General features: G+C 67.1%; 186 protein-coding genes, 3 tRNA genes, 1 other RNA gene and 1 pseudogene. 109 read left to right on the top strand and 82 right to left on the bottom strand.

Translation table 11 applies throughout. From position 1 onward, the window contains the following. Positions 1–34: 34 nt before the first annotated feature. Positions 35–2,602 (top strand): ribonuclease R, encoded by a 2,568-nt coding sequence (gene rnr, locus DTS01S_RS13445; RefSeq protein ID WP_061287854.1) that lies wholly within the window; start codon positions 35–37, stop codon positions 2,600–2,602. A 6-nt stretch (positions 2,603–2,608) separates the two neighbouring features. On the opposite strand, the gene DTS01S_RS13440 is transcribed toward rnr, so the two are convergent. Both DTS01S_RS13440 and DTS01S_RS13435 read right to left on the bottom strand, forming a co-directional pair. Beyond that, complete coding sequence (locus tag DTS01S_RS13440) at positions 2,609–4,189, bottom strand: NAD(P)H-hydrate dehydratase (protein ID WP_017404496.1); 1,581 nt, start codon at positions 4,187–4,189, stop codon at positions 2,609–2,611. Positions 4,190–4,234: 45 nt separating this feature from the next. Then, a complete protein-coding gene (locus DTS01S_RS13435) occupies positions 4,235–5,506 on the bottom strand; it encodes an FAD-dependent oxidoreductase (RefSeq protein WP_017404497.1) in 1,272 nt (423 codons plus the stop codon). A 366-nt stretch (positions 5,507–5,872) separates the two neighbouring features. Here DTS01S_RS13435 and rpsB point away from each other — a divergent pair, with 366 nt between their 5' ends. From rpsB to DTS01S_RS13335, 20 genes are all read left to right on the top strand, one after another. Beyond that, positions 5,873–6,625, top strand: coding sequence for a 30S ribosomal protein S2 (rpsB, locus tag DTS01S_RS13430; RefSeq protein ID WP_016447490.1), 753 nt, complete (start codon positions 5,873–5,875; stop codon positions 6,623–6,625). 114 nt (positions 6,626–6,739) lie between these two features. Beyond that, entirely contained in the window at positions 6,740–7,636 is an 897-nt protein-coding gene (gene tsf, locus DTS01S_RS13425; RefSeq protein ID WP_016447489.1) for a translation elongation factor Ts, read from the top strand. A gap of 65 nt (positions 7,637–7,701) precedes the next feature. Continuing rightward, entirely contained in the window at positions 7,702–8,424 is a 723-nt protein-coding gene (gene pyrH / locus DTS01S_RS13420; protein ID WP_016447488.1) for a UMP kinase, read from the top strand. A 43-nt stretch (positions 8,425–8,467) separates the two neighbouring features. Further along, positions 8,468–9,028, top strand: coding sequence for a ribosome recycling factor (frr, locus tag DTS01S_RS13415; RefSeq protein WP_016447487.1), 561 nt, complete (start codon positions 8,468–8,470; stop codon positions 9,026–9,028). Between the two features lie 35 nt (positions 9,029–9,063). Beyond that, the gene (uppS, locus tag DTS01S_RS13410) at positions 9,064–9,810 is read left to right on the top strand and encodes a polyprenyl diphosphate synthase (protein ID WP_016447486.1); all 747 of its coding nucleotides are present in this window, start codon (positions 9,064–9,066) and stop codon (positions 9,808–9,810) included. Between the two features lie 13 nt (positions 9,811–9,823). Next, positions 9,824–10,678: a phosphatidate cytidylyltransferase gene (locus tag DTS01S_RS13405; protein WP_016447485.1), complete on the top strand. Its 855-nt coding sequence runs from the start codon at positions 9,824–9,826 to the stop codon at positions 10,676–10,678. After that, entirely contained in the window at positions 10,675–11,853 is a 1,179-nt protein-coding gene (ispC, locus tag DTS01S_RS13400; protein ID WP_061287853.1) for a 1-deoxy-D-xylulose-5-phosphate reductoisomerase, read from the top strand. The genes DTS01S_RS13405 and ispC overlap by 4 nt, the downstream gene beginning before the upstream one ends. A gap of 82 nt (positions 11,854–11,935) precedes the next feature. Then, positions 11,936–13,306, top strand: a complete 1,371-nt coding sequence (gene rseP / locus DTS01S_RS13395) for an RIP metalloprotease RseP (protein ID WP_026062158.1) — start codon at positions 11,936–11,938, stop codon at positions 13,304–13,306. Between the two features lie 45 nt (positions 13,307–13,351). Continuing rightward, positions 13,352–15,649 carry an outer membrane protein assembly factor BamA gene (gene bamA / locus DTS01S_RS13390; RefSeq protein WP_016447482.1) on the top strand — a complete coding sequence of 766 codons (2,298 nt, stop codon included), beginning with the start codon at positions 13,352–13,354 and terminating at the stop codon, positions 15,647–15,649. Then, positions 15,649–16,158: an OmpH family outer membrane protein gene (locus DTS01S_RS13385; protein WP_016447481.1), complete on the top strand. Its 510-nt coding sequence runs from the start codon at positions 15,649–15,651 to the stop codon at positions 16,156–16,158. The genes bamA and DTS01S_RS13385 overlap by 1 nt, the downstream gene beginning before the upstream one ends. Positions 16,159–16,182: 24 nt before the next feature. Continuing rightward, the gene (lpxD, locus tag DTS01S_RS13380) at positions 16,183–17,190 is read left to right on the top strand and encodes a UDP-3-O-(3-hydroxymyristoyl)glucosamine N-acyltransferase (protein ID WP_016451336.1); all 1,008 of its coding nucleotides are present in this window, start codon (positions 16,183–16,185) and stop codon (positions 17,188–17,190) included. Next, entirely contained in the window at positions 17,187–17,627 is a 441-nt protein-coding gene (gene fabZ / locus DTS01S_RS13375) for a 3-hydroxyacyl-ACP dehydratase FabZ (RefSeq protein ID WP_012206736.1), read from the top strand. The genes lpxD and fabZ overlap by 4 nt, the downstream gene beginning before the upstream one ends. 7 nt (positions 17,628–17,634) lie before the next feature. Continuing rightward, positions 17,635–18,432, top strand: a complete 798-nt coding sequence (gene lpxA, locus DTS01S_RS13370; RefSeq protein ID WP_017404505.1) for an acyl-ACP--UDP-N-acetylglucosamine O-acyltransferase — start codon at positions 17,635–17,637, stop codon at positions 18,430–18,432. A gap of 21 nt (positions 18,433–18,453) precedes the next feature. Further along, positions 18,454–19,644: a lipid-A-disaccharide synthase gene (gene lpxB / locus DTS01S_RS13365; RefSeq protein ID WP_016447478.1), complete on the top strand. Its 1,191-nt coding sequence runs from the start codon at positions 18,454–18,456 to the stop codon at positions 19,642–19,644. Beyond that, positions 19,607–20,314 carry a ribonuclease HII gene (gene rnhB / locus DTS01S_RS13360; protein WP_016447477.1) on the top strand — a complete coding sequence of 236 codons (708 nt, stop codon included), beginning with the start codon at positions 19,607–19,609 and terminating at the stop codon, positions 20,312–20,314. The genes lpxB and rnhB overlap by 38 nt, the downstream gene beginning before the upstream one ends. 64 nt (positions 20,315–20,378) lie before the next feature. Further along, positions 20,379–21,170: a TrmH family RNA methyltransferase gene (locus tag DTS01S_RS13355; protein WP_026062159.1), complete on the top strand. Its 792-nt coding sequence runs from the start codon at positions 20,379–20,381 to the stop codon at positions 21,168–21,170. A 174-nt stretch (positions 21,171–21,344) separates the two neighbouring features. Then, on the top strand, positions 21,345–22,517 hold the full coding sequence (gene carA, locus DTS01S_RS13350; protein ID WP_016447475.1) for a glutamine-hydrolyzing carbamoyl-phosphate synthase small subunit: 1,173 nt from the start codon (positions 21,345–21,347) through the stop codon (positions 22,515–22,517). Continuing rightward, a complete protein-coding gene (gene carB, locus DTS01S_RS13345; protein WP_016447474.1) occupies positions 22,510–25,758 on the top strand; it encodes a carbamoyl-phosphate synthase large subunit in 3,249 nt (1,082 codons plus the stop codon). Before carA ends, carB begins: the two co-directional genes overlap by 8 nt. Before the next feature lie 251 nt (positions 25,759–26,009). Further along, a complete protein-coding gene (gene greA, locus DTS01S_RS13340) occupies positions 26,010–26,486 on the top strand; it encodes a transcription elongation factor GreA (RefSeq protein ID WP_016447473.1) in 477 nt (158 codons plus the stop codon). 44 nt (positions 26,487–26,530) lie between these two features. Beyond that, positions 26,531–26,974: a DUF4149 domain-containing protein gene (locus tag DTS01S_RS13335; protein WP_016447472.1), complete on the top strand. Its 444-nt coding sequence runs from the start codon at positions 26,531–26,533 to the stop codon at positions 26,972–26,974. A 76-nt stretch (positions 26,975–27,050) separates the two neighbouring features. Here the strand turns inward: DTS01S_RS13335 and DTS01S_RS13330 are convergent, their stop codons facing one another. Further along, on the bottom strand, positions 27,051–27,845 hold the full coding sequence (locus DTS01S_RS13330) for a hypothetical protein (RefSeq protein WP_016447471.1): 795 nt from the start codon (positions 27,843–27,845) through the stop codon (positions 27,051–27,053). A gap of 13 nt (positions 27,846–27,858) precedes the next feature. Beyond that, positions 27,859–28,332 carry a YhbY family RNA-binding protein gene (locus DTS01S_RS13325; protein WP_012206726.1) on the bottom strand — a complete coding sequence of 158 codons (474 nt, stop codon included), beginning with the start codon at positions 28,330–28,332 and terminating at the stop codon, positions 27,859–27,861. A 31-nt stretch (positions 28,333–28,363) separates the two neighbouring features. Between DTS01S_RS13325 and DTS01S_RS13320 the strand changes: the two genes are divergently transcribed. From DTS01S_RS13320 to glmM, 4 genes are all read left to right on the top strand, one after another. After that, complete coding sequence (locus tag DTS01S_RS13320; RefSeq protein WP_026062160.1) at positions 28,364–29,017, top strand: RlmE family RNA methyltransferase; 654 nt, start codon at positions 28,364–28,366, stop codon at positions 29,015–29,017. A gap of 171 nt (positions 29,018–29,188) precedes the next feature. Continuing rightward, on the top strand, positions 29,189–31,111 hold the full coding sequence (gene ftsH / locus DTS01S_RS13315; protein ID WP_016447469.1) for an ATP-dependent zinc metalloprotease FtsH: 1,923 nt from the start codon (positions 29,189–29,191) through the stop codon (positions 31,109–31,111). A gap of 138 nt (positions 31,112–31,249) precedes the next feature. After that, a complete protein-coding gene (gene folP, locus DTS01S_RS13310; protein WP_016447468.1) occupies positions 31,250–32,086 on the top strand; it encodes a dihydropteroate synthase in 837 nt (278 codons plus the stop codon). Between the two features lie 16 nt (positions 32,087–32,102). Then, positions 32,103–33,446 (top strand): phosphoglucosamine mutase, encoded by a 1,344-nt coding sequence (gene glmM, locus DTS01S_RS13305; protein ID WP_061287852.1) that lies wholly within the window; start codon positions 32,103–32,105, stop codon positions 33,444–33,446. A gap of 85 nt (positions 33,447–33,531) precedes the next feature. Here the strand turns inward: glmM and DTS01S_RS13300 are convergent, their stop codons facing one another. Both DTS01S_RS13300 and DTS01S_RS13295 read right to left on the bottom strand, forming a co-directional pair. After that, positions 33,532–35,385, bottom strand: a complete 1,854-nt coding sequence (locus DTS01S_RS13300; RefSeq protein ID WP_016447466.1) for an EAL domain-containing protein — start codon at positions 35,383–35,385, stop codon at positions 33,532–33,534. A 109-nt stretch (positions 35,386–35,494) separates the two neighbouring features. Beyond that, a complete protein-coding gene (locus DTS01S_RS13295) occupies positions 35,495–36,466 on the bottom strand; it encodes a Ppx/GppA family phosphatase (protein ID WP_016447465.1) in 972 nt (323 codons plus the stop codon). A gap of 209 nt (positions 36,467–36,675) precedes the next feature. On the opposite strand from DTS01S_RS13295, the gene ppk1 reads away from it, so the two are divergent. Then, the gene (ppk1, locus tag DTS01S_RS13290; RefSeq protein ID WP_016451339.1) at positions 36,676–39,120 is read left to right on the top strand and encodes a polyphosphate kinase 1; all 2,445 of its coding nucleotides are present in this window, start codon (positions 36,676–36,678) and stop codon (positions 39,118–39,120) included. Between the two features lie 118 nt (positions 39,121–39,238). On the opposite strand, the gene DTS01S_RS13285 is transcribed toward ppk1, so the two are convergent. Next, the gene (locus DTS01S_RS13285; RefSeq protein WP_046238476.1) at positions 39,239–40,723 is read right to left on the bottom strand and encodes a Ppx/GppA phosphatase family protein; all 1,485 of its coding nucleotides are present in this window, start codon (positions 40,721–40,723) and stop codon (positions 39,239–39,241) included. Between the two features lie 247 nt (positions 40,724–40,970). On the opposite strand from DTS01S_RS13285, the gene pstS reads away from it, so the two are divergent. From pstS to phoR, 7 genes are all read left to right on the top strand, one after another. Continuing rightward, positions 40,971–42,011, top strand: a complete 1,041-nt coding sequence (pstS, locus tag DTS01S_RS13280) for a phosphate ABC transporter substrate-binding protein PstS (RefSeq protein WP_016447462.1) — start codon at positions 40,971–40,973, stop codon at positions 42,009–42,011. A 172-nt stretch (positions 42,012–42,183) separates the two neighbouring features. Next, positions 42,184–43,122 (top strand): phosphate ABC transporter permease subunit PstC, encoded by a 939-nt coding sequence (pstC, locus tag DTS01S_RS13275; protein ID WP_016447461.1) that lies wholly within the window; start codon positions 42,184–42,186, stop codon positions 43,120–43,122. A 17-nt stretch (positions 43,123–43,139) separates the two neighbouring features. Next, positions 43,140–44,003: a phosphate ABC transporter permease PstA gene (gene pstA / locus DTS01S_RS13270; protein ID WP_046984528.1), complete on the top strand. Its 864-nt coding sequence runs from the start codon at positions 43,140–43,142 to the stop codon at positions 44,001–44,003. Positions 44,004–44,041: 38 nt separating this feature from the next. After that, positions 44,042–44,824 carry a phosphate ABC transporter ATP-binding protein PstB gene (pstB, locus tag DTS01S_RS13265; RefSeq protein ID WP_016447459.1) on the top strand — a complete coding sequence of 261 codons (783 nt, stop codon included), beginning with the start codon at positions 44,042–44,044 and terminating at the stop codon, positions 44,822–44,824. Positions 44,825–44,837: 13 nt separating this feature from the next. Next, positions 44,838–45,539 carry a phosphate signaling complex protein PhoU gene (gene phoU, locus DTS01S_RS13260; protein ID WP_016447458.1) on the top strand — a complete coding sequence of 234 codons (702 nt, stop codon included), beginning with the start codon at positions 44,838–44,840 and terminating at the stop codon, positions 45,537–45,539. Between the two features lie 20 nt (positions 45,540–45,559). Continuing rightward, a complete protein-coding gene (gene phoB / locus DTS01S_RS13255) occupies positions 45,560–46,255 on the top strand; it encodes a phosphate regulon transcriptional regulator PhoB (protein WP_016447457.1) in 696 nt (231 codons plus the stop codon). 120 nt (positions 46,256–46,375) lie between these two features. Next, positions 46,376–47,770: a phosphate regulon sensor histidine kinase PhoR gene (phoR, locus tag DTS01S_RS13250; RefSeq protein WP_016447456.1), complete on the top strand. Its 1,395-nt coding sequence runs from the start codon at positions 46,376–46,378 to the stop codon at positions 47,768–47,770. Positions 47,771–47,798: 28 nt separating this feature from the next. Here phoR and DTS01S_RS13245 read toward each other — a convergent pair whose 3' ends face one another. The 4 genes from DTS01S_RS13245 to DTS01S_RS13230 all read right to left on the bottom strand — a co-directional run bounded on the left by DTS01S_RS13245 (position 47,799) and on the right by DTS01S_RS13230 (position 52,611). Continuing rightward, positions 47,799–49,166 (bottom strand): MATE family efflux transporter, encoded by a 1,368-nt coding sequence (locus tag DTS01S_RS13245; RefSeq protein ID WP_017404526.1) that lies wholly within the window; start codon positions 49,164–49,166, stop codon positions 47,799–47,801. Next, positions 49,163–50,902, bottom strand: a complete 1,740-nt coding sequence (locus DTS01S_RS13240; protein WP_017404527.1) for a hypothetical protein — start codon at positions 50,900–50,902, stop codon at positions 49,163–49,165. Before DTS01S_RS13240 ends, DTS01S_RS13245 begins: the two co-directional genes overlap by 4 nt. Before the next feature lie 155 nt (positions 50,903–51,057). Continuing rightward, positions 51,058–51,303, bottom strand: a complete 246-nt coding sequence (locus tag DTS01S_RS13235) for a type B 50S ribosomal protein L31 (protein ID WP_012206708.1) — start codon at positions 51,301–51,303, stop codon at positions 51,058–51,060. Positions 51,304–51,417: 114 nt separating this feature from the next. After that, positions 51,418–52,611, bottom strand: coding sequence for a citrate synthase family protein (locus tag DTS01S_RS13230; RefSeq protein ID WP_017404528.1), 1,194 nt, complete (start codon positions 52,609–52,611; stop codon positions 51,418–51,420). 100 nt (positions 52,612–52,711) lie between these two features. Between DTS01S_RS13230 and DTS01S_RS13225 the strand changes: the two genes are divergently transcribed. Next, entirely contained in the window at positions 52,712–54,121 is a 1,410-nt protein-coding gene (locus DTS01S_RS13225; protein WP_026062161.1) for a CoA transferase, read from the top strand. A gap of 64 nt (positions 54,122–54,185) precedes the next feature. On the opposite strand, the gene rho is transcribed toward DTS01S_RS13225, so the two are convergent. Then, the gene (rho, locus tag DTS01S_RS13220) at positions 54,186–55,448 is read right to left on the bottom strand and encodes a transcription termination factor Rho (RefSeq protein ID WP_016447451.1); all 1,263 of its coding nucleotides are present in this window, start codon (positions 55,446–55,448) and stop codon (positions 54,186–54,188) included. A gap of 267 nt (positions 55,449–55,715) precedes the next feature. Next, positions 55,716–56,048 (bottom strand): thioredoxin TrxA, encoded by a 333-nt coding sequence (gene trxA, locus DTS01S_RS13215; RefSeq protein ID WP_016447450.1) that lies wholly within the window; start codon positions 56,046–56,048, stop codon positions 55,716–55,718. Between the two features lie 271 nt (positions 56,049–56,319). Here trxA and DTS01S_RS13210 point away from each other — a divergent pair, with 271 nt between their 5' ends. Continuing rightward, entirely contained in the window at positions 56,320–57,696 is a 1,377-nt protein-coding gene (locus tag DTS01S_RS13210; RefSeq protein ID WP_016451345.1) for a TIGR03862 family flavoprotein, read from the top strand. Positions 57,697–57,760: 64 nt separating this feature from the next. Here the strand turns inward: DTS01S_RS13210 and ffs are convergent. Continuing rightward, an RNA gene (gene ffs / locus DTS01S_RS13205) (signal recognition particle sRNA small type) lies at positions 57,761–57,857 on the bottom strand. 100 nt (positions 57,858–57,957) lie between these two features. Between ffs and dnaX the strand changes: the two genes are divergently transcribed. From dnaX to DTS01S_RS13180, 5 genes are all read left to right on the top strand, one after another. Then, entirely contained in the window at positions 57,958–60,144 is a 2,187-nt protein-coding gene (dnaX, locus tag DTS01S_RS13200; protein ID WP_026062162.1) for a DNA polymerase III subunit gamma/tau, read from the top strand. Positions 60,145–60,191: 47 nt separating this feature from the next. Then, positions 60,192–60,524: a YbaB/EbfC family nucleoid-associated protein gene (locus DTS01S_RS13195; RefSeq protein WP_012206701.1), complete on the top strand. Its 333-nt coding sequence runs from the start codon at positions 60,192–60,194 to the stop codon at positions 60,522–60,524. 146 nt (positions 60,525–60,670) lie between these two features. Then, positions 60,671–61,261, top strand: coding sequence for a recombination mediator RecR (gene recR, locus DTS01S_RS13190; RefSeq protein ID WP_017404532.1), 591 nt, complete (start codon positions 60,671–60,673; stop codon positions 61,259–61,261). Positions 61,262–61,306: 45 nt separating this feature from the next. Further along, the gene (locus DTS01S_RS13185) at positions 61,307–61,738 is read left to right on the top strand and encodes an MAPEG family protein (protein WP_017404533.1); all 432 of its coding nucleotides are present in this window, start codon (positions 61,307–61,309) and stop codon (positions 61,736–61,738) included. Positions 61,739–61,822: 84 nt separating this feature from the next. Further along, the gene (locus DTS01S_RS13180; protein ID WP_016447445.1) at positions 61,823–62,908 is read left to right on the top strand and encodes an ABC transporter substrate-binding protein; all 1,086 of its coding nucleotides are present in this window, start codon (positions 61,823–61,825) and stop codon (positions 62,906–62,908) included. Between the two features lie 67 nt (positions 62,909–62,975). Here the strand turns inward: DTS01S_RS13180 and DTS01S_RS13175 are convergent, their stop codons facing one another. Beyond that, on the bottom strand, positions 62,976–64,514 hold the full coding sequence (locus tag DTS01S_RS13175) for a transglycosylase SLT domain-containing protein (RefSeq protein ID WP_016451348.1): 1,539 nt from the start codon (positions 64,512–64,514) through the stop codon (positions 62,976–62,978). Further along, on the bottom strand, positions 64,514–65,287 hold the full coding sequence (gloB, locus tag DTS01S_RS13170; RefSeq protein ID WP_016447443.1) for a hydroxyacylglutathione hydrolase: 774 nt from the start codon (positions 65,285–65,287) through the stop codon (positions 64,514–64,516). The genes DTS01S_RS13175 and gloB overlap by 1 nt, the downstream gene beginning before the upstream one ends. Positions 65,288–65,306: 19 nt before the next feature. On the opposite strand from gloB, the gene DTS01S_RS13165 reads away from it, so the two are divergent. From DTS01S_RS13165 to DTS01S_RS13135, 7 genes are all read left to right on the top strand, one after another. After that, positions 65,307–66,116, top strand: a complete 810-nt coding sequence (locus DTS01S_RS13165; protein ID WP_017404536.1) for a class I SAM-dependent methyltransferase — start codon at positions 65,307–65,309, stop codon at positions 66,114–66,116. Further along, a complete protein-coding gene (rnhA, locus tag DTS01S_RS13160) occupies positions 66,113–66,559 on the top strand; it encodes a ribonuclease HI (RefSeq protein ID WP_016447441.1) in 447 nt (148 codons plus the stop codon). The genes DTS01S_RS13165 and rnhA overlap by 4 nt, the downstream gene beginning before the upstream one ends. A gap of 223 nt (positions 66,560–66,782) precedes the next feature. Then, a complete protein-coding gene (locus DTS01S_RS13155) occupies positions 66,783–67,868 on the top strand; it encodes a porin (protein ID WP_026062163.1) in 1,086 nt (361 codons plus the stop codon). A 51-nt stretch (positions 67,869–67,919) separates the two neighbouring features. Beyond that, positions 67,920–68,366, top strand: coding sequence for a (2Fe-2S)-binding protein (locus tag DTS01S_RS13150; RefSeq protein WP_017404538.1), 447 nt, complete (start codon positions 67,920–67,922; stop codon positions 68,364–68,366). Next, a complete protein-coding gene (locus DTS01S_RS13145) occupies positions 68,344–70,587 on the top strand; it encodes a xanthine dehydrogenase family protein molybdopterin-binding subunit (RefSeq protein ID WP_061287851.1) in 2,244 nt (747 codons plus the stop codon). Before DTS01S_RS13150 ends, DTS01S_RS13145 begins: the two co-directional genes overlap by 23 nt. A gap of 41 nt (positions 70,588–70,628) precedes the next feature. Next, the gene (locus DTS01S_RS13140) at positions 70,629–71,450 is read left to right on the top strand and encodes a TauD/TfdA dioxygenase family protein (RefSeq protein ID WP_016451352.1); all 822 of its coding nucleotides are present in this window, start codon (positions 70,629–70,631) and stop codon (positions 71,448–71,450) included. Between the two features lie 54 nt (positions 71,451–71,504). Continuing rightward, positions 71,505–72,482: a Bug family tripartite tricarboxylate transporter substrate binding protein gene (locus tag DTS01S_RS13135; RefSeq protein ID WP_026062757.1), complete on the top strand. Its 978-nt coding sequence runs from the start codon at positions 71,505–71,507 to the stop codon at positions 72,480–72,482. Positions 72,483–72,529: 47 nt separating this feature from the next. Here the strand turns inward: DTS01S_RS13135 and DTS01S_RS13130 are convergent, their stop codons facing one another. From DTS01S_RS13130 to DTS01S_RS13090, 9 genes are all read right to left on the bottom strand, one after another. Beyond that, positions 72,530–73,261, bottom strand: coding sequence for a TetR/AcrR family transcriptional regulator (locus DTS01S_RS13130; RefSeq protein ID WP_223275354.1), 732 nt, complete (start codon positions 73,259–73,261; stop codon positions 72,530–72,532). 46 nt (positions 73,262–73,307) lie between these two features. After that, positions 73,308–73,640 (bottom strand): thioredoxin family protein, encoded by a 333-nt coding sequence (locus DTS01S_RS13125; RefSeq protein WP_016451353.1) that lies wholly within the window; start codon positions 73,638–73,640, stop codon positions 73,308–73,310. A 14-nt stretch (positions 73,641–73,654) separates the two neighbouring features. Continuing rightward, a complete protein-coding gene (gene moeA / locus DTS01S_RS13120) occupies positions 73,655–74,992 on the bottom strand; it encodes a molybdopterin molybdotransferase MoeA (protein ID WP_017406840.1) in 1,338 nt (445 codons plus the stop codon). A gap of 29 nt (positions 74,993–75,021) precedes the next feature. Continuing rightward, positions 75,022–75,717 (bottom strand): molybdenum cofactor guanylyltransferase MobA, encoded by a 696-nt coding sequence (mobA, locus tag DTS01S_RS13115; RefSeq protein ID WP_017406839.1) that lies wholly within the window; start codon positions 75,715–75,717, stop codon positions 75,022–75,024. 62 nt (positions 75,718–75,779) lie between these two features. After that, positions 75,780–76,916: a GTP 3',8-cyclase MoaA gene (gene moaA, locus DTS01S_RS13110; protein ID WP_016447431.1), complete on the bottom strand. Its 1,137-nt coding sequence runs from the start codon at positions 76,914–76,916 to the stop codon at positions 75,780–75,782. A gap of 65 nt (positions 76,917–76,981) precedes the next feature. Beyond that, a complete protein-coding gene (locus tag DTS01S_RS13105; RefSeq protein WP_016447430.1) occupies positions 76,982–77,767 on the bottom strand; it encodes an SDR family oxidoreductase in 786 nt (261 codons plus the stop codon). Between the two features lie 24 nt (positions 77,768–77,791). Then, a complete protein-coding gene (locus tag DTS01S_RS13100; protein ID WP_017407387.1) occupies positions 77,792–78,391 on the bottom strand; it encodes a DUF2889 domain-containing protein in 600 nt (199 codons plus the stop codon). Positions 78,392–78,464: 73 nt separating this feature from the next. After that, the gene (locus tag DTS01S_RS13095; RefSeq protein ID WP_016447428.1) at positions 78,465–79,898 is read right to left on the bottom strand and encodes an aldehyde dehydrogenase family protein; all 1,434 of its coding nucleotides are present in this window, start codon (positions 79,896–79,898) and stop codon (positions 78,465–78,467) included. Between the two features lie 61 nt (positions 79,899–79,959). Then, complete coding sequence (locus DTS01S_RS13090) at positions 79,960–80,799, bottom strand: Crp/Fnr family transcriptional regulator (protein WP_026062890.1); 840 nt, start codon at positions 80,797–80,799, stop codon at positions 79,960–79,962. 62 nt (positions 80,800–80,861) lie between these two features. Here DTS01S_RS13090 and DTS01S_RS13085 point away from each other — a divergent pair, with 62 nt between their 5' ends. From DTS01S_RS13085 to DTS01S_RS13070, 4 genes are all read left to right on the top strand, one after another. After that, complete coding sequence (locus DTS01S_RS13085) at positions 80,862–81,404, top strand: Mpo1 family 2-hydroxy fatty acid dioxygenase (RefSeq protein ID WP_016451358.1); 543 nt, start codon at positions 80,862–80,864, stop codon at positions 81,402–81,404. Between the two features lie 147 nt (positions 81,405–81,551). Then, on the top strand, positions 81,552–82,079 hold the full coding sequence (gene ppa, locus DTS01S_RS13080) for an inorganic diphosphatase (RefSeq protein WP_013801496.1): 528 nt from the start codon (positions 81,552–81,554) through the stop codon (positions 82,077–82,079). Between the two features lie 180 nt (positions 82,080–82,259). Next, positions 82,260–84,029 (top strand): methyl-accepting chemotaxis protein, encoded by a 1,770-nt coding sequence (locus DTS01S_RS13075; protein ID WP_061287850.1) that lies wholly within the window; start codon positions 82,260–82,262, stop codon positions 84,027–84,029. A gap of 500 nt (positions 84,030–84,529) precedes the next feature. Further along, positions 84,530–86,356, top strand: coding sequence for a methyl-accepting chemotaxis protein (locus DTS01S_RS13070; RefSeq protein WP_026062767.1), 1,827 nt, complete (start codon positions 84,530–84,532; stop codon positions 86,354–86,356). A 3-nt stretch (positions 86,357–86,359) separates the two neighbouring features. Here DTS01S_RS13070 and DTS01S_RS13065 read toward each other — a convergent pair whose 3' ends face one another. Beyond that, positions 86,360–87,577 (bottom strand): GNAT family N-acetyltransferase, encoded by a 1,218-nt coding sequence (locus tag DTS01S_RS13065; protein ID WP_016447423.1) that lies wholly within the window; start codon positions 87,575–87,577, stop codon positions 86,360–86,362. Between the two features lie 86 nt (positions 87,578–87,663). On the opposite strand from DTS01S_RS13065, the gene DTS01S_RS13060 reads away from it, so the two are divergent. Next, entirely contained in the window at positions 87,664–89,313 is a 1,650-nt protein-coding gene (locus DTS01S_RS13060; protein WP_017406878.1) for an NAD+ synthase, read from the top strand. Between the two features lie 71 nt (positions 89,314–89,384). After that, positions 89,385–89,723 (top strand): P-II family nitrogen regulator, encoded by a 339-nt coding sequence (locus DTS01S_RS13055; RefSeq protein ID WP_012206673.1) that lies wholly within the window; start codon positions 89,385–89,387, stop codon positions 89,721–89,723. Between the two features lie 88 nt (positions 89,724–89,811). Here the strand turns inward: DTS01S_RS13055 and DTS01S_RS13050 are convergent, their stop codons facing one another. The 6 genes from DTS01S_RS13050 to DTS01S_RS13025 are packed head-to-tail and all read right to left on the bottom strand — an operon-like array spanning position 89,812 to position 93,318. After that, complete coding sequence (locus DTS01S_RS13050) at positions 89,812–90,405, bottom strand: LOG family protein (protein WP_016451364.1); 594 nt, start codon at positions 90,403–90,405, stop codon at positions 89,812–89,814. After that, the gene (locus tag DTS01S_RS13045) at positions 90,402–90,815 is read right to left on the bottom strand and encodes a diacylglycerol kinase (protein WP_017406875.1); all 414 of its coding nucleotides are present in this window, start codon (positions 90,813–90,815) and stop codon (positions 90,402–90,404) included. The genes DTS01S_RS13050 and DTS01S_RS13045 overlap by 4 nt, the downstream gene beginning before the upstream one ends. Before the next feature lie 38 nt (positions 90,816–90,853). Further along, positions 90,854–91,396 (bottom strand): RDD family protein, encoded by a 543-nt coding sequence (locus DTS01S_RS13040; RefSeq protein ID WP_017406874.1) that lies wholly within the window; start codon positions 91,394–91,396, stop codon positions 90,854–90,856. Positions 91,397–91,418: 22 nt separating this feature from the next. Further along, the gene (locus DTS01S_RS13035) at positions 91,419–92,270 is read right to left on the bottom strand and encodes a DUF3106 domain-containing protein (protein ID WP_016451365.1); all 852 of its coding nucleotides are present in this window, start codon (positions 92,268–92,270) and stop codon (positions 91,419–91,421) included. Positions 92,271–92,290: 20 nt separating this feature from the next. Further along, a complete protein-coding gene (locus tag DTS01S_RS13030) occupies positions 92,291–92,749 on the bottom strand; it encodes a DUF3619 family protein (RefSeq protein WP_026062765.1) in 459 nt (152 codons plus the stop codon). After that, positions 92,746–93,318 (bottom strand): RNA polymerase sigma factor, encoded by a 573-nt coding sequence (locus tag DTS01S_RS13025; RefSeq protein WP_017406871.1) that lies wholly within the window; start codon positions 93,316–93,318, stop codon positions 92,746–92,748. Before DTS01S_RS13025 ends, DTS01S_RS13030 begins: the two co-directional genes overlap by 4 nt. A gap of 276 nt (positions 93,319–93,594) precedes the next feature. On the opposite strand from DTS01S_RS13025, the gene DTS01S_RS13020 reads away from it, so the two are divergent. From DTS01S_RS13020 to DTS01S_RS12990, 7 genes are all read left to right on the top strand, one after another. Further along, complete coding sequence (locus tag DTS01S_RS13020) at positions 93,595–95,376, top strand: acetolactate synthase 3 catalytic subunit (protein WP_016447415.1); 1,782 nt, start codon at positions 93,595–93,597, stop codon at positions 95,374–95,376. Between the two features lie 154 nt (positions 95,377–95,530). After that, complete coding sequence (ilvN, locus tag DTS01S_RS13015; RefSeq protein ID WP_012206665.1) at positions 95,531–96,022, top strand: acetolactate synthase small subunit; 492 nt, start codon at positions 95,531–95,533, stop codon at positions 96,020–96,022. Between the two features lie 73 nt (positions 96,023–96,095). Further along, the gene (gene ilvC / locus DTS01S_RS13010; RefSeq protein WP_016447414.1) at positions 96,096–97,112 is read left to right on the top strand and encodes a ketol-acid reductoisomerase; all 1,017 of its coding nucleotides are present in this window, start codon (positions 96,096–96,098) and stop codon (positions 97,110–97,112) included. A 209-nt stretch (positions 97,113–97,321) separates the two neighbouring features. Beyond that, a complete protein-coding gene (gene pssA / locus DTS01S_RS13005; RefSeq protein ID WP_012206663.1) occupies positions 97,322–98,155 on the top strand; it encodes a CDP-diacylglycerol--serine O-phosphatidyltransferase in 834 nt (277 codons plus the stop codon). 226 nt (positions 98,156–98,381) lie between these two features. Further along, positions 98,382–100,067, top strand: a complete 1,686-nt coding sequence (gene leuA / locus DTS01S_RS13000; protein ID WP_016451367.1) for a 2-isopropylmalate synthase — start codon at positions 98,382–98,384, stop codon at positions 100,065–100,067. A gap of 98 nt (positions 100,068–100,165) precedes the next feature. Continuing rightward, positions 100,166–101,704 (top strand): 2-isopropylmalate synthase, encoded by a 1,539-nt coding sequence (locus DTS01S_RS12995; RefSeq protein WP_016447412.1) that lies wholly within the window; start codon positions 100,166–100,168, stop codon positions 101,702–101,704. Positions 101,705–101,823: 119 nt separating this feature from the next. Next, on the top strand, positions 101,824–102,921 hold the full coding sequence (locus DTS01S_RS12990; RefSeq protein ID WP_016447411.1) for a serine hydrolase: 1,098 nt from the start codon (positions 101,824–101,826) through the stop codon (positions 102,919–102,921). An 89-nt stretch (positions 102,922–103,010) separates the two neighbouring features. Here the strand turns inward: DTS01S_RS12990 and DTS01S_RS12985 are convergent, their stop codons facing one another. From DTS01S_RS12985 to aat, 3 genes are all read right to left on the bottom strand, one after another. Further along, on the bottom strand, positions 103,011–103,835 hold the full coding sequence (locus DTS01S_RS12985) for an IclR family transcriptional regulator (RefSeq protein WP_016447410.1): 825 nt from the start codon (positions 103,833–103,835) through the stop codon (positions 103,011–103,013). Positions 103,836–103,962: 127 nt separating this feature from the next. Next, entirely contained in the window at positions 103,963–104,712 is a 750-nt protein-coding gene (locus DTS01S_RS12980; protein WP_016451368.1) for an arginyltransferase, read from the bottom strand. Further along, on the bottom strand, positions 104,709–105,494 hold the full coding sequence (gene aat / locus DTS01S_RS12975; RefSeq protein WP_026062764.1) for a leucyl/phenylalanyl-tRNA--protein transferase: 786 nt from the start codon (positions 105,492–105,494) through the stop codon (positions 104,709–104,711). Before aat ends, DTS01S_RS12980 begins: the two co-directional genes overlap by 4 nt. Before the next feature lie 237 nt (positions 105,495–105,731). Here aat and DTS01S_RS12970 point away from each other — a divergent pair, with 237 nt between their 5' ends. Beyond that, a complete protein-coding gene (locus tag DTS01S_RS12970; RefSeq protein WP_017406867.1) occupies positions 105,732–106,058 on the top strand; it encodes a hypothetical protein in 327 nt (108 codons plus the stop codon). Positions 106,059–106,102: 44 nt separating this feature from the next. Here the strand turns inward: DTS01S_RS12970 and DTS01S_RS12965 are convergent. The 4 genes from DTS01S_RS12965 to DTS01S_RS12950 form a co-directional block, all read right to left on the bottom strand. Then, a tRNA-Asn gene (locus DTS01S_RS12965) sits at positions 106,103–106,178 on the bottom strand. 45 nt (positions 106,179–106,223) lie between these two features. Next, positions 106,224–106,299 (bottom strand) — tRNA-Asn (locus DTS01S_RS12960). Between the two features lie 52 nt (positions 106,300–106,351). Beyond that, positions 106,352–106,427 (bottom strand) — tRNA-Asn (locus DTS01S_RS12955). 86 nt (positions 106,428–106,513) lie between these two features. Further along, positions 106,514–106,927 carry a YbaN family protein gene (locus tag DTS01S_RS12950; RefSeq protein WP_026062075.1) on the bottom strand — a complete coding sequence of 138 codons (414 nt, stop codon included), beginning with the start codon at positions 106,925–106,927 and terminating at the stop codon, positions 106,514–106,516. A gap of 263 nt (positions 106,928–107,190) precedes the next feature. On the opposite strand from DTS01S_RS12950, the gene def reads away from it, so the two are divergent. Then, positions 107,191–107,730: a peptide deformylase gene (def, locus tag DTS01S_RS12945; RefSeq protein WP_016450766.1), complete on the top strand. Its 540-nt coding sequence runs from the start codon at positions 107,191–107,193 to the stop codon at positions 107,728–107,730. A 291-nt stretch (positions 107,731–108,021) separates the two neighbouring features. After that, positions 108,022–109,515: a nucleobase:cation symporter-2 family protein gene (locus tag DTS01S_RS12940; protein WP_016450767.1), complete on the top strand. Its 1,494-nt coding sequence runs from the start codon at positions 108,022–108,024 to the stop codon at positions 109,513–109,515. A gap of 81 nt (positions 109,516–109,596) precedes the next feature. On the opposite strand, the gene DTS01S_RS12935 is transcribed toward DTS01S_RS12940, so the two are convergent. Together DTS01S_RS12935 and map are read right to left on the bottom strand one after the other, a co-directional pair. Further along, entirely contained in the window at positions 109,597–112,230 is a 2,634-nt protein-coding gene (locus DTS01S_RS12935) for a [protein-PII] uridylyltransferase (protein ID WP_026062074.1), read from the bottom strand. A gap of 89 nt (positions 112,231–112,319) precedes the next feature. After that, a complete protein-coding gene (gene map / locus DTS01S_RS12930) occupies positions 112,320–113,135 on the bottom strand; it encodes a type I methionyl aminopeptidase (protein ID WP_016450769.1) in 816 nt (271 codons plus the stop codon). 178 nt (positions 113,136–113,313) lie between these two features. Here map and purL point away from each other — a divergent pair, with 178 nt between their 5' ends. After that, on the top strand, positions 113,314–117,345 hold the full coding sequence (gene purL / locus DTS01S_RS12925) for a phosphoribosylformylglycinamidine synthase (RefSeq protein ID WP_017404181.1): 4,032 nt from the start codon (positions 113,314–113,316) through the stop codon (positions 117,343–117,345). 78 nt (positions 117,346–117,423) lie between these two features. On the opposite strand, the gene DTS01S_RS12920 is transcribed toward purL, so the two are convergent. Further along, complete coding sequence (locus DTS01S_RS12920; RefSeq protein ID WP_061287849.1) at positions 117,424–118,263, bottom strand: TIGR03915 family putative DNA repair protein; 840 nt, start codon at positions 118,261–118,263, stop codon at positions 117,424–117,426. A 15-nt stretch (positions 118,264–118,278) separates the two neighbouring features. Then, entirely contained in the window at positions 118,279–119,598 is a 1,320-nt protein-coding gene (locus tag DTS01S_RS12915; protein ID WP_016450772.1) for a putative DNA modification/repair radical SAM protein, read from the bottom strand. A 481-nt stretch (positions 119,599–120,079) separates the two neighbouring features. Between DTS01S_RS12915 and DTS01S_RS12910 the strand changes: the two genes are divergently transcribed. The 8 genes from DTS01S_RS12910 (at position 120,080) to DTS01S_RS12875 (ending at position 131,222) form a co-directional block, all read left to right on the top strand. Beyond that, positions 120,080–121,540, top strand: coding sequence for an SWIM zinc finger family protein (locus DTS01S_RS12910; protein ID WP_061287848.1), 1,461 nt, complete (start codon positions 120,080–120,082; stop codon positions 121,538–121,540). Beyond that, positions 121,537–123,291, top strand: coding sequence for a DUF5691 domain-containing protein (locus DTS01S_RS12905; protein WP_047218383.1), 1,755 nt, complete (start codon positions 121,537–121,539; stop codon positions 123,289–123,291). The genes DTS01S_RS12910 and DTS01S_RS12905 overlap by 4 nt, the downstream gene beginning before the upstream one ends. Positions 123,292–123,357: 66 nt before the next feature. Next, a complete protein-coding gene (locus DTS01S_RS12900) occupies positions 123,358–124,440 on the top strand; it encodes an AAA family ATPase (protein ID WP_016449186.1) in 1,083 nt (360 codons plus the stop codon). A 62-nt stretch (positions 124,441–124,502) separates the two neighbouring features. After that, the gene (locus DTS01S_RS12895) at positions 124,503–127,088 is read left to right on the top strand and encodes a DUF5682 family protein (protein ID WP_061287847.1); all 2,586 of its coding nucleotides are present in this window, start codon (positions 124,503–124,505) and stop codon (positions 127,086–127,088) included. Beyond that, the gene (locus DTS01S_RS12890; protein WP_016449188.1) at positions 127,085–128,317 is read left to right on the top strand and encodes a VWA domain-containing protein; all 1,233 of its coding nucleotides are present in this window, start codon (positions 127,085–127,087) and stop codon (positions 128,315–128,317) included. The genes DTS01S_RS12895 and DTS01S_RS12890 overlap by 4 nt, the downstream gene beginning before the upstream one ends. Before the next feature lie 125 nt (positions 128,318–128,442). Next, complete coding sequence (locus DTS01S_RS12885) at positions 128,443–129,420, top strand: DUF808 domain-containing protein (RefSeq protein WP_016449189.1); 978 nt, start codon at positions 128,443–128,445, stop codon at positions 129,418–129,420. 318 nt (positions 129,421–129,738) lie between these two features. Beyond that, a complete protein-coding gene (locus DTS01S_RS12880; protein ID WP_016451378.1) occupies positions 129,739–130,383 on the top strand; it encodes a hypothetical protein in 645 nt (214 codons plus the stop codon). Positions 130,384–130,415: 32 nt separating this feature from the next. Continuing rightward, complete coding sequence (locus DTS01S_RS12875) at positions 130,416–131,222, top strand: tetratricopeptide repeat protein (protein WP_046986773.1); 807 nt, start codon at positions 130,416–130,418, stop codon at positions 131,220–131,222. Between the two features lie 34 nt (positions 131,223–131,256). On the opposite strand, the gene DTS01S_RS12870 is transcribed toward DTS01S_RS12875, so the two are convergent. Further along, complete coding sequence (locus tag DTS01S_RS12870) at positions 131,257–131,511, bottom strand: hypothetical protein (RefSeq protein WP_061287846.1); 255 nt, start codon at positions 131,509–131,511, stop codon at positions 131,257–131,259. A gap of 262 nt (positions 131,512–131,773) precedes the next feature. On the opposite strand from DTS01S_RS12870, the gene DTS01S_RS12865 reads away from it, so the two are divergent. Then, positions 131,774–132,070: a type II toxin-antitoxin system RelB/DinJ family antitoxin gene (locus tag DTS01S_RS12865; protein WP_061287845.1), complete on the top strand. Its 297-nt coding sequence runs from the start codon at positions 131,774–131,776 to the stop codon at positions 132,068–132,070. Further along, positions 132,070–132,342: pseudogene (locus DTS01S_RS31450) on the top strand (type II toxin-antitoxin system YafQ family toxin); the annotation flags it as partial. The gene DTS01S_RS12865 and the pseudogene DTS01S_RS31450, both read left to right, overlap by 1 nt. 99 nt (positions 132,343–132,441) lie before the next feature. Here DTS01S_RS31450 and DTS01S_RS12855 read toward each other — a convergent pair. From DTS01S_RS12855 to DTS01S_RS12835, 5 genes are all read right to left on the bottom strand, one after another. Beyond that, entirely contained in the window at positions 132,442–133,062 is a 621-nt protein-coding gene (locus DTS01S_RS12855; protein ID WP_061287843.1) for a glutathione S-transferase family protein, read from the bottom strand. Between the two features lie 117 nt (positions 133,063–133,179). Beyond that, positions 133,180–134,694, bottom strand: a complete 1,515-nt coding sequence (locus DTS01S_RS12850; protein ID WP_061287842.1) for a hypothetical protein — start codon at positions 134,692–134,694, stop codon at positions 133,180–133,182. A gap of 278 nt (positions 134,695–134,972) precedes the next feature. Further along, on the bottom strand, positions 134,973–137,444 hold the full coding sequence (locus tag DTS01S_RS12845) for a TonB-dependent siderophore receptor (RefSeq protein ID WP_061287841.1): 2,472 nt from the start codon (positions 137,442–137,444) through the stop codon (positions 134,973–134,975). A 103-nt stretch (positions 137,445–137,547) separates the two neighbouring features. After that, positions 137,548–138,585, bottom strand: a complete 1,038-nt coding sequence (locus DTS01S_RS12840) for a FecR family protein (protein ID WP_061287840.1) — start codon at positions 138,583–138,585, stop codon at positions 137,548–137,550. Next, positions 138,582–139,097, bottom strand: a complete 516-nt coding sequence (locus tag DTS01S_RS12835; RefSeq protein ID WP_016449199.1) for a sigma-70 family RNA polymerase sigma factor — start codon at positions 139,095–139,097, stop codon at positions 138,582–138,584. The genes DTS01S_RS12840 and DTS01S_RS12835 overlap by 4 nt, the downstream gene beginning before the upstream one ends. Positions 139,098–139,327: 230 nt before the next feature. On the opposite strand from DTS01S_RS12835, the gene DTS01S_RS12830 reads away from it, so the two are divergent. From DTS01S_RS12830 to DTS01S_RS12815, 4 genes are all read left to right on the top strand, one after another. Beyond that, the gene (locus DTS01S_RS12830) at positions 139,328–139,942 is read left to right on the top strand and encodes an OmpW/AlkL family protein (protein ID WP_016449200.1); all 615 of its coding nucleotides are present in this window, start codon (positions 139,328–139,330) and stop codon (positions 139,940–139,942) included. 362 nt (positions 139,943–140,304) lie between these two features. After that, positions 140,305–141,363, top strand: coding sequence for an L-histidine N(alpha)-methyltransferase (egtD, locus tag DTS01S_RS12825; RefSeq protein ID WP_046241879.1), 1,059 nt, complete (start codon positions 140,305–140,307; stop codon positions 141,361–141,363). Next, positions 141,350–142,660, top strand: coding sequence for an ergothioneine biosynthesis protein EgtB (egtB, locus tag DTS01S_RS12820; protein ID WP_061287839.1), 1,311 nt, complete (start codon positions 141,350–141,352; stop codon positions 142,658–142,660). Before egtD ends, egtB begins: the two co-directional genes overlap by 14 nt. Before the next feature lie 86 nt (positions 142,661–142,746). Next, complete coding sequence (locus DTS01S_RS12815; protein WP_016449203.1) at positions 142,747–143,811, top strand: hypothetical protein; 1,065 nt, start codon at positions 142,747–142,749, stop codon at positions 143,809–143,811. A 7-nt stretch (positions 143,812–143,818) separates the two neighbouring features. On the opposite strand, the gene DTS01S_RS12810 is transcribed toward DTS01S_RS12815, so the two are convergent. Continuing rightward, a complete protein-coding gene (locus tag DTS01S_RS12810; RefSeq protein ID WP_061287838.1) occupies positions 143,819–145,108 on the bottom strand; it encodes an O-acetylhomoserine aminocarboxypropyltransferase/cysteine synthase family protein in 1,290 nt (429 codons plus the stop codon). Positions 145,109–145,542: 434 nt separating this feature from the next. On the opposite strand from DTS01S_RS12810, the gene DTS01S_RS12805 reads away from it, so the two are divergent. After that, entirely contained in the window at positions 145,543–146,601 is a 1,059-nt protein-coding gene (locus tag DTS01S_RS12805) for a GGDEF domain-containing protein (RefSeq protein ID WP_227472559.1), read from the top strand. On the opposite strand, the gene DTS01S_RS12800 is transcribed toward DTS01S_RS12805, so the two are convergent. From DTS01S_RS12800 to DTS01S_RS12730, 15 genes are all read right to left on the bottom strand, one after another. Beyond that, a complete protein-coding gene (locus DTS01S_RS12800; RefSeq protein ID WP_061287857.1) occupies positions 146,598–147,344 on the bottom strand; it encodes a 3'-5' exonuclease in 747 nt (248 codons plus the stop codon). The two genes, DTS01S_RS12805 and DTS01S_RS12800, sit on opposite strands and share 4 nt — an antisense overlap. A gap of 259 nt (positions 147,345–147,603) precedes the next feature. Continuing rightward, positions 147,604–148,416 (bottom strand): crotonase/enoyl-CoA hydratase family protein, encoded by an 813-nt coding sequence (locus DTS01S_RS12795; RefSeq protein WP_046241661.1) that lies wholly within the window; start codon positions 148,414–148,416, stop codon positions 147,604–147,606. Positions 148,417–148,433: 17 nt separating this feature from the next. Beyond that, on the bottom strand, positions 148,434–149,324 hold the full coding sequence (locus tag DTS01S_RS12790; RefSeq protein WP_034363614.1) for an SDR family oxidoreductase: 891 nt from the start codon (positions 149,322–149,324) through the stop codon (positions 148,434–148,436). Positions 149,325–149,401: 77 nt separating this feature from the next. Further along, positions 149,402–150,550, bottom strand: coding sequence for an acyl-CoA dehydrogenase family protein (locus tag DTS01S_RS12785; protein WP_047218395.1), 1,149 nt, complete (start codon positions 150,548–150,550; stop codon positions 149,402–149,404). Between the two features lie 25 nt (positions 150,551–150,575). Next, complete coding sequence (locus tag DTS01S_RS12780) at positions 150,576–152,138, bottom strand: long-chain-fatty-acid--CoA ligase (protein ID WP_061287837.1); 1,563 nt, start codon at positions 152,136–152,138, stop codon at positions 150,576–150,578. Positions 152,139–152,147: 9 nt separating this feature from the next. Further along, positions 152,148–153,230, bottom strand: coding sequence for a CaiB/BaiF CoA transferase family protein (locus tag DTS01S_RS12775; protein ID WP_012206624.1), 1,083 nt, complete (start codon positions 153,228–153,230; stop codon positions 152,148–152,150). 134 nt (positions 153,231–153,364) lie between these two features. After that, positions 153,365–155,017, bottom strand: coding sequence for a long-chain-fatty-acid--CoA ligase (locus DTS01S_RS12770; protein WP_061287836.1), 1,653 nt, complete (start codon positions 155,015–155,017; stop codon positions 153,365–153,367). A 34-nt stretch (positions 155,018–155,051) separates the two neighbouring features. Further along, entirely contained in the window at positions 155,052–156,278 is a 1,227-nt protein-coding gene (locus DTS01S_RS12765) for an ABC transporter substrate-binding protein (protein WP_016451392.1), read from the bottom strand. 143 nt (positions 156,279–156,421) lie between these two features. After that, positions 156,422–157,300: an enoyl-CoA hydratase-related protein gene (locus DTS01S_RS12760; protein WP_061287835.1), complete on the bottom strand. Its 879-nt coding sequence runs from the start codon at positions 157,298–157,300 to the stop codon at positions 156,422–156,424. Positions 157,301–157,329: 29 nt separating this feature from the next. Then, positions 157,330–158,376: a branched-chain amino acid ABC transporter permease gene (locus DTS01S_RS12755; RefSeq protein WP_061287856.1), complete on the bottom strand. Its 1,047-nt coding sequence runs from the start codon at positions 158,374–158,376 to the stop codon at positions 157,330–157,332. A gap of 130 nt (positions 158,377–158,506) precedes the next feature. Continuing rightward, a complete protein-coding gene (locus DTS01S_RS12750; protein WP_012206619.1) occupies positions 158,507–159,379 on the bottom strand; it encodes a branched-chain amino acid ABC transporter permease in 873 nt (290 codons plus the stop codon). A gap of 5 nt (positions 159,380–159,384) precedes the next feature. Then, positions 159,385–160,110, bottom strand: coding sequence for an ABC transporter ATP-binding protein (locus tag DTS01S_RS12745; protein ID WP_016451396.1), 726 nt, complete (start codon positions 160,108–160,110; stop codon positions 159,385–159,387). Further along, a complete protein-coding gene (locus tag DTS01S_RS12740; protein ID WP_016449217.1) occupies positions 160,094–160,918 on the bottom strand; it encodes an ABC transporter ATP-binding protein in 825 nt (274 codons plus the stop codon). The genes DTS01S_RS12745 and DTS01S_RS12740 overlap by 17 nt, the downstream gene beginning before the upstream one ends. Positions 160,919–160,987: 69 nt before the next feature. Then, a complete protein-coding gene (locus tag DTS01S_RS12735) occupies positions 160,988–162,172 on the bottom strand; it encodes an acetyl-CoA C-acetyltransferase (protein ID WP_016451397.1) in 1,185 nt (394 codons plus the stop codon). A 134-nt stretch (positions 162,173–162,306) separates the two neighbouring features. After that, positions 162,307–163,089, bottom strand: coding sequence for an SDR family NAD(P)-dependent oxidoreductase (locus DTS01S_RS12730; protein WP_016451398.1), 783 nt, complete (start codon positions 163,087–163,089; stop codon positions 162,307–162,309). A 176-nt stretch (positions 163,090–163,265) separates the two neighbouring features. Here DTS01S_RS12730 and DTS01S_RS12725 point away from each other — a divergent pair, with 176 nt between their 5' ends. Beyond that, positions 163,266–166,028 carry a LuxR C-terminal-related transcriptional regulator gene (locus tag DTS01S_RS12725; RefSeq protein WP_061287834.1) on the top strand — a complete coding sequence of 921 codons (2,763 nt, stop codon included), beginning with the start codon at positions 163,266–163,268 and terminating at the stop codon, positions 166,026–166,028. Positions 166,029–166,040: 12 nt separating this feature from the next. Here the strand turns inward: DTS01S_RS12725 and DTS01S_RS12720 are convergent, their stop codons facing one another. Beyond that, positions 166,041–166,499, bottom strand: coding sequence for a GNAT family N-acetyltransferase (locus tag DTS01S_RS12720; protein WP_047218404.1), 459 nt, complete (start codon positions 166,497–166,499; stop codon positions 166,041–166,043). 128 nt (positions 166,500–166,627) lie between these two features. Between DTS01S_RS12720 and DTS01S_RS12715 the strand changes: the two genes are divergently transcribed. Beyond that, positions 166,628–168,970 carry an FdhF/YdeP family oxidoreductase gene (locus DTS01S_RS12715; protein WP_016451400.1) on the top strand — a complete coding sequence of 781 codons (2,343 nt, stop codon included), beginning with the start codon at positions 166,628–166,630 and terminating at the stop codon, positions 168,968–168,970. 10 nt (positions 168,971–168,980) lie between these two features. Beyond that, a complete protein-coding gene (locus tag DTS01S_RS12710; protein WP_016451401.1) occupies positions 168,981–169,262 on the top strand; it encodes a hypothetical protein in 282 nt (93 codons plus the stop codon). Here the strand turns inward: DTS01S_RS12710 and DTS01S_RS12705 are convergent. Next, positions 169,226–171,232, bottom strand: a complete 2,007-nt coding sequence (locus tag DTS01S_RS12705) for a peptidase U32 family protein (RefSeq protein ID WP_016451402.1) — start codon at positions 171,230–171,232, stop codon at positions 169,226–169,228. The two genes, DTS01S_RS12710 and DTS01S_RS12705, sit on opposite strands and share 37 nt — an antisense overlap. 467 nt (positions 171,233–171,699) lie before the next feature. On the opposite strand from DTS01S_RS12705, the gene DTS01S_RS12700 reads away from it, so the two are divergent. From DTS01S_RS12700 to DTS01S_RS12685, 4 genes are all read left to right on the top strand, one after another. After that, positions 171,700–172,959, top strand: a complete 1,260-nt coding sequence (locus DTS01S_RS12700) for a branched-chain amino acid ABC transporter substrate-binding protein (RefSeq protein ID WP_061287833.1) — start codon at positions 171,700–171,702, stop codon at positions 172,957–172,959. Between the two features lie 60 nt (positions 172,960–173,019). Beyond that, the gene (gene tadA, locus DTS01S_RS12695) at positions 173,020–174,339 is read left to right on the top strand and encodes a tRNA adenosine(34) deaminase TadA (protein ID WP_061287855.1); all 1,320 of its coding nucleotides are present in this window, start codon (positions 173,020–173,022) and stop codon (positions 174,337–174,339) included. 274 nt (positions 174,340–174,613) lie between these two features. After that, entirely contained in the window at positions 174,614–175,606 is a 993-nt protein-coding gene (locus DTS01S_RS12690) for an LD-carboxypeptidase (RefSeq protein ID WP_034363628.1), read from the top strand. 19 nt (positions 175,607–175,625) lie between these two features. Then, a complete protein-coding gene (locus DTS01S_RS12685; protein WP_016449226.1) occupies positions 175,626–176,375 on the top strand; it encodes a sterol desaturase family protein in 750 nt (249 codons plus the stop codon). A 148-nt stretch (positions 176,376–176,523) separates the two neighbouring features. On the opposite strand, the gene DTS01S_RS12680 is transcribed toward DTS01S_RS12685, so the two are convergent. Then, entirely contained in the window at positions 176,524–176,904 is a 381-nt protein-coding gene (locus tag DTS01S_RS12680) for a hypothetical protein (RefSeq protein WP_034363630.1), read from the bottom strand. Positions 176,905–177,089: 185 nt separating this feature from the next. Between DTS01S_RS12680 and DTS01S_RS12675 the strand changes: the two genes are divergently transcribed. Continuing rightward, the gene (locus tag DTS01S_RS12675; protein ID WP_061287832.1) at positions 177,090–179,624 is read left to right on the top strand and encodes a penicillin acylase family protein; all 2,535 of its coding nucleotides are present in this window, start codon (positions 177,090–177,092) and stop codon (positions 179,622–179,624) included. A 55-nt stretch (positions 179,625–179,679) separates the two neighbouring features. Here the strand turns inward: DTS01S_RS12675 and DTS01S_RS12670 are convergent, their stop codons facing one another. Then, on the bottom strand, positions 179,680–180,657 hold the full coding sequence (locus DTS01S_RS12670) for an alpha/beta fold hydrolase (protein WP_047326805.1): 978 nt from the start codon (positions 180,655–180,657) through the stop codon (positions 179,680–179,682). A 209-nt stretch (positions 180,658–180,866) separates the two neighbouring features. Here DTS01S_RS12670 and DTS01S_RS12665 point away from each other — a divergent pair, with 209 nt between their 5' ends. The 4 genes from DTS01S_RS12665 (at position 180,867) to DTS01S_RS12650 (ending at position 186,125) form a co-directional block, all read left to right on the top strand. Beyond that, positions 180,867–182,195 (top strand): ABC transporter substrate-binding protein, encoded by a 1,329-nt coding sequence (locus tag DTS01S_RS12665; protein WP_016451409.1) that lies wholly within the window; start codon positions 180,867–180,869, stop codon positions 182,193–182,195. 97 nt (positions 182,196–182,292) lie between these two features. After that, entirely contained in the window at positions 182,293–184,032 is a 1,740-nt protein-coding gene (locus DTS01S_RS12660; RefSeq protein ID WP_012206599.1) for an ABC transporter permease, read from the top strand. 6 nt (positions 184,033–184,038) lie between these two features. After that, on the top strand, positions 184,039–185,130 hold the full coding sequence (locus tag DTS01S_RS12655) for an ABC transporter ATP-binding protein (protein ID WP_012206598.1): 1,092 nt from the start codon (positions 184,039–184,041) through the stop codon (positions 185,128–185,130). A gap of 83 nt (positions 185,131–185,213) precedes the next feature. Continuing rightward, positions 185,214–186,125, top strand: coding sequence for a LysR family transcriptional regulator (locus DTS01S_RS12650; RefSeq protein WP_061287831.1), 912 nt, complete (start codon positions 185,214–185,216; stop codon positions 186,123–186,125). On the opposite strand, the gene DTS01S_RS12645 is transcribed toward DTS01S_RS12650, so the two are convergent. Beyond that, positions 186,098–186,745: a TetR/AcrR family transcriptional regulator gene (locus tag DTS01S_RS12645; protein WP_016449233.1), complete on the bottom strand. Its 648-nt coding sequence runs from the start codon at positions 186,743–186,745 to the stop codon at positions 186,098–186,100. The genes DTS01S_RS12650 and DTS01S_RS12645 overlap by 28 nt on opposite strands. 320 nt (positions 186,746–187,065) lie before the next feature. On the opposite strand from DTS01S_RS12645, the gene DTS01S_RS12640 reads away from it, so the two are divergent. From DTS01S_RS12640 to DTS01S_RS12630, 3 genes are all read left to right on the top strand, one after another. After that, positions 187,066–188,490, top strand: coding sequence for an amino acid permease (locus DTS01S_RS12640; protein WP_061287830.1), 1,425 nt, complete (start codon positions 187,066–187,068; stop codon positions 188,488–188,490). A 21-nt stretch (positions 188,491–188,511) separates the two neighbouring features. Further along, positions 188,512–189,606 (top strand): 4-hydroxyphenylpyruvate dioxygenase, encoded by a 1,095-nt coding sequence (gene hppD / locus DTS01S_RS12635; RefSeq protein ID WP_016449235.1) that lies wholly within the window; start codon positions 188,512–188,514, stop codon positions 189,604–189,606. A gap of 104 nt (positions 189,607–189,710) precedes the next feature. Then, positions 189,711–190,772 carry an aldo/keto reductase gene (locus tag DTS01S_RS12630; protein ID WP_043790114.1) on the top strand — a complete coding sequence of 354 codons (1,062 nt, stop codon included), beginning with the start codon at positions 189,711–189,713 and terminating at the stop codon, positions 190,770–190,772. Positions 190,773–190,809: 37 nt separating this feature from the next. Here DTS01S_RS12630 and DTS01S_RS12625 read toward each other — a convergent pair whose 3' ends face one another. The 3 genes from DTS01S_RS12625 to DTS01S_RS12615 are packed head-to-tail and all read right to left on the bottom strand — an operon-like array spanning position 190,810 to position 192,196. Beyond that, complete coding sequence (locus DTS01S_RS12625; RefSeq protein WP_061287829.1) at positions 190,810–191,433, bottom strand: hypothetical protein; 624 nt, start codon at positions 191,431–191,433, stop codon at positions 190,810–190,812. Further along, on the bottom strand, positions 191,430–191,645 hold the full coding sequence (locus DTS01S_RS12620; protein ID WP_013801570.1) for a helix-turn-helix domain-containing protein: 216 nt from the start codon (positions 191,643–191,645) through the stop codon (positions 191,430–191,432). Before DTS01S_RS12620 ends, DTS01S_RS12625 begins: the two co-directional genes overlap by 4 nt. Before the next feature lie 2 nt (positions 191,646–191,647). Beyond that, complete coding sequence (locus tag DTS01S_RS12615; RefSeq protein WP_016449239.1) at positions 191,648–192,196, bottom strand: DUF2975 domain-containing protein; 549 nt, start codon at positions 192,194–192,196, stop codon at positions 191,648–191,650. A gap of 57 nt (positions 192,197–192,253) precedes the next feature. Between DTS01S_RS12615 and ybaK the strand changes: the two genes are divergently transcribed. From ybaK to DTS01S_RS12580, 7 genes are all read left to right on the top strand, one after another. After that, positions 192,254–192,748 (top strand): Cys-tRNA(Pro) deacylase, encoded by a 495-nt coding sequence (gene ybaK / locus DTS01S_RS12610; RefSeq protein ID WP_017404114.1) that lies wholly within the window; start codon positions 192,254–192,256, stop codon positions 192,746–192,748. 168 nt (positions 192,749–192,916) lie between these two features. Continuing rightward, a complete protein-coding gene (gene plsY, locus DTS01S_RS12605; RefSeq protein WP_016451416.1) occupies positions 192,917–193,597 on the top strand; it encodes a glycerol-3-phosphate 1-O-acyltransferase PlsY in 681 nt (226 codons plus the stop codon). A 98-nt stretch (positions 193,598–193,695) separates the two neighbouring features. Then, a complete protein-coding gene (locus DTS01S_RS12600; protein WP_061287828.1) occupies positions 193,696–195,228 on the top strand; it encodes a DUF4178 domain-containing protein in 1,533 nt (510 codons plus the stop codon). A gap of 18 nt (positions 195,229–195,246) precedes the next feature. Beyond that, positions 195,247–195,465, top strand: coding sequence for a DUF350 domain-containing protein (locus DTS01S_RS12595; protein WP_016449242.1), 219 nt, complete (start codon positions 195,247–195,249; stop codon positions 195,463–195,465). A gap of 187 nt (positions 195,466–195,652) precedes the next feature. Then, positions 195,653–197,803, top strand: coding sequence for a TonB-dependent receptor (locus DTS01S_RS12590; RefSeq protein WP_061287827.1), 2,151 nt, complete (start codon positions 195,653–195,655; stop codon positions 197,801–197,803). A gap of 87 nt (positions 197,804–197,890) precedes the next feature. Then, on the top strand, positions 197,891–199,435 hold the full coding sequence (locus DTS01S_RS12585) for a polyamine aminopropyltransferase (protein WP_017404118.1): 1,545 nt from the start codon (positions 197,891–197,893) through the stop codon (positions 199,433–199,435). Then, complete coding sequence (locus DTS01S_RS12580; RefSeq protein WP_061287826.1) at positions 199,414–201,174, top strand: FAD-dependent oxidoreductase; 1,761 nt, start codon at positions 199,414–199,416, stop codon at positions 201,172–201,174. Before DTS01S_RS12585 ends, DTS01S_RS12580 begins: the two co-directional genes overlap by 22 nt. 45 nt (positions 201,175–201,219) lie before the next feature. Here DTS01S_RS12580 and DTS01S_RS12575 read toward each other — a convergent pair whose 3' ends face one another. From DTS01S_RS12575 to DTS01S_RS12565, 3 genes are read right to left on the bottom strand one after another with little or no spacing between them, the layout of a single operon-like run. After that, complete coding sequence (locus DTS01S_RS12575; RefSeq protein ID WP_016451420.1) at positions 201,220–202,209, bottom strand: HD-GYP domain-containing protein; 990 nt, start codon at positions 202,207–202,209, stop codon at positions 201,220–201,222. A 40-nt stretch (positions 202,210–202,249) separates the two neighbouring features. After that, complete coding sequence (locus DTS01S_RS12570; RefSeq protein ID WP_016451421.1) at positions 202,250–202,915, bottom strand: retropepsin-like aspartic protease family protein; 666 nt, start codon at positions 202,913–202,915, stop codon at positions 202,250–202,252. A gap of 36 nt (positions 202,916–202,951) precedes the next feature. Then, the gene (locus tag DTS01S_RS12565; RefSeq protein WP_012206580.1) at positions 202,952–203,437 is read right to left on the bottom strand and encodes a YajQ family cyclic di-GMP-binding protein; all 486 of its coding nucleotides are present in this window, start codon (positions 203,435–203,437) and stop codon (positions 202,952–202,954) included. Positions 203,438–203,541: 104 nt separating this feature from the next. Between DTS01S_RS12565 and murB the strand changes: the two genes are divergently transcribed. Further along, positions 203,542–204,642 carry a UDP-N-acetylmuramate dehydrogenase gene (gene murB / locus DTS01S_RS12560; protein WP_016449248.1) on the top strand — a complete coding sequence of 367 codons (1,101 nt, stop codon included), beginning with the start codon at positions 203,542–203,544 and terminating at the stop codon, positions 204,640–204,642. A gap of 101 nt (positions 204,643–204,743) precedes the next feature. Here the strand turns inward: murB and DTS01S_RS12555 are convergent, their stop codons facing one another. Next, positions 204,744–205,106: an SPW repeat protein gene (locus DTS01S_RS12555; protein WP_016451422.1), complete on the bottom strand. Its 363-nt coding sequence runs from the start codon at positions 205,104–205,106 to the stop codon at positions 204,744–204,746. A gap of 98 nt (positions 205,107–205,204) precedes the next feature. Then, on the bottom strand, positions 205,205–206,074 hold the full coding sequence (locus DTS01S_RS12550) for an MBL fold metallo-hydrolase (RefSeq protein WP_017407584.1): 870 nt from the start codon (positions 206,072–206,074) through the stop codon (positions 205,205–205,207). Between the two features lie 138 nt (positions 206,075–206,212). Between DTS01S_RS12550 and DTS01S_RS12545 the strand changes: the two genes are divergently transcribed. Beyond that, a complete protein-coding gene (locus DTS01S_RS12545; RefSeq protein ID WP_026062941.1) occupies positions 206,213–207,112 on the top strand; it encodes a LysR family transcriptional regulator in 900 nt (299 codons plus the stop codon). A gap of 214 nt (positions 207,113–207,326) precedes the next feature. Here the strand turns inward: DTS01S_RS12545 and argG are convergent, their stop codons facing one another. From argG to DTS01S_RS12525, 4 genes are all read right to left on the bottom strand, one after another. Then, positions 207,327–208,661, bottom strand: a complete 1,335-nt coding sequence (argG, locus tag DTS01S_RS12540; protein ID WP_016449252.1) for an argininosuccinate synthase — start codon at positions 208,659–208,661, stop codon at positions 207,327–207,329. Positions 208,662–208,781: 120 nt separating this feature from the next. Then, positions 208,782–209,099 carry a pyrimidine/purine nucleoside phosphorylase gene (gene ppnP, locus DTS01S_RS12535; protein ID WP_016449253.1) on the bottom strand — a complete coding sequence of 106 codons (318 nt, stop codon included), beginning with the start codon at positions 209,097–209,099 and terminating at the stop codon, positions 208,782–208,784. A gap of 123 nt (positions 209,100–209,222) precedes the next feature. Further along, the gene (locus DTS01S_RS12530; RefSeq protein ID WP_026062262.1) at positions 209,223–209,963 is read right to left on the bottom strand and encodes a glycine zipper 2TM domain-containing protein; all 741 of its coding nucleotides are present in this window, start codon (positions 209,961–209,963) and stop codon (positions 209,223–209,225) included. Positions 209,964–210,090: 127 nt separating this feature from the next. Next, positions 210,091–210,468 carry an ArsC family reductase gene (locus tag DTS01S_RS12525; protein WP_016449255.1) on the bottom strand — a complete coding sequence of 126 codons (378 nt, stop codon included), beginning with the start codon at positions 210,466–210,468 and terminating at the stop codon, positions 210,091–210,093. Between the two features lie 79 nt (positions 210,469–210,547). On the opposite strand from DTS01S_RS12525, the gene folC reads away from it, so the two are divergent. The 6 genes from folC to gltX all read left to right on the top strand — a co-directional run bounded on the left by folC (position 210,548) and on the right by gltX (position 217,870). After that, positions 210,548–211,870, top strand: a complete 1,323-nt coding sequence (gene folC / locus DTS01S_RS12520; RefSeq protein ID WP_016449256.1) for a bifunctional tetrahydrofolate synthase/dihydrofolate synthase — start codon at positions 210,548–210,550, stop codon at positions 211,868–211,870. A 71-nt stretch (positions 211,871–211,941) separates the two neighbouring features. Beyond that, positions 211,942–212,874, top strand: coding sequence for an SPOR domain-containing protein (locus DTS01S_RS12515; protein WP_061287825.1), 933 nt, complete (start codon positions 211,942–211,944; stop codon positions 212,872–212,874). Positions 212,875–212,923: 49 nt separating this feature from the next. Continuing rightward, complete coding sequence (locus DTS01S_RS12510) at positions 212,924–213,415, top strand: CvpA family protein (RefSeq protein ID WP_016451425.1); 492 nt, start codon at positions 212,924–212,926, stop codon at positions 213,413–213,415. Between the two features lie 133 nt (positions 213,416–213,548). Beyond that, positions 213,549–215,057 carry an amidophosphoribosyltransferase gene (gene purF, locus DTS01S_RS12505; protein WP_016449259.1) on the top strand — a complete coding sequence of 503 codons (1,509 nt, stop codon included), beginning with the start codon at positions 213,549–213,551 and terminating at the stop codon, positions 215,055–215,057. Positions 215,058–215,252: 195 nt separating this feature from the next. Continuing rightward, a complete protein-coding gene (locus tag DTS01S_RS12500; protein WP_017404950.1) occupies positions 215,253–216,467 on the top strand; it encodes an O-succinylhomoserine sulfhydrylase in 1,215 nt (404 codons plus the stop codon). Next, positions 216,464–217,870: a glutamate--tRNA ligase gene (gene gltX / locus DTS01S_RS12495; protein ID WP_017404949.1), complete on the top strand. Its 1,407-nt coding sequence runs from the start codon at positions 216,464–216,466 to the stop codon at positions 217,868–217,870. Before DTS01S_RS12500 ends, gltX begins: the two co-directional genes overlap by 4 nt. Positions 217,871–217,940: the final 70 nt, after the last annotated feature.

The following is a 217,940-nucleotide window of genomic DNA, read 5'->3' as shown; positions in this document are numbered from 1 at the left end:
ATCTCAGGAAAGATTTAGATTGTATACCAAGAAAATGAACCCTCACGCAAAAAGTGCCGACGCGAACGACGAAATCGGGGGCAGTGTGCAGGGGCACCGCGACGGACATGGCTTCGTCATCCGTGATGACGGCGAAGGCGACATCTTCCTTCCTCCCAATGAAATGCGTGCGGTGCTGCACAAGGACCGTGTCAAGGTTCGCATCGTGCGGCAGGACCGCCGCGGCAGGCCTGAAGGCCGCGTGGTCGAGATCATCGAGCGGCCTGCGCACAACATCATTGGCCGCTTCTTGCAGGAAAGCGGCGTGTATCTGGTCGCTCCCGAAGACAAGCGCTATGGCCAGGACATCCTGATCCCTGTCAACGCGACGGGTTCGGCCAAGATCGGGCAGGTGGTCGTGGTGGAGTTGACCGAGGCGCCTGCACTGTTCGGCCAGCCCGTGGGGCGCATCATTGAAGTGCTCGGTGAGGTCGACGATCCCGGCATGGAGATCGAGATTGCGGTGCGCAAGTACGGCGTGCCCCATGTGTTTTCCGATGCCTGCCTGGCACAGGCCAAGGCCCTGCCGGACAGGGTGCGGCCTGCCGATCGCAAGAATCGCATCGATCTGACCGATGTGCCCCTGGTCACCATCGATGGCGAGGATGCGCGCGACTTCGACGACGCCGTCTACTGCGAGCCTGCCAAGGTCGGGCGCGGCAAGGGCTGGCGCCTACTGGTGGCGATTGCCGATGTGAGTCACTACGTGACCACGGGCAGTGCCATCGATATCGATGCCTATGACCGTGCCACCAGCGTCTATTTCCCGCGCCGCGTGATCCCCATGCTGCCCGAGAAGCTCAGCAATGGCCTGTGCTCGCTCAATCCCGATGTGGATCGCCTGTGCATGGTCTGCGACATGCTGATCACTGCAAAGGGCGATATCCATGCCTATCAGTTCTACCCCGCGGTGATGCACAGCCATGCGCGCTTCACCTATAACGAGGTGGCTGCCATCCTGGCCAATACGCGTGGCCCGGAGGCTGCCAAGCGCTCCGATCGCGTGGGCGACTTGCTGAATCTGCATGGGGTGTACCAGGCGCTGCTCAAGTCGCGCGAAGCACGCGGCGCCGTGGACTTCGAGACCACGGAGACGCAGATCGTCTGTGACGAGAACGGCCGCATCGAGAAGATCGTGCCGCGCACGCGCAACGAGGCGCACAAGCTGATCGAGGAGGCCATGCTGGCCGCCAACGTCTGCAGCGCGGACTTCATCGAGCACAGCGGCCGCGTTGGCCTGTTCCGCGTGCACGACAAGCCCTCGCTGGAGAAGCAGGACATCCTGCGCAACTACCTCAAGGCCATGGGGGTGGGTATGGCGCTTGGCGAGAATCCGGCCACGTCCGAATTCCAGGCCATTGCCAATGCCACCAAGGACCGGCCTGATGCCCAGCAGATCCACACCATGCTGCTGCGCTCGATGATGCAGGCCTTCTACACGCCTGAAAATTCGGGCCACTTCGGGCTGGCCTTCGATGCCTATACGCACTTCACCAGTCCGATTCGCCGCTATCCCGACTTGCTCGTGCACCGCGTGATCAAGGCCGAGCTTGAAGGCACGCACTATCGCCTGCCCGAGCTGCCCACGCCTGGAGAGGCCGAAGCCAAGTTGGCCAAGCGTCTGGCCTCGCGTGTCAGTGCACCCGGCCAGAAGCCGCGCAAGCGCGCGCCCGCCGCCGAGGTCCAGGCCTGGGAGGCTGCAGGCCTGCACTGCAGCGCGAACGAGCGCCGCGCCGATGAGGCCAGCCGAGATGTCGAGGCCTGGCTCAAGTGCAAGTACATGCGTGAGCATCTGGGGGAGGAGTTCGCAGGCGTGGTCTCTGCGGTCACCACCTTCGGCATTTTCGTCACGCTCGATGCCATGTATGTGGAGGGTCTGGTCCACATCACCGAGCTGGGGGGGGACTACTTCCGCTTTGATGAGGCGCGCCAGGAACTGCGGGGCGAGCGCTCGGGCATCCGCTACGGCATAGGTACGCGGCTGCGCGTTCAGGTCAGCCGTGTGGACCTGGATGGCCGGCGCATCGATTTCCGCCTGGTGCGCGACGGCGAAGAGCAGCCGGCTTCGGGTCGTTCCGGCAGGGCGCCGGCGCGCACGGAAGCCCATCAGGGCGAAAAATGGGGGCGCCGCGACGCCAAGGAAAAGCGTGCGCAGCGTAACTCCGGCGGTGCCGGCGGAGCCCGGTCTGAATCCGATGGCGCGGTGTCTTCCGGCAAGCAGGGGCGCAAGGCGTCCAAGAAGGCCATGGTCAAGGGCGTGAACCTGGCCGCGCTGGAGGCTGAATATGCGAGTGCCCAGTCCCGCCCGGCCGCGCCAGTGCGTCAAAGCGACGTGAGTGAGCCGGCCGTGGTGCCGGGTTCGTCCGCACCTGCGGCACGCGCTTCCCGCAGGGGCAGGGCGGCTGAAGCGCGCAAGTCTGTCGCCGTCGATGCTGACCACGGTCTGCCGCAGTTGCCGCCGCCATCGCCGGTGCAGGCGCTGCGCGCCTTGGGTAAGAAGGCCTTGGGGGCCGTCAAGTCCAAGGTGGCAGGCAAGACATCCAAGCCCCGGCGCAAGCCCTGAGGGCGTCTATTGGCCCAGCCGCTGGGCCAGCGCGCTGGCGCTGAACGGCATTTGCGAAGGCCATTGGTCTGCCGCATGGCCGTGGCGCCAGGCCGCCAGTGTTGCGGCCTGCGCGGGGTCCAGCCCTTGCGCCCATAGCGCGGCAATCAGCCCGGCGAGAACATCTCCGGTTCCTCCGGTGGACAGCCGGGCGTTGCCTGTGGGGTTGATCCAGCAGGGCGGCGATGCATTGCCGTCGCCCTGCGGTCCGGCGATCACGGTGCCCGAGCCCTTCAGCAACGCAGTGCAGTTGAATTGGAGCGCCAGTTGCCTGGCTGCTGAAAGTCGCTGGGCCTGGACCTGGGCAGTGCTCATGTTCAGCAGGCGGGCGGCCTCCAGCGGGTGCGGTGTCAGCACCGTGTGCTGGCTGCGTCGGCTGCGTTCTTTCAGAAGCAGGGCCAGCGACTCATCTTCGGCAACCGCGTTCAGTGCGTCTGCGTCCAGTACCAGCCTGGGCGCCTGATCCAGAATTTGGGGCAGCCAGGCGCGCACCGCCATGCCGCCGCCACATCCGCACACGACGGTGGCGCCGCGCCAGTCTTGTGCTTTGGGGCTGCGCAACATGATTTCGGGCCAGGGGGAGATGGCCTGGCCTGACCCGTGCGAGGCATCGAGCAGTGCCAGCATCACGCGTCCCGCCCCGCCGTGCAAGGCTGCCAGTGCGGCCAGCCAGGCGGCGCCGGTCATGGACAGGCCGCGGTGTTCCAGCCCCTCTCCGCCCAGAATGGCCACGTCGCCAAAGCTCCCCTTATGGCTGGCATGCGGACGCGGGGCGCGGGCTTCCGGGGAGAAAAGTTGTGCGCACGGTGAGATGGCGAAGGGTGGCGCGCTGCTTGCCAGTCCTGTGTCCAGATCGTCCCACCATATCTGGCCGCAGGCGTCGCGGCCGCTTCCTGTGAACAGGCCGGGATGCAGTGTCAGCAGAGCCAGCGTATGCCGTGCGCTGACCGGGAGGTTCATGGGCTCGAATCCAGGCAGGTATTGCCCGGTGTCGGCATCCAGGCCGGATGCGATGTCCACGCAAAGGACGGGGCTGATGCCGGACTGCAGGCTGCGCAGCAGCGGCAGCAATCGGTCATCTTTTCGGGTGGGTGGGCTTGCCGTGTCGGGTCGGCGCAGGCCGATGCCGAGCAAGGCATCAATGCACAGATCCTGAGGCCCCATGTCAGGGGGCATGTGGGCGATCCATTGCACGCCGGCCTTGTGGGCCGCATCCCATGCGGCACGCGCGTCGGCGGGCATGCGGTCGCGTTCGCGCACGCAGCTGACCAGGATGCGGCAATTGCGGGATCGTGCCGGCATCGTGTTCAGGTGCTGTTGAAGCCAGGCGGCTGCCTGCAAGCCATCTCCGCCGTTGTTCCCAGGGCCGCAGGCGATCCAGATGCGGTTGGCGTGAGGGGCGATGGCGCGTGCCAGGCGTGCCAGCCCCATGCCTGCGCGCTGCATGAGGCAGTGTTCGGGCAGTCGGGCCGCGGCCTGCTGTTCCAGGGTGCGTGTGGCCACTGTATCGAACAGTGGCAATGCGGTGGATGTGGGAATGCGCAGCATGGCCTGAGCATAGCCGCCAGCCGCAGGGCGGGGTGTCGGCAGCGGTCAGCCGAAGCGGCGCGGATCCAGCAATGCGCTGTCCAGGAAACTGGTGCGGTTGTCCATCAGGTCGCTCAGCATGCTGGCGCAGCCTTGGGCAATGGCGGCACCACAGCTGCCATGGCCCAGGTTGAGCCAGATGCCGGGCAAACCGCTGGCGCCCAGCAACGGCAGTCCATCGGCTGTGCACATGCGTGTGCCATGCCAGATCTGAACGCCCGAGGTCAGCACGGCGCTGCCGGGAAAGACCATGTTGAGTCGGTGGTACATGCGCTGCAGCGTGGCCTCGTGCATGGGGCCGTGGCTGCCCAGTTCAGCGCCGGCCACGACCCGCATGCGCTGGCCAAGGCGCACCAGGGTCATCTGCTCGCTCCAGTCGACGATGGCGTGGCGGGGCGCGTAGCCTTGTTCGCGCAGCGGAGCACTGATGCCATAGCCGCGCAGGGCGATCATGGGCAGGCGCAGGCTCAGCGGCGCGAGCAGGTTTGCGGCCTCGGCGCCAGCGCAGACGACGATGGCATCGTGCGACCGGGGCGTGTCTTCGCCTTGCAGCTGCAGGCGAGCGGTGCGCCCGGCGCCGCCGGGCTGCAGTCGCTGCACAAGGCGTTGCGTCTCGAATCGTGCTCCTGCGGACTGTGCGGCCTGCCTTTGCATCAGCGTGGCCAGGCGGCCGTTGGCGGCGCCAGCCTGCGGGAAATACAAGGAGCCTGCGAGTGCGGTCTCCTCGCCCAGCGCGGGCTCACGCAGGCGGGTCTGGGCGGCATCCAGTGCCTCGCAGCGCGTGCCGGCCTCGGCCAGCGCTGCCAGTGCAGGTTTCAGTTGCTCATGGTCGGCCTCGCTGCCCAGCAGCACCAGGCTGCCGGAGACATATTCCGGGTCCAGCTCCCACTGCCGCCACAGCGATTGCTGGAACTGCTGGCTGCGCTGGGTGAGTGTCTCCAGTGCCGCCATCGTGGCTGTGGGTTCGCCGGCTTTGCGCAGGCGCCGCCCAGCCTGGCGCCATTGCCATAGCCAGCGCAGCTGGGCTGCGAGGTTTCCGGAGCCGGGGCGTGGCAAAGCCTGCCGGCCGGGAAGCGTGGGTGAGCGTTCTATGGTGGAGAGGCCGGGGACGCTCCACGGTTGGAGCAGGCTGGGGCCCAGCCAGCCGGCATGTCCGAAGCTGGCTTCCTCGGCCACCGTGCCATGGCGCTCGTAGACGGTGACCTCGTGCCCGACCTGGGCCAGTGCGTGGGCTGTCGCAACGCCAATGCTGCCGGCGCCCACAATCGCGATGTTCATTTTGGGGTGGAATCTGCTGAAGTGCCTGAATTATCAAGCGGATGTAGCTATCACTACAGGAGTGTGTGGCCGATGCGGCAGCCATGGCTATGCGGGGTGTGAGCGCGCGTTGGGTGCGAAGCCTCAGTCTTGGGATGGCGTATGCTAGAATCTTGCGGCTTTGCTAGGGGTTCACCCTGATTTTCTTCGGAATTGCCGGAGATCAGGTGATGGCTTTGGGGTGCGAGGTGTTCGTCATGAATGCCTGCCCATGCTTGCAACCCCCGTTGCAAAGTCAATCGCAAACCAGTCCCTTCAAGGTGTTGCTTCCTGTATCCAGGGGCAATTGTCGGGCTGGATTTTAGACCTAACCTTTGAGGTATTCATATGTCCGTCACTATGCGCGATATGCTGGAAGCAGGCGTCCACTTCGGTCACCAGACCCGTTTCTGGAACCCCAAGATGGCCCCCTTCATCTTCGGCCACCGCAACAAGATCCACATCATCAACCTGGAAAAGTCGCTGCCGATGTTCCAGGACGCCCAGAAGTTCGTGAAGCAGCTGGCTTCCAACGGCGGCACCATCCTGATGGTCGGCACCAAGCGCCAGGCCCGCGAGCTGGTGGCTGCCGAAGCCCAGCGCGCTGGCGTTCCTTTCGTTGACCAGCGCTGGCTGGGCGGCATGCTGACCAACTTCAAGACCGTCAAGACGTCCATCAAGCGTCTGAAGGAAATGAAGGCCCAGCAGGAAGCCGGTCTGGAAGCCATGAGCAAGAAGGAACAGCTGATGTTCGTTCGCGAACTGGAAAAGCTGGAAAAGGACATCGGCGGCATTCAGGACATGAACAGCCTGCCCGACGCCATCTTCGTGATCGACGTGGGCTTCCACAAGATTGCCGTGGCCGAAGCCAAGAAGCTGGGCATCCCCCTGGTCGGCGTGGTTGACTCCAACCACAATCCCGAAGGCATCGACTATGTCATCCCCGGTAACGACGACTCTGCCAAGGCCGTGCAACTGTACGCCCAAGGCATCGCCGACGCGATCCTGGAAGGCCGCGCTGCTGCACTGACCGACGTGGTCAAGGCCGCATCCGGCGAGAGCGGTGACGAGTTCGTGGAAGTGGAAGAATCCGCTGCCTGATTGAGCTTGTCCGGCTGAGCGACCTCGTCGCCGAATAAAAAGCGGGGCTCAGCGTAGCCCCGTTTTTTTAAGCCGAAATCCTGTAACGAATCGAACTGACATTGGAGAAATACGATGGCTGCAATTACCGCAAGCATGGTGGCTGAACTGCGCGCAAAGACTGACGCGCCCATGATGGAGTGCAAGAAGGCCCTGACCGAAGCCGAAGGCGATCTGGTCAAGGCGGAAGAGCTGCTGCGCGTCAAGCTCGGCACCAAGGCTGGCAAGGCTGCCTCGCGCGTGACCGCCGAAGGCGTGATCGCTGCCTTCATCAATGGCAACCAGGGTGCCATGATCGAAGTCAACAGCGAAACCGACTTCGTGTCCAAGAACGACAGCTTCATCGCGATGGCCAACGCCGCCGCCAAGCTGGTCGCCGAGCAAAACCCCGCCGACGTGGCCGCGCTGAGCGCACTGGCCTATGAGCAGGACGGCTTCGGTCCCACGCTGGAAGACGTGCGCAAGGGCCTGATCGGCAAGATCGGCGAAAACATGTCCTTCCGCCGCTTCAAGCGCTTCGAAGGCTCCAGCCTGGCTTCCTACCTGCACGGCTCGCGCATCGGCGTGGTCGTCGAGTTCGACGGCGATGCCACGGCTGCCAAGGATGTCGCCATGCACGTGGCCGCCATGAAGCCCGTGTCCGTGACCAGCGCCGACGTGCCCGCCGAGCTGATCGAGAAGGAGCGTACCGTTGCTGCCGCCAAGGCTGCCGAGTCCGGCAAGCCTGCCGACATCGTCGCCAAGATGGTCGAAGGCTCGGTGCAGAAGTACCTGAAGGAAGTCTCGCTGGCCGACCAGGTCTTCGTGAAGGCTGCCGACGGCAAGCAGACCGTGGCCCAGATGCTCAAGGCCGCCAACACCAACGTCAAGGGCTTCACCCTGTACGTGGTCGGCGAAGGCATTGAAAAGAAGGTCGACGACTTCGCTGCCGAAGTGGCTGCCCAGGTGGCTGCCGCCAAGGCCGGCGCCTGATCCTTCCGGGCGACCGAACCGTTTCCTTCACCATCCATCATCATCCACCACTTCGGAGAAACACCATGACCCACGCCACACCGGCCCACAAGCGCATCCTGCTCAAGCTGTCCGGTGAGGCACTCATGGGGGATGACTCGTTCGGCATCAACCGTGCGACCATCGAGCGCATGGTTTCCGAAATTGCCGAGGTCACCAAGGTTGGTGTCCAGGTGGCGGTGGTGATCGGTGGGGGGAACATCTTTCGCGGCGTGGCTGGCGGCTCGGTCGGCATGGACCGTGCCACCGCCGACTACATGGGCATGCTGGCCACGGTCATGAATGCCCTGGCCCTGGCCGATGCCATGGACAAGCAGGGGCTGACAGCCCGCGTGATGTCGGCCATTGCCATCGAGCAGGTCGTGGAGCCCTATGTGCGCCCCAAGGCCCTGCAGTACCTCGAGGAGGGCAAGGTGGTGGTGTTCGCTGCCGGCACCGGCAACCCGTTCTTCACGACCGACACGGCCGCCGCGCTGCGTGGCGCTGAAATCGGCGCCGAGGTGGTGCTCAAGGCCACCAAGGTCGACGGTGTCTACACCGACGACCCGATGAAGAACCCCGACGCGACCCGCTACCACAAGCTGGCTTTCGACGAGGCCATCTCGCGCAACCTGGGCATCATGGACGCCACCGCCTTTGCGCTGTGCCGCGATCAGAAGCTGCCGATCCGGGTGTTCTCCATCGTCAAGCCCGGCGCGCTCAAGCGCGTGGTCATGGGCGAGGACGAGGGCACGCTGGTGTACGCTTGAGCGTTTTGATACCGCGTTACACAGCTCTTCAAGGAACAAGAACATGACGATTGCAGACATCAAGAAGACCACCGAGTCCAAGATGGGCCAGTCCATCGAAGCGCTCAAGAACAATCTTGCGCGCGTGCGCACCGGTCGTGCCAATCCATCGCTGCTGGACTCCATCCATGTGGAGTACTACGGCTCCATGGTGCCGCTGTCCCAGGTGGCCAACGTCACCCTGCTTGACGCGCGCACCATCAGCGTCCAGCCCTGGGAAAAGAGCATGTCGGCCAAGGTGGAGAAGGCCATCCGCGAAAGCGATCTGGGCCTGAACCCCGCCTCGCTGGGCGACCTGATCCGCGTGCCCATGCCTCCCATGAGCGAGGAGCGCCGCAAGGAAATGACCAAGCTGGCGCGCAATGAAGGCGAAGCTTCCAAGGTCGCCGTGCGCAACCTGCGCCGCGATGCCAACGAAGCCGTCAAGAAGCTGGTCAAGGACAAGGAAGCCTCGGAAGACGATCAAAAGCGTTGCGAAGCCGATGTCCAGAAGATGACCGACAAGCACATCGCCGAGATCGATACGCTGGTGGCGGCCAAGGAACAAGACATCATGGCGGTCTGAGGCGTCCTGCCTCATTTGCCTCAGGGTCCGTACCTTTGACCAAACAAGACTCCGGCGCGGTGCCGCGCCATATTGCCGTCATCATGGATGGCAATGGACGCTGGGCCAATCGCCGCTTTCTGCCGCGACTGGCTGGCCACAAGCAGGGCGTGGAATCACTGCGCCGCTGCGCCCGCGCCTGCGTCCAGCGCGGCGTGCAGGTCCTGACCGTCTTCGCTTTCTCTTCCGAGAACTGGAACCGTCCCGAAGAGGAGGTCTCCGGTCTCATGGGCCTGCTGGCCAATGCGCTTGCCAAGGAAGTGCAGCAACTGAGCCGCGACGGCGTGCGCCTGCATTTCATCGGTGACCGCAGTGGCCTGGGCGATAAAGTGTGCGCGGGCCTTGCGCAGGCCGAGACCGTCACTGCGCACAACAATCGCCTGGTTCTCAACGTCTGCTTCAACTACGGCGGACGCTGGGACATTGCACAGGCAGCTGCCCGGCTGGCAGAGAAGGGCGAGCCCATCACCCCGCAGAGCCTGGACCGCGCGCTCGCGCTGGCCCATGTGCCCGACCCGGATCTGCTGATCCGTACCGGCGGGGAAATGCGCATCAGCAACTTCCTGCTGTGGCAGGCTGCGTATTCCGAGCTTTTCTTCAGTGACAGCTTGTGGCCTGATTTCGATGAGGCCTGCCTGGACGAGGCCATCGCGGCTTTCGCTTCACGCGAGCGGCGCTTCGGCCAGACTTCCGCGCAAGTACAACAATCACAACCGACGTCGTCCCATCCGCAGACGTCCTGAACAAGGGGGAGCCATGCTCAAGCAGCGAGTCATCACCGCCCTGATCCTGCTGGCCATCCTGTTGCCTGCGCTGTTCTATCCCACGGGTATTCCGTTCGCCGTGGTCGTGCTCGTGCTCATGGCGGCAGGTGCCTGGGAATGGGGGCGTCTCAACGGCTTTGGCACTGCGGGCGCCATCGGCATAGGCGCCATCTGCACGGCGATGTGCCTGGGCGCCTGGGCTGCCGGCTGGCTGGAGCGTCCGCTGTCAGCGCTCTGGATTGTTGCCGGTGCTGCCTGGGTGCTGGGTGGCGGGGCGCTGCTGCGTGCCGGCGTGGCTGGCTGGCCGCGCATTGCTGCGCCTGTGCGCCTGGTCGGCGGAGTGCTTGCCTTGTGGCTGGCCTGGGTCGCCGTGGTGCAGGCGCGCATGATGGGCATCAACTTCCTGCTGTCGGTGCTGGTGCTGGTCTGGGTGGCCGACGTGTTCGCGTATTTCGCAGGACGGACCCTGGGCCTGAAATTCACCAAATCCAAGCTGGCTCCCACGATCAGCCCCGGCAAGAGCTGGGAAGGCGTATGGGGCGGCATGGCAGGCGTTGTGGTGCTGGCCTTGGTCTGGGTCTGGGCTGACCGCCACTACGCGGTGGCCGTGCCCAGTTTCTATTCATTGCTGCTGGCGCGCGGGGCTTGGTTCCTGCTGCTGGCGGTTGTTTTCATGGCCGCGATGAGCGTGGTCGGCGACCTGGTCGAATCCCTGGTCAAGCGCAGCGTCGGCGTCAAGGACAGCAGTGGCCTGCTGCCCGGTCATGGCGGCGTCCTCGACCGCGTCGATGCCCTGCTGCCGACCCTGCCGCTGGCCCTGATGCTTTCCTCTTTCGCGCATTCATGAAGCAGAAAATCACCGTCCTGGGCTCCACAGGCTCCATCGGTACCAATACGCTGGATGTGGTGGCGCGCCACCGCGATCACTACGAAGTCTTTGCGCTCAGCGCGGCCACGCAGGTGGACCTGATGCTGCGCCAGTGTGCCGAATTCAAGCCCTGCTACGCCGTCATGGCCAGCGCGCCGCATGCAAGGCTGCTGGCTGAGCAGCTGCGCAGCAATGGATTGGCCACCGAAGTGCTGCAGTCGCCTGACGCGCTGGAGCAGATCGCCTCGCATCCTGAAGCCGATGCCGTCATGGCGGCCATCGTCGGTGCGGCGGGCCTGGCGCCTTGCCTGGCTGCCGCACGCGCCGGCAAGCGCCTGCTGCTGGCCAACAAGGAGGCGCTGGTGGTTGGCGGTGCACTGTTCATGGACACCGTCAAGCGCCACGGCGCAACGCTGCTGCCCATTGACAGTGAGCACTCGGCCATCTTCCAGTGCCTGCCCGAAGACCGCACCAGTTGGCCCGATCGCGTGGACAGTCTGCTGCTCACAGCCTCGGGCGGGCCTTTTCGCCTGCGCGATCCGTCCACCCTGTCCGGGATCACGCCGGAGCAGGCCTGCGCGCACCCGAATTTCTCCATGGGGCGCAAGATCTCCGTGGACTCGGCCACCATGATGAACAAGGCGCTGGAGGTGATCGAGGCCCGCTGGCTGTTCGACATGGCGCCTGACAAGATCAAGGTCGTCATCCATCCGCAGCAGATCGTGCACTCCATGGTGCAGTTCAAGGATGCTTCGGTGCTCGCGCAACTGGGTACGCCCGACATGCGCGTGCCCATCGCCTGCGGCCTGGCCTGGCCCCGCCGCATCGCCAGCGGTGCGGCGCCCCTGGATTTCGCCAAGCTGTCTGCCCTGACCTTCGAGGAGGCGGATGCCGTGCGCTTTCCGGGCCTGCACCTTTCCTGGCAGGCGCTGCACGCCAGCGAGGGAACCACGGCGGTTCTCAATGCTTCCAACGAAGTCGCCGTTGCCGCCTTCCTGGAGCGGCGCCTGGCATTTGACCGTATCCACGCTGTGAATTTGCGCACGCTCGAGACCTTGCTGCCGCCTACACTGGGCAGTCTGGAAGACCTGCTGGCCCTGGACGCGCAGGCGCGCGAAATCGCGCAGACCGTGGCGCGGCAGTGGCAGCTGTGATGCCGGCTTCGCAGGTCAGGAGGGTTTTCTTGATGGGCCTGCGGCGGAATCCAGAGGCGCATTGGATTCAAAGGAGTATCAATTGTTGCTGACCGTTGTCGCATTCGTGGTCGCACTGGGCTTGCTGATTGCCGTGCATGAGTGGGGCCACTACCGCGTCGCCGTGGCTTGCGGCGTGAAGGTGCTTCGCTTTTCCGTCGGATTCGGCCGCCCCATCCTGCGATGGAAGCGCAAGGGTTCGGACACGGAATTTGTCATCGGTGCACTGCCCCTTGGCGGCTATGTGCGCATGCTCGATGAGCGTGAGGGCGAGGTGCCTGCCGACCAACGCCATCTGGCATTCAACACCCAGCCGCTGCGTGCGCGTGCAGCCATCGTGGCCGCAGGCCCCGTGGCCAATCTCGTGCTGGCCATTGCGCTGCTGGCCATCGTCAATTGGGTCGGCATGCAGGAGCCCGTTGCACGGCTGGCAACACCGCCAGCAGGCACGGTGCTGCAAATGGCGGGTGTTCAAGGCGGCGATCGCGTTTTGCGCATGGCTTTGGGTGACCAGGAATGGGAAGAGGTCCGCTCCATCAATGATCTGCGCTGGACGCTGACCCGTGCAGCGCTCGATGACGAGTCCGTGCGCATGGAGGTGCTCCAGGCCCGCCGCACCGCCCCGTCCGAACTGCGGCTCGCGCTGGCTGGGCAGGTTCAGGGCGAGCCCGATGCCGCCTTCTTCGAGCGCCTGGGCTTGCTTGGTCCTTGGACGCAGCCTGTGCTGGACAAGGTGATTGCCGGTGGTGCCGCCGAGAAGGCGGGCCTGCGCCAGGGCGATCTGGTTTTGCGCGTGGGTGGCACCTCGGTGGACGATGGCACGCAGCTGCGCAATCTCATCCGCAAGATGGGCGCATCGGGCCAGGTCCAGCAGCAGATCTGGCTGGTGGAGCGCGAGGGGCGGCAGTTGCAGATCCCGGTGCTGCCCGACCTGGGCCGATCGGAAGACGGCAAGGAAAGCATCGCCCGCATCGGCGCCTACATCGGCAGCGCCCCGGAAATGGCGCTGGTGCAGCGCGGTCCGCTGGAGGGCCTGTGGGCCGGCGTGCAGCGCACCTGGGAGCTGTCGTCGCTGACACTGCGCATGATGGGCCGCATGGTGATCGGCGAGGCCTCGCTCAAGAACATCAGCGGGCCCCTGACCATTGCCGATTACGCGGGGCGTTCGGCCAGCATGGGCCTGGTCCAATATCTCTCGTTCCTGGCGCTGATCAGCATCAGCCTGGGGGTTCTCAACTTGCTCCCCCTGCCGGTGCTCGATGGTGGGCACCTGATGTATTATCTTTGGGAGGGCGTGACTGGCCGAAGCGTGTCGGAAGTCTGGGCCGGACGCTTGCAGCGTGCAGGCGTGGCGGTTTTGATGATGATGATGTCCGTCGCCTTTTTCAACGATATCAACCGGCTTTGGGGCTAACTTTTCAGCCGTTTTCGGCAAGCCGCAGCGGCGGCAAATCCATTCATGACTAAACGTATCAATCGCCTGGGCGTGCGCGCTGCATCGACCCTGGCTGCCATGGTTTTGGCTGCCAATGCAGCCTGGGCACTGGAGCCCTTCCGCGTACAGGACATCCGCATCGAAGGTCTTCAGCGCGTGGAGCCGGGCACGGTCTTCGCTTCCATCCCCCTGCGCGTGGGTGACCAGTATGACGACGACAAGGGTGCAGCCGCCATCCGCTCGCTGTTCGCACTGGGCCTGTTCAAGGACATCCGCCTGGAAGCCAACGGCAACGTGCTCGTCGTCGTCGTTGAAGAACGCCCGACCATCGCCGAAGTGAACTTCGCCGGCACCAAGGAATTCGACAAGGAAACCCTGCAAAAGGCCATGCGCGATGTGGGCCTGGCCGAGGGTCGTCCGTTCGACAAGGCACTTGCCGACCGCGCGGAGCAGGAGCTCAAGCGCCAGTACATCAACCGCAGCCTGTATGGCGCCGAAGTCGTCACGACGGTCACGCCCATCGAGCGCAACCGCGTCAACCTGACCTTCACGGTGACCGAAGGTGATCCCGCCCGTATCAACGAGATCCATATCGTCGGGAACAAGGCCTTCAGCGAATCCACGCTCAAGGACCTTTTTGACCAGGACACCGGCAACTGGATGAGCTGGTACACCAAGTCGGACCGCTATGCGCGCAACAAGCTCAACGCCGACCTGGAAACGCTGCGCTCCTACTACCTGCAGCGTGGCTACCTGGAATTCCGCGTGGACTCCACCCAGGTGGCGATCTCGCCCGACAAGCAGACCATCTCGCTGACCCTGAACATCCATGAAGGCGAGCGCTTCGTGGTCTCCGGCGTCAAGCTGGAAGGCAACTACCTGGACCGCGACGACGAATTCAAGTCCCTGGTCAAGATCAAGCCCGGCGAGCCCTACAACGCCGATCAGGTCACGGCAACGACCAAGGCCTTCACCGAGCACTTCGGCAACTTCGGCTTTGCCTTCGCGCGCGTCGAGGCCGTGCCGGACATCGACCGTGCGACCAACCGGGTGGCCCTGGTGCTGCACGCCGAGCCTTCTCGCCGCGCCTATGTGCGACGCATCAATCTCAGCGGCAACAACCGCACGCGCGACGAAGTGATCCGCCGCGAATTCCGCCAGTACGAGGCTTCCTGGTACGACGGCGACAAGATTCGCCTGTCGCGCGACCGGGTGGACCGTCTGGGCTTCTTCACCGAAGTCAACGTCGAAACCCAGGAAGTGCCGGGTTCGCCTGATCAGGTGGATCTGGTCATCTCGGTGGCTGAAAAGCCCACCGGCTCGCTGCAGCTGGGCGCTGGTTTTTCCAGCGCTGAAAAGGTTTCGCTGTCCTTCGGCATCAAGCAGGAAAACGTGTTCGGCTCGGGCAACTACCTGGGCGTGGACGTGAACACCAGCAAGTACCGCCGCACCATGGTGCTGTCGACCACGGACCCGTACTTCACGGACACCGGCATCTCGCGCACCTACGACCTGTACTACCGCACTGACCGTCCCTACTACGACGATGCGGCCTACAAGATCGTCACCTCGGGCGGCAGCGTCCGCTTTGGCGTTCCCTTCAGCGAGATCGACACCGTTTACTTCGGCGGCGGCGTTGAACGCTCCGAAATCAAGCCCGGCACCTACCTGCCCCAGGCGTACAAGGACTATGCCGACAAGTACGGCTACTCCAACACGGGCATACCGCTGACCCTGGGCTGGTCGCGCGACAGCCGCGACAGCGCGCTGGCGCCCAACTCCGGTCTCTACCAGCGCCTGAACACCGAATGGTCGGTGGGTGGCGAGGCCCGGTATGTGCGAGCCAACTACCAGATCCAGCAGTACATCCCGCTGAGCAAGAAGTACACGCTGGCACTGAACGGTGAACTGGGCTACGGCAAGGGCCTCAATGGCCGTCCGTTCCCGCTGTTCAAGAACTTCTTCTCGGGTGGCCTGGGCTCGGTGCGTGGCTTCGAGCAGGGCTCGCTGGGTCCGCGCGACACCAAGGAAAACCTGGCGCTTGGCGGCTCCAAGAAGGTGACATTGAACGCCGAGTTCATGGTTCCGTTCCCTGGTGCCGGCAATGACAGGACTTTGCGTCTTTTTACATTCCTCGATGTGGGCAATGTCTACGGAGCCAACGAGAACTTCGATCTCGGGGAGCTGCGGGCATCCACGGGCCTGGGCATCAGCTGGATTTCCCCGCTGGGTCCCCTGCGCCTGGCCTTTGCTCAACCCATCCGCAAGCAGACCGGGGATAAAATCCAGCGACTGCAATTCCAAATCGGAACCTCTTTCTAATGAAATCTCTATCTAGCCATTTTTCCCTGGCTGTGCTGCTTGGCGCCATGGCCGTTTCCGCGCACGCCCAGGAGTTCAAGGCCGGCTTTGTGAATACGGATCGCATCTTCCGTGAAGCATCGACTGCCAAGGCTGCGCAGTCCAAGCTGGAGCAGGAATTCTCCAAGCGTGAGAAGGAGCTGATTGACCAGGGCAACTCGCTCAAGAGCGCTTCGGAGAAGTTCGAGCGTGAAGCTCCCACCATGGCCGAAAGCCAGCGCGTCTCGCGCCAGCGCCAGCTGGTGGATCAGGACCGCGAGTTCCAGCGCAAGCGCCGTGAGTTCCAGGAAGACCTGAACTCCCGCAAGAACGAAGAACTGGCCCAGGTGCTGGAACGCGCCAACAAGGTGGTCAAGCAAGTGGCCGAATCCGAGAAGTACGACGTCATCCTTCAGGAAGCCGTCTACATCAACCCCAAGTACGACATCACTGACAAGGTGATCAAGGCGCTGAACGGCGGCGGCAAGTAAGCCAGCTGTCCAGGGCTGCATGCCGTGAGCGTATTGTTGGGCCAGATCCTCGATGCACTCGGTGGCGAGTTGGTCGGTGGCGAAAGGGAGATGTCCATCTCCCGCATCGCACCGCTGGACTCTGCCGGGGCCGGGGATCTCAGTTTTCTGAGCAACCCCCGCTACCGCCAGCAACTGGCCGCCTCCGAGGCGGCCTGCGTTATTGTGGCGCCCGCCATGCGTGAGCTGGCGCAGCAGCGGGGTGCCTGCATCGTGGTCCCTGATCCGTATGCGTATTTCGCCAGGGCCACGCAGTGGTGGAAGCGAAACTGCAGGCCCGTGGCGCCGGCCGGTATCCATCCGAGCGCCGTGGTGCACGAGAGCGCCATCGTTGATGCATCGGCCACCATTGGCCCGCTGTGCGTGGTCGAGGAGGGTGCCACCATCGGTGCCCACACCGTGCTCAAGTCGCGCGTCACCATTGGCGAGAACTGCCATGTGGGCGCGCGCTGTCTGCTGCATTCCGGCGTGGTGCTGGGGGCGGACGGCTTTGGGTTCGCGCCCGAGAACGGCGCATGGGTGAAGATCGAGCAGCTCGGCGGCGTGCGGATTGGCGACGATGTGGAAATCGGCGCCAATACCTGCATAGACCGGGGTGCGCTGGACGACACGGTGATCGAGGATGGGGTCAAGCTCGACAACCTGATCCAGATCGGTCACAACGTGCACGTCGGCAGGCATACGGCCATGGCCGGCTGCGTGGGGGTGGCCGGCAGCGCGCGCATTGGCGCGCATTGCACCGTGGGAGGCGGGGCCATCGTGCTGGGCCATCTGCAGCTGGCTGACCGGGTGCATATTTCGGCAGCGACGGTAGTGACCCGTTCGCTGACACAATCAGGTGTTTACACGGGCATGTTTCCCGTGGATGAAAACGCCAAATGGGAAAAAAATGCTGCGACGCTGAAGCAGCTGCACTCCATGCGCGATCGCATCAAGGCCCTGGAGCGGCAACTGCAGCAATCGGCGGATCAAGGCCATAACGGAACGCAATGATGGATATTCACGCAATTCTCAAGCAACTGCCCCACCGCTACCCCTTCCTGCTGGTGGACAAGGTCACGGAGCTTGAGCGCAATACACGCATCAAGGCGATCAAGAACGTCACGTTCAACGAGCCCTATTTCATGGGCCATTTCCCGGGCCGCCCTGTCATGCCTGGCGTGCTCATCCTGGAGGCGCTGGCGCAGGCGGCCGGCCTTCTGGCCTTCGATGCGATGGGCCAGGTTCCGGATGAGAACAACATCTACTACTTCGTGGGCATCGACGGAGCGCGCTTCAAGCGTCCCGTGGAGCCGGGCGACCAACTGGTGCTGGAGATCACCATCGACCGTGTGCGCGGCGGCATCTGGAAGTTCAAGGGCGTGGCTCGCGTCGAAGACGAAGTGGCCTGCGAAGCCGAGCTGATGTGCACCATGCGCAACGTGGGCTGACGGGCGCATGGCTGGCATTGAACGCATCCATCCCACGGCACTGATAGATTCCGCTGCGCAGCTGGATTCGTCGGTGTCGGTCGGCGCCTATGCCGTCATCGGACCGCATGTGGAAATCGGCGCCGGCACCACCATCGGCGCGCATTGCGTTGTCGAAGGCCATACCCGCATTGGCTGCGACAACCGGATTTTCCAGTTCGCGTCCCTGGGCGCGCAGCCCCAGGACAAGAAGTACGCAGGCGAGCCTACCCGGCTGGTTATCGGCGATCGCAATACGGTGCGGGAGTTTTGCACCTTCAACACCGGTACCGTGCAGGACCAGGGCGTCACGGCCATCGGCGACGACAACTGGATCATGGCCTATGTGCATGTGGCCCATGACTGCGTTGTCGGCAGCCACACCATCCTGGCCAACAACGCTACCCTGGCCGGCCACGTGCACGTGGGCGACCATGTCATCCTGGGCGGCCTGACGGGCGTGCACCAGTTCACCAAGGTGGGTGCCCATGCCATGGCCGGCTTTGCCAGTCATATCTCGCAGGATGTGCCGCCCTTCATGATGGTGGATGGCAATCCGCTGGCCGTGCGCGGCTTCAATATCGAAGGCTTGCGCCGTCGCGGCTTCGGGCCGCAGCGCATTCAGGCCGTCAAGCAGATGCACCGTCTGCTGTACCGCCAGGGACTGACCCTTGAAGCTGCGCGAGAAGCCATTGCTTCGCTGGAGGGTGAACTGCCCGAGGCCGCGGCCGATGTATCGCTGATGCTGGATTTCCTGGCGGCTTCGACCCGGGGCATTGCGCGCTGATCTGGCGCGCGAAAGGACGGCATGACAGAGAACGCGGCGCCATCGGCGCGCCTGAGTCCATCGATTGCCATGGTCGCCGGAGAAACCTCTGGCGACCTGCTGGCGTCCTTGCTCCTGGGGGGGCTGCAGTCCCGCTGGCCAGAGGCCTCGGCCTTTGGCATCGGCGGGCTGCAGATGCAGCAGCGCGGCTTTGAAGCCTGGTGGTCCAGCGAGCGCTTGGCCGTGCATGGATACAGCTGGGAAGTGTTTCGCCGGCTGGCCGAGATTCTGAATATCCGACGCCAGCTGCGTCAGCGACTGCTCCAGCAGCGGCCGGCCGTCTTTGTCGGCATCGACGCGCCGGACTTCAACCTGGGGCTGGAAACCGATCTGCGTGCTGCGGGCATCAAGACCGTGCATTTCGTCTGTCCTTCGATCTGGGCCTGGCGTGCCGATCGCGTCGACAAGATCCGCCGCGCGGCCGATCATGTCCTGTGCATCTTCCCCTTTGAGCCCGAGTTGCTGGCCCGCCATGGCATAGACGCGACCTACGTGGGCCATCCCCTGGCCAGCGTGATTCCGCTGCAGCCCGACCGCGCAGCTGCGCGCCGCCGGTTAGGGCTGCCCGAAGATGGTCTGGTGCTGGCCGTGCTGCCCGGCAGTCGGCGCTCTGAAATACGTTACCTGGCTGCCCGCTTCTTTCAGGCGGCAGCTTTGGTTCGGAAGGCGCTGCCAGCTATTAAAATAGTAGTGCCTGCTGTGCCTTCGCAATTCGACGAGCTGCAGCGCATTGCCGCGCAAGCCGGCATGGCTTCGTCGCTGCACATCGTGCGCGGCCAGTCCCATGACGCATTGGCAGCCTGTGACGTGACGCTGATAGCCAGCGGCACGGCCACGCTGGAAGCCGCCTTGTACAAGCGGCCCATGGTGATCGGCTACAACATGCACCCGTGGAGCTGGCGTCTGATGCGTGGCAAGCAACTGCAGCCCTGGGTGGGCCTGCCCAACATCCTGTGCGGCGATTTCGTCGTGCCCGAGCTGATCCAGGATGCGGCAACGCCCCAGGCGCTGAGCGCGGCCGTGCTGCAATGGCTGCAGGCCTGCGAGCATTCCCCTTCAACCGTCGAAGCGCTGGTACAGCGCTTCACAGCGCTGCACCATGAATTGCGGCGCGATACTGCCGAACTGGCCGCCCATGCGATCGAGAAAATCATTGCCCCCACTGCCGCCTGAACAGGCGTGCCTGCCCTGGCATCCGCCGGGGTTGGTTGCGGGCGTGGACGAAGCGGGCCGCGGCCCGTTGGCCGGCCCCGTGGTGGCCGCCGCTGTCATTCTTGACGATCTCCATCCCATCGAGGGCCTGAACGATTCCAAGAAGCTCACGGCTGCGCGCCGCGAGGCACTCTATGACGAGATCCGTGCCAAGGCGCTGTGCTGCAGCATTGCCGAGGCCTCGGTCGAAGAGATCGATCGCCTGAACATCCTGCAGGCCACGCTGCTGGCCATGCGCCGCGCGGTGCTGGGCCTGCGATTGAAGCCGGTACTGGTTCTGGTGGATGGCAACCAGTTGCCCGTGCTGGATGTGCAGGCCGAGGCCATCGTCAAGGGCGACGCCCTGGTGCAGTCCATCTCGGCGGCCTCCATTCTTGCCAAGGTCACGCGGGATCGGTGGTGCCAGCGCCTGCATGAGCAATACCCGGAATACGGCTTCGACGGCCACAAGGGCTATGGCACGGCGGCCCATCTTGCCGCGCTGCGCCTGCATGGCGCCTGCCAGGAGCACCGACGAACCTTCGCGCCCGTGGCCCATGTCGTGAGCATTGCCCGCAGGGCCGAGCCGCTGGCTGCCGCCCGCGTGGCCGCTGCGGCGCAGGGCGCGCAGGCCTTGCTGCTGTCGGCCTGAGCGCCTTCGCTTTCTGCGCCCGTGGCGCTGTTCTTCGCTGTTCTCTTTGCCCGGAAGCCTTGCCATGAGCCGACAACCTGCCGCTACATCGATCCAGTCCCGTGACAACGCCCTGGTCAAGGATTTGCGAAGGCTTGCCCAGGACAGCGGGGCCTATCGCAAACAAGGACGTGTCTGGCTGGAGGGGGACCATCTGTGCCGTGCTGCCCTGGCGCGCGGCATGCAGCCCGCCGTGGCCGTGGTGGCCGAGTCCTTCTGGCCTCAGGTGCCGCTGGAGTGGGTGCAGGGCGCAGGCAAGTGCGTGGTGCTGTCCGATGCCGTGTTTGCCGAGGTCAGCGGACTGGAGTCTCCGGCGCGCATCGGCTTTCTGATGGACTGGCAGGCGTCGGCGGCCGTGCGTGCCGGCGTGGCCACCGTGGTGCTCGACCGTGTGCAGGACGCAGGCAACGTGGGCTCCATTCTTCGCAGTGCGGCCGCTTTCGGCTTCGGCCAGATCGTGGCCTTGAAGGGCACGGCTGCGCTGTGGAGCCAGAAGGTGCTGCGCGCCGGAATGGGCGCGCATTTCGGGCTGCACCTGGTGGAGTCGGCATCACCCGAGGACCTGAATGCGCTTGGCTTGCCCCTGATCGTGACCAGCTCCCATCAAGGTGAACTGATCCAGAGCGCCGCTCTGCCCTGGCCGTGCGCCTGGGCCATGGGCCATGAAGGGCAGGGCGTTGGCGAGGCGCTGATGCAGCAGGCGGCGCAGCATGTGCGCATCGGCCAGCCGGGTGGTGAAGAGTCTCTGAACGTGGCTGCGGCAGCGGCGATATGCCTGCACGCAAGCAGCGTGAGTGCCGGCTCACGTCAAGGGTAATCCCGCCTCCTGTCAGGAGGCTGAAGCGCGACCAGCCTATAATGGGCGGCTTTCAAGCATTCCACAATACGCCTAGCGACGCTTCCTCGCCACCCCCTGCAGACAAGCTGTAAACCGCACGGACCCGTCCGTGCGGCACGCTGGGCGTAACCGTAATTAGAACCGGAGAACCCAGTGCTTTTGTCTCTCAAGGGAGCATTCCCATCCGCCATCCTGGCGCTCGCAGACGGCACGGTCTTTGTTGGCAACTCGATCGGTGCGCAAGGCACCACGGTTGGTGAAGTCGTTTTCAACACGGCAATCACCGGCTACCAGGAAATCCTCACCGACCCCAGCTACTGCCAGCAGATCGTGACGCTCACGTATCCGCACATCGGCAACTACGGCGTCAACGCAGAGGATGTCGAGGCTGGCAAGGTCCATGCGGCGGGCCTGATCATCAAGAACCTTCCGCTGCTGGCCAGCAACTTCCGCAAGTCCGAGACCCTGCCCGACTACCTCACGCGCAGCGGCACGGTGGCGATTGCCAACATCGACACGCGCAAGCTCACACGGCTGCTGCGCGACAAGGGCGCACAAAACGGCGCCATCGTCGGTTTGGCCGCTGGCGAAGAAGTGACCCAGGCGCGCATCGACGAGGCACTGGCTGCGGCCAAGGCGGCCCCCAGCATGAAGGGCCTGGATCTGGCCCAGGTGGTGAGCGCCGCCCAGCAGTACGAATGGACGGAAACCGAGTGGAAGCTGGGCGAAGGCTACGGCCAGCAGCAGGCCCCGCGTTTCCATGTGGTGGCCTATGACTTCGGCGTGAAGTTCAACATCCTGCGCATGCTGGCCGAGCGCGGCTGCAAGCTGACCGTGGTGCCGGCCAAGACGCCCGCCAAGGATGTGCTGGCACTCAACCCCGACGGCGTTTTCCTGTCCAACGGCCCTGGCGACCCGGAGCCCTGCGACTACGCCATTGCCGCGACCAAGGAACTGGTGGAGTCCGGCAAGCCCGTCTTCGGCATCTGCCTGGGTCATCAGATCATGGCCCTGGCCGCTGGCGCCAAGACCTTCAAGATGGCCAACAGCCACCACGGCGCCAACCACCCCGTCAAGGACCTGGACAACGGCCGCGTGAGCATCACCAGCCAGAACCACGGGTTTGCGGTGGAGATGGAATCGCTGCCCGACACGCTGCGCGCCACGCACATCAGCCTGTTCGACGGCACGCTGCAAGGCCTTGAGCACAAGGACAAGCCTGCGTTCTGCTTCCAGGGCCACCCCGAGGCTTCGCCCGGCCCGCACGATATCGCCTACCTGTTTGACCGCTTCACGGCGCTGATGGAGAAACACAAAAATGCCTAAGCGCACCGACCTCAAAAGCATTCTGATCATTGGCGCCGGTCCCATCGTCATCGGCCAGGCCTGCGAGTTTGACTACTCCGGCGTGCAGGCCTGCAAGGCGTTGCGCGAAGAGGGCTACAAGGTCATCCTGATCAACAGCAACCCTGCCACGATCATGACCGACCCGGCCACGGCTGACGTCACCTACATCGAGCCCATCACCTGGCAGACGGTCGAGAAGATCATCGCCAAGGAGCGTCCCGACGCCATCCTGCCGACCATGGGCGGCCAGACCGCGCTGAACTGCGCGCTGGACCTGTGGCGCAACGGCGTGCTGCACAAGTACAAGGTCGAGCTGATCGGCGCCACGCCCGAGGCCATCGACAAGGCCGAGGACCGCCTCAAGTTCAAGGATGCGATGACGCGCATCGGCCTGGGTTCGGCACGCTCGGGCATCGCCCATTCGATGGATGAAGCCTGGGCCGTGCAAAAGGAAATGGGCTTTCCCACCGTCATCCGCCCCAGCTTCACGCTGGGCGGCACGGGCGGCGGCATTGCCTACAACCCCGAAGAGTTCGAGACCATCTGCAAGCGCGGCCTGGAAGCGTCGCCGACCAATGAGCTACTGATCGAGGAATCGCTGCTCGGCTGGAAGGAGTACGAGATGGAAGTCGTCCGCGACAAGGCGGACAACTGCATCATCATCTGCTCCATCGAGAACCTGGACCCCATGGGCGTGCACACCGGCGACTCGATCACCGTGGCGCCCGCGCAGACGCTGACCGACAAGGAATACCAGATCATGCGCAACGCCTCGCTGGCGGTGCTGCGCGAGATCGGTGTGGACACGGGTGGCTCCAACGTGCAGTTCTCGGTGAATCCGAAGGACGGTCGCATGATCGTCATCGAGATGAACCCGCGCGTGTCGCGCTCCTCGGCGCTGGCCTCCAAGGCCACGGGCTTCCCCATCGCCAAGGTCGCTGCCAAGCTGGCCGTGGGCTACACGCTGGACGAACTCAAGAACGACATCACGGGCGGCAAGACGCCTGCGTCGTTCGAGCCCTCGATCGACTACGTGGTCACCAAGATCCCGCGTTTCGCGTTCGAGAAGTTCCCGGCTGCCGACAACCGCCTGACCACGCAGATGAAGTCCGTGGGCGAGGTCATGGCCATTGGCCGTACCTTCCAGGAGTCTTTCCAGAAGGCGCTGCGCGGCCTGGAAGTCGGCGTGGACGGCATGAACGAAAAGACCCAGGACCGCGAGATCCTCGAAAAGGAACTCGGCGAACCAGGTCCGGACCGCATCTGGTATGTGGGTGACGCCTTTGCTGCCGGCTGGACGCTGGATGAAGTGCACAACATCACCAAGATCGACAAGTGGTTCCTCGTGCAGATCGAAGAGATCGTCAAGATCGAACTCGAACTGGACAAGGTCTACGAGGAAAAGGGCGATGCCGCGCTGGCTGCACTGGACGCCACCACGCTGCGCACGCTCAAGCAAAAGGGCTTCTCCGACCGCCGCCTTGCCAAGCTGCTGCACAGCACCGACAAGGCCGTGCGCGAGGCGCGCAAGGCACTGGGCGTGCGCCCCGTGTTCAAGCGCGTGGACACCTGCGCTGCCGAGTTCGCCACCGACACCGCCTACATGTACTCCACCTATGACGAGGAGTGCGAAGCCGAGCCGACGGACAAGAAAAAGATCATGGTGCTGGGCGGTGGCCCGAACCGCATCGGCCAGGGCATCGAGTTCGACTACTGCTGCGTGCATGCCGCGCTCGCCATGCGCGAGGACGGCTATGAAACCATCATGGTCAACTGCAACCCCGAAACCGTGTCCACCGACTACGACACCTCGGACCGCCTGTACTTCGAGCCGCTGACGCTGGAAGACGTGCTCGAAGTCGTGGCTGTCGAGAAGCCGGTCGGCGTCATCGTGCAGTACGGTGGCCAGACGCCCTTGAAGCTCGCCCTGGGCCTGGAAAAGGAAGGCGTGCCCATCATCGGCACCACGCCCGACATGATCGACGCGGCCGAAGACCGCGAGCGCTTCCAGAAGCTGCTGCATGAACTGGGCCTGCGCCAGCCGCCCAATGCCACGGCCCGTACCGAGCCCGAAGCGCTGGAAAAGGCGGCCGGCCTGGGCTACCCCCTGGTCGTGCGTCCCAGCTATGTGCTGGGTGGCCGTGCCATGGAAATCGTGCATGAGCAGCGCGACCTGGAGCGCTACATGCGCGAAGCCGTCAAGGTCAGCAATGACTCGCCCGTGCTGCTGGATCACTTCCTGTCCAACGCCATCGAGTGCGATGTCGACTGCGTGCGTGACCGCGAAGGCGCCGTCTTCATCGGCGGCGTGATGGAGCACATCGAGCAGGCCGGCGTGCATTCGGGCGATTCCGCCTGCTCGCTGCCGCCTTACTACCTCAAGCCCGAGACCGTGGCCGAAATCAAGCGCCAGACGGCTGCCATGGCCAACGCGCTGAGCGTGGTCGGCCTGATGAACGTGCAGTTCGCCATCAAGGAAACGGCCGATGGCGACGTGATCTACGTGCTGGAAGTCAATCCGCGTGCCTCGCGCACCGTGCCCTTCGTCTCCAAGGCCACGGGCATCCAGCTGGCCAAGGTGGCTGCGCGCTGCATGGCCGGCGACACGCTGGCCCAGCAAGGCATCACCAAGGAAGTCACGCCGCCGTACTTCAGCGTCAAGGAAGCCGTCTTCCCGTTCGTGAAGTTCCCGGGCGTGGACACCATCCTCGGCCCCGAGATGAAGTCCACCGGCGAAGTCATGGGCGTGGGCAAGACCTTTGGCGAAGCCTTCGTCAAGAGCCAGCTGGGCGCCGGCGTGGCACTGCCCACCCAGGGCAAGGTCTTCCTGACCGTGAAGAACGCCGACAAGCCGCGCGCCGTGGCCGTGGCCAAGGAACTGGCTGCCATGGGCTTCGTGCTGTGCGCCACGCGCGGCACGGCAGCGGCCATCTCCGAGGCAGGTATCGAAGTGCAGCTCGTCAACAAGGTGACCGAGGGCCGCCCCCACATCGTGGACATGATCAAGAACGGCGAGATCGCCATGGTCATCAACACGGTGGAAGAGCGCCGCAACGCCATCGCCGACTCGCGCGCCATCCGCACCAGCGCCCTGCTGGCGCGCGTGACCACCTTCACCACCATCTTCGGTGCCGAAGCCGCCGTCGAAGGCATGAAGTCCATGGGCAACATGGATGTGCACTCCGTCCAGGAACTGCACGCCCAGCTGCAGACGGCCTGATCCTTCCGCACTGCCGCCCCTCGTTTCTGACGAGGTGCAGCCGGCGGCACTGTCCGACAGTGCCGCCGGGTTTTCCCACCGAAGCTGGTGGTCAAACGCGGCATAATGGACCACATGACTTGATGAAACCGCCGCGCGGCAACGTGCGGCGGTTTGCTTTTGGGGCGCAGGCCCTGCCGCCATACTGCCGGCCCGCCTGTGCCAAAGAAGCCGCGCAACGCGCGGCGTTTGCTGCACATGGAGACTTTTCAATGGCCACCATTCCCATCACCAAGCGCGGAGCCGAGAAACTCAAGGACGAGCTGCACCGTCTGAAGACCGTGGAGCGTCCTTCCATCATCCAGGCCATCGCCGAGGCCCGTGCCCAGGGCGATCTGAGCGAAAACGCCGAGTACGAGGCCGCCAAGGACCGCCAAGGCTTCATCGAGGGCCGCATTGCCGAGGTAGAGAGCAAGCTGTCCGCAGCCCAGATCATCGATCCTTCCGCCGTGGATGCCGGCGGCCGCGTGGTCTTCGGTGCAACGGTTGAACTCGAAGACGAGGACAGCGGCGACACGGTCAAGTACCAGATCGTCGGCGAGGACGAGGCCGATCTCAAGCTGGGCCTGATCAACGTCTCCAGCCCCATCGCACGCGCGCTGATCGGCAAGGAAGAAGGCGATACCGCTGTCGTGCAGGCACCGGGCGGCGAGCGCCGCTATGAAGTGGTGTCGGTGCGCTACCTCTGATGCGTCGGTGCCTGTGCCTCGATCGTTGAGGAAGGCTTAAGCCCATGAGCAACCTGTACGAGCGCGTCCCCCTGCTGGCCGCTGCCCTGTGGTGGGGCAGCCTGTCGGCCATCGGCTTCATGGCCGTACCCATGCTGTTCGCCCACTTGCCCACGCCGGCTGTCGCGGGCTTCATGGCTGCCAAGCTGTTTGCCGCGCAGACCTGGGTGTCCATCGCCTGCGCGGCCGTGCTGCTGGTCCTGTCCCGGCGCAGCAAGGAGTCGGTCCTGCAGCCCTGGGCCAAGGCCTGCCTGGGCTTTGTGATCGCAGGCATGCTGCTGGCATTTGTCGTCCAGTACGGCGTGTCGCCGCGCATCGTTGCACGCGACAACCTCAAGCTGTGGCACAGCGTGGGCACGGTGATGTATGCGCTGCAGTGGCTGTGTGCGCTCGTCGTGCTGTGGCGCATAGGCCGTTCGTCTCAAGCGAACACCCGGGCCACGGCCTGATCCCGGTCCTGCCGGTTCGGCACCATACCAAACAAAAACGCCCGCAAGCGCGGGCGTTTTTTGTGGGTCGAGCTGCTCACTCGTGCCAGTGCTCGGCCACCCAGGTGGCAGGCCGGATATAGCGAAAGCGCCGATTGCGCCGGCCGGCCAACGCGTCAGGCGGGTTGCATTCGCCGTGGAAGATCACCACGCGCGCACCATCCGGCACGAAGGGCGGCTTCCAGTAGTTCGTCGGCCATGCGGGAATGCAGTGGTACTTGAAGCTGGGGCACCAGGCCTGCGGCCAGTACTTGAGCTTGCCTTGCTTGTGCAGCATGTCGGACAGATAGGCCTGCTCATTGCGAAAGTTGCGGCGTATCTCTTCGAAATGCGTGCGGAAGTAGTCCAGCACCTCGGGGTGGGCACCCAGCTCGAAGCGGTACACCGAGGAATTGCCCGTGATGCGCCACGGACGCTTGTAGTCGTGGATGATCAGGAACTCGCCGGGCTCGGTGAAAAAATCGTCCAGCGGCCCGGTGATGACCACGTCCACGTCAAGAAACAGCGCCGTGCCGCGCAGGCCGTGCAGGTCGGCACTGAAGGTGGCGAGCTTGTTCCAGCCGCGTTCCGGAATGCCCGCGGGCAGGTTCAGCGGAGGAATCGGCAGGCATTCGACCTCGTCGCGAATCCCCACGCCGTCATCGGTCAGGCAGACAAGGCGAAAATCGCCCTTCAGATGCCGACGCACCATGGCGTAGAGCCTGTTGACATACTCCGGACCGTACTTCTTGCCCCACTTCATGCAGATCACGAAGCGCTGCTGCGCAGAGGGGGAGGCGGAGGGCGGTTGCGCGGCCTGGGCCACGCTGGCGGCATGGGATGCTACGGTCATGGATGCGGCGGACTCAGTCTGCCTGACGCTTCTTGACCGACTTCTGCTTGGGCTTGGCGCGCTTGACCTGGCCACCTGCCGTCAGGCGCTGGTTGCCCAGCACGCGGATCTGCTTGACCTCGGGCTTCTGGCCCGAGCGCTTGCTGAACTTGAGCAGCTTGACATCGCGAGGGCCGGGCATGCGGTTCTCGTCGATGGCTTTTTCCTTTTCCGGCATGGGGCGCCAGAGCACCAGCAGCTTGCCGATGTGCTGAATGGGTGCAGCGCCAAGCTCGTCGCACAGCTGCAGATACATCTGCTCGCGTGCGGCGCGGTCGTCGTTGAAGACACGGACCTTGATCAGGCCATGTGCGTTAAGGCCGGCGTTGACCTCCTTTTGCACGGCAGCCGTCAGGCCGTCACCCCCGATGAGGACCACGGGGTCCAGGTGGTGTGCGTTGGCGCGGTGTTCCCGGCGCTCGGCGGGAGTCAATTGAATTTGGGGCATGGCCGTATTATCGAGGCTGAAAGAATCCAGCATGAAAGTCCAAACAAAAAGCAAGAAGGTCAACAAGGCTTGGCTCAACAGCCACGTCAACGATCCTTACGTCAAGGCCGCCCAGAAGGACGGCTACCGCGCGCGCGCGGCCTACAAACTCAAGGAGATCGACGAGCAGCTCAAGCTCATCCGGCCGGGTGCCACGGTGGTGGACCTGGGCTGCGCACCCGGGGCTTGGAGCCAGTATGTGCGCCGTTGCCTGTCGCCCAACGGGGCGGCCGTCGGCGCTCTCAACGGCCGCATCATCTCGCTGGATCTGCTGCCCATGGAGCCCATTGAGGGCGTGCAGTACATCCAGGGCGATTTCCGCGAGGAGCCGGTTCTGGCCCAGCTCCAGGAGGCCCTGGGCGGGGGCAAGGCCGACGTGGTGGTCTCCGACATGGCTCCCAACCTGTCGGGCAACGGCACGACGGATGCGGCGCGCATTGCGCTGCTGGTCGAACTGGCGGTTGATTTTTCCATCCACCATATGAAACCTGAAGGCGCCTTGGTGGTGAAGCTCTTCCACGGCGGGGCCTACGATGACCTGGTTGCGCTGTTCCGGCAGACCTTCAAGGTGGTCAAGCCGATCAAGCCCAAGTCCTCGCGTGACAAGTCTTCGGAGACGTTTTTGGTGGGCATGGGGCTCAAGTAGCCCTGTGCAGCCGCCCGGCGCTGTCCTGACCCGGGTCAAGACCGTATTCAAGCTATGGCTGCTATAGAGGGATATAGGCGACCAGCCAGCTTGAAACACCTAAAATGGACCGCAAATACGCTTCGAGCACGCTGGAAGTCGTTTTATCTGTATCCCCCATTGGAGCCCCGCTTGAACAATCAGTGGTTTTCAAAAATTGCCGTCTGGCTGGTCATCGCCATGGTGCTGTTTACGGTGTTCAAGCAATTTGACACCCGTGGCGGCGCTGGCGCGTCCCATGTCGGTTACTCCGAGTTCCTGGAAGAGGTGCGAAGCAATCGCATCAAGAGCGCCACCATCCAGGAAAGCCCCGGCGGCACCGAGATCGTGGCCACGACCAACGATGACCGCAAGGTGCGCACCACCGCCACCTACCTGGATCGCGGGCTCGTGGGTGACCTGATCAACAACAACGTCAAGTTCGACGTCAAGCCCCGCGAAGAAGGCTCGGTCCTCATGACCCTGCTCGTGAGCTGGGGGCCCATGCTGCTGTTGATCGGCGTGTGGGTGTACTTCATGCGCCAGATGCAGGGCGGCGGCAAGGGCGGTGCCTTCAGCTTCGGCAAGAGCAAGGCCCGCATGCTGGACGAGAACAACAACACCGTGACCTTTGCCGACGTTGCAGGCTGCGACGAAGCCAAGGAAGAGGTCAAGGAAGTCGTGGACTTCCTCAAGGACCCCAACAAGTTCCAGAAGCTCGGCGGGCGCATTCCGCGCGGCCTGCTGCTGGTCGGTCCTCCGGGTACCGGCAAGACGCTGCTGGCCAAGTCCATCGCTGGTGAAGCCAAGGTTCCGTTCTTCAGCATCTCGGGCTCCGACTTCGTTGAAATGTTCGTCGGCGTGGGCGCGGCCCGCGTGCGCGACATGTTCGAGAACGCCAAGAAGAATGCACCCTGCATCATCTTCATCGATGAAATCGATGCCGTGGGCCGCCAGCGTGGCGCAGGCCTGGGCGGTGGTAACGATGAGCGTGAACAGACCCTGAACCAGATGCTGGTCGAGATGGACGGCTTCGAGACCAACCTCGGCGTGATCGTCGTGGCTGCAACCAACCGTCCCGACATCCTGGATGCGGCGCTGCTGCGCCCCGGCCGTTTCGACCGTCAGGTGTATGTGACGCTGCCCGACATCCGTGGCCGCGAGCAGATCCTCAATGTGCACATGCGCAAGATCCCTGTCGGCCAGGACGTGAATCCGGGCGTGATCGCGCGCGGCACGCCTGGCATGTCGGGTGCCGATCTGGCCAACCTCTGCAACGAAGCAGCCCTGATGGCCGCGCGCCGCAATGCGCGCACCGTCGAGATGCAGGACTTCGAGAAGGCCAAGGACAAGATCATCATGGGCCCCGAGCGCAAGAGCATGGTCATGCCCGAGGAAGAGCGCCGCAACACGGCCTACCACGAGGCAGGCCACGCACTGATCGGCAAGCTGCTGCCCAAGTGCGATCCCGTGCACAAGGTCACCATCATCCCGCGCGGCCGTGCGCTGGGCGTGACCATGAGCCTGCCCGAGAAGGACCGCTACTCCTACGACAAGGAGTTCATGCTCAACCAGATCGCCATGCTGTTCGGTGGACGCATTGCCGAAGAAGTGTTCATGAACCAGATGACCACGGGCGCGAGCAACGACTTCGAGCGGGCCACGCAGATCGCACGCGACATGGTCACCCGCTACGGCATGACCGACGCGCTGGGTCCCATGGTCTATGCGGAGCAGGAAGGCGAGCCTTTCCTGGGCCGCTCGATGAGCAAGACCAACAGCATGAGCGAGCAGACGATGCAGAAGGTGGACCAGGAGGTTCGCCGCATCATCGACGAGCAGTACGGACTGGCGCGCAAGCTGATCGAGGACAACTCCGACAAGATGCATGCCATGGCCAAGGCCATGCTCGACTGGGAAACCATCGACGCCGAGCAGCTCGATGACATCATGGCCGGCCGTGAGCCGCGTCCTCCCAAGGACTGGGTGCCGCGCAACCCTCCGTCGTCCGACGGTGGCAACTCGTCCGGCGGCACGCCGGCAGTGGATGCCGACCCTGCGCCCACCACGGCCTGAGCTGCTTGCCGCAGAATCGGTCAATCCCATGCAAAGGGCCCTGAGGGGCCCTTTTGCTTTGCTTGCAGGATGTGTTCAATTGCCCGCAACGGCCAGCGATGAACCCGGTCCGGCGGGCGCCTACCTTCAGGAAATCCCATGCCGCATCAATGGCAGACTTCGCGCTTTGTTCTAGACCTTCAGCGTCCACTGGTCATGGGCATCGTCAATGTGACGCCCGACTCGTTTTCCGACGGCGGGCGGCACAACACGGTGGAGCAGGCCTTGCGGCATGCAGAGCAACTGGTCAGTGAGGGCGCGCACATCCTCGATATTGGCGGCGAGTCCACCAGGCCCGGCTCACCGGCTGTTCCGCTGGATGAGGAGTTGCGGCGCGTGCTGCCTGTTGTGCAGGGCGCGGTGCAATTGGGCGTGCCTGTCTCCGTCGATACCTACAAGCCCGAGGTCATGCAGGCCGTGCTGGATCTGGGGGCCGACATCGTCAACGACATCTGGGCGCTGCGCCAGCCGGGCGCGCAGCAGGTGGTGGCCGCGCACCCGAGCTGCGGCATCTGTCTCATGCACATGCATGGCACGCCGCAGGACATGCAGACCACGCCCATGCAAGGCGATGCCGTGCCCGCCGTGCGCGATTTCCTGCAGTTGCACAGCGATGCCCTGCTGGCCCGGGGCGTGGCGCGGGAGCGCATCGTCTGGGACTATGGCATCGGCTTCGGCAAAAGCGTGGCACAGAATTTTTCCCTGCTTGCACGCCAGCATGAATTGCTGGGCCTAGACTTCCCGCTGCTGGCCGGCTGGTCGCGCAAGGGCTCGCTCGGGCAGGTCAGTGGCCGTCCACAGGGCCAGCGCATGGTGCCCAGCGTGGCGGCGGCACTGCTGGCGGTGGAGCGTGGCGCGCGCGTGGTGCGCGTGCACGACGTGGCCGATACGGTGGCGGCATTGACGGTCTGGCAGACCATGCACGACAACGACTGAACAACAAAGGAGCACTATGGCACGCACATATTTTGGTACCGATGGAATTCGCGGCCTGGTGGGCCGTTCGCCCATCACCCCCGACTTCGCGCTGCGTCTGGCGCATGCCGTGGGCCGTGTGCTGCGGCGCAAGGAAGTCCGTCCCATGGTGCTGATCGGCAAGGACACGCGGATCTCGGGCTACATGCTGGAGAGCGCGCTGGAGTCCGGGTTCAACTCTGCCGGCGTGGACGTGATGCTGCTGGGCCCCTTGCCCACGCCGGGCGTGGCCTATCTGACGCGCGCCCAGCGCGCCAGCCTGGGCGTGGTCATCAGCGCCAGCCACAACCCTTATTACGACAACGGCATCAAGTTCTTCAGCGCACAGGGCACCAAGCTGCCCGATGCCTGGGAGGAAGAGGTCGAGCAGGCCTTGACCGAAGATCCCGTATGGGTCGACTCTGCCGCTCTGGGAAAGGCCCGGCGCCTTGAAGACGCGGCAGGGCGCTACATCGAGTTCTGCAAGAGCACCTTCGACCATGCGCTCACGCTCAAGGGTGTGAAGATCGTGGTCGATGCAGCCCATGGCGCGGCCTACCAGATCGCCCCCAAGGTCTTCCATGAACTGGGGGCCGATGTGGTGGCCATTGGCTGTGCGCCCGATGGACTGAACATCAACGAAGGCGTGGGTGCCACCCATCCCGAGGCCCTGGTGCTGGCCGTGCGAGCGAACAAGGCCGACTTCGGTGTGGCGCTGGATGGTGATGCCGACCGGCTGCTGCTGGTCGATGCGGCTGGCCGGCTCTACAACGGCGACGAACTGCTGTACCTGATGGCGGCCGATCGGCTGGCGCGTGGCGAGGCCGTGCCGGGTGCCGTGGGCACACTGATGACCAATATGGCCGTGGAGGTGGCGCTGAAGTCCCAGGGGGTGGGCTTTGTGCGCGCCAAGGTCGGCGACCGCTATGTGCTGGAGGAGCTGCACCGCCAGGGCTGGACACTGGGGGGCGAGGGCTCGGGCCATCTGCTGGCGCTGGACAAGCACACCACGGGCGATGGCCTGGTCAGCGCGCTGCAGGTGCTGCAGGCCTGCGTGCGTTCGGGCAAGAGCCTGTCGCAGTGGCTGTCTTCAGTCCAGCTGTTTCCCCAGGTATTGCTCAACGTGCGGCTGCAGCCGGGCCAGGACTGGAAGCGCAACACCCAGCTGGAGGAAGCCACCGAGGCCGTCAAGGCCGAATTGGGCGATACGGGGCGCGTGCTTATCCGCGCCAGCGGCACCGAGCCTTTGCTGCGCGTGATGGTGGAGGCACGCGATGGCGACCAGGCCAGCCGCTGCGCCGAGCGCCTGGCCAGCGTGGCGAAGAATTCACCCATGCCCTGAGCGGCGGGGGCACTTTCTCTGCCATGGAAAGCCGAAGCTGCAGTCTTCGGCTTTTTCGTCTGCAGACCGTGGCGCGGTGAGCCGTTCAGCCCTGGCTGCGCAGAAAGGCCTCCAGCGCCTGGGGCGGCAGCGGGCGGCTGAAATGGTAGCCCTGGGCTTCATCGCAGCCTTGCTCGCGCAGGAACTCCAGCTGTGCCTCCGTTTCCACGCCTTCGGCCGTGGTCTGCATGCCCAGGGCCTGGGCCATGCGGATGATGGCGCTGACTATGGCGCGGTCATTGCTGTCGTGGTCCAGGTCCTGGATGAAGGACTGGTCGATCTTGAGTTTGTAGATCTGAAAGCGCTTGAGCTGGCTCAGGGATGAATAGCCGGTGCCGAAGTCATCCATGGCCAGGCGCACGCCATGCTCGCGCAGCCGGTCCATGGTGGCCGTGGCCTGGCGCGGATCATGGATGGCCACGCCCTCGGTCAGCTCCAGCTCCAGAGAATCGGCTGGCAGGTCGCTGTCGAGCAGGATGCGGTTGATGATTTCGGGCAGTTGCTGCTGGTGGAACTGGATGGCCGACAGGTTCACGGCCACCTTCAGGTCCCGCAGCCCCGCATTGCGCCAGGCCTGCAGTTGCTGCATGGCGCTGCGCAGCACCCATTCGCCGATCTGCAGGATCTGGCCGCTGTCCTCGGCGACGGGGATGAACTCCGCGGGCGAGACCGAGCCCAGCTCGGGGTGCTCCCATCGCAGCAGTGCCTCCACGCTGCGCACGCGCCCGGTGCTCAGGGTGATCTGCGGCTGGTAGTGCAGATACAGCTGATTGCGTTCCAGCGCCCGCCGCAAGGCGTTCTCCAGCTGCAGGGCGCGCAGGGACTGGGCCTGCATCTGCGGAGTGAAGAAGCGGTAGGTGTTGCGGCCGGCCTGCTTGGCGTGGTACATGGCCGCGTCGGCGGCCTGTGTCAGCGAGTCGATGTCGTGGCCGTCGCGCGGGTACAGCGCGATGCCCATGGACGGCGCAATGGTCAGTTCGTGGCGGTCGATCTGGTAGGCCTGGCGCGACGCCTCCTGCAGCTTGCCTGCCACGCGGGCCGCACCCTGGGCATTGGCGCCGGGCAGCAGCAGCACGAATTCGTCGCCGCCGATGCGGGCCACCGTATCGCGGTCACGCACCACGGCACGCAGGCGGCGGGCAATCTCCACCAGCAGGGCATCGCCCACGCGATGGCCCAGCGAATCATTGACATGCTTGAAATGGTCCAGGTCCAGGAACATCACGGCCAGTGGCGTGTCGTTGACCTTGGCCAGCTCGATGGCGCGGGCGCTGCGCTCGGCCAGCAGCGTGCGATTGGGCAGGCCGGTGAGCGCGTCGTAGTGCGCCATCCAGTAGATGCGTTCCTGGTCCAGCTTGCGGTCGGCGATCTCGCGGTGCAGGTTCTCCACCGTGGCGCTGAGTTCGCGTGTGCGGTCGCGCACCTGCTGCTCCAGCAGTTCGTGGGCCTGGCTCAGGGCCTGCTGGGCGCGCAGACGGTCGTCGATGTCGCTGACGATCCAGATGGAGCCTTCGCGTGCATCGCCCGGATTGATGAGCCGGCCCGTCAGTTCACCCCAGAACAGGCTGCCATCCTTGCGGCGCAGGCGGCGCTGCGTGCGAAAGGACAGGCCCGCGCTCAGCGTGCGATAGGCCTCGCGCCCCAGGCTGCGCAGCTCGTCGCGGCTGGGGTGCAGGTGCTCGCTGTTGATGCCGACCAGCGCATGTTCGCCCGCGTAGCCGAAGATGTCGGCATAGCACTGGTTGCATCGGACGATGACGCGCTGGCGGATGAAGACGATGCCCACGCCGGCATTGTCGAGCAGTGCCTGCTGCTCGCGCAGGCTGCGCTGCAGCGACGCCGCCATCATCGAAGACGGACGTTCGAGTACAGGGTCGTACGCAATCGTCGGCGCGGACATGGCGAAGCGTTAGGGCGGTGGTAAAGGGATGAGGGGGAACTTACAAAGTGTAGCACTTGCGCGCAAAACAGCATTTTGTCGTTCCCTGGCGAGGGCAGGGCCTTGGTTTTCAGGTGCCGGTGGACTGTCGTTGCCGGCCCTTGGCCTGCGCATCGAGCTTGTGGGCCAATTCATAGAGCACGCCATGGCGCAGGGCTCCGTGCGTGACGCGCATGCGCTCGATGCCCAGGCTGGAGAAGATGCCCCGCATCACGCTCATGCCGCCGCCGATCATGGGGCGCAGCTCTTCCTTGAGTCCGTCCATGTTCACACGGTCGACATGGCCTGCGCGCAGCAACTGCGCATGCAGCCAGTCCAGTCCCTGCCGCGTGATCCAGCCGGCCGTGCCCCCGGGCGCATGGGCCAGGACCTTGACAATGGCACCGGCCGTGCCCGAGGAGCCATAGGCATGGCTCCATTGCCCGGCAGCGAAAAGTCCTGCTTCGGGCGCAATGATGTCGGCCACGGCTGCTTCGGCCTGGGACAGGGCCTGGGCCGACAGCTCGCCATCGGGGAAGTGGCGCAAGGCCCAGGTCACGCTGCCGAAGGCGAAGGAGCGTGCCTGCAGTACTTGCCGCTGCTGACCCAGGCACAGCTCGGTCGAGCGGCCGCCGATGTCCACCACCAGCCTCCGCTGGGCGCCGGGCGGCAGCAACTGGGCGACGCCGCGATAGATCAGGCGTGCTTCCTCCTCGCCGTCAATGACCTCGATGGGGCAGCCCAGGATGCGCTGGCCTTCGTCCAGGAAGATCTGGCGATTCGATGCCTCTCTCAGCGTCTGCGTGGCCACTGCACGTACGCGGTGGCGGGGCAAATCACCCAGCACCTGCGCATAGCGCTCCAGGCAGGCCCAGCCGCGCTGCATGGCCTCCAGGCTCAAGGCGCCCTGGGCGTCGAGGGCGCTGCCCAGGCGTATGGCTTCCTTGCGATGGCTGAGCAGCTGTACCTTTGCGCCGTCGCTGCGGGCCATGGCCAGCAGGCAGCTGTTGGAGCCAATGTCGATGGCGGCCAGGCGGCTTTCGGGGGGATTGGAAGAGGACATGCGCGAAAGGCGGACGACGGCACGGCTGCGGCAGGTTTGCAGCAGCCAACGGCATCCAGGGGAAGGCAGCTAGCTTAGCACCCCGGCGATCTCGCGTCGCTCTCGTGCCGGTGTGACTGGGTCATGACCTTTGCGTGACGGTTTCTGCGCCGTTGCTTGCGCCTGGCTTGGCTTGTATGACAGATGTCATGAACAGAGGAATGCATGTCATGAACATGTCACAAATCCGGGGCAGACTGCCCGAATCCCCGGCTAGCGGGGTGACTACCGGGTCCTGCCCAGGCCGGGCCCCTGCATCCATGCCCCAGACATTCACGCCGATTCCCGGTGGCGCCTCTGCCGCACCTGCCGAACCAGAACATGAACAGGGAGCGCGTGCCGTGCCCGCAGGGCCGGCTTCGCTGGGCATGGCCCGCCAGACAGCTCCCATACCCGTCTCTGCACCCCTGAATGTCCCGATGATGCCTCTGGCGAAAAGCCTCTCCACCGCCTTGTCGGAGCTGCGGGGCCAGGCCATTGCGGCTTCTGCCTCTGCTTCTTCTGCAAGGCTTCCCGCCCCCGAATACACTGGACTGCACGCCACAGCCGAAAGCGGTGAAGTGCAAGAGCAGCAGCAACAGTTTCTTGACCGTGACCATTGCATCCTGGCCTTCAATGAGCGCGTGCTGGACTGGGCCGTGCGTGAAGATGTGCCGCTGCTGGAGCGTTTGCGCTATCTGTGCATCGTCTCCTCGAATCTCGACGAATGGTTCGAGGTGCGTTGCGCCCCGCATGTGACGGCCGCCAAGGCCGGCGACGCCAAGGGCCTGTACACCCTGCAGAGCTTCCGCTCGCTGATGGACAAGGCGCATGAGCTGGTATTGCGCCAATACACGCTGTACAACCAGTCACTGATTCCCGCCTTTGCGGGGCAGGGCATACGCGTGGTATCCCATGGCGAGCGCAGCAGCGCCCAGCGCAAATGGGTGCGCGAGTACTTCCTGCGCGAAGTCCAGCCGCTGCTCATGCCCGTGGGCCTGGACCCATCCCATCCATTCCCCCAGGTGGCCAACAAGGCGCTGAACTTCATCGTGCGCCTCAAAGGTGTCGATGCCTTTGGCCGTGCCAACGAGGTGGCCATCGTCAAGGTGCCGCGTGTCTTGCCGCGCCTGGTGCGCCTGCCCGAGAAGATCGCGGGCAAGCAGCGCCTGTTCGTGAGCATCTCCAGCATCGTGCGTGCTCATCTCGTCGAGTTGTTCCCGGGGCGTGAGGTGGCGGAGTTTGCGCAATTCCGTGTCACGCGCCATTCGGACCTGGCAGTGGATGAGGAAGACGTCAGCGACCTGCGCACGGCCCTGCGCCAGGGTCTGCACCATCGCCACTACGGCCAGGCGGTGAGGCTGGAGGTGTCCTTTGCCTGCTCGCCCATGCTGTCCGACCTGCTGCTGGGCCAGTTCGGCCTGCCGACCGAGGCACTGTTCCGCGTCAAGGGGCCCGTGAACCTGGTGCGCCAGTCGCAACTGGTGGATCTGGTCGATGACCCCGCGCTGCTGTTTCCGCCTTGGCGTCCGGCATGGCCGCGCCAGCTGCAGCCGGGCCGCTCGGTGATGGCCCAGATCCGCAAGCGTGATGTGCTGATCCACCAGCCCTTCGAGAGCTTCGACGGCGTGCTGGAGCTGCTGCGCGAAGCCGTCAATGACCCTGAGGTGCTGGCCATCAAGCAGACCATCTACCGCACGGGATCGGACTCCGAGATCATGCAGTTGCTGGCCGAGGCGGTTCGCCGTGGCAAGGAAGTGCTGGCCGTGCTGGAGCTCAAGGCCCGCTTTGACGAAGAGGCCAACATCAACTCCGCCGAAAAGCTGGAGGCCTTGGGCGCCCAGGTGGTCTACGGCGTGCTGGGCCTGAAGACGCACGCCAAGATGCTGCTGATTACCCGGCGCGAAAAGCGCAGCGGCCAGCTCAAGCGCTACGGCCACCTGTCCACCGGCAACTACAACGTGCGCACGGCGCGCCTGTACACGGACATCAGCCAGCTGACCTGCGATGCGCAGATCACGGCCGACATGGATGCCGTGTTCAGCCACCTGTCCAGCCACAACCGCTTGCCCAAGCTGCACCAGCTTGTGATTGCACCGTTCCAGCTGCACGATCGCATGCTGGCGCTGATTGCCCAGGTGGGCGAGGCCGCACAGCGCGGCGAAGAGGCGCGGATTGTGCTGAAGATGAATGCGCTGACTGACGAGTTGCTCATGCAGGCCCTGGTGCGTGCCGGTCAGCAGGGCGCACGCATCGATCTCATCGTGCGCAGCGCCTGCATGCTGCCGCCGCAGCGCAAGGGCTGGACGGACAACATCCGTGTGCGCTCCATCATCGGTCGCTTCCTGGAGCATTCGCGCGTCTTCTACTTCGCCTGGGGCAATCAGCAGGAGTTGCTGCTGTCCAGTGCGGACTGGATGAACCGCAACATGATGCGCCGGGTGGAGCTGGCCTGGCCTGTGCGCGATCCGGCGTTGCGCCAGCAGGTGATAGACGAATGTCTTGTCGCCAGCCTGCATGACAACCGCGACGCCTGGACGCTGGAAGCCAATGGCGCCTACCAGCGCGCACCCTATCCGACCACGGGCCTGGGGGCGCAGAACGCCTTGATGGAGCGTTACGGCCCTCGGGCCTGAGCCGCATATCCTGTCAGGGCGCCGCGCGCCTGCCCTGTGCAATCGAAAAAGCCCCGCCAACGCATTGCGCTGGCAGGGCTTTTTGCTTGTCGCTGCGGCAGCCGGAGACGTTCGGCATTCAGTGCAGATGCAACTGCAGCGTCCAAGGCGTCTTCTGCCAGGCCACGGCTTCGGTGCGCAGCAACTGGGCGGACTGGGGGTAGCTCCTGGTCCAGCCTTCCGGTACGGTCAGGTGAAAGACGCTGTCCGAGCGGTGCAGGCGCATGCCCTGCAGATCGGGATCGCGCCGGGCGTGGCACAGCTGCACGGCCAGGCGCAGCGCCAGCAATGGCCAGGCCACGGCCCGGTCCTCGATGGCAGCCTCGAGCTTGCGCAGCTTGCCCTGGTGGCCAAGCACCAGCTGGGTGATGCGTTCGCGCAGCTCCACGGGCCAGGTGGCGGCACTGCAGTGTTCGGTGATGTAGGCGCCGTGGCGGTGGTAGGCGCTCAGAGAGATGCGCATGCCGATCTCATGCAGGCTGGCAGCCGTGTCCAGTGCGTGCGTGGCCAGTGCATCGGGCGGCTGCTGCGCCTGCAGCGATTGCCAGGCCCAGCGTGCCACCTTGCGAACACGCAGTGCGTGGGATGCGTCAATGCCGAAGTCCTGTTGCAGCGCCGCGATCTCGGCGGCTTCGCGGTCGGCAGGCGGCTCGTGTTCCAGCAGATCGTGCAGCACGCCCTGGCGCAGCGCGCCCTGTGCAACCTCCAGTTCGTCGATGCCCAGCAGGCCCAGGGCGGCCATCAGAATGCTCAGGCCGCCGGCGATGACGGCTCGCCGGTCTTCCTTGAGTCCGGCCAGGCGGATGCGGTCCACGTGGCCGGCGTCCATCAACTGCTCATGCAGCCAGCGCAGGCTGTCGGGCGTGATCAGCCGCCCGGAGTAGCCGTTGGCCGCCAGGATGTCTCCCACGGCGTTGGCCGTGCCTGACGATGCATAGGCGCAGTCCCAGGCGGTGGCTGGATAGGCCGATACGGTCTGGGTGAGGGCTGCCTGCGCCGCCTTGATGGCGGCCGAGAAGTGCGCGCGCGACAGCGTGCCCTCGCCAAAGAACTGCGTGCTCCAGGCCACGCTGCCTATGGGGTAGGAGGCCACCTGGCGCGCTTCGCCATGCTGGCCGATGATGACTTCGGTGGAGCGCCCGCCAATGTCCACCACCAGACGCCGTTGAGACGATGGCGGCAGCAGGCTGGAGACGCCGCGATAGATCAGCCGGGCCTCTTCCTCGCCCGAGATGACTTCGATGGGAAAGCCCAGCAGGGTGCTGCCTCGCGCGATGAAGACATCGCGGTTGCGGGCCTCGCGCAGGGTCTGCGTGGCCACGGCGCGGACCTGGTCGGCCGCAAAGCCGGCCAGCCGTTCGCCAAAGCGTGCCAGGCAGTCCCAGCCGCGTTGCATGGCTTCGTCAGTCAGTTCATGGCGCTCGTTGAGTCCATTGCCCTGGCGCACGGTTTCCTTGAGGTATTCCACGCGCTCTATGCGCTGGTGGCTGCCGACGCGGCCTATTTCGAGGCGAAAGCTGTTGGACCCGAGGTCAACGGCAGCGAGCAGGGATTCTGGTGCCATGAAAGAAACGCCAATCAAGATTCGTCGAGCACGATTGCACAGCGATGTCCGAGGGGGCAGGGCTGCACCTGTCTGGTGCCTGCTCGTGCGACACACAAGACTAAGACGGAATTGTGACATCGCGATGACCGGGTTCTTACATGGGAAGGCCTGCTGTTTGTGACGCCTTTTTTCCATGTCACATCAATGTCACAAAGCCTTCTTACAGTCCAGCCATCGCATCTTTCAACCCCTAAGAGGTCTGTACATGAAGTTGTCTGTGATTCACATTCTGGTGGCTGGTGCTCTGTCTGCGGGCGGCGTGGGCCAGGCCCTGGCTCAGCAGGAAGCCACCGGCGCAGGCGCCAGCTTCCCGGCTCCGCTGTACTCCAAGTGGGCTGCGGACTACAACAAGGCCACCGGCGTGAAGATCAACTACCAGTCCGTGGGCTCCAGCGCCGGCATCAAGCAGATCGAAGCCAAGACCGTGGACTTCGGCGCCTCCGACGAGCCGCTCAAGGATGAAGAACTGGCCAAGAAGGGTCTGGTGCAATTTCCCACCGTGATCGGCGGCATCGTGCCCGTGGTCAACATCAAGGGCATCCAGCCCGGCCAGCTCAAGCTGACCGGCCAGGTGCTGGGCGACATCTACCTGGGCAAGATCAGCAAGTGGAATGACGAGGCCATCAAGGCCCTGAACCCGGGCGTGAACCTGCCTGACGCCACCATCGCTCCCGTGCGCCGCGCTGACGGCTCGGGCACCACCTTCGGCTTCACCAACTACCTGTCCAAGGTCAATGCCGAGTGGAAGGAAAAGGTTGGCGAAGGCAAGGCCGTGAACTGGCCCACGGGCGCAGGCGGCAAGGGCAACGAAGGCGTGGCCGCCTTCGTGGGTCGCCTGCCCAACTCCATCGGCTACGTCGAGTACGCCTACGTCAAGCAAAACAAGCTGACCTACACCCAGCTGCAGACCGCAGGCGGCACCTTCGTGTCCCCTGATGACGCCACCTTCAAGGCCGCTGCTGCCGGTGCCGACTGGGCCAAGAGCTTCTACCAGATCCTGACCAACCAGCCTGGCAAGGAGGCATGGCCCATCACCTCGGCCACCTTCATCATCATGCACAAGGCCCAGGACAAGCCTGCACAGGCCGCTGCCTCGCTGAAGTTCTTCGAGTGGGCCTACAAGTCCGGCGACAAGACCGCCACCGACCTGGACTACGTGCCCATGCCTGACGCCGTCAAGAACGTGATCTTCCAATCCTGGGGCCAGATCAAGGACACCTCCGGCACTGCCATTTCCCTGAAGTAAACCCTGAAAAGGGGGCCATGGCGCACCGCCGGCAGGTGCATCATGGCTCCCCTGATCCCTTCACAAACCGCGAATAAAGGCGCCTCACGTGTCCACAACGTCGCCCTCGAACTCGCTGGCCGCCTCTGCACAGGCTTCCCAGCGACGCACACCTTCTCCGCTACGCCCCCCGATGCTGTCGGGGCGCGTGGCGGATCGCTTGTTTGGCGCTCTCGCGCGTCTGGCCGCGCTGCTGACGCTGGGCCTGCTGCTGGCCATCCTGGCCTCGCTGCTGGTCGGTGCCTGGCCCGCCATCTATGAATACGGCCTGAGTTTCCTCGGCCGCAGTGTCTGGGACCCCGTTCGCAACGAATTCGGCGGCCTGGTCATGATCTACGGCACGCTGGCCACCTCGGCCATCGCATTGCTGATTGCGGTGCCCGTGAGCTTCGGCATCGCGCTGTTCCTCACCGAGCTGTCGCCGGCCTGGCTCAAGCGCCCGCTGGGCACGGCCGTGGAGCTGCTGGCCGCCGTGCCTTCCATCGTCTACGGCATGTGGGGCCTGATGGTGTTCGGCCCCGTGCTGTCCACCTATGTGCAGCAGCCCCTGCAAAAGCTGTTCCAGGGCGTTCCCTATCTGGAGGCCTTCGTGTCCGGCCCGCCGGTGGGCATCGGCATCCTGTCGGCCGGCATCATCCTGGCCATCATGATCATTCCCTTCATCGCCTCCGTGATGCGCGATGTGTTCGAGGTCACTCCGGCCCTGCTCAAGGAGTCCGCCTATGGCCTGGGTTCCACGACCTGGGAAGTGGTCTGGAAGGTGGTTCTGCCCTACACCAAGACCGGCGTGCTCGGCGGCGTGATGCTGGGCCTGGGCCGTGCATTGGGCGAGACCATGGCCGTGACCTTCGTGATCGGCAACATGAACCAGCTCAACTCGCTGTCGGTCTTCGAGGCTGCCAACAGCATCACCTCGGCCCTGGCCAACGAGTTCGCCGAAGCGGGCGAGGGCTTGCACCAGGCTTCGCTGATCTATCTGGGTCTGGTGCTGTTCTTCATCACCTTCGTGGTGCTGGCTTGCTCCAAGGTCCTGCTCAACCGCCTGCAAAAGAATGAAGGAGCACGCTCGTGAGCAGCACCTCCACCAAGATGATCAATGCCGCCGAGCTGTCGCGCGTGCGCCAGGCCAAGTATGCCCAGCGCAAGCGTGTGAACCAGGTGGCGCTGACCCTGTCCCTGGCTGCCATGACCTTCGGCGTGTTCTGGCTGATCTGGATTCTGTGGGAGACCATCACCCTGGGCATCGGCGGCCTGAGCCTGGCACTGTTCAGCGAGATGACGCCTCCGCCCAATGAGGCCGGCGGCATTGCCAACGCCATCTTCGGCTCGCTGATCATGGTGGCCCTGGCCACGTTCGTGGGCACGCCCATCGGCGTGATGGCCGGTGTCTACCTGGCTGAATACGATGCGCGTGGCTGGCTGGCCAATACCACACGCTTCGTCAACGACATCCTGCTGTCGGCGCCGTCCATCGTGATCGGCCTGTTCGTCTACACCGTGGTCGTGGCGCGCTTCAAGAGCTTTTCCGGCTATGCGGGCGTGGTGGCGCTGGCGCTGATCGTGATTCCCGTGGTCATCCGCACCACCGAGAACATGCTTGTGCTGGTGCCTGCCAGCCTGCGCGAAGCCGCCTACGCGCTGGGCACGCCCAAGTGGAAGGTCATCATCATGGTGACGCTGCGTGCAGCGCGCGCCGGCGTGATCACCGGCGTGCTGCTGGCCGTGGCCCGCATTGCCGGCGAGACCGCCCCGCTGCTGTTCACGGCGCTGAACAACCAGTTCTGGAATGCCGACCTGTCCAAGCCCATGGCCAGCCTGCCGGTGACCATCTTCAAGTTCGCGATGAGCCCTTACGAGAATTGGCAGCAACTGGCCTGGGCCGGTGTGTTCCTGATCACCGTGGCGGTGCTCGGTCTCAATATCCTGGCGCGTTTCCTGACACGCCAGAAGTAATGCAGCAACAAGCAATCAACCAGGACAAGGATTCCGCAATGACTGCGACCTCTTCCAGCGCGCTGACCTCTTCCAAGCTGACGGTGCGCGACCTGAACTTCTACTACGGCAAGTTCCACGCCTTGAAGGGCATCAACCTGGACATTCCCGAAAAGAAGGTCACGGCTTTCATCGGCCCGTCGGGCTGCGGCAAGTCCACGCTGCTGCGCACCTTCAACCGCATGTTCGAGCTGTATCCCGAGCAGCGCGCCGAAGGCCAGATTTTGCTGGACGGCGAGAACCTGCTGACCAGCAAGCAGGACGTGGCGCTGATCCGTGCCAAGGTCGGCATGGTGTTCCAGAAGCCCACGCCGTTTCCCATGTCCATCTACGACAACATCGCCTTCGGCGTGAAGCTGTTTGAAAACCTCAGCTCCTCCGACATGGACGACCGTGTGGAATGGGCACTGCGCAAGGCGGCCCTGTGGGGCGAGGTCAAGGACAAGCTGCAGCAAAGCGGCTCGGGCCTGTCCGGCGGCCAGCAGCAGCGCCTGTGCATTGCACGCGGCATTGCCATCAAGCCCGAAGTGCTGCTGCTCGACGAGCCCTGCTCGGCCCTGGACCCGATCTCCACGGCCAAGATCGAGGAGCTGATTGCCGAACTGAAGAACGACTACACCGTCGTCATCGTCACGCACAACATGCAGCAGGCGGCCCGCTGCAGCGACTACACGGCCTACATGTACCTGGGCGACCTGGTGGAATTCGGAGACACCGAGCAGATGTTCTTCAAGCCCCAGCGCAAGGAAACGGAAGACTACATCACCGGCCGCTTCGGCTGAGCAGGAGCCATCGATGACCGAAAAACACCTTTCCAGCCAGTTCGACAGCGAACTCAACCGCGTCTCGGCGCGCGTCATGGAACTCGGCGGTCTGGTCGAGTCCCAGATCCGCCAGGCCGTCTATGCGCTGTCGCGCTTCAGCATCGAGGCCGTGGAGCAGGTCGATGCCGCAGAAAAGCGCGTCAATGCCATGGAAGTGGAGATCGACCACGAACTGTCGTCCATCATTGCCCGGCGCCAGCCCACGGCGCGCGATCTGCGCCTGCTGATCGCCTTCTCCAAGGCCACGGCCAACCTGGAGCGCATGGGCGACGAAGCGCACAAGATGGCGCGCATGGTCAAGTCCATCATCGAAAGCGGCGCCGCACGCTCCCTGCCCACGGGCGACCTGCGCACTGCGGCCGAGATGGCCTCGGGCCTGCTGCGCAAGACGCTGGACGCCTTTGCGCGCCTGGACACCAAGGCGGCCGTGGCCATCCTCAAGGAAGATGACCTGATCGACCAGGAGTTCGACGGCTTCGTGCGCAAGCTCATCACCTACATGATGGAAGACCCGCGCACCATCTCGGCCAGCCTGGACCTGCTGTTCCTGGCCAAGGCCATTGAGCGCATCGGTGACCATTCCAAGAATGTGGCCGAGCTGATCATCTATCTGGTGGAGGGCAAGGATGTCCGCCACCAGACCATGGATGCCATCGAGTCGGCAGTGCTGTAAGTGCCGGAGGCGAACAACGGATGAAGAAGATGCCCATGGTCCTTATCGTCGAGGACGAGCCCGCCATCGCGGAGCTGATCGCTGTCAACCTGCGGCACAACGGCTTCCAGCCGGTCTGGGCCGAGGACGGCGTGACCGCGCAGCGCGAGCTCGATGCCGTGCTGCCCGACGTGATCCTGCTCGACTGGATGCTGCCCGGTGCCAGTGGTCTGGCCCTGGCGCGCAAGTGGCGCGCCGACAGCCGCACCAAGGCCGTGCCCATCCTGATGCTCACGGCGCGCGGCGATGAGCCGGACAAGGTGGCGGGGCTCGATGCGGGTGCCGATGACTACATCACCAAGCCCTTCTCGACCCAGGAGCTGCTGGCGCGCATCCGTGCCGTGCTGCGGCGCCGCGCGCCCGAGCAGATCCAGGACAAGGTCAGCATCGGCGAGCTGGTGCTCGACGCCGCCGCGCACCGCGTGAGCTGGCAGGGCGACATGATCAAGGTGGGCCCCACCGAGTTCAAGCTGCTGCACTATCTGATGAAGCACCCCGAGCGTGTGCACAGCCGTGCCCAGTTGCTGGACAAGGTCTGGGGCGATCACGTCTTCATCGAGGAGCGCACGGTGGACGTCCACGTCAAGCGGCTGCGCGAGGCGCTGGGCATGGCCGGTGCATTGATCGAAACGGTGCGGGGCGCCGGCTACCGGCTCAGCGCGCAGGCGCTGGCCTGAGGCGGTCCTGCGTTCCAATGAATCCACGCATGGCCCCCGCAGGCCATGCCCGGGCGCCGCTGCCCCAGGCAGCGAATACAACGCAAAGAAGGCGCAAGTATGGGTTGGCGAGGTTTTCGCTTGTTGGCGTCCCAGATCGCGGGCGCATTGCTGGGATGGTGGCTGTGGGGCGCCATGGCGGCCTCCAGCCCCGGCATGGCGTCACAGGCCGTGGCGGCCCTGGCGGGCGCGTTGTGCGCGGGCTGGATCTGGTGGCTGGTGGACAGCTGGAACGCCATGCGCCTGCTGTCCTGGCTGCGCCAGTCGGAGCTGCGGGAGGCGCCTGAACTCAGCGGCATCTGGGGAGAAGCCAGCGTGCGCATGCGCCGCTGGCTGCGCCAGAGCGTGCAGCAGGTGCAGCAGGGCGACCAGCGGCTCAATGACATTCTTTCTGCCCTGCAGGCCAGTCCCAACGGCGTGGTCCTGCTGGATGCCGACGGCCGCATCGAATGGTGCAACCAGATCGCGGCGCGCCAGTTCGGCTTCGATGCCGAACGCGACCTGCTGCAAAGCATTGGCAACCTGGTGCGCGACCCCGAGTTCAGCGCCTATTTCGCCACCCAGGATTTCTCGCGCGATCTGGTCATGCAGGGCCGCGAAAGCACGGCCTCGCGCCCCGTCAAGCTGTCGGTGCAACTGTACGGCTATGGCGAAGGGCGCAAGCTGCTGCTGGCGCGCGATGTGACCGCGGTGGAGCAGGCCGAGGCCATGCGCCGTGACTTCGTGGCCAACGTCTCGCATGAAATCCGCACGCCGCTGACCGTGCTCGTGGGCTTTGTCGAGACGCTGCAGAACCTGCCGCTGGAGCCCGAGGAACGCAACCGCTACCTGGGCCTGATGGCCCAGCAGGCCGAGCGCATGCAGCATCTGGTGGAAGACCTGCTGGCGCTGTCGCGCCTGGAGGGCAGTCCGCTGCCCAGCAGCAACGAATGGGTGCCCGTGGCCCAGCTCATGCAGCGCTGCGAAAACGAGGCGCGCGGCCTGTCGTCCATGCTGACGCGCAAGCAATCCCTGCCGCATGCGCTGAGCTTTCCGTCGGCCGAGATGCTGGCGCAGGCCGGCGAGGTGGCCGGCGCCAGCGCCGAGCTGCAAAGCGCCTTCTCCAACCTGCTGGCCAACGCCATGCGCTACACACCGGCAGGCGGGCGCATCGACGTCACCTGGGAGACCTTGCCCGATGGATCGGCACGCTTTGCCGTGCAGGACTCCGGGCCAGGGATCGAGCCCAAGCACCTGGCGCGCCTGACGGAACGCTTTTACCGCGTGGACCGCAGCCGTTCGCGCGATACCGGCGGCACGGGCCTGGGCCTGGCCATCGTCAAGCATGTGCTGCAGCGCCATGGTGCCAAGCTGGGCATCACCAGCGCGCCGGGCCAGGGATCGGAGTTTTCGGTGACCTTTCCGGCCAGCCGGGTGCGCATTCCTGCGCCCGAGGCCCGTGACAGCAGCGACAGCCGGGGCAGCCGCGCCGCATAGCGCGCTCTGACGGATGGCCGCTACCCGCTCAGCGGTTTGTGGCCTTGCGTACGACCGCGCTGAACACCACTGCGGTCACCAGCAGCGCACAGGCGCTGCCGGCCCAGAAGGGGGCGGGCGTGCCCGGGTGCAGCCAGGCGGGCAGGACGCTGTCCGTGCCATAGGCCAGCCAGTATCCGCCGGCCAGACCGCCACCCCATAGCAGCAGGCAATAGATGACCAGTGGCGCCACGGTGATGCGGTAGCAGCGCAGCACGAAGATGCAGAAAGTCTGGATGGCGTCCGCCACATGGTAGGCAGCCACCCAGGCCAGCAGGCTGGCGGTGATGGCCACCACCTCGGGGTTGCCGCTGTAGATGCGGGCCAGGCCCTCGCGGGAAAGCAACAGTGCACAGGCCAGCACCAACCCGCCCATTGCCGCCAGTCGCCAGCCCATGGCGACCAGGCGCCGCGCCGTGACCTCGTCGCCGGCGCCGCGCCAGTAGCTGACCCGTGCGCTGGTGGCAATGGCCAGTGACAGAGGCACCATGTAGCACAGCGCCGCAAGGTTGGCGGCGATCTGGTGGCTGGCCGAGGCCAGCGTGCCCTGGCGCGCCACGAACAAGGCCATCAGCGTGAACGATGTCACCTCCACCAGAATCGCCAGTCCCGCAGGAATGCCCAGGCGCGCGAACTGCGCCAGCTGGGGCCAGTCCGGCGGCTCCATGCGCTGCCACAGCGCCAGCGGTGCGTACAGGCGTTGGCTGCGCATCAAAGACAAGGCCAGCGCGACCATGGCGTAGTTCACGATCAGCGTGGCCCAGGCGCAGCCTTCGGCGCCCAAGGCCGGCAGGCCGGCTCCGCCAAAGGCCAGCCAGATGGACAAAGGGATCTTGATCAGCAGCGACACCAGCTGCAGCCAGGTCACCAGCAAGGGGTGGCCCAGCGCCTGGTTGAGCGTGCTGTAGATGCGAAACAGCAGGGCGGCCGGCAGGCTCCAGGCCAGCACCGAGAGATAGGCCCGCACCTGCACCTGCAGCGGCAGCGGAACATCGGCCCAGCGCAGCAGTGCATCGGGAAACAGCAGCACGCCCATGCCCACGGCGCAGGCCGCCAGCAGCATGTACATGGCCTGCCGCAGCGTGCGGCCTATGGCCTGGGGCTGTCCGGCGCCGCGGTGCTCGGCCCACAGCGGCAGCAGGGCCTGGAAAATGCCCATCAGCGAGACGTAGACGCTCACGAAGATGGCCGATCCCACGGACAGCGCCGCCAGCGCCTCTTCTGAATAGCGGCCCGCCACGATGGTGTCGGTCACGCCGAAGGCCATCACGGCCAGCTGCCCGGCCAGCACGGTCAGGGCATGCTGGGCAATGGTGCGTCGCTCAGCGCTCAGGGGGGCGTGCGCTGGCAGGTTCATGGCTTGACCTGGACGGGCCTCGCCTCAGGCCTGCGTTTCAAGACCAGAAGGAAGTCCTTGCGGTCGGTGGGCCGTACCACGCGGGCCACGGTCTCCCAGGTGGCCTGCAGACGTGCGCTGTGAGGATCCAGCCAGGTTTCTTCCTCGGCCACCATCCAGTCGCAGCGCGCGGCACCGGCCATGCTCAGTCGCTGGGTATCGATGTCACCGTAGTAGCGCAGCGCGGCAATGTGGGCGCGCGGCAGGCCATAGGTTTGAACGCAGCTGCCGTCCCTGGGCAGTTCGGCCAGTACCAGGCGCATCTGTGGCTCGAAGCTGCGCGCATGGTCCATCAGCGGCAGCCACAGCGTCATCAGCAGCAGCCAGGCCAGCGTGGCGCCACTGGCGGGCAGCACCAGGCTCTTCCAGATGGCCGCACGGTTGCGCGAGGTGCGCCAGGCCACGAGCACACACCAGGCCAGGGTGGCAGCCACCGCCACGGCGAAGGACAGCACCGAGAATTCCGGCGTGAACTGCGGGGCCAGCCTTGCCACATTGGCGGCGGGCTTGGCGGGAATGCCGGTCTGCAGCGAAAGCCAGATCACCCAGATGGCAATGGCCGCGGCGCTGAAGAACAGCAGGGTGAACCAGTCGATCAGGGCGCTGATGCTGCGGCGCAGCGTGGGCAGGGCAAAGGCCGCCAGCGTGGCGATGGCGGGCAGGCCCAGCAGCAGGGCGCGGTCTGCTGGCAGCGTGCTCAACGAAGCGATCACCGGAATGATGGCAAACCACAGCGGCAGCGCCAGATGGGGATAGCGCCGGGGCGTGGCGATCTGGCGACGCCAGACCCACAGCGTCCACAGTGCCAGCGGCCAGGCGGGCCAGCTGAACCACAGCAGCAGCCTGACCAGGCTTTGCCATTCCTTGGCAGTGCCGCTGTCCACCACGCGCCAGGCCCACTGGTCCAGCCACCAGGACAGTGCGGCCGCCAAGATCGTCACCGCCAGCCACAGCACGGTCCACAGGCGTGATGCGCGTGGGGCGGGCGTGGCTTCGTCGCCCCAGGTGCGCGAGAAGAAAGCCATGGCGGTACCGCCCAGGCCGAACAGCGTGGCCACGGTCGGCGCGCCGCTCAGTGCCAGGCCGGGCAGGCCCAGCAGCAATGCCAGCGTGGCCGTGCAGCCGTGGTAGGGCATGGCGGCGGCGGCAAAGAACAGCAGGGCCGCGCAGCCCAGCTGGGTCATGTAGCTGGTGGTTTCGTGGGAGAGCTGGGCCAGGCCCAGGCAGGCCACCAGGGCCAGCAACCCTCCGTCGGCCATGGCGCGCGCATAGTCGGTAGGCTGGGCCTCACCGCCAAAGGCAAAGGCCACGGGGCGTGCGCCCGGTGTGCGCGCCAGGTAGTACACGCCCCACCAGGTGGCCGCCAGCGTGATCACCAGCATGGCGATGAAGGGCAGGCGTGCCGCCATCTCCGGGTGCAGCCAGGAAGGTGCTCCCTGCATGGCCAGCGCACCGAGCCAGTACGAGAGCAGGCCTTCGGATTCGGGCAGCAGCCCCGCCATGCGCGGTGCCAGCCAGGAGGTATGGCCCAGGGCCAGCTCCCGCATGTAGCCGAAGGCCTCCATGTCGGCCATGCGCCAGGGGCTGCGCCCCACATATCCGGGCACGACATAGGCCAGGCACAGCAGCAGCAGCGACCAGCGCGGCAGGCGGCGCACGGCGCTTTGGGCAACGATGGCAGGGGTGGGCTGGTTCACTCACAGGACTTTCTGCAACGGAGGGCGCAAGAATACGCGAAGCAAGGGCCTCGAAAAGAATGGGGCATGCCTGGCCGGCATGGATTGGCCGGACTGCGAAAAACAAAAGGGCAGCGCGGTTGCCCGTGCTGCCCTTCTGGCCGGAGAAGCAGGATTTACTTCTTGCCGAAACGGTTGCGGAAGCGCTCCACACGGCCGCCCATGTTGTCCACCGACTTTTGCGTGCCGGTGTAGAAGGGGTGCGACTCGGACGAGGTGTCCAGCTTGAACAGGGGGTAGTCCTTGCCTTCGAAGGTTTCGGTTTCCTTCGTGTTCACGCAGGAGCGGGTCACGAACTTGAAGCCGTTGGACAGGTCCACGAACAGCACTTCGCGGTAGTTGGGGTGGATGCCTTCTTTCATGATCTTTCCTTCTGATGCAAGTGCGGTAGCCGTGCCTGACCCGCTGCAACCTTTGTAGCGGTTCAAATCAAGCGTACTTTCCGCAAGAAAAAGCCCTGCATTATCGCATAGTGCTCAGTTCCGTGCCAAACCGGCAGGCCTGGGGCCCGTGTACGCCGCGCGCGGACGGATGATTTGCCGGGTGGAGCGCTGCTCCAGCGCCTGCGCCAGCCAGCCGGCGCAGCGGCCCAGCGCGAACAGGCCGAAGGCGCTGCCCGGCGGCAGCTGCAGATGCCGTCGCAGGGCCACCAGCGCGAAATCGACCGAAGGCGCCTGCCCCGTCAGCGCCATCACCTCCTTGGCCAGCATCGTTGCCGGGCCATGCGCCGGCAGCATGTCAAGCAGCAGGGCGGCACGCACGTCGCCATCAGGGTAGAGGTGGTGGCCGAAGCCGGGCAGGGATTCGCCGCGCGCCAGACGCTGGCGCAGGCGGGTGGCGATCTGCTGCTCGCCCACCTCGTCCCACAGCGCTTCCACGCGCGCGGTCGTGCCGCCGTGGCGCCCGCCTGTCAAGGCGGCAAGGCCTCCCACCACGGCAGCGCGCAGGCTTGCGCCCGTGGAGGCCACGCAGCGCGCCGTGAAGCCTGATGCGTTGAGTTCATGGTCGGCGCACAGCACCAGGGCCACGCGCACGAGGTCCGCGCCTGGCGCATCCAGCTTCCAGGCCCGTGCGCACTGCAGATGGATGGCGGCCTTGTCCGGCACGGTGCCCAGCAGGCAGGCAGCCAGCAGGCGCAACAGCGCACCGCAGCCTGCCGCCAGCCGTTCGGGTGATTGCTGCCAGGCAGCGGTGGCCGTGTCATCGCTGGCGACGGTGAACAGGGGCAGCAATGTGTTTTCGCACGGTTGGCCTGCCATGCGCTGCTGCAGGTCGGACAGCAAAGGCGCGGCCTCCACGGCGTTTGCAGCGAAGGCTGCCTGGGTCGGGTATTGCCACAGGAGGGCGGCTGTCTCCTCCAGCGTGCGGGTTCGCGCCCAGTGAACGGCGTCCTCGCCCCGGTAGTACAGGCGGCCCTTTTCTATCAATGTGATCGTGGACTCCAGCACCGGCAGGCCCCAGCTGAGCGCGGCCTGCGCCACTTCGCGCGGCTTGCGGCCCAGGCCGCGCTGGCGTGCGAGCTGCTCGACCTCTTCGCGCAGGTAGCGGCTTTGGCGCGGCGTGTCTGCGGCGTGGGCCTGCAGCAGGCCTCGGCTGACATAGGCGTACAGCGTGGCACGGCTCACGCCCAGCAGCGCGGTGGCCTCGGTGGAGTTCAGGTAGTCGGGCATGGGTCGATCATATGTTGATTAATTGAATCAATATTGACAATATTTACCAGGAACCTATGGTGCGAGTTCCAAGCCTTGTTTCAGCTGCCAGGAGTGCTCCATGTCCCGTCTCCCTTTTCCCTGCGCTTTCGACCATTGCACCGGCCAGATCTGGGAGGCGCTGGATGGTGATCCGGTGGCGCTCCAACGTCTGGAGCAGCGAGGTCGTGGGTCCTTGGCCTCCGTGTTCCCGGTCTCCGATCTGGCGGCCGCCAGCCTGGGCGTGGCAGGCCTTTGCCTATCCGAGTTGATCGCGCAGCTCGACGCTGCAGCGCCGCGTGTGGTGGTGGATCGCAGGCTTGCCTCCTTGTGGTTTGGCCATAGCCTGCATCCGCAGGGCTGGGAGATGCCCGCGCTGTGGGATTCCGTGGCCGGCGACTACCGCTCGGCGGACGGCTGGATTCGCCTGCATACCAACGCGCCCCATCACCGTGCAGCGGCACTGGCCGTTCTGGATGCGCCCGCCGAACGCGAGGCCGTGGCTGCCGCGGTCGAGCGCTGGGCAGCACAAGAGCTGGAGTCGGCCGTTGTGGCGCAAGGCGGCTGTGCTGCAGCCATGCGCGGGCTGTCTGAATGGGCCGCGCACCCGCAGGGTCGCGCAGTGCAGCGGGAGCCCTTGCTGGCGTGGCAGATGCATCCACATCCGCATCCGCAATCGAGCCGGCATGCGGGTGCCTGGCAGCCATCGGCCAGGCGCCCGCTGCAGGGGCTGCGCGTGCTGGACCTGACGCGCATTCTGGCCGGCCCCGCTGCCACGCGATGGCTGGCGGGTCACGGCGCCGAGGTGTTGCGCATCGATCCGCCGGGCTGGGAGGAGCCCGGCACGGTGCCCGAGGTCACGCTGGGCAAGCGCTGTGCCCGGCTGGACCTGCGGGCGCCACAGCATCGTGCCGTGTTCGAGCAACTGCTGGCCGGGGCCGATGTGCTGGTCCATGGCTACCGGGACGGCGCGCTGGAAGGCCTGGGATTCGGTGCCGCGTGGCGTCGGCAGGTGAATCCTTCGCTCATCGACGTGTCGCTCAATGCCTATGGCTGGAGCGGGCCCTGGCAGCAGCGGCGCGGTTTCGACAGTCTGGTGCAGATGAGCGCCGGCATTGCCGATGCGGGCATGCACCGGCTGGGTCGCGACCGGCCCACGCCGTTGCCGCTGCAGGCGTTGGATCATGCAACGGGTTATCTGATGGCGGCCGCCGTGGTGATGGCGCTGGTGCGGCGCAGCCAGGGGCTGGGCGGCAGCACGGTGCGCGCCTCGCTGGCGCGCACGGCCCATCTCCTGGCGGGGCAGGGCGTCGGTGATCCGGACCCCTGCACGCTGGCGGCGGTGGACGGTTGGGCGGATTTCGGCGCGGCCGTCGAGGCCACTTCCTGGGGGCCCGCGCGGCGCCTGCGGGCGCCGGTGGAGGTGGCGGGCGCTCCCATGCACTGGGAGCGTGCGGCTTGCGCCCTGGGTACGGCTGCCGCTGCATGGTGAGCTGAATGCAAAACGCCCCGCGTGAGCGAGGCGTTCGCAGGTGCCGTGGGCTGGATCTCTGAGATCAGCCGCCGCGGCGCATCATGTCGAAGAAGTCCACGTTGGTCTTGGTGGCCCGCATGTTCTTGATCATCAGCTCCATGGCCTCGATCTCGTCCATGTTGTACATGAACTGGCGCAGGATGCGCGTCTTCTGCAGGATCTCGGGAGCCAGCAGCAGTTCTTCGCGGCGCGTGCCGCTCTTGTTGAGTTCGATGGCGGGGAACACGCGCTTTTCGTAGAGGCGGCGGTTCAGGGCCAGTTCGCTGTTGCCCGTGCCCTTGAACTCTTCGAAGATCACTTCGTCCATGCGGCTGCCGGTATCGACCAGGGCCGTGGCGATGATGGTCAGCGAGCCGCCTTCTTCCACATTGCGCGCCGCGCCGAAGAAGCGCTTGGGGCGCTGCAGCGCGTTGGAGTCCACGCCGCCCGACAGCACCTTGCCCGACGAGGGCACGACGTTGTTGTAGGCGCGGGCCAGGCGGGTGATGGAGTCCAGCAGGATGACCACGTCCTTCTTGAGTTCGACCAGGCGCTTGGCGCGCTCGATCACCATCTCGGCCACGTGCACGTGGCGCGTGGCGGGCTCGTCGAAGGTGGAGGCGATGATCTCGCCCTTGACCGAGCGCTGCATCTCGGTCACTTCCTCGGGGCGCTCATCGACCAGCAGCACCATCAGGTGAACGTCGGGATGGTTGGCCGTGATGGCGTGGGCGATGCTCTGCATCATCATGGTCTTGCCGCTCTTGGGCGGCGCGACGATCAGCGCGCGCTGGCCGCGGCCGATGGGGGCGATGATGTCGATGATGCGGCCGGTGATGTTCTCCTCGCCCTTGATCTCGCGCTCCAGGCGCAGCTGCTGGGTGGGGAACAGGGGGGTCAGATTCTCGAACAGCACTTTGTGCTTGTTCTGCTCGGGCGAGCCGCCATTGACGGAGTCGAGCTTGGTCAGGGCAAAGTAGCGCTCGCCATCCTTGGGTGTGCGCACTTCGCCTTCGATCATGTCGCCGGTGTGCAGGTTGAAGCGGCGGACCTGGCTGGGCGAGATGTAGATGTCGTCGGTGCTGGCCGTGTAGCTGGTGTCGGGGCTGCGCAGGAAGCCGAAACCATCCGGCAGGATTTCCAGCACGCCGTCGGCGAACACTTGTTCCCCGGCCTTGGCGCGCTTTTTGATGATGGCGAACATCAACTCTTGCTTGCGCATGCGACCGACGTTTTCGATCTCAAGCGCTTCGGCCTGCTTCAGGACTTCAGACACGTGCAGTGCCTTGAGTTCATTAAGGTGCATGGAGAGACTCCAGAACGGAGTGGAAAGAAACCAGGGGGAGGCGTTGAGCCAAGCGAAACACTGTGGAAGTGGGCTGGCTTGCCTGAGGGTCTCAGCGCGGCCTTCGATGCATAAGGCCGGTGATGAAGGGCATTATGACAGGAAAAAATCCGCAGGTCATAGGGAAATTTGCGCTGGCGCAGGGTTTGTGCGCCAGTGCGATGCGGTGCAGCGGTCAGCGCCGGGCCGCATGTTTGGCTGCCCCGGTGTAGGGGGCAGCCATGAGAATCAGGCCAGGTGCTGGTCCAGGAAAGCAGACAGCTGTGCCTTGTTGAGGGCGCCGACCTTGGTGGCGGCCAGCTGGCCGTCCTTGAACAGCATCAGCGTGGGGATGCCGCGGATGCCGAACTTGGCCGGGATCTCGCGGTTCTCGTCCACATTCATCTTGGCGATGGACAGCTTGTCCTTGTAGGTCTGGGCTGCTTCGTCGAGGATGGGGGCGATCATCTTGCAGGGACCGCACCATTCGGCCCAGTAATCGACCAGCACCGTGGAGCCGGGTTGCAAGACGTCAGCTTCAAAGCTTGCGTCGGAGATGTGTTTGATCAGTTCGCTGGCCATGGGTGATGTCCTTGATTTTTCGCAATGAGGAAGGCGCAGGAAAATCCGCACCGCGAAATGATTGTGACAGAAACCTATCACCTGCTGCACCGTATGGGCGGTAGCTGGATGCTATGACTGTCATAGCTGTTTACGGGGCGGCAGCAGGGTTGCGGGGTCATCGGGAATTAGTGGCGCCTGCGCGCAGGCCGGCCTGCGGCAGGGTATTCTGCGCGCCCGCGCTGCAGGCATATGAGTCTGCCGGCAGCGCAAAGTTGAATGCGAGCTTGGAATGGGAACTGATGTGATGGATGCTTTTGAACACAGCGCGGCGGCGCGCACGATGGACTGCGATGTGGCGGTGATCGGCGCCGGGCCTGCGGGCCTGATGGCGGCCGAAGGGCTGGCCGGCAAGGGGCTGACTGTCCATGTGTTCGAGGCCAAGTCCTCCGCAGGACGCAAGTTCCTCATGGCCGGCAAGGGCGGGCTCAACCTGACCCATTCCGAAAACCTGCCCGCCTTTGTCTCCCGCTATGGCGAGCGCAGTGCCGAGGTGTCGCGCTGGCTGGAGCTGCTGCCCCCGGATCAGCTGCGTGCCTGGGCCGGCGAGCTGGGCGTGGAAACCTTTGTGGGCAGTTCGGGCCGCGTATTCCCCAAGGACATGAAGGCTGCGCCCTTGCTGCGTGCCTGGCTGGTGCGTCTGCAGACCCAGGGCGTGGTCCTGCACACGCGCCACCGCTGGCTGGGTTGGCAGGATGGCGATGCGCTGGGCTTTGATACCCCCGAAGGGCGGCTGCAGGTGCACGCGAAGGCCGTGGTGCTGGCGCTGGGCGGCGGCAGCTGGGCGCGGCTGGGCTCGGATGGCGCCTGGATGCCCTGGCTGGAGCAGCGCGGCGTGGAAGTCGCTGCGTTGAAGCCCTCCAACTGCGGGTTCGATGTGGGCCTGGGCGGTGCGGCGCCGGGCGGGCAGATCGATCGCAGGGAATTCATGGCCGAGCTGCTGGGGGCCAGCCCCCAGCCTGCGCGCGGCTGGAGCCCCTATTTCACCGAGCGCTTTGCCGGCCAGCCTTTCAAGTCGGTGGCGCTGTCCTTTGATGATGGCCGGGGCAACGTTTTCTCGCGCAAGGGCGAATTCGTGGCCACGACCACGGGCGTGGAGGGCAGCCTGGTCTATGCCGTCTCTGCCGCGCTGCGCGAAGTCATTGCGCGCGACGGGCATGCCACCGTCCATCTCGACCTGCTGCCCCAGTTGACACCCGAGCGCGTGCTGGCGGAGGTGCGCCATCCGCGTGGCTCACGCAGCCTGGCCAGCCATCTGAAGGGGCGCCTGGGCCTGGACGGCATCAAGGCCGCCGTGCTGCATGAGGTGCTGGGCAAGGACGGCGTGGCCGATCCCGCGCGGCTGGCCCAGGCCATCAAGGCCCTGCCCATCACCTTGGTGGCGGCCCGGCCCATCGACGAGGCCATCAGCACCGCAGGTGGCGTGCGGCTGCAGGCGTTGGATGCCAATGGCATGTGCGTGGCTGCGCCCGGCGTTTTCTGTGCCGGCGAAATGCTGGACTGGGAGGCTCCCACGGGTGGCTACCTGCTGACGGCATGCATGGCCAGCGGCGTGCACGCGGCACAGGGCGTTGCCCGCTATCTGAAGGTGGATGGCGAGACGCGTTGAGGAGAGAAGGGCCGCTGCGGGCGTGGACGGGGCAGGCGCCCGCAGGGCCTGCTGTTCAATGGAAGGTGACGAGCCTTGCCCTCGGCACTGGTTTCACGGTTAGGGCTGCTTGGTTCCCCACCTGACCCGGTTGGCCGCTTCCCCATGCGAGGAGGCCCGTCACTCTCGATTATAGGGGCAAACACCGGGCTGCCCGGGCGACAAGGCTGGCCAAACCCGGGGCGCACCGGGCGAGGGTGCTCAGCCCCGTAGAATCGCGGGATGTCTTATCTTGTGCTGGCCCGCAAATACCGCCCCCGCAATTTCTCCGAAATGGTGGGGCAGGAGCATGTCGTTCAGGCGCTCACCAATGCCCTGACGCAGCAGCGCCTGCACCATGCCTATCTGTTCACCGGCACGCGCGGCGTGGGCAAGACCACGGTCTCGCGCATTCTGGCCAAGTCGCTCAACTGCCAGGGCGCCGATGGCCAGGGCGGCATCACGGCAACGCCCTGCGGCGTTTGCGCCGCCTGTACCGAAATCGACAGCGGCCGCTTTCCCGATTACACCGAGCTGGACGCCGCCTCCAACCGCGGGGTGGACGAGGTGCAAAGCCTGCTGGAGCAGGCCGTCTACAAGCCGGTGCAGGGACGCTTCAAGGTCTTCATGATCGACGAAGTGCACATGCTCACGAACACGGCCTTCAACGCCATGCTCAAGACGCTGGAGGAGCCGCCCGAGTACCTGAAGTTCGTGCTGGCCACCACCGATCCGCAGAAGGTGCCCGTGACCGTGCTCAGCCGCTGCCTGCAGTTCAACCTGCGGCCCATGGCGCCCGAGACCGTGCTGGAGCATCTGGGCCAGGTGCTCGGCCAGGAAGGCGTGGCTTCCGAACCCCAGGCCCTGCGCCTGCTGTCTCGCGCCGCGCGCGGCTCCATGCGCGATGCGCTGTCGCTGACCGACCAGGCCATTGCCTTTGGCAGCGGCCAGCTGCAGGAGTCCATGGTGCGCCAGATGCTGGGCAGCGTGGACCGCAGCCATGTGTTCCGCCTGATCGAGGCACTGGCCCAAGGCGATGGCCAGGTGGTGGTGGAGACTTCCGAGGCGCTGCGCCGCAACGGCCTGTCTGCAGCCTCCACGCTGGAGGAGATGTGCGCCGTGCTGCAACGCATGGCTGTGGCGCAGGCTGTGCCGCAGATGGCCGCCGACGCCAGCGATCCGGAGGCCGCTGAAATTGCCCGTCTTGCGCTGCTGATGCCGCGCGACGAAACCCAGCTGCTCTACAGCATCTGCCTGCATGGTCGGGCCGAACTGGGCCTGGCACCCGACGAGTACGCGGCGCTGACCATGGCGCTGCTGCGGCTGCTGGCGTTCAAGCCGCAATCTGCAGAGCCCGCCCCGGGCGCGGCTGAAAAAAAAACTCCAGCGCTGACCCCCTCCACGGCGAAGCCTGAATCTCCCGCGCCCGTTGCGCAGACGCGGCCCGCACAGCCCGCTGTGCCCGAGGCCCCCGTTGTCCCAGCCAAGGCGGCCATGCCCGTCCCGGTTGCGCCTCCTGCTCCCGTCGCGCCTGTCGCATCTCCCGTGACCGCTGCGCCCGCCGTGGTCGCTCCCGTGGTGCAAGCCGTTGCGGCTCCAGCGCCTGTTCAGGCGCCCGTGGCCGTGGCCGCAGTTGCCAGGTCGGAACCTGTGCTTGCGCCTGTCCAAGAGGCCAGGCCTTCCGCTGCTCCAGAGGTGAAGCCGGCCGCCGGTGTCGCCCAGGAGCCCCTGGACGAGCCTGTGGATGAGCCCGTGGACGATGTGCAGGAAGACGAAGACTCTTCTGCCGATGAGGCGCCGCAGGTGCAGGATGCCGATGCGCCGGACGAGGGTGCCTGGGCCGGGATGCCCGATGAAGGCTGGGCCGACGAAGGCCGCTGGAGCGATGACGGAGATCTGGCCCTGGAGCCGCCTGCCGCTGCCGTGGTACGGCAGTCCGAACCGCAGATCGACACTCAGATCGATGTGCAGGATTTCGCTCCCGAACGTGGCCGCCAGTCCCCGGATGCGCCACCCGCGCCGACCGTGGAGCGCACGGCCGAGGGCGATGTCTGGCACGCTGCCGTCCAGCAACTGGTGCAGGCCGAGGCCGTTACTGCGCTGGCGCGCCAGCTGGCGCTGCAGTCGCAGCTGGTGGCGCGCGAGGGCGATACTTGGACGCTGCGTGTGGAAAGCAGCTCGCTGGCCCAGCCCGCCACGCGCGAGCGCCTGCGTGCGGCGCTGGAGGCTGCCGGCCTGGCCCGGCAACTGCATGTCGAGCAGGGCGCCGTGGTGGACAGCCCCGCGCGGCGCAATGCGGTGGCCAACCATGAGCGCCAGCGCATTGCCGAAGACATCGTGATGAATCATTCTCTGGTGCAGACCCTGATCCGCAGCCATGGCGCGAAAATCGTGCCTGGCAGTATCAAGCCCGTATCCATTCAGCCCTGACACGCTCTAGAGCGTTTCGTTTTTACCCTACAGAAGAAGGAACTCACATGTTCAACAAAGGACAACTGGCCGGCCTGATGAAGCAAGCCCAGGCCATGCAGGACAACCTCAAGAAGGCCCAGGATGAACTGGGCAACATCGAGGTGGAAGGCGAGTCCGGCGCGGGCCTGGTGAAGGTGGTAATGACCTGCAAGCACGACGTCAAGCGCATCACCATCGACCCCAGCCTGCTGGCCGAAGACAAGGACATGCTGGAAGACCTGGTGGCTGCCGCCTTCAACGCTGCCGTGCGCAAGGCAGAAGAAACCTCCAACGAAAAGATGGGCAAGCTCACGGCCGGCATGCCCGGCCTGCCGGGCGGCATGAAGTTCCCCTTCTGAGGCTGGCCCCGAGAGGTTGTGCCGAACAGCCGGGAGAGGCCGTGACGGTTTCCCCTGCCACTCAATTGCGTTGAGAGGCCATCGAGCGATCTGCCCTTGCAGGTCGCTTTTTTTCTGAGAATCTTCTTCATTGAAAGGAAGCCGCCATGTCGGATGTGCAATCGCTCGATGGTCTGATCGAAGCCCTGCGCAGGCTCCCGGGCGTGGGCATCAAGTCTGCGCAGCGCATGGCCTTTCACCTGCTGCAGCGCGACCAGGACGGCGCGCGGCAGCTGGCCCGTGCCCTGACCACGGCCGTGGAGTCGGTAAGCCATTGCGAGCGCTGCCATACCTTCACCGAAGGCCGCATCTGCTCCATCTGCCAGGACGAAGGGCGCGACGCGGCCCGGCTGTGCGTGGTGGAGGCGCCTGCCGACATGGGGGCCATGGAACGCACGGGCGCCTACAACGGCTACTACTACGTGCTGATGGGGCGGCTGTCTCCGCTCGACGGCATAGGTCCGCGCGACCTGAATCTGTCATCCCTGCTGGAGCGCGCCGGCGACGGCAAGGTGCAGGAGGTGATCCTGGCCACCAGTTTCACGGCCGAGGGCGAGGCCACGGCCCATGCGATCAGCGAGGCGCTGAAAGCGCGCGGCATCCATGTGACGCGGCTGGCGCGCGGCGTGCCCATCGGCAGCGAACTCGAGTACGTGGACCTGGGTACGATCGCCCATGCGCTGGTGGATCGCCGGTAGTGGTGGAGGCGGCCAGCATTCCTTGTCTTTTCATCAGGAGCCCGTATGCCGACCTCTGTCGTCCTGCCGCCCGGCGGTTTTTCCCTTGCCCATTGGTGCCTGCTGGTGGCGGCCCTGCTGCCGCTGGTCTGCGCCTACATCGCCAAGGCGCCCGGAATGAAGCACCGGCCGGGGCAGCGCGGCTTCGACAACCACGCCCCCCGCGCCTGGCTCGCCCAGCAGACCGGCTACCAGGCGCGGGCGAATGCGGCGCAGGCCAACAGTTTCGAGTGCCTGCCGTTCTTCATTGGCGCCTTGCTGGTTGCCTGGCAACTGGGCGCGCCAGCGGCGCGGGTCGATGGCCTTGCCGTGGCCTTCGTGGTGTTGCGCATCGCCTACATAGCCTTCTATGTGATGGACCGCGCCACGCTGCGCAGTCTGGCCTGGGCCCTGGCCCTGGTGGTGAATCTGCTGCTGTTTTTCGCAGGCTACCGCTGAGGCCTGCGGCCGCATCCGGCGCCCTCGTCCCGCGCAGGGCCTGCACCACAGGCCCTGCGGTGTTTCACGTACGGGCAAGCACCGATGCTGCGTATGCGGGCTCTGGGCATGATCGTGTTGCACTGCAGCAAAATAACCATCATGTCTTCCCACGTGCTTGATCGCCGAACCTTGTTGAGCCTTCTGGGGCTGGCTCCTCTTTGGTCGCTCCCTGTGCTCGGCTCGGCCGAGCTGCTGACGATTGCCGTGGGCGGCCAGGGCCTGCTGTACTACCTGCCGCTGGTGATTGCGCAGCAGCTGGGTTATTTCGAGGCCGAAGGCCTGGCCGTGCGCATTGAGGACTATCCAGGCGGATCGCAGTCGCTGCAGGCCCTGGAGTCGGGCGCCGCCGATGTCTGCGCGGGCGCCTATGAACACACGCTTCTTGCCCAGCAGCGCGGCAGCCAGCTGCGGGCCTTCGTCGTGCAGGGGCGTGCACCCCAGATCGCGCTGGGCGTGGCTGCGCGCTGGATGCCGCGCTACCAGACGCTGGCCGATCTGCGCGGGCGGCGCGTGGGTGTTTCCTCGCTGGGCGCATCCACGGCCCGGGCCATGCAGCTGATGCTGCTGGGCGATGGCCTGGATCCCGCTGCGGTGCAACTGGTGGGCGTGGGCTCTGGGCCCGATGCCATGGAGGCGCTGCGCACCGGGCGTGTGCATGCGCTGTGCCATGCGGACCCGCTGATGAGCGTGCTGGAGGACAAGGGCGCCGTGCGCATCGTGCGGGACCTGCGTGATCTGCGCAGCAGCGCGCAGTTGTATGGCGGCTCCATGCCCTCGGGCACGCTGTATGCGACACAGGCCTTCTTGCGCAGGAACCCGGCCAAGGCCCAGGCGCTCAGCAACGCCATGGTGCGCTCGCTCAAGTGGCTGCAGACTGCCGCGCCCATGGATGTGCTGCGGGCCGTGCCTGCGCCCTATCTGCTGGGCTCCCGGCGCGCCTATCTGTCGGCCTTCGAGCACATGCGCACCACGATTTCGCCCGATGGGATGATGCCCGATGACGGGCCCGCCACGGCCCTGCGTGCGCTGGTCCGGCTCGACCCTGCGCTGGCGCGCGGCGGCATTGACCTGGAGCGCTCGTACACCAACGAATTCGTGCGCCAGTCCCGCCAGCGCTTTCACACCTGAGCCCGGCGGCCGCACGCAAAAAAGCCCGCGAAAGCGGGCTCCGTGACGCGGGTGCCAGAGGGATTCCTCAGCGCTTTTTCACCTTGGATGGCTTGCCTCCGCGCTGTGCCGTGGTGACGGCCGTCTTGGCGTTGCGGCTTTGCGGCTGAACGGCCACCTTGCGTGCGGTTCCCGTGGACTTGGCTGCGCGGGCGTTGCCGCCGCTGCTGGCGCGTACCGGCAGATAGGCCACCAGCGACTGGCCTGCATGCAGCGTGGCCGAGGACTTCAGGTCATTCCAGTCCGCCAGGTTGGACACGCTGACGCCGTAGCGGTTGGCCACGCTGATCAGCGTGTCGCGCTTGCGTGCCTTGATGGTGGTGCGGCGCGTGATGATCTCGGGGGCAAAGCTGATCTGGCCGTTGTCGGCCACGTGGCCGGCCACGTCGGCACGCACGTTGGCGCCGCGCGGCACCATGAGTGCGGAGCCGGCCTTGATCAGCATGCGCGGCGGAATGTTGTTGAGGGCGCGCAGGTCGGACTCGCCCAGGCCCACGCGCTGGGCCGCCTCGGCCACGCTGATGGTGGAGGGCACGGTCCAGACGGTCCAGCTCGCGTACTGGCCTTCGTCGAAGGCCTGCATGTTGCGGCGAAACACCTTGGCGTTGTCCCAGGGCAGCAGGATCTCCGGCGTGCCGGCCGCAAAGATCACCGGCTTGCGAAAGCTGGGATTCAGCGCCTTGAAGTCCTCGGTCGATACGTCGGCCAGCTTGGCCACCAGTTCCACGTCGATGTCGCGGGTGATGGTGACGGTCTGGAAGTAGGGGTGGTTTTCGATCACCGGCAGCTCGGTGTTGAACGCATCGGGGTTGGCCACGATGTTCTTGACGGCCTGCAGCTTGGGCACGTACATGCGGGTCTCGGCCGGCATCTGCAGGTCGGTGTAGCCCGTGGGCAGCCCCAGCTTCTCGTTGCGCTTGATGGCGCGGCCCACGCTGCCTTCGCCCCAGTTGTACGCGGCCAGGGCCAGGTGCCAGTCGCCGAACATGTCATAGAGCTTTTGCAGGTAGTCCAGCGCGGCGCGCGTGGAGGCCAGCACGTCGCGGCGGTCGTCGCGGAAGGCGTTCTGCTTGAGGTCGAAATAGGTGCCGGTGGCCGGCATGAACTGCCACATGCCGGCCGCCTTGGCGGTGGAGACGGCCTGCGGGTTGAAGGCACTCTCGATATAGGGCAGCAGCGCCAGCTCGGTGGGCATGTTGCGCCGCTCCAGTTCCTCGACGATGTGGAACAGGTATTTGCTGGAGCGCTCGGTCATGCGCTGTATGTAGTCGGGACGGCTGGCGTACCACTGCTCGCGGTCTTTGACCAGATCCTGGTCCAGGTCGGGCATGGCAAAGCCCTGGCGTATGCGTACCCACAGGTCGCCCGTGGTCTCCAGCGAGGCCACGTCGCCGTTGCTGGCACTGCCTGTGCCCAGCGGGCTCAGCGGCCCTTTGGGATACATGGGGGAGTGGGGTGCGGGGCTGGGGGAGGGATCCGTCGTGCCGGCCAAGTCCGGGCCGCTGGTGGTGGCGCAGCCGGCAAGAACCAGCAGGCTGCCCAGCAGCAGGGTGTGTAGCAGTTTCATCAGAAGACGTTTTTCCATTGGCGCAGGCCGGCCAGCACGCTGGCAGGGTCCTGCTGTCTCACCTGTGCGTCGAAGCCTGCGGCGGCCGCGGCCACCGCGGATTCGCGCGTTCTCAGAAAGGGATTGATGGAGCGCTCGGTCTCCATCAGGGATGGCAGCGTGGGCCGACCGGCCTCGCGCAACGCCTGACAATGCCGCTGGTAGTGAGCCAGGGTTTCGTTGTTTGGTTCCACGGCCTGGGCAAAGCGCAGGTTGGACATTGTGTACTCATGTGCGCAGCACACCAGTGTATTGCCCGGCAGCGAGGCCAGATCGTCCAGCGATTGCTGCATCTGCTGCGCAGTGCCCTCGAACAGGCGGCCGCACCCCCCGGAAAACAGCGTGTCGCCGCAAAACAGCACGGGCTGTGCCTGTGCCGCCGTGCTGTAGAAGGCAATGTGGCCGCTGGTATGGCCTGGTACATCGATGACCTGCCAGGGGCCGCCCAGTGCCTGCACGGCATCGCCTCCCTGCACGCGCTGAACGGGTTCGGGCAACTGCTCGTAGGCAGGACCCCAGACCTGGGCGCCCGTGGCCTGGTGCAGCTGGGCCACGCCACCGACATGATCGGCATGGTGGTGGGTGACTAAAATGCCCTGCAGCTGCAGGCCCAGCCGGTGCAACGTGGCGAGCACGGGCGCTGCATCGCCGGGATCGACGACCAGGGCCTGCCCGGCGTCATGCAGCAGCCAGATGTAGTTGTCGGAAAAAGCAGGAATGGGCAACAGGTTCATGAGCAGCAAAATTATAGGGATGCATCACTGGACGCAATCTGCCCTCGGCCACTACCTGCTGGAATGGGAGCAGCAGCGCTGCGACGAGGCGGTGGCCGATATTTTCGGCTATCACAGCCTGCAGCTGGGCATGCCCATGCTCCAGGGGCTGCGTGCCAACCGCATGCCGCACCGCTGGCTGGCGCTGGATTCCACGCAGGATGCAGCGCCAGCGGACGGCGCTGCCCCGCTGGAGGTTCCCGTGGCGCTGCTGGCCGATCCCGCCGCGCTGCCATTTCCCGAGGCCAGCCTCGACCTGGTCGTGATGCCCCATACGCTGGAGACCTCGCCGGACCCGCATGCCGTGCTGCGCGAGGCGGCCAGGGTGCTGATGCCTGAAGGCCGCATCGTGGTGTGCGGACTCAATCCTGCCAGTTTGCTGGGCGTGCAGCGGCGTGCCGAGCGTGGCGTGTACCTGCCCGATGTGGGCTGGGGCGTGGGTTACTGGCGGCTGCGCGACTGGCTGCGATTGCTGGCCTTCGAGATCGAGGCCGTGCAATTCGGCTGTTATCGTCCCGCCGTGCAGACGGATCGCTGGCTGCGCCGTTGGCAGTTCATGGACCGCGTGGGACGGCTGGGCTGGCCCATGCTGGGCGGTGTGTACTGCGTGGTGGCCGTCAAGCGTGTGCCGGGTGCGCGCATGCTGGAGCCTGCCTGGCGCGGCCGCGCGGTCGTGTCGGGCGCCACGGTGCCGGTCGCCCGTCGCATGCCGGCACAGGCCGCGCCCGACGGTGATCTGCATTCCAACCGGCCTGACGGCCGGGCCATTCATATCAAGGATTTTTTTTGAATCAAGTTGTTATCTATACGGACGGTGCCTGCAAGGGCAATCCGGGTCCTGGCGGCTGGGGCGTGGTGCTGGAGGCTGGCAGCGCCAGGAAGGAGCTGTTCGGCGGCGAGCTGAACACCACCAACAATCGCATGGAGATGATGGCCGTGATCGAGGCGCTGTCTGCGCTCAGACGGCCCTGCGACGTGGTGCTCTACATCGACAGCCAGTACGTGCTCAAGGGCATCACCGAGTGGATCCACGGCTGGAAGGCCAAGGGCTGGAAGACGGCCTCCAAGGAGCCCGTCAAGAACGTGGAGCTGTGGCAGCGGCTGGACGCCCTGGTGCAGGGTGGCGGGCACCGCATCGACTGGCGCTGGGTCAAGGGCCATGCGGGCGATCCCGGCAACGAGCGCGCCGACGCGCTGGCCAACATGGGCGTGGATCAGGCGCTGGGACGCTGAACGCCTTGTGCGGGACAGGTGCAATGCCTGTCCCTTGCTCCTCTTCCCGAGGACTACCTCAAACGTGGTAGATGAAAACCCCAGACACAGGACTCGATGGGTGCGGCTAATATTTCCATAAGTGGAAATTAATGTGCGCCCTGCCAGGCATCTTCCGTGGTGTGGTGTTTGAAATTGCCACTTGTGGAATTTTTAAACCATCTCACGATGAAAGAGCCTTGCGATGAAATACAAAGCAATTGCCGCATTGGCGATGCTGGGCGGCGCGGGAGCGGCGCTTGCCCAGAGTTCGGTGACGCTGTACGGCAGCATGGACCTGACCATGCCCTGGATCAGCGATGTGCGAGGGAGCCGGCTCACGCGCATGGATTCGGCCATCTCCCAGCCTGACCTCTGGGGCCTGCGCGGCTCCGAGGACCTGGGGGGCGGCCTGAAGGCCTCGTTCCAGCTGGAAAACGGATTCCTCACGGACATCGGCTCGCCGATCTCGCCCACCAGCTACTTCAACCGGGCTTCCTGGGTGGGCCTGGACAGTGCTTCGCTGGGCACGCTGCGGCTGGGGCGCCAGGTCGATTTCACGGCCGGCACGCTGAGCCAATGGGGCAATGGCTACCAGCTCTACAACTTCTATCTGTACCACCCGGGCAACCTGGACGGCCTGTCCAGCCAGTTCCCCGTGGACAACTCCGTGGTCTACCTGACGCCGCGCATGGGCGGGATGCAGTTCGGCGCGCAGTATGGATTTGGCGAGGTGCCGGGCCGCTCGCAGGCCAACCGCACCTACAGCGTCATGGGCAGCTATTCCAGTGCCAAGCTCAATCTGGCCGTGGCCTACACCGATGCGCGTGGCCGTGCCTTCGATATCGCCGGGCGCACGGGCCTGGCGAACGCGCTGGGCCAGGACCTGGTGGCGGGCCGGCCGCTGGTGCTCGATACCTTCCAGGTGCTGGGCATCGGCGGCGGCTACCAGCTCGATGCGCTTCCGGTCCGGCTCAACGCGCTGCTCACGCGCTCCACGCTCAAGTACGGCGCAGCCTCCAGCCACATGAGCGCGCTCGACCTGGGCCTGGCCTGGCAGACCAGCCAGGCGGTGACCATCAACACCGGCTACTCCTTCAGCCGTTTCGAGCAGACGAAGTGGAACCAGGTCCACTTGGGCGCGCGCTACGCCTTCTCCAAGCGCACGCAGTTGCATGCCTCGGTCACGCACCAGCGCACCTCCGATGGCGTGGCGGCGATGAATTCCGTGGGCGTTGCCAGCGGGCGCACGCAGACCGTGATTGCGGCAGGCATACACCACTCGTTCTGAGAGGCATGAGACATGCAGCCCGGTCGATGCGGGCGCATTGGAGACCCCACGATGAAATTCACCCTCAATTCCCGAAGCGTGGCCTTTGACGGCGACGGGCAGACCCCCTTGCTGTGGGTGCTGCGCGACCACTTCAAGCTGCCGGGCACCAAGTTCGGCTGCGGCATCAGCATGTGCGGGGCCTGCACGGTCCATGTCGATGGCGAGCCCGTGCGTTCCTGCGTGCTGCCCGTCTCGACGGTGGGCGGCAAGGCGGTAACGACCATCGAAGGACTGTCCAGCAACCGCTCCCACCCCATCCAGAAGGCCTGGATGGACAAGGACGTGCCGCAGTGCGGCTACTGCCAGTCCGGCATGGTCATGGCCGCTGCCGCACTGCTCAAGGCCCATCCGCAGCCCACCGATGCGCAGATCGACGAGGCCATGACCAATCTGTGCCGCTGCGCCACCTACCACCGCATCCGGGAGGCCATCCATGCCGCAGCGTCCAAGCAATGAACGGGGCCGCGTGGCCGATTCGGCCATCTCGCTGCGGCGCAGGCACCTGCTCCAGAGCGCTGCTGCGCTGCTGGTGGCCCCTGCTGTCGGCAGCCTGCTGATTCCGCTGGCGCAGGCCGCGCCGCCGGCAGCCGGTGCGGCGGCGGCAGCAGCCATCGGCGACTGGGTCTGGATCGAGCCTTCGGGCCAGGTGGTGATCGGCGTTTCGCAGTGCGAGGTCGGCCAGGGCATCTACACAGGCCTGCCCCAGGTGCTGGCCGATGAACTGGATGCCGACTGGGCCAGCGTGACCGTGCGCTTCGTCACGGGGCGCGATGCCTACCGCAACGATGCGGGCGAGATGCCGTTCCAGCAGTTCGTGGGTGCCTCCATGTCCATGAACTATTTCTATGAACGCATGCGCCTGGCCGGCGCCCAGGCGCGCGATGTGCTGCTGCGCGCCGGCGCAAGCCGCCTGGGTGTGCGTGCCTCCCAGTGCATGACGCGTGCCGGCCGCGTGCTGCACCCCGCGACGGGCCGCAGCGTGGGCTATGGCGAGATCGTGGCCGATGCCTCCAGGCTGCCCCTGGCCGCGCGGCCGCGCATGAAGTCGGCTTCCGAGCAGGGCCTGATCGGCCGCAACCTGCGCCGTGTGGATACGCCTTCCAAGGTCGACGGCAGCGCGGTGTTCGGCATCGATGTCGAGGTGCCCGGCATGCTGATCGGCGCCGTGCGCATGGCGCCCAGCGTGACGGGGCGCATCGTGCGCATCCACAACGAGGCAGAGGTGCGCGCGCGCCCCGGCGTGCATGCCGTCGTGCGCACCACGCAGTGGCCCGACCCAGAGCCCAGCACCGTGGTCGTGGTGGCCGATTCGTACTGGATTGCCAAGCAGGCTGCCGATGCGCTGGACATCGAATTCGACGCCGGCGCGGCGGCAGCCTTGGACAGCGAGCGCATCCATGCGCAGTTCGTCGCAGGCTTGTCGAACGACAAGGCCGTCGTTGCCCGCAGTCTGGGCAAGCCGCGTGAAGTGCTGGCGGCCGGCAAGACCATCACGGCCGACTACCACTCGCCCTACATCACGCACGCCACCATGGAGCCGCTGGCCGCCACCGTGCATGTGCGCGACGGCGAGGTCGAGACCTGGGGGCCCTACCAGGGCCAGGACTTCCTGCGCGGCGAACTCGGCAAGGCCTGCGGCGTGCCTGCAGACAAGGTGATCGTGCACACCACGTTCCTGGGCGGCAGCTTCGGGCGCAAATACATGCCCGACTTCGCACTGCATGCGGCGGCGGCATCCAAGGCCGTAGGCCGGCCCGTCAAGGTCATCCGCTCGCGCGAGGACGACATACGGCATTCCTACTACCGGCCCGGCGCATCGGGGCGCTTGAGCGCCGTGCTCGGCGCCGACGGCATGCCGGCCGCTCTGCATGCGCGCATCTCGGGCCAGTCGCTGTACGGGGCCATCAACCCCAAGAAGATGGCCGATGCCGGCGGCTGGGACGAGACCATGGTCGAGTCCATCTACGACCTGATCTACGGCGTGCCCAACCTGCTGGTGGATGCCGTGGACGTGCAGCAGCCCATACCGCTGAGCTACCTGCGCAGCGTGGGCACCACGTCCAGCGTGTTCTTCCTGGAAAGCTTCATCAGCGAGCTGGCCCACACCGCAGGCGTGGACGACTACCAGTACCGGCGCCGCCTGCTGGCCGGCCAGCCGCTGGCGCTGGGCGTGCTGGATGCGGCGGCGCGCGCCGCGCGCTGGGAGCAGCCCGCGCCGGCAGGCCTGCACCGCGCCATGACCTTCAACGTCTACACGGGGCGGGGCGAGAGCTTCCAGACCTTCGTCGCACTGGTCATGGAATTGCGTGTTGTGCAAGGCCGCGTGCGGCTGGAGCGTGCCATCTGCGCCATTGATGCGGGCCGCGTGGTCAATCCGGGCCTGGTCAAGGCCAATGTGGAAGGCGGCATCGGCTTTGCGCTGACCAACACCTTCAAGAGCCGGCTGGACTTCGACAAGGGCGCGGTACAGCAAAGCAACTTCCACGACTACCCGCTGCTGCAACTGTCCGAAATGCCCCGCGTGGAGGTGGTCCTGGTCGAAAGCGACCGGCCGCCCCAGGGCTGCGGCGAAGTGGCCTTGGGCCCCACGGCGCCTGCCGTGGCCACGGCCATGTTCCATGCCACGGGCCGCCGGTTCCGCTCCATGCCGCTGCCGCAGGACATCGCGTCCACCTGATCACCACCCCAACCCCGGCTTTTTTTGAGAAAAGGAATTTCATGCAAGTCGAACACATCACCCCGTGCATAGGATCGGAGATCTACGGCATCGATCTCTCGGACCCGGCGCAGGTGCATGACCATGCGGACGCGCTGCGCAAGCTGCTGGCCGAGCGCCAGGTCATCTTCTTCCGCGACCAGACGCTGGACCCTGCGCAGCAGGTGCGCGTGGCCCAGGTGTTCGGCAAGGTCGAGCCCGTGTCCTCCACCTTTCCCTCGCACCCGGACGATCCCCATGTCGAGCTGCTGATCAGCCAGGGCACGCGCACCGGCACCGACATCTGGCATGCCGACCTGACCTGGCAGACCAAGCCGCCCGCCGGTGCCTGCCTCTACGCCGTGGACGTGCCGCCCACGGGCGGCGACACCATGTGGGCCAGCATGACCACGGCCTTCGCCTCGCTGGCGCCCGAGCTGCAGGCCTATCTGCGCACGCTGCGCGCCACCCACAACTGGGAGGCGCCGGCCCTGAGGCAAAGCCTGATGCGCCGCGATCCCTCGGGCGAGGCCTATCGCGCCACGCGCCTCAAGCATCCGCCGCTGGAGCAGCCCGTGGTCCTGGTGCACCCGGTGACCTGCCTGCCCGTGGCCTTTGTGAACTCGCTCTACACCACGCACATCGAGGGCGTCACCAGCGACGAGAGCGCGGCGCTGATCGCCATGCTCAGCGGCCTGGCCAAGGTGCCTGAATGGCAGGTGCGCTTTCGCTGGCGCAAGGGCTCGGTGGCCATCTGGGACAACCTGGCCACGCAGCATTACGCGGTCAACGACTACCACCCCGCAGCGCGGCGCATGCACCGCGTGGCGATACGCCAGGCGTGAGCCCGGCCCCGGCCTTTGCTGAAAATGACAAAACCCACGATGAAAGCCCACCCCATGAAAGCGAAACGCAAAACGCTTGCCCTAGGCATGGCCCTGGCCATGGCCCTGCTGGCCGGTCCTGCCCAGGCGCAGGCCTATCCCCACAAGCCCGTCACCATCGTCGTGGCCTATCCCGCAGGCGGTGACACCGATGCGCTGGCGCGCCTGCTGGGCGAGAAGCTGTCGGCCCGCATCGGACAGTCGGTGCTTGTGGACAACCGCGCAGGCGCCAGCGGCACCATCGGCAGCAGCTATGTGGCCAAGGCGCCGGCCGATGGCTATACGCTGCTGCTGGCGCCCAATACCTTTGCCATGGCCCAGCTGGTGCTCAAGCTGGGCGCAGGCCACGGATATGACGTGCTCAACGGATTCACGCCCGTGATCGAGGTCGGCTCCACATCGCTGTTCCTTGTCGCCGGACCCGGCGCGGGCGTGCGCACGCTCAAGGAGGCCGTATCCGCGAGCCAGGGCCGTTCGCTGGGCTACGCCACCCCGGGCAATGGCTCGCCCATGCACTTTCTGGGCGAGATGGTCCGGCGCGCCACGGGCGCCCGCTTCGAGTCCATCCCCTACAAGGGGGTGGCGCCTGCGGTCACGGACGTGGTGGGCGGCCATGTGCCCTTCACCTACAGCACGCTGGGCTCCATCGCGCCCTACCTGCCCGGCGGCAAGCTCGTGGCGCTGGCCGTGGCCGACGCCCAGCGCTCGCCGCTGGCGCCTGACGTGCCCACGCTGGCCGAGCTGGGCTACAAGGACGTGGAGCTGACGGCCTGGTATGGCCTGTTCGGCCCCAGGAACATGCCTGCCGACGTGGTCAGGCTGCTGAATACGCACCTGAACGAGGTCCTCAAGATGCCCGACGTGGTGGCACGCATGGCCACGCTGGGAACCGTCCCTGTGGGCGGCCCGCCGCAGCGCCTGGGCAAGACCAATGCCAGCGACTTCGAGCGCTTCGGGCGGCTGGTCAAGGAGCTGGGCATACAGTCCGACTGAGGGCGGCGCACCGGACGAAAGGAGGGAGCAGCGGGCGCCGGCGCAAGTCAATCCGGGTGGTGGCCCGGGTGTGGTGGGTGGTCTTGCGCCGGCGCATCCTGCCTGATGCGCTCGGCCAGCAGGTGGGACATGAAGCGCAGATAGTGCTCGACCTGCTGGTCTGCCTGCGGCCCTTCCCCGAACAGTTCGGCCAGCAGCGGCCGTGCCGTGGGCAGGAAGGCCGAAATGCTGAGGATGGCCAGGTGGATGAAGCGCGGGTCCACCTGTGCCGGGTGGCTGGCCTGCGCTCCGTCCATCAGCATGGTCGAGGTCAGCTCCAGCCCGCGCCGCGTGATGCGCTGCAGCGGCGTGCCCGAGGGCGGAGGCTCTTCTTCGCTTTCATAGTGGTAGATCTCGGACAGCGCCAGCCGCTCGAACTGCGGGTGCTCGCGCATGAAATCCAGCCGCAGCAGCAGGCGCTGGTAGACGCGCTCTTCCACCGTGCCCTGCGTCCTGAGCGCCACTTCCATGCGGTTTTGCAACTCGCGCATCAGGGACTCCGTCACTTCCTGCAGCAGTCCCTTGAGGCTGCTGAAGTAGTAGCGCACCAGCGCCCGCGTGACGCCGGCCGCCGCCGCGATTTCCAGAATGCTCAGTTGCTCCGGCGTGCGGGTCTTGAGCAGGTTGACCGTGGTCTGCAGGATGATGTCCCGGCCGACGGCATCGTCAGCCAGCGGGCGGCCGCTGTTGCGGCGGGGCTTCTTGGGCGCGGAATCGGCAGGCTTCTTTTGGGACGGCATGCGGGCCATTGTCGGCGATACACAGGCAGCGGCTGCGCCGCAAGTGTCAGGGCTGGGCGGTGATGCGGGCCAGCGCGTCCTCGATCTCGCGGGCCTGCTGGGGCCGCACCAGCCTTTGCACCTCCTGCCCGTCACGCAGAAAGACCAGGGTGGGCCAGAGCTTGACGCGGTAGCTGCGTCCCAGGGCCCTGCCGGGGCCGTCTTCCACCTTGATGTGGGCCACCTGCGGGGCGGCATCCAGCGCCTGGGCAATCAGCGGTTGCGCGCGCTGGCAGTGGCCGCACCAGGCGGTGCCGAACTCCAGCAAGGTAGCGCCGGGCAGCGCTTCGACGGTGCTGCGATCGGGGGCGTCGGTCAGGTGCTTGGACTGGAAGGGCATGGGGCAATCTCCTGTCAGGGAAAGGCCTGCAGCGGCAGGATGGACACGGTTTCGCCGGCTTGCACGGCAGCGCGCTCATGTTCGAGCACGATGAGGCAGTCGGCCTCGGCCATGGAACTGAGTACGCCCGAGCCCTGCGGCCCCGTGGTGCGCACCATGCAGCGGCCATCGGCGCCCTTGGACAGAATGCCGCGCTGGTACTCGGTGCGGCCTGGCCGCTTGAACAGGGCCTGCGCAGCCACAGCCTGGGGCAGGGCGGCCGGTTCACCGTCCACGGCGGCGGCGCCCATGAGCTGCAGCAGCGCCGGCCGTACAAAGACCAGAAAGCTCACCATGGCAGCCACGGGATTGCCGGGCAGGCCGATCAGTACCGTGGTGCGTGCCGGTGGCCGGCTGGCGGCAAATGGCGTGCCTGCATCGGGCTGCAACAGGCCCACGGCCAGCGGCCGGCCGGGCCGCATGGCCAGGCGCCAGAAATGAACGCTGCCCATGCGTTGCAGCATGGCGCGCGTATGGTCGGCCTCGCCCGCGCTGATGCCGCCGCTGGTCAGCACCACGTCGGCCAGGGAGGCGGCTTCGCGCAGGCGCTCCTGCAAGGCTTCGGGCTGGTCGGCCACCACGCCCAGGTCCAGCACCTTGACGCCCATGCGCTGCAGCAGGCCGATGAGGCTGAAGCGGTTGCTGTCGTAGACCGCCCCTTCGCGCAGCGCCGTGCCGGGGTGCAGGATTTCATCGCCCGTGGAGAAATAGGCCACGCGCAGCCGCCTGCGAACATGCACCTGAGACTGGCCCAGGCTGGCGATCAGGCCCAGGGCTGCCGGATGCAGGCGCTGGCCCGCCGCCAGCGCCACGCAGCCCTGGCTCAGATCCTCGCCGCGCCTGCGGCGGTTGTCTCCGGTGCGCACGCTGCCGGCGGGGATGCGTACATGGTCGGGCGAGGCCGCATCGGCGGGCTCGGTGCGTTCGTGCGCGATCACCGTGTCCAGACCGGGCGGCAGCACGGCGCCCGTCATGATCTTGATGCACTCGCCCGCCCGCACCGTGCCATGCCAGGGCTTGCCGGCCAGGGCCTGGCCGACCACGCGCAGCACCAGCGGGGCGCCGGCCTGCAGCTGGTTGCCGTCGAAGGCATAGCCATCCATGGCGGCGTTGTCATGTGCGGGCACGTCGATGGGGGAGACGATGTCTTCGGCCAGCATGCGGTCCAGCGCGTCGGCCAGCGCCAGTGTTTCCACATCCGCCACCGGGCCCAGGGGCTGCAGCAGGCTGGCCAGCTGGGACAGTGCCTGATCAACGCTCAGGTCCTGGGCGGAGGCGATGGGGGCGGAGGCGGGCTGGAAGGTGGCGGTCATCAGAACGGAATCCGGTGGGGCAAGGCCGGTCACGGCGGCGTCACGGGCACACAGGCCGCGGCCTGCGCCAGGGCCTGCAGCTCCTGCTGCGTGTTGGCGTTGGCAAAGGCCAGCGGGCTGTCGTCCGCGCGATCGAAGAGGGCGGTGGCGCAGCGGTGCTGGCCCGTCCAGGCATCGATCTTGCGGCCGCCCGAACGTATGAAGGACTGCAGGCTATCACGCAGCGATGACCGCATCAGGCAGAACACGGGCTGGGCACGCAGCCTGGATTGATCTGTATCAAGCGAGCGTTCCCAGCCATGGGCGACGACGATGTCGGCCGCAGGCTGCTGCGCCAGCGCAGCCTGCGCGAGCCGCTGTACAAGGTCCAGGGGGAACAGCGGCGTGTCGCAGGGCACGCAGACCAGCCAGGGTGTCTGGCAATGGGTGAGGCCGCTCAGAAAGCCGGCCAGCGGGCCGGGGTAGTCGGGTTCGGCATCGGGCCAGACCGGGGCGCCATAGGGGGCGCCCAGTTGCGCATAGGCCTCGGCATGGCGATTGGCGTTGAGCATCAGATGCCCGACCTGGGGCGCAAGGCGGTCCAGCGCATGGGCTGCCAGCGGCTGGCCCAGAAAGGGCTGCAGGCCCTTGTCGATGCCGCCCATGCGCATGCCGCGCCCGCCTGCCAGCACGCAGCCCGTGATGTCGCTCAAGGGCAGGGTGTCGGGCAGGGAGGAAACGGGCATGTGTGGCTTGTGATGGAGAAACCGAGGGGAAGGGCAAAGGGAGCCGCGCGCGACGCGCGGGCTCAGCCGCCGATGTAGCTCATCTCTATGCGCCTGCGCTGCGTGTCCGTGCTGGACGGCAGGCTGGCGCGCAGTTCGGAATAGCGGTCGGTGCGCTGCTGCCAGATGGGGGCCAGCGCGGCTGCCACTTCCTCGTCGCTGGCGCCGCTGCGCAGCAGGCTGCGCAGGTCCCAGCCTTCGGAGGCGAACAGGCACAGGTACAGCCGGCCCTCGGTGGACAGGCGCGCACGGTTGCAGTCGCCGCAAAAGGCGTGGGTGACGCTGCTGATCACGCCGACCTCGCCCAGCGAGGGATCGTGCAGGCCCTGCGCATCGGCATATCCCCAGCGCACGGCGGTCTCGCCCAGGCTGCTGGCCTGCAGCGGCACCAGGGGCAGCTCGGCGCGCAGCCGGGCGATGACTTCGTCGGAGGGCAGGACCTCGTTCATGCGCCAGCCGTTGGTCGCGCCCACGTCCATGTATTCGATGAAGCGCAAGGTCACGCCCGTGCCCTGGAAGTGGCGCGCCATGGGCAGGATCTGGTCCTCGTTGGTGCCGCGCTTGACCACCATGTTGACCTTGATGTTGCCCAGGCCTGCCGCCTGGGCCGCCTCGATGCCGGCCAGCACGTCGGAGACCGGGAAGTCCACGTCGTTCATGCTGCGGAACACCGCGTCGTCCAGCCCGTCCAGGCTGACGGTGACGCGGTTCAGGCCGGCCGCCTTGAGCGCCCGGGCCTTGCGCGCCAGCAGCGAGCCGTTGGTGGTCAGCGTCAGGTCCAGCGGATGGCCGTCGGGCGTGCGCAGGGCAGACAGCTGCTCCACCAGCGTTTCCACGTTCTTGCGCAGCAGCGGCTCGCCGCCGGTCAGGCGGATCTTGCGCACGCCATGCTGCACGAACAGGCGGGCCGTGCGCGTGATCTCCTCGAAGCTCAGCAGCGAGCCGTGCGGCAGGTAGCGGTAGTTCTTGTCGAAGACTTCCTTGGGCATGCAGTAGCTGCAGCGGAAGTTGCAGCGGTCGGTGATGCTGATGCGCAGGTCGCGCAGCGGCCGGCCAAGCCTGTCACGCAGATCGCCGGTGGGCGCCTGCAGCAGTCTTGGCACGGTGGCCGGGCGAGTCGGGGCGCGCTCGTCGACCAGGGGGATCACTCGTTCTGCCATGCCCGCGATTTTGCCCGAATGCCTATGTCCAGGCTCTGCGCAAGCCTGCAGATCTTGATCTGCGTCTAGACGCAGCGCGCTCCGTCCACCTCGATGCAGGTGCCGCTGATGAAGGCCGCCTCGTCGCTGGCCAGATACAGCGCGGCATTGGCCACGTCCAGCGCCGTGGAAAAGCGGCCCAGCGGAATCGTCGCGCGAAAGCGCGCGCGGCGCTCCTCGTCCACGGGGCCGCCGGCAAACTCGGCGGCCAGGCCTGTGTCGGGGTTGAAGACGGGGTTGATGCAGTTGACGCGGATGTTCTCCGGGCCCAGTTCCGCGGCCATGGACTTGCTGGTCACGATGACGGCGCCCTTGGAGCCGTTGTACCAGGTCAGCCCCGGGCGCGGGCGCAGGCCTGCCGTGGAGGCGATGTTGATGAAGCTGCCGCCGCCGGGGCGGCCATCGGCCATCGGCGGATTGGCGCGCATGGCCGGCACGCCGTGGATGGCCGAGAGATAAATGCTCTTGACGTTGATGGCATAGACCCGGTCGAACTCGGCCTCGCTGACTTCGAGCATGGGACGGTTGCGGTGCGTCCAGCCCGCGTTGTTGACGAAGACATCGAGCCGGCCGTGGGCCTGCAGCGTGGCGGCCACCAGGGCCTTGACCTGTTCGCCCTGCGTCATGTCCGCCTGCACATAGAGCGCGCGGCCGCCCACGGCGTTGATGGCCTGTGCCACGCGCGTGCCGGCCTCGCGGTCGATGTCGTTGACGACGATATGCGCGCCTTCGGCGGCCAGCCGCATGGCGATGCCGGCTCCTATGCCGCTGCCGGCGCCTGTGACGATGATGGATTTGTCCTGGACACGCATCGGGCTTTGCTCCTCGGTCGGGGGTCAGGCCCCCTGGGTTTCGGTGGTTGCTGTGGTCGCCGGGGTCGGGGCCACGCCGCCTGTGCCAGGCTGCCAGCCCACGAACTGCGGGTAGTAGCGCGCCACGCCGGGGCCATTGAAGTCCCAGCCCAGGCATTGGCCCAGGTGGCGTGGCGGCTGGTTGGGGTCGGCATCGCCAAAGACGCCGGGCACGGACTGGAAGGCGGCCGTGGCCATGTTGAACAGCAGCTCGCGCAGATGCGTGCAGCTGGCCACGCCGCCCAGGTTCTCGTTGATGGCCTTGCGCCATCCGCGCGCCATGCTGCAGCCGACCATTTTCTGCAGGGCCCGCGTGGCCTCGGGGCAGTGGCCCAGCGGATGGGAGTCCATGACGACCTCGATGGCCTGCACCGCCAGGCGGGCATCGACCGTGGTGCGTATCCACATGTGGTGTATGGCCGTGCCGGCCGGCATGTGGCGGCCGCCGCTCAGTTCGATGTCATGGGTCTTGCTGTCGCGCAGCTCGCCTTCGATGTCCCAGAGGCCATCGGCGCGGGCGTAGCTGCGGTAGCGCACGTCGCGTTCATGCTGGGGCGTGCGGTCGGGAACGGGAGACAAGGGCATGGGGAATTCTTCTTTCTGTCGCGTGCGGCCGGCTGGCGCCGGGCACCTTGCGATTTTCCGTCATGCGCCAGGATCAGCCATGCCGTATGGCGACGGTCTTCAGCGTGGTGAAGCCATAGAGCGCCTCGAAGCCCTTTTCGCGGCCATGGCCGCTGGACTTGACGCCGCCGAAGGGCAGCTCCACGCCGCCACCCGCCCCGTAGTTGTTGACGAAGACCTGGCCGCAGCGCAGGCGCCGCGCCAGGCGCAGCTGGCGCGCGCCGTCACGGGTCCACAGGCCGGCCACCAGGCCGTAGGCCGTGCCGTTGGCCAGTTGCACGGCATGGTCCTCGTCATGGAAGGGCATGGCGCAGAGCACGGGGCCGAAGATCTCTTCCTGCGCCAGCCGGTGCTCGGGTGGCACGTCGCGCAGCAGGGTGGGCGCCTGGTAGAAGCCGCTGTCGGGCGCATGCTCCACGATCTGGCCCTGCGCCACCACGGCAATGCCTGCCACCTGGGCGTCGGACAGGAAATCCCAGACACGCTGCTGCTGGCTGGCGCGGATCAGCGGACCCAGGTCCAGGTCCATGGCGGCCGGACCCACGCGCAGCGCCTCGAAGGCCTGGCCCAGGCGTTCGAGCAGCGGCTCGTAGATCAGCGAGTCGATCAGCACGCGCGAGCCTGCCGAGCAGGTCTGGCCGGCGTTCTGCACGATGGCGTTGACGATGGCCGGCACGGCGGCGTCCAGGTCCGCATCCGCGAACACGATCTGCGGACTCTTGCCGCCCAGCTCCAGCGTGACGGGGCAGTGCCGTTCGGCTGCAGCCTGCTGGATCAGCGTGCCCACGCCGGGGCTGCCCGTGAAGCTCAGGTGGTCCACTCCTGGATGGCGCGCCAGGGCCTCGCCCACCTCGTGTCCCAGGCCGGTGACCACGTTGAAGGCGCCTGCCGGAAAGCCGACCTCGGTGGCCAGCCGCGCCACGCGCAGCACGGACAGGCAGGCGTCTTCCGAGGGCTTGACCACGCAGGTATTGCCCGCGGCCAGCGCTGCGCCCACGCTGCGGCCCAGGATTTGCATGGGGTAGTTCCAGGGGACGATATGGCCGGTCACTCCGTGGGGCTCGCGCCAGGTCAGGGCGCTGTAGCCTTGCTGGTAGGGCAGGGTCTCGCCGTGCAGCTTGTCGCAGGCGCCTGCATAGAACTCGAAGTAGCGCGCCAGCGCCAGCGCATCGGCGCGGGCCTGGCGCGTGGGCTTGCCGCAGTCGCGCTGCTCGATGGCCGTGAGTTCATCGGCATGCTGCAGCACGCTGCCCGACAGGCGCATCAGCAGGCGCCCGCGTTCGGCGGCCGAGAGCTTGCTCCAGACGCTGTCCTGGCATTCGCGCGCAGAGCGCACGGCCAGGTCGATGTCCTGGGGCGAGCCGCGTTGGAGCTCGTCGAAAGCCTGCCCGTCCGACGGGTCCAGCACGGGGATCGTGCGTCCCGATTCCGTAGGCACGGACGCATTGCCGATGTGGTGGTATTGCATGGAGCCCGATTGTGGGGCGCCCGGGACGCTTGTCCAGTCCCGGGCGTTGCAGCGCGCCTGCCTACTGCGCAGGCCAGCCCGCGTCGCGCAGGCCTTGGCGGTCCAGCACCTCCATCTTGCCGCGCCGCAACTGCAGGCAGCCGGCCAGTTGCAGCTCCTGCAGGATCTGGTTGGTGGTCTGGCGTGACAGGCCCAGCATGCGCGCCAGCTGCTCCTGGGACACATCCAGCTCGCGCCGCCAACGCTGGCGGCCCTGGCCGTCAGGCTGCCACTGGTCAAAGCCTTCGGCCATGCGCACCAGGCGCCGCGCCAGGCGCTGGGGGGCCGGCAGCAGCGTGTGCTCTTCCAGCGCCACCAGGCACACGCGCAGCTTGTCCGTCAGCAGCAACGCCAGCGCTTGCCAGTGTCCGGGGTGGGCGGCCAGCCACTCCATCAGCGGTGCCTGGGGCACGTGAAGCACGATGCAGGCCGTGGCGGCCTGGGCATCGTGCGTGCGTTGTGCGCCATCGAACAGGGCAATCTCTCCCAGCCACATCGGCGGCTCCACCAGGGCCAGCAGCGCCGTGCGGGCCTGCTCGCCGCAGGCGGCCGTGCCCGAAATGCTGAGGGCGCCACGCGCCACCGCGTACAGGCCACAGGGCGGGTCGCCCCGGCGAAACAGCCAGTCGCCTGCGGCCAGCGTGCGGGGCTGGGCCAGTGCCTTGAGCTGCGCGGCCAGCTCTGGCGGCAGGGCGTGGAACCAGCGGCCTGCCTCGACGGTGGCCCAGAGATCGGCCATGCCCGGCGGACCGGCCACTGCGCGGCGCCGTACGCCGCGCGTGGCGGCGGCAGTTGCCGTGGCTGCCGGAGCTGCCGGTGCGGGTAAGCCCGAGGTGTGCGATGAGGCTTGTGTCGGATTCATGACAGACGCCAATCCTTGATGACACCACCATGGTTGCGCAACATCCACTGCCGGTGCAGCCTATGAAAACCCTCATCGACCAACTGTCCCAGTACGCGGACTATCACCGTGATCCACGCAACATCCTCACGCACTTCTTTGGCGTGCCGCTGATCATGTGGGCCGTGGTGATCCTGCTGGCACGTCTGCAATGGGCGATGCCATTGGGCGACGGCCTGCCTGCCCTGCCGCTGAGCCTGGCCTTGCTGGCGGCGCTGGCGGCAGGCATCTACTACTGTTTGCTGGACCTGCGCTACGGCATTGCCATGGCTGTGGTGCTTGCCCTGATGCTGGCCTTGGCACAGCCCATCGCCATGCTGCCGTTGGGGGCTTGGCTGGGATGGGGGCTGGGCATCTTTGCCGTGGGCTGGGTGATCCAGTTCGTGGGCCACTACTACGAGGGCCGCAAACCAGCCTTCCTGGACGACATCCTGGGCCTGGTCATCGGACCCCTGTTCGTGCTGGCCGAGCTGGGCTTTGCACTGGGCCTGCGCCGCGAAGTGCAGCATGCGGTGGAGCAGCGCAGCGGCCCCGTGCGCCGGCGCGCGGGCGGGGCACACGCCTGAGACCGGGCGCTGCAAGCTTGGCGCAGGCTTGCGCCCTTAGCATGGCGGGCGTTCCTGCGGAGCCATCCGTGGGGGCGTGTGCCTGCGCCTAAAATCACGCTGCTATCCCCTGCGGGGGCTCTTTCGTTTCAACTCTGCTTATCCATCATGTCTTTCGACAAAGTCACACCGGGCAAGAACGCTCCTGAATCCTTCAACGTCGTGATCGAGATCTCGGCCAACTCCGATCCCATCAAGTACGAAGTGGACAAGGAAAGCGGCGCCGTCTTCGTGGACCGCTTCATGGGCACGGCCATGCACTACCCGGCCAACTACGGCTATGTGCCCCAGACGCTGTCCGGCGACGGCGATCCGGTGGACGTGCTGGTGATGACGCCCTTCCCGCTGCCCCCGGGCGTGGTCGTGGCCTGCCGCCCCATCGGCATCCTGCTCATGGAAGACGAGTCCGGCGTGGATGGCAAGGTCCTGGCCGTGCCCACGCAAAAGCTGCTGCCCGCCTACGACAAGATCAACACGCTGGAAGACATCCACGAGATCACCCTCAAGCAGATCCAGCATTTCTTCGAGCACTACAAGGACCTGGAAAAGGGCAAGTGGGTCAAGGTTCTGGGCTGGAAGGGCGTGGACGAGGCCAAGAAGGAAGTCGTGGACGGCATCGCCAACTACAAGGGCTGATCCCTTTCACTCCCGTCGAGGGAGTCTCAACTGCGCTGAGGTAAATGCCCGCTTCGCAGTTGATACAATTTGAAACGCACCCGATGCCTAGGCGCCGGGTGCGTTTTTTGTTTTGTCATGGATCAGGGTTTGGACAGATCAATCAGGCGCTGATGGGGACATCGGCCCGGGAGCGAGCAAATGAAGGTGGCAGATTGGCGCATGGGCACGAAGCTGGGCATGGGATTCCTCATCATGGTCCTGTTCTCGGCGGTTCTGGGGGCGGTAGCCTGGTTGCAACTGGCGCAGATGCACCGCAACGCATTGCATTTGTCGGATGTGGCCCTGCCCAGCATGTTCCATGCGGGCGCCATGCGATCCGAATACAACCGCCTGCGCCGCCACGAGGCCGGCATTGCCTCCGCGCGCAGCCTGGCCGAGGTCGATGGCTTTGCCAAGCAGGTGCAGGACCGGCTGCAGACCATTGGCGAGCATGAGACGGCCCTGCGTTCGCTGATCGACCAGCAGGCCCTGCGCGCGGCCTTCGACGACTACCTCGGCTTCAAGCAGCAGTTCCTGGCCATGCATGCGCGATTGCTGGAGCGTGCGCGCGCCGGCAACTATTCCACCACCGAGGAGCAGGCCTTCATGGCCGACGAGATGGGGTTGATGTTCGCCGGCGAGTCCGAGGCGCAGTTCGGCAAGCTGGCCGAAAGCGCCGGCCGCCTGCTGACCCTGCAGCGCGAGGCGGGCGAGCAGGCGCGGCAGCAGGCGCAGGCAGGCTTTGACCTGGCCCGCATCTGGGTGCTGGGCACGCTGGCCGCGGTGGTGGCGATTGCGGCCCTGGTGGGCTGGGCCATCACGCGTGCTGTCACCGGCCCGGTGGCCCAGGCCGTGGCCGTGGCGCGCAATGTGGCGGCCGGCCATCTGGAAAAGCCGGTCACCAGCCGGCGCCGGGATGAAATGGGCCAGCTCATCAACGCACAGGAGGACATGCGCCGCAAGCTCGCCGAGCTGGTGGGCGATGTGCGCGGCAATGCGCAGGGCGTGGCGCTGGCCGCTGGCGAGATCGCCCAGGGCAATGCGGACCTGTCGGCGCGCACCGAAAGCCAGGCCAGTGCTCTGGAAGAAACCGCAGCCTCCATGGAGCAGCTGGGCGCCACCGTGCGCCAGAACGCGGACAACGCGCGCCAGGCCAACCAGATGGCAGCCTCCGCCTCGGGCATTGCCGCGCGTGGCGGCGAGGTTGTGGCCCAGGTGGTGGACACCATGAAGGGCATCAACGACAGCAGCCGCCAGATCGCCGACATCATCGGCGTGATCGACGGCATTGCCTTCCAGACCAATATCCTGGCGCTGAACGCCGCCGTGGAGGCGGCCCGCGCTGGCGAGCAGGGCCGGGGCTTTGCCGTGGTGGCCGGCGAGGTGCGCACGCTGGCCCAGCGCAGTGCCGAGGCGGCCAAGGAGATCAAGGCCTTGATCCAGGCCAGCGAGCAGCGTGTGGAGCAGGGCACGCAGCTGGTGGACAAGGCCGGCGAGACCATGTCCGAAATCGTCGCCGCCATCCGGCGCGTGACCGACATCATGGGCGAGATCAGCGCCGCCAGCAGCGAGCAGAGCGCGGGCGTGGCCCAGGTGGGCGATGCCATCACGCAAATGGACCAGGCCACCCAGCAGAACGCCGCCCTGGTCGAGCAAAGTGCGGCCGCTGCCCAGTCGCTGCAGCAGCAGGCGCGGGCCATGGTGGCATCGGTATCGGTGTTTCGCACGGCGCCGGGAGACTCGACAGCGGTCCCCGAGGTGGCTGAGGCCGCCAAGGCGGCCGTGGCGGCGCCGCGCGCAACGGCGGCCGCCCCTTTGGCATCACCGCCGGTCCTGGCGCCCATCGCAGCCCGGCCAGCGAAACATGCCACGCCAGCCCAGGTCAGCAGGACCGCGACCGCCGACGACGAGGAGTGGGCCGCGTTCTGAGGCCTTGCCCGCAGCTGCGCCCCATCCTCTGGCGGCCCCATGCCCTGCATGGGGCCGCTTTCTTTTTGCGTGCTGCGTTGAGCTTGCGCACGCCGGGTGGCAGGAGGCTGTGGCGCAAATCCTCCAGTGAAGGTTTCTGCCTACTGCAAGTACCTGAACTTGTCCTGAACAATGCTTGGATACTGGCAGAATGTAAATAGATGTAGTCCTATTCTTACAGATTGAGGAACGGCCGCTCCTGGCCTCGTTCGCTCGGAACGAAGGGATATCCCATGATTACCTTGTTCTCATGGCCGCCTGGCCTGGCGGCCATCGGCCATCCAGCAGACCGCGCTCCCGCGGGGTCCCGTCCTCCCCCTCTCCAAGCCTTGCCTGCCAACTGCCATCGGCCGGTGCGGCTGGCCTGTTTCTGCAAGGTTCGCGCCGGGCCTGGCTGATAGCCTGCCCATGGCGCGAGACAGAGCAAGACGCAACAAGATGACGGGACCTCTACAAGAGAGATGAATGTGAAAAACCTCAAGATTTCAACGCGCATGCTGGGCACCTTCGGCCTGCTGGTGCTGCTGCTGCTGGCCGTGGTGGCCGCGGCCCTGGTGCAACTGCGCTCCATGCGCACCAGCATGGAAGTCATCACCGGCAATGCCATGCCCAGCGTGGAAGTGATCAACCAGATAGGCACCGATGTCGTGCGTACCCGCTTGCTGGAGGTGCGCCACGTCAACAATGATGATGTCGCCTACAAGACCGATTCGGAAAAGCAGCTGGAGCAACTGCAGCGCCGCCTGGCCGAGCGCAAGAAGGCCTACGAGCCGCTGCTGTCTTCCGACGAAGAGCGAAGGCTCTACGCCCAACTGCTCCAGGAACGCGAGCGCTACCAGCAACTGAGCCAGCAGGTGCTGGCGCTGTCACGCCAGGGCGAAAAGGAAAAGGCCCAGGCCGTGCTGGGCGGCGAGTCGCTGAAGCTCTACAACGATTCGTCGAACACGCTGGATCTGCTGGTCAAGCTCAACAGCGATGCGGCCGTGCAGGAAAGCCGCAATGCCGAGGCTGTCTATGGGCGCTCGGTCGTCGTCCTCAGCGTGGCGGCGCTGGCCGCCGTGCTGCTGGCCGTGCTGGCCGGGCTGTGGCTGACGCGCTCCATCCGCACGCCGCTGGCCCATGCGGTCGATGCCGCTGACCGCGTGGCCAATGGCGATCTGGGCGGGACCATCCGCATCGACCGCCATGACGAAACCGGCCTGCTGCTGGGCGCGCTGCAGCGCATGCAATCGAGCCTGGTGCAGACCGTGCGCAGCGTGCGCCAGAACGCCGAAGGCGTGGCCTCGGCCAGCGCGCAGATTGCCTCTGGCAATGCCGACCTGTCCAGCCGCACGGAAGAGCAGGCCAGCGCGCTGGAGCAGACGGCGGCATCCATGGAAGAGCTGGGCTCCACCGTGCGCCAGAACGCCGACAACGCACGCCAGGCCAATCAGCTGGCGCTCAATGCATCGAGCGTTGCGCGCCGCGGCGGCGACGTGGTGGCCGAGGCCGTGGAAACCATGAAGGGCATTAATGACAGCAGCCGGCGCATCGGCGACATCATCGGCGTGATCGACGGCATTGCCTTTCAGACCAACATCCTCGCGCTCAATGCCGCGGTGGAGGCTGCGCGTGCCGGTGAGCAGGGCCGGGGCTTTGCCGTGGTCGCGGGCGAGGTGCGATCGCTGGCGCAGCGCAGCGCCGAGGCGGCCAAGGAAATCAAGGCGCTGATCACGGCCAGCGTGGAGCGTGTGGAGCAGGGCTCGCAACTGGTGGACCGCGCAGGCACGACCATGACCGAAGTGGTGGCTGCCATCGGCCAGGTCACCGACATCATGGGCGAGATCAGCGCGGCCAGTACCGAGCAGAGCTCCGGCGTCGCCCAGGTCAGCGAAGCCGTCACGCAAATGGACCAGACCACGCAGCAAAACGCTGCCCTGGTCGAGGAAAGCGCGGCCGCCGCTGCCTCGCTGCGCAAGCAGGCGCAGGACCTGGTCGAGGCCGTGGCCGTGTTCCAGCTGCCGCGCGGTGCCATGGACAGCCATGCGCATGTGCCCAACAGGATGGTGGCGCAGGCCAGCGCCGCGCCACGCGCCGCAGCGCAGCCTGTCCGGCCGAACCCGCCGGCCAGCCCCGCACGGCCTGCGGCCTTGGGGGGCGGCGGTGCTGCAGCGGGTGGCGAGACACTGGCCCGCCGGCTTGAGCGCGATGCCACGCCTCCCATCCAGCCACGCCCTGGGCCCGCAGCAACAGGCAAGCCGGCTCCGCGCCAGCCCGGTCAGGGCGATGACGACTGGGAAACCTTCTGAACCTCAGTCCTGGCGCAGCGGGCTGTGCGCCTGCAGCTCCTGCAGGTAGCCGGCCATGCCTTCGCCCTCGCGGTCCAGAAAGCGCGAGATGGCGTCGGCGAAGGACGGGTGGGCAATCCAGTGGGCGCTGGGCGTCACCACGGGCAGCAGCGCCCGCGCCATCTTGTGTTCGCCCTGGGCGCCTCCCTCGAAGTGCGCAATCCCGCGTTCTATGCACCAGGCGATAGGCTGGTAGTAGCAGGCCTCGAAATGCAGGCAGTCCACGCGCTCCAGCGCGCCCCAGTAGCGGCCGTAGGCCGTGCCCTGCGGGATCTGCGGCGTGTCGCGGTCGCAGCTGCCGGCCGAAAGCCGTGCGGCTGCCGCATCGAGTGCGATCAGGCTGCAGGCCATGGGTTGGCCGTCGCGCTCGGCGACGAACATCAGCCAGTTCTCGGGCATCTGGTGCGCCATGGCCTCGAAGAAGGCCGGCTGGAGGTACGGGGCGTTGCCGTGTTCCAGATAGGTGCGTTCGTGGCAGCGATAGAAGAAGGCCCAGTCCTGGGCGCTCATGTCGGGGCCGTGCACTGCTCGAAAGCGCACGCCGGCCTCGTGCACCTTGCGCCGTTCCTGGCGAATCTTCTTGCGCTTTTCCTGGTTCAGCGTGGACAGAAAGTGGTCGAAGTCCCGGTGGCCCGCGCCCCCGGCGTTCTGGTTGCTCCAGTGGAACTGCACGGTGCTGCGCTGCATCCAGCCGTCGGCGTCGCAGGCTGCCAGATCCTCGGCATCGCTGAACAGCAAATGCAGGGAAGACAGCTGCTGCGCCTGGGCCCATTCGCGCACGGCGCGCACCAGGGCCGCACGCAGCAGCGGCGTGCGTGCCAGCAGCCGGCTGCCCGGCACAGGCGTGAAAGGCACGGCGAGCACGCCCTTGGGGTAGTAATCCAGCCCATGCTGGGCGTAGGCGCGCGCCCAGGCAAAGTCGAACACGTACTCGCCATAGGAATGCGCCTTGGCGTAGACCGGGCAGGCGGCGACCAGCTCGCCGCCCTGCCAGAGCGTGACCACGCGGGCGGCCCAGCCGGTTTGCGGCACGGCGCTGCCGCTGGATTCCAGCGCGCTCAGGTACTCGTGGCGCATGAAGGGGGTGGGCGCAGCCTGCGATGCCAGCAGCGCATTCCAGGCCTGGGCATCGAGCTGCTGCACGCTGTCCAGCACGCGGGTGATAATTGCGGTTTCAGCCATGCCATTCCTTGCAGGCCCGTGTGACGCGCGCTGCCGCCTTGCGCTGTGGGGTGGCCTTGTCGGCCCTGTTGGCTCCATTGCATTCCATGACGCTCTCCATCTGCACTGCCCAGCTCAACTTTGTCGTGGGCGATCTGCCCGGCAATGTCCAGAAAATCATTGCCGCAGCCCGTGAAGCTTATGCCACGGGAGCGCGCTTGCTGCTGACTCCCGAGCTTGCCCTGTGCGGCTATGCGGCCGAAGACCTCTATCTGCGTCCCGCCTTTCTGGACGCCTGCGATCAGGCCGTGCAGCAGCTGGCGCTGGAGACCGCGCAATGGCCGGGCCTGGCGCTGGTGCTGGGCCATCCCTGGCGCGACCCCGGCGCTGGTGGCGCGTTGCGCAATGCAGCCAGCGTGCTGCGCGACGGGCGCGTGGAATGCAGCTACGCCAAGCAATGCCTGCCCAACTACGGCGTGTTCGACGAGCAGCGCTACTTTGTGGCCGGCCAGTCGCCTTGCGTGGTCGAGGTCCAGGCAGTTCGCGTGGGCTTGCTGATCTGCGAGGACGCCTGGCATCCCGGGCCGGCAAGCGCGGCTGCCGCGGCGGGTGCGCAATTGCTGGCCGTGATCAATGCTTCACCCTTTCATGAGGGCAAGCAGGCCGAACGTGAAGCCACGCTGGCTGCACGTGCGCGTGAGACCGGCCTGCCCCTGGTCTACGCACATCTGGTCGGTGGCCAGGATGAAATTGTCTTCGATGGCAGCTCCTTTGCCGTGCACGCCGACGGCAGCATTGCCGCACGCGCGGCGGCCTTTGCCGAGGCGCTGCCGTTGGTGGAAGTGCGTGCCGGCGCGCAGGAATTGACGCTGGCCGCCGATGTGCAGCCACCGGTGGAGCACCTGCCGGCTCTGTGGTCCGCCCTGGTGCTGGCCGTGCGCGACTACGTGGGCAAGAACCGTTTCCCCGGCGCGCTGCTGGGCCTGTCGGGCGGGATTGACTCTGCGCTGGTGCTGGCGATTGCGGTCGATGCGCTGGGCGCGGACAAGGTGCACACGGTGATGATGCCTTCGCCCTATACGGCGGACATCAGCTGGATCGATGCGCGCGACATGGCCGAGCGTGTGGGCGTGCGCTATGACGAAATCTCCATCGCGCCCCAGTTCGAGGCCTTCAAGGCCGCCCTGGCCCCGGCCTTCGCGGGCCGCGCCGAGGACACGACCGAAGAGAACCTGCAGGCCCGCATCCGCGGCACCTTGCTGATGGGCCTGTCCAACAAGTTCGGCTCCGTGGTGCTGACCACCGGCAACAAGAGCGAGATGTCCACCGGCTACTGCACGCTCTATGGCGACATGGCCGGCGGCTTTGCCGTGATCAAGGACGTGCTCAAGACCGAGGTTTTTGCGCTGGCGCGCTGGCGCAATGCCAGCGATCCGTTCGGCACGGGGCTGGACCCCATTCCGGATCGCATCATCACGCGCCCGCCCAGCGCCGAACTGCGCCCGGACCAGAAAGACCAGGACAGCCTGCCCGCTTATGAGGTGCTCGACGCCATCGTGCGCCGATACATGGAAAATAACGAAAGCATCGCCTCCATCGTGGCCGACGGATATGCCGGCGCCGATGTGGAGCGAGTGACGCGCCTCATCCAGATCAACGAATACAAACGCCGCCAGGCGCCCGTGGGGCCGCGGCTGACGCGCCGCAGCTTCGGCAAGGACTGGCGCTACCCGATCACCAACCGCTTTCGCGCTTGAAGCACCTGAGGCGGCGGGGTTTCCTGGCCAGCCGTCTTGCCCCGTATTGCATGCACTGAGGAGTTCACCCCATGAAAATGATCACCGCCATCATCAAGCCGTTCAAGCTGGAAGAGGTCCGCGAGGCACTGGCCGACTGCGGCGTCAACGGCCTGACCGTCACCGAGGTCAAGGGCTTTGGTCGCCAGAAGGGCCATACCGAGCTCTACCGTGGCGCCGAGTACGTGGTGGACTTCCTGCCCAAGGTGAAGATCGAGGTGGTGGTCCGCACGGAAGACGTGGACCGCTGCGTGGATGCCATCGTCAACGTGGCCCGCACGGGCAAGATCGGTGACGGGAAGATCTTCGTCACCGCCGTGGAGCGCGTGGTGCGCATCCGTACCGGCGAACTCGACGACGGAGCCATCTGAACCCGGCAGCAGTGCAGGGCGCACGCGGCGCCCTGGGCTCGACATCCGGATTCCAGCGGCCACCCCTGAACGGGTGGCCGTTTCCGTTTCAGATCACGGCGCGCAAGGGGGCCGTTTCCAGGCCCGTGCCGGCGTTCTGCACCAGGGATTGCAGCAGTGAGGGGATGTCGCTGCCGCTTTCTATCAGTCCCATCTGCCACTCGCCCATGAAGCCATGGCCCACGCAGGTCTGCAGGAACTGCAGCATGCTGTCGTAGTAGCCGTCCACATTGAGCAGTCCGATGGGCTTGTCGTGGTAGCGCAGCTGGCGCCAGGTCCAGACCTCGAACAATTCCTCGAAGGTGCCTATGCCGCCGGGCAGGGCGACGAAGGCATCGCTGCGCTCGGCCATCATGGCCTTGCGCTCGTGCATGGTCTGGACGATGTGCAGTTCGTCGCAGGCATGGTTGGCCAGCTCCTTGTCCACCAGCGCCTGCGGGATCACTCCCACGACGCGGCCACCGGCCTGCCGCGTGGCCTCGGCCACCTCGCCCATCAGGCCGCTGCGCCCGCCGCCGTAGACCAACTGGCCGCCGTGCTCGCCAATCCAGCGGCCGGTGGCGCGGGCGGCCTCGATGAAACCGGGCTGGTCACCGGGGCGCGAGCCGCAATACACACAAATGGAAAACGTGGGATTTGTCATGCAATGAACCGTTGATAGAGAGCCGCCAGCCAGACGCCCGTGCACAGCAGCAGCGCCAGCAGCACGGCGGCGCTGCCCATGTCCTTGGCTTGCTTGGACAGGGCGTGCCATTCGGGGCCTATGCGATCGACCACGGCCTCGATGCCGCTGTTGAGCAATTCCACGATCAGCACCAGCAAGACCGTGCCCGCCAGCAGCGAGACCTCGATCCAGCTGCGTCCCAGCCAGAAAGCGGCAGGGACCAGCACGATGGCGGCCAGCGCTTCCTGGCGGAAGGCTTTCTCATTCCATCCGGCACGAAGGCCGGACAGCGAATAACCCGCAGCGTGCCAGACACGGTTCAGGCCCGTGCGGCTTTTCTGGGGATTGACAGGCGTGCTGTCGTTGGACTTGGGTGAAGCGGCGGGCATGCTGGGGAGTGTAGGAGATGCGATGCTGCCTTTGCCGCTCAGCGTTTTTTCCTGGGCGGCGGGGCCTGGTGGATCAGCTGTGTGCCGGCCCAGGCGTCATGCCAGAACTGGCGGCGCGGATGAAGGCGGCTGAGCAGGGCCCAGAGTGCCACCCACAGCACCAGCAGCACCAAGGTGGTCAAGGCCGGCACGCCGGTGGAGTAGGCCGCCAGCGGTGGCAGCAGCCAGATCCAGCTCAGCACATAGCGCCGCAGGGCGCGCAGCTGGCTGACGGGCTGGCCTGCAGCATCCACCAGGCGGATGTGCCAGGTCTTCATGGCCAATGTCTGCCCCTTGGACCAGAACCAGACGAAATAGATGCCCAGCACCACGAACATGAAGGCCTGCAGCGCATGGCGGTTGTCCATGGCGTTGCGCGTCTGAGACAAGGTGCCAAACAGATATCCGGCGATGAAGACCACGCCGAAAAGCAGCATGCCCTCATATAGCCAGCAGGCCATGCGCCGGGCCAGGCGCGGGGCCATCCGTGGATCGGCGGCGGAGCCGGCTGCCGTGGAGGTGGGGGAGGTGGCGTTCGTCATGCGGGCGTGTCGGGGCGCTGCATCAATGCGAAGGGGCTGCTTCGCCGTGCGAGGGCTGTGGGGTGGCCTCGGCGCCGTCATGCAGTTCCATGGGCGGCAAGGGCATGGGTGTGGCCGAAGGCACTTCCACCGGGGCTGTCTCCACCAGCGCAGGCGGGCGCACGGGATGGGTTTCCACGGCCGAAGGCGGCGCGACCGGTGGAACCGGAGGCGGCGGATTGTAGATGGTGGCTGGTGGAATCTTGGGGGGATTCGGAATGGTGGCCGGTGCCACCGAGGCCGCAGGAATCCGCGCCAGACGCTTGGGCGCCACGGGCTGTATGGCGTTGGCGGCGCCCTTGACCTTGGGCGCGGCGCGTGCAGCCAGAAGGCGTTTTTCTTCGTCGCTGAGCGCCTGGTAGGCCTCCCACTGGGCTCGCTTGTCCGTGGCAAGGCGGTTGGTCAGGGCGAAATTCAGGCGGGCCTGGCTGCGCTGCTGGGCGCTGAGGCTGGACCAGGTCTGCATGCGGTCGCGCAGCTTTTCCTGCTCCTTTTCGCTGAGCTTGTCCCAGCCTTCGGCCAATGCCATCCAGCGGCGCTTTTGCAGCGCGTCCATCATGGACCAGCGCTCGGAAAGGGGCTCGAGCACCCTGCTTTGCGCAGGCGTCAGCTCGGCCCAGCGTGGGCCGGAGGCCAGGGCCGTGGCGCGCTGGCGCGTGGCTGCGTCGCCATGCAGGGTCTTGGAGGCCGCAATGGTGGCCGGCGACACCGTGCTGGGCGCCAGCCGCACCTGTTGCACGACGCGCCAGCCGGTCCAGGCCAGCGCCATCAACAGCACCGCCGCCAGGATGGCGGCGGGTGATCGGTGGAACGCGGCGCGTGAATCAGTGGGCATGCAGGCAGGCAAGGCGGGTATCAGCGTTCCGTGTTGGTGGCCGAAGTCTTCAGGTACTGGATGAAACCGGGGTCGGCATAGGCGGCAGGGGGCAGGTCATCGGTCAGCAGGGCCGTATCGACCTCGGCAACCTCGGTCAGGCCAATCTGATCGGTCTGCACGTTGACGACCACCAGGCCAATGATGAGGGCCAGCACCGGCACGGCCGAGATCAGCGCGCGCCACCAGGTGCCGCCTTCGTCGCCAGAGCCCAGCGTCATGGTGCCACCCTGAGCCTGGGTTGCGCTGGCAGCCTGCACGGGCGCAGCGCGCAGTTCGCGCCGGCGAACGGACAGGGCGCGCTCGCGCCCAGCGCGCAGCCGCTCGGTGATGTCGTATGGCAGCAACGCCTCGCCGTCACCCAGGCGCGCGGTGATCCGGCGTGCGATGCGGTCGGCCGCCATTTCGCTGTGGAGAGTGAGAGTGGGCGCAGTCTTCATAGCTCGATTCCTTTGGCCTTCAGTGCCTTGCTCAATGTCTGGATGGCGCGGAAACAATGTGTTTTTACACTTCCTTCGGAACACCCCATCGCGGCAGCGGTCTCCGCAACGTCCATCTCTTCCCAATAACGCATCAGGAATGCTTCGCGTTGACGCGCCGGCAGCTCCTGTATCTCTTTTTCAATGCTTTGCAAAATCTGCGCCCGCTCGGTCAGATCCTCGGCGCTGCGGGCGGTTTCGCCGTTCTGTGCGGAGTCGGCGTGGGTCTCGAGCCAGTCGAAGTCCGCATCGTCGCCGGCCGAGGCCTCCAGATCGCTCATGCGGGTGAAGAGGGCGTTCTGCGTCTTTTGCCTGCGAAACCAGTCCAGGGTGCTGTTGGACAGGATGCGCTGGAAGAGCATGGGCAGCTCGGTGATGGGCTTGTCGCCATAGTGCTGCGCCAGCTTGAGCATGCTGTCCTGCACGATGTCCAGCGCCGCCTCCTCGTCCCGGACGTGGAAAAAGCTGCGCTTGAAGGCACGCTTTTCTACGCTTTTGAGGAAGTCGGATAGTTCTTGCTCGGTTGCCAAAAGGAACGCAGGCCCGGATGAGGGGCTCGTTGAGGGGGGCTGAACGGACGCGGGACCCGATTATCGTACCGCAGTGTCAATTTTTTTCGCACGATGGCGCACAGGCTTGTTGCAGTGCGATAATGTCCGCTGCAATTCAAAAAGGCAAACGGGTCACGGTCCGGCGTTTACTCACTCGCCCATGTCTGTTGGTCCTAAGTCCCGCACCGGCCTCACAAGGGCTTCAGGCAAGGGGCACCCAAGGTTTTTCGTTAGAGAAATTCACAAAGGTTGATCATGGAAATTTCCAAAGCCGAGTACTCCAGCGCGGCAGCAGCGGCGTCGCAGTCCCATGCATCCCAGGAGCTGATGGGCTCCGAGATCCTCGTCAAGTCCCTGCAGGCCGAAGGCGTCAAGCAGCTTTGGGGCTATCCGGGCGGTGCGGTCCTGTACATCTACGACGCCCTCTACAAGCAAGACACCATTCAGCATGTGCTGGTGCGCCACGAGCAGGCGGCTGTGCATGCGGCAGACGGCTTTGCCCGTGCCACGGGTGAAGTCGGCGTGGCCCTGGTGACCTCGGGTCCCGGCCTGACCAACGCCGTCACCGGCATTGCCACCGCCTACACCGATTCCATTCCCCTGGTCGTGATCAGCGGCCAGACCTCGACGGCCTACATCGGCACCGATGCATTCCAGGAGTGCGACACCGTCGGCATCACCCGCCCCATCGTCAAGCACAACTTCCTGGTCAAGGATGTGCGCGAGCTGGCGGACACCATGAAGAAGGCCTTCCACATTGCGCGCACCGGCCGCCCCGGCCCCGTGGTGGTGGACATCCCCAAGGATGTGTCCTTCAAGAAGGCTCTCTACACCGGTTACCCCGAAAAGGTGGAGATGCGCTCCTACAACCCGGTGCGCAAGGGCCATGCCGGCCAGATCCGCAAGGCGCTGCAGTTGCTGCTGGCTGCCAAGCGTCCCTATATCTACACGGGTGGCGGCGTGCTGCTGGGCAATGCCTGCAACGAGCTGCGCACCCTGGTGGACATGCTGGGCTACCCGGTCACGCATACGCTGCTGGGCCTGGGTGCCTATCCGGCCAGCGACCGCAAGTTCCTGGGCATGCTGGGCATGCACGGCACCATCGAAGCCAACAACGCCATGCAGAACTGCGATGTGCTGCTGGCCGTGGGTGCGCGCTTCGACGACCGGGTGATCGGCAACCCCAAGCATTTCATGTCGGTGGAGCGCAAGATCATCCATATCGACATCGATCCCTCCTCCATCTCCAAGCGCGTGAAGGTGGACGTGCCCATCGTCGGCGACGTCAAGGAAGTGCTGACCGAGCTGATCTCGATGATCCGCGAGGCCAGCGCCCGTCCCGACGCTGCGGCCCTGGGCCAGTGGTGGGAGACCATCGAAGGCTGGCGCAGCCGCGACTGCCTGCAGTACAGCCGTGGCGACGGCTCGGTCATCAAGCCCCAGTACGTGGTGGAGACGCTGTGGAACATGACCCGCGACGCCGATGCCTACATCACGTCCGACGTGGGCCAGCACCAGATGTGGGCCGCGCAGTACTACCGCTTCGACGAGCCGCGCCGCTGGATCAACTCCGGCGGCTTGGGCACCATGGGCGTGGGCCTGCCCTACGCCATGGGCATCAAGCTGGCCAAGCCTGAATCCGAGGTGTTCTGCATCACGGGCGAAGGCTCCATCCAGATGAACATCCAGGAGCTGGCCACCTGCCTGCAGTACAACACGCCGGTCAAGGTGGTGTCGCTGAACAACCGCTACCTGGGCATGGTGCGCCAGTGGCAGGAGATCGAGTACTCGGGCCGCTACAGCAGCAGCTACATGGACTCGCTGCCCAACTTCGTGAAGCTGGCCGAGGCCTATGGCCACGTGGGCATGCTGATCGAGCGCCCCGAGGACGTGGAGCCCGCCCTGCGCGAGGCCCGCAAGCTCAAGGATCGGACGGTGTTCATGGACTTCCGCACCGATCCCACCGAGAATGTGTTCCCCATGGTGCAGGCCGGCCGTGGGATCACCGAGATGCTGCTGGGAGCTGACGACCTCTGAGCGAGCCCTTGGCTGGGTTCGCCAGGGCCTGTTCCTGCCGCATCTTCTTCAGTAGCCGCCCTCAAGGCGGCAACCCCTTGACGAATCTATTGCCTGCCAAGCCCGACGTTTACCGGCGCCGGGGGAGGGCAGCGAAAAGAGGAATCTTTCTTTCATGAAACACATCATTGCCGTGCTGCTCGAAAACGAGCCGGGAGCCTTGTCGCGCGTGGTGGGCCTGTTCTCGGCCCGCGGCTACAACATCGAATCGCTGACCGTGGCTCCCACGGAAGACGCATCGCTGTCGCGCATGACCATTCAGACGAATGGCTCCGAAGACGTGATCGAGCAGATCACCAAGCACCTGAACCGCCTGATCGAGGTCGTCAAGGTCGTGGACCTGACGGAAGGCTCCTATACCGAGCGCGAGCTCATGATGGTCAAGGTACGCGCCGTGGGCAAGGAACGCGAGGAGATGAAGCGCATGGCCGACATCTTCCGCGGCCGCATCATCGACGTGACCGAAAAGAGCTACACGGTCGAGCTGACCGGCGACCAATCCAAGAACGACGCCTTCCTGCAGGCGCTGGACCGCACGGCCATTCTGGAAACCGTGCGTACCGGCTCCTGCGGCATCGGCCGCGGCGAACGCATTCTGCGCGTTTGATGCGCTGCAACGCACCTGAAACCTGTCCCCTTCCCCTTTCAACCCCTACACACACACGAAGCCTGGAGCCAACATGAAAGTTTTCTACGACAAGGACTGTGACCTGAGCCTGATCAAGGGCAAGACCGTTGCCATCATCGGCTACGGCAGCCAGGGCCACGCACACGCTCAAAACCTGAACGAAAGCGGCGTGAAGGTCGTGGTCGGCCTGCGCAAGGGCGGCGCTTCCTGGGACAAGGTCGCCAAGGCTGGCCTGACCGTCGCTGAAGTCGACGACGCCGTGAAGGCCGCCGATCTGGTCATGATCCTGCTGCCGGATGAGAACATCCCTGAGGTCTACACCAACAACGTGGCCCCCAACATCAAGCAAGGCGCCACGCTGGCCTTTGCCCACGGCTTCAACATCCACTACAACCAGGTTGTGCCGCGCGCCGATCTGGACGTGATCATGGTCGCCCCCAAGGGCCCTGGCCACACCGTGCGCTCCGAATACCTCAAGGGCGGCGGCGTGCCTTCGCTGATCGCCGTGTACCAGGACAAGTCCGGCAAGGCCCGTGACCTGGCCCTGTCCTATGCCATGGCCAACGGTGGCGGCAAGGGCGGCATCATCGAAACCAACTTCAAGGAAGAAACCGAGACCGACCTGTTCGGCGAGCAGGCCGTTCTGTGCGGCGGCGCGGTGGAACTGGTGAAGATGGGCTTCGAGACCCTGACCGAAGCCGGCTACGCTCCCGAAATGGCCTACTTCGAGTGCCTGCATGAGCTCAAGCTCATCGTGGACCTGATGTACGAAGGCGGCATCGCCAACATGAACTACTCGATCTCGAACAACGCCGAATACGGCGAGTACGTGACGGGTACAGAAGTCATCAACGACAAGTCGCGCGAAGCCATGCGTGCTGCCCTCAAGCGCATCCAGACCGGCGAATACGCCAAGATGTTCATCCAGGAAGGCCGCACCAACTACCCGAGCATGACGGCCCGCCGCCGCATGAACGCCGAACACGCCATCGAAAAGGTGGGCGGTCAGCTGCGCGCCATGATGCCCTGGATCTCCAAGAACAAGCTGGTTGACCAGAGCCGCAACTGAGATTGCTGCATTCCATCTTGCATGGGTCGCGCATGCGGCCTACGCAAGGTGCAGGACAAGGCCACCCCGACGGGTGGCCTTTTTCGTGCACAGAAGGGGGCAGCGCGCAGGTACACTGACCCTTTCGGGGCGGCACTGTCCGCTCCCTTAGAATACTATCGTTTTAATAGCTGCTCACGCTTGCGTGCGCTGTGCTGGAGGCCGGATTGATGCAAAACCACAATGAGTCCAACGAAATCGAAGGCGTGGTGGTGCGCAAGCGCCGCAAGGGTATCTACATCCTGCCCAACCTGTTCACGCTGGCTGCGCTGTTCGGTGGCTTCTACGCCATCGTGATGGCCATGAACGGCCGCTTCGAACTGGCTGCCGCAGGCGTGTTCTGCGCCATGGTGCTCGACAGCCTTGACGGCCGTGTGGCACGCATGACCAATACGCAGAGCGCTTTCGGGGAGCAGATGGATTCGCTGTCGGACATGGTGTCCTTCGGCGCCGCTCCCGCCTTGATCGCCTATGAGTGGGCGCTCAAGGGCATTGGCCGCTGGGGCTGGATTGCAGCCTTCGTCTATTGCGCCTGCGCTGCGCTGCGGCTGGCGCGCTTCAACGTCAACACCGGCACCGTGGACAAGCGCTGGTTCCAGGGCCTGCCTTCGCCCGCCGCTGCAGCGCTGGTCACCGGCTTCATCTGGCTGCTGGACGAGGCGGGCCTGCTGCGCGGCCAGGATGCCTGGCTGAGCTGGACGCAGATCACCTGGATCATGTTCTTCCTGACGCTGTACGCGGGCCTGACCATGGTCACCAACGTGCCTTTCTACAGCTTCAAGGACGTGCATTTCAAGAAGAGCGTGCCCTTTGCGGCCATCGTGCTGATCGCCCTGGGCATCGCCATCATCAATATCCATCCGCCCATCGTGCTGTTCGGCGTGTTCCTGCTCTACGGCTTCTCGGGCTACGGCGTCTATGCATGGCGCAAGGCCAAGGGCCAGCGCACCAGCGTCATCAGCACCTCGACCGATGAGCCTGAAGAGCGCGGCCTGCACAAATGATGCGCCGCAGCATCTTCACAGCGCCTGAGAACCTGTGCTAAAGTGACCCGCATGCAATACCTGTCGCTAGCTCTACTACTGATGTCCCACGGGCAGAGACAGTAGCGCGCGCGTACATTCCTACTTTCACGGCCCGTTTGCACCAGCGACGGGCCGTTTTGCGTTTGTGGGGTCGCTGGAGCAGGTGGGTCTTGTTTTTACCTAGACGATAGAAAGCACTTCAGCCATGTTGCAAAACCCTTCGACCAAGTACCGTCCGTTCGCTCCGGTCCGCCTGCAAGACCGCCGCTGGCCCGATGCGGTGATCACCCAGGCCCCGGTCTGGTGCAGCGTGGACCTGCGCGATGGCAACCAGGCGCTGATCGAGCCCATGGACATCGATCGCAAGATGCGCATGTTCGAGCAGCTGGTGAAGATCGGCTTCAAGGAAATCGAGGTCGGCTTTCCTTCCGCGTCCCAGGTCGAGTTCGACTTCATGCGCAAGCTCATCGAGGAAAACCGCATTCCCGATGACGTGACCGTCCAGGTGCTGACCCAGGCGCGCGAGCACCTCATCCGCCGTACCTTCGAGGCGCTCGAAGGCGTGCCCCGGGCCATCGTCCACCTCTACAACGCCACCGCGCCCGTGATGCGCCGCGTGGTATTGAACATGAGCGAGGACGAGATCGTCGAGCTGGCCACCACCAATGCCCGCATGTTCAACGAGATCGCTGCCGGCTATCCCCAGACGCAGTGGACCTTCCAGTACTCGCCCGAGATGTATTCGGACACCGAGCTGGAGTTTTCCAAGCGCGTCATCGATGCCGTCACCGATGTATGGCAGCCCACGCCCGAGCGCAAGTGCATCATCAACCTGCCCACCACCGTGGAGCACTCCACGCCCAACATCTTCGCCGACATGGTGGAGTGGACGCATCGCCACATCCAGCGCCGCGACTCCATCGTGCTGTCCGTGCATCCGCACAATGACCGCGGCACGGGCACGGCCACGGCCGAGCTGGCGTTGATGGCCGGTGCGGACCGCCTTGAAGGCTGCCTGTTCGGCAATGGCGAGCGCACGGGCAACCTCGATGTGGTCAACGTGGCGTTGAACATGTACATCCAGGGCGTGTCGCCTGGCCTGGATTTCTCCGATATCGACGGCATCCGCAGCACGGTCGAGCATTGCAACCAGCTGCCCGTGCATCCGCGCCATCCCTATGTGGGCGATCTGGTCTACACCTCGTTCTCGGGCTCGCACCAGGATGCCATCAAGAAGGCCTTCGCCGATCGCAAGGACGGCGACATCTGGGACATGCCCTATCTGCCCATCGACCCCAAGGACCTGGGCCGCAGCTACGAGGCCGTGATCCGCGTCAACAGCCAGTCCGGCAAGGGCGGCATCGCCTATCTGCTTGAAAGCGAGTATGGCCTCCAATTGCCGCGTCGCCTGCAGATCGAGTTCAGCCAGGTGGTGCAGCGCGAGATGGATGCCAGCGGCAAGGAGCTGGCCGCGGCCGACCTGTGGTCGCTGTTCCAGCGCGAGTACGGCCTGCAATCCGTGCAGGCACCGCATTACCGCCTCAGCGAGAACGACGGCGTGGTCAGCCTGTCGGCCGATCTGTCCGTTGACGGCGGCAAGCGCACGGTCGAGGCGCAAGGCACGGGGCCCATCGATGCCTTCGTGCAGGCGCTGAGCGAGCACAGCGGCCGGGCCGTGCGCGTGCTGGACTACAACGAGCATGCCATCGGCGAGGGTGCCAATGCCAAGGCCATTGCCTACGTGGAACTGCGCGTGGACGAGTTGCACGTGTGCTACGGCGTCGGGGTTGATGCGAATATCGTCTCCGCTTCGTTCCGGGCCATCATGTCGGGCTTGCAGCGCGTGCCCTCTGCCGAGAAGGTGACGGTGCAGGAGGCGGTTGCCGCTTAAATTCCATTGCCTAGCCGGTGCAGCCACAAGCGCACCGGCTTTTTTCATCACCTGCCCGTGGGCAGGAGATTCGCATCCACAAGAAAGACGAGACTCCCATGACCGACCAATTGATCATTTTCGACACCACCTTGCGTGACGGCGAGCAGTCGCCCGGTGCCTCCATGACCCGCGACGAAAAGCTGCGCATCGCGCGCCAGCTCGAGCGGCTGAAGGTCGATGTGATCGAGGCCGGTTTTGCGGCGAGTTCCAATGGCGACTTCGAGTCGGTGCAGGCCATTGCGCGCGCCATCAAGGACTCCACCATCTGCTCGCTGGCCCGTGCCAATGACCGCGACATCGCCCGTGCGGCCGAGGCTCTGAAGGACGCCAGCCGCGCGCGCATCCACACTTTCATTGCCACCAGTGCGCTGCACATGGAGAAAAAGCTGCGCATGACGCCCGAGCAGGTGCTGGAGCAGGCGCGCCAGTCGGTGCGATTTGCGCGCAACCTGATCGCCGACATCGAGTTCAGCCCCGAAGACGGCTACCGCAGCGACCCGGACTTTCTGTGCCGCGTCATCGAGACGGTGATTGCCGAAGGCGCGACCACCATCAACGTGCCCGACACCGTGGGCTACGCCATTCCGGAGCTGTACGGCGCCTTCATCAAGAACCTGCGCGAGCGCGTGCCCAACAGCGACAAGGCCGTCTGGAGCGTGCATTGCCACAACGACCTGGGCATGGCCGTGGCCAACTCGCTGGCCGGCGTCAAGCTTGGCGGGGCGCGCCAGATCGAGTGCACCATCAACGGCCTGGGCGAACGCGCGGGCAACTGCTCGCTCGAGGAGGTGGTGATGGCCATCAAGACGCGCAAGGACTACTTCGGCCTTGACGTCAACATCGACGCCCAGCACATCGTGGCCGCCAGCCGCATGGTCAGCCAGACCACGGGCTTCGTGGTGCAGCCCAACAAGGCCGTCGTGGGCGCCAACGCCTTCGCCCACGCCTCGGGCATCCATCAGGATGGCGTGCTCAAGGCGCGCGACACCTACGAAATCATGCGTGCCGAGGATGTGGGCTGGAGCGCCAACAAGATCGTGCTGGGCAAGCTCAGCGGCCGCAATGCCTTCAAGCAGCGCCTGCAGGAGCTGGGCGTGGAACTCGACAGCGAGGCCGCGATCAACACTGCCTTTGCGGCCTTCAAGGAACTGGCCGACCGCAAGAGTGAAATCTTCGACGAGGACATCCTGGCCCTGGTGACCGAGCAGGATGCGCATCAGCAGGCCGATCCCTTCCAGTTCATCTCGCTGGCCCAGCAAAGCGAAACGGGTGAGCGCCCACACGCGTCGGTGGTGTTCAGCCGCGATGGTCGTGAGATCAAGGCCCAGTCCGACGGCAATGGCCCGGTCGATGCCTCGTTCAAGGCCATCGAGTCCGAGGTGAAGAGCGGTGCCGAGATGCTGCTGTACTCGGTCAACGCCATCAGCGGCTCCACCGAGAGCCAGGGCGAAGTGACCGTTCGCCTGCAGCGCAGCGGGCGCGTGGTCAACGGCGTGGGAGCGGACCCGGACATCGTCGTGGCCTCGGCCAAGGCCTATCTGAGCGCGTTGAACAAATTACACAGCAATGCAGAGGTCGTGGCTGCGCAGGGGTGAGCACTCGCCTTATAATTTCATTTAAATTATCGAAAAGTCGCACAAGTTATTGTCACAGTGCGACTTTTTCGATTAATGTAAGGTCTAGTCACAAATTCTTGCTGCTTGGAGCATTTCTCATGCCCACCCTACGCCGTGCCCGCCTCGGTCGATTTGCTCAGGTTCTCTCGTTGCTGGCCCTGAGTTGTGCTCTCACTGCCCCGGGCGCGCATGCCGCACCGGCCAAGAAAGTTGCCAAGAAACAGGTGGCCGTGGCCCCTGTCAAGAAGAAGGCCGTGAAGGAGCGCGCCACGGCGGCTCCCCAGGGCAAGCGCGTTGCCAAGAGCGCGCGCCAGCCCAGCCGCGTGGCCGCCCGCAGCGCTGCCAGCCCCATTCGTGCCGTTGCCTACGAGCCACGCCTGTCGTTCGGGCAGATGGCCGGGCTGCATGCAGTGGCCGATCCTCTTGATCTCAAGAGCAGCGTGGCCCTGGTCATGGACCAGGACACCCACGAAGTGCTGCTCAGCAAGAACGACCATGCCGTGCTGCCCATCGCCTCGCTGACCAAGCTGATGACGGGTCTGCTGATTTCCCAGGCCCATCTGCCCATGGATGAATCCATCACCATCACGCAGGATGATGTGGATACCGAAAAGGGCAGCAGTTCGCGCCTGGCCGTGGGCACCACGCTCACCCGTGCCGAAATGCTGCACCTGGCCCTGATGTCCAGCGAAAACCGTGCTGCCCATGCGCTGGGTCGCACCTTCCCAGGTGGCCTGGATGCCTTCGTCCAGCAGATGAATGCCAAGGCGCGCCTGCTGGGCATGACCGATACCCGTTACGTGGAGCCCACCGGGCTGTCCAGCCGCAACCAGTCCAGCGCCCGTGATCTGGCCGTGCTCGTGAATGTGGCGCACAGTGATCCGCTGGTACGCGAGTACACCACTTCGCCCGGCTATGAAGTGGCCGTGGGCCGCCGCACGCTGCAGTACAACAACACCAACCGCCTGGTGCTGAGCCCGACCTGGGATATCGGCCTGCAAAAGACCGGCTACATCTCCGAAGCGGGTCGCTGCCTGGTCATGCAGGCGCAGGTGGCTGGCCGCAAGATCATCATGGTCTTCCTGGACTCTGCCGGAAAGTTCAGCCGCCTGGGCGATGCCGAGCGCGTACGCCACTGGGTGGAATCCATGGGGCAGGTGGCCGGCGATTCCATGATCCACAAGGTCAAGGGCTGAGTTTCCTCCCCCGCAACAACAAAGGCGCCCTGGGCGCCTTTGTTGTTTTTGATGACCGGTTTTGCTGCTTGCGGATGGCTGCTTGCAGATCAGTGGCTGCTGCGCGCGTAGGGATTGGGGGGCGGGGCTGCAGGGCGGACCGCATTGAAGCCCAGGGCGCCCGAGATCTCCTGCGCGGTGGCCTGGAGCTTGGACAACCAGCTTTCGTCCAGCCGGTCGGCGGGAGCGGAGATGGACAGGCCGGCCACCAGCTTGCCCTGGTCGTCATAGATGCCGGCGGCCATGCAGCGCACGCCCAGCTCCAACTCCTCGTTGTCGCGGGCGACGCCATGGTGGCGTACCTTGTCCAGCTCGTTTTCCATGTCGGCAAGCCGCGTGATGCTGAAGTGCGTCTTGCCGGGAAGGCCGGTGCGTGTGGCGTAGGCGCGCACCTGCTGCGCATCATCGGCCGCCAGAAACAGCTTGCCATTGGATGTGAGGTGCAGCGGCGCATGGCCGCCGATGGCGCGCACCACCTGCATGCCCGAGCGCTCGCTGTAGGCGCGTTCCACATAGACGATTTCATCGCCCTGGCGCACGCTGAGGCTGACCGGCTGCTGGATCTGCTTGTGCAGCTGGCGCATGGGAATCAGGGCTGCTTCCCGCACGCTCAGGCGGGCCTTGACCAGGTTGCCCAGCTCCAGGAAACGCATGCCCAGCCGATAGCTGCCCGATTCGGGGCGGTCGACGAAGCGGCCGATGGCCAGGTCGTTGAGAATGCGGTGCGTGGTGGAGGGGTGCAGGCCGGTGCGCTCGCTGATCTCCTTGAGCGATACCGCTTCCTCACGCGAGGCCAACACGTCGATCAACGTGAACATGCGTTCCAGGACCTGGACGCTGGGCTTGGGCGAGGCCGCGTTATCGTCTTTTTTCATGAGGCGCAAGGGGATTTCGGGATTCGGTCATTCTAGCGGCGGGCATGGCTTGGCGGCATATGTGCCGCCTGCAAACAGCGGCCATGTGCATAAGAAATGTCGCTGAAAAGGGCGCGGTGGCGCCATATCAGCGTGGGAGCTGATCCACGCGCTGCCAGCGCTCGTCCACGCGCACTTCATGGGGAAGAAAGCGCGCCTTGTAATTCATCTTCTGGCTGTCGGCGATCCAGTAGCCCAGATAGACATAGGGCAGGCTCATGGAGCGTGCCTGATCGATCTGCCACAGCACGTTGAACGTGCCGTAGCTGGCCTGGTCATCGGGCTCGTAGAAGGTGTAGACGGCGGACAGCCCGTCTTCCAGCACATCGAGGATGGAGACCATCTTCAGCCTGCCGACTGCGCCGTCGGCCGCCGGTGCGCGGAACTCCACAAGCCGTGAGTTGACGCGGCTTTGCAGCAGGAACTGCGTGTACTGGTCCACGCTGTCGTGGTCCATGCCGCCGCCGCTGTGACGGCTTTGCTGGTAGCGCAGGTACAGCTGGTAATGCTCGTTCGAGTAATGCAGGCGCTGGATCGATGCCGTGAGATCGGCGTGGCGCACGGCGGCGCGGCGCTGGCTGCGGTCCGGGCGGAAATCGTGGACCAGGATGCGCATGGGCACGCAGGCCCGGCAACCATCGCAATACGGCCGGTAGGTGAACATTCCGCTGCGGCGAAACCCCAGGGAGACCAGCTCCGAATAGGCGCTGTTCTGGATCAGGTGGCTGGGCGTGGCCACTTGCGAACGCGCCAGCCGGCCATCCAGGTAGCTGCAGGGATAGGCGGCTGTGGCGTAGAACTGCAGGGCCTGCAGCGGAAGATCGTTCGGGTGCGTCATGGTGTGCTGGCGGCAGCCGGTGATGTGCTGCCGGCGTCACCGGACGGCGGCAGCAACTCGTTCCAGTATACGTTTTCGAATTGCCAGTGCATGGGCGACAGCTGGCTTTGCTCTGCCACGGTGCGCAGGAACTGGGAGCGGGGCATCTCGCGCGCGCCCAGCGAAGCCAGGTGCTGCGTGGCCTGCTGGCAATCGATTTGCGCGGCGCCTTGGTGCCGGCACAGCGCCACCAGTGCCGACAGTGCGATCTTGGATGCGTCTGTGGCATGCGCGAACATGGACTCGCCGAATACGGCGCGGCCCAGCGCCACGCAGTACAGGCCGCCCACCAGGCGCCCGTCGATCCAGGTTTCCACGCTGTGGGCTGCACCCTGGCGGTGCAGTTCGGTATAGGCGTCGAGAATTTCCTGCACGATCCAGGTGCCATCCTGATCGCGGCGCACCGTTTGGGCGCAGTGCTGCATCACGGCCTCGAAAGCGCTGTCGATGCGGATCTCGCAGCCGGCGGTGGAGCGAAAGCGCTGCAATGTCTTGCGCAGGCTGCGGTGCAGCCGGAACTGCGATGTCTGCAGCACCATGCGTGGATCGGGCGACCACCATAGCGTGGGCTGGCCTTCGCTGAACCAGGGAAAAATGCCCTGGCTGTAGGCGATGCGCAGGTGCGCCGCATCCAGCGTGCCGCCTGCGGCCAGCAGGCCCGGAATCGGGTCGTTGGGGCCCCATGCCGTTTCCACAGGAGGGAAGGCCTGGTGGGGAATGAGCCATGGGAGGGGGTGGGACATGATCGGGTGCGGACTGAAAAATAATGGATTCGTGCTTCTCTGCAGCCGCAGTCTTGCACAAACCATGGTGAAGAGGGTTGCGTGGATGCGAGAGCATCGCCTGGCCGGGGTAAGTGAACCTCCTACGCGGCCTTGTCCCGCCGGGGGACAGCGCCGCCAGGCCGGGTTGGCTATCCTGGGCTTGTCTTCTTGCGGATGCATGGCTTTCGCTGCGAAGACATCGAAGGAGGATGAGCGATGTTTTTCAGCAAAATCTTTGGCGCAAGCCTTGCCGAGCCGCGCTATATCCGTCGCACCCGGGCCTACCTGCAGGAGGCACGCATGGCGATGCTGGAGCACACCATTGCTGCCGAATACTACAAGTCCTCTGCGGACATGTATGCGGAGCGGGCTGCGCGGCTGGAGGAAGAGCTGCGTGCATGGGAAGAGGGCGTGGAGCAAGCGCGCGCTGCGCACGGTGCGCGTCGCGCACATGCCAAGCACGGCAAGCCTGTCACCGTGGAGTCGGTCGCCCCTGCCGCAGCGCCGAGCACGCCGACTGTCGGCATGGTGCGCGCAGCCTGAGCAAACAAAAAAGCCCGCATGCGCTGGCATGCGGGCTTTTTATCTGGCTCCTCAACCTGGGCTCGAACCAGGGACCTACGGATTAACAGTCCGGCGCTCTACCAACTGAGCTATTGAGGAATATGTTGGTGCTGGGCCCTGTGCGATTGCAAGGCCGCTGAAATTTGGCTCCTCAACCTGGGCTCGAACCAGGGACCTACGGATTAACAGTCCGGCGCTCTACCAACTGAGCTATTGAGGAATATGTGTCTATCGACAAAGATCCTGTGCGATTGCAGGGTCTTGAAATTCTTTGGCTCCTCAACCTGGGCTCGAACCAGGGACCTACGGATTAACAGTCCGGCGCTCTACCAACTGAGCTATTGAGGAACAAGACCTAGATTATATGACGTAAAAAACACGTCACAGAAAACTCGGGGAATTTTTTTCAGCAGGCCTGCCGCAGGCCTTCATTCTCAGGGCTCTGGCCTGAACCACAGCCACACCAGCACGCAGCCCATGGACGTCAGCGCCACGGCCTGTACCCAGGCGGGCGGGCGTGTCCACAGCAGGATGACGGCGCACAGGCTCATCATGGCGCTGGCGCTCCATTTGGCGCGCCGGCTCACGCAGCCACCCCGCGCCCAATTGCGCAGCATGGGCCCGAACAGGCGATGGCGCCACAGCCAGGTGTGCATGCGCTGCGAGCTGCGCGCCGCGGCCCATCCTGCCATGAGCACGAACACCGTGGTGGGCAATCCTGGAATGAAGATGCCGGCAATGCCCGTCGCCAGGCTCAGGCAGGCAAACAGCTGCAGCGCCCAGCGCAACGGCGCGGCCGGCATGCGGTGCAGGGGCGGGGGATCATCATCATTGAAGGCCTGCGCCATGCCTGCCTGCGCAGTGGCATCCGGCTGCCGGGCCTGTGCCGCGGGTGTTTGCTGCGCGCCTGTGTCACGGTCCTCTGAGGACGCGGCGGCTGACTCTCTGGCGGTGCTGGGCATGCTGCGATTGTGCCAGCGCGGTGTGGCCATGGCGGCCAAGGGGCCCGAGAGGGGGTGATCGGGGGGGCGAAGCAGGTGGGTGTGGTCAAGGTGCGCGGTGCGCCCGCTATGCTTGGCGACCCGCATTTCCTGCATCACCGTGCACTGCCATGACTGTACGCACCATATTGAAAATGGGTGATCCGCGCCTGCTGCGCGTCGCCCAGCCCGTGACCGAATTCGACACCGACGAACTGCACCTGCTGCTCAGCGACCTGCTGGACACCATGCATGCCGCCAATGGCGCGGGGCTGGCCGCGCCGCAGATTGGCGTGGACCTGCAGATGGTGGTGTTCGGCTCCGGCCTGCCCAATCCGCGCTACCCCGATGCACCGGTGGTGCCGCGCACCGTGCTCATCAACCCGGTCATCACGCCCATCGGCGAAGACGAACAGATGGACTGGGAAGGCTGCCTGTCCGTACCCGGCATGCGTGGCATGGTGCCGCGCTGGAGCCGTATCCGCTACACGGGCTTCGATGTCTTTGGCGATGCGATCGATCGCACGGTGGATGGCTTTCATGCGCGGGTGGTCCAGCATGAGTGCGACCACCTCTGGGGAAAGCTCTATCCCATGCGCATGCGCGACTTCCGCCAGTTCGGCTTCACCGATGTGCTGTTCCCCGGCATCAGCGCTGCCGAGGATGACTGAGCGGACTTGCTTGCCGCTGTAATTCCAGGATCTGCGGTCAGGTCTTTGTATACAAATCGGTAGACAATTTTTCCATGCTGGCGCCGTACAGTGGCACTTCCCGCGAAGGCGGGGATTGTGTGCGTGCGCCCGCCAAGAGCTGCCAAGCAGCCACCGGGCTTCGCGATGCAGGATGCAGGAGAGCGCGGCCTATCGGGTCGGCGGCAAAGGGTGCGCGGGGGTGTGCCTGCCGCCAGCCGGCTGCCGCGTACTTGTCCGGCGTTCTGTGAACAAGAGGACAAGGAGACAGCAATGGAAAAAAGTTCTGGCAATGCGCCGGCCCTGGGCGCAGACATCCGCCCGGAGGACGAGCAACTCGGCCTCACGGCCAACACCCTCTATGGTTTGCAGCATGTGCTGACCATGTACGGCGGCATCGTGGCCGTGCCCCTGGTCATGGCCAATGCGGCGGGCATGTCGGCGGCCGACACGGGCCTGCTGATCACGGCCTGCCTTTTCATGGGCGGGCTGGCCACGCTGCTGCAGACGCTGGGCATTCCGTTCTTCGGCTCGCGCCTGCCGCTGGTGCAGGGCGTGTCCTTCTCGGGCGTGGCCACCATGGTCAGCATCCTGCATACGGGCGGCGGCATGCAGGGGGTGCTGGGCGCCGTGCTCTTTGCCTCGGTGTTCGGCCTGATCATTGCGCCCATCTTCTCCAAGCTCACGCGCTTTTTTCCTCCGCTGGTCAATGGCTGCGTGATCACCATCATCGGCCTGTCGCTGATGCCGGTGGCCGCCCACTGGGCCATGGGTGGCAATCCCCAGGCGGCCGACTACGGAAGCATGGGCAACATCGGCCTGGCCGGGCTGTCCCTGGTCATCGTGCTGGCGCTGAGCAAGCTGGGCAACGCCATGATCTCGCGCCTGTCCATCCTGCTGGCCATCGTCATCGGCACGGCGGTGGCGGCCATGATTGGCAAGTCCGACTTTTCCGAGGTGGGCAGCGGTGCGTGGTTCGCCGTGCCCATGCCGCTGCACTTCGGCTGGCCGACCTTCAGCCTGGCGGCGACGCTTTCCATGTCCATCGTGATCCTGGTGACCTTGGTGGAGACCTCGGCCGACATCCTGGCCGTGGGCGACATCGTGGGCACCCGCGTGGATTCGCGCCGCCTGGCCGACGGCCTGCGTGCCGACATGCTGTCCAGCGTGGTGGCGCCGTTCTTCGGTTCGTTCACGCAGAGCGCCTTTGCCCAGAACGTGGGCCTGGTCGCGGTCACGGGCATCAAGAGCCGCTATGTGGTGGCCTTCAGCGGGCTGATCCTGATCGCCTTCGGACTGCTGCCCATCATGGGGCGCATCGTGGCCTGCGTGCCGCCCTCGGTGCTGGGCGGCGCGGGCCTGGTGCTCTTTGGCACGGTGGCAGCCAGCGGCATCCGCACGCTGGCCAAGGTGGACTATCACAACAACATGAACCTGATCATCGTGGCGGCGTCCATCGGCATGGGCGTGCTGCCCATGGTCAAGCCGGACTTCTATCACCACTTCCCGGACTGGTTCGCCACCATGTTCCATTCGGGCATCAGCTCCACTGCGGTGACCGTGCTGCTGCTGAACCTGGTCTTCAACCACTTCAAGCAGGGCAACCCCGAAGAGCCATCGGTGTTCGGCGCCGGATCGGAGCGCGTGCTCAGCGAGGCTGTGCTGTCTGCCCTGGCCGATGGCGACCGGGTGGTCGACGGCAAGCTCTATGACCGCGAGGGCAAGCAAGTGGCCACGGTGTCGGCGCCTGCGTCCGCCATGCACTGATGGCTGCATCCCCGCCTGCCAGCGCATGAACCCGACGAGCCCGCCCTGCACAACAGGGCGGGCTTTTTTTGCGCAATCGGCTCAGACTGCCAGGGCCTGCAAAAGCTCGGTCTCTATGAGCAGCTGGCGCTGGTTGTTCTGCAGCTCCGCACCCTCGATGAGGAAGCTGTCCTCCACGCGCTCGCCCAGCGTGCTGACCTTGGCCAACTGCACGCTCAGGTGGTGCTGGGCCAGGATGCGCGCCACGGTGTAGAGCAGGCCGGCGCGGTCCGTGGCCGAGATGGACAGCAGCCAGTGCTGGGCCTTGTCGTCGGGTCGCAGCGTGACGCGCGGCGCGAAGGGGAAGCTCTTGACGCGGCGCGACAGGCGCCGGGGCGAGGGCTCGCGCAGCGGTCCGCCCTCCATCAGGGCGGCGACCAGGTCGTTCTCGACCATGTGCATGAGTTCGCGGTACTGCTCCTGCATGGCGGGCGCCACCACCTGGAAGGTGTCCAGCGCATAGCTGTTGTGGGCCGTGTGCACGCGCGCATCCAGGATGGAAAACGCTGCGCGGTCGAAGTAGCCGCAGATGCGCGCGAACAGATCGGGCTGGTCGGGTGCGTAGACCAGCACCTGCAGTCCCTCGCCCGCCAGTGAGCGGCGCGCACGCACCACGGGGCGGGTGGTGCCCACGTGGCGCGACAGGTGGCGTGTGTGCCAGGCGATGTCGGCGGCCTCATGGCGCATGAAGTAGTCCACGCCCAGCGTGTCCCAGAGCTTCTTGTGGGACTCGAAGGGCTGGGCCGTCAGCGCCAGCTGCACCAGAGCCTCGCGCCGGCGCGCCTCGATCTCGGCGGCCGCGTCGGGCGCGCGGCCACCCATTACGCGCAGGGTCAGGCGATAGGTGTCCTCCAGCAGCTTGCCCTTCCAGGCGCTCCACACCTTGGGGCTGGTGCCACGGATGTCGGCCACGGTGAGCAGGTACAGCGCCGTGAGGTTGCGTTCGTTGCCCACGCGCTCGGCAAAGGCCTGGATCACTTCGGGATCCGACAGATCCTGCTTTTGCGCGACCTGGCTCATGGTCAGGTGCTCGCGCACGAGGAACTCGATCAGCTCGGCGTCGGCGCGCGCAATGCCGTGGGCACGGCAAAAGCGCTTGGCCTCCACGGCGCCGATGATGGAGTGGTCGCCGCCGCGGCCCTTGCCGATGTCGTGGAACAGCGCGGCCACGTACAGCAGCCAGGGCTTGTCCCAGCCGCTGGCCAGCTGGGAGCAGAACGGGTACTCATGCGCATGCTCGGCCATGAAAAAGCGCCGCACATTGCGCAGCACCATGAGAATGTGCTGGTCCACCGTGTAGACGTGGAACAGGTCGTGCTGCATCTGGCCCACGATGCGCCGGAAGGGCCACAGGTAGCGCCCCAGCACCGAGGTCTGGTTCATCAGCCGCATGGCATGCGTGATGCCGCTGGGCTGCTGCAGGATCTTCATGAACGTGGCGCGGTTGACCGGGTCGCGCCGGAAGGCCGCATCCATCAGGTCACGCGCGCCGTACAGCGCGCGCAGCGTGCGTGCCGACAGGTCGGTGAGGCCCACATGGGTCTCGTACATCAGGAAGGTTTCGAGGATGGCATGCGGCTCGCGCTCGTACAGATCGTCGCTGGCCACTTCGATGGTGCCGGCCTTCTCGTAGAAGCGGGAGTTCAGCCGGATCCGCGGCGTGGGGCGTGGGTTCAGGCGCTCCTCGATGTTCAGGCGCAGGATCTGGCACAGCTGGGTCACGGCCTTGGCTGCCCAGTAGTAGTGGCGCATCAGCGTCTCGCTGGCGCGCATGGCCAGCTTGCGGCCCTCGGCCGAGGTGGAGCGGTAGCCAAAGGCCTCGGCCACGGCGGTCTGCTGGTCGAAAACCAGGCGGTCCTCGTGCCGGCCCGCCACGGCGTGCAGGCGCGCGCGTATCAGGCTGAGCATGGCCTCGTTGTCTTCGAGCTGCTGGCGCTCGAAATCGGTGATCAGTCCCTTTTCCGCCAGGGCCTGCCAGCTGTGGCCCAGGCCTGCGGCGCGGGCCAGCCAGATCATGGTGTGCAGATCGCGCAGGCCGCCGGGCGATTCCTTGCAGTTGGGCTCCAGCGAGTAGGGCGTGCTCTCGTACTTGTTGTGGCGCTGGCGCATTTCCAGCAGCTTGCCGGACAGAAAGGCGCGCGCATTCATCTGTGCCTGGTAGCGCTGCTGGAACTCGCCGAACAGCGGCTCGTTTCCGCAGATGCGGCGCGACTCCAGCAAGGCGGTCTGCACGGTGAGGTCGCGCCCGGACTCTTGCAGGCATTCGGCCAGCGTGCGCACGCTGGAGCCGATCTCCAGGCCCGCGTCCCAGCAGCTGCCGATGAACTTTTCTATGCGCGAGGTCAGCTCAGGGTCTGCCGTGCCGGTGGCCGGCAGCAGCACCAGCACGTCGATGTCGGAGTAGGGAAACAGCTGGGCGCGGCCATAGCCTCCCACGGCGGCCAGGCAGGCCTCGGCAGGCATGCCGGCGCGGTGCCACAGCGCGCGCAGCAGCGTGTCGGCCAGATCGCTCAGGTGCTGCAGCACCAGGCGCACGCCGCGCCGGCCCATGGTGGGCGCCAGCAGCGAGCCTATCCAGCGTCCGCGATCGAGGGCGTACTGCGCGCGCAACTGCTCCAGCGAATCCGGGGCTGCGGGCGCAGAGTTGGAAGGAGTGTGGTCAGTGGTCTGTTTCATGCGCGGCCAGGGCAGGGGAGGCGCCTGGAGCGGGTGCCCCGGGCGCAGTGCCATTTTGCCTGCGCATCACGCAAGAAACATGCCGAGCCTCAGCAGCTCGTGGCGGTCACGAAGGGCGGGAGCGCGGGCGAGCCGGCCGACAGGGTCATGACTTCGTAGCCCGTCTTGGTGACCACCAGGGTGTGTTCCCACTGGGCCGAGAGGCTGTGGTCCTTGGTCACGATGGTCCAGCCATCCTTGCCCAGTTCCTTGATCTCGCGCCTGCCCAGGTTGAGCATGGGCTCGACGGTGAAGACCATGCCCTCTTCGAGAACGGTGCCCGTGCCGGGGCGGCCATAGTGCAGGATCTGCGGCTCTTCGTGGAACTTCTGGCCGATGCCGTGGCCGCAGAACTCGCGCACCACCGACAGGCCGTGGCCTTCGGCAAAGGTCTGGATGGCGTTGCCGATGTCGCCCAGCGTGGCGCCGGGCCTGACCTGCTGGATGCCCAGCCACATGGCGTCGAAGGTCAGCGCCGACAGGCGCTTGGCCGCGATGGAGCACTCGCCGATCAGGAACATGCGGCTGTTGTCGCCGTACCAGCCGTCCTTGGTGATGACCGTGACATCCACATTGACGATGTCGCCCTTCTTGAGCGGCTTGTCATTGGGGATGCCGTGGCAGACCACATGGTTGACCGAGGTGCACAGGTGCCCGGGATAGGGCGGGTAGCCAGGCGGCTGGTAGCCGATGGTGGCGGAGACCGTGCCCTGCTGCGCCATGCATTCGGCGCCCAGCCGGTCGATCTCGGCCGTGGTGATGCCGGGCTTGATGTGGGGGGTGATGTAGTCCAGCACTTCCGAAGCCAGGCGGCATGCCACGCGCATGGCTGCGATGTCTTCGGCGCTCTTGATGGTGATGCTCATGCCCGCAATTATCCCATTGCGCCTTTGGACGTGCAGGGGTAAGGGGCGGCTGTCGCCACCGGGACGGCGCAGCCCGGTAAAATGGCGGCCTCACCGATTCAGCGCCTTGCGGCCTGCCCCCAGCCGGGCGGGGCCGCAGGGCGCTTTTCACAAGCCTCCTCACCCAACAGGCCGCCACGTGACCTTGCATCTGACACAGTTCGAGGGTGGAAACGCTCTCAGCTCGTTCCGCGCCCAGCAGCTTCTGACCGACCTGGTCGCCATCCATCCCAAAATCACCGGCATTGCCGCGCGCTTCGTGCACCTGGTGGCCACGGACGCCGCACCCACGCCCGCATTGCAAGAGCGCCTCCAGGCGCTCTTGACCTATGGAGATCCCTACGAAGGCCCGCAAGGCCCGGCCGATGGCACCGCCCTGGTGGTCACCCCGCGCCTGGGCACGATCTCGCCCTGGGCCTCCAAGGCCACCGATATCGCGCGCAACTGCGGCCTTGAAGTCTTCCGCGTCGAGCGCATCACCGAGTACCGCGTGATCCTCAAGAGCGGCCTGCTCGGTGGCAAGCCCGAGCTGTCGGCCGAGCAGACCGCGCAGATCGCGGCCCTGCTGCACGACCGCATGACCGAATCGGTCTTCGCCACGCGCGCCGAGGCCGAGCAGCTGTTCTCCGCCCTGGAAGCCGCTCCCATGGAGTTCGTCGATGTGCTGGGCGGCGGCCGCGCGGCGCTGGAGACTGCCAACCGCCAATGGGGCCTGGCACTGGCCGACGACGAGATCGACTACCTGGTCGACGCCTTCAAGGGCCTGCAGCGCAATCCCACGGACGTGGAACTGATGATGTTCGCGCAGGCCAACAGCGAGCACTGCCGCCACAAGATCTTCAACGCCCAGTTCACCATTGACGGCGTGGCCCAGGACAAGAGCCTGTTCGGCATGATCCGCCACACGCACCAGGTCTCGCCCCAGCACACGGTGGTCGCGTACTCGGACAACGCCTCCATCATGGAAGGCCATGAGGTCGAGCGCTTCGTCGCCACCTTCGAGGCGGCCCTGGACAAGATCAAGGCGCCCAGCTACCAGAAGAAGAAGGCCGTCAACCACGTCCTCATGAAGGTGGAGACGCACAACCACCCCACGGCCATCTCTCCCTTCCCCGGCGCATCGACCGGCGCGGGCGGCGAGATCCGCGACGAGGGCGCCACGGGCCGCGGCTCCAAGCCCAAGGCCGGCCTGTCGGGCTTCACGGTCTCCAAGCTGTGGGGCAGCGAAGTGGGCAAGCCCGAGCACATCGCCAGCCCGCTGCAGATCATGATCGAGGGCCCGCTCGGTGGCGCGGCCTTCAACAACGAGTTCGGCCGTCCCAACCTGACCGGCTATTTCCGCGAGTATGAGCAGCAGGTCGGCGTGGGTGCCGATGCCGTGATGCGCGGCTACCACAAGCCCATCATGATCGCGGGCGGCCTGGGCGTGATCGACTCCGAGCTGACGCGCAAGATCGAGTTCCCCGCCGGCACCCTGCTGATCCAGCTGGGCGGCCCCGGCATGCGCATCGGCATGGGCGGCGGCGCTGCCAGCTCCATGGCCAGCGGCACGAACGCGGCCGAGCTGGACTTCGACTCCGTGCAGCGCGGCAACCCCGAGATCGAGCGCCGCGCCCAGGAAGTCATCAACCACTGCTGGGCCCAGGGCGACAAGAACCCCATCCTGGCCATCCACGACGTGGGTGCCGGCGGCCTGTCCAATGCCTTCCCCGAGCTGACCAACGATGCGGGCCGTGGCGCGCGCTTCGACCTGCGCGCCGTCAACCTGGAGGAATCCGGCCTGGCGCCCAAGGAAATCTGGTCCAACGAAAGCCAGGAGCGCTATGTGCTGGCCATCGCGCCCGAATCGCTGGCCGAATTCACGGCCTTCTGCGAGCGCGAGCGCTGCCCGTTCGCCGTGATCGGCACGGCCACGGAAGAACGCCAGCTGGTGCTGGAAGACACTGCGGTGGCCTCGGGCGACCAGAAGTTCCCCGTGGACATGCCCATGAACGTGCTGCTGGGCAAGCCGCCCAAGATGCACCGCGACGTGGCCACCGTGCAGCGCGAGCTGCCGCCCATGGACCTGACCGGCGTGCCGCTGGAAAAGGCCGTGATCGACGTGCTGGCCCACCCCACCGTAGCCTCCAAGCGCTTCCTGATCACCATTGGCGACCGGGCCGTGGGCGGTCTCACGCACCGCGACCAGATGGTCGGCCCCTGGCAGGTGCCCGTGGCGGACGTGGCCGTCACTCTGGCCGATTTCCAGGGCTTCAAGGGCGAGGCCATGGCCATGGGCGAGCGCACGCCGCTGGCGGCCATCAACGCGCCGGCGTCGGGCCGCATGGCCGTGGCCGAGGCCATCACCAACATGCTGGCCGCGCCCATCGAACTGTCCAGGGTCAAGATGTCGGCCAACTGGATGGCGGCCTGCGGGGAGCCCGGCGAAGACGCGGCGCTCTACGCCACCGTCAAGGCCGTGGGCATGGAGCTGTGCCCGCAGCTGGACATCTCGATTCCCGTGGGCAAGGACAGCCTGTCCATGCGCACCCAGTGGAACGAGGGCGGCCAGGTCAAGAAGGTGACCTCGCCGGTCAGCCTGATCATCACGGGCTTTGCCTCCATCGACGATGTGCGCGGCACGCTCACGCCCCAGCTGGATGCCTCGGAAGACGACAGCACCCTGGTGCTGGTGGACCTGGGCCGCGGCAAGATGCGCATGGGCGGCTCCATCCTGGGCCAGGTGCTGGGCCAGACCGGCAACGAGACGCCCGACCTCGATGACGCCAAGGACCTGATTGCCCTGGTCGATGCCGTCAACGACCTGCGCGCCAAGGGCCAGATCCTGGCCTACCACGACAAGGGCGACGGCGGCCTGCTGGCCACCGTGGCCGAGATGGCCTTTGCCGGCCATGTGGGCGTAGCCATCAACGTGGACATGCTGGTCACCGAAGGCGACGGCATCAGCGACAGCCGCATGGACTCGGGCGAAGGCAAGAACTGGGCCTCCCAGATCAGCGGCCGCCGCGACGACATGACGCTGCGCGCGCTGTTCAACGAAGAGCTGGGCGCCGTGCTGCAGATCCGCACGGCCGACCGCGCCGCCGTGCTGCAGACCCTGCGCGAGCATGGCCTGTCCACCTGCAGCCACATCATCGGCAAGACGCGCCCCGTCTCGTCCAAGGTCGATGCGGGCAAGGGCGAGCTGCAGGTCTGGCGCGATGCCAAGTCCGTCTTCGGCGCCTCGCTCAGCGACCTGCACCAGGTCTGGGATGCCGTCAGCTGGAAGATCGCCCAGCAGCGCGACAACCCGGCCTGCGCCGACAGCGAGCACGCCGCAGCCGGCGAGCCTGCCGACCCCGGCATGCACCTGCACCTGACGTTCGACCCGGCCGAGAACCCGGCCGCACCCTTCCTGAACCTGGGCGCGCGGCCCCGCGTGGCCGTGCTGCGCGAGCAGGGCGTGAACTCCCATGTGGAAATGGCCTACGCCTTCACCGAGGCCGGCTTCGACGCCGTGGACGTGCACATGACCGACCTGCAAAGCGGCCGCGCGCAGCTGCAGGACTTCGCCGGCGTGGTGGCCTGCGGCGGCTTCAGCTACGGCGACACGCTGGGCGCCGGCATCGGCTGGGCGCGCTCCATCACCTTCAACGACAGCCTGTCCGCGCAGTTCCAGCAGTTCTTCGGCCGCAGCGACACTTTCGGCCTGGGCGTGTGCAACGGCTGCCAGATGTTTGCCGAGCTGGCCGACATCATTCCCGGTGCCCAGGACTGGCCGCGTTTCACGCAGAACCAGAGCAACCGCTTCGAGGCGCGCCTGTCCATGGTGGAAGTGCTGGAGTCGCCCAGCCTGTTCCTGCAGGGCATGGCCGGCAGCCGCCTGCCCATCGCCGTGGCCCACGGCGAAGGCTTTGCCAACTTCCGCTTCCGCGGCAATGCGGACAAGGCCATCGCCTCCATGCGCTATGTGGACAACCACGGCAAGGCCACCGAGCAGTACCCGTTCAATCCCAACGGATCGGCCGGCGGCCTGACGGCAGTGACCACGGCCGATGGCCGATTCACGGCCATGATGCCCCACCCCGAGCGCGTGTTCCGCAACGTGCAGATGAGCTGGACCAACGGCGACAAGTCGGAATTCAGCCCCTGGATGCGCGTGTGGCGCAACGCCCGCAAGTGGCTGGGCTGATGCACTGAGCGACGCTGCAAAGCAGACAAAGGCCCTTTGGGGCCTTTTCTTTTTTCTGTTTCTTTTTGGCGGCTGCCGTTACGGCGCCAGCATCTGCGCCGTGCGCGCGCGGGCCTGCTGGACCAGGGTGGAGATCAGCACCGTCTCGGGCAGGTTGTGCCAGTAGCGGCGCGGCATCTCGCGCAGCATGGCCTGCTCCTTCAGGCGCGCGGGGTTGAAGGTGCTGGCGTAGTAGGTCAGCCACAGGGCCTCGCCCGCGTCGGCTGGCGGGGCATCGCTGCGGCGCGCGCCGGGCGCCAGGCGCAGCGCATGGCCGTCCCAGTGCGCGCTGCACTGCGGCGTGAGGATGGCCCAGTGCATGTTGGCAAAGCGCTTGCAGAAGAAGGGCGCCGCCGCGCGCACGATGTGGTGCTCGGGCTCGAACCAGGCAATGTGCAGCTCGGGCAGGTTCTGCCGCTGGGTCGTCCGAAAGCGCACGAAGGCGTGCATCTTGTGGATCTCGCGCGAGACGGGGCGGGCCAGGGCCTCGATGGCGCGCCAGTCCGCATCCAGCGCATCCAGCCGCAGTTCGGGTCGGGCCTGCATGCGCGCCAGCCAGCGGTGGCAAAGCTCGAAGCGGCCTGCCGCGCGGTGCATGCAGGCATGGCGCAGGGCGGACATCTGGGTGTCCGACAGGGACAGCCCTGCCTCGCCGGGGCCGGCCAGCCCGGCAAGCGCCGAGGCGGGCATGGCCTGCTGCGGCGCGCTGGAAAACAGGTCCACCCCCGCGCCGAGTGGCTGCGCACCCCGCGTGTCGGGCCACCGCCAGCGCACCGCAGCGGGGTCGGCGCCGTGGGCCAGCAGCGCCCGGCAGGCTGCGCGAAAGCCGGGCCAGTCGTCGGGGCTGTCGAGTTCGATGGTGAGGGCCTGTCCGTGCATGGCGTGCTCCAGGTTCTAGAACAGGCTGGCCTGCAGTGCGCTTTGCACGCGCATGCCGCTGTGCCGCGCCTGGGCCTGGCTGGCCTGCGACTGCGCGATCAGCCGCGTGCGCAGCGCGGCCGAGTCGGTCTCGCCCAGCAGGGGGCGGTGGCCGTCGATCAGCACGAAGGGCAGGGCCTTTTGCACGGGGGCGCGCAGCCGCAGCAGGTCGTCCAGCCGCAGCCTGCGCACGCGGCGCGCCGCCAGGAGGCGCTCCACCGTCTGCGTGCCCAGGCCCGGCACGCGCAGCAGCAGGCTGCGCGGAGCACGGTTGAGGTCCACGGGGAACTGCTGGCGGTTGGCCAGTGCCCAGGCCAGCTTGGGGTCGATCTCCAGGTCCAGCATGCCGTGGCGGCTGGCCGCCGCGATCTCGCCCGCCCCGTAGCCGTAAAAGCGCATGAGCCAGTCGGCCTGGTAGAGCCGGTGCTCGCGCATGAGGGGCGGCGCCTGCGGCGGCAGGTCGCGCGAGGCATCGGGAATGGGGCTGAAGGCCGAGTAGTACACGCGGCGCAGGCCGTAGCCCGCATACAGCGTATGGCTGGACTCGAGGATGTCGGCATCGGTTGCGCGGTCGGCGCCCACGATCATCTGCGTGCTCTGCCCGCCCGGCGCGAAGCGCGGCACGGCGGCGCGCTGCGCGGGCGCGCCGGGCAGGGACTGCGCCTGGCGCTGCTCGCGCGTGGCCGCGCGCCAGGCCTGCACATGCCGGTCCACGCCCTGCATGGCCTGGCGTATGCGCCGGCCGTCCTTTTCGGGCGCGAACTGCGCCAGGCCGCTGGCCGTGGGCAGTTCCACATTGATGCTCAGGCGGTCGGCATGGCGGCCTGCCTGGGCCAGCAATTCGGGGGCGGCATCCGGGATGGTCTTGAGGTGGATGTAGCCGCGAAAGTCATGCTCCTCGCGCAGGCGGCGGGCCACTTCCACCAGTTGCTCCATGGTGTAGTCGCTGGAGCGGATGATGCCGCTGGACAGGAACAGCCCCTCGATGCAGTTGCGCCGGTAGAAGTCCAGCGTCAGCTGCACCACCTCGGCCACCGTGAAGCGGGCGCGCTGCACGTTGGAGCTCTTGCGGTTGATGCAGTAGCGGCAGTCGAAGATGCAGACATTGGTCAGCAGGATCTTGAGCAGCGAGATGCAGCGCCCGTCGGGCGCATAGCTGTGGCAGATGCCCATGCCGGTGACCGAGCCCATGCCCTTGCCGTCCAGCGAGTCGCGCCCCTGCGATCCGCTGGAGGCGCAGCTGGCGTCGTACTTGGCGGCGTCGGCGAGGATGAAAAGTTTGCGTTGCAGCTCCATGGCTGTATGAATATACAGTATATTTGCCTGACACATCCGGTTTTTCGAGAGCCCATCCCCCAGCCAGGGTCTGGTCCGGCCTTGCCTGGCTCCGGTTTGAACGCACTGTCGGGCTATCGCAATGGCCAGCGGATTGCAATGGTTGCCAGTGCAATGGAATGAAACCGTTTTCAGTGCGGAATGAGTGCTTGCTTTCAATGGGTGGCGATGTGCATCGCAGGAAATGGTGAATGCGTGTTTCCTGCGTCTTTTTGCAATGTCTGAAGGCTGGTACGGCTTGGTGCCATCAATGCATGCGCTGATATAGCGCAGCTGGCTGCGCGCCATGGGGTTCCCGGTTCATGGGAGAGAGGTTTGACGTTGTTGTGATTTGTTTCAAATTGCCGATAACTATTGCTGATAGGCTTTCGGGCTTGCCGGGCGCGGTCGTTTCTTCATTCAATGCGCCTGGCGATGACAAACACTTGGAGAGGGAGCTTCGGTGTCGCGTGTATTAGGAACAGAGAGCGAAGTGCTGGCGCTATCGCCGGACGCTTCCTCCAGCAAGGCCGCCAAGGGGCTGCAATCGCCCGCCAAATGGCCCACCATGGGTGCCAACGATGTGGCGGTGTGGGGCGAGTGCCAGGGCAGCGGCAGCAAGCCCTACCAGACCCAGGTGGACCTGTCGGGCCCCTCCTTCAAATGCTCTTGCCCCAGCCGCAAGTTCCCCTGCAAGCATGGGCTGGCGCTGATGCTGATGCGTGCGGGCGGCCAGGTCACCGAGGGCGGCGATCCACCGGCCTGGGTGCAGACCTGGCTGGACAGCCGCCAGGAAAAGGCCGAGAAGAAGGAGGCCAAGGCAGCCGCCGCGGCGGCCGAGCCGCCACCCGATCCCGAGGTTGCGGCCAGGCAGCAGGCCAGGCGCGAAGACAAGCGCTGGGACAAGGTCGAGGCGGGCCTGCAGGAACTGTCGCTGTGGATGCAGGACATGGTGCGCGCGGGCCTGGCCAACCAGGCCGGCGACTCCCAGATGCGCCAGCGCTGGAACACCATGGCCGCGCGCATGGTCGATGCGCAGGCCACGGGCATGGCGGCACGCATCAAGGACTGCCGGGATCTGGTGGACAGCCACCGCGACTGGCCGCGCGACATGCTGGTGCAGCTGGGCCACTGGCAGCTGATCATCGACGCCGTGCGCCGCCGCGAATCGCTGAGCCCCGAGGTCAAGGCCGACGTGATGGCCGCGCTGGGCTGGCCCATGGACAAGGCCGAAGTGCAGGCCCGCGGCCAACTGGTCGAGGACGAATGGCTGGTGGCCGGCCTGCGCATGATCGAGCGCGAAGGCCGGCTCATGGAGCGCCGCGTCTGGCTGCACGGGCAGCGCACGGGCCGCATGGCCCTGGTGCTGGACTATGCGCAGGGCGGGCGCGGCTTCGAATCGGCCTGGGTGCCTGGCCATCGCTACGGATGCGCGCTGAATTTCTACCCGGGCCATGCGCCGCTGCGCGCCATTGCCGCCAACGGCAACGGGCCTGCGCTGCCTGCCGAGGGCGCCAGCCCGCTGGACACCTCGGCCGTGGGCGACGTCCTGCAGCAGATGGGCCGGCGCATTGCCGCCAACCCGCTGCAGGCCACGCAGCCGTTGTGCCAGGAAGGGTTGCGCCTGGTGCCTGCCCAGGGCCAATGGTTTGCGGCCTGGCCCGATGCGCCGGGCGCATCGGCGGCTGCGCCCGGCGTGTCTGCTGACGGCACTGCCGCGCCTGTGCAACCCGTTCCCGTGGCCATTGACGATGCCGAAGCCTGGCGCCTGCTGGCGCTCAGCGGCGGCGCGCCCATGCAGCTGTTTGGCGAATGGGAGCCCGGCCCGGCCGTGGGCCGCTGGCGCCTGCTGAGCGCCTGGCAGGCCCGCGAGGGCGAAAGCGCCCGGCAATGTATCTGGCAGAACCAGGGTGAACCGGTATGAGCAACACACAACTTTGGACTGCGCTGCAGCAATCGGCCATGGTCGGCTCGGACCGGCTGGCCGTGCCGCCTGCGCTGGCTTCGGGCGTTGATCCGTCTGCCCCGTGGTCGCAGCAGGCCGTGCAGGCCGCGCTGCTGCCCCGGGCGGACCTGCCCGGCGACTCGCCCGCCCAGCAACTGCTGCGCGCCAGCGCCGTGGCGGCCGTGTTCGAGCGCGCAGGCTGGCAGCCCGGCGCGCAGGTGCGCCTGCCGGCGCCGCTGGCCGTGCCGGCCGCGGCGCCTGCAGAATCGCGCCCCGCGCCTGCCGATGCTCGCTTGCAGACCTTGATGGGCGACGTGCTCAAGGACGGGCCGTTCGAGCTGCAGGCCTCGATGCTGCGCACCCTGGACCAGGCGGGCCAGCGCCTGCCCCATGACCTGCTGGTGCCTGCGCTGGAGCAGGGCCGCCAGTCCGTGGAGCTGCGCCAGTGGCTGGCCCCGGTGCTGGGCGAGCGCGGGCGCTGGCTGGGCGCGCTCAATCCGCAATGGAGCTATGCCAGCGGCGTGGAGGAAACCGCCGACCCCGAACTGGTCTGGCAGGAGGGCTCGGTCGAGCAGCGCGTGGCCCTGCTGCGCAGCGAGCGCGCGGCCGATGCCGCCCAGGCCCGTGCGCGGCTGGAAGGCAGCCTGAAGGAGCTGGGCGCCAAGGAGCGCCTGCCCATGGTCCAGGCACTGACCGTGGGGCTGGGCATGGACGACGAGCCGCTGCTCGAAAAACTGCTGTCCGACCGCAGCAAGGAAATCCGCGAGAACGCCGCGCAAATGCTCTCGTGCCTGCCGGACAGCGCGCACAGCCAGCGCGTCATGGGCTGGATGCAGTCCATGCTGCAGCAGGACGACAAGGGCCAGTGGATCGTGGAGCCTCCCGAGGAAGGCCTCAAGGAATGGGAGCGCGACGGCATCACGCTCAAGCCCGATGCCTACTTCCGTGGCGGCAAGAAGGCCTGGCTGCTGGAGCAGATGGTGCAGCTCACCCCGGTGTCCTTCTGGACCCGGGCCCTGGGCCTGACGCCCCTGGAAGTGATGGAGTGGAGCCGGCGCAGCGACTGGAAATCCTCGCTGCGCCAGGGCTGGGTGCGGGCCCTGCAGTACCAGCTGGACGTGGAATGGATCGATGCCGCCCAGGCCCTGGGCCGCGACATGCGCCACGATGCGCTGCTGCCCGCCCTCATGGCCCGGCTGTCCCCCGAAGAACGCGAGTCCCGCTGGATTGCCCAGTTCGAGCGCGACAGGCACAAGCTCATCGACGCCATCGAGGGCATGTCCCAGTCGCTGGGCGGTGCCGAACTGCTCTCGCCGGCGCTGTCGGCGCGGCTGACCGAGGCACTGCATGTGGCCGTGGGCGGCAAGCAGATCACGGGCAACTGGCACAGCTACCGCGCCGACCAGGCCCTGCTGTCCTGCGCGCGAATGCTGGACGTGACCGCGCTGGAGCGCTTTGCCGAGCTGTGGCGCAAGCCCTCGGTGCTGGATGCACAGGTCGAGCCCGAGCCGGAGCCCCCGGCCGAGCCTGTTGCAGAGACCGCAGCCGCTTCGGCATCTGCAGCAACAGCCGCCCCGGCCATTCCCCTCACGCCCCAGCAGCAGGCGCGCCTCGAACGCAGCCGCGCGCGGCCCTGGGACGAGGAGCGCATGCGCGGCCACCTGGAGCGCATCGTCGAGCTGCGCCTGGGCCTGCACCAGGCCTTCATCGCACTGCGCGGCCAGGCCTGAGGCCGGGCGCGCTTTGCCACCCACCCCCTACCGAATCCAATTCCCATCCCTTTCCGGAAGCACACCATGAGCCAAGTCCTGCGCCAGCATGCCGAACAGCAATTCGCCGAAGAACTCGAAGCCCTGCGCAAGGTGGACGACCGTCCGCGTCCGCCCAACTGGAAGCTGTCGCCCTGGGCCGTGCTCCAGTACCTGATGGGCGGCAAGCTCGGCAACGGCTTCGAGGTCAGCCCCAAGTACATCGGCAATCCGCGCCTGATGGAAATCGCCGTCTCCACCCTGGCCACCGACCGCGCCCTGCTGCTGTACGGCGTGCCGGGCACGGCCAAGTCCTGGGTGTCCGAGCACCTGTCGGCCGCCGTCAGCGGCGACTCCACCATGCTGGTGCAGGGCACGGCCGGCACCAGCGAGGAGCAGCTGCGCTACGGCTGGAACTACGCGCAGCTGCTGGCCCATGGCCCGTCCGAGAAGGCGCTGATTCCCAGCCCCCTGGTCAACGCCATGAAGCTGGGCAAGATCGCCCGCATCGAAGAGCTGACCCGCATCCCGGCCGACGTGCAGGACACGCTGATCACCGTGCTGTCTGAAAAGACCCTGCCCGTGCCCGAGCTGGGCACCGAGGTGCAGGCCGTGCAGGGCTTCTCGGTCATCGCCACGGCCAACAACCGCGACAAGGGCGTGAACGAGCTGTCCAGCGCGCTCAAGCGCCGCTTCAACACCGTGGTCCTGCCCGTGCCGGCATCGCAGGACGAGGAAGTGCAGATCGTCACCAAGCGCGTGGCCGAGCAGGGCCGCGCCCTGGCCCTGCCCGCCGAGCCGCCGGCCCTGCAGGAAGTGCGCCGGGTGGTGCAGATCTTCCGCGAGCTGCGCAACGGCCAGACCGAGGACGGCAAGACCGTGCGCGTGAAGTCGCCCAGCAGCACGCTGTCCACGGCCGAGGCCATCTCGGTCATCAACAGCGGCATGGCGCTGGCCGGGCATTTCGGCGACGGCGTGCTGCGCGCGGGCGATGTGGCCTCGGGCCTGCTGGGCGCCGTGATCAAGGACCCGGTGCAGGACAGCGTGGTCTGGAAGGAATACCTGGAGACCGTGGTCAAGGAGCGCAGCGACTGGAAGGACCTGTACCGCGCCTGCCGCGAGCAGCTCTGAAGCCCGCACTCCCGCACCGCTGACCGACCGCATCTTCTGCGCATCTCCTGCGCACTTCCCGTATGGCCACCTCTGCCAATCCGCTTCATTTCTTCGGCATCCGCCACCATGGCCCGGGCTGCGCGCGCAGCCTGCTGCAGGCCCTGGAGCAGCTGCAGCCCGACTGCCTGCTGGTCGAAGGCCCGCCCGAGGGCGAGTCCCTGCTGCCCATGCTGCAGCATGCCGACCTGCAGCCGCCCGTGGCCATGCTGGTCTATGTGCAGGACAGCCCGGCCCATGCCGCCTTCTATCCCTACGCCGAGTTCTCGCCCGAATGGCAGGCCCTGCAATGGGCGGCGCGCCAGGGCGTGGCCACGCGCTTCATCGACCTGCCCCAGACCCACCGCATGGCGCTGGACATGGCCGAGCAGGAGCGGCGCCGGGCCGAGGCGGCGGCAGCAGATGCAGGCGATGCGGGCGAGGATGCGGGCGATGAAGGCCAGGATGCAGATGCAGATGCAGATGCCGACACCGGCTCCGACCCCGGCGCCGCTGCGGCAGACGGCAGCCAGCTCCAGAGCAATGCCGCCGAGGCCCTGGACCGCGACGACACCACGCAGTCCGTGCCGGCTGCCGACCTCGCCGTCGATCCCTCGGACTCCGGCAGGCGGGACTGGCGCGATCCGCTGGACCTGCTGGCCGAGGCCGCAGGCTACCCCGACGGCGAAAGCTGGTGGAACCGCATGGTCGAGGAGCGCGGCGACGGCGCCACCCTGTTCGAGGGCATTGCCGAAGCCATGGCCGTGGTGCGCGCCGAGCTGCCCAACGAAGTGCGCGGAGAACGCCACGCCCGGCGCGAGGCGCTGCGCGAAGCCTGGATGCGCCAGTGCATGCGCGAGGCCGTCAAGGCCGGCCACCAGCGCATTGCCGTGGTCTGCGGCGCATGGCATGTGCCGGCCCTGCAGGCCCAGGTCACCGCCAAGGCCGATGCCGCCACGCTCAAGGGCCTGCCCAAGGCCAAGGTCCAGGCCACCTGGGCGCCCTGGACCTACCGCAACCTGTGCTCGTCCAGCGGCTATGGAGCGGGCGTGGATTCGCCGGGCTGGTATGAACACCTGTGGCGCTGCTCCGAGCCTGCGCCCGAGTCCTTGCTCCAGTCCGCACCTGCTGCCGACCCGGCACGCGCCAGCACCCCGCGCACCGTCGGCTGGCTGGCGCGCGTGGCCCATCTGCTGCGTTCCAAGGACCTGGACTGCTCCAGCGCCCACATCATCGAGGCCACGCGCCTGGCCGAAAGCCTGGCCGCCCTGCGCGGCCACGCCAGCCCGGGCCTGCCCGAGCTGGACGAGGCCATCGTCACCGTCATCAGCATGGGCGAGCGCGCTCCGCTGCGCCTGATCGAGCGCGAACTCAGCGTGGGCGACCGCATCGGCGGCGTGCCCGCCGACGTGCCCCAGGTGCCGCTGCAGCGCGACATCGAGCAGCAGCAAAAAGGCCTGCGCCTCAAGCCCGAGGCGGCCGCCAAGGTCCTGGCCCTGGACCTGCGCAAGGACACGGACCGCGACCGCAGCCACTTCCTGCACCGGCTGCGCCTGCTGGGCATAGAGTGGGGCAGCGTCACCACCGACCAGCAGCGCAACCGGGGCACCTTCCGCGAAAGCTGGCAGCTGCAGTGGGAGCCCGAGCTGGCCGTGCGCGTCATCGAGGCCAGCCGCTACGGCGGCACCCTGGTGCAGGCTGCAGCCGCCAAGGTGCGCCAGGCGCTGACGCCCGAGACACCGCTGCCCGAGCTGGCCAAGACCATCGACGACGCCCTGCTGGCCGACCTGCCGCACCTGGTCGATGCCCTCATGCACGACCTGGCCGACCGCTCTGCCAGCACCGGCGACGTTTCCCAGCTCATGCAGGCGCTGCCGCCGCTGGCCAATGTGCTGCGCTACGGCAGCGTGCGCCAGACCGACACCCAGGCGCTGGCCACGGTGATCGACAGCATGGCGCTGCGTGCCGCCATCGGCCTGCCCCTGGCCTGCATGGCGCTGGATGAAGACGCCGCAAGGCACATGCAGGCCACGGTGCTGCAGGCCCACGAGGCCCTGCGCCTGCGCGATGCCGAGGAGCCGCGCGAGGTCTGGTTCGGCGCCCTGCGCAGCATTGCCCTGGGCGACGCCGGCGCGGCCCTGCTGCGCGGCACGTCCTGCCGCCTGCTGCTGGATGCCCACCGCCTGGACAGCGAGGCCGTGGCCACGCAACTGGGCCGCAATCTCTCGCTGGGCGTGCCGCCGCTGGACGCTGCCGCCTGGCTGGACGGCTTTCTCAACCGCCAGGCCCTGGTGCTGCTGCACGACGACGCCATCTGGGGCGCCGTCGATGCCTGGCTGGCCCAGCTGGGCGAGACCCAGTTCACCCAGATCCTGCCGCTGGTGCGCCGCAGCTTCTCGGCCTTCTCCAACCATGACCGCCAGAGCCTGGGCGAAAAGGCCCGGCGAGGGCAGGGCAGTGCGGCCGTCGTGGCGGCTGCATCCGCAGGTGCCGCAGGCGCGGCAGGCGGCGGTGACGACGGCGCCTGGAACGAGGCGCGCGCCGTGCTTGCCCTTCCCGTACTCGATCAACTGCTGGGCCTGAACCTGCCCGCGCAACTGCTGTCCAGCCCGCAGGAGGCCCAGCCATGAACACCGCTGCCACCGTGAACGATGCATCCCTTGCCGACGCCGATCCGCAGGACCCCGCTGTCCAGCCCACCAACCGGCTGCAGCGCTGGCGCCTGGTGCTGGGCCAGCCGGCCGAGGGCAGCTGCGGCGGGCTGGGCGCCAAGGGCGGCTCCCTCGAAGAGATGGACAAGGCCCTGGCCGCGCTCTACGAAGAAGACAACAAGGACGGCAGCCTCTCGCGCCGGGGCGGCCGGGGCAATTCCTCGCCCAGCGTGGCCCGCTGGCTGGGCGACATCCGCAAGTACTTTCCCAGCCAGGTCGTGCAGGTCATGCAGCGCGACGCCATGGAGCGCCTGAACCTGCGCGAACTCATGCTCCAGCCCGAAATGCTGGAGCATGTGCAGCCCGACGTGCACATGGTGGCCGACCTCATCTCCCTGGGCTCCGTCATCCCGCAGAACACCAAGGAGACCGCGCGCATCGTCGTGCGCAAGGTGGTGGACGACCTCATGCGCCGCCTGGAAGAGCCCATGCGCAGCGCCGTCTCGGGCGCGCTGGACCGCAGCCAGCGCAACCGCCGCCCGCGCCATTCCGAGATCGACTGGAACCGCACCATCCGCGCCAACCTGCGCCACTGGCAGCCCGACTACCGCACCATCGTGCCCGAGACCCTGGTCGGCTACGGCCGCAAGGTCCGCCGCCCGCAGCGCGAAGTCATCCTGTGCATAGACCAGAGCGGCTCCATGGCCAACTCCGTCGTCTACTCCAGCATCTTCGGTGCCGTCATGGCCAGCCTGCCGGCCGTCGCTACCCGTCTGGTGGTCTTCGACACGGCGGTGGTGGACCTGACCGACAAGCTCTCCGACCCCGTGGACGTGCTGTTCGGCGTGCAACTGGGCGGCGGCACCGACATCAACCGCGCCGTGGGCTACTGCCAGGGCCTGATCAGCGAGCCGCGCAATGCCATCGTCGTGCTCATCTCCGACCTCTACGAAGGCGGCGTGGAAAGCGGCCTGCTGCGACGTGCCTCCGAGCTGGTGGAGTCGGGCGTGCAGTTCATCACGCTGCTGGCGCTCAGCGACGAAGGCGCGCCTGCCTACGATGCACAATTGGCCGCCAAGCTGGCCGCGCTGGGCGTGCCCTCGTTTGCCTGCACGCCGGACGCCTTCCCGCAGCTCATGGCCGCCGCCATCCGCCGCGACGACGTGGCGGCCTGGGCGGCAGGGCAGGGCTTCAAGACAAGCAAGTAGCGGATGGCCGCTCAGGCCGGTGGCCCGGCCGGCCGCCGGGCCTCTCCTACACGGGCAGGACATGCCCGTGCCCCATGATGGCGCCCAGGCCGCAAGGCCCCCCAACAATTCACTGGAGAAACGCGATGGCTGGTGCTGGTTTGCTGATGCTGCTTGACGATATTGCCGCGATCCTTGACGACGTGGCCCTCATGACCAAGGTCGCGGCCCGCAAGAGCGTGGCCATGGCCGACGATGTGTCCGTCATGACCAAGGTGGCTGCGCAGAAGACGGCCGGCGTGCTGGGCGATGACCTGGCCCTCAACGCCCAGCAGGTCACGGGCGTGCGCGCCGAGCGCGAGATTCCCGTGGTCTGGGCCGTGGCCAAGGGCTCGCTGGTCAACAAGGTCATCCTCGTGCCGACGGCGCTGCTCATCAGCGCCTTCATTCCCTGGGCTGTCACGCCGCTGCTCATGGTCGGCGGCGCCTTTCTGTGCTTTGAGGGTTGCGAGAAGCTGGCCCACAAATTCCTGCATTCGCCCGAGGAAGATGCCGTGGAGCGCGAGCGCCTCACCCAGGCCAATGCCGATGCGAGCGTCGATCTCGTCGCCATGGAAAAGGACAAGATCAAGGGCGCCGTGCGCACCGACTTCATCCTCTCGGCCGAGATCATCGCCATTACCCTGGGCACCGTGGCCTCGGCGCCGTTCGGGCAGCAGGTCGCCGTGCTGGCGGGCATTGCCCTCATCATGACCTTGGGCGTCTATGGCCTGGTGGCCGGCATCGTCAAGCTCGATGACCTGGGACTGTGGCTGGGCCAGCGTGCCAGCGCCGCGGCCCGCGCGCTGGGCCGGGGCATCGTCGCCGCCGCGCCCTGGCTCATGAAGGGGCTGTCCGTTGCGGGCACGGCCGCCATGTTCCTGGTGGGTGGCGGCATCCTCGTGCACGGCGTGCCTGCGCTGCACCACGCCGTGGAGGGCCTGGGCGATGCCGTGGCCCAGGGCGCGCTGGGCGGCCTGTGGCGCGTGCTGGCGGTGAATGTGCTCAACGCGGTGGCCGGCATCGTGGCCGGCGCCATCGTGCTGGCGGCTGTCGAAGGCATCAAGCGCCTGCGCCGCCGCTGAGTCGCCGCAAGCAAGGCCTGCCGGGGCTGCAGCCGGCAGAGCACACCAGGGGGGCCGTCAGGCCCCCTTTTCGATGGAATCTGCATGGAATTTGCACCTCAGCGCATTGCATTTGACTGTGGGCGCAAGCACGTGCATTTCCCCTGGAACTCTGCAAGGCCTGGCGTCCTCCTGTCCCTTGGCGGCGGCGCAATGCACTTGCGCCTGCAGGCCTCCGAGGTTCCGTGAACGGCCCATCGCCGCGCCAGAGCCATTGTCGGGACCGGGCGGCTGAAGCTGATTCCGCGCGGGTCCCTGGATTTTCATCAGGGGGATTCCATGATTTCCAATCTCACCAAGGCCAATGTGCTGCGCTCCGTCATCGCCGGCTGCTCGGTCGCGCAAGCGGGCAAGGCCGAGAAACTCGGCACCGAACGCGCACGCACCGCCCTCAATCGCATCTGCGAACTGCTGAATCTGCCCAACGACCTGGACGCCATACATGCGGAGCCGGACCTGTACCTCGAATCCCTGGCCCATTTCGAGAGCCTGCCCCAGTTCGAGCTGCGCACTCCCCTGGTGGCCAAGCTCAGGCAGGTCCTGGGCCTGCGCTCCTGCAGGCAACTGACGCCGGCCATGCTGGCGCAAGTCACCGCGTCACAGCTCATCAACCAGGGCATCTCCATCGTCGCGCTGGCCGATCTGCAGCAATGGCTGCTCAAGCACGATCTGTCGCTGCGGCACAGTCCGCCCGTCACGGAAGTGGACTTCAGGGAGGCCAGGAAAGCCATTGCCCTGCTGGATGCCTTCGACTTCGATACCGAATCGCTGGAATGGCAAATGAATCACCTTGCCCGTCCGCGCGCCAGGGGCAGGGGAAGGCGTGCCGCCGCCACGGCCCCCTCAACTGGCAGGCCTGCAGGTGAATCCCCTTCTGCCGGCTCCGCTCCTGCGTCTGCGTCTGCGTCTGCTTCTGCGCCCTAATATCGGCTTTCCCGAACCAAGCTCAGCACACCATGAAGCTCCCCTTGCTTGCCGCCATGGCCCTTGCACTGCAGCTGCTGGCGCCAGCGCCCGCCATGGCAGCCGACGACATCGTCTTCAAGGACAGTGCCGGCCGCGTGCTCAAGCGCAGCGACCTGGACAAGGCCGATGGCCGTTTCAGCTGGGAACTGCCCCGCGCCACACCCGTCAGCCAGGCGGCGCGCGATGCCCATGCCCTGGGCCGCGCCGCAGGGCAGCGCGGTGACAACCGGGCTGCGCTGGCGCATTTCGAGACCGCCTCGAAGCTGGCGCCGGACTGGCCTTATCCCGTCTACGACGCCGCATTCACCTACCTGCTGCAAAAGGACTTCGATGCGGCCTATCGCCACTACCGGCGCGTGGATGCAATGGCTCCCAGGGGTTTCTTCATGGCCAAGACGGCCGTGCACAGCCTGCGCATGGAGCGCGATGGCAAGCTCCCGCAAGGCACCTATCTGCGCTACCTCGCCCTGGAGTGGGAGACCGACAGGAGCAAGGTGCGCCAGGCCGCCCTGGCCATGACCCGCGAAACCCCTGGCTTCGCCCCCGCCTGGAAGACAGCCGCCCTGATGGAGGACGACCCCGACCAATGCCTTGCCCTGCTGGACAGCGGCCTGAAGGCCGACCCCGATGCCGAGACCCGCGGCTTTCTGCTCCTGAACAAGGCCATGGTGCTGCGCGAACGCAACCAGATCCCAGAGGCCATGGTGATGCTGGGAGAGCTTGCGTTAGACCCGCAGTCTCCGCTGGATGTCGAGGCCCTGGCGCGGCACACGCTGGCGCAGTGGGCGCGGCCTTGACGCTGGCACCTGCACATTCCGCCCTGCAGCCCGCTCAGCGCAGGGCGAGCTCCACGGCCTCCGCAGACAACCCGTAGGCCTCGACAAAGACCTCGATGCGGTCCTGCGTTTGCGCGTCCACAAACGTCTCCATACCCACGCTGTCCATCTCCCCTGACAGCATCTGGCCCGTATTCACGGGGCGGGTATCGAGTTGCTGCGCCAGCACGCAGCTGTCCTCTCCCTCCGGCTGCAGGCCGATGAGCCCCGTCTGGTTGTTGATGGCAATCACCCTGGCTTGTCTTTGCATGCTCCACCCTGTCGTCTGAATCCGTCGTTTCTGGAATGGCGAGAAGGCGTCGCCTTGTGCAACGCCCCTGCCTGTCCTGGCGACTGTAGGCAAGGCTTGGGGACGGCGGTAGAGGCCCGGGGCTTGGTGGACTGCCAAGGGAAATTTACGAATGGCTGTCTGGTTTTTTGCTTTTGCAAGTGAATGCGTGTGGAAGGTCGCAGCAACAGTTGATTTGAGATTGCCTAGAATAGGTCGGCAAGTGACCTCAAAGGAGCAAAAGATGACCATCATCCGTACTACTGTGGATGACAAGATCTACGACAGCGCTGCCGACATACTTTCTACGCTGGGCATGGATGTGAACGCCGCCGTGCGCATGTTTCTGCAGGGCGTTGTGCTGCACAACGGGATTCCCTTTGACCTGCGGCTGACTGCGGAGCAGGTGCAGGCGATGCGGCTGCGTCGCGAGACAAACCGGCAGGCCACTTTGGAGGCGAGAGAAATCGCCAGAGGCGGTGAACCTGGACATGCCTCGGTTGAAGCCATGCTGCGGGCCCTGGAAAAGGATGAAGCCTGATGGCCGGCAAGAAGGGCTACAGGCTGCGCACCATCGCGTACACCAAGACCTTCAAGAAGGACTACCAGCGCATGGCGGCATCAGGCCGCTACGACATGGCTCTGGTGAACCAGGTCGGCGGCCTGCTCATCGCCCACACGGTGCAGCAGGTGCTGTCGGCGCAGTGGAGCGATCACGCCTTGATCGCCGACGATGAATGGGACGCGGGCGATCGGGATATTCATCTGGGGGGCGACTTCCTGCTGATCTACCGCATTGATCCGCATCCCGAAGCCAAGGACATGGAGATCGTCATCTTCAAGCGCCTTGGAACCCACAGCGATCTGTTTGGCTGCCCGCGGCCATCGCAGGCCGCAGGCAGCCTCCCCCTCTCAGCTCCCCAGCGCCCCGCGCACGGCAGCGCGCTCGCCCATGCGCTTGAAATGTGCCTGAACCTTGGGGAAGCCGGCGATGTCCACGCCGTCGCCTTCCAGCCAGCCGGCGATGGTGAACAGATAGGCGTCGGCCACGGAATAGTCGGCGCCCAGCACCCAGGGCGCGTCGCCCAGGTAATGGCGCTCTATCACGCCAAAGCATTCGACCATGTTGGCTGCTACCTTACGCTGCATGGAGGTAATGGCCGCCTCGTCATCGGCCCAGCGGCCTGCGCGCCGGCCGTGGGCGTGGGCCACGTGCACGGTGGAGGACAGGTAGCCGTGGAACTCCTGCATGTGGGCGAAGGCATAGGCATCGTCCAGCGGGGCAAGCCGGGCTTCGGGAAAGCGCCGGGCAATATAGGCGAGCAGGGCCGGCGTTTCGGTGAGCACGCCGCGCTCGGTCACCAGGGCGGGCACGCGGCCCTTGGGATTGATGGCCAGGTATTCGGGGCTGCGCTGCTCGCCCTTGGAGAAATCGAGCTTGACGACTTCATGGGGCGCATTGGCCTCGATCAGGGCGATGCGGGCGGCCAGGGCGCAGGTGCCGGGAGCGTAGTAGAGCTTGAGGGTGGTCATGAAAGAGACGGGTAGGAGTGGGATACGGGCAGATTCTGCCGTCGGCGCCGATGGCCGGACCGGCCCTCCAACTTAGTGCGGATTGCACGGTCGTGCAAGCGGCATCGTTGTCTTGTCCTATGCCTGCTCGGCATTCCAGCGCACGGTGCGTGCGGGCAGGTCAATGTGGATGGTGTGGCGGCCGCCGTCATGCAGTAGCAGGTCCAGCTTCCCGTCCTGGCCATCCACGAACGTGATGCCTTCAATCATGGGTGCGTCGATCAGGTCGTTGCAGTCGAGCGCGATCCAGGCATCGGTTTGCAGATCCAGCAGACGCAGATGGGGGAAGTCGGGGTCCTCGCCATATTCGATGCAGGCCACCATGGCCCAGGGCTTGGAGAAGGCCACGGCCGTGAGGGTGCTATCCGGGCTCTGCGCGCAGGCGCGCGCCTGCAGGGCATCGAGCAGCGTGGGCATGTCGTCCAGCATGTGTGCATAGGGAGACTCGGGCGGCACGGTGCGTACCGGCCGGGTGGCGGCCTTGGCGCTTTCGGCGCGTTTGGCAGGCTCTGCCGTTGGGGTGCTGCGCCTGCGGCCCGCTGGCGGAAGGTGCTGGATTTTGCCGCCCGCAATGCCCAGAAAGACACCGCATTCGCTCACGCTCAGATGCCTGTAGTTGCGGCTGCTGCACGGGGTTTCCCAAAGCGGGGCGCCGGTGTCCGGGTCCACGGCGACAAGATAGGCCCGCTCCATGCCGTCCTCGTGCCTGTCCTGTATTCCATAAAGGACGCCGGCATGGCATTGCGGCGCGCTGACATGGGTAGGCGACAGGCACGGTCCGAAACGGTTGCTGCGAATGTCATAGCCATACATGCCCTGGCGTGCAAAGCAGAAATAGACCACGCCGTCACGATGCGCTGCCCGCTGGGCATGCACATGCCGGCGCTCATCGTCAGGTTGAACGGGAGGTGTGATGGCCAGGACTTCGCCGCTGCAAGGATGGATGCGAAGCCAGGGTGCATCGATGTCCACGTGGTCTCTGCTGCCGGGGCCGAACACGGCCCACGCGCCTGCAATGGCGGGCGAGTACAGGTCGCGGGCACTGTCCACCCATAGCACATGCTCGGTGTGCCCGTCGGTTTCATGCCAGCGCCGCAGCTCCGAGCGCTCAGGGTGGACGATCCAGCCGTAGACCGCCCCCTCCAGCACAAACGCACCCTGCAGGCCCAGCGCCAGCGTGCTGCCCTGCCAGGTGCGACGGTCCAGCAGCAGATAGCGGCCCTCGGGACTGCTCTCCTCCATCGCGACGAGCCAGCGATGCGCGTCCAGCTCCACGGGAACGGGCCAATGCCTGGCCTGCATGCCCGGCACGGCATGGAAGTCGAACAGGCATTCGCCGGTGCGGGCATCAAGCACCTGGTCGCAGAGCATCAGATGCCGCTCGTCCACGAACCACGACATGCCCTCGCTCTCGCGCATGCGGTGGTCCCAGAGCACGTTGCCGGTGGCCACATCAACGGCGCGCAGAAAGGACGTTGTGCTGTCCCCCTTGTTGCAGTACTCGTAGTAGAGCCGGCCATCGACCACGCTCATGGCGGTGTCGATGATGAAGATGCTCTTGTCTCCAATGGCCTGGGATTTGCCGTAGTGCATGCGCGCCTTTCAAAGACCTGATTGTCGCCAGCAGAGCGCGGTGTGGACTGGGCGAAATGTCAAGTCGATGGCGTGGTGCGCGGCTGAACCAATGCAGCTGCGGCGGTGCAACGCCATCCGATCCAGACGAGCAGGTCCGCGATGCGCTGTGCTGGATGCAGGCTGCACCGAGCGTGCTGCAGATGCATGCCGAGTGGGCTGTCTGTTGCTCTCCGCCGGGCGTTGTTCCAAGAGCGGGGGCCTGCATTGCTCCCCCTGGCGGGCAGCAATGGCGGCACTCAGAACCGATAGGCCGCCGCCACACGCACCTCGCGCCCGAAGCCCAGCGCGCAGAATTGCGCGCCGCCACGGAAGGTGTTGCATTGCGTGCGGTACTGCCTGTCGGTGAGGTTGCTGAGGTTGACCGAGAAGCGCCACGGGCCGGTGGTGTAGGCGGCCATGGCGTCCCACAGCGTGTAGGCGTCGTTCATGGGGGTCTTCACGCCGTCCATGGGCAGCTCGCCAGGCGTGGCGCTGATGTGGCGCAGGCCCAGGCCCAGCTCCAGGGCGCCGCGCTGGTACTTGCCCCACAGCGATGCGGCATGGCGCGGCGTGGCGCCGGGGCGCGCGCCGATCTCGATGGCGTTGTTGCTGCGCGTGACCCTGGAGTCGAGGTAGGTATAGGCCGCAATGGCCGAGAAGCCGCCGCCGATCTCGCCCTGGGCCTGCAGCTCCAGCCCCCGGTTGCGCACTTCGCCGGTCTGCACGTCGAAGCGCGGGTTGAGTGTGGATGGCGTGCGCACATTGCGCTTGCGCAGGTCGAACACGGCGGCGCTGAGCGTGTAGCCGGCCGACGGCGGCGCGTAGCGCAGGCCGGCCTCGAACTGGCGCGCGGTCTCGGGCTCGTAGGGCCTGCCGTTGGCGTCGGTGGCCGTGACCGTGGTCAGCGGCGGCTGGAAGGAGTTGTTGAAGGACACATAGGGCGCCAGGCCGCTGGGCGCCAGGTAGATCAGGCCCAGCCGCCCGGTGACGGCGCTGTCGGTACGGCGCACGGTGGTGATGGCGAAGGGCGCGGTGGCTGCGGCGCGCGCGTCGTAGTCGGTGTCTATGCGTGCGCTGTCGCGGCGCAGGCCGGCGCTGAGCACCCAGCGCTCGCCGAACTTGATCTGGTCCTGCACGTACAGGCCCGCCTGGTGCGTGCGTGCCAGCGCGCGGTCGCTGAGGTAGTTGTCATTCCAGTTCGGCGCGATGTGGATGGGGTTGACCAGGTCCAGCGGCGCCACGGCGCCGTTGAGCGAGTAGATGCGCCAGTCGAGCCTGGAGCGGTAGTAGTCGAAGCCCACGGCCCACTGGTGCGAGACGGCACCCGTCCGGTGGCGGCCTTCGATCTGCGTGTCCATGACCCAGGTCTGTTCGGCGTCGGGCCGCACCATGGCCAGGCGTGCCATGCCGCGCTGGTCGGCCGTCAGGCCCCGGTTGCGCATCTCGCGCCGGTCGTTGCGGCCATCCAGGTAGCGCAGGTTGTTGCGCAGCGTGAGCTGGTCGTTCAGCCGGTGCTCCAGCAGCCAGCCCACGCTGGCGTTGCGCTTGTGGTGGCCAGATCCCGGTCCGCTGACGTTGATGTCCGTGGCCGACCAGCCCGCAGGCGTCTGGCGGTAGTAGGGGATGACGAAGCCGGTTTCGTCCTCCTGGTACTGCGCCAGCACGGTGAGGCTGGTGCGCTCGCCCAGCAGTGTGAAGGAGGGGGCGATGTAGCTGCGGTCGGCGCGCAGGCCGTTCCACTGCGTGCCCGATTCGCGCTTGAGCACGGTCAGCCGTGCCAGCGCCGTGCCCTGTTCATTGATGGCGCCACCGATGTCGGCCGTGAGCTGGCGCCGGTCGTGGCTGCCGAATTCCACGCCCACTTCGCGCTGCATGCCGGCGCGCGGGCGCTTGGTGACGGCATTGATCAGGCCGCCGGGCGCGGACTGGCCGTACAGCACCGAGGCCGGGCCGTGCACGACTTCCAGCCGCTCCAGTCCATACGGCTCCAGGTTGGTCATGAAGCCGTTGTGGACCATGCGCATGCCGTCCCGGTACAGGCCCGTGCCCGTCAGATAGAAACCGCGCACGGCCACGTCGTCATCGGTGATGCCGTAGTCCATGGGACGCACGCCCGCGCTGTAGCGCACGGCTTCGGCCACGCTGGAGATGGCCTGGTCGCGGATCTGGGCCTCGCCGATGATGCTGACCTGCTGCGGCGTCTCCAGCAGCGGCACATCCATCTTCATGGCCGAGGCGCTGCGGCGTGGCGCGTAGCCGGGCACGGCGCCCCAGGCGCTTTCATGCTCGGCATCGGCCAGCACGTTCACGGTAGGCAGTGCATGCTCGGCCGCGGCCCCGGGCCGCGCACGGTGCACGGCCCAGCCGCCTTCGGCCGTGCGCGTGGCCTGCAGCTGGTGCGGGGCGAGCAGGGCAGCAAGTCCTTCTTGCACGCCGCGCGTGCCGCTCAGCGCCGCCGAATGTCGGCCCTGGACCAGGGCTGGATCGAACGAGAGGGTGATGCCTGCCTGGCGCGCGAGGCTGTGCAGGCTGGTCTCCAGTTCACCGGCCGGCAGGTCGAACCGGATGGATCTGGCATCCGGGGCGGAGCTCGGGCTCTGGGCCAGGGCGGTCATGGGCAGGCCCAGCGTGATCAACAGGCCCAGCATCAAGGCCTGTGCAGCCACCGCCGTGGGGCGTGTGCACGAGGGTGGATGGGCGGCGCGGCGGGTGCTGGGCAGGCTGGGCATGGAGGCAGTCCTTGAGAAGCGGCAAAGGAAAAAGCGATGTCTTTGCTCCTATGCCGAACGGGCGGTGTGAAACCCGTAATGGCTGCCTGAAAAAAATTCCGGATCAGGCTTTGACCAGGCGCCTGGCGCTGCGGGCACCGCTGGCTGCACCTTGTCCGCGCTCCACACGCACAGGCAGCGTGCGGGCAATGGTGGCCAGCGCAAGGCCCGCCGGATCCGGCCCGTCCAGCTGGAATACGCCTGAAACACGCAGGGCAGCCACGTCGTCGGCGCATTCCATGGGCATGCCGCTCTGGCGTGACAGCTCGGTCACGAAGGCGTCCAGGCGCATGCGGCGGGCGACCAGTACGCCGTCGGTCCATGCGTCGGGCACCAGGCCTTCGTCGGGCAGGCGCACAGGGCGGTGCTGGCCGGCGTGCAGCACATGGGTTTCGCCGGAGGTGGCGACGATGGCGTCGAGGAGGTCTGGCGCAGTGCCGTCCAGCGCCCTGACATGGATGGCCACGCGGCCCTCGGTGACGTACAGGCGCGTGGCAGTGTCCGGGTGTTTTTCGTGGCGCACGCCGAAGCTGGTGCCCAGGGCCTCGAAGCGGGCCAGCGGCGTTTCCACCCAGAAGGAGCGTCGGCCTGCGAGGGAGCGCGGGTCGCTGCCGGTGTCGATGAAGATCTCTCCGCGTGCCAGGCGGACCACGCGGCGCAGCAAGGTGAAATCCACCTGCACCAGCGTGTCCGGTGCCAGGTGCAGGCGGCTGCCGTCGGCCAGCAGGGTACTGCGGCGCTCACCAATGGCCGTTTCCAGCGCGATCTGCTCGCGCGGTGCAGCCCAGCGCCAAGCCATGGATCCCAGCAGCAGGGCAGCGGGGCCCAGGAACAGCAGCCGTTGCAGGCTTGCGCGCCGGCCTCGCGCCGGCCCTGGGCCGGCGGACCGCAGCACGCCGTGGGCCAGTCCCGCCTGGCCGGCGGGCAGGGCGAACTGGGCCTCGACAGCCTGGACCTGTTGCCAGGCCTGTTCGTGCGCGGCGTGGCTGCTGCGCCATGCCTGGCAGGCGGCGCGGTCGGCATCGGTGGCCGTGCCGGAGGCCAGCCGCACGGCCCAGGCAATGGCCTGTTCCAGCGCCTGGGGGGCCTGGTCTGTGCTCACGCCGTCAGTTCCCTGCGCAGGGCAAGGCAGTGGCGTATGGCGGTGGCCATGTATTTCTCGACGGAGCTCAGGCACACGCCCAGCTGCAGGGCGATTTCCGGGTAGCTCAGGCCTTCCAGGCGGGAGAGCAGAAAGGCGCTGCGGGCCTTGGGCGGCAGGCCGGCCAGCAGGTTGTCCATGCGCACCAGGGATTCGATCAGCAGATGGCGCTCCTCGGCCGAGGGCGCCAGCGGCTCGGGCAGGCTGGCGATGGCGTCCAGGCAGGCGCGCTCCAGCGCGGCGCGGCGTGTGTGGTCCACGACCAGGCCGTGGGCGATGGTGGTGAGCCAGGCGCGCGGCTCGCGCACGCCATGCAGGGACTGGGGCTTGCCCAGCACGCGAATGAAGGTGTCCTGGGCCAGGTCGGCCGCATCGCAGGGATTGCCCAGCCTGCGCCTGAGCCAGCCCACCAGCCAGCCGTGGTGGTCGCTGTAGAGCAGGGCGATATCGGGGTGCGAAGGCGCGGCGGCCATGGAGCGGGTTCCTGGGAAAGCGGATTTGATAATGATTCGCATTCTATTTGAGCAATGGCTGCAGCCTGGCCGCAACTGGCCTGCCGCGCATGGCGTTGCATGCATCCAACGCGATCCGGCCATGCGACGGCGCCCACCTTCGGATTTGAGCTAGGACAAGACCGGCCTTGCCTGCCCCTGCTGCAATACAGCTACGGGATTTGCCCCGGGCTACTCCAAGACTCTCCATCATGAAAAGAACTCTGCTCGCCGTTGCTGCCGTTTGCGCCCTGTCGTCGGGTGCCGCCTTTGCGCAGCAGGCCGAAGGCCCCTGGATGGTGCGCGTGCGCGCCGTCCACCTGGACAGCGTCAACAAGGACAGCACGGGCCTGGGCCTGTCGATCAATGACAAGTGGATGCCCGAACTGGACGTGTCCTACTTCTTCACGCCCAACATCGCGGCCGAGCTGGTGCTGACCTACCCGCAAAAGCATGACCTGCGTGCCAACGGCCTGGGTCAGATCGGCAGCCTCAAGCACCTGCCGCCCACGCTGCTGGCGCAATACCACTTCACCAATTTCGGCGCGTTCAAGCCCTACGTGGGCGCCGGTGTCAACTTCACGCGCTTTTCCAGCGTGAACTTCGATCCCGCCGTGCAGGCCGCGCTGAACCCCTCCATCAAGAAGAACAGTTTTGGCGGCGCGCTGCAGATCGGCTTCGACTATGCGCTGGACAAGAACTGGTCGCTGAATTTCGACGTGAAGAAGGTCTTCATCGAGACGGACGTGCGCGCTGGCGGCACCAAGGTGGGCACCTTCAAGGTGAACCCCGTGCTGGTTGGCGTGGGACTGGGCTATCGCTTCTGATCTTCGGATCATGAGCGAGGCACGCGCTGCTTCATCCGGCAGCGCGTAGTGAGGCAAGGATGGGTACTTGGTCCGGTATGCCGTTCGCGGCATACCGGATTTTTTTCGTCCGGCATGCTGCAGCGCACCAGATCTGCAGGTCATGAAAAAGACACGCTCGCTGGAAACTGTCCTACCCGCGTGCCCGGGGCGGGCGCCTAGGCTGGTGCCTCGGCCTGTCGGCGCGCGCCTTGCGAGGCGGGACGCCAGTTTGCAGGCTTCATTCTGGCTGCCCGCCCCCTTGGCGACCGCTCCCCGCTGCAAGGCGGGGGCGCGGCATTCACCATGCTGAGGCGGTCGGCGCACAACGCGAGGCCCCCACCATGCTGTATGCCCACGATCATTCCGTGTCTTCCCCTCCATTGGCGTCGCGCGCCCAGCGCGTGCCCCTGCCCCTGCCTTCGGCCCCGCGCACACCGGCCGAAGGTGGCAGGAGAGAGGCTGCGCCGGAGCTGGCAGACAGCGCCCTGCGAGCAACCCTGGCCGAATTGCAGCACGGGCTGATGCAGCCGCAGGCCCGGGTCTCGCCCAAGTTTCTCTATGACTCACGCGGCTGCGACCTGTTCGAGCAGATCACGCGGCTGCCCGAGTACTACCCCACGCGCACCGAGGCTGCCATCCTGGCCGACTCCGGTCCGGCCATGGCCGAGGCCCTGCGCGGCAGCGAGGTGCTGATCGAGCTGGGTGCCGGCAACTGCGAAAAGGTGCGCGGCCTGTGCCGCAGCCTGCGTCCACGGCACTTCGTGGGCGTGGACATTGCGGGCGCCTTCCTGCGCCAGTCCGTGCGGCGCCTGGCCGAGGAGTTTCCGCAGCTGCAGGCCCATGCCGTCACGGCCGACATCACCGAGCCGCTGGCCCTGCCGCCCTATATCCCGCAGGCCGGCCGGCTGCTGTTCTACCCGGGCTCGTCCATAGGCAACTTCGACCCTGAACAGGCCCAGCGCATGCTGGGCCAGATGCGGGCCCTGCTCAGCGACGACGGTGGGCTGCTGATCGGCATAGACCTGCCCAAACCCATACAGTGGCTGGAGCCTGCCTATGACGATGCCCAGGGCGTGACGGCGCGCTTCAACCTCAACCTGCTCAGCCATGTGAACCACCTGCTGGGCAGTGACTTCAACGAGGGCGACTGGGAACATGTGGCCTTCTTCAACACCGAGCACTCGCGCATCGAAATGCACCTGCGCGCGCGGCGCCCGCTGATCGTGGGCTGGCCCCAGGGGCTGCGGCACTTCGCGGCCGGCGAGACCATACACACCGAGAACAGCTACAAATACCCGCTGCCCGACTTCCTGGACATGCTGGCCTGTGCGGGTTTCGGGGCCTGCCAGGTCTGGACCGATGAGCGCCAGTGGTTTGCCGTGATCCATGCCCATGCGTGAAATGCCCGCCGTCTTCCGCTGGGTGCAGCGCTACGAGGCCGTGCGCCAGACCACCGTGCTGCTGGCCGCCCCCTTGTCCGCCGAGGATGCCTGCGTACAGTCCATGCCCGATGCCAGCCCTGCCAAATGGCATCTGGCGCATACCACCTGGTTCTTCGAGACCTTTGTCCTGGCCGAGCACGCGCCCGGCGTGCCGCCCTTCGATCCCGACTTCCGCGTGCTGTTCAACTCCTACTACCAGCAGGTGGGTGCGCGGCATCCGCGTGCCCAGCGCGGGCTGCTGACCCGGCCCTCGCTGGCGCGGGTGCTGGCCTACCGCGAGGCGGTGGACCAGCGCATGCTGCAGATGTTCGAGGACTGGGGCACGCAGCCGCCTGCGCGTCTGGCCGCGTTGCTGGAGCTGGGCCTGCAGCATGAGCAGCAGCACCAGGAACTGCTGCTGACCGACATCAAGCACCTGCTGTCGTGCCACCCGCTGTGGCCTGCCTATCGAGAGCAGGAAGAGGGCATGCCTGCGCCTGGGCCGGCAGACGGAACGCCTGCCCCGCTGCAGTGGCAGACCGTGCCGCGTGGCATGCATGCCGTGGGCCATGGCGGCGAGGGCTTTGCGTTCGACAACGAGCGCCCGCGCCACGAGGTGTTTGTGCAAGGCTGCGAGATCGCGCAGCGGCCCGTGAGCAATGCCGAGTTCCTGCGCTTCGTCGAGGACGGCGGCTATGCCCAGCCGCAGTGGTGGCTGGCCGAAGGCTGGGACTGGCGCTGCGCGCAGCAACTGGAGCATCCCTGGTACTGGCGGCGCAATGCAGGCGGCGCGTTGGATGGCGCATCGGACGGCACGTGGCAGGAGTTCAGCCTGCATGGCGCGCTGGCGCTGGACGGGCGCCGCCCCGTCTGCCACATCTCGTTTTTCGAGGCCGACGCCTATGCGCGCTGGGCCGGCGCGCGCTTGCCTACCGAGGCGGAATGGGAGGCGGCCTTTGCCGCACCCATGGGGCAGCGCCCCGAGCACGACGAGCCTCCCGGCCCCGTGCACCCGCGCGCCATGCAGCCCGGCAGCCTTGCGCTGGGCGAGGTCTGGGAATGGACCCAGTCCGCCTACGGCGCCTACCCGGGCTTCCAGATCGCGGAGGGCGCCGTGGGTGAATACAACGGCAAGTTCATGGTCAACCAGTATGTGCTGCGGGGCGGCTCCTGCCTCACGCCGCCAGGCCATGCGCGCGCCAGCTACCGCAATTTCTTTCCCACGCAGGCGCGCTGGCAGATGACCGGCCTGCGGCTGGCGCGGGATCCGGCTTGAGCCTGCCCCTGCCGCATCCCCATGCATTGCGCCGCCCGCCGGTGCATGCAGTAGCATCGTCGGCCTCAATGATCCGAGGGAGTTCCATGTTGTTGCGTTCGCTTGTTCTTGCCATGCCGCTGTCCCTGGTCCTTGCCGGCTGCGCCACTGCGCCGCCCCAGGCTCCGGCGCCCAGCCAGCCACAGGAGCAGCCCCGGCCCCAGGTGCCTGCCCAGGCCCCGGCCGACACGCCGCGCGCCGAGCCCGAGGTGGCCAATCTCACGCCCCTGCCCAGCCTGCTGCTGATCGGCGAAGACGCAGCCGGTCGCTACTACTCCATGGTGGCCAAGGCCACCTTCACCATCGAGTCCGATGGCCGCCTGACCCTGGCCGACCAGGGCGGCGGCCAGGGCGGCGAGCCCGTGGCCCCGCATGCCGACATGCAGGACCAGAGCATGTCCACCGAATGCAAGCCCTATGGCGCCGTGGCCAACCAGCGCACCACCTGGTTCCCGTATACGGGCGTGTTCGTGCGCGGCGGCACGCTGGTCGGCGCCCAGGCGGATGGCGCCGATGCGGCCATCAAGACGCTGACCGAGCATGAAGGCGCCCAGATGCTGTACACGGGCAAGGATGCCGACCCCACCGAGTACTACTACGCGCCCTGTGTGGGCGCGCAGCGCGTGGCCACCGGCTGGAGGCTGGACCGCTATCTGCCCGATGGCGGACAGCTGCGCGTGCGTGCCGATGCGCGTAACGGCAATGGAAACGGCAAGGGCCAGACGCTGGCGCTGAAGCTGCCCAAGCCCTTTGCGCCCTTCGTGCTGGTGCGCTACCAGTCGGGAGCGATGATTCCCGTGCCCATGCGTGCCGTGCTGGCCACGGTGGACCTGCCCGAGCGCCGCGTGGTGCTGCAGTTCCAGGGCACCTACGCCGTGGAGCCGGCCATCCGCAAGATGGAGCTGCGCCTGATCGTGCCCGGCAGCCGCCCCTCCGAAGGAGAGACCGCCGCGCGCCACGCCGAACGAACCCAGGCCCAGCTGCGTGACCTGGCCCGCTGCGCCCCGCCGCGCGGCCATGCCATCGAGCCCTGCGCCAATCCGCAGCGCACGCCGGACCCGCTGATCTTCTATTCCTCGCAGGAACTGCGCGAGCGCTCGCGCAGGCGCTGAGGGCGTCTCAGACCTTGTCCAGCGCCTGCTCCAGGTCGGCCAGCAGGTCGCTGATGTGCTCAATGCCCACGGACAGGCGCACCATGCCTTCGGTGACGCCGGCCTTGGCCAGTTCCTCGGCGTCGAGCTGGCGGTGCGTGGTCGATGCCGGGTGCGTGGCCAGGGACTTGGCGTCGCCGATGTTGACCAGGCGCGTGAACAGCTGCAGCGCATCCAGGAAGCGCGCACCGGCGGCGCGGGTGTCGCTGTCGCCGCTGCCGTTCCTGAGGCTGAACGACAGGATCCCCGAGGCGCGGCCGCCCAGCTGCTTCTTCACCAGGGCGTGGTCGGGATGGTCCTGCAGGCCGGCGTAGCGCACCCATTCGATCTTGGGATGCGTTTGCAGCGTCTCGGCGATCTTCTGGGTGTTCTCGCAGATGCGGTCCATGCGCAGGGCCAGCGTCTCTATGCCTTGCAGGATCAGGAAGGCGTTGTGCGGCGACAGTGCGGCGCCGGTATTGCGCAGCGGCACCACGCGCACGCGGCCGATGTAGGCTGCCTCGCCCAGGGCCTCGGTGTAGACCACGCCGTGGTAGCTGACATCGGGCTCGTTCAGGCGCTTGAAGCGGGCCTTGTGCTCGGCCCAGGGGAACTTGCCGCTGTCCACGACGGCGCCGCCCACGCTGTTGCCGTGGCCGCCCAGGTACTTGGTCAGCGAGTGCACCACGATGTCGGCGCCATGCTCGATGGGGCGCAGCAGGTAGGGGCTGGGCACGGTGTTGTCCACGATCAGCGGCACGCCATGGGCGTGGGCCACGTCGGCCAGGGCGCGGATGTCGGTGACATTGCCCAGCGGGTTGCCGATGGACTCGATGAAGATGGCCTTGGTCTTTTCGTCGATGTGCTGGGCGAAGCTGGCCGGGTCGCGCGGATCGGCAAAGCGCACCGTGATGCCCTGCTGCGGGAAAGTGTGGGCGAACAGGTTGTAGGTGCCGCCGTAGAGCGTGCTGGCCGAGACGATGTTGTCGCCTGCCTCCGCGATGGCCTGGATGGCATAGGTGATGGCTGCCATGCCCGAGGCCACGGCCACGGCGGCAATGCCGCCTTCCAGCGCCGCGACGCGCTTTTCCAGCACGTCGGTGGTGGGGTTCATGATGCGCGTGTAGATGTTGCCGGCCACCTTGAGGTCGAACAGGTCGGCGCCATGCTGGGCACTGTCGAAGGCATAGGCCACGGTCTGGTAGATGGGCACGGCGGCCGACTTGGTGGTGGGGTCGGGCGAGTAGCCGGCGTGGACGGCCAGGGTTTCGATGCGCATGGAAGATTGCCTTTCTGGTGACGGCTTACGCAAGAAGGGCAGGGGCGGGCCATTTGCCATGGGCAGCGGCGCGTCCCGCATCCTGTTTGAGTAAGTCCTGAGGTTTTACAAGCGGAGGACGGTTGGCATTGTGGCGTGCCGGCCTCCGGTGCCCAACGATGCGTTGGTTACGAACATATACGCCGCAGACCGGTTGCTCCTCTGCCGCGCGCAGATATGTCCGGCCTGGCTTTGCCAGGATCGTGAGTGAATGTGTATTTTTGTTAACAACGTGTTGTAACGTGACCTGATCGCTAGACTCCATTCGGGAGTTGATGGTGACGTTGACAGCAAGACATTTTCTGGCGCTGGCGGTGCCTTTGTGCACCTCGCTGCTGGCCGGCTGTTTCTATGTCTGCTGGCGGCATCTGCGTGCCCGGCGCGAATTGCGCAGCATGTCCCTCGCCTTCACCGGATTCAGCCTGGCGCTGCTGCTGCAGGTCCTGGAGCGGCCTGCGGCCGTGCCCGTCAATGCGCTGGCCACGGCCGCGCTGCAGCTGTGTGCGGCCTGGTTCATCACCGAGGCCATGGCCATGCGCCAGGGCGTGCGACCGGATGCGCCGCTGGCGGCTGTCTTTGGCAGTGCAGTGTTGGCGGTGCTGGGCTACTACGCCTGGGTCGTTCCCGATGCGCAGGCGCGCCAGCATGTGCTCAATTTCGGCCTGGGACTGCAACTGGCCCTGCCGCTGTGGCGTTTGCCGCGCAGGCATCCCGGTACGGACTGGGACCGGCTGCTGCTGGGGGTGTTCGTGGTCTTTGCGCTGAGCTTTTTCGTTCGTGCGCTGTGGCTGACACCGCCTGGCGCCTCGCCACCGGCCGACGCGGCCAGTGAATGGCTGGGCGTTTCTTCCGCGTGCCTGGCGAAGCAGCTGAGCCTGCTGGTGTTCGGCCTGCTGTTCGCCATTGTGTTCCTGGCGGCGGCGGTGCGCGACACCGTGCAGGAGCTGCATGAGGAGCGCGACCGCGATCCGCTGACAGGGCTTCTGAACCGGCGCGCCTTCAAGGAGGAGGTGCAGCGCCGGCGGGCCGAGCACCCTCAGCTTTCAGCCGCCGTGCTGGTCTGTGATCTGGACCATTTCAAGCGGGTCAACGACGGCTGGGGCCACGCGGCCGGTGACGAAGTGCTGCAGCGCTTTGCGCGACTGCTGCTGCGCAGCACGCGCCAGCAGGACCTGGTGGCCCGCTTTGGCGGGGAAGAGTTCGTGGCCTTGCTGCCGCGTGCGGACCCGCTGGCCGTGCAGTCGATCACCCGGCGCATACAGACCCAGCTGCGCCTGATGGGCTTCAGCGGGCTGCCCGACGAGGTGCGCATCACCGCCAGCTTCGGCGTGGCCTGGATGGCGCCGGGCCAGACGCTGGAGCAGGCGCTCGCGCGTGCCGACGCCATGCTCTACGAGGCCAAGCGCGCAGGCCGGGACCGGGTGCGGCTGGTGAAGGAAGAAGAAACGCTCTAGGACTTGGCCGGCGCGACCGCAGCCTGCAGCAGGCGAGCAGTGCGGGGCGGACGCGTTGTCTGCGGCGTCTGCGGGGCGCTGGACTCGCGCGGCCCGCGCGGTTCAAGCGCAGGCCTGGAAGGCCGCTGGGCCGGTGCCGGCTGGCGCAGCTCCCAGCCCGGCAGCGCGGCATGCACCATGGCGGCGCCGTGGGCGTCGTTGGCCGCATAGTGGCGCTGGGCCAGGCTCAGTTGCGGTGCAGCCCAGTTGGAGGTGGAGATCTTCTTGGACTTTTGGAAGTTCTGCCCCAGCACCAGGGCCACGGCCGCGCGCACGCCTACCGAGCTGGCGTAGCCATGGCGCTTGAACACGCGGTCCAGGTCGATCACGTTGTTCAGCGCCACGCCCAGGCGCGCGGGCAGCGCGCTGCGGTCATGGTCCAGCCCGAAGCCGGCCTTGCAGATGGCCTCGCTGGCCATCACGTCGGCCGCAAGCGCGCGTGCCTGCGTATGGTGCAGCTGCAGCAGCCAGGCCTGGTCGCAGGTGGACAGTTGCACCACATGGGGGCCGGTGTCGGTCTGGCTGGCGTGGAAAAGAGGCTTGCTCTCGGTATCGAAGCCGAGCACGGGCGCGGCCATCAGCGCGGCGCGGGCGGCCGCGAATTCGGCGTCGGTGGCGGGCACGTGGATGCAGCGTTCCGGCAGGGCGGAAAAAGGCGGCAGCAGGCGGCTGTCTTCCTTGCTGGGGGCGTGCAGGCGGGGCATGGGAAAGGGGGGGAGGCCGAGGCGAGCCGTCAAGTATGCCTGCTCCTGCATGTCCCTTCGGCCCCGGGTTTTTATCCCCGATGCATGTGGACGGAGTTGTGGAAAACTCCGGGTGTAACTTGCCGAATCCGCGCCCTGCAAGGCTTTCCACGGAATGCCTAAAAAATCAGCGCAGTGGCGAAAGGGCGTCGATTAAGGGTAATTACGGATGGCCGCGCCGGACCCGTGGGCAGGGTCCGGTGGTTGTTTCAAGAGGTGTCTAAAGGCCTTGGTCGCTGAACACCGGGGCCCGTTTTTCCAGGCCTGCGCGCACGGCTTCGGCCTGGTTGGCGCTGCCCAGCAGGGCCTGCTGCTCGCGCGCCTCGGCCAGCAGGATGTCCTGGGGCGATGCCGTTTCGCTGAGCTGCATCAGGCGCTTGGACGCACGCATGGCGTGCGGGCTGCTGGCCGCGATCTGGCGGGCCAGATGGCGCGCTTCCTCCAGCGGCGCGGAACTCACGCGCGTGGCCAGGCCCAGGGCCACGGCCTCGGGGCCGGGCACGATGCGGCCCGTGTAGACCAGCTCGCGCAGCACGTCGCCGCGCACCAGCGGCGCGGCCAGCGCGCAGCCGGCCATGTCGGGCACCAGTCCCCACTTGATTTCCATGATGGACAGCCGCGCATCCTCGGCCACCAGGCGGATGTCCGCGCCCAGCGCCAGCTGCAGGCCGCCGCCGTAGGCCACGCCGTGCACGGCGGCGATCACGGGCACGGGCAGTTCGCGCCAGCCCCAGCAGATCTGCTGGAAGCGGTTGGCAATGCCGTGCGTGCGCGCGGCCAGGTCCGTCATGTCTGCCGTCTGCTGGCCGTCGGCAATGCCGGCCATGCTGCCCATGTCCAGGCCCGCGCAGAAGGCGCGCCCCTCGCCATGCAGCACCACGGCGCGCAACCCGGACGTGTCCCGCAGCCGCGCCAATGCGTCGATCAGGGCGTCGAACATGGCGGGGTCCAGCGCATTCATCTTGTCGGGCCGGGCCAGGGTCACCTCGGCCACGCCGTGGTCCACCGATATGCGCACGCGTTCTTGGCTCATGGCTTGTCTCCTTGTGTCTATGCGGTTCTTTGCTGGCGGTCTGCTGCGTTGCGCGATTCGATGGCGCTGCGCGCATTCGCCCAGTCCTGGTCGCTCCAGCTGGCCAGCCCGGCGAAGTTGCCGCCCGTCGCCTGGTATTGTCCGCCGTCTATGGCGATGGTCTGTCCCGTCAGGTACTCGGCCTGGCGGCTCATGAGGAAGACGGCCAGGTTGGCCAGCTCGGGCATGCGGCCGTTGCGGCCCATGGGGTTGTCGGCGCGCACATGCTCGCCGCCCTGCGGGTTCAGCCGCGCGCTCATGCCTTCGGTGGGAAACAGGCCTGGCGCGATGGCGTTGAAGCGTATGCCCCGGTTGCCCCATTCCACGGCCAGCGACTGCGTCATGGCATGCACGCCCGACTTGGCCATGGCCGAGGGCACGGTGAAGGCCGAGCCGTTCCAGACCCAGGTGGTGAGGATGGACAGCACGCTGGCCTTGCGGCCCTCGGCCAGCCAGCGGCGGCCGCACTCCAGCGTGAGGTTGAAGCTGCCGCGCATGACGATGTTGGCCACGGCGTCGAAGGCGCGCATGGACAGGTCCTCGGTGCGGCTCACGAAGTTGCCGGCCGCGTTGTTGACCAGGCCCGTGAGCGCGCCGCCGTCGGCCCAGATGGCCTCGATCATCTGCTCCACGGCCTCGGGCTGGCGCACGTCGCAGGCATGGCCCGTGGCCCGGCCGCCGTGCTGCTGCATCAGCTCCTGCGCTGTCTGCTCGACCACGGCGCCGCGCCGGCCGCACAGGTGGATGTCGGCGCCCAGCATGAGAAACGCCTCGGCCATGACCCGGCCCAGGCCGGTGCCGCCGCCGGTGACGAGGATGCGTTCGCCCTGGAGCAGGCCGGGCTTGTAGATGAGGTCGTCGAGGGTCATGGCTGCTGTCTCCTGTGCTGCCGGGGAAGGGATAGGGGGACTGCGGCAGCGCTTGGCACCGCCAGGGGATCGGAGCGTCAGAGCGCGCGCGAGATCACTTCCTTCATGATTTCGCTGGTGCCGCCGTAGATGCGCTGCACGCGCGCATCGGCGTACATGCGCGTGACCATGTATTCGTTCATGTAGCCGTAGCCACCATGCAGTTGCACGAGTTCGTCGAGCACGCGGCCCTGCGCTTCCGAGCCCCACAGCTTGGCCATGGAGGCCGTGGCCGTGTCCAGCGTGCCGGCCACCAACTGCTCCACGCAGCGGTCGATGAAGGCGCGGCCCACGGTCAGCGTGGTGGCCACCTCGGCGAGCTTGAACCGGGTGTTCTGCATGTCGGCAATGGCCTGGCCGAAGGCGCGGCGCTCGCGCACGTAGGCCAGCGTGGCCTCATAGGCGCCTTCCATGCAGGCCAGGGCGGCCAGGCCGATGATCAGGCGTTCGTAGGGCAGGTCGCCCATGAGCTGGTAGAAGCCCTGGCCTTCGCGCCCGCCCAGCAGCGCGTCCTGCGGCACGGTCACGTCGTCGAAGAACAGCTCCGAGGTGTCCTGGGCCTTCATGCCCATCTTGTCGAGCACGCGGCCCACGCGAAAGCCCGCGCAGTCCCGGGTCTCCACGATGAGGATGGAGGTGCCGCGCGCGCCCTGGGCCGGGTCGGTCTTGCAGACCACGAGGATCAGGCCGGCCAGCAGGCCGTTGGTGATGAAGGTCTTGCTGCCGTTGATGCGGTAGCGGCCGTCCCTGAGTTCTGCGCGCGTGCGCACGCCCTGCAGGTCCGAACCCGCGCCGGGCTCGGTCATGGCGATGGCGCCCACCAGTTCGCCGCGCGCCATGGCGGGCAGGTACTTGCGCTTTTGCGCCTCGGTGCCGTGGTTGAGCAGGTAGTGGGCCACGATGGAATGCACGGAGTTGCTCATGCCCGAGAGGGCGCGGCGCGCCATCTCCTCGTGGATCACGGCCTCGTGGCGGAAGTCGCCGCCGCCGCCGCCGTAGTCCTCGGGGATGTCGGTGCACAGCAGGCCCAGCTCGCCGGCGCGGCGCCAGATGGCATGGCCCACGTTGCCGCGCTGGCGTGCGGCCTCGTCCTGCGGCTGCATTTCGGTTTCCAGAAAGCGCACGGCGGTGGCGCGCAGGCTTTCCAGTTCGGGGGTGCTCCAGGAGCGTGTCAGTTGCAGTGGCATGGCTTGGACCGGTGGATTGAGGGGTTCAGTTGATGCGGCGTTCACGGCCCTGCCAGTAGGGCTCGCGCAGCTGGAATTTCTGCAGCTTGCCGGCGGCCGACAGCGGCAGCTCGCTGCGGAACTCCACCGAGCGTGGGCACTTGTAGCCCGCGATGCGTTCGCGGCAGTGGGCGATGACCTCGGCCTCGGTCAGCGGCTGGCCCTCGCGCGCGACGATCACGGCGTGCACGCGCTCGCCCCAGCGTTCGTCGGGCACGCCGATGACGGCGCACATGGCGACCTGGGGCAGCTGGGCGATGGCGTTCTCGACCTCGGCCGAGTACACGTTCTCGCCGCCGCTGACGATCATGTCCTTGAGCCGGTCCACGACGAAGAGGTAGCCGTCGGCATCCAGCCGGCCCATGTCGCCCGTGTGCATCCAGCCGTCCTTGAGCGCGGCGGCCGTCTCGGCGGGCCTGTTCCAGTAGCCCTGCATGACCATGGGGCCGCGTGCCGTGATCTCGCCCACCTCGCCGGCAGGCAGCTCGCGGCCCTCGCCATCGACGATGCGCACCTCGGCAATGGTCACGGGCCGGCCGGCCGCGCGCAGCAGGCGCTCGCGCTGCGGGCCGGGACGGTGCTCGGGCGGGCCCATGGACACGATGGTAGGCGACAGCTCGGTCATGCCGTAGGCCTGGGCGAAGTCGGCGCCGGGCAGTAGCTGCATGGCGCGCTCCAGCAAGGTGGCATCGATGGGCGCCGCGCCATAGAGCATGAGGCGCAGGCTGGACAGGTCGAACTCGGCCAGGCGCGGATGCTCGATCAGCCGGCGGATCATGGTGGGCACCAGGAACAGCTCGTTCACGCCGTGCTGCTGAATGCCGTCCAGGATGGCCAGCTCGTCGAAGGCCGGCACGATGACCTGGGGTACCAGGCGCTGGGCCATGAGCAGGGCCAGGCCGCAGCCGGCCACATGGAACATGGGCGTGACCACCATGCCCACCTTCACATGCTGGCGCGGCACGTTGCTGGCATTGGACAGGGCGTTGATGAACAGGTTGTCGTGGCTGAGCATCACCCCCTTGGGCCGGCCCGTGGTGCCGCCCGTATACATCACGGCGGCCAGGTCGTTGCCGCTGCGCAGCGCGTCGGCGCAGGGCGTGGCGGCGGCCAGCAATTGCTCGTAGTGCAGCGCGCCTTCGGGCGCGGCGCCCGTGCCGCAGAACACCACGGTGCGCAGGCTGGAGGACAGCTCGCGCAGCCGGGGCACCAGGGGCGCGAAGGCATCGTCCACGAAGAGCACGCGCGTGTCGCAGTCGTCCAGCGAGTAGGCCACCTCGTGCGCGCTCCAGCGGATGTTGACGGGGTTGACCGCGGCGCCTGCCCACCAGCAGCCATAGAAGTATTCAAGGTAGCGGATGGAGTTCAGGCCCATCATGCCGACGCGGTCGCCGGGCGCCACGTCCAGCGCCCGCAGCAGGCCGGCGCAGCGTTCGATGCGCTGCGCAAGCTGCGACCAGCTGGCCTGCTCTGCGCCGCAGATGGCTGCCGTGGCGCCGGCCCTTTCGCGGCGGCCCTTGTGGATGGCCTGGGTGAGATACATGGGCATGGGGTTTCCTCAGGAGCGGGCATTCCAGGCGGCCAGCGTGTCCTGCAGGCTGGCGGCGCGCGGGGGGCGGGGCTGCTCGGGCACGCTGCGCGAAAAGCGCGGCGCCGGCGCGGGCTGGAGCACGCCGCCGGCCTCGGTGAACGTGGCGCGCGCGCGGTTGTGGGCGTGCTGGGGCGCCTCGTCCCAGTCGAGCACGGGCGCGAAGCAGGCATCGCTGCCTTCCAGCAGCTCGCACCATTGCTGGCGCGTGCGCGTGCGGAACACGTCGGCCAGGCGCAGCTTGAGCAGGGGCCAGCGTGCGGCGTCCAGTTGCGCGTCGAACAGCGGGTCCTGTATGCCGCAGCGCTGGCGCAGCTCGGCGTAGAACTGCGGCTCGATGGCGCCTATGGCGATGTATTTGCCGTCGGCGCAGGCATAGGTGTCATAGAAGTGCGCGCCGCCGTCCAGCAGGTTCTCTCCGCGCTGGTTGCTCCACTGGCCCTTGGCCTTGAAGCCGTACATGAAGGCCGACAGCAGGGCCGTGCCATCGGTCATGGCCGCGTCGATGACCTGGCCCCGGCCGCTGCGCCCGGCCTCGTGCAGTGCGGCCAGCAGGCCCACGGCCAGCAGCATGCCGCCGCCGCCGAAGTCGCCCACGTAGTTGAGCGGCGGCACGGGCGCCTCGCCCGCGCGGCCGATGGCGTGCAGGGCGCCGGAGATGGCGATGTAGTTGATGTCATGCCCCGCCGCATGCGCCAGCGGCCCGTGCTGGCCCCAGCCCGTCATGCGGCCGTAGACCAGGCGCGGGTTGCGCGCCAGGCAGGGCTCGGGCCCCAGGCCCAGGCGCTCCATCACGCCGGGCCGAAAGCCCTCGATCAGCAGATCGGCGCGTGCGATCAGCGCCAGGGCCGAGGCCTGGCCTTCCTCGCCGCGCAGGTCGATCTCGACCTGGCTGCGGCTGCGCGTGGTGATGTCCTGTGCATCGACCGGCGTGCCGGGCCGCGCGATGCGCAGCACCTCGGCACCCATGTCGGCCAGCAGCATGGCGCAGAACGGCCCCGGGCCCAGGCCCGCGAACTCGACCACGCGCACGCCTTCAAGCGGTCCTGGCATGGAGGTCTCCTTTGTTCTCTTTTCTTCAATGAACCATAGAGCAGAGCGCTATGGAACTGGCGTTGTCCAAGCGAGAGACACCGAGGAAGGGCCGCCCCGCACCGAAGGTGTCGTCCCCCATTGGGGGAAGCCGCTCAGCGGCTCAGGGGGTAATTCCTGTACTGCTCGCGCAGCTTGGTCTTTAGCAGTTTTCCCGTGGCCGTGTGCGGCAGCTCGGCCACCTGCAGCACATCGTCGGGCAGCCACCATTTGGCGATGCGCGTGGACAGGAAATCGAGCATGGACTCGCGGCTGACGCTGTGGCCTGCGCGCGGCACCACCAGCAGCAGCGGCCGCTCCTGCCACTTGGGATGGGCCACGCCGATGATGGCGGCCTCGGCCACGCCGGGATGGCCCATGGCGGCGTTCTCCACGTCGATGGAGGAAATCCACTCGCCGCCCGACTTGATCACGTCCTTGGCGCGGTCCACCAGCTGCAGGAAGCCGTCGGCATCGATGGTGGCCACGTCGCCCGTGGTGAAGAAGCCTTCCTCATCGACGGGCGAGCCGCCTTCGCCCTTGAAGTAGCCGCTGGCGATCCAGGGGCCGCGCACGCGCAGGTGTCCCCGGGCCTGGCCGTCCCAGGGCTGGGGCCGGCCGTCGTCGTCCACGATCTTGAGGTCCACGCCCCAGACGCCGCGCCCCTGCTTGAGCTTGACCTTGACCAGTTCCTCGCCCGACAGCGCGTCGTGCCGGGGCAGCAGCTTGCTGACCACGCCGATGGGGCTGGTCTCGGTCATGCCCCATCCCTGCACGACCTGGGCGCCGAACTGGTTCTCGAAGCGCTCCAGCATGGCGCGCGGCACGGCCGCGCCGCCGATGCCAATGCTCTTGACGCCCAGCGCGCGCGGGTCGATGTCGGGATGCGCATCCAGGTACTGGAACAGCATCAGCCACACGGTGGGCACGCCCTGCGAGAAGGTGACCTTCTCGTCGCGCATGAGCTCGTAGACGCTCTGGCCGTCCAGGTGGGGGCCGGGCAGCACCAGCCGTGCGCCGGCCATGGCCGCCGCATAGGGCGTGCCCCAGGCGTTGGCATGGAACATGGGCACGATGAGCATCACGGTCTCGCGCGCGTTCAGGCCGAAGGTGTCGGGCGCCAGCTCCATCAGCGTGTGCAGCACGGTGGAGCGGTGCGAGTACAGCACGCCCTTGGGGTGGCCCGTGGTGCCCGAGGTGTAGCACAGCGAGGAGGCCGTGCGCTCGTCGAACTCGGGCCACTCGAAGTCCTCGCTCTGGTTGCCCACCAGCTCGTCCCAGCAGTGCAGGTCGGGCAGGTCCAGCGCGGGCATGTGCTCGCGCGAACTCATGCAGACATAGGTGGTGACGGTCTTCAGATGCGGTGCGAGCTTTTCCACCAGCGGCGCGAAGGTCACGTCGAAGAACAGCACCCGGTCCTCGGCATGGTTGGCGATGTATTCGATCTGCTCGGGAAACAGGCGCGGGTTGATGGTGTGCAGCACCGCGCCGCTGCCCGAGACGCCGAAGTACAGCGCCAGATGGCGCCAGCTGTTCCAGGCCAGCGTGCCCACGCGTTCGCCAGGCTGCACGCCCAGCGACTGCAGGGCGTTGGCCACCTGGCAGGAGGCGCGGCGCATGCCGGCCCAGTCGGTGCGGTGCAGGCCACCGTCCCGGGTTTCCGGCAGGCGCGAGACGATCTCGGTGTGCGGATGAAAGCGCGCCGCATGCTCGATCAGCGACGAGATCATGAGCGGGCGGTCCTGCATCAGTCCTTGCAAGGCGGGCATGGGGTGTCTCCTGTCGTTGTCCTGAACGCCGGGGTCATTGCACGGGCGCGTAGCGGCTGCCGTCGAAGCGCACGAGCTGCATCTTCTTGATGGGGAAGAAATCGTCCGCACCGGTCTGCAGGCTGATGCCCGGGTAGAGCATGGGCAGGTCCATCTTCAGGCTGGCGGCCTGCTTCATGATGTTGGCGCGCGTGAGCTCGTCGCCGGCCTGCCTGAGCACCTGCACCAGGGTCTGGGCCTGGGAGTAGCCGATGACGTTGAGCGAATCGTTGGGGTCGCCGGCCGGGTAGAACTGCTTCATGAAGGCCAGGTAGCCGGCCAGCTCGGGCGTGCCCTGGTTGGTGGGGTCCGAGGGCTCGCGCAGGTAGCTGGCCGTCATCACGCCGCGCGCGTTGTCCAGGCCCGCGGGCTTGAGCACCGAGCTGATGGACAGCGAGACGCTGACCAGGTAGTGCGCAGGCTTCCAGCCGATGTCGGCGGCCTTGCGTATGGACTGGGCCGCGAACTTGGGCGTGCTGATGTTGATGAAGGTGTCCGCCCCCGAGCCCTTGAGCGCCACCATCTGGCTGTCCACCGTGGGGTCGCCGACCTCGTAGGTCTGCTGCACGACGATGCGCTGCTTGGCCTGCTCGCCGAATCCGTCGAGCACGCCCTTGAGGTAGTCCTTGCCGAAGTCGTCGTTCTGCATCAGGACGGCCACCTTGGCCTGGGGCCGCGTGGCCAGGATGTGCTGGGCGAAGGTGCGGCCTTCGAGCTGGTAGGTGGGCTGCCAGCCCATGGTCCAGGGGAAGTTCTTCGGATCGCCCCAGCGCGTGGCGCCCGTGGAGACGAACAGCTGGGGCACCTTGCGCTGGTTCATGTAGCGATGCACGGCCTGGTTGTGCGAGGTGCCCAGCGCGCCGAACATCAGCAGCACGCCGTCGCGCTCGACCAACTTGCGCGTCTGCTCCACGCTCTGGGCGGGGTTGTAGGCGTCGTCGGCCGAGAGGTAGGTGATCTTGCGGCCGTTGATGCCGCCCTCGGCGTTGATCTTGGCGAAGTAGGCCGCATGGGTCTTGCCTATGGTTCCATAGGCCGACACGGGACCTGAGTAGGGCACGAAGTTGCCGATGCGGATCTCGGTGTCGCTGGCGCCGGTGTCGTACTTCTTCTGGGTCTGGGTCTGGGTCTGGGCCTGGGCTGGCACCGGGGTGACGGCCGGCAGGACCAGCGCCAGGCAGGCGATCAGGGCCCGGGGGCCGCGGGCGAAGGGGTTGCGCATGGTGGTCTCCTGGCTTGCGGGCGCCGTGCCCGCTTTTCTTGTGTTGGCCGGTCCATGGTAGGAACCGGCCCGGAGCGCGCCCATCGTCGATTCCGACGAATGCATGTGCGGGCGCAGCAAGGTGCGTCGGGAAGGTGTGGCGCTTAGCCCGGCTGGCGGGGCGCGAACACGGGCTCGCGCTTTTGCATGAAGGCCTGCACGCCTTCCATGAAGGCCGGCGCGCCCACCAGCTCGCGCTGGCGTTCAGCCTCGTAGTGAAGCTGCTGCTCCAGCGTGGAAGCGGCTGCGTGGTCCAGCGCGCGGCGGGCTTCCAGCACGGCACCGGCCGGCAGCCGCGCCAGGCGGGCGGCCGTGGCCAGGGCCTGCTCGCGCAGGGCCTCGTCGTCCACGCAGGCCCAGACCAGGCCCCAGTCGGCGGCCTGCTGCGCGCCCAGCCTGTCGCCCAGCAGGGACAGGCCCAGGGCGCGCGCACGGCCCAGCCGGCGCTCGATGAACCAGGTGGTGCCCAGGTCCGGCACGATGCCCAGGCGCGGCAGGAAAGGCAGGTAGAAGTAGGCCGAGCGCGCCGCCAGCGCCACGTCGCCGGCCAGGGCCAGGCCCACGCCGGCCCCGGCTGCCGCGCCGTTGATGGCGCAGACCACGGGCACGGGCAACTGCTGCAGGTCCAGGATGAGGCGGTTGGACAGCTGCTGCATGTTGTCGGCCGTCTGCTCGCCCAGCGTGCGGCCATCGGCCTGGGCCCCGCCTTGTGCCCCACCTTGTGCCCCGCCTTGTGCGCCACCCATGGACGACAGGTCCGCGCCCACGCAAAAGCCCCGGCCCTCGGCGGTGAGCACCAGGGCGCGTAGGGAGGTGTCCTCGCGCACCTCGGCCAGCAGTTCGCGCAGCCGCAGCTGCAAGGGCCTGCCCAGCGGATTCATGCGGGCGCTGTCCTGGAGGACGATGAGGGCGATCTCGCCGTTGTTGCCGTTGTCGCCGTTTGTGCCGTGGCGTTCCATGCGGACGGCCGGACTGGAATTCATGGGGGACTCCTGTGGGTGGGGATGGAAAGTCAGGTGCGCGGCCGCTGCCGGGGCAGGCGCCGGCCCGGCCGGCCCGGCCGGCCCGGTCGGCCCAGTCGGTGCAGCAGGCCCATCACGCCGCCGGGCATGGCGAACATGAAGACGATGAGCACGGTGCCGTAGACGGCCCAGGGCGCGGCCTTGGACACCTGCTCGGCCAGCCCCGGGATGAACATGATGAACAGGGCGCCGAACAGCGCGCCCCACAGCGTTCCCACACCACCCACCACCACGCCCACCAGCAGCGAGATCGACAGGAACATGGTGAAGGAGTCGGGCGCCACGAACTGCACGGCAATGGCCGACAGCGCGCCGCCCACGCCCGTGTAGCCGGCCGAAATCGCAAAGGCCATGGACTTGCAGTGCGCGTTGTCCACGCCCATGGCCTCGGCCGCCATGGCGTGGTCGCGGATGGCGCGCAGCGCCAGGCCGCTGCCGCTGTCTATGAGGTTGCGCGCCATCCAGAACAGCAGGGCCGCCACGGCCAATGCATAGAGGTAGAACCACTGGTCGGCATCCAGCGGCAGGCCCCAGGGCGCCTCGGGCTTGGTCAGCACGATGCCGCCCACGCCGCCGGTCCAGGCCTCCAGGTGGCGGTACTTGAGCAGTTGGGGCATGGCCACGCCCAGCGCAAAGGTGGCCAGCGCCAGGTACAGCCCTTCCAGCCTGAGCGCGGGCCGCCCGAACAGGTAGCCCGCCGCCAGGCTCACCAGGCCCGCTGCAGGCACGGCCAGCCAGTAGGCCAGGCCTGCGCGGTCCATCAGGATGCCGGCCGCATAGGCGCCTATGGCGAAGAAGGCGCCATGGCCCAGCGAGATCTGGCCGCTGTAGCCCGTGAGAATGTTCAGCCCCACCAGGGCCACGGCATAGGCCAGCACCATGGTGGCCTGGAACAACTGGTAGCCCTTGGCCACGAAGACCAGCGAGCAGGCCGCCAGCGCCAGCGCCGCGATCAGTACCGTTCCGAGGGGCAGGGGGCGGCGCGCGCTGGTGGAGGCGACCAGCGCGTCAGACGAGGAGGCGGATCGTGTGGACATCATTGTTCTCCAGGGCGTTTGGCACAAAACTGGCGTGGCCCAAAAGCGAGGGTGTCGTCCCCCTCCCGCGTAGCGAGAGAGGGGGCGCCGTGCAACGGGAAGCGGCGTAGCCGCTCAGGGGGGACATTGTTCAAACCCTCCTGACGACCTTGCGGCCCATCAGCCCGGCCGGCCGCACGATGAGCACGCCCACGATCAGCACCAGGGCCACCGAGAGCTTGAGTTCGGTGCCGACCACGTAGCTGCCCACCAGGTTTTCAAGCACGCCCACGATGAAGCCGCCCAGCACGGCGCCCGCGGGGCTGTCGATGCCGCCCAGCAGCGCGCCCGCAAAGGCATACAGCAGCACGCCGCTCATCATGTGCGGATCGAGGAAGACCACGGGCGCCACCATCATCCCGGCCACCGCGCCGATGGCGCCGGCCAGGCCCCAGCCCAGCATCAGCATGCGTCCCACGGAGATGCCCACCAGGCGCGAGGAGGCCGGGTTCTGCGCGGCTGCGCGCATGGCCAGCCCCAGCGGCGTGAGCCGGAAGAAGGCAAACAGCAGGGCCACGATGGCCAGGGCCACGAAGATGGTGCCCACCTCATGGGCCGACATCAGGGCGCTGCCGTACCAGGCGTCGGCCGGGAACGGGCTGGGGAACTCCTTGATGGTGTAGCCGAAGATCCAGCCGGCCAGGCTGTGGAAGACGATCAGCAGGCCGATGAAGACCACCACCTGGGCCAGGTCCGCCGCCTTGTGCATGGGGCGGATGATGGCGAACTCCACCGCCGCGCCCAGCACGAAGGACAGCGCCACCGTGGCCAGGAAGGCCCACCAGTACGGCAGCCCCGCCTGCAGCAGCGCCCAGGCGATGAAGGTGGAGAACATGGCCATCTCGCCCTGCGCGAAATTGATGTGGTGCGTGGCCTGGTAGATCATGACCAGGGCCAGCGCCACGGTGGCGTAGATGCCGCCCGTGGCCAGGCCGGCCAGCAACTGGTGGATGAAGGCGTCCATGGCAGCTACTCCCCGAGATAGGCCTGGCGTACCGCATCGTTGCGGCGCATGGCTTCGCTGGGGCCGTGCAGCACGATGCGGCCGGTCTCCAGCAGGTAGGCGCTGTGCGCCAGCTCCAGCGCCAGGCGCGCGTTCTGCTCCACCAGCAGGATGGTCGTGCCCTGCTCGGCGTTGATGCGCTGCAGGATGCCGAAGATGTCGCGCACCACCAGCGGCGCCAGGCCGAAGGAGGGCTCGTCCAGCAGCAGCAGGCGCGGGCGGCCCATGAGGGCGCGGGCAATGGCCAGCATCTGCTGCTCGCCGCCCGACAGCGTGCCGGCCTGCTGGGTGCGGCGCTCGCGCAGGCGGGGGAAGTAGCCGAACATGCGCTCCATGTCGCCGGCCACGTCGGCACGGGCCGCACGCGTGGGCCGGGCCTGCGCGCCCAGGCGCAGGTTCTCCTCGGCGCTGAGCTGGGCGAAGGTGCCGCGCCCGTCGGGCACATGGCCCACGCCCTGGCGCGCGATGCGCTCGGTGCTGTGCCGGTCTATGCGTTCGCCGGCCAGGCGCACCTCGCCGCGCGTGTCCACCAGGTGGCGGCAGATGGCGCGCAGCGTGGTGGTCTTGCCCGCGCCATTGGCGCCCAGCAGGGCCGTGACGCGGCCTTCGGCCAGGTCCATGTCGATGCCGTCCAGCACGCGCACCGACCCGTAGGCCGCATGCAGTCCGCGGATTTCAAGCAGTGCCGGCATGCGCCACCTCCCTGTCCTGATCCTGCGGCTGCATGTCCGAGCCCAGGTAGGCGCGGATGACTTCGGCATGGGCGCGGACCTCGCCCGGCGTGCCTTCGGCGATCTTGCGGCCGAAGTTCAGCGCCACGACCTTGTCGCTCACGCGCATGACCAGGCCCATGTGGTGCTCCACCAGCAGCACGGTCAGCCCCAGCCGGTCGCGCAGCGACAGGATCAGGTCGCCCAGGCCGGCCAGCTCCTCATGGTTGAGGCCGCAGGCCGGCTCGTCCAGCAGCAGCAACTGCGGGCGGCAGGCCAGGGCGCGCGCCAGCTCCACGCGCTTTTGCGTGCCGAAGGGCAGGTCGGCCACGCGGCGCTCTGCCACGCCCGTCAGCTCCAGCAGGGCCATCAGCGATTGCGCCTGGGCGCGGGCTTCTGCCTCGCGCCGGCGCACGCCGGGCAGGCGCAGGGCGTCGCGCACAAAGCCGGCGTGCTGGTGGCTGTGCGTGCCCAGGCGCACGTTGTCGGCCACCGTCATGCTGGAAAACAGGGCCAGGTTCTGGAAGGTACGGCCCATGCCCAGCGCGGCCATGCGGTGGCGCGCCAGCGTGGCCAGCGGCTGGCCGCGAAAGCGGATGTGGCCGGCCTGCCAGGCATACAGCCGCGACAGGCAGTTGAACAGGCTGCTCTTGCCCGCACCGTTGGGGCCGATGAGGCCGCAGATCTGGCCTGCCGCAACATCGAAACTCACGCCGTCCAGCGCGACGATGCCGCCGAAGCGCAGCGAAACGCCTTCAATGCGCAGCAGGGGCTGCGAGTCCTGGCTCATGGCTTTCCCTCCCCCCGATGGTGGGCGGCCTGCGCGGGCCGCGCCGGCCGCACGGTGGCATGGCGGCGCCTACAGGCGCTCGATGATGGTGACGTTGGCCATGCCGCCGCCCTCGCACATGGTCTGCAGGCCGTAGCGCCCGCCGCGCGCATGCAGGGCGTGGATCAGCGTGGCCATGAGCTTGGTGCCCGAGGCGCCCAGCGGATGGCCCAGCGCAATGGCGCCGCCGTTGACGTTGAGCCGCGCCGGATCGGCGCCCGTGGCCTGCAGCCAGGCCAGGGGCACGGGGGCAAAGGCCTCGTTGACTTCGTACAGGTCGATGTCGGAGATGCGCATGCCGGCCTTCTTCAGCGCGGCCTGGGTGGCGGGGATGGGGGCCTCCAGCATGATCACCGGGTCGTGCCCGAGCAGGCTCATGTGGTGGATGCGCGCCAGCGGCTGCACGCCCAGGGCCTTGAGGCCGCGCTCGCTGACCACCATGACGCCGCTGGCGCCATCGCAGATCTGGCTGGCCGTGGCGGCGGTCACGCAGCCGCCCTCGCGGATGGTCTTGACGCCGGCAATGCCCTCCAGCGTGGCGTTGAAGCGTATGCCTTCGTCCACCGTGTGCGGCTGGCCTTCGCCCTCGGCACCGCCTTCGGCGCTGCGCGCCTGCACGGCCAGGATCTCGCGGTCGAAGCGGCCCTCGCGCGCGGCCTGCACGGCGCGCTCATGGCTTTGCAGCGCATAGGCGTCCAGCTGGTCCTTGGCCAGGCCGTACTTGCCGGCCATCATCTCGGCGCCCATGAACTGGCTGAACTCCACGCCTGGATAGCGCTGCTGCATGGCCGGGCTCATGTACACGCCCAGGCCGGACTTGGCGGGCAGGGCGTTGGGCGTGCCCATGGGCACGCGCGACATGCTCTCCACGCCTGCGGCGATCACCATGTCCATGCTGCCCGACATCACGGCCTGGGCCGCGAAATGCAGGGCCTGCTGGGACGACCCGCACTGCCGGTCCACCGTGGTGCCCGGCACGGACTCGGGCAGGGACGAGGCCAGCACCGCGTTGCGCGCCACGTTCGTCGCCTGCTGGCCGACCTGGCTGACGCAGCCCATGATCACGTCCTCGACCTGGGCCGGGTCGGCCTGGCTGCGGCGCACCAGCTCGTCCAGCACCTGGGCCGCGAGATCGGCCGGATGCCAGCCCGAGAGCTTTCCGCCGCGCTTGCCGCCCGCCGTGCGCGTGGCGGCGACGATGTATGCCTGTGCCATGGATATGTCTCCTGTTCCTGTATTCCTGGGGGGGATGGTGGCCCGGCCGGCGCGGGCCGGGCATCGTCGCAAGCGACGATTCCGGCCAGGGAAAACGCGGGGACGGTGCCTGCCGTGGTGCCTGGGCGGTACGCCTAGCGCGGCGCCATGCGGATGGCGCCGTCCAGGCGCACGCACTCGCCGTTGAAGTAGCCGTTGGTGATCATGGTCTCGGCCAGGTGGGCGTATTCGTCGGGCTGGCCCAGCCGCTTGGGGAAGGGCACGGAGGCGGCCAGCGCCGCCTTCACGTTGTCGGGCGCGCCCTGCAGCAGCGGCGTGTCGAAGATGCCGGGAAGGATGGTGTTCACGCGGATGCCCTCGCCCATGAGGTCGCGCGCAATGGGCAGGGTCATGCCCGTGATGCCGGCCTTGCTGGCCGAGTAGCTGGCCTGGCCCATCTGCCCGTCCTGCGCCGCCACCGAGGCCGTGTTGACGATGGCGCCGCGCTCGCCGTCGGCCAGCGGCTCCAGCGTGAGCATGCCCGCCGCCGACTTGGCGATGCAGCGGAAGGTGCCCACCAGGTTGATCTGGATGATGCGGTCGAAATTGGCCACGGGCAGGTGCCGGATCTCGCCCGTGGCCTTGTCGCGGCTGGCCGTCTTGACGGCATTGCCCGTGCCCGCGCAGTTGACCAGGATGCGCTCCTGCCCGTGGGCCGCGCGGGCCTGGGCAAAGCCCGCGTCCACGCTGGCCTCGTCGGTCACGTCCACGCGGCAGAACAGGCCGCCTGTCTCGCGCGCCAGCGCCTGCCCGGCCGTCTCGTTGAGGTCGAACAGGGCAACGCGCACGCCCCTGGCGGCCAGGCGGCGCGCGGTGGCCGCGCCCAGGCCCGATGCCCCGCCCGTGACGACGGCGCTGATGCTTGCGTCAAGCTTCATGTGTGGGTCTCCTTTGTGAGAGTCTTTGCCGCGCGCTCTGTCGCCTTGGCTCGCGACAGGGCGCGCTGCGCTGCCTATGATCTGCAGGCCAGTCTAGGAATCACCCCGCATTGCCGCCATCGTCGAAACCGACGAAAGTGCCCGCTCCTTCCTCCTGCCATGTGCTCCTCGCCCGCATGCCGTCCCCAGTGCCCATTCCTGCTCCCGGTTCCGGCTATGTGCCCCAGGCCAAGCTGAGCCCGCCGCGCGCGGCCGCAGCCCAGGTGGCGCGCCTGGCGGTGGCCGCGCGCTGGCCCGAGGCGCTGCGCGCCCGCGTGGTGCTGGTGCGTGCGCCGGCCGGCTTCGGCAAGACCACGGCCATGCGCCAGATGCGCGAGCGCCTGCAGGCCGAAGGGCAGGCCACGGCCTGGCTCACGCTGGATGCCGCCGACAACGATGTCTCGCGCTTTCTGCAATGCCTGGGCGCGGCCGTGCGCGGCCTGGGCGGCATGGCCGAGCGCGAGGCGGACGGGCCGGGCGAGCTGTCCCGGGCGCTGCAGTCGCTGGCCGGCGAAGGCCGGTCGTTTGCGCTGTTCATCGACGATTTCGAGGTGCTGCACAACGATGCCGTGCTGGGCCTGGTGCGCCAGCTGATGGAGCAGTTGCCCGTGCACGGCCGGCTGGTCATAGGCTCGCGCGCGCTGCCGGCCCTGGGGCTGGGGCGGTTGCGCACCAGCGGCCAGCTGCTCGAGATCGATGCGGCGCTGCTGCGCTTTTCAGCGGCCGAGGCCGAGGAGTTCTTTCGCCTGCGCCGCTGCGCGCTGCCGCGCGAGGCCGTGGCGCGCCTGGTGGACAAGACCGAAGGCTGGATAGGCGCGCTGTGGCTGGCCTCGCTGGCGCTGGAGCGGCATGGGGCGCACAGCGACTTCATCGAGCGCTTCTCGGGCTCGGAGCGTGCCGTGGCCGACTACCTGGCCGAGGACGTGCTGGCACAGCAGGCCGCGCCCGTGCGCGATTTTTTGCTGCGCACCAGCATCCTGCGCACGCTGGATGCCCAGGTCTGCCAGGCCCTGGTGCCGCGCGCCGATGGCGCCGCCATGCTGCAGGCGCTGGAGCAGGCCCATCTGTTCTTGCTGCCGCTGGCCGACGAAGGGCAGGGCAGGCGCAGCTGGCGCTACCACAGCATGTTTGCCGACTTCCTTCGCGCCCAGCTGCAGCGCGAGCGCCCCGGCGAGGTGCAGCGCCTGCATCTGGCGGCCAGCGGCTGGTACGAATCCTGCGGCCGGCCGGTGCCGGCCATCGAGCATGCGCTGGAAGGCGGCGACCTGCCGCATGCCCTGTCCCTGCTGGCGCGCCATGCCGAGGCGCTGATGGAGCAGGGCCGCATGCGCCTGCTGTCGCGCTGGTTCACGGCCCTGCCGGCGCCGCTGCTGGCGCGCGAGCCGCTGCTGCAGGCCGTGGCCGCCTATGCCGACTGCTTCACCCGCGGTCCCGTGCAGGCACAGCTGTGGCTGGATGCGCTGGAGCCCGGCATGGCCGCCGACCCTGCCGCGCAGGCCCTGGTCATCGCCCTGCGGCCGCTGCTGCTGGCCATGATGGACCGCGTGGAAGAGGCTGCACCACTGGGCCGCGAGGCGCTGGCGCGCCTGCCCAGCTGCCGGCCCTTTGCGGACAGCTCGCTGACCAATGCCATGGCCTACGTGGCATCGGTGCTGGGCGATACCGACGAGGCCCGCCGCCTGCTGGATGCGGCACGCAGCACCCAGGCCGGCAGCCTGTTCAGCCGCATGTACACCGAGGCCATGGAAGGCGTGCTGGACCTGTCCGCCGGCCGGCTGCGCCAGGCGGCAGCGCGTTTCAGGGTGGCGCTGGCTGCCACGCCGCGCAGCGCGGCCTACAACCCCACCAACGGCAATGCCTGGGCAGGCGTCCTGTACGCGGGGGTGCTCTACGAGGGCAATGACATCGACGGCGCCGATCACCTGCTGCAGGTCTACCTGCCGCTGGCACGCGATGTGGGCCTGCCCGACCACGTGATCGCCAGCTACCGCATGCGCGCGCGCATCGCCTTCCTGCGCGGCGACGTGGATGCCGCCGTGGGCCTGCTCACCGAACTGGAATACCTGGGGCACGAGCGCCAGCTGCCGCGCGTGACGGCCAGCGCGCGGCTGGAACATGCGCGCATCTTCGTGCTGCAGGGCAACCGGGCGGCCGCGTCCGAGGCGCTGGAGCGTGCCGACGACCCTGGCGTATGGCCGCGCGTGGAACGCCTGCGCCTGCCGCCGCACGAGGTGGAGGACATCGCCATCGCCCGGCTGCGCTGGGGTCTGCACTTTGGCGACTGCCGTGCCGTGCGCGATGCCATCGCCCCCTTGCTGGCCGATGCGCAACTGCGCGGGCGCCGCCACCGCAGCCTCAAGCTGCAGGTGCTGTTCGCGCTGGCCGAGGCGGGCTGCGGCGACTTGGACGCCGCCGCCGCCATGCTGGCCCAGCCGCTGCGCCACTGTGCCAGCGAAGGCTTTGTGCGCCTGATGCTCGATGAGGGGCCGCTGCTCGCGCCCGTGCTGCAGCGTGTGCTGTCGCCCTCACTGTCGCCTTCACAGACGCTTTCACTATCGCGCCGCACGGAAGCGGCGGAGCCGGAGGCGGCCGCCCATGCGCAGCGGCTGCTGTCTGCCCTGGGCGAGCCTGCCGAGCCCGCCGATCCCCCCGAGCTGCAGGCAGCGGATGCGCCCCAGGGCCCGGCGCCGGCCACGGCGCTTGCCGAGCCCCTGACCCGCAAGGAACTGCGCGTGCTGGAGCTGCTGGCCTCGGGCTACTCCAATGCGGCCATGGCCGAGAAGCTCTTCGTCTCCGACAGCACGGTGCGCACCCACCTGCGCAGCATCAACCTCAAGCTGGGCGCGCGCAGCCGCACCCAGGCCGTGGCGCTGGCGCGGGAGCTGCGGGTTCTGCGCTAGGCCGCTGGCGGCTCAAGCCTGCAGATGGCGCGCATAGGTCAGGAACACTTCGTCACGCACCCAGCCCAGCGACTCGTACAGCGCCTGGGCGCGCAGGTTGTTGCGTGCCGTGGTCAGGTCCATGCGTGCATGGCCCGTGGCGCGGGCATGGGCTTCGGCCGCCAGCAGCAGGGCGCGGCCCACGCCCAGGCGGCGCGCCTCGGGCACCACGAAGAGGTCGTAGAGCACGTAGATGGGCGCGGCCAGCACCGAGCAGAACGAGGGGTAGAGCTGGCAAAAGCCCAGGGCGCTGCCGTCCGGTCGGCGGGCCAGCAGGATCACGGATTCGCCGCGCTCCAGCCGCGCCGTGATGAAGGCCAGCGCCGCGTCGGCATCCGCAGGTTGCTCGTAGAACTGGCGGTAGGCATCGAACAGCGGCGCGATCAGCGCGGCGTCTTCGGGGATGGCGGTGTGTATGGCTGTGGAGTTCATCGGCGGTTCAGGGCGGAGGTTGCCAGCATGGCGCAGGGCAAGGATGCCGTGCTCATATCTTTGCTGAATCTCTCCATTTGGAGATGTGATTTGACCTGGATCATGGACAGGCGGAACACTCCCGGCCCATGTCCGAACAAAAGATCGAGTTCTACAAGGGGGCCGCTGGCGGCTGGGGCGCATTGCGCAGCGTGAGCCAGGCCCTGATGCGCCAGGATATCGCCGTCAAGGGCGCCAAGACGCTGCTGTCGGCCAACCAGCCCGACGGCTTCGACTGCCCGGGCTGCGCCTGGCCCGACCGCAACCACCATTCCACCTTCGAGTTCTGCGAGAACGGTGCCAAGGCCGTGGCGGCCGAGGCCACGGCGCGCCGCGTGACGCCCGAATTCTTTGCCCGGCACATGGTGGCCGAGCTCATGGTGCAAAGCGATTTCTGGCTGGAAGACCAGGGCCGGCTCACCGAGCCCATGGTGTACGACGCGGCCAGCGACCGCTACCGGCCCATCGCCTGGGACGACGCCTTTGCGCTGATCGCCCGCCACCTGAACGCGCTGCCCGACCCGAACCAGGCCATCTTCTACACCTCGGGCCGCGCCAGCAACGAGGCGGCCTTCCTGTACCAGCTGTTCGTGCGCGCCTACGGCACGAACAATTTCCCCGACTGCTCCAACATGTGCCACGAGCCCAGCGGCAGCGGCATGAAGCCGCAGATCGGCGTGGGCAAGGGCACGGTGCAGCTGGCCGATTTCGAGCAGGCCGATGCCATCTTCATCTTCGGCCAGAACCCCGGCACCAACCACCCGCGCATGCTGGGCGAGCTGCGCGCAGCCCACAAACGCGGCGCGCGCATCCTGAGCTTCAACCCGCTGCGCGAGCGCGGGCTGGAGCGCTTCCAGGACCCGCAAAGCAAGCTGGAGATGGCCACCCTGGGCGCCACGCCCATCAGCACGCACTACTTTCAGCTGCGCGTGGGCGGCGACATCGCGGCCGTCAAGGGCATCATGAAGCATGTGATCGCGCAGGACGATGCACTGGGGCACGGGTGCGGCGGCGTGCTGGACCATGCCTTCATCGCCGAACACACGACCGGCTTCGAGGCCCTGGCCGAGGACCTGCGGGCCGAGGACTGGGGCCTGCTGGAGGCCGAGTCCGGCCTGAGCCGCGCGCAGATGCAGACGGCGGCCGAGGTCTACATCGCCGCCCGCAGCACCATCGTCTGCTGGGGCATGGGCATCACGCAGCACATGCATTCGGTGGCCGCCGTGCAGATGCTGGTCAACCTGCTGCTGCTGCGCGGCAACATCGGCCGCCCGGGTGCGGGCGCCTGCCCGGTGCGCGGCCACAGCAATGTGCAGGGCGACCGCAGCATGGGCATCTGGGAAAAGCCGCCGGCCGCGCTGCTGGACCGGCTGCAGCAGGTCTTCGGCTTCGAGCCGCCGCGTGCCCACGGCGTGGACGTGGTCGAGTCCATTCGCCTCATGCTCGAAGGCAGGGGCAAGGTCTTCTTCGCGCTGGGCGGCAACTTCGCGGCGGCCACGCCCGACACGCATGCCACCTGGCAGGCACTGCGCCGCTGCGACCTGACCGTGCATGTGACCACCAAGCTCAACCGCAGCCACCTGGTGCACGGCCGCGAGGCGCTGATCCTGCCCTGCCTGGGCCGCACCGAGATCGACATGCAGGCCACCGGCCCGCAGGGCGTGACGGTGGAGGATTCCATGGGCATGGTCCATATCTCCAGCGGCATCAACCCGCCTGCGTCCGAGCACCTGCTCAGCGAGATCGCCATCGTCGCGCGCCTGGCTGCCGCCACGCTGGGCGCGCAGCGGCCCGTGCCCTGGCTGGAGCTGGCCGGCGACTATGCGCGCATACGCGAGCTGATCGAGCAGGTCTTCGACGACTTCCACGACTTCAACGCGCGCGTGGCCGTGCCGGGCGGCTTCAAGCTGCGCAATGCGGCGAGCGAGCGCATCTGGGAGACGCCCCGGGGCAAGGCCGGCTTCTTCGTGCACGCCGTGCCGCGCGACACGCCCGTGCACCGCGCACGCGCCGCGCGCAGCCCCGGCGCATCGCCGGTGTTCACGCTGTTCACCACACGTTCGCACGACCAGTACAACACCACCATCTACGGCATGGACGACCGCTACCGCGGCGTCTTCGGACAGCGCCGCGTGGTCTTCATCCATGCCGAGGACATCCGCGCCCTGGGCATGAAGGATGGCGACTGGGTGGACCTGCAGACGGTGTGGGATGACGGCCAGCAGCGCAGCGCCGAGCGCTTCAGGCTCGTGGCCTACGACATTCCGCGCGGCTGCATCGCTGCCTACTATCCGGAGACCAATCCGCTGGTACCGCTGTCGGCCACGGCCATCGTGGCGGGCACGCCCAGCTCCAAGTCCATTCCCGTGCAGCTGGTGGCGCACAGGCTGCCTGCCGTGCCGTCTCCCGCGCTGGAAGAAATGGCGGCCTGAAGTGCAAGGCATGGAAGAACTGGCCGCCGCCATCCTGCGCGAATTGGCCACCGAGCCCGCACCCATGTCCCTGCCCAGGCTGGGCAAGCGCCTGGGGCAGGGCGCCAGCGTGCTCATGCGCTGCCTGGCGCTGATGGGCGATGCGCCCATTGCCGGCACACCGGGGCCGGGCTGGGTCAGGCTGGAGCAGGAAGAGGGGCGGTGGCTGGCGGCCCTGACGGAGCGCGGGCGCTTGTGGGTGGAGGCCGAGGCCGGTCAGGCGCTGGCCGAGGGCACGGGACGCGTGCGGTAGAACTGCATCGGAAACTCCTGCATTTCCTTGGCGTGCTGGTTGATCACCGCGCGCTTCATCTTGCCGACCACGTGCATCTCGCAGGGCTTGCAGTCGAAGCGCAGCGTGAGTTTTTCCTTGCCGTTGATCAGCTGCAGCGGCTCGGCCTTGATCGTGCCCTTGACGCCGATCACGCCCTTGGCCTGCTTGGGGCACAGGCTCATGGAAAAGCGCACGCAATGCTTGGTGATCATCAGGCTGACTTCGCCTTCTTCTTCTTTGCTCTCGTAGGCCGCGTCGATGACCTTGACGCCGTGCTTGATGTAGAAGTCGTGCGCCTTCTGGTTGTAGACGTTGGCCAGGTAGGTCAGCGTGTCCTCGGGGAAGGGCACGGGCGGCTCCACGGGCAGGGCGCGCGGCAGGCGCACGAAGCCGGCCTGGCGTGCGGCCTCCAGCGCGGCGACGGCGTCGCGGCGCAGCTGGTTCAGGGCCGAGGCCGGCACGAACCAGGGCTGGCTCAGTTGCAGGCCGATGTCATGCACGGAAAAAATGGTGGCGCCGAAGCGGCCCAGCTGCTCGCGCAGCGTGGCCTCGGCACGGGCTGCGTCGGTGGCGGCCTGGTGTTCCTGCACGATGGCGGCGGTGGCGGTGAAGCCGTCCTCGTCGGTCAGCGTGAGCGCAAAGCCGTCGGGCGTTTCCTTGAGTTCGGCCCACAGGCCGATGCGGCGGTCGCTGGACTTCTTGTCCAGCGTGCGCACCCAGGCCATGTCGCGGTTGCGGTTGACTTCCAGGCCCTTGCGCAGATCCTTGAAGCCGGCGATGGGGTCCTTGGGGAACAGGCGCCACAGCGACTTCTTCGCATCCACCGACTCGGCGCGGTTGATCTGCAGGCCCACCAGTTCCTTTTGCAGGTCGTAGTAGCACAGGCCGTCGCCGTTGTGCAGTTCGGTGTCGCGGCTCGAGGTCTCGATCTCCACGAAGTTCTCGCCCACCTTGGTGACCCAGCCGATGGCGCGGCCCGGTGTCTTGGGCGTGTCGAAGGCGCCGATGTCGTCCTTGCGGCCGTTGACGAAGTAGTCGGTGAACTCGCGGTTGAAGTTCTGGTCGGGGTCGGGCGTGAAGCTGAACGTGGTGCTGCCTGAAGACGAGCGCGCCAGCGGCGTGTCGGAGAATTCGCGCTCCTCGATGATTTCGTCCAGCAGCTTGCGGTAGTGGGCCGTGATGTTCTTCACGTAGCCCATGTCCTTGTAGCGGCCCTCGATCTTGAAGCTGCGCACGCCGGCGTCGATCAGTGCGCGCAGGTTGTCGCTCTGGTTGTTGTCCTTCATGGACAGCACGTGCTTTTCGTGGGCAATGATGCGGCCGCTGGCGTCCAGCACCTCGTAGGGCAGGCGGCAGGCCTGGTTGCAGTCGCCGCGGTTGGCGCTGCGGCCCGTGTGGGCGTGGGTGATGTAGCACTGGCCCGAGTAGGCCACGCACAGCGCGCCGTGCACGAAGAATTCGATGGTGGTGCGCGCCGGGTCGGTGGCCGCACGCACGGCGGCGATCTGCTGCAGGTCCAGCTCGCGCGCAACGACGATCTGCGACAGGCCGGCATCCTGCAGGAAGCGCGCCTTCTCGGGCGTGCGGATGTCGGTCTGGGTGCTGGCGTGCAGCTGGATGGGCGGCAGGTCCAGCTCCAGCAGGCCCATGTCCTGGATGATCAGCGCGTCGGCACCGGCCTCGTAGATCTGCCAGGCCATCTTGCGCGCGGCCTCCAGTTCATCGTCGCGCAGGATGGTGTTGAGCGTGATGAAGATGCGGCTGCCGAAGCGGTGCGCGTGGTTGATCAGGCGCTGCAGGTCGCGGATGTCGTTGCCCGCCGTGGCGCGCGCGCCGAAGGCCGGGCCGCCGATGTAGACGGCGTCGGCGCCATGGTTCACGGCCTCGATGCCGATGTCGGCATCGCGCGCGGGAGACAGGAGTTCGAGCTGGTGGGGCAGGAGGGACATGGGGCTTTGTGGTGTTCTGTGTTCGTACCCGCACCGGCGTGGGGGGCCGGGCGTCGGGCGCAATGCGGGGGAAAACTGGCCCCCACGCTACCCTTGCTGCGCAAGGTCCGCTGCCCCCCAAGGGGGCCGCTTTTTGTCTTGGGGCGGTCCGGCGACGAAAACCTCGCAGCCCGTTTGCGGTGAGGCGCAGCATTATCGCCGCAGCCCCGAAAAAACGTGCGCCAGGGGGTATGCGCCCGATGCCCGGACGCGCAGCGCCGGTTTTTGCCTATCCTTTAGGATGCGCACTGCACGGGCCGGGCCGCCATGCCGGACACCCTGGCCCGTGCCTGCTCCGCCCTCTGCCTGGTGCGCTTTCGCTGCGCCAGTCCTTGACCGGCCGGGCAGCGCCAGACTGGCCACGCCGCAGCGGATTTCGCTGGCCAAGGCGCCGTTTCACTGATTGACCGTTTTTTCCAGGAGTTGCCATGCACGCCTCGATTCGCCATTTCCCGTGGGCCGGCCCGGCCCTGCTGTGCGCCATGCTGGGCAGCGGCGGCCTGGCCTGGGCGCTGCCGGGAAGCGGCCCGGCCAACGGGCAGGCGGCAGGGGCTTCCGCTGCGGCGGCTGCACCCGGTACGGCCGCTGCACCCGCTGCGCCCGCTGCACCGGGTGCAGCCGATGCGCCCCTGGTGGTGCGCATTGCCCATGCCGGGCCGGTGTCCGGCCCCATTGCCAGCCTGGGCAAGGATGAGGAAAACGGCGTGCGCATGGCCCTGGACGATCTCAATGCCAAGGGCCTGGAGATCGGCGGGCGCAAGCTGCACTGGAAGCTGGAGGCCGGCGACGACGGCGGCGACCCCGGCCAGGCCGTGGCCCTGGCCCGGCGCCTGTGCGACAAGAAGGTGGCGGCCGTGGTCGGCCACCTGCAGTCGGGCACCACGCTGCCGGCCACGTCCATCTATCAGGACTGCGGCATCGTCATGGTCACGCCGGCGGCCAGCAACCCGGCCATCACCCAGTCGGGCTATGACACCACGTACCGCGTGATCGCCGACGACCGCGCCATGGTCGATGCGCTGGTGTCCCACGCCGTGGGCAAGCTGGGCGTCAAGCGCGTGGCCATCATCGATGACCGCTCGGCCTACGGCCAGGGCATCGTGGCGCTGTTCGAGGCCCAGGCGCGCGAGCAGGGCATCGAGATCGTGGACAAGCAGTACACCGGCGACAAGTCCACGGACTTCGTCCCCATCCTCACGGCCATCAAGGGCAAGAAGCCCGACGCCATCTTCTTCGGCGGCCTGGATGCCCAGGCCGGCCCCATGCTCAGGCAGATGGCCCAGCTGGCCATGGACAAGGTGCGCTTTCTGGGCGGCGACGGCCAGTGCACGCTGCGCCTGCCCGAGCTGGCCGGCAACGCGGCGCCGCTGCGCAACGTGACCTGCGCCGTGGGCGGCAGCCCGCTGGAGCGCATGCCGGGCGGCACCGCCTGGAAGCAGCGCTATGACCAGCGCTTTGCCGACCAGTACCAGGTCTTCAGCCCCTACGCCTACGATGCCACCATGGTGCTGGCCCAGGCCATGGTGCGGGCCGATTCCATCCGGCCCGATGCCTATATCCCCTATCTGCGCCAGACCCGGTATGAGGGCGTGACGGCGCCGATTGCCTTCACGCCCCAGGGCGAGCTGCAGGCGCCGGTGGTCACGCTGTACCACTACGCGCAGGGCGTGCGCAAGGCGCTGCCCTGACGCGCTGACGACGTGGCTGCCGAACACCCTTTCTTGCCGCAGGCCGACGACGAGGCCTGGATGCGCGCCGCCCTGGAGCTGGCACGCGCCGCTGCCGGGGCGGGCGAGGTGCCCGTGGGCGCCGTCATCGTCAAGGACGGCGCCATCATCGGCCGGGGCCGCAACGCGCCCGTGGCCCACGGCGATCCCACGGCCCATGCCGAGGTGCTGGCGCTGCGCGATGCGGCCGCGCACCTGGGCAACTACCGGCTGGACGACTGCACGCTCTACGTGACCCTGGAGCCGTGCACCATGTGCAGCGGCGCCATGCTGCATGCGCGCCTGGGCCGCGTGGTCTATGGCGCGGCCGAGCCGCGCACGGGCGCGGCCGGATCGGTGCTGGACGTGTTTGCGCTGCCGCAGATCAACCACCACACGCAGGTGACGCGCGGCGTGCTGGCCGGCGAATGCGCGGCCCTGATGTCGGACTTCTTTCGCACGCGCCGGGCCGAGCAGCGCGCGGCCCAGCCGCATCCGCTCAAGGACACGGCGCTGCGCCATGCGGATTCCACCTTCGGCGGCTTTGCCCAGCCGCAGTGGCGCAGCGACCTGCCGGCGCTGGCAGGCCTGCGCCTGGCCGTGGTCGATGAAGGACCGCATGATGCACCGCTGACATGGCTGTGCCTGCACGGCAGCCCGGCATGGGGCCAGCTGTTCCAGCCCATGCTGCCCGGGTGGCTCCAGGCCGGCCATCGCGTGGTCGTTCCCGACCTGCCGGGCTTTGGCCGCAGCGACCAGCCCAAGAAGGACAAGGCGCACAGCGCGGCCTGGCATGTGCAAGTGCTGCGCGAGCTGGTGCTGGCGCTGGACCTGCGGAACATCGTGCTGGTCGGCCATGACGATGGCGTGCACCTGGGCCTGGCCGTGGCGCAGGCCGAGCCCGCCCGTTTTTGCGGCGCCTGGCTCATGAATGCCTGGCCCGCAGGCCTGGCGCCCGATGCCTGCATGCAATGGTTTGCGCAGGCGGCGCGCAAGCCGTCATGGCCCGTGGGCCGCGCCATGCGCGAGGTGGGCGAGGAGGCCGGCGCACAGCCGCAGGCCTGGAACCTGCCGTTTTCCCAACCCGGCCACCGCGCCGCGCTGCAGGCCTGGCCCCGCGTGCGGGCCGAAATGCCTGCGCTGCCGATGGCGTTGCTGGCGCAGTGGAGCCAGCAGCAGCGCCTGTGGGTGCAAGGCGGCGAGCACGATGTGCTGCTGCCCGCGCCCGCATGGCGACAGGCCTGGCTGCAGGCGCTGCCACAGCTGCCGCCGGCGCAGCTGCGCCTATCCCCGTGCGGCCATTGGGTTCCCCTGTGCGCAGCCGGCATGGTGGCCGACGCTGTGGAATACTTCCGCCCATAGGCCAGCGCCGCCGGCCCCTTGCCGGGGCTGCGCGGCGCCAGGTCCCCGTCTTCACTCCCCTTGCAATATGGAGCATGCCGGCCAGGGCCGGCATGGAACCACCTTGGCCACTTCGCGCAGTTCCCGCACCCCCCGCAAAACGGCAGCCGCTACCGCTACCGTTTCTGCTCCCGCAGATCACTCGCACGAGCATGTGCATTCAGCCGACGGCCAGTGCTGCGCGCATGGCCACGGGCGTGCCGATGACCATGGGGATGCCCACGACCACGAGCATGTGCACGCCGCCGACGGCAGCTGCTGCGGCCACGCGCATGACCAGGGTCCGCGCCACATCTATATCTACTCGCCCGCCGGCGCCGTGCGCGACAAGGCCGGTTTCAAGCGGGCCGTGCGCCGCCTGGAGGCCATGGGCCACCAGGTGGAGATCGATGCCGATGCGCTGAGCAGCCACCAGCGCTTTGCCGGCGACGACGCCACGCGCCTGGCGGCCATCGACCGTGCGGCGGCCAGCGGTGCCGACCTGGCGCTGCCCACGCGCGGCGGCTACGGCCTCACGCGCATCCTGCCGGGCATCAAGTACAAGGCCGTGGCCAAGGCCATCGCAGGCGGCACGCGTTTCGTGGGCCTGAGCGACTTCACGGCGCTGTCGCTGGCCCTGCTGGCCAAGACCGGCGCCACCACCTGGGCCGGCCCGCTGCTGGTGCACGACTTCGGCCGCCCCGACGACGAGGGCGGCGTGGACGACATCATGCTGGACTGCTTCAACGACCTGCTCAGCGGCCAGGGCGAGGGCGCGGGCTGGCAGATGCCGAAGATCGGCCTGCGCGAAGACGGCAAGCCTGCCGTCAAGGACTTCTACATCAGCGGCGGCGCCACGCTGTGGGGCGGCAACCTGGCCGTGCTGGTGTCCCTGCTGGGCACGCCGTACTTCCCGCAGATCAAGGGCGGCATCCTGTTCCTGGAAGACGTGGGCGAGCATCCCTACCGCGTGGAGCGCATGCTGACCCAGCTGCTGCATGCGGGCGTGCTGGCCCAGCAAAAGGCCATCGTGTTCGGCCAGTTCAGCGAGTTCAAGCTCAGCTCGCATGACAAGGGCTTCAAGCTGCAGACCGTGATCGACTGGCTGCGCAGCCAGGTCAAGTGCCCCGTGCTGCAGGGCCTGCCCTACGGCCATGTGCCGACCAAGGTGATGCTGCCCGTGGGCGCGCCCGTGTCGCTGTCGGTCGAAGGGCGCGATGCGCTGATCTACTGGGGCCACGTGCACTGAGCGGCAAGGAGCAGACGGCATGCTGCAGATGTGGGAGTTCGCGGCCTACCCGCTGCTGGCGCTGATGTTCGTCGGCATCTTCACGCGCGAGGTGATCGCGCCGGCCTCGCGCAACCATTGCGACCGGCGCTGGCTGATCCTGTCCACGCTGCTGGGCCTGGGCACGCTGGCCACCACCTTGGCGGTAGGCCATCTGTTCTCGGACGGCATCCGCCGCCATGCGCTGCTGGACGTGGGCCGGCAATGGCCGGCCTGGGCCGTGGGCGCACTGAGCTTTGTGCTCACCAGCTTTGTCTTTTACTGGTGGCACCGCGCCACGCACCGGTCGGACACGCTGTGGCGCCTGTTCCACCAGCTTCACCACAGCGCGCCGCGCGTGGAGGCGCTCACGGCGTTTTTCGCCCATCCCATGGACACGGCCGCCGCCGTGCTGCTGAGCGCGCTCTCCAGCTACTGGGTGCTGGGGGCCAGCCCGCTGGCTGCCGCCTTTGCCATCGGCCTCACGGGGGCGTTCGACCTGTTCCTGCATGCCGACATCCGCACGCCGCGCTGGCTGGGATACATCGTGCAGCGGCCCGAGATGCACACCGTGCACCACCAGTACGGCCACCATGCGCAGAACTACGGCCTGCCCGTCTGGGATCTGCTGTTCGGCACCTGGGCCAATCCGGCCGAGCGGGTGGAGCGCCTGGGCTTTGATGCCGACAAGGCCGAGCGCGTGACCGACATGCTGCGCTGGCAAGACGTGCACAAGCAGAACTCCCCCTGAGGCGCTGCGCGCCTTCCCCCTCTCGCTTCGCGGGGGGGACTACAGCCTCGCTGCGGGGCGGCGCGGCCGGCGTAGGCCCTTGCTCGCTGTCCCTTGTTCTTGGCCGCGCCAGTTTTTGATGCTCTGTCCGGTGGCGGGGGGCTGACTGCTATTCGAGGTAGCGGCCGTTTTCCTTGCGGCGGGCGCGCATGCCGGTGCGCAGGAAGAGCACGGTGCCGCCTTGCTCGGCCAGCGGCGCGCGCGTGTCGCCGGACAGGTGGGCGTCCAGGCGCTGGGGCAGGTTCTCCAGCAGGGAGCGGATGGCGGACAGGTCGGTGTCGGCCGCTTCGGGGTGGTCGCGCACGAAGCCTTCAAGGTAGGCGCGGGCATCGGCCTGCAGCTGCTCGCGCGTGGTGGCCAGCGAGACGTAGCTGACACCGGCCTGGCCCGGCGCCTCGGTTCCCAGCAGGTAGCAGCCTATGTAGTCACCACGGGGCTGGCCCACGGGCGGGTCCTGGCTGAGCTTCTTCAAGAGGCTGAAAGGCCACATTCCTGGTACTTCCTGTTTCTGTCTGGCGCCCTGCATCCATTTGCGCAGGGCGGGCGCTGATTGTCGCCTGAAGGCGGGGCCAGACTTGCTGACGATTCGTCGTGAGCAATGTGAGCAATGGACCAGTTCATATGCTACAAACTGCAACACTACGATATGAAAAAAAGCAGGGGGAAGGGAGAAGAATGGGAATCATGCGAATCCTGAACTCGCGATGGTGGAGCGTGGGCGCCGTGGCGTTGGTCGGCTCGGCCCTGCTGGCCGGCAGCGCGGTGGCCATCTATGCCGTGCGCGTGCAGCCGGTGCTCGACGGACAGCTCACGCTGGCCGGCCTGGAGCAGCCCGTGCGTGTGCGGCGCGACGAGGCCGACATCACCCACATCAGCGCCTTCACGCCGCAGGACCTGTGGCGCGCGCTGGGCCATGTGCATGCGCAGGAGCGCGGCTGGCAGCTGGAGTTCAACCGCCGCCTGATGCACGGCACGCTGTCCGAGATCCTCGGGCCGGCCACGCTGGACACCGACAAGCTCATGCGTGCGCTGGACATACGCGGCGCGGCGCGGCGCCAGTACGCATCCCTGCCCGCCAACGCGCGCGAGGCGCTGCAGGCCTACAGCGAGGGCATCGCGGCCTTCTATGCGGCCCTGCCCATGCGCCAGCATCCGCAGGTGCCCGAATTCATGCTGCTGGGCACCACGCCGGGCGGAGGCGACAGCTCGGCCTGGGCGCCCGAGGACAGCGTGGGCTGGGCGCTGATGATGGCGCTGGACCTGGGCGGCAACTGGGGCAACGAGTTCGCGCGGCTGGCCGCGCTCTCGCAACTGGACACACAGCAGCTGTGGCAGCTGATGTCGCCCTATCCGGGCGAGGCGCCGGCCACCGCCACCGATCTGGCCGCGCTTTACCGAGGGCTGGGCGTGTACCGCCAGGAGGCACAGGCGGCGTCTGCGCCCAAGGTGGCTGCTGCCGGCGAGGCGAGCGATGCCTGGGCCCGCTGGTCCCGCGACATGGTGCGCGATGCGGGCACCAACGACGGCAAGGGCAGCAACAACTGGGTGCTGTCGGGTAGCCGCACGGTCAGCGGCAAGCCCCTGTTGGCCAACGATCCCCATCTGGGCCTGAGCGCGCCCGCCATCTGGTACTACGCGCGCCTGCAGTCGCCCGCCGGCCATGCGCAGGACGGCACGCCGCTGGCGCCCATCGATGTGGTGGGGGCCACCCTGCCGGGCCTGCCCTTCGTGGTGCTGGGGCGCACGCGCGAGGTGGCCTGGGGCTTTACCAACACCAATCCCGATGTGCAGGATCTGTACCTGGAGCAGATCGATCCAGGCAACCCGGGCCGCTACCGCACGCCGGACGGCTGGGCGCCTTTCACCGAGCGCAGCGAGCGCATCAGGGTCAAGGGCCGGGCCGATGTGCAGCTCACGCTGCGCAGCACGCGCCACGGCCCCGTGATCAGCGATGTGCAGCCCCAGTACGAGGCCGTGCTCGACAAGCGCCGCTACGCCGTGGCCCTGCGCTGGGCCGCGCTGGACACCGACAACCTCACCGTGCAGGCCGGCCTGCGCGCCAACGAGGCGCGCAGCGTGGCCCAGCTGTTCGAGGCCTTTGCCGACTACCACTCGCCCATGCAGAGCATCGTCGCGGCCGATGTCCATGGCGACATCGGCTTCAAGGCCGCAGGCCGGGTGCCGCTGCGCGCGGCCGACAACGACCTGCGCGGCGTGGCGCCCGCGCCGGGCTGGGAGGCACGCTACGACTGGCAGGGCTGGCTGCCCTACGACCAGGCCCCGCAGGACGATGGAACGGCGCAGGGCTATCTGGCCACCGCCAACCAGCGCATCACGCGCGAGGGCTATGCCCACTTCCTCACCCAGGACTGGAGCCTGCCGTACCGGCACCAGCGCATCACCGAACTCATCGATGCGAAGGACAGGCACGACGTGGTCAGCATGGCCTCCATCCAGAACGACCAGACCTCGCTGGCCGCCCGTGCCCTGCTGCCGCAAATGCTCAAGGCCCTGGACGAAGCGCCGGCCACACATCCGCTGGCCGGGCAGGCGCGCCGGGTGATGGCGCAGTTCGACGGCCGCATGGATGCTGCGCAGGCCGCGCCCCTGATCTTTGCCGCCTGGGTGGACGAACTCACGCGCGGCCTGGTGATCCCGCGCATTGGCGCACAGACCTTTGCGGCCACCTATGGCAAGCGCGACTACCGCGCAGGCATCGAAGGCATGCTGGAACGCCGCGACGGCTGGTGGTGCGCGGCTGCAGGCTGCAGTGCCCAGGTCAGCCAGGCGCTGGACCGGGCGCTGGTGCGCCTGCAGTCCATGCAGGGCAGCGATCTGGGCCGCTGGCGCTGGGGCACGGCGCATGCGGCCCTGAGCAGCCACCGGCCGCTGGGCAGCGTGGGGCTGCTGGCGGGCATCTTCAATGTCAGCGTGCCTTCGGGCGGTGACAGCTACACCGTCAACGTGGGCCAGTACCTGCCCGGCGATGCCAGGGCGCCGTTCGCCAACCGCCATGCGGCATCGCTGCGCGCCATCTACGACCTGGCCGAGCCCGAGCGCTCGCTGTTCATCTACCAGACCGGCCAAAGCGGCGTGGCCCTGTCCAGCCGCTATGCGGACATGTCTGCCGAATGGGCCGACGGCCGCTACCGGCCGCTGCAGATGGCGCCCGCGCGCTGGCGCCATTCGATGATGCTGCGGCCGCAGTAGGTTGCAGTAGGTTGCAGTAGGTTGCAATAGGCTGCAGTAGCGGCGCGCGCAGGCCTCAGGTGCTGAGGAATTGCTCGATCAGCCCGGCCACGGCCGCCGGCTGGTCGTGGTGCAGCATATGGCCGGCGTCCTGAACCACGGCCGTGCGGCAGTCCGCAATCTGCCCGATGCGCTCGTGGTACTCGGCCAGCGTGTAGCGGTCCTTCCACCACATGCCCAGGCTGTCGTCGCTGGCCTCGACGGCCAGTACCGGCGCCGTGATGGCGCGGTACAGGGCCAGGATTTCTTCCACGCGGAACAGCTGGGCGCTGATGAGCTTGTGCGCCGTGTCGCCCAGGATTTCCCAGCGGCCCTGCGCATTGGGCGCCGCCCAGTGGTGGGCCAGCCACAGCGCCTTGTCCTCGGGCAGGCGGCGGTTGGTCTTCATCAGCCTGCGCGCCACGTCCTGCACGCTGTCATAGCTCTTGAGTTCCATGCCGCCGCTGCGCAGCTGGCGCAGCTCGTCCATCCACTGCGCATAGCGCGCAGGCGCCTGGTCTGGCCGGGTGGCCGGCATGCCGAAGCCTTCGAGGTTGACCAGCCGGCGTATGCGTGCAGGCCGCGCGCCCGCATACATCATGGACACGTTGCCGCCCATGCTGTGGCCCACCAGGTCCACGGGCGTATCGCCCGCCAGGGTGTCCAGCAGATGGTCCAGGTCGCCCAGGTAGTCGGCAAAGTCATGCCGGTCGGCAGGCCAGGCCGGCCGGCTCAGGCCGAAGCCGCGCCAGTCCGGCGCGATGATGCGGCGCCCCGCCATGAAGGCCTCGCCAAAGGCATCGACCACGAACTGGTAGGAGGCCGCCACATCCATCCAGCCGTGCACCAGCACCAGCGGCGCCAGCGCGGGATCGCCATCCACAGGTCCCCACTCGCGCACGTGGTACTCCATGGTGCGCACCGGCACCATGCGCGAGCGCCAGGGGCGTGTGGGAGCGTAGATGGGCGCTTCTTCAGCGGCCGTGGCGGGGAGGGAAGAGGGGGCTTGCAGCATCCCGCCGATTATTCCGGTTTGCTGCTGTGCAGCAGTCAGGGGCGGGACAGCGGTGGCGCGGGATTTCCCTGTGGCGGCAGACCCGCAGGTAGTAACCCGAGCGCCGCCGCCGCTGATGCACGGCATCAGAAACAATGATTGGCCGGCCGGGCCGGCGCTGCCTACAGTGGGTTGCAGATCGACCGCACAACAACCCGAAGGAGACAGCAATGCAGCAACGCAGATGGCTGACGGCCGCCATGGCCGCAGGATTGTGGGGCGCCGCCATGGCGGCCCAGGCCGGCACGGTGACGGTGCTGACCTCGTTTCCCAAGGAGCTGACCACGGCCTACCAGAAGGCCTTCGAGGCGGCCAATCCGGGGATCAAGATCGAGATCCTGAACAAGAACACCACGGCCGCCGTGGCCTATGTGCGCGAGCTGCCCGAGGGCCAGCGGCCCGACATCATGTGGGCCAGCGCCCCTGATGCCTTCGAGGTGCTGGCGCGCAACAAGCTGCTGACCGCCGCGCCCGAGACGCGCAATCCGGCCGCGCCCGCCAAGATCGGCAACTACCCGCTCAACGACCCGCAGGGCCTGTACTACGGCCAGGCGCTGGCCGGCTACGGAATCATGTGGAACACGCGCTACCTGAAGGCGCACAAGCTGGCGGCGCCCAAGGAGTGGAGCGACCTGACGCGGCCCGAGTACTTCGGCCACATCGCCATCTCCTCGCCCTCGCGCTCGGGCACCACGCAGCTGACGGTGGAGACCATCCTGCAGGGCGAGGGCTGGGACAAGGGCTGGCGCCAGCTGCTGTCCATGATGGGCAACGCCGCCGCCGTGACCGACCGCAGCTTTGCCGTGCCCGATGGCGTGAACAACGGCCAGTACGGCATAGGCATCGTGATCGATTTCTTCGGGCTGGCGGGCAAGTACTCGGGCTTCCCGGTGGACTTCGCCTACCCGGCGATGACGGCCGTGGTGCCGGCCAACATCGCGCTGATCGCGGGCGCCAAGAATGCCGACGAGGCGCGCAAGTTCATGGCCTTCACCATGTCGGTGCCGGGCCAGCAGCTGCTGTTCGACCCCAAGATCAGCCGCCTGCCCATCCTGCCCTACAGCCAGCTCAAGGCGCCGGCCGGCTACCCCGTGCCGCAGGAGGTGGCGCAGCGCGCCAAGGTGCAGTTCGACGCCAACCTGTCCGAGTCGCGCTATGCCGTGGTGATCAGCCTGTTCGACCAGATGGTGACCTTCCGCCTCAAGGAGCTGCAGGCGGCCACGCGCGCCATCCAGGAGGCGCACAAGGCCCTGCAGGCCAAGCCCAATGCCAAGGGGCAGGAGCTGCTGGCGCAGGCGCGCGACATTGCCTACTCGCCGCTGGTGGGCGAAGCCAATGTGAAGGACGAGCAGTTCCTGGAGCTGTTCCGCAAGAGCCGGCGCGATGTGGCCGTGTCCAAGGAGCTGACGGGCCTGGAGCAGATGTGGGCCGACAAGGCGCGTGCCAACTACGAGCGCGCGGCCAAGCTGGCGGCCGAGGCGCGCGGCCTGGCCCGGTAGGTGGCGCAGTAGGTGGCGTGGTAGGTGGCGCAGGGGCCCGGCACCGGGCGCCTGCATGCACTCCCCTTGACAGTCTCTTTCGCTGCGGAGCATTCGCATGAGCATCGATTCCATGGCGGCGCCCGGCGCCGCCCCCCTTGCTGCGCGCGCACGGCGCATTCCGTCGGGCTGGGGGCCGTGGCTGGCCTTCGCGCTGATCCTGGCCTTTTTGCTGGCCTTTCTCATCGTGCCCGTGGGCATGGTGGTCTACACCGCCTTCGTCAATGAGGGCGGCGGGCTCACGCTGGGGCACTTCGGCAATTTCTTCGGCCAGACCGTCTTCCGCGAGTCGTTCTTCAACAGCCTGGGCGTGTCCCTGGCCAGCGTGTTCTTCGCCAGCCTGATCGCCGTGCCGCTGGCCTACCTGACGGTGCGCTTCGAGTTCCGGGGCGCGCTGCTGATACAGACGCTGGGCGTGCTGCCGCTGATCATGCCGCCCTTCGTGGGGGCGGTGGCGCTGCAGCTGATCTTCGGGCGCAGCGGCTCGGTCAACCTGCTGCTGGACGACTGGTTCGGCTTCACCGTGCCCATCATGGAGGGGCTGACGGGCGTGATCTTCGTGGAGAGCATCCACTACTTCCCGTTCATCTTGCTCAACCTCGTGGCGGCCATGCGCAATATCGACGGGGCCATGGAGGAGTCGGCGCTGAACCTGGGCTCGCGTGGATTCCGGCTGTTCCGGCGCGTGATCTTTCCGCTGGCCATGCCCGGCTACCTGGCGGGCGCGGCTCTGGTGTTCGTGAAAGTGTTCGACGACCTGGGCACGCCGCTGGTGATGGGCGTGACCAATATGCTGGCGCCCCAGGCCTATCTGCGCATCACCTCGGTGGGGCTCGATGATCCGCTGGGCTATGTGATCAGCGTGATCATGATCGCGTTCTCCATCGTCGCCCTGTGGCTGGCCGCGCGGGTGATGAAGGGCAAGGACTACGCCACCTTGCAAAAGGGCGGCAGCGCGCTGCAAAAGCGCCGGCTGTCGGCCTGGGAGGCGCTGCTGGCCTATGGCTGGATCGCCCTGGTGCTGCTGGTGGTGCTGGCGCCGCACATCGGCATCTTGCTGATGTCGTTCTCCAAGGTCTGGAGCTTCTCGGTGCTGCCCGACAGCTATACGCTGGAGCACTACGCCACGGTGTTCACCGACTCGGGCTACATGATCGGCAACACGCTGCTGTACTGCCTGATGGCGGCGGGCATCGACGTGGTGATCGGCACCGCCATCGCCTACCTGATCCTGCGCACGCGGCTGCCTGCCCGGCAGTGGCTGGACTACCTGGCCTCGGTGGCGCTGGCGATTCCGGGGCTGGTGCTGGCCATCGGCTACCTGCGGCTGTTCAAGGGCGTGAACCTGCCCTTCACCGATACGCCCATCGTCACCACCTGGGTGCTGATCATGCTGGCCTATGCGGTACGGCGGCTGCCGTATGCGCTGCGCTCGTGCATGGCGGCGCTGCAGCAGGTGCACATCTCGCTGGAGGAGGCCGCGCAAAGCCTGGGCGCGGGCCGCACCAGCGTGATACGGCGCGTGATGGTGCCGCTGATGGCCGGCGGCATCCTGGCCGGCTTCGTCACCAGCTTCATCACGGCGGCGGTGGAGCTGTCGGCCACCATCATGCTGGCCTCGGCCCAGAGCCAGGCGCCCATGAGCTACGGCATCTACCTGTACATGCAAAGCATCTCGGGGCGCGGGCCCGGTGCGGCATTGGGCGTGCTGGCCGTGGTCGTGGTCGGCCTGGGCACGTATTTCTCGCACCGCTTCGTGGAGCGCTCGCGCGCCACCGTGCAATCGACTTCGGAGTGAAACGCCATGCACCTGGACCCTGTCTCCCTCGAATGCAGGCACATCAGCCTGAGCTACGGCAGCAACGAAGTGCTGCGCGACGTCAACCTCAAGATCGAGCCCGGCGAGTTCTTCGCGCTGCTGGGGCCTTCGGGCTCGGGCAAGTCCACGCTGCTGCGGCTGATCGCGGGCTTCAACCGGCACCAGCGCGGCGAGCTGCTGGTGGGCGGGCAGGACATCACGGGCGTGCCGCCGCATGCGCGCAACATCGGCATGGTGTTCCAGAACTACGCGCTGTGGCCGCACATGACGGTGTACGACAACGTGGCCTTCGGCCTGGTCGAGCGCCGCGAAAGCCGCGACACCATCCGCCGCAAGGTGGGCGAGGTGCTGGAGCTGGTGGGCCTGTCGCAGTACGCGCAGCGCCGCCCGGGCCAGCTGTCGGGCGGGCAGCAGCAGCGCGTGGCGCTGGCGCGCACCGTGGTCATCGCGCCCAAGCTGCTGCTGCTGGACGAGCCGCTGTCCAACCTCGACAAGCAGCTGCGCGTGCAGATGCGCGAGGAACTGCGCAGCCTGCAGCGCAAGCTGGGCTTGACCACCATCTTCGTCACCCACGACCAGGAAGAGGCCATGACCACGGCCGACCGCATGGCCGTGCTCGACAAGGGCGTGCTGCAGCAGGTGGGCTCGGCGGCTGGGCTGTACGACTATCCGGCCAACCGCTTCGTGGCGGGCTTTGTCGGCACGGCCAATGTGCTGGAGGGCGAGGTGCTGCCGACGATAGGCGAGTCGCTGGTCTTCAAGGTGCCGGGCCTGGGCACGCTGACCCTGCCGCGCCCGGCCCAGCCGCCCGTGCCGGGGCGTGCGGCGCTGGCCTTCCGGCCGCACCAGGTGCAGATTGCGGTGCGCGACGATGCGGGCGATGCCTCGCGTGTGTGGGTGGAAGGGCAGATCGAGAGCGCCGAATTCCTGGGCGAGTTCTCGCGCTACCGCGTGCGCGTGGGCGAGGTGGCGGTGGTCGCCGACCAGGCGCACTACGCGGGCATTGCCATGTTCCCCATGGGCATGCCGGTGCGCCTGGGCATCGAGCCCACGCAGCTGCGCTACCTCGATGAGTGAACGATGAGACGGCTAGGGATGTTCCCTGACACCCGGGCCTGCCCGGGCCGCAGGCCCTGGCGCCTGCGCTAGGCTGGCCGCCCATGGAGATGTATCAGCTGCGCGCCTACGTCACGGCGGCCACGCTGGGCAGCGTCACGCGCACGGCCGAGGCCCTGCACCTGACCCAGCCGGCCATCACGGCCCAGATCAAGGCGCTGGAGGAAGAGCTGGGCGTGGCGCTGTTCGACCGGCGCCCGGGCCGCATCAGCCTCACGCGGGCCGGCGAGGCCCTGATGGAGCCCGCCCGGCAGGTGCTGGATGCGGCAGGACGGCTGCAGGGCCAGGCCCGCGAGCTGCAGGGCGAGGTCACCGGCCAGCTGCTGCTGGGCACGGTGGCCGACCCCGAGGCGCTGCGCCTGGGCTCGCTGCTGCATGGCCTGGTGGAGGCGCTGCCGCTGCTGGACATCAAGACACGCCATGGCTGGGCCGAGGAGCTGCGCGCGCAGGTCGCGGCCGGCGGCCTGCAGGGCGCGTTCTACATCGGCGCCCACATGCCGCGCGACCTGGGCGCGCTGGTGCTGCAGACACTGCACTACCGCGTGGCGGCGCCGCCCGCGCTGCGCGAGCGCGTCCTGCAATCGGGCTGGAAGGACCTGGCGCAACTGCCCTGGATCGGTGCGCCCGCGCAGCACCATGAGCAGGCCCTGCTGCTGGCGCTGTTCGCCCGCCAGGGGCTGAGCCCCAATCAGATCGTGGAAAGCGATGCCGCCGCCGCGCCCGAGAGCCTGGTGCGCGCCGGCCTGGGCCTGGCGCTGCTGCGCGAGGACCGCGCCCTGGCCGCGGCCGAGCATGGCTGCGTGGCCATCTGGCCGCATGCGCGCGTGTCGGCGCAGCTGGGCTTCATCCACCCGCGCGAGGCCGAGCACGACCCGGCCCTGGTGGCCACGCTGTCGCAGCTGCGCAGGGTCTGGGGGTTGACCGAGGTTCAGGCGGCGGCGCCGCCGCCGGCCTGAGGGGTGCCTGCCTGGACGATGGCCTCGACCAGCGCATCGAGGCTGCCCTGGCGTTCCTGCTCGCCCACCTCGAACAGCTCCAGCACGCCGGTGCCGCGCAGGATGGCGAAGGCCATGGCCGCAAAGCCCTGGGGGCGGGGATGGTGGGCCGCGATCTCGGGGAAGACGTCCAGGAAGCGGGTGTAGAACACGCTGTCCACATGTACCCGGCGCGCGTCCACGCGGTCGAACAGCGAGGGGGAGGCCTTGCAGCCGAAGAACATGCTCCAGGCCGCCTGGTAGTTGGCCGCGCCGAAGATGTTATCCCAGGCCAGGGTGACGAAGGCCTCGGCACGCTCGCGCAGGGGCAGGGCCTTGTCGGGCCAGACCGTGCCCTGGTCGCTCAGCGGCTCCATGACCTCGATGACCAGCCGCTCCATCAGCGCATCGCGGCTCTCGAAGTGGTGCTGCAGCGCGCCCAGCGACACATCGGCGCCGCGCGCGATGGCCTGCAGCGTGGCGCTCTTGAAGCCGCCCTCGCGCAGCAGCGCCAGGGCGGAGTCGATGATCTTGCGTTGCGTTGTCTCCACACGCTCGGTCTGCGGCGTGCGTGCGCGCCGCTGCGTGGCGGACGTCGTCATGTTCTGGGCTCCAGAGGGCAAAAAAATAATAGTAGATTGTTTTTGTTTGTTGCGGGCGTTCAACCGTTGCCGGAGTGCGGCATGGCGGGCGGCAATGCGTCGATGGCCTTCGCTACTCCTTCTTCTTGGGCTTGTCCATAGGGATAAATTACAAGAAATAATAATTTATTGTTTTTTATAGTTGATACCCATCAACAAGGGGCGCACAAGGCCCCGTATTCCAACAGGCACCCCACGAGGAGACATTGCCGTGAAGACCACCGAAGTGTTCCAACCCCTGCGCCGCCGCGCGCCTTGCTGAGAGCCGGAGCACCCCCTTGATGCACAGTTCTTCTTCGCAGGGCCATCTGGAGCGCAGGCTCAAGAACCGCCATATCCAGCTCATCGCGCTGGGCGGCACCATCGGCACGGGCCTGTTCCTGGGCTCGGCCGGCATCATCGAGCTGGCCGGCCCGTCCGTGCTGCTCGGCTACGCCATTGGCGGGCTGATCATCTTTTTCATCATGCGTTTCCTGGGCGAGATGCTGGTCGAGGAGCCCAACGCGGGCTCGTTCAGCTATTTCGCCAACCGTTACCTGGGCCGCTTCGCGGGCTTTCTGGCGGGCTGGAACTGTGTGGCGCTGTATGTGCTCGTGGGCATGCTGGAGCTGACGGCCGCAGGCAAGTTCATCCAGTTCTGGTGGCCCGGCATACCCACCTGGGTGACGGCGGCGGTGTTCTTCGTGCTGATCAACGGCGTGAACTTCATCAACGTCAAGGCCTATGGCGAGTTCGAGTTCTGGTTCGCGCTGATCAAGATCGTGGCCGTGATGGCCATGATCGGCGCAGGCCTGTATTTGCTGTTCAGCGCCGACCGGCCCGAGCAGACCGTGCGCAACCTGTGGACGCACGGCGGCTTCTTCCCCAACGGCTTCTCAGGCCTGGTGATGGCCTTCGCCTTCATCATGTTCGCCTTCGGCGGCGTGGAGATGCTGGGCTTCGCGGCGGCCGAGACCGACCAGCCGCGCACCGTCATCCCCAATGCCGTGAACCAGCTGATCTACCGCGTGCTGGTGTTCTACATCGGCTCCATGGCCGTGCTGATGTCGCTGATGCCCTGGACCGACCTGCTGGGCCAGCTCAAGGCCGGCGGCGACACCTACAGCAGCAGCCCCTTCGTGCTGGTGTTCTCGGGCCTGGGCGAGAACGTGGCCGCCCACCTGCTGAACTTCGTGATCCTCACGGCCACGCTGTCGGTCTACAACAGCATGGTCTACAGCAACAGCCGCCTGCTGTACGGCATGGCCAGCGAAGGCAATGCACCGCGCTCGCTGATGCAGGTCAACCGCCGCGGCGTGCCGGTGCGGGCCATCGTCTATCCGGCCATCTTCACGGCGCTGGCCATCGTGCTGAACTATGTGGCGCCGGCCGGCGTGCTGGAGTTGCTGATGTCGCTGATCGTGGCGGCCCTGGTGATTACCTGGGCCATCATCATCGTGGCGCACTGGCGCTTTCGCCGGGCCCATGCGGCACGCGGGACCGTGCTGGGCTTTCCCGCACCGGCCGCGCCGCTGACCAATGCCATCTGCCTGGCCGCCATGGCCCTGGTGGTGGGCGTGATGCTGCTGACACCGTCGGTGCGGTCCTCCGCGCTGGCCATTCCGATCTGGGTCCTGGTGGTCTACGGGGCCTATCGCCTCGTGTTCCGCCAACGTCCCACGCCTGTGCTGGAATCCGTACTGGAACCCGCGCACATCCCCCGTTGAAACCTTCAAGGAGAACCAACCATGGCAGACCTGTTCGACAACCCGATGGGCCTGATGGGCTTCGAATTCGTGGAATTCGCATCGCCCACGCCCGGCGTGCTGGAGCCGCTGTTCGAGAAGCTGGGCTTCACGCTGGTGGCCAGGCACCGTTCCAAGAACGTGCTGCTGTACCGCCAGGGAGGCATCAACTTCATCATCAACAATGAGCCGGGGCAGGCCGCCTATTTCGCTGCCGAGCACGGCGCCTCGGCCTGCGGCCTGGCCTTCCGCGTCAAGGATGCGCACCAGGCCTACAAGCGCGCGCTGGAGCTGGGCGCGCAGCCCGTGGAAATTCCCACCGGCCCCATGGAATTGCGCCTGCCGGCCATCAAGGGCATCGGCGGCGCGCCGCTGTACCTGATCGACCGCTTCGACGAAGGCAAGTCCATCTATGACATCGACTTCGAGTTCCTGCCCGGCGTGGACCGCAACCCCAAGGGCCACGGCTTCCAGGTGGTGGACCATCTGACGCACAACGTCTACCGCGGCCGCATGACCTACTGGGCGGACTTCTACAGCAAGCTGTTCAATTTCCGTGAGATCCGCTACTTCGACATCTCGGGCGAGTACACCGGCCTGGCTTCCAAGGCCATGACGGCGCCCGACGGCCTGATCCGCATCCCGCTGAACGAGGAATCGCGCCAGGGCGGCGGCCAGATCGAGGAATTCCTCATGCAGTTCAACGGAGAGGGCATCCAGCACATCGCGCTGCTGACGGACAACCTGCTGGACTCCATCGACCAGCTGCAGATGGCCGGCATTCCGCTGCTGACCGCGCCCAACGACATCTACTACCAGAACCTGGAAGGCCGCCTGCCCGGCCACGGCCAGCCCGTGGGCGAGCTGCAGGCACGCGGCATCCTGCTGGACGGCACGACCGAGGGCGGCCAGCCGCGCCTGCTGCTGCAGATCTTCTCCCAGCCCATGCTGGGGCCCGTGTTCTTCGAGTTCATCGAGCGCAAGGGCAACTACCGCGAGGGCTTCGGCGAAGGCAATTTCAAGGCCCTGTTCGAGTCCATGGAGCGCGACCAGATCAACCGCGGCGTGCTGCAGGCCGAGGCACCGCAGGGCGCCTGATCCCGACGGACGCAACGCGCCCGCCCGGCCCTGGCCGGGTGGGCGCGCTGTCGTCAGGGTAAACACGGGCGGCCCTACACTCGGTGCCCATGAATTCCCCCTCGATGCAACCGGTGGCGCTCGGTCAAAGCGCATTGCAAGTCAGCCCCATCTGCCTGGGCACCATGACGTTCGGCGAGCAGGTCGGCGAGGCCGAGGCCTTTGCCATCATGGACCGCGCGCTGGAGCGCGGCGTGGACTTCTTCGACACGGCCGAGATGTATGCCGTGCCCGCACGCGCCGAAACCTGCGGCGCCACCGAAACCATCATCGGCCGCTGGTTCGCCCAGCGCCCTGGCGCGCGCGCCAGGGTCGTGCTGGCCACCAAGGTGGCCGGTCCTTCGCGGGGCATGCCCTGGGTGCGCGAGGGCAAGGGCATGACGGCGGCCGACATCGCCGCCTCCTGCGAAGGCAGCCTGCGCCGCCTGGGCACGGACGTGATCGACCTCTACCAGATCCACTGGCCCGAGCGCAACGTGCCGGCCTTCGGCCAGCTGTACTACGACCCGTCCAAGGAAAGCTCGCAGACCGGCATCCATGAGCAGCTCGAGGCGCTGGGCCGCCTGGTCCGGGAAGGCAAGGTGCGCCACATCGGCCTGTCCAACGAAACGCCCTGGGGCGTGCACGAATTCGTGCGCCTGGCCGAGCAGCACGGCCTGCCGCGCGTGGCCTCGGTGCAGAACGCCTACTGCCTGCTCAACCGCAGCTGGGAAAACGGCATGGATGAAAGCTGCCACCGCCTGGGCGTGTCGCTGCTGGCCTATTCGCCGCTGGCCTTCGGCCTGCTCACGGGCAAGTTCGACGTGCATGCGCCCACCGATCCCGCTGCGCCGCAGGCCGCACGCATTGCGCGCTACGAGTCTGTGCGCAAGCAGCGCTGGGGCCGGCCCGAAGCCCTGGCCGCCGCGCGCCGCTACAACGCGCTGGCGCGCGAGCATGGCATGACGCCCACGCAGCTGGCGCTGGCGTTTTGCTACACCAAGTGGCAGGTGGCCAGCACCATCATCGGCGTGACCTCGGTGGCCCAGCTCGATGAGGACCTGAACGCCTGGGGCACCCAACTGTCGCCCGAACTGCTGTCGGCCATCGACGCCATCCGCTGGGAAGTGCGCGACCCCGCGCAATAGGCCTCAGCCCTGCGCAATAGGCCTAGGCCCTGCGCCTTCAGCGGCTGCACTCGCCTTGGAGCGCAGCAGCCGCCAGCATGGGCAGGCTCAGCAGGCCCATGCCGCCGCCCTTGAACTCGCCCTTCATGCAGTCGCCCTGGGCGGCCTCGCGCATGCCGCTGGCCAGCGGGTCCTCGCGCTGCGCAGGGATCTGGGGCCTGACCAGGCCTTGCCGGGCCGCCGACTGCACGGCCTCGCGGCCTGCGGCCGAGTCCAGCAGGCGGCCCATGGCCCTGGCGCTGCGCGCGGTGTCCGGGACGGCCTCGGTGTCGGCGGCCAAAGGCGCTTGCGGCGCGGCGGCTGTTGCGGCTTCCTCCGTGGCCTTTGTGGCCCCTGCGCCTTGCCTTGAAGGCGGTGCGACGGCGGCGGTGTCCGGCCGTCGCGTAGGCGCGGGCGCGGGCGCCGGTCCGGGCCGGGCAGCCGCTGCAGCAGGAGATGGCGCCGGCGCCGGCGTCGGCGTCGAAGTCGGCGTCTCGACCCAGACCACCTGAAGGCGGTGCGCCTCGGCCTGCCCGGTGCCGGGCCGCGCAATGTCCGGGGCCAGACCCTGCCACAGCAGCGCCCCGTGCAGCAGCAGCGACAGCAGCAGGCCCGCGATCAGCCGCAGCCGTCCGCTGCTCAAGCCTCGGGCCCTGCCACCCATTCCAGCAGGTCGCCGGGCTGGCACTGCAGTGCCTCGCAGATGCGCTCCAGCGTGTCGAAGCGCACGCCGCGTACCTTGCCGCTCTTGAGCAGGGAAATATTCTGTTCGGTGATGCCGACCATCTCGGCCAGTTCGCGCGAACGCATCTTGCGGCGCGCCAGCATCACATCGAGGTGGACGATGATGGGCATGCTCAGACGAAGCCCGCGTTCTCGTCGGCGATGCGCCGCGCCTGCAGCATCACATGGGCGATGGAGACCAGCACCACGCCGAGCAGGACCAGCAGGCCATCGTGCCAGTACAGGCCCAGCGTGACGAAGCGCTGCCCTGGCGGATTGCCCATGCTGGCCGCCACCGACATCAGCGCGCGCGTGAAGGGCAGGGCCAGCGCGCCCGCCAGCACCGTCCAGGCAAAGCGCATCAGGGCGTGCTGCGCCTGCTGGCCGAAGACACGGCCCTGCAGGTACTCGCCGAACAGTGTCCACAGCTGGCGCAGCGCATACAGCCCGCAGCCCACGGGCAGCAGGCTGACCAGTGCGGTGCGCCAGCGCGCAGCCATGTCCAGCGGCTGGCCCGGCGGCATGCCCAGCAGGCCTTGCGCCTGGCCCGAAAGATCTTGCGGCGACAGCAGGGCGGCTGCCGGCAGGGCCAGCAGCGCGACGGCACCGAGGGCAATCAGGATGCGCGCCGCCTGGGAGTGGCGCCTCAGGGCGTTGCCCGCGGCGTGGGGCGTATAGTTCATGGCACAGCCTTGTATTGATGAATCGATAAAAAATTATTGTAAAACGATAAAAAATTCATGTCCAAGAAAAACTCTCATGTCAGCGAGACACCGGCCACGCAGCTGCTGCGCGCCCACAAGGTGGAGTTCACCGAGCATCCCTATGAGTACCTGGAACACGGCGGCACCGAGCACAGCGCGGCCAGCCTGGGCCTGGACGAGCACATGGTGGTCAAGACCCTGGTGATGCAGGACCAGGACGCCAGGCCGCTGATCGTGCTCATGCATGGCGACTGCAAGGTCTCCACCAAGAACCTGGCGCGGCAGATCGGGGCCAAGAGCGTGGAGCCCTGCAAGCCCGAAGTCGCCAACCGCCACAGCGGCTACCTGGTCGGCGGCACCTCGCCCTTCGGCACGCGCCGCGACATGCCGGTCTATATCGAAGAGAGCATCCTGGCGCTGCCGCGCATCGCCATCAACGGCGGGCGCCGGGGCTTTCTGGTGCAGCTGGACCCGCAGGTCTGCGTGCGGCTGCTGGATGCACGGCCCGTGCACTGCGCGCTGGCAGAATAGATGCCCTGAAGAAATGAACACGACTTGCGCACACGGGAAGGCGGCCGCCGCCTCCACCGGGTTCGCGCAGGTCCTGATGAAAAACATGTGTCGGCGATCAGGGAGGGCGGGCCATCAGGGCCGGCCGGATCGCGCGCCGGCGCTCCACAGACCGGCCAAGGACTTCAATTGAACGCGCTCTACCCCCTTCTCGCCACCGTGGCGGCCTACCTGATCGGCTCGCTGTCGTTCGCCGTCATCGTCAGCCGGGCCATGGGCCTGAATGATCCGCGTACCTATGGCAGCGGCAACCCCGGCGCCACCAATGTGCTGCGCTCCGGCAGCAAGGCGGCAGCGGCCGTCACCCTGCTGCTGGACGCCGCCAAGGGCTGGCTGCCCGTGGCCCTGGTGCAATGGTTCGGCAGCCGCTTCGGCATGGGCGACGGCACGGTGGCCATGGTGGCGCTGGCTGCCTTCCTGGGCCACCTGTACCCGGTGTTCTTCCGCTTCAAGGGCGGCAAGGGCGTGGCCACGGCCCTGGGCGTGCTGCTGGGCATCAGCGTCTGGCTGGGCCTGGCGGTGGCGCTGACCTGGCTGATCATTGCCGTGTTCTTCCGCTATTCCTCGCTGGCGGCCCTGGTGGCCTCCGTGTTCGCCCCCGTCTACTACCTGCTGTGCAGTGGCGTGGTCTGGTATGCCGAGACACCGATTGCCGCCGCCATCGTCGCCATGGCGGCCCTGCTGATCTGGCGCCACCGCGAGAACATCCAGCGCCTGATGGCCGGCAAGGAATCCAGGCTGGGCAGCAAGAAGGCCGACCCGGCAGCCGCCGCGGCCAAGCCCGGCACGGCCAAAGGCAAGCCGCATTGACCGTCGCCGCCGCGCTGCGCACCACGGGCGCAGCTTGCGTGCGGGGCGTGGCCGGCCGGTCACGCTCCAGGCCCTCTCTTCACTGACGACTCTCTCACATGGCATCCAGTCCATCGCAGCGCGTGTACCGCGCACCATGCCCCGGCTGCGGCGCGCCCGTGGAATTTGCCAGCGCCCAGGCCAGCTATGCCGTCTGCGAGTTCTGCCGCAGCACCGTGGTGCGCCAGGGCGATGTGCTGCAGCGCCGTGGCTCCATGGCCGAGGTCTTCGAGGACTACAGCCCCCTGCGCATCGGCGCCACGGGCCAGATGCTGCGCAACGGCAAGCCCGAGCACTTCACCCTGGTCGGGCGGCTGCAGCTCAAGAGCGAGGCGGGCGCCTGGAGCGAATGGGTGGCCGCGTTCAGCGATGGCGCGCTGGGCTTCCTGAGCGAGGACAACGGCCAGTTCGTCTGGTCCTGGCCCTGGGTGGCCGAGGCCCTGCGCAACGGGCCGTTCAAGGCCTCCGACTGGCTGCTGGGTTCGCAGCGTGTGCTGGGCGGCAAGAGCTTCACGGTCAGCAGCGTGCAGAATGCCCGGCTGGTATCGGCCCAGGGCGAGCTGGCGCAGCTGCCCGAGCCCGGCACACCGTACCGGCTGGTGGAGCTGCGCAGCGAGCAGGGCCAGGTGCTGTCCGTGGACTTCTCCGTCCAGCCGCCCGCGCTGACCCTGGGCGAACGCGTGGTGCTGGACGACCTCAGGATGCAGGGGCTGCGCGACGGCGCCTCGCTCAAGGGTGAGCAGGGCCGGCACTTCAACTGCCCCAAGTGCGGCGCCGTGGTGCCCGTGCGCTTTTCCACCACCAAGAGCCTGAGCTGCCCCAGCTGCGGGTCGCTGGTGGACCTGAGCCAGGGCATTGGCAAGGAATTGGCCTATGCGGAACAGAACGAGCCCGTGCGCCCGGCCATCCCGCTGGGCAGCAAGGGTGTGCTGGAAGGCCAGCAATGGCAGGTGGTGGGCTTTCAGCACCGCATGGGCCAGGAGCCTGGCGACGACGAGAGCTTTGGCTGGGAGGAGTACCTGCTGTTCAACCAGAAGGCCGGCTTCGCATTCCTGGTCGATTCCTCCGATGGCTGGAGCATGGCCCGCGTGACCACGGGCGTGCCCAAGCTCTCCAAGAACCGCAGCACGGCCAAGTACATGGGCCGGCAGTACCAGCTTGAATCGCGCTACACGGCCGAGACCACCTACGCCCTGGGCGAGTTCTACTGGCCCGTGCAGCGCGGCCAGACCACGCGCAATGTGGACTATGTGAGCGCAGGCGCGCAGAACAAGGCCTTCCTGGCCAGCGAGACCGAGAGCGGCGAGACCACCTGGTCGCATGGCAGCGCCGTCTCGGCCACCACGCTGGCAATGGCCTTCGGCCTCAAGCAGTTGCGTGACCGCTCGCAGGTCGGCGTGATGTCGGGCAGCCGCTTCGGGCTGTGGACCATCATCATCGGGCTGCTCATCCTCTGGCTGGTGTTCGTCACCTTGCGCGGCTGCGCATCGCGCCCCAACTGCGACCCCAATACCGACGCCAACTGCAACAGCTACACCCGCAGCAGCGGCGGCTCCTGGGGTGGCTACACCTCGGGCGGCAGCCACAAGTAAACAACGGAGAAACTGATCATGAACTTCGACTGGCTCAACCCCGCCGCCTTCTTCGGCTCGATCCTCTATGCGCTGGTGGGCGTGGTGGTGTTCTGGCTGTGCTTCTTCATCATCGACAAGATCACACCCGTGGACATGTGGGCCGAGATCGTCGAGAAGCACAACAAGGCGCTGGCCATGGTGGTGGCCGCCATGTGCCTGGGCATCAGCATCATCGTCGCTGCCGCCATCCACTGAACGGGGCCGCCTGGCCCCCGCATTCCCCATCTCCTGCCGACACGCAGCCCGCCTGAAAAGGTGCGGCTGCGCTGCGCATGGCGGCGTTGCTGCGTCGCAACAAATTCCTTGTTGATAGTGAGTTTGCAAATGATATTCGTTTGCATTCTAAATAAAATCGCCCCCTTCATTCGAAGAGAGGGTTTCCATGACAGACCATCAAGCTGCCCGCAGGGCAAGGCTTTCAGTGGGTGTGACCGCTGGCATCATCACCACCGCGCTGGCGGGCGGGGTCCATGCCCAGGAGGCCGCTCCAGCCGATCCGGCCCTGGCACAGACGCAGACGCAGACGCATCCTCAACAGGCCCACACCCTGCCCACGCTGCAGGTCAACGCCTCCCAGTACGATCCTGACGACGTGCGGCCCGAAGGCGTGACCACGGCGACCAAGACCTACCTGGCGCCCAAGGACATCCCGCAGACCATCGACACGCTGGAGGTCAACAAGTACAAGAGCTACGGCATCAACGACCTGGCCACCATGCTGGACGGCGTTCCCGGCGTGAACACCAGCTACGACATGCGCGGCGAAGGCGTGTACATCCGAGGCTTCAAGGCCGACGAGAGCGACATCTACCGCGACGGCGTGCGCGAGAGCGGCCAGGTACGCCGCAGCACCGCCAATGTGGAGCGCATCGAGATCCTCAAGGGCCCGGCCTCGGTGCTCTATGGCCGCAGCGCAGGCGGCGGCGTGGTCAACATGGTGAGCAAGCAGGCGCGTTTCGATGCCAAGAGCAGCATCACGCTGCGCGGCGGCTCCTGGGACAACGTGGGCGGCACCATCGACATCAACCGCGTGCTCAACGAGAACGTGGCCGTGCGACTGACGGCCGACCGCGAGCAGGCCCACAGCTTCCGCGAAGGCATACGCAACCGCAACGAGATGGTCTCGCCCAGCATCCTGGTGGACTCGCGCACGGGCTGGCGCTGGACCGGCCAGTACACCTATGACAACGTCTGGCGCGTGCCCGATCGCGGCCCGGTCTACGACCAGCTGCCGGCCGGTGTCTCCATCCGCAAGGGCTTTGCGGCGCCGGGCGACTATGTGGAAGACCGCCTGCGCGTGCTGCGCTCCGACCTGTCCTACGACTTCAACAACCGCTGGAGTCTGCGCTGGGTGGCCAGCAAGCGCGAGGCCAGCCAGGATTTCGACCACTACTTCGCCGGCACCTACCGTGCCGCCACCGGCAAGATCACGCCCAACTACGCCTGGCAGCAGACCCGCAACACCACGCTGTCCAACACGCTGGACCTGACGGGCAAGTTCAGCACGGGCAGCATCCGGCACGATCTGCTGGTGGGCCTGGAGGCCAGCGAGGAAGAGCGCGCGCCGCGCGTCGGCCAGCCCGGCAGCACCTTCGCCTATGACCCGTTGCAGCCCATCGTCTGGCCCAGCCGGCCGGCGCAGGGCAAGCCGACCCAGGACAACTATCACAAGGGCACGGGCCAGGCGCTGTACATGCAGGACCTGGTCAGCCTGACCGAGCAGTGGAAGCTGCTGCTGGGCCTGCGCTACGACAGCTACGACTTCCAGAGCACCAACAAGATCGCCAACCTCACGCGCAAGACCGACGGCAACGGCTTCAGCCCGCGCGTGGGCGTGGTGTGGCAGCCGGTGCGCGAGCACAGCTTCTATGCGTCCTGGAACAAGAGCTACTCGCCCTATGGCGGGCGCGGCATCCTGACCGTGGAAACCGCCGTGGGCGCGGTGCCGGACGACGAGCCCCAGTACTCGCGCCAGTCCGAGGTCGGCGTCAAGAGCGACTGGCTGGGCGGCGCGCTGTCCACCCAGGTCTCCGTCTACCAGCTGGAGAAGTACAACATCCGCTATCGCCCCGATCCCGAGAACGATCCCTACACCTGGGCCATCCGGGGCAAGGACCGTTCGCGCGGCATCGAGTTCAGCGCGGCCGGCCGCGTGGCCGGTTCCTGGTATGTGCGCGGCGGCGTGGCCTTCATGCAGGCCAAGGTGGCTGAAGACGCGCAAAACCCCGCCAACGTGGGCCTGTACCTGCGTGACACGGCAAAGCGCAACGGCAACCTGTTCCTGCGCTATGCGCCCAAGGGACCCTGGTATGGCGAAGTCGGCGTGACCTACACGGGCAGCCGCTTCACCAACGCCGCCAACACGGCCATCCTGCCCGGCTACTCGCGCTGGGATGCGCTGGTGGGCTGGCGCCAGGACGCCTGGACCGTGACCGTGGCCCTGTCCAACCTGTTCGACAAGCGGTACTGGCGCTCCAGCTCCATGCCGGGCGCACCGCGCAGCGTGCTGGTCAGCGCCAACTACCAGTTCTGACGGAACCCCAAGGAGGCGCGCGGCGCCTTCTCCCGTTGCACGGCGCCTCTCGCGCACACGGGGGGCGCATCGCGCACAATACCGGCCGTGCAAACCTCAGCCTCTCTTGCCGGCGCGCAGCCGGCGCGCCCCATCGACATCGCCCTGCTGGTCAGCGTTTTCGTGATCGCGGCCTGCGGCCTGCTCTATGAGTTGGCTGCGGGCGCGCTGGCTTCCTATCTGCTGGGCGACTCGGTCCTGCAGTTCTCCACCATCATCGGCAGCTACCTGTTCGCCATGGGCATAGGCTCCTGGCTGTCGCGCTATTTCGAGGACCACCTGCCTGCGCACTTTCTGCGCATCGAGCTGATGGTGGCCCTGGTCGGCGGTGCGTTGCCGGCCACGCTGTTCATTGCCAATGCCTACGCGCCCGGCGCGTTCCGGTTCCTGCTGTACGGCATGGTGCTGGTGGTGGGAACGCTGGTGGGGCTGGAGATTCCGCTGGTGATGCGCATCCTCAAGCGCAATGTGACGCTCAAGGAGCTGGTGTCCCAGGTGCTGACCTTCGACTACCTGGGGGCGCTGGCCGTGTCGCTGGCATTTCCGCTGCTGCTGGTGCCCAAGCTGGGCCTGGTGCGCACGGGGCTGCTGTTCGGCTTCATGAATGCGGCGGTGGCGGTGTGGGCGCTGCTGCTGTTTCGGCATGAACTGCGGCGCCCGCGCGCCCATGCCCTGGCCTGCGCGGCCGTGCTGGCCCTGCTGGGCACGGGCATCTGGGGAGCCGACCATCTGACGCGCCTGGCCGACGACCATTTCTACCAGGACCGCATCGTGCTCTCCAGCAGCTCGCCCTACCAGCGCATCGTGGTGACGCAGGGACGCCAGGGCGCGCGGCTGTACCTCAATGGCAACCTGCAGTTCGCGCAAGGCGACGAGTACCGCTACCACGAGGCCCTGGTCCATCCCGTGATGGCCGCGCATGGCGCGCCCAAGCGCGTGGCCGTGCTGGGCGGCGGCGACGGCATGGCCGTGCGCGAGGTGCTCAAGTACCCCTCGGTGGAGTCGGTCACGCTGGTGGAACTGGACCCGGCCATGACCGACCTGTTCAAGGACAACGCCATGCTGCGCCGGCTCAACGGCGATGCGCTCAGCGATGCGCGCGTGCGCATCGTCAACACCGATGCCTTCCACTGGCTGCAGCAGGACCAGGACACCTTCGACGTCGTCATCGTCGATTTCCCCGACCCGACCAATTTCGCCATCGGCAAGCTGTTCACCAACAGCTTCTATGCCTTGCTGGACAAGCGCCTGGCCGCCAGCGGCTATGCCGTGGTGCAGACCACGTCGCCCCTGATCGCGCGCAAGAGCTACTGGACCGTGGTGCAGACCATCGAATCCATCGGCCTGCAGGCCACGCCCTACCACGCCCATGTGCCCAGCTTTGGCGAGTGGGGCTTCGTCATCGCCAGCCACCGGCCCTGGCGCGAGCCCGATGCACTGCCTGCGGGCCTGCGCTTTCTGAGCGCGCAGACCATGGCGCTGATGTTCGACTTTCCGCTGGACATGGCGCGTGTGCCGGCCGAGGTCAACCGCCTGTCCAACCAGGTGCTGGTCAATACCTACGAACGCGAATGGGGCAGGGTGGAGCGTTGAGCCCCGACCGCCCGTCTTTGTGGAGCCGGCGCCAATGGCTGCAGGGCCTGGCCGGCGGTGCGGCCGCAGGCCTGGCCGGCTGCACGCCAACGCCGCCTCGTCTGGAAGACCTGCCTGGTGGCTTCAGCGGCGTGGCGCTGGAGCGCGGCCATGCCTTGCGTGCGTTCTGGCAGCGATTGGGCCAGGGCCTGGCGCTGCCGGCGCCGGCCGTGGTGCACCGTGCCAACGTGGTGATCGCCGGTGGCGGCATGGCGGGCCTGGCGGCTGCGCGGGCGCTGGAGCTGTCGGGGGTGCAGGGTGTGGCACTGCTGGACACGCAGCCGGCCATGGGCGGAAACAGCCAGGGCGGCAGCATGTCCGGGCTGGCCTGTCCTTTGGGCGCCCACTATCTGCCCTTGCCTGGCGACGATGCATCCGAGGTCCAGGACTGGCTCGAGGCCCTGGGCCTGCGCCAGCGCCGCGCGGGCCGCTGGCAGTACGACGAGCGCCATCTGTGCCACAGCCCGCAGGAGCGCCTGTTCTGGCAGGGCGCCTGGCATGAGGGCCTGCTGCCCGTCGATGGCGTGGCGCCGCGCACGCTGGAGCAGTACGAACTCTTTGCGCGCAGCGTGGCCCAGGAGATGGACAGGGCGCCCTTTGCCATGCCGTCCATCCGCGTCTGGCAGCGCCAGGGCCGGCTGCCCGCCGCCCATGCCGCGCTGGACGGCCAGACCATGCAGGCCTGGCTGGCCAGCCAGGGCATCGATGATGCGCAGCTGATCTGGTATCTGGAGTACTGCTGCCGCGACGATTTCGGCGCGGGCCTGGCGCGCGTGTCGGCCTGGGCGGGCCTGCACTATTTCGCCAGCCGCCACGGCTTCTCGGCCCCGCGCCGCCAGGATGAGCGCACGCCCGAAGACGCGGGTGATGCCGTGCTGACCTGGCCCCAGGGCAATGGCTGGCTGTCGCAGCAACTGGTGGCCGGGCTGGGCTCCACCGACCTGCAGACCGATTGCAGCGTGCTATCCATTGCCGAGAGTGCCGATGGCGTGGAGATCGACGTCTACCACCACGGTCGCCAGCAGCACGAGCGCTGGCTGGCCGCGCGCTGCATCGTGGCCCTGCCCAGCTTCATCGCGGCACGCGTGGTGCGCGATGCGCCGGACTTCCTGCGCGCGGTGGCCGGCCGGCTGGACTGGGCGCCCTGGCTGGTGGCCAACATCCATCTGCAGCGGCCGCTGGCTGACCGGCCCGGCGCCGATCCGGCCTGGGACAACGTGCTGTTTGCCGATCCGAATGCGGGCGGCCTGGGCTACGTGGACGCGGGCCACCAGGGCCTGGACCGGCTCACGCCCCGGCCCACGGTGCTCAGTTACTACCAGGCGCTGGGCGACTGGCCTGACGGGCGCGCCCAACTGCTGGGCCAGCCCTTCGGCTTCTGGCGGGACCGCATCGTCGGCAGCCTGCTCGTCCCCCATTCCGACCTGCTGCACAAGGCCACGCGCATGGAGATCACGCGCTACGGCCACGCCATGGCCATACCCCGGCCCGGTGACCAGCAGCTGCTCAGCCAGGTAGCGCTGCAGTCGCTGCACCGGGGGCGCAGCGCGCTGTGCGCCGGCGAGCGCGTGGCCCTGCTGCCCACGCCGGGCACGCGCCGCCTGTGGTTCGCGCATTCCGACTGGGCCGGCTACTCGGTACTGGAGGAGGCCTTCACGCGTGGCCACCATGCGGGCCTGTGGGCTGGCGCGCGGACCTGACACGGGCCGCGGCGCCGGTGTCGCGCGCTTCAGGCGCCAGATCGTTCAGACAGGCCCGGGCATCTGCACCATGCGGTACAGCGACTGGCTGCCGCGTGCGGCCAGCACGCCCAGCTGGGCCAGCGTGCGCGGGTCCAGCTCCAGCGTGATGGCGGCGCGCGCCAGCGCCGAGCGGATGCGGGGGCCGTCCTCGCCTTCATGGATGACGGGCGGATACAGGCTCGCGCCGTCGGCGCCGATCACGCTGGCCACCAGCGGCGGCTGCGGCGGCTCGCCACGGCGCAGCACCACGGCGATGTCACCGTTGTCCAGCCGCACATAGGTGCCCGGCGGGCACAGGCCCACGGCGCGCACCAGCGCGAAGCCCACCTCGTCGGAGTAGCGCTGCTGCTGGGTGAGCGCGCGCAGCGACTCGGCGGCGCTGCGGCCTTCGCGTGACTTGCGCGGGCTGATCAGGGCGGCGTAGCGGTCCACCGTGCCCAGGATGCGGACCAGCCGCTGCACGGGCGCCAGCGTGGACAGCGGCTGCTGCGGCACGGCCTCGTGGTGGTGGCCCACCAGCTCCAGCCACAGCGCATCGTTGACGAACAGCCGCGCCAGCAGGGCCTGGCTGTGCAGCGGGTGGCGCTGTACGGCCTGCTGCTGGGCGGGGGTCAGCGGCTCGCGCTGCAGCGCCAGTTCGTCCTGCAGCGCGTTCATGCCGATGTTCATGGTCAGTGCGCCATACACCAGGGTGCGGTGTTCGGACTCGTCCAGGCGCAGCTCGCGCGCCAGCACATGGCACAGGCAGGCGCAGACCAGGGCATGGGAGGCGCTGTAGCCCACGGTGGACGAGCAGGCGCGCTGGAACATCAGGTACAGCGCGGCATCGCTGTCGTGGGCGATCAGCTCCTGCAGCCACAGGTCGATCTGCTGCAGCTTGACCAGGAAGCCCTGCACCTGCAGCGGCGCGGACAGCAGCACGGACAGTGCGGCCTCCAGGTCGGACCACAGGCCCAGCAGGTCTTCGTAGGAATCGTCGGGGCGTCGGCTCATCGTTGGCGGGGTGCGGGAAGCGGGGCGCATGCAGGCCGCATCAGCGCCGCTCCAGCACCATCTCGCTGCCCTGGCGGGTCATCTGGACGTGGGCCAGAAAGCTGTTGCCCAGCAGCACATAGGGCATGGGAAGAGGGGCGACCACGGCGTCCACACCGAAGACCTCGACATCGCCCACGCGCACCGAATCCAGCCGCAGGCGCCAGCCCTGGGCATCGCCGTTGGCGGTGCGCATCATCACCGGCTGGCCCTTGAGAAAGGGCAGGCCCATGCGTTCGGCGTCGGACCGGCCGATGGCGACCGAGCTGGCGCCCGTGTCCACCATGTAGACCATGGTCTTGCCATTGATCTGGCCGCGTTCGATGAAGTGCCCCCGGTTGTCGGCCTTGAGCACCACGCGCCGGCCGAGCGCGGGATCGCCCGCCGCCGCGCCCCGGCCGCCCAGGCTGATGGGCGCCTCGCCCAGGCGCAATGTCTGGCGGCGGCCCTTGATTTCCACCTCGGCCGTGTCACCCGATACCTGCAGCACGCGCACGTCCTGCAGGCTTTCGCCCGCCGCCAGCGCGCGCGGCGTGCCGCCGTCTATGACCAGCAAGGCCTTGCTGCCCAGCACGCCGCTGAGCGCCACGGACTGCGCCGTCGCCGACGGTGGAGCCAGCGCGGCCGCTGCGGCCAGGCTCAGAAGTACGGCACGTAGGTGGCGCATGGGGTGGCTTGTGGCGCAGAGGCGGGTGCCAGGCGATCAGTCGCGGAAGTTGTTGAAGGACAGGGGATGGTCGGCCAGGTCCTTGCGGATCAGGGCCATGGCGGCCTGCAGGTCGTCGCGCTTGGCGCCGGTGACGCGCACGGCGTCGCCCTGGATGGCGGCCTGCACCTTGAGCTTGCTGTCCTTGATCAGCTTTTGCAGCTTCTTGCCCAGCTCGGCCTCGATGCCGTTCTTGACCTTGATGGTCTGCTTGAGCTTGTCGCCGCCGATCTTCTGGGCCTTCTGGATGTCCAGGAAGCGCACGTCCACGCTGCGCTTGGTCAGCTTGTTGCGCAGGATGTCCTCGACCTGCTGCAGCTGGAAGTCGGCATCGCCGAACAGCGTGATTTCCTTGTCCTTGAGCTCGATGGCGGCCGAGGTGCCCTTGAAGTCGAAGCGTGTGCCGATTTCCTTGGCGGTGTTCTCCACGGCGTTCTTCACTTCGACGAAGTCGGCTTCGCACACGGTGTCAAAAGAAGGCATGGCAAATATTTCCTGTAAATGTTCTGAAAAAGTACCGCAGCGCGCGGCCGGGCGATGCGGGCGCGGGGCCGGCGGCGCAGGGAGGCGGTGCGACAATCCGGTCGATGTTAGTCGAGAAAAATGTTCCGCTGCAGCATTGCAACAGCTTCGGCATCGCCGCCCGTGCCCACACCCTGGTGCGCGTGCGCAGCGACGAGGACGTGCGCCATTTCCTGGCCGATCCGCTGTGGGGCCGCCAGCCCGTGTTCGTGCTGGGCGGCGGCAGCAACGTGGTGATCACGGGCGACGTCGATCCCGTGGTCCTCAAGATGGAGATAGCGGGCATGCGCCTGCTGCGCGAGACCGATCGCCACTGGATCGTCGAGGCCGGTGCCGGCGAACGCTGGCACGACCTGGTGGCCTGGACCCTGTCGCAGGGCTACGGCGGCCTGGAGAACATGGCGCTGATTCCCGGCACCGTGGGCGCATCGCCGGTGCAGAACATCGGCGCCTACGGATTGGAGCTGCAGGACCGGTTCGAGTCGCTGGATGCCATCGACCTGGCCACGGGGGAGTCCTTCACGCTGGATGCCGCGCAATGCGCCTTCGGCTACCGCGACTCGGTGTTCAAGCATGCGCCGGCCGAGCCCACGCCCGTGGCGCGTGCGCGCATGAGCGGCGTGCCGCCGCGCGGCATGGGCCTGAAGGGGCGTGCCGTGATCACGCGCGTGCGCCTGGCCCTGCCCAAGGACTGGAAGCCCGGCCTGGGCTACCTGGACCTGCAGCGCCGCCAGGCCGAGGCGGGCGTGGCCGAGCCCACGGCCCGCCAGATCTTCGACTGGGTGTGCGAGATCCGCCGCGCCAAGCTGCCCGATCCGGAGCACATCGGCAACGCGGGCAGCTTCTTCAAGAACCCGACGGTGACGCCCGAGCAGTGCGCCGACATCATTGCGCGCGAGCCCCGCATCGTGCACTACCCCATGGACGACGGCTCCATCAAGCTGGCCGCCGGCTGGCTGATCGATGCCTGCGGCTGGAAGGGCAAGTCCATGGGCCGCGCCGGGGTGTATGACAAGCAGGCCCTGGTGCTGGTCAACCGGGGCGACCGGCACAGCGTGGACAGCAGCGTCACGGGCGGCGAGGTCATGACGCTGGCCGGAGCGATACAGACCAGCGTCTACGAGCGATTCGGCATCCGCCTGGAGCCCGAGCCCGTCGTGGTCTGAGCGGCCTTGGGCGGTCCTTGGGCGGTTCTTGAGGGGCACGGCGGCAAAAAAACAGCGGCCCGCAGGGCATTGCCGCCTGCGGGCCGCTGCGCATCAGCGCCTCAGTGGGCGGAGTGACTGCGCCAGTCCATATAGTCCTTGTCGGTCATCAGCACCCACAGCGCGAGCACCAGCACCACGATGCCCGACACCACGGCATTGCGCATGGCGTCCATCTGGCCGGCAAAGCCCAGCACCCAGGGCGAGATCACCATCCACAGACCCAGCAGGCCTTCGGTCCATTCCTCCCACGCGCGGGGCATGAAGATGGCTCCCAGCGCAGCGGCAATCAGCGCCAGTCCGATGACCACGCCGTTGGCCGTGGGCGCCATCTGGTCCTGGAACCCCAGCACCCAGGGCGAGACTGCCAACCAGACTCCCAGCAGGACGTTGAGCGGGTCCTGCCAATGCTTCATGTATTTCATGGCTGCACCTCCTGCCGCCACGACGAATGAGGGCGGCAGCTGGTTGGATCAAGGGCGCAGCATGCAGGTTCCATGAGGATTTTTGCGAAAGTGCATGCTTACCATGGCATCTCGCCCTTGTTCACCTTGGCGCCGATGTCCAGCGACAGCGCCATGCCGGCCTGCGGGTAGGCCTGCTTCATGGCACCGATCAGCTCGGCGCTGTTGCCCGCCTTGGCGGCGGCGGCCTCGAAACGCTGGAGATAGTCGCGTGTATAGGCGATGGCGCTGGCGTCCATGGCCGTGCCGGCCTGCATGTGGCCGGGCACGACGACAGCGGGCTTGAGGGCCTGCATCTCGTCCAGCTGCGCCAGCCAGGCCTTGCGCTCGGCGCTCTTTTGCGTGTCCGCTGTCCAGACATGCAGGTTGCCGAACACGCCCACGTTGCCGACGATGGCCTGCAGCGCAGGCACCCAGACATAGGGGCGGTGGGCCAGCGGGCCGGTGGTGCCGCGCAGCTCCAGCGCCTGGCCGTCCACCATCACCGTATTGCCTTGCAGGGCCTCGGGCAGCACGGGATGGCTGGGGGCGTTGGCGCCCATCTTGGGGCCCCAGAAGGCCAGCTTGCCCTGCAGCTTGGACTCGATCTTCTCGCGCACGGCCGGCGTGGCCACCACCTTGGCCTGCGGGAACAGGCTCTTGAGCACCTCGGCGCCGAAGTAGTAGTCGGGGTCGGCATTGCTGATGAGGATGGTGGTCAGCTGCTTGCCGCTGTCCAGCACATTGGCGGCAATGCGCAGGCCGTCGGCGCGGGTGAAGCCGCTGTCCACGACCACGGCCTCCTTGGCACCGGTGATCAGGGTGGAGGTCACGGCAAAGCTGTGTTCGTCGGCCTGGTAGACCTTCATCTGCAGCGGGGCGGGCGCCTGGGCGTGGGACAGGCCGGCCGACAGGGCCAGGGTGAGCGAAAGCAAGGTGGTGCGAAGCATGTCGATTTCCTTTGAAAAAAGCACAAGACAGAAAGCGGGTGGCAGCGCCGTGCTGCCATGGGTGGTACTTTAGTTTTTGAAATCGAGCAGATAAACGGCAAAATATGCGCTTGTTTGTTGCAGAAATCGAGCATATCCATGGACCGATTGCTGGCGATGCAGGTGTTTGCCACGGTGGCCGAATGCGGCAGCTTCACGGCGGCGGCCGAGCGGCTGGACCTGTCGCGCGCCATGGCCACGCGCCATGTGGAGTCGCTGGAGCAGTGGCTGGGCGCGCGCCTGCTGCACCGCACCACGCGCCGTGTCTCGCTCACCGATGCCGGTGCGCAGTGCCTGCGCTACAGCCAGCAGATGCTGGCCCTGGCCGATGAGGTGCAAGGCGAGATGCGCGCCAGCGACAGCCAGTTGCGCGGCCTGCTGCGCGTGACCTGCAGCATGTCCTTCGGCCATGCGCAGATGGCGCCGGCCATTGCGCAGTTCATGCGGCTACACCCGCACCTCAAGATCGACCTGCTGGTGGACGACGGCGCGCTGGACCTGGTGCAGCAGCGCATCGACCTGGCCATACGCATCAGCGCCGATCCGGGCGCCGCACTCATCGGCCGGCCGCTGGCCGTCTGCGAATCGGTGCTGGTGGCCTCGACCGCCTATCTGGATGCGGCTGGCCGGCCGCAGGCACCGGCCCAGCTGCAGGCGCACCGCTGCCTGGGACACATGCGCGTGGGGCGCAATGTCTGGCAATTGACTCGCCGTGACGATGAAAGCGATGAGCAGCAGATCGCCGTCACCACCTGGTTCAACGCCAACGAAGCCACCGTGCTGGCCGCCGCTGCCGTCGAAGGCGCCGGCATTGCCTTGCAGCCAACCTACCTGGTCCAGCCCATGCTGCAAAACGGCCAGCTGGAGCTGGTGCTGCCCGACTGGCGCCCGCAGCCGCTGACCGTGCATGCGCTGTACAGCTCGCGCCGCCATCTGCCGGTGGCCGTGCGTGCGCTGCTGGATTTTCTCGTGCAGCGTTTCGAGGGCGCGCACTGGTAGCAGGGGCGTAAAAAAGCCGCCTTGCGGCGGCTTGTGGGATGCAAGTGTGCGATTTTCTGGCCCATGGCGTCGCGTGCTTGGCGGGCGCGTCCCATGCCAGGGACGCCGAGCAAGGGCCGCCCCGCAGCGAGGGCGTCGTCCCCTCCCTCGCGAAGCGAGTAGAGAGGCGCCGTGCAACGGGGGGAAGCGGCGTCAGCCGCTCAGGGGGTGTAGGTCATTCCTTGCCGCCCAATTGGGGCAGGGCGGTGCTGGTGCCCAGGGACAGCAGGCCGGCCTTGGCGTAGATGGCCAGCTTGTCGCGGGTGTCCATCAGGTCCAGGTTGCGCATGGTCAGCTGGCCGATGCGGTCGGCGGGGCTGAAGGGCGCGTCCTCGACCTTTTCCATCGACAGGCGCTCGGGCGCGTAGGTCAGGTTGGGCGATTCGGTGTTCAGGATGGAGTAGTCATTGCCGCGGCGCAGCTCCAGCGTCACGGTGCCGGTCACGGCGCGGGCCACCCAGCGCTGGGCGGTTTCGCGCAGCATGATGGCCTGCGGGTCGAACCAGCGGCCCTGGTACAGCAGGCGGCCCAGGCGCAGGCCGTTGATGCGGTACTGCTCGATGGTGTCCTCGTTGTGGATGCCGGTCACCAGGCGCTCGTAGGCGATGTGCAGCAGGGCCATGCCGGGGGCTTCGTAGATGCCGCGGCTCTTGGCTTCGATGATGCGGTTCTCGATCTGGTCGCTCATGCCCAGGCCGTGGCGGCCACCGATGCGGTTGGCTTCCAGGAACAGCTCCACGGGATCGGCGATTTCCTTGCCATTGAGGGCCACGGGGCGGCCTTCTTCGAAGGTCACCGACACTTCCTCGGCCTTGACCTCGACCTCGGGCTTCCAGAACGCCACGCCCATGATGGGGTTGACGATGCGGATGCCGCTGTTCAGGAACTCCAGGTCCTTGGCCTCGTGCGTGGCGCCCAGCATGTTGCTGTCGGTCGAGTAGGCCTTCTCGGCGCTCATCTTGTAGCCGAAGCCCTCCTTGGTCATGAAGGCCGACATCTCGGCGCGGCCGCCGAGCTCGTCGATGAAGGTCTGGTCCAGCCAGGGCTTGTAGATCTTCAGAGCGGGGTTGGTCAGCAGGCCGTAGCGGTAGAAGCGCTCGATGTCGTTGCCCTTGAAGGTCGAGCCGTCACCCCAGATGTTGACGTCGTCTTCCTTCATGGCGGCCACCAGCATGGTGCCGGTCACGGCACGGCCCAGGGGCGTGGTGTTGAAGTAGGTGATGCCGCCCGTGGAGATGTGGAAGGCGCCGGCCTGGATGGCGGCAATGCCTTCGCCGGCCAGCTGCGCGCGGCAGTCGATCAGGCGGGCCTGCTCGGCGCCGTACTCCATGGCCTTGCGGGGGATTTCGTCGTAGTCGGCCTCGTCGGGCTGGCCCAGGTTGGCCGTGTAGGCGTAGGGCAGGGCGCCCTTGTTCTTCATCCAGCGCAGGGCGGCGCTGGTGTCCAGGCCGCCCGAGAAGGCGATGCCGACCTTCTGGCCGACGGGGACGTTTTGCAGGATGGTTTCCATACGATGCTTCTCTCAATAACGATGGCGGCTGGCGTGCGGGACGCGGCTGCCGGAAAACACGGAAGGCGCCTGGGCGCCGTCAGGTCGAATGCGTCGGTCTGCCCAGGCGCTCAGGCGCTCTTAGGCGTAGTGGCAGATGTAGTGGTAGGCCTCGGTCACGCGGATGTCGAACTTGGAGTTCGCAGGCACCTGGAAGGACTCGCCGGCCTTGGAGGTCAGCCACTGGTCCGTGCCGTCGAGCTTGTACTCGCAGGAACCGGCCACGCATTCCATGATCTCGGCGGCGGCCGTGCCGAAGGTCAGCTGGCTGGGCAGCACCACGCCCGCAGACTTCTTCGTGCCATCGGCCAGCGTGAAGCCATGGCTGATGCATTTGCCGTCGAAATAGACATTGGCCTTGGTGGTCAGGGTGATGCCAGAGATGGTTTCGGTGGTCATGGAAGCTGGGCAGAGGGTGGACTAAACCGCCCATTTTAGGCCAGCACCCGGCCGCTGCCCGTACGTGCTGGCCGCCGCCATGCAAAAAGCCCCTTGTCGGGGCTTTGCATGCGCAGGTCCGTCTCAGCGGCGCCAGCCATGACGGTAGCCGCCGCGCCAGCCGTGATAGCTGGGGCGCGAGGCGTAGTACACGCCGGCAGCAAGGGCTGCTCCAATCACCACGGGAGCCACATAGTCACCGGCCGAATACACGGGCTGCACAGGCTGGGGGGCGTAGTAGCCACCGCCGTCGTAGTAGTTGTTCTGGTAGACCACGGGCGGCGGCACGGGTGCGGTGGAGTACGCGGCCTGGGGCGGCTGGTTGGTGCCGTAGTAGCCGTTGCTGCCATAGGCCGAGCTGTTGGCGGCGGGCTGCACGCTCAGCGCGATCCAGTCCCCGGGCGGCGTGGTGGTGCGCGTCGTGTAGTTGCGGCCTGCGTACTCGTAGACCACGTCATAGGCCACGGCGCGGTTCTGGTAGTAGGTCTGGGTGGTGCAGTTGCGCACCGTCTGGTACTGGGGCTGGCCCGTGGCCTCGGCCTGGTTGCCCAGCATGGCGCCGCCGATCACGCCGGCCGCCGTGGCGGCCGCCCGTCCGCCGCCATGGCCGATGGCATTGCCGACCACGCCGCCCGCCAGGGCACCCAGAACGGCGCCCGCGCCCGAGGTGCGCTGGCCGGTATAGACGTTTTCATCGCGGCAGACCTGCTGGGGCACGGCCACCTGCTGGGTCACCGGGGTCACCGACAGCACCCGGCCTTGCTCCTGGGCCAGGGCCACGGTGGCGGTCGTGGCCGCCAGCGTCAAAAGAACCAGGGATTTCATGATTGCACTCCTGTTGCGCTGGCGGTATTTCCTGCCAGGCTCCATGCAAGTGTATTCCTCGGGCCTGGAAAGCAGTTTGCGGTCGCGTAAATCCACGTAATAAGCTGTTCCAGGCCTGATGGCAGAGTCAGCGCTTGCCCCCGTGGGCCATCTCTGCCCAGGCGTCGGGCGCAAAACCCACGGTGATGCGTCCCTGCGGCCATTGGACGACCGGGCGCTTGATGACGCTGGGCTGCTGCTGCATGAGGGCTGCGGCACCGGCCGCATCCTGGGCGGCGGCCTGGGTGTCGGCATCGAGCTTGCGCCACGTCGTGCCTTGGCGGTTGAGCAGCTTTTCCCAGCCGACAGCCTGCATCCAGGCGGGCAACTGCTCGGCGGGAACACCCTGTTTCTTGAAGTCGTGGAATTCGTAGGCGATGCCCTGGTCGGTGAGCCAGGCGCGGGCCTTCTTGACGGTGTCGCAGTTGGGAATGCCGTAGAGCGTCACAGTGTTTGCAGTGGTCATGATTGGTTGCAGTTGCCGCAGTCAATGGATGGCGAGGACCCCATAAGGACACTGTCCCTGGGTAACAATAGCGCGCAGTATGCACACCTCATTTCCCACATTGGATGCATGGCTCGCCTATTGCGAGCGCCTGCACCCCAAGAATATTGCGCTGGGCCTGGATCGCGTGCGCGAAGTTGCCCAGCGCCTGGACCTGCGTTTCGACTGCCCCGTGATCACGGTGGCGGGCACCAACGGCAAAGGATCGACCTGCGCCATGCTGGAGGCCGTGGCGCTTCAATCGGGCTTTCGCCCCGGCGTCTACACATCGCCGCATCTGGTGCATTTCGAGGAACGCTGCCGCGTGGGCGGCGAGATCGTGAAGGCCGCCGAGCTGCTGCCGCAGTTCGAGGCCGTGGAGCAGGCGCGCGTGCAGGGCACGGAAGTGGCGCTCACCTATTTCGAGTTCACCACGCTGGCCATCCTGCGGCTGATGAGCCAGTCCAGGCTGGATGTGGCGATTCTCGAGGTGGGCCTGGGCGGGCGGCTGGATGCCACCAATGTGATCGACGCCGATTGCGCCGTCATCACCAGCATCGACATCGACCATGTGGAATTCCTGGGGCCGGACCGCGAGAGCATCGGCCGCGAGAAGGCCGGCATCATGCGCGCCGGCCGGCCTGTGGTGGTCAGCGATCCCATGCCGCCGCAAAGCGTGCTGGACCATGCACAGGCCATTGGCGCCGATCTCTGGCGCCTGGGCCAGGACTTCAATTTCTCGGGCGACAAGCAGCAGTGGGGCTGGGCCGGACGCGGGCGGCGCTATGCGGGCCTGGCCTATCCGGCGCTGCGCGGCGCCAACCAGCTGGTCAATGCATCGGGTGCGCTGGCCGCGCTCGAAGCCATCCGCAGCCGCCTTCCGGTCACGGCCCAGGCCGTGCGCACGGGGCTGGCCATGGTCGAGCTGCCGGGCCGTTTCCAGATCATTCCGGGCCAGCCCACGCTGGTGCTGGACGTGGCGCACAACCCGCATTCGGTGGCGGCGCTGACGGCCAACCTCGATGCCATGGGCTACTTTCCCTGCACGCATGCGGTCTTCGGCGCCATGCACGACAAGGACCTGGCCCCCATGCTGGCCAGGATTGCCCCGTTGATCGACCGCTGGTATCTGACCGACCTGCCCACGCCGCGCGCCGAGAGCGCCGAGGTGCTGCGCCAGAAGATCGAAGCCCTGCCGCCCGCGCCGGGCGTGCCGCGCGAGATCTCGCTGGCCACCTTCGCAAACCCGCAGCTGGCGCTGGATGCCGCGGTTCTTGCAGCAGGTCCCACTGATAGAATCGTGGTCTTTGGCTCGTTCTTCACGGTGGGCGGCGTGCTGCAGGACGGCCCGCCCCGGCTGAACGCCAAGCATCTGGGCACCTGAATCCAGTGATCCGCACCGCAAACGGCCATCGTGGCTGCCTGTGGTGGCCGATCTGAACGAGTCCGCACTCCATGGCATTTTTCAATTTTCGTTGGCCCGGCAAAAAAGACGACGGTGATTCGTCGTCCGCATCGAGGCGGCCCACACGGCTGGGACAGGCGGAAAGCGTCGATGTCATGCGCCGCCGGGCGCGCCACCGCCTCATCGGCGCGGCCGTGCTGGTCCTGGCGGGCGTGGTGGGTTTCCCCCTGCTGTTCGACACGCAGCCGCGTCCGATTCCCGTGGACATCCCCATCGAGATTCCCGACCGCGACAAGGTCGCTCCTCTGGTCGTGCCCGGCGCCAATGCCGTGGACGCCCATCCGCACCAGGGCGCGGCTTCCCCGGCAGGCCGCGTGCCGGCCCAGGCCTCGCTGGGCGCCGACGAGGAAGAGGTTCCCATGGGCAGGCCTTCCGTGCCCGTGGCGCCGGCCGTCTCGCAGGTGGCTCCGGTCAAGCCGGAAGCAAAGCCCGAAACCCGGCCCGAGGCAAAGCCTGAGCCCAAGCCCGCCGCCAAGCCTGAGACCAAACCCGAGCCCAAGCCGGAACCCAGGCCCAAGCCCGAGCCGGCCAAACCCGAACACAAGCCGGAGCCCAAGCCCGAACCCAAACCCGAGCCGAAGCCAAAGCCCGAACCCAAGCCCGAGCCGTCCAGGAGCGACGACGCCGCGCGTGCCCGGGCCCTGCTGGAAGGTCGCAGCGCACCGGCGGCGCCGGCGGCTGCTGCGGCGACGAACGAGCGCTTCATCGTGCAGGTCGGCGCCTTCTCCGATGCCGGCAAGGCCCAGGAAATCCGCGCCAAGCTGGAGCTGGCGGGCCTGAAGACTTTCACGCAGGTGGTGGACACCAAGGACGGCAAGCGCACGCGTGTGCGTGTGGGTCCGTTCAACGGCCGTGCCGAAGCCGACAAGGCGGCGGCGCGCGTCAAGGGCCAGGGCCTGCCGGCGTCGGTGCTCAAGCTCTGAGGCGGTGACGTACATCTTGCAAAGCAGCACAGGCGCACAGAGATAGCGTATGTCCACGGTGGACTGGGTTTTGCTGGCCTGCGTGCTGGCATCGATGCTGCTAGGCGCCTGGCGCGGGCTGGTGTATGAGGTGCTGTCGCTGCTCGGCTGGCTGGTGGCCTTCGTCGTGGCCCGCATCTGGGCGGCCGACGTGGCGCTGTGGCTGCCCATGCAGGACTGGGACATGCAGCTGCGCTATGCCGCAGGCTTTGTGCTGTTGTTCGTGCTGGCGCTGTTCGGCTGGGGCCTGGTGTCCTGGCTGTCGCGCCGGCTGATCGAGGCGGTGGGCCTGAGGCCCGTGGACCGCACGCTGGGCGCGCTGTTCGGCGTGCTGCGCGGGGCGCTGCTGGCCCTGGTGGCAACGATGGTGATCAGCTACACGCCGCTGCACCAGGGACAGTGGTGGCAGGATTCAGCCCTGGCGCCGTGGCTGATGCAGGCGCTGGCTGCGGTTTTGCCGCAGCTGCCGCAGGAATGGGGACGCTATCTGCCGGCTGCATGACAAGGCGCTGCAGCGCAGGAGTCGGCTGGCAGAAACAGTTTGGATAGAGAAATCGGGCGCAGGCGTGGCCAATGGGTGGCTGCTACGGCCCAGACAGCGAAGGGCGACCTTCGCAAACGGATGGAACGCAACTATGTGTGGAATCGTTGGTGTAGTCAGCACCGCGCCCGTGAATCAACTGATCTATGACGCCCTGCTGCTGCTGCAGCACCGTGGCCAGGATGCCGCCGGCATCGTGACCCAGCAGGAACGCAAGTTCTTCATGCACAAGGCCAAGGGCATGGTGCGCGACGTGTTCCGCACCCGCAACATGCGCGCCCTGCCGGGCACGGTGGGCCTGGGCCAGGTGCGCTACCCGACGGCCGGCAACGCGACCAGCGAGGAAGAGGCCCAGCCCTTCTACGTGAACGCGCCCTTCGGCATCGTCATGGTGCACAACGGCAACCTCACCAACGCCAAGCAGCTGCGCGAGGAACTGTCGGACACCGACCACCGCCACACCAACACCGAGAGCGACTCCGAAGTCCTGCTCAACGTGCTGGCCCACGAGCTGGCCCGCGCCAGCAGCGGCGCACCGCTCAAGAGCGAAGACGTCTTCCAGGCCGTCAGCGCCGTGCACAAGCGCATCAAGGGCTCGTACGCCGTGATCGCGCTGATTGCGGGCTACGGCCTGCTGGCCTTCCGCGACCCCTTCGGCATCCGTCCCCTGTGCATGGGCCGCAGCGCCGACGGCACGGTGATGCTGGCCAGCGAATCCGTGGCCCTGGAAGGCACGCTGCACCAGCTCGAGCGCGATGTCGCTCCGGGTGAAGCCGTGTTCGTGCACAGCGACGGCCAGGTCGAAACCCGCCAGTGCGCCGAAAAGAGCGAGCTGCACCCCTGCGTGTTCGAGTACGTGTACCTGGCCCGTCCGGACTCGGTGCTCGACGGCATCTCCGTCTACCAGGCGCGCCTGAACATGGGCGAGACGCTGGCCAAGCGCGTGGTCTCCACCGTGCCGCCCAACGAGATCGACGCCATCATCCCGATTCCGGAATCCAGCCGGCCCAGCGCCATGCAGCTGGCCCAGCTGCTGGGCATCCCCTACCGCGAAGGCTTCGTCAAGAACCGCTACGTGGGCCGCACCTTCATCATGCCGGGCCAGGCCTCGCGCAAGAAATCCGTGCGCCAGAAGCTCAACGCCATCGGCAGCGAGTTCAAGGGCCGCAAGGTGCTGCTGGTGGACGACTCCATCGTGCGCGGCACCACCTCCAAGGAAATCGTGCAGATGGCGCGTGACGCCGGCGCCGTCAAGGTCTACCTGGCCTCGGCCGCTCCTCCGGTGCGCCATCCCAACGTCTACGGCATCGACATGCCCACGCGCGCCGAACTGGTGGCGCATGGCCGCACGGTCGAGGAAATCCGCCAGGTCATCGGCGCCGACGCGCTGATCTACCAGGACGTGGCCGCCATGAAGCAGACCGTGGGCAAGATCAATCCGCAGGTGCAGGGCTTCGAGGCCTCGTGCTTCGACGGCGTCTACATCACGGGCGACATCTCCGAGGACGAGGTCACGGCGCTCAACGAGGGTCGTAACCGGGGCGGGGAGGAAGAGGCCAGCGATGCGTCGCGCCTGTCCCTGCCCAATGCCCAGGAAGCCTGAGCGCCAGGGCATTCAGTGACAATGTCGGGCGGGCCTGTGGCCCGCCTTTTTTGACAAATGAGCTAAAAGCGCTGGTGCTGGAGCGTCCAGGGCCGCAAGGCCCTGGAAGCCGCCAGGTGACAAGTGCTTCTAGCTCCTTTTTTCCGGGCACCGCCACCGCTGGCGGGCTGCGCCCGATCCCCAAGGACCATCAACGTGACCAACAAGACACTTCCCGAAGGCCTGCATCCCGATACGCTGGCCCTGCGCGTGGGCGTGGAGCGAAGCCAGTGGGGTGAGCACAGCGAAGCCCTGTACATGACCAGCAGCTTCGTGCAGCCCGACTGTGCAACGGCCGCACGCCGCTTCGCCAATGAAGAGCCCGGCTACACCTACAGCCGCACCTCCAACCCCACGGTCACCAGCTTCGAGCAGCGCCTGGCCGCCATGGAGGGCACGGAATGCGCGGTGGCCACGTCCACGGGCATGTCGGCCATCTTGCTCGTGGCGCTGACCACGCTCAAGGCCGGCGACCATGTGATCTGCTCGCAGTCCATGTTCGGCTCCACCATCAAGCTGCTGGGCGGCGAGATGGCGCGCTTTGGCGTGGAGACCAGCTTTGTCTCGCAGACCGATGTGCAGGCCTGGAAGGCGGCCATCCGTCCCAACACGCGCCTTCTGTTCGCCGAGACGCCGACCAACCCGCTGACCGACCTGTGCGACATCGCCGCGCTGGCCGAGCTGGCGCACGCCCATGGCGCGCTGCTGGCCGTGGACAACAGCTTTGCATCGCCCGTGCTGCAGCAGCCTGCCAAGTTCGGCGCCGACCTGGTCGTGCACTCCGGCACCAAGCTGCTGGACGGCCAGGGCCGCGTCATGTCGGGCGCCGTCTGCGGCACGATGGCACTGGTGGACAAGGTCATGGGCACCTTCCTGCGCAGCGGCGGCCTGAACCTGGCACCGTTCAACGCCTGGGTGGTGCTCAAGGGGCTGGAGACGCTGTCCCTGCGCGTGAAGGCGCAAAGCGCCTCCGCGCTGGAGCTGGCCACCTGGCTGGAAGCCCATCCCAAGGTCGCCCGCGTCTACTACCCGGGCCTGGCCAGCCACCCGCAGCACGAGCTGGCCATGCGCCAGCAAAACGGCATGGGCGGCGGCGTGCTGTCCTTCGACGTGGTGGGTGAGGGCGCCGAACAGCTGCGCGCCAACGCCTTCCATGTGGCCGACAGCACCCGAGTGTGCTCGATCACGGCCAACCTGGGCGACGTCAAGACCACCATCACCCATCCGGCCAGCACCTCGCATGGCCGCCTGAGCGAAGAGCAGCGCCGTGCCGCCGGCATCGGCCAGGGCCTGCTGCGCATCTCCGTCGGACTGGAATACCTGGGCGACCTCAAGAACGATCTCTCCCGCGGACTGGATACCCTGCAATGACACAAAAAGTACGTACCCGTTTTGCCCCGTCTCCCACGGGCTTCATCCACCTGGGCAACATCCGCTCGGCCCTGTATCCCTGGGCCTTTGCGCGCGCCACGGGCGGCGATTTCATCCTGCGCATCGAGGACACCGACGTGGAGCGCTCCACCCAGGCCTCGGTGGACGTGATCATCGAGGGCATGGCCTGGCTGCAGCTGGACCATGACGAAGGTCCGTTCTATCAAATGCAGCGCATGGACCGCTACAAGGAGGTGCTGGCCGGCCTGCAGGCTTCGGGCCATGTCTACCCCTGCTACATGAGCGTGGAAGAACTCGACGCCCTGCGCGAGCGCCAGATGGCCAACAAGGAAAAGCCGCGCTACGACGGCACCTGGCGCCCTGAGGAAGGCAAGGTGCTGCCGCCCGTGCCCGAAGGCGTGCGTCCCGTGCTGCGCTTCAAGACGCCGAAGGGCGGCGTCGTGGCCTGGGAAGACAAGTGCAAGGGCCGCATCGAGTTCCAGAACAGCGAGCTGGACGACCTGGTGATCGCGCGCCCCGATGGCACGCCCACCTACAACTTCTGCGTCTGCGTGGACGACATGGACATGGCCATCACCCATGTCATCCGTGGCGACGACCACGTCAACAACACGCCGCGCCAGATCCACATCTTCGAGGCCCTGGGCGCCAGCGTGCCCGTGTTCGCCCATCTGCCCACCGTGCTCAACGAGCAGGGCGAGAAGATGAGCAAGCGCAACGGCGCCAAGGCCGTCACCCAGTACCGCGACGAAGGCTACCTGCCCGACGCCATGGTCAACTACCTGGCCCGCCTGGGCTGGAGCCACGGCGACGACGAAATCTTCAGCCGCGCCCAGTTCCTGGAGTGGTTCAACCTGGACCACCTGGGCCGCAGCGCTGGCCAGTTCGACGAGGCCAAGCTGCGCTGGGTCAACGCCCAGCACCTGAAGGCGCTGGACGACGCGGCCCTGGCAGAGCTGGTGCGCCCCTTCGTGCTCAAGACCGGCCTGGACCAGGCCCTGCTCGACGCAGACGACCGCCTGCCGCGCATCTGCGCCCTGTTCAAGGACCGCTGCGAAACCCTGGTCGATCTGGCCGGCTGGGTGCGCCTGTTCTATGTGGACGCCTTCGACCGCAACGCCGAGGACCTGGCAAAGCACGTGACCGACGCCGTGGCGCCCACCCTGGACGCCTTCGCCGAAGGCATCGCCTCGGTGGAGTGGAGCAAGGAAGCCATTGCTGCCCTGATCAAGGAAGTGCTCAAGGCCCAGGGCCTGAAGATGCCGCAACTGGCCATGCCGGTGCGCGTGCTGACGCTGGGCACAGCGCACACGCCTTCGGTGGATGCGGTGCTGGAGCTGCTGGGTCGTGAAAAAATTCTGGCGCGTTTGAAAAACCGCTGAAAACCTGTCTATAATTCGAGTCTCTGATGCAAACGCAGCAACTAACAAGAAGCAGCGATTGCAGCATGAA

The organism is Delftia tsuruhatensis NBRC 16741, from assembly GCF_001571325.1.
Taxonomy (GTDB): Bacteria; Pseudomonadota; Gammaproteobacteria; order Burkholderiales; family Burkholderiaceae_C; genus Comamonas; species Comamonas tsuruhatensis.
Note: the sequence above shows the minus strand (reverse complement) of the source record. Positions and strands in the feature narration are given on the sequence as shown.

Excerpts from the sequence above, each read along its gene's own strand:
- DTS01S_RS12865 (WP_061287845.1), top strand. The coding sequence starts at position 131,774 with ATGACCATCATCCGTACTACTGTGGATGACAAGATCTACGACAGCGCT.
- DTS01S_RS13100 (WP_017407387.1), bottom strand. The coding sequence starts at position 78,391 with ATGCCCTTGTCTCCCGTTCCCGACCGCACGCCCCAGCATGAACGCGAC.
- DTS01S_RS13145 (WP_061287851.1), top strand. The coding sequence starts at position 68,344 with ATGCCGCAGCGTCCAAGCAATGAACGGGGCCGCGTGGCCGATTCGGCC.
- DTS01S_RS12750 (WP_012206619.1), bottom strand. The coding sequence starts at position 159,379 with ATGGACGCCTTCATCCACCAGTTGCTGGCCGGCCTGGCCACGGGCGGC.
- DTS01S_RS12650 (WP_061287831.1), top strand. The coding sequence starts at position 185,214 with ATGGAGATGTATCAGCTGCGCGCCTACGTCACGGCGGCCACGCTGGGC.
- ppa (WP_013801496.1), top strand. The coding sequence starts at position 81,552 with ATGTCTTTCGACAAAGTCACACCGGGCAAGAACGCTCCTGAATCCTTC.
- DTS01S_RS12720 (WP_047218404.1), bottom strand. The coding sequence starts at position 166,499 with ATGAACTCCACAGCCATACACACCGCCATCCCCGAAGACGCCGCGCTG.
- gltX (WP_017404949.1), top strand. The coding sequence starts at position 216,464 with ATGACACAAAAAGTACGTACCCGTTTTGCCCCGTCTCCCACGGGCTTC.
- DTS01S_RS12880 (WP_016451378.1), top strand. The coding sequence starts at position 129,739 with ATGATTTCCAATCTCACCAAGGCCAATGTGCTGCGCTCCGTCATCGCC.
- carB (WP_016447474.1), top strand. The coding sequence starts at position 22,510 with ATGCCTAAGCGCACCGACCTCAAAAGCATTCTGATCATTGGCGCCGGT.
- DTS01S_RS12990 (WP_016447411.1), top strand. The coding sequence starts at position 101,824 with ATGCCCACCCTACGCCGTGCCCGCCTCGGTCGATTTGCTCAGGTTCTC.
- fabZ (WP_012206736.1), top strand. The coding sequence starts at position 17,187 with ATGATGGATATTCACGCAATTCTCAAGCAACTGCCCCACCGCTACCCC.
- DTS01S_RS13235 (WP_012206708.1), bottom strand. The coding sequence starts at position 51,303 with ATGAAAGAAGGCATCCACCCCAACTACCGCGAAGTGCTGTTCGTGGAC.
- DTS01S_RS13020 (WP_016447415.1), top strand. The coding sequence starts at position 93,595 with ATGGAAATTTCCAAAGCCGAGTACTCCAGCGCGGCAGCAGCGGCGTCG.
- pyrH (WP_016447488.1), top strand. The coding sequence starts at position 7,702 with ATGACCCACGCCACACCGGCCCACAAGCGCATCCTGCTCAAGCTGTCC.
- trxA (WP_016447450.1), bottom strand. The coding sequence starts at position 56,048 with ATGGCCAGCGAACTGATCAAACACATCTCCGACGCAAGCTTTGAAGCT.
- leuA (WP_016451367.1), top strand. The coding sequence starts at position 98,382 with ATGTTGCAAAACCCTTCGACCAAGTACCGTCCGTTCGCTCCGGTCCGC.
- DTS01S_RS13140 (WP_016451352.1), top strand. The coding sequence starts at position 70,629 with ATGCAAGTCGAACACATCACCCCGTGCATAGGATCGGAGATCTACGGC.
- DTS01S_RS12665 (WP_016451409.1), top strand. The coding sequence starts at position 180,867 with ATGCAGCAACGCAGATGGCTGACGGCCGCCATGGCCGCAGGATTGTGG.
- def (WP_016450766.1), top strand. The coding sequence starts at position 107,191 with ATGACTGTACGCACCATATTGAAAATGGGTGATCCGCGCCTGCTGCGC.
- DTS01S_RS13035 (WP_016451365.1), bottom strand. The coding sequence starts at position 92,270 with ATGCCCACTGATTCACGCGCCGCGTTCCACCGATCACCCGCCGCCATC.
- DTS01S_RS13155 (WP_026062163.1), top strand. The coding sequence starts at position 66,783 with ATGAAATACAAAGCAATTGCCGCATTGGCGATGCTGGGCGGCGCGGGA.
- DTS01S_RS12575 (WP_016451420.1), bottom strand. The coding sequence starts at position 202,209 with ATGAGCCGACGCCCCGACGATTCCTACGAAGACCTGCTGGGCCTGTGG.
- DTS01S_RS13180 (WP_016447445.1), top strand. The coding sequence starts at position 61,823 with ATGCTGCGTATGCGGGCTCTGGGCATGATCGTGTTGCACTGCAGCAAA.
- folP (WP_016447468.1), top strand. The coding sequence starts at position 31,250 with ATGCCGCATCAATGGCAGACTTCGCGCTTTGTTCTAGACCTTCAGCGT.
- DTS01S_RS12545 (WP_026062941.1), top strand. The coding sequence starts at position 206,213 with ATGGACCGATTGCTGGCGATGCAGGTGTTTGCCACGGTGGCCGAATGC.
- DTS01S_RS12760 (WP_061287835.1), bottom strand. The coding sequence starts at position 157,300 with ATGAATTCCAGTCCGGCCGTCCGCATGGAACGCCACGGCACAAACGGC.
- egtB (WP_061287839.1), top strand. The coding sequence starts at position 141,350 with ATGCCCATGCGTGAAATGCCCGCCGTCTTCCGCTGGGTGCAGCGCTAC.
- DTS01S_RS12805 (WP_227472559.1), top strand. The coding sequence starts at position 145,543 with ATGTCCCTCGCCTTCACCGGATTCAGCCTGGCGCTGCTGCTGCAGGTC.
- DTS01S_RS13045 (WP_017406875.1), bottom strand. The coding sequence starts at position 90,815 with ATGCCCGCCGCTTCACCCAAGTCCAACGACAGCACGCCTGTCAATCCC.
- ispC (WP_061287853.1), top strand. The coding sequence starts at position 10,675 with ATGAAGCAGAAAATCACCGTCCTGGGCTCCACAGGCTCCATCGGTACC.
- DTS01S_RS13185 (WP_017404533.1), top strand. The coding sequence starts at position 61,307 with ATGCCGACCTCTGTCGTCCTGCCGCCCGGCGGTTTTTCCCTTGCCCAT.
- tsf (WP_016447489.1), top strand. The coding sequence starts at position 6,740 with ATGGCTGCAATTACCGCAAGCATGGTGGCTGAACTGCGCGCAAAGACT.
- DTS01S_RS12835 (WP_016449199.1), bottom strand. The coding sequence starts at position 139,097 with ATGGCCGCCGCGCCTTCGCACCCCGATATCGCCCTGCTCTACAGCGAC.
- DTS01S_RS13230 (WP_017404528.1), bottom strand. The coding sequence starts at position 52,611 with ATGCCCGACTACCTGAACTCCACCGAGGCCACCGCGCTGCTGGGCGTG.
- DTS01S_RS12940 (WP_016450767.1), top strand. The coding sequence starts at position 108,022 with ATGGAAAAAAGTTCTGGCAATGCGCCGGCCCTGGGCGCAGACATCCGC.
- ppnP (WP_016449253.1), bottom strand. The coding sequence starts at position 209,099 with ATGACCACCGAAACCATCTCTGGCATCACCCTGACCACCAAGGCCAAT.
- DTS01S_RS12905 (WP_047218383.1), top strand. The coding sequence starts at position 121,537 with ATGAGCAACACACAACTTTGGACTGCGCTGCAGCAATCGGCCATGGTC.
- moeA (WP_017406840.1), bottom strand. The coding sequence starts at position 74,992 with ATGACCGCCACCTTCCAGCCCGCCTCCGCCCCCATCGCCTCCGCCCAG.
- DTS01S_RS13030 (WP_026062765.1), bottom strand. The coding sequence starts at position 92,749 with ATGAAGACTGCGCCCACTCTCACTCTCCACAGCGAAATGGCGGCCGAC.
- DTS01S_RS13355 (WP_026062159.1), top strand. The coding sequence starts at position 20,379 with ATGAGCCGACAACCTGCCGCTACATCGATCCAGTCCCGTGACAACGCC.
- purF (WP_016449259.1), top strand. The coding sequence starts at position 213,549 with ATGTGTGGAATCGTTGGTGTAGTCAGCACCGCGCCCGTGAATCAACTG.
- DTS01S_RS13175 (WP_016451348.1), bottom strand. The coding sequence starts at position 64,514 with ATGAAACTGCTACACACCCTGCTGCTGGGCAGCCTGCTGGTTCTTGCC.
- DTS01S_RS13095 (WP_016447428.1), bottom strand. The coding sequence starts at position 79,898 with ATGCAATACCACCACATCGGCAATGCGTCCGTGCCTACGGAATCGGGA.
- ilvN (WP_012206665.1), top strand. The coding sequence starts at position 95,531 with ATGAAACACATCATTGCCGTGCTGCTCGAAAACGAGCCGGGAGCCTTG.
- DTS01S_RS12515 (WP_061287825.1), top strand. The coding sequence starts at position 211,942 with ATGGCATTTTTCAATTTTCGTTGGCCCGGCAAAAAAGACGACGGTGAT.
- DTS01S_RS13435 (WP_017404497.1), bottom strand. The coding sequence starts at position 5,506 with ATGAACATCGCGATTGTGGGCGCCGGCAGCATTGGCGTTGCGACAGCC.
- DTS01S_RS12915 (WP_016450772.1), bottom strand. The coding sequence starts at position 119,598 with ATGGAGCTGCAACGCAAACTTTTCATCCTCGCCGACGCCGCCAAGTAC.
- egtD (WP_046241879.1), top strand. The coding sequence starts at position 140,305 with ATGCTGTATGCCCACGATCATTCCGTGTCTTCCCCTCCATTGGCGTCG.
- folC (WP_016449256.1), top strand. The coding sequence starts at position 210,548 with ATGCACACCTCATTTCCCACATTGGATGCATGGCTCGCCTATTGCGAG.
- DTS01S_RS12950 (WP_026062075.1), bottom strand. The coding sequence starts at position 106,927 with ATGGCGCAGGCCTTCAATGATGATGATCCCCCGCCCCTGCACCGCATG.
- DTS01S_RS12900 (WP_016449186.1), top strand. The coding sequence starts at position 123,358 with ATGAGCCAAGTCCTGCGCCAGCATGCCGAACAGCAATTCGCCGAAGAA.
- DTS01S_RS12830 (WP_016449200.1), top strand. The coding sequence starts at position 139,328 with ATGAAAAGAACTCTGCTCGCCGTTGCTGCCGTTTGCGCCCTGTCGTCG.
- DTS01S_RS12580 (WP_061287826.1), top strand. The coding sequence starts at position 199,414 with ATGGGGCAGGGTGGAGCGTTGAGCCCCGACCGCCCGTCTTTGTGGAGC.
- DTS01S_RS13195 (WP_012206701.1), top strand. The coding sequence starts at position 60,192 with ATGTTCAACAAAGGACAACTGGCCGGCCTGATGAAGCAAGCCCAGGCC.
- DTS01S_RS12670 (WP_047326805.1), bottom strand. The coding sequence starts at position 180,657 with ATGCTGCAAGCCCCCTCTTCCCTCCCCGCCACGGCCGCTGAAGAAGCG.
- DTS01S_RS13040 (WP_017406874.1), bottom strand. The coding sequence starts at position 91,396 with ATGACGAACGCCACCTCCCCCACCTCCACGGCAGCCGGCTCCGCCGCC.
- lpxB (WP_016447478.1), top strand. The coding sequence starts at position 18,454 with ATGACAGAGAACGCGGCGCCATCGGCGCGCCTGAGTCCATCGATTGCC.
- DTS01S_RS13320 (WP_026062160.1), top strand. The coding sequence starts at position 28,364 with ATGAAAGTCCAAACAAAAAGCAAGAAGGTCAACAAGGCTTGGCTCAAC.
- rnr (WP_061287854.1), top strand. The coding sequence starts at position 35 with ATGAACCCTCACGCAAAAAGTGCCGACGCGAACGACGAAATCGGGGGC.
- DTS01S_RS12850 (WP_061287842.1), bottom strand. The coding sequence starts at position 134,694 with ATGCACTACGGCAAATCCCAGGCCATTGGAGACAAGAGCATCTTCATC.
- ilvC (WP_016447414.1), top strand. The coding sequence starts at position 96,096 with ATGAAAGTTTTCTACGACAAGGACTGTGACCTGAGCCTGATCAAGGGC.
- gloB (WP_016447443.1), bottom strand. The coding sequence starts at position 65,287 with ATGAACCTGTTGCCCATTCCTGCTTTTTCCGACAACTACATCTGGCTG.
- pstC (WP_016447461.1), top strand. The coding sequence starts at position 42,184 with ATGCTGTCGGGGCGCGTGGCGGATCGCTTGTTTGGCGCTCTCGCGCGT.
- DTS01S_RS12855 (WP_061287843.1), bottom strand. The coding sequence starts at position 133,062 with ATGACCACCCTCAAGCTCTACTACGCTCCCGGCACCTGCGCCCTGGCC.
- ybaK (WP_017404114.1), top strand. The coding sequence starts at position 192,254 with ATGTCCAAGAAAAACTCTCATGTCAGCGAGACACCGGCCACGCAGCTG.
- frr (WP_016447487.1), top strand. The coding sequence starts at position 8,468 with ATGACGATTGCAGACATCAAGAAGACCACCGAGTCCAAGATGGGCCAG.
- DTS01S_RS12895 (WP_061287847.1), top strand. The coding sequence starts at position 124,503 with ATGGCCACCTCTGCCAATCCGCTTCATTTCTTCGGCATCCGCCACCAT.
- DTS01S_RS12640 (WP_061287830.1), top strand. The coding sequence starts at position 187,066 with ATGCACAGTTCTTCTTCGCAGGGCCATCTGGAGCGCAGGCTCAAGAAC.
- DTS01S_RS13085 (WP_016451358.1), top strand. The coding sequence starts at position 80,862 with ATGAAAACCCTCATCGACCAACTGTCCCAGTACGCGGACTATCACCGT.
- DTS01S_RS12745 (WP_016451396.1), bottom strand. The coding sequence starts at position 160,110 with ATGCCGGCACTGCTTGAAATCCGCGGACTGCATGCGGCCTACGGGTCG.
- DTS01S_RS12570 (WP_016451421.1), bottom strand. The coding sequence starts at position 202,915 with ATGCGCCACCTACGTGCCGTACTTCTGAGCCTGGCCGCAGCGGCCGCG.
- ppk1 (WP_016451339.1), top strand. The coding sequence starts at position 36,676 with ATGAACATGTCACAAATCCGGGGCAGACTGCCCGAATCCCCGGCTAGC.
- DTS01S_RS12985 (WP_016447410.1), bottom strand. The coding sequence starts at position 103,835 with ATGAAAAAAGACGATAACGCGGCCTCGCCCAAGCCCAGCGTCCAGGTC.
- DTS01S_RS12555 (WP_016451422.1), bottom strand. The coding sequence starts at position 205,106 with ATGAAATACATGAAGCATTGGCAGGACCCGCTCAACGTCCTGCTGGGA.
- DTS01S_RS12770 (WP_061287836.1), bottom strand. The coding sequence starts at position 155,017 with ATGCCCGCCTTGCAAGGACTGATGCAGGACCGCCCGCTCATGATCTCG.
- DTS01S_RS13285 (WP_046238476.1), bottom strand. The coding sequence starts at position 40,723 with ATGGCACCAGAATCCCTGCTCGCTGCCGTTGACCTCGGGTCCAACAGC.
- rnhB (WP_016447477.1), top strand. The coding sequence starts at position 19,607 with ATGCGATCGAGAAAATCATTGCCCCCACTGCCGCCTGAACAGGCGTGC.
- DTS01S_RS12730 (WP_016451398.1), bottom strand. The coding sequence starts at position 163,089 with ATGAAGCTTGACGCAAGCATCAGCGCCGTCGTCACGGGCGGGGCATCG.
- DTS01S_RS12530 (WP_026062262.1), bottom strand. The coding sequence starts at position 209,963 with ATGAAATCCCTGGTTCTTTTGACGCTGGCGGCCACGACCGCCACCGTG.
- DTS01S_RS12765 (WP_016451392.1), bottom strand. The coding sequence starts at position 156,278 with ATGCGCAACCCCTTCGCCCGCGGCCCCCGGGCCCTGATCGCCTGCCTG.
- moaA (WP_016447431.1), bottom strand. The coding sequence starts at position 76,916 with ATGGCAGAACGAGTGATCCCCCTGGTCGACGAGCGCGCCCCGACTCGC.
- DTS01S_RS12510 (WP_016451425.1), top strand. The coding sequence starts at position 212,924 with ATGTCCACGGTGGACTGGGTTTTGCTGGCCTGCGTGCTGGCATCGATG.
- argG (WP_016449252.1), bottom strand. The coding sequence starts at position 208,661 with ATGGAAACCATCCTGCAAAACGTCCCCGTCGGCCAGAAGGTCGGCATC.
- DTS01S_RS13135 (WP_026062757.1), top strand. The coding sequence starts at position 71,505 with ATGAAAGCGAAACGCAAAACGCTTGCCCTAGGCATGGCCCTGGCCATG.
- DTS01S_RS13405 (WP_016447485.1), top strand. The coding sequence starts at position 9,824 with ATGCTCAAGCAGCGAGTCATCACCGCCCTGATCCTGCTGGCCATCCTG.
- DTS01S_RS13335 (WP_016447472.1), top strand. The coding sequence starts at position 26,531 with ATGAGCAACCTGTACGAGCGCGTCCCCCTGCTGGCCGCTGCCCTGTGG.
- DTS01S_RS13150 (WP_017404538.1), top strand. The coding sequence starts at position 67,920 with ATGAAATTCACCCTCAATTCCCGAAGCGTGGCCTTTGACGGCGACGGG.
- DTS01S_RS12685 (WP_016449226.1), top strand. The coding sequence starts at position 175,626 with ATGCTGCAGATGTGGGAGTTCGCGGCCTACCCGCTGCTGGCGCTGATG.
- DTS01S_RS12705 (WP_016451402.1), bottom strand. The coding sequence starts at position 171,232 with ATGTCCCTCCTGCCCCACCAGCTCGAACTCCTGTCTCCCGCGCGCGAT.
- greA (WP_016447473.1), top strand. The coding sequence starts at position 26,010 with ATGGCCACCATTCCCATCACCAAGCGCGGAGCCGAGAAACTCAAGGAC.
- DTS01S_RS12525 (WP_016449255.1), bottom strand. The coding sequence starts at position 210,468 with ATGACCACTGCAAACACTGTGACGCTCTACGGCATTCCCAACTGCGAC.
- dnaX (WP_026062162.1), top strand. The coding sequence starts at position 57,958 with ATGTCTTATCTTGTGCTGGCCCGCAAATACCGCCCCCGCAATTTCTCC.
- DTS01S_RS12590 (WP_061287827.1), top strand. The coding sequence starts at position 195,653 with ATGACAGACCATCAAGCTGCCCGCAGGGCAAGGCTTTCAGTGGGTGTG.
- lpxA (WP_017404505.1), top strand. The coding sequence starts at position 17,635 with ATGGCTGGCATTGAACGCATCCATCCCACGGCACTGATAGATTCCGCT.
- DTS01S_RS13090 (WP_026062890.1), bottom strand. The coding sequence starts at position 80,799 with ATGAATCCGACACAAGCCTCATCGCACACCTCGGGCTTACCCGCACCG.
- DTS01S_RS13325 (WP_012206726.1), bottom strand. The coding sequence starts at position 28,332 with ATGCCCCAAATTCAATTGACTCCCGCCGAGCGCCGGGAACACCGCGCC.
- DTS01S_RS12810 (WP_061287838.1), bottom strand. The coding sequence starts at position 145,108 with ATGCGCATCGAAACCCTGGCCGTCCACGCCGGCTACTCGCCCGACCCC.
- DTS01S_RS13065 (WP_016447423.1), bottom strand. The coding sequence starts at position 87,577 with ATGGCTGAAACCGCAATTATCACCCGCGTGCTGGACAGCGTGCAGCAG.
- pssA (WP_012206663.1), top strand. The coding sequence starts at position 97,322 with ATGCAAAACCACAATGAGTCCAACGAAATCGAAGGCGTGGTGGTGCGC.
- DTS01S_RS12795 (WP_046241661.1), bottom strand. The coding sequence starts at position 148,416 with ATGAGCCAAGAACGCGTGCGCATATCGGTGGACCACGGCGTGGCCGAG.
- DTS01S_RS13440 (WP_017404496.1), bottom strand. The coding sequence starts at position 4,189 with ATGCTGCGCATTCCCACATCCACCGCATTGCCACTGTTCGATACAGTG.
- DTS01S_RS12710 (WP_016451401.1), top strand. The coding sequence starts at position 168,981 with ATGGAAGAACTGGCCGCCGCCATCCTGCGCGAATTGGCCACCGAGCCC.
- DTS01S_RS13225 (WP_026062161.1), top strand. The coding sequence starts at position 52,712 with ATGTCCCGTCTCCCTTTTCCCTGCGCTTTCGACCATTGCACCGGCCAG.
- glmM (WP_061287852.1), top strand. The coding sequence starts at position 32,103 with ATGGCACGCACATATTTTGGTACCGATGGAATTCGCGGCCTGGTGGGC.
- DTS01S_RS12845 (WP_061287841.1), bottom strand. The coding sequence starts at position 137,444 with ATGCCCAGCCTGCCCAGCACCCGCCGCGCCGCCCATCCACCCTCGTGC.
- DTS01S_RS12920 (WP_061287849.1), bottom strand. The coding sequence starts at position 118,263 with ATGCACGGACAGGCCCTCACCATCGAACTCGACAGCCCCGACGACTGG.
- pstB (WP_016447459.1), top strand. The coding sequence starts at position 44,042 with ATGACTGCGACCTCTTCCAGCGCGCTGACCTCTTCCAAGCTGACGGTG.
- DTS01S_RS12600 (WP_061287828.1), top strand. The coding sequence starts at position 193,696 with ATGGCATCCAGTCCATCGCAGCGCGTGTACCGCGCACCATGCCCCGGC.
- DTS01S_RS12755 (WP_061287856.1), bottom strand. The coding sequence starts at position 158,376 with ATGTCCACACGATCCGCCTCCTCGTCTGACGCGCTGGTCGCCTCCACC.
- DTS01S_RS13210 (WP_016451345.1), top strand. The coding sequence starts at position 56,320 with ATGGGAACTGATGTGATGGATGCTTTTGAACACAGCGCGGCGGCGCGC.
- DTS01S_RS12890 (WP_016449188.1), top strand. The coding sequence starts at position 127,085 with ATGAACACCGCTGCCACCGTGAACGATGCATCCCTTGCCGACGCCGAT.
- DTS01S_RS13300 (WP_016447466.1), bottom strand. The coding sequence starts at position 35,385 with ATGTCCGCGCCGACGATTGCGTACGACCCTGTACTCGAACGTCCGTCT.
- DTS01S_RS13075 (WP_061287850.1), top strand. The coding sequence starts at position 82,260 with ATGAAGGTGGCAGATTGGCGCATGGGCACGAAGCTGGGCATGGGATTC.
- DTS01S_RS12815 (WP_016449203.1), top strand. The coding sequence starts at position 142,747 with ATGTTGTTGCGTTCGCTTGTTCTTGCCATGCCGCTGTCCCTGGTCCTT.
- pstS (WP_016447462.1), top strand. The coding sequence starts at position 40,971 with ATGAAGTTGTCTGTGATTCACATTCTGGTGGCTGGTGCTCTGTCTGCG.
- DTS01S_RS12615 (WP_016449239.1), bottom strand. The coding sequence starts at position 192,196 with ATGAACTATACGCCCCACGCCGCGGGCAACGCCCTGAGGCGCCACTCC.
- bamA (WP_016447482.1), top strand. The coding sequence starts at position 13,352 with ATGACTAAACGTATCAATCGCCTGGGCGTGCGCGCTGCATCGACCCTG.
- rho (WP_016447451.1), bottom strand. The coding sequence starts at position 55,448 with ATGCACCTTAATGAACTCAAGGCACTGCACGTGTCTGAAGTCCTGAAG.
- phoB (WP_016447457.1), top strand. The coding sequence starts at position 45,560 with ATGAAGAAGATGCCCATGGTCCTTATCGTCGAGGACGAGCCCGCCATC.
- DTS01S_RS12980 (WP_016451368.1), bottom strand. The coding sequence starts at position 104,712 with ATGACGCACCCGAACGATCTTCCGCTGCAGGCCCTGCAGTTCTACGCC.
- recR (WP_017404532.1), top strand. The coding sequence starts at position 60,671 with ATGTCGGATGTGCAATCGCTCGATGGTCTGATCGAAGCCCTGCGCAGG.
- DTS01S_RS12935 (WP_026062074.1), bottom strand. The coding sequence starts at position 112,230 with ATGAAACAGACCACTGACCACACTCCTTCCAACTCTGCGCCCGCAGCC.
- DTS01S_RS13165 (WP_017404536.1), top strand. The coding sequence starts at position 65,307 with ATGCATCACTGGACGCAATCTGCCCTCGGCCACTACCTGCTGGAATGG.
- DTS01S_RS12800 (WP_061287857.1), bottom strand. The coding sequence starts at position 147,344 with ATGCCCCGCCTGCACGCCCCCAGCAAGGAAGACAGCCGCCTGCTGCCG.
- DTS01S_RS13125 (WP_016451353.1), bottom strand. The coding sequence starts at position 73,640 with ATGCCCTTCCAGTCCAAGCACCTGACCGACGCCCCCGATCGCAGCACC.
- DTS01S_RS12785 (WP_047218395.1), bottom strand. The coding sequence starts at position 150,550 with ATGCCACTGCAACTGACACGCTCCTGGAGCACCCCCGAACTGGAAAGC.
- DTS01S_RS12870 (WP_061287846.1), bottom strand. The coding sequence starts at position 131,511 with ATGCAAAGACAAGCCAGGGTGATTGCCATCAACAACCAGACGGGGCTC.
- DTS01S_RS13050 (WP_016451364.1), bottom strand. The coding sequence starts at position 90,405 with ATGACAAATCCCACGTTTTCCATTTGTGTGTATTGCGGCTCGCGCCCC.
- DTS01S_RS13330 (WP_016447471.1), bottom strand. The coding sequence starts at position 27,845 with ATGACCGTAGCATCCCATGCCGCCAGCGTGGCCCAGGCCGCGCAACCG.
- DTS01S_RS12875 (WP_046986773.1), top strand. The coding sequence starts at position 130,416 with ATGAAGCTCCCCTTGCTTGCCGCCATGGCCCTTGCACTGCAGCTGCTG.
- mobA (WP_017406839.1), bottom strand. The coding sequence starts at position 75,717 with ATGCCCGTTTCCTCCCTGCCCGACACCCTGCCCTTGAGCGACATCACG.
- DTS01S_RS13245 (WP_017404526.1), bottom strand. The coding sequence starts at position 49,166 with ATGAACCTGCCAGCGCACGCCCCCCTGAGCGCTGAGCGACGCACCATT.
- DTS01S_RS12655 (WP_012206598.1), top strand. The coding sequence starts at position 184,039 with ATGCACCTGGACCCTGTCTCCCTCGAATGCAGGCACATCAGCCTGAGC.
- map (WP_016450769.1), bottom strand. The coding sequence starts at position 113,135 with ATGAGCATCACCATCAAGAGCGCCGAAGACATCGCAGCCATGCGCGTG.
- DTS01S_RS12780 (WP_061287837.1), bottom strand. The coding sequence starts at position 152,138 with ATGCCCATGTATCTCACCCAGGCCATCCACAAGGGCCGCCGCGAAAGG.
- DTS01S_RS12740 (WP_016449217.1), bottom strand. The coding sequence starts at position 160,918 with ATGAGCCAGGACTCGCAGCCCCTGCTGCGCATTGAAGGCGTTTCGCTG.
- hppD (WP_016449235.1), top strand. The coding sequence starts at position 188,512 with ATGGCAGACCTGTTCGACAACCCGATGGGCCTGATGGGCTTCGAATTC.
- DTS01S_RS13070 (WP_026062767.1), top strand. The coding sequence starts at position 84,530 with ATGAATGTGAAAAACCTCAAGATTTCAACGCGCATGCTGGGCACCTTC.
- phoU (WP_016447458.1), top strand. The coding sequence starts at position 44,838 with ATGACCGAAAAACACCTTTCCAGCCAGTTCGACAGCGAACTCAACCGC.
- rpsB (WP_016447490.1), top strand. The coding sequence starts at position 5,873 with ATGTCCGTCACTATGCGCGATATGCTGGAAGCAGGCGTCCACTTCGGT.
- murB (WP_016449248.1), top strand. The coding sequence starts at position 203,542 with ATGTTAGTCGAGAAAAATGTTCCGCTGCAGCATTGCAACAGCTTCGGC.
- DTS01S_RS12630 (WP_043790114.1), top strand. The coding sequence starts at position 189,711 with ATGCAACCGGTGGCGCTCGGTCAAAGCGCATTGCAAGTCAGCCCCATC.
- DTS01S_RS12680 (WP_034363630.1), bottom strand. The coding sequence starts at position 176,904 with ATGTGGCCTTTCAGCCTCTTGAAGAAGCTCAGCCAGGACCCGCCCGTG.
- DTS01S_RS13055 (WP_012206673.1), top strand. The coding sequence starts at position 89,385 with ATGAAAATGATCACCGCCATCATCAAGCCGTTCAAGCTGGAAGAGGTC.
- DTS01S_RS13105 (WP_016447430.1), bottom strand. The coding sequence starts at position 77,767 with ATGCGTGTCCAGGACAAATCCATCATCGTCACAGGCGCCGGCAGCGGC.
- DTS01S_RS12735 (WP_016451397.1), bottom strand. The coding sequence starts at position 162,172 with ATGGCACAGGCATACATCGTCGCCGCCACGCGCACGGCGGGCGGCAAG.
- tadA (WP_061287855.1), top strand. The coding sequence starts at position 173,020 with ATGCGCGCCGCCCTGGAGCTGGCACGCGCCGCTGCCGGGGCGGGCGAG.
- DTS01S_RS12660 (WP_012206599.1), top strand. The coding sequence starts at position 182,293 with ATGAGCATCGATTCCATGGCGGCGCCCGGCGCCGCCCCCCTTGCTGCG.
- DTS01S_RS12700 (WP_061287833.1), top strand. The coding sequence starts at position 171,700 with ATGCACGCCTCGATTCGCCATTTCCCGTGGGCCGGCCCGGCCCTGCTG.
- DTS01S_RS12725 (WP_061287834.1), top strand. The coding sequence starts at position 163,266 with ATGCCGTCCCCAGTGCCCATTCCTGCTCCCGGTTCCGGCTATGTGCCC.
- DTS01S_RS13385 (WP_016447481.1), top strand. The coding sequence starts at position 15,649 with ATGAAATCTCTATCTAGCCATTTTTCCCTGGCTGTGCTGCTTGGCGCC.
- DTS01S_RS12970 (WP_017406867.1), top strand. The coding sequence starts at position 105,732 with ATGTTTTTCAGCAAAATCTTTGGCGCAAGCCTTGCCGAGCCGCGCTAT.
- DTS01S_RS12995 (WP_016447412.1), top strand. The coding sequence starts at position 100,166 with ATGACCGACCAATTGATCATTTTCGACACCACCTTGCGTGACGGCGAG.
- DTS01S_RS12550 (WP_017407584.1), bottom strand. The coding sequence starts at position 206,074 with ATGCTTCGCACCACCTTGCTTTCGCTCACCCTGGCCCTGTCGGCCGGC.
- DTS01S_RS12565 (WP_012206580.1), bottom strand. The coding sequence starts at position 203,437 with ATGCCTTCTTTTGACACCGTGTGCGAAGCCGACTTCGTCGAAGTGAAG.
- DTS01S_RS12620 (WP_013801570.1), bottom strand. The coding sequence starts at position 191,645 with ATGCCCATCATCGTCCACCTCGATGTGATGCTGGCGCGCCGCAAGATG.
- aat (WP_026062764.1), bottom strand. The coding sequence starts at position 105,494 with ATGTCCCACCCCCTCCCATGGCTCATTCCCCACCAGGCCTTCCCTCCT.
- DTS01S_RS12675 (WP_061287832.1), top strand. The coding sequence starts at position 177,090 with ATGGGAATCATGCGAATCCTGAACTCGCGATGGTGGAGCGTGGGCGCC.
- DTS01S_RS12715 (WP_016451400.1), top strand. The coding sequence starts at position 166,628 with ATGTCCGAACAAAAGATCGAGTTCTACAAGGGGGCCGCTGGCGGCTGG.
- pstA (WP_046984528.1), top strand. The coding sequence starts at position 43,140 with ATGATCAATGCCGCCGAGCTGTCGCGCGTGCGCCAGGCCAAGTATGCC.
- DTS01S_RS13295 (WP_016447465.1), bottom strand. The coding sequence starts at position 36,466 with ATGTCCTCTTCCAATCCCCCCGAAAGCCGCCTGGCCGCCATCGACATT.
- DTS01S_RS12595 (WP_016449242.1), top strand. The coding sequence starts at position 195,247 with ATGAACTTCGACTGGCTCAACCCCGCCGCCTTCTTCGGCTCGATCCTC.
- DTS01S_RS13130 (WP_223275354.1), bottom strand. The coding sequence starts at position 73,261 with ATGCCGTCCCAAAAGAAGCCTGCCGATTCCGCGCCCAAGAAGCCCCGC.
- DTS01S_RS13060 (WP_017406878.1), top strand. The coding sequence starts at position 87,664 with ATGACGCTCTCCATCTGCACTGCCCAGCTCAACTTTGTCGTGGGCGAT.
- DTS01S_RS12775 (WP_012206624.1), bottom strand. The coding sequence starts at position 153,230 with ATGCCAGGACCGCTTGAAGGCGTGCGCGTGGTCGAGTTCGCGGGCCTG.
- DTS01S_RS12790 (WP_034363614.1), bottom strand. The coding sequence starts at position 149,324 with ATGACCCTCGACGACCTCATCTACAAGCCCGGCCTGCTCCAGGGCGAA.
- DTS01S_RS12645 (WP_016449233.1), bottom strand. The coding sequence starts at position 186,745 with ATGACGACGTCCGCCACGCAGCGGCGCGCACGCACGCCGCAGACCGAG.
- DTS01S_RS12885 (WP_016449189.1), top strand. The coding sequence starts at position 128,443 with ATGGCTGGTGCTGGTTTGCTGATGCTGCTTGACGATATTGCCGCGATC.